The sequence below is a fragment of the Ferrovum sp. PN-J185 genome (genome assembly GCF_001581925.1).
Lineage (GTDB): Bacteria > Pseudomonadota > Gammaproteobacteria > Burkholderiales > Ferrovaceae > PN-J185.
Genome location: NZ_LQZA01000001.1, coordinates 634,384 through 865,069, shown reverse-complemented (window position 1 = coordinate 865,069; position 230,686 = coordinate 634,384). Strand labels below are relative to the sequence as shown.

Below are 230,686 nucleotides of genomic sequence, written 5' to 3'. Positions count from 1 at the left end.
TGCAGCAACTTACTTAGACTTTGCTGGTGAATCTAACGTTAGTTTATTCATTTAGTAATTTATGAGTAACAAAACGGGAGTGGTCTATTTGGTTGGCGCTGGTCCCGGCAATGTCGATTTGTTAACACTCCGTGCGTTAAAATTACTACAAACCTGCGATATTGTTTTGTACGATCAATTGGTATCGCAGGACATACTTGATTTAATTCCACGACATGTGGTCCTTGAAAACGTAGGTAAACAGCGTAGTTTCCATCCTGTACCTCAATTACATATTAATCAACGTCTGGTTGATTTAGCTCTTCAAGGAAAGACGGTATTAAGATTAAAAGGTGGTGATCCATTTATTTTTGGTCGTGGCGGTGAAGAAATCGATACGCTAACTGATCATGGAATATCCTTTGAGGTTGTGCCAGGTATTTCTGCTGCTAATGGTGTTGCAGCTTACGCTGGAATACCACTTACTCACCGAGAGCATGCGCAATCTTGTCTATTAGTTACCGCTCATTTAAAAGATGGCTCATTTGATTTAGATTGGCACGCCATTATTAGGCCTAGACAAACCGTTGTTATTTATATGGGGCTACATGGATTAGATCGATTGGTATCGCAGTTACTTGAAGCAGGGATGGCACCTCATATCCCTGCGGCTTTGATTGAGCAGGGTACGCTTGATACACAACAAGTGGTTATTACTCAGGTTTCACAATTACATGAAATGAGTATAACCCATCAACTAAAATCACCTACTTTAATAATCATTGGCTCTGTAGTAGAGTTACATAATAAATTAAGTTGGTTTAATAGTTCTTTGAAAACCAATTAATATGTCATGGAGATAAAGTATGTTTTCAACTAACGTAGGTACTTTAGATAGAGTTGCTCGAGTCATAATTGGAGCAGTACTATTAGCAGCCTCTGCTACTGGGAAAATTGGTATTTGGGGTTGGTTAGGATTACCAGTAATGCTAACTGGTCTTTTAGGCTGGTGTGGTTTGTATAGTTTAATTGGTATTAGAACTTGCCCGTTAAACAAAGAATAATTACTAGATCCTTTATAACTTAATGTAGAAGGTGGTTTAATTCTGATTTAATTAAACCATCTATCTAAACACAAATTGATTTTTTTAATGTGTATACGTAGTTATAATTTTATATATTTAAACAAAACGAGCCACAAAACAATTTTCTAAGTTTGATGGAAGTTGTATAAATACAGTGTGACCACTACCAGGTGCTGCATCTGTTTGTTGCCCGTCTTTATTTTTCATTTCATTTATTATATAGCTTTGGTTGCCATGTGGCGCAACAACCTCAATTTTATCACCCACTACAAAACGATTTTTTACTTCAATTTTTGCCCATCCGTTTGTGTCATAACCTACAATATCGCCAACGTACAAGTTACGATTTGATTCTGAGTGTCCTCGTAAATAATTTTGCGTTTCTTGATCAGGGTGTCGTTCATAAAAACCATTTGTATACCCACGGTTTGCTAATCCCTCAAGGGAGCTTAACAAGTTAGGGTCAAGAGATTTTCCTGCTACAGCGTCATCTATTGCTTGTCGATAGGCCTGACATGTTCTGGCAACATAATAAGGTGATTTAGTTCTCCCTTCAATTTTTAATGAATTTACACCAATTTTAGCCAAACGTTCGACGTGCTCAATGGCTCTTAAATCTTTTGAATTGAGAATATAAGTGCCGTGTTCATCTTCTTCTACAGGCATTAGTTGACCAGGTCGATTTGCTTCTTCAATAAGATAGACATCACCAGCAGGGTTTTCTTCGGCAGTATGAACTTTGTAATCCCAACGGCATGAGTTGGTGCAAGTTCCTTGATTAGGATCGCGATGGTTGAAGTATCCTGACAGTAAACAACGTCCGGAGTAGGCTATACAGAGAGCGCCGTGAATAAATACTTCAAGTTCCATTTCAGGACATTCCTGTCGTATTTCTTCTATCTCTTCTATCGATAATTCTCTAGAAAGAATAATACGACTTATACCCATGGTTCGCCAGAATTTAACTGCAGCATAATTAAGTGTATTGGCTTGAACAGACAAATGAATAGGCATATCGGGCCAGTTTTCACGGATCATCATAATCATGCCAGGGTCTGCCATAATTAAGGCATCCGGTTTTAATGCAATTACCGGTGCAATATCTTCAAGATATGTTTTAATTTTGGCGTTGTGAGGCAAAATATTACTAACTAAATAGAATTTTTTATTAAGCTCATGAGCGCGTTCTATACCTCGAGCTAAATTTTCAATTTTTCCGAAACTATTGTTTCTAACTCTTAAACTATAACGTGGTTGTCCAGCGTAAATGGCATCTGCTCCAAAACGAAATGCTGTTTCCAACATTTCCATGGAGCCAACGGGAGCTAATAATTCTGGTGTGTTATTCATAAATCTCATTGTAAATAATGTATAAAACGAATTAGTTCTTCAGGTTCTTGTATGATGGCATGATGAGGCCATTCATTGGGTGGTGTTGATGAACCTAAATAGCCATAACCTGCTATGATACCTGACATTTGTGCAGCTTGAGCCGCCAACATATCACGCTCATCATCGCCAACATAAACTAACTCTTGAGGTGAAAGTTGTAGTAATTTGGCCGCGCCTACCAGAGGATCGGGAAAAGGTTTAGGTCGTTGAAACGTATCACCACTTACAACACAACCGCTTCGTTGAGATAGTCCTAGAAGTTCTACCAAAGGGTTAGTAAAGCGTTCGAATTTATTAGTTACTATACCCCATGGTATATGATGAAGATCTAAGTAATTTAATAGTTCTGATACCCCTGGAAACAATCTAGTATCAAGGCATAAATTACTTTCATAAATGGTTAAAAATTGGTCTCTCAATTCTTCAAAAAATGGATCTGAAGTACTTATATTGAACCCTTCTTCAATTAATCCTCTAGCACCTTGTGAGGCTCTCGGTCTTAATCGTTCAATGGGTAATGGAGAGTTGCCGTATCTTTCTAAAAGTGTGTTGAGAGCTCTACCCAAATCTGGAGCAGTATCGGCTAGAGTACCATCAAGATCAAATAAAATACCTTTTATCACGATTTTACACAGTGAATTGCATAATTCACACTGATATCAGATGTACCTGAATAAATTTTAGTTAGTGGATTATAGGTTAAACCTGTATATTCTTTAACATCCAAACCTGCCACTCGAGCGAAATGAGTCAGTTCTGAAGGTTTAATGAACTTTGCGTAATCGTGAGTGCCTTTAGGTAACAATTTTAAAATGTACTCAGCACCAATAATCGCAAATAAATATGATTTGGGATTACGGTTAATGGTTGAGAAAAATACATGACCACCAGGTTTTACTAATCTAGAGCAAGCCGCAATGGTGCTTTGAGGATCTGGGACATGTTCTAACATTTCCATACAAGTCACCACATCAAAGCTTTGAGGTTTTTGTTCCGCTAAAGATTCTGCTGAAATAAGTTGGTAATTCACGTTAATACCGCTTTCAAGGCCATGGAGCGTTGCCACTGAAAGCGGTTTTTCAGCTAAATCAATCCCCGTTACTTGGGCACCAAGTTTGGCCATGGATTCAGACAGTATTCCACCACCACAACCTACATCTACAACACGTTTCCCAGATAACGATGCAATGTTATTTATCCAGCTTAAACGAATTGGATTGATGGCATGAAGTGGTTTAAATTCGCTGTTTGGATCCCACCAACGATGCGCAAGTGAACTAAACTTCTGCAGTTCTAACGGATCTTGATTTAAATTCATTTTATAACCAATTATTTGTAGGTAATATAGATTTCTGCTCTACGGTTTTTGGCGCGTCCTTCTTTTGTGCTGTTACTAGCTACAGGATCTGCCATACCTAAGCCATTTACACGTACTATTTGGGCATTAATACCCTTTTGAACTAAATAGGCTTTCACTGCTTCAGCACGTTTAAGGGACAGTTTTAGATTGTATTGTTTGGTACCTACACTGTCCGTGTATCCGACAATTTTAATGCCTTTAATGGCTCTGTTAGAGCGATGGTTAATTTTTGCTAATTCTCGATTAATTGCAGTCTTTCCCTGTGGTTTTAGTATTGCTTTATTGAAATCAAACAATGCATCTGCGGATAGAGTGATATCAGGATGATGCATAACCATTGGCGCATGTGCTTGAGGCTTAGGCATAACAGCCGGCATCTCTTTTTTCATTTCAGGGGCAGGGGTTACGCCACATTGATTATAGGAGGACATTTCACCTGCACCCAATCCAACGCAGTTGTTGAAATTATCTGTCACGACCGAACCGTAGCTTGATTGCAAATGTGCGGGGTAGCCCATGTCTTCACTGGCTTGTGTGGAATAGGAAAAAAATGCTCCTGCTGCTGATCCTAATAATGCAATGGTAACCACAAAGCGTTTGCTGTTTTTCATAGGAAGCTCCTGTTCAGTTTAAAAATTTAATTATAGATGAAATATGGCCTGTACTGTGAATAATGATCAGCTGAAATGACCTTTTGATATGTAATTTTGTGTTAAAATTGGATGATATTTTAATTATAAATACCTAGTGTTAGTTCCTATGTCCTCATTTGCCAAAGAAACATTGCCGGTTAGTTTAGAAGACGAAATGCGTCGTTCCTATTTGGAATACGCAATGAGTGTTATTGTGGGTCGTGCTTTACCAGATGTTCGTGATGGTTTAAAGCCAGTACATAGACGTGTATTGTTTGCCATGCATGAACTCTCTAACGATTTTAACAAGCCTTACAAAAAATCTGCTCGTATCGTCGGTGACGTAATTGGTAAATACCATCCCCATGGAGATACAGCCGTCTATGATGCGATCGTTCGTATGGCACAGGACTTTTCGCTTCGTTATCCTTTAATAGATGGGCAAGGTAACTTTGGTTCAGTTGATGGTGATAACCCCGCTGCTATGCGTTATACAGAAATTCGTATGGCAAAAATTACGCATGAGTTACTTGCGGATATTGATCGTGACACGGTCAATTTTGGACCAAACTACGATGGTTCCGAGAGAGAGCCGCTGATTCTTCCAGCTCGTTTTCCAAATCTTTTGGTAAATGGATCATCAGGGATCGCAGTGGGAATGGCAACTAATATTCCTCCACATAATTTAAATGAGGTGGTTGATGCGTGTTTATGCCTCTTAAGCAATCCTGACGTTTCTATTGAGACTTTAATAGATATTGTACCGGCCCCAGACTTTCCGACAAAAGGGATTATTTACGGAACGGCCTCGGTAAGGCAAGGGTATTTAACGGGTCGTGGTCGCGTATTAATGCGCTCACGCACTCACGTGGAAGATATTGAAAAAGGTAATGGTCGCCAGGCAATTATTGTTGATGAGTTACCTTATCAGGTAAACAAAGCTAATTTGATTATAAAAATTGCAGATTTAGTTCGTGAAAAAAGAATTGAAGGTATTTCTGATTTACGTGACGAATCTGATAAGTCTGGTATGAGAATAGTAATCGAGTTGAAAAGAGGTGAAATGCCCGAAGTGGTATTAAATAATCTCTTTAAATTAACTCAATTACAAGAATCATTTGGTATGAATATGGTTGCTTTGGTAGACAATCAGCCAAAGCTTTTAAATTTAAAAGAATTTTTAGATGCTTTCTTACGCCATCGACGTGAGGTAGTTACCCGTCGAACGGTATTTGAGTTGGGTAAGGCTCGTGAAAGAGCACATATTTTAGAGGGGCTTGCTGTAGCCCTATCTAATGTTGATGAAATCATTGCATTAATTAAGAGTTCTGCAAACCGTCAAATTGCAAAAGACGCATTAATGGCTAAGTATTGGCCATCTCAACTAGTTAAAGAGATGATTGAGCGTGCGCCCGAGAATGCTTCTCGACCACTAGGTATATCAGCTCATGTAGGCCTTTTTGATGATGGATATCGATTATCCGATACCCAAGCCGTAGCTATTTTGGAAATGCAGCTTCAACGATTAACGGGTTTAGAACAAGAAAAAATAATTGATGAATATAAAGAGGTGATGGATAGAATTATTGACCTCTTAGATATCCTTGCTAACTCGCACCGTATTACAAAAATTATTTCGGATGAGCTTGTAAAAATCAAAGAAACTTTTGGTGACCAACGTAGAAGTGAAATTGTTATTAATACCGAAGACATTGATATGGAGGATTTAATTACTCCAGAAGAAATGGTAGTGACACTTTCTCACGATGGTTATATCAAAGCTCAATCGATTAATGATTATAAAGCTCAAAAAAGAGGCGGTCGCGGTAAACAAGCTACGGCTACAAAGGAAGACGATTTTATAGATCGTTTGTTTGTGGCTAATACACATGATCATGTTTTATGCTTCACAAGCTTCGGGCGAGTTCACTGGTTAAGAGTGTTTAATGTTCCAGTGGGTAGCCGCACAAGTAGAGGTAAACCAGTAAATAATCTATTGCAAATAGAAGCTGGTGAGAAAATAAATGCTTTATTACCAGTTAAAGAATTTGATGATAAACATTTTGTGTTTATGGCTACAGCGTTTGGTACTGTTAAGAAAACGCCATTAACAGATTTTTCACGCCCCCGTTCCGCTGGAATTATTGCTGTTGACTTAGACGAGAATGATTACTTGGTTGGCGCATCCATTACCAATGGAGCTCATGATGTAATGTTGTTTTCAGATGATGGAAAAGCTATACGTTTTGATGAAAATGATGTAAGACCAATGGGTAGAACTGCACGTGGCGTTAGAGGAATGAGGCTTGCTAACGGGCAAAAAGTAATTTCAATGTTGGTGGCCGATAATGAAGAGCAGACGGTATTAACTGCCACGCAAAATGGGTACGGTAAACGAACTCACATTTCTGAGTTCACACGACATGGGCGTGGTGGTCAAGGTGTTATTGCGATACAAACAACTCAAAGAAATGGTCCTGTAGTGAGTGCTGCTCTTGTAAACTCCAATGATGAATTAATGTTGATTACCAGTGGTGGAGTACTGATTAGGACGCGAGTGCAAGAAATTCGTGAAATGAGTCGTGCTACTCAAGGGGTTACTTTGATTTCTCTGGATACTGGTGAGACTCTGGTATCGCTTAGTCGCATCGACGAAAGTGAAGATGATAGTGAAATGATTGATTTGTCAGACACTCCTGATGTTGACAATATAGCGGATAGAGATGATTTAATGGGTACGCAGGAGTAATTATATGCGTGCATTTAACTTCTCAGCAGGACCTGCAACCCTTCCCACTGAAGTAATGCTTGAAGTCCAAGAACAGCTCTTGAATTGGCAAAATTCAGGTATGTCAGTGATGGAGCTTAGTCATAGAAGCCCTGAATTTGCCGGTATACTCAATGAAACAGAGCTAGATTTACGTGATATTTTGGCACTTCCTGATCACTATAGAATTATTTTCTGTCAAGAAGGTGCAAGTGCACATTGGGATATGATTCCCCTTAATTTGTTACAAGGGAATCATCAAGCAGATTATATTGAAACAGGTTATTGGTCGTACCGTGCCATTGAAGAGGGTAGACGTTATTGTAATATAAATATTGCCGCTTCAAATCGTATCGATCACTTTAGCGCACTACCAGATCGAGCAGAGTGGAGACTCAACCCCAAAGCCGCTTACGTACATTACTGTTCAAATGAAACAATCGATGGATTAGAGTTTTTTTGGACACCAGATGTGGGTAACGTCCCTTTGGTAGTAGACATGTCGTCACACTTTTTATCACGTCCAATGGATATAACTAAATTTGGGATGGTTTACGCTGGCGCGCAAAAAAATATTGGCCCGGCTGGGTTAAGTTTGGCAATTATACGCGAAGATTTATTAAAACCTGCTGCACCTGGCACACCATTTCTTATGGATTATCATGGGCAATTTCATGCTCATTCAATGCTAAATACTCCACCTACTTTTACTATTTGGGTTGCCGGTCTCGTTTTTAAATGGATAAAACGAAATGGCGGGTTGACTCAAATGGCTGTAAGGAATGCAGAAAAAGCACGTTTATTGTATGATTTTCTGGATAAGAGCGCTTTTTATAGAAATTCTGTAAAAGTTCAAGACCGTTCATTAATGAATGTCCCTTTTCATTTAAGGGAACCAGCTCTTGATGAAGTGTTTTTAAAAGAAGCTGAGTTATCTGGGCTTAAACAGTTAAGAGGCCATAGAGTAGTTGGTGGTATGCGTGCATCAATTTACAATGCTATGCCTATTGAGGGAGTCCAAGCATTAATTAACTTTATGGCAGATTTTGAGCGACGTTATGGTTAATTCTAATCAGAAAGAATTAGAAATTTTACGTAATCAAATTGACAACATTGATACTCAAATACTTGAGTTAATCAGTCAACGTGCCCAATTAGCTGGTCAAATAGGGCAGCTAAAAGAAGGAATCTTATATCGCCCGGAAAGAGAGGCTCAGGTTTTACGAAGAATACGTGAACTTAATAAAGGCCCATTAAGTGATGAGTCTGTTTTATATATTTTTCGTGAGTTAATGTCAGCATGTCTTGCTCATGAAAGACCGGTGACAGTTTCTTATTTAGGACCGCGAGGAACCTACTCTGAAGCAGCGGTGATGAAGCACTTTGGACATGCTGCGATACGCGAAGAACAATCTTCACTGGATGACGTCTTTCAAAGTGTTGTGTCAGGTAGAGTAAACTTTGGACTTGTTCCGATAGAAAACTCTACAGAGGGGTCGGTTAACCGTACGCTTGATTTGTTGGTTGATACACCTTTACAAATTTGTGGTGAAGTTCAGTTAAGAATTCATCATCAATTATTAGTACAACAAGGAGTTACACTTGAACAGATCGAAGAAGTATATTCTCACGCACAATCACTTGCTCAATGTCATTCATGGCTAGCTAATCAACTACCCAATGTGAGACTTAATTCTGTCAGTAGTAACGCTGAAGCAGCCAAGATTGTCAGTGAGAAGAGAAATGCTGCAGCTATCGCCAGCGCACAGGCTGCTGAATTATATCAACTTCAAATTCTTGCAAAGAATATCGAAGATAGGTCCAATAACACTACTCGTTTTTTTGTGATTGGTAATAGCAAATCGTCTATTTCAGGTCATGATAAGACTTCTTTACTTTTAGTCGCCAGAAATAGACCTGGTGCCATTCATGAATTATTAGCACCTTTTGCAAAGCATGGTGTAAGTTTGACTCGCCTTGAATCACGTCCCTCACAAACTACGTTGTGGGAGTACGTCTTTTTTATAGATTTAGAAGGTCATTGTGAAGATAATTTAGTAAAACAAGCGTTGGCTGAAGTGAATCAATCTGCTCTAGTTTGTCGTGTGTTAGGTTCTTATCCGGTAGCTCCATTATGATAGATTTATGTGAATTAGCACCTCAATATATTAAAAGCATTGCCCCGTATCAACCAGGTAAACCTATGTCTGAGCTACAAAGGGAACTTGGTTTAACTCATATTGTAAAGTTAGCTTCCAACGAAAATCCACTTGGGCCAAGTCCAATGGCATTAACTGCTATTAACAAGTCCTTGAAAGAGTTAGCTTTATATCCAGATGGCAATGGTTTTGAGTTAAAACATACTTTAGCAACGCTAAGAAATATTGAAATTGAAAATATTATTTTGGGTAATGGCTCCAATGATGTGTTGGAGTTGATTGCAAGAGCATTTTTGTCTCCTGGTACTGAAGCAATCTATTCCCAATACGCATTTGCGGTTTATCCATTGGTTACTCAAGCAGTTGGGGCTAAAGGGATTGTTGTGCCGGCAAAGGATTATGGTCACGATTTACAGGCTATGTTGAATTCAGTCACAGCTAATACACGTGTCATTTTTGTCGCTAATCCCAATAATCCCACAGGCCATTTTATTCCTGGTGACAAACTCAAAGAATTCATAGGAAAAGTTCCTTCACATGTGCTTGTTGTACTAGATGAGGCTTATACAGAGTACTTAGATGCTAATCTTTCCTACAATGCTATTTCTTGGTTATATGATTACGATAACTTAATCGTGACAAGATCGTTTTCAAAAGCATTTGGATTAGCAGGTTTAAGGGTTGGTTGTGGTTTTGCCCACAGGGATGTTATCGCATTATTAAATCGTGTACGTCAACCTTTTAATGTGAACCAATTAGCGCTTGTTGCTGCAGAGGCTGCACTTCATGATAAGGATTTTCTTGAGAAAACAAAGAGCGTTAATACAGACGGTCTAAAACAATTAGCGCAAGCGTGTACGCAGTTGGGGTTATCATTTATTCCTTCTGTTGGAAATTTTCTAGCAATTGAAGTTGGTGCAAATGCACCCACGATTTACCAAGAACTACTAAAACGTGGTGTTATCGTTCGTCCTGTGGCTAACTACAACATGCCAAATTTTTTACGTGTGTCAGTGGGGCTAAAGGAAGAAAACCAATACTTTATTGATAAACTTATCGAAGTCGTTAATATCTAATTTATGGCCGATCCTTTTCAAACTCATCCTAGAAGAATTGCCATTATTGGTGTGGGTTTAATAGGTGGTTCCTTTGCTTTAGCGATGCGTGAAGCAGCCAGAGATATTAGTATAGTGGGCTACGACCGGGATGAAGTTAATCTCGCAGCAGCAAAACAACTTGGTGTAATTGATAGTGTAGTTCACTCACTATCTGCCGCTGTAAAAGACGCAGATGTAATTCAAATAGCAGTTCCTGTTGGACAGATTGAACCTGTATTAAATGAAATTGCGAGACATATAAGTCCCACTGCAATTATTACCGATGTAGGTAGCACAAAAGCCAATGTAATTGAGGCTGCAAAAAAATCTTTAGGTACGGCTGTACAACGTTTTGTTCCAGTGCATCCAATAGCTGGTGCCGAACACAGTGGTGTCCGCTCTTCGCGTAAAGATTTATTTAATCAAAAGTCAGTTGTAATGATTGAGACTGAATTTACCGATTCGCTTCCATTTGAGATTATTAAACGTTGTTGGCAAGCCTGTGGTGCTAACATTGAAACCATGTCTGTAAACCGCCATGATAGTGTGTTTGGTGTCGTGAGCCATTTACCTCATATACTTAGCTTTACCTTGGTTTATGACATAGCAACACGTGTCGATGCTGAGACTTTTTTTCATTTTGCAGCCAGTGGTTTCAGAGACTTTACACGAATAGCGGGAAGCAATCCCGAAATGTGGAAAGACATCACACTTGCCAATAAGTCAACATTATTACTTGAATTACAACGTTACCAAGACTTACTACGCTATTTTCAAGATGCGCTTGAGTCTGATGATGGTGAAGCGATAGAAAATTTTTTTAAAATTGCGCGTGATGCAAGGCGTGATTGGTCTGAATAAATAATTTAGAGATAAGCTATGAATGTAACTTACTGTATTTCACCAGGTGGAAAACTCACTGGAAAAATCAAAGTACCAGGTGATAAATCTATTTCTCATCGAAGTATAATGCTTGGCGCAATAGCTGAGGGTATAACAGAAGTGAGTGGCTTTCTTGAGGGTGAAGACGCCTTATCTACTATGAATGCTTTTAGAGCAATGGGTGTACGTATCGATGGACCAGATCTTGGGCGAGTTACAATTTATGGTGTTGGTAAACATGGTTTAACTGCACCAAATCAAGTTATCGATTGTGGTAACTCAGGGACAACTATGAGGTTGTTATCTGGTTTACTTGCGGGACAAGGTTTTGAAGTCACTTTAACAGGTGATGATACTCTGTTAAAAAGACCTATGGCTCGAGTTGCTAATCCATTAAAACAAATGGGAGCATTAATTGAGACCAAAGATTCAGGGAAACCTCCTTTAACTATTCATCCAAATTCCCATTTAAATGGCATTACTTACACTTTACCTATGGCCAGTGCGCAGGTTAAATCAGCTGTGTTGCTTGCTGGTCTTTACGCCAATGGTTTAACAACAGTAATTGAGCCTGAAGTCACACGTGATCATACTGAGAGAATGTTGGAAGCATTTGGCTATAAGCCAAAAGTTAATGGGAATAGCATTACAGTTGATAATTCTGCAGTACTCCATGGCACTTCGATTAGAGTTCCTTCAGATATATCGTCTGCTGCTTTTTTTATGGTTGGTGCAGCTATTTCCGAAGGTTCTGACTTGATAATTGAAGAAGTAGGGATAAACCCAACTCGTGATGGAGTAATAAAAATATTGGAGTTGATGGGGGCTGAGATTAGTCTTTTAAATGTAAATTACGTAGGTGGTGAGAAAGTTGCTGATATACATATCAAATACAAGCCACTAACTGGGATTCATATCCCTGAAGAATTAGTGAGCCTAGCCATCGATGAATTTCCGGTAATATTTATCGCTGCTGCAAATGCAAAGGGGACAACGATTCTTTCTGGAGCGGAAGAACTCCGTGTTAAAGAAAGTGACCGTATACAAGTTATGGCTGATGGATTAATGTCTCTTGGTATTAACGCTGTCCCCACTTCTGATGGGATGATCATTGAGGGTGGTTCATATCATGGTGGTACAATCAATAGCCATGGTGATCATCGTATCGCTATGAGTTTTTCTATAGCAGCACTCAACGCCACTTCCTCGATTACAATTCTTGATTGTCAAAATGTTGCCACTTCATTTCCAGGGTTTGACAAGCTTGCAAAATCTACAGGTTTAGAGATTTCTGTATCATGATTCCTGTTATTGCGATTGATGGACCTTCTGCGTCAGGAAAAGGTACGGTAGCTCAACGTGTCGCTGAAAAACTAGGCTTTAATTATTTAGATAGTGGTGCTTTGTATCGAATTGTTGCTCTGTCTGCGCAGTTGCGTGGTATTAGTGAAATGGATGAAAAAGCGTTGAGTCATTTGTCTAAAAGCTTACATATTGAATTTAAAGAAAGTAAAGTTATTGTTAATAATCAAGATGTTACCGATTTAATACGGTCGGAAGAGTGTGGTATATTTGCATCAAAAATTGCTGCAGTTAAATCTGTTCGTGATGCGTTGATGACAGTTCAGCATCAATTTAAACAAAAACCTGGCTTGGTTGCAGATGGTCGAGACATGGCAAGTGTTGTTTTTCCTGAAGCAATTTTAAAAATCTTTCTTACAGCCAGTTCTGAAATAAGAGCGCAAAGACGTTATAACCAGTTGATCAATAAGGGAATATCTGCTAACATAAAAGCCCTTTTGCAAGATATTGTAGAACGTGATCATCGAGATCTGACTCGTAAAGAGTCACCATTAAAACAGACTCTTGATGCGCATTTTCTCGATACCTCTGCATTAACAATAGATCAGGCAGTTAATCAAGTCTTACAGTGGTTTTCTGGCGTATCTAAATAACTTTGGACTCATTACTTGTAGTAATAATCTAATGCGTTATTGATTATTAAGACGTTAATACAAATTATGAGTATTTTAATTGACCCCGATACGCGGCGGGTGATTTTTATAGGTAACTGTTTTTCATGAATACAACCAATCAACAAACCTCTACAACTGAAAGTTTTGCTAGCTTGTTTGAGGAAAGCTTATCCCATCAAGAAATGCGCATAGGTGAAGTAATCACCGCAGAAGTAGTTGGTATTGACGGTAACTTTGTAATTGTAAACGCTGGGTTGAAATCAGAGAGTTTAATTCCCATAGAAGAATTTAAAGATGATCGTGGTGAACTGGAAGCACAAGTTGGTGACTTCGTAAAAGTAGCTATTGATACTCTTGAAGATGGTTATGGTTCAACCAAACTATCTCGTGAAAAGGCTAAACGTTTAGCTGCCTGGCTTGATTTAGATGATGCGATGACCAAAGGCACACTTGTTACTGGTGTTGTAAGTGGTAAGGTTAAAGGCGGCTTAACAGTAATGGTTAACGGTATTCGTGCATTCTTACCAGGATCATTGGTGGATGTACGTCCAATTAAAGATACTTCACCTTATGAAGGTAAAGAGATGGAGTTTAAAGTTATTAAACTCGATCGTAAACGTAATAACGTTGTTGTATCACGTCGTGCAGTTATGGAAGCATCACAAGGTGCAGACCGTGAGAACCTATTAGAAAACTTGAAAGAAGGTTCTATCGTAAAAGGTGTAGTTAAAAATATAACTGATTACGGTGCATTCGTTGACTTGGGTGGTATAGATGGTCTGTTACACATTACGGACTTAGCATGGAGACGAGTAAAACATCCATCTGAAGTATTAAATGTGGGTGATGAAGTTGAAGCGAAGGTATTAAAATACGATCAAGATAAAAACCGTGTTTCATTAGGTCTTAAGCAGTTAGGTGATGATCCTTGGGTTGGTCTTGCACGTCGCTACCCAGAAAAAACCCGTTTATTTGGTAAGGTAACCAACCTCACAGACTACGGTGCATTCGTTGAGATTGAACCAGGTATTGAAGGATTAGTGCACGTTTCTGAAATGGATTGGACTAATAAAAATGTACATCCATCAAAAGTTGTTCAACTAGGCGATGAAGTTGAAGTAATGATTCTTGAGATAGATGAAGAACGTCGTCGTATTTCATTGGGCATGAAACAATGTCGTCCTAATCCATGGGAAGAGTTTGCTGCAACCCATAATAAGAATGATCATGTTAAAGGCCAAATTAAATCAATTACTGATTTCGGTGTCTTTATAGGTTTACCAGGTGGCATTGATGGTCTAGTTCATTTGTCTGATTTGTCTTGGAGCCAGACTGGTGAAGAGGCAGTACACAATTACAAGAAAGGTGATGAAGTTGAAGCCATTATTCTTGCAATTGATGTGGAAAGAGAACGAATTTCTTTAGGCATTAAACAGCTTTCTGGAGATCCTTTCACCAACTTTACTGCAGTTAATGATAAAGGTGCCATTGTAAAAGGTACTGTTAAATCGATAGATAGTAAAGGTGCGGTCATTGATTTAGGTGATGACATCGAAGGTTACTTACGTGCCTCAGAGATTTCACGTGATCGAGTTGAGGATGTTAAAGCTCACTTTAATGAAGGCGATGCGGTGGAAGCTGTTATTCTTAATGTTGATCGCAAAAATAGAACTATTAATTTGTCGATCAAAGCCAAAGATGCAGTTGAAGAGAGCGCCGCAATGCAACGAGTTACAGCTGATAATCCTGCTAATGCAGGTACTACAAGCTTAGGCGCGTTGTTGAAAGCTAAACTTGAAAACCAATCCTCTGAAGGTTAATCTTTAAATGACTAAATCAGAATTAATTGATCTGTTGTCTCTTAAATATAGCCAGTTGGTATCTAAAGATACAGAATTGGCTGTAAAAACAATACTGGATGCCATGAGTCAATCATTGGTATCCGGGGAGCGGATCGAAATTCGAGGGTTTGGAAGTTTTGGGTTGAACCATCGACCCCCTCGTCAAGGTAGGAATCCTAAAACTGGTGAAAAAGTGTTGGTTCCTGAAAAACATGTACCACACTTTAAACCAGGAAAGGAACTACGTGATCGAGTGGATTTTCCTAAGAGTAATACTCTGTCTACGGACTAAATTAAAAACGGGTGTTAAACACCCGTTTTTAATTTAAAATGTAGAAAAATAGGGAATATATAATGTTTTACTTAAAATGGATTATACGAATTCTTGTGTTTATTTTGCTGTTAGGCTTTGCTATTAAAAATGTAGAGCCGGTGACAGTGAAATATTTTCTAAATTATCAGTGGCAAGGCCCCTTGATCGTCTTTTTGCTGGTGTTTTTTATCTCAGGTGTTGTCGTTGGCTTATTAGTTGCCATGGGGAGTTTATTTAAACAACGTCGAGAATTACAACGATTAAGACGTGAACTCAATCAGTTAGAAAAGGTTAATGAGTTAACTAGTCAACCCAAACCCATTCGTGACATATCAACTGCCGCTCACATTGATGCTGTTTAAATAAAATATAGTAAATTATTATGGATTTTCAGGCTTATTGGTTATTAGTTATTCCTGTATTTTTTGGTTTAGGCTGGCTTGCTGCTCGTGTTGATATTAGACATCTATTAACTGAATCCCGAGCATTACCTGCTTCTTACTTTAAAGGATTAAATTTTCTTTTAAACGAGCAAACAGATAAGGCTATCGAGTCATTTATTGAAGTTGCTCAGACAGATCAACAAACGGTTGAATTACAGTTTGCATTGGGTGGCTTATTTCGTCGACGTGGCGAAGTTGACCGTGCAACTAGAATGCATCAAAGCTTATTAGAACGCACAGATTTATCTGCAGAGCAAAAGTCTCAAGCGCTATATGAGTTAGCTCAGGATTATCTTAAGGCAGGTCTTTTAGATCGAGCAGAATCATTATTCTTAGATCTAAAAAAAGTAATCAGTTTTTCAGAGGTTGCTACTCGATCACTATTAGACATTTATGTTACAGAAAAAGAGTGGAATAAAGCAATTGAGATTACTAAGGAACTAGAATCGATTGGTACTGAAATTGGTAGTAAAGAGATAGCAAACTTTTATTGCGAACTTGCAGTTATTGAGCACAGTAGATCTAATTTTGATGCTGCTAAAGATCTTACCCAAAAAGCATTAACAGTAAATAAGAAATGTGTTAGAGCTAATATTTTACAGGGTCAGTGGGCTAGACAAAATGGACAGTTGGATGAGGCAGTTCATTTATGGCTATTGATAGAAAATCAATCACCAGATTATCTTTTTTTAATTGCTGACTCTTTTATTGACACTATGAAGCAGTTAAATCGCACAGATGAGTCAATCCAATTATTAAGAGGTTGGACTGAACGTTTTCCAACGCTTGATTTATTATCGGTGCTGTTTAAAACTATTCTAGAATGTCGTGGCCCAGAGGCAGCTTACCAAGTAATAAAAGATGAGTTTAAACGTAACCCCTCACTTGGTTCTCTTGATAAATATCTTGAAGCACAGCTGGTGGTGGTGTCACCCGAACAACGCTCAGATTTACAAATGATTAGAGATCTTGTTCATCAACATAACCAAAAGACATCCTATTATCAATGTACAAGTTGTGGCTTTAAAGCAAAAACTTATTTTTGGCATTGTCCAGCTTGCGGAGGATGGGATACTTATCCTCCTAAACGAAATAGTGATAGTGGCAACCAAGTTCAACCTAGATTAAGTATGTAAAACAATGACCTCCTTAGTTAATAAACCTATTATAGTTGCACTAGATTATGCCAACGAAAAAGACGCTTTAAATTTTGTCTCTCAATGTGATCCCAATTTATGTCGTTTAAAAGTAGGGAAAGAGCTGTTTACCAGTACAGGTCCGCAGTTAGTTAAAAAAATAATTGCACAAGGTTTTGATGTCTTTTTAGATCTTAAATTTCATGATATACCAAATACTGTGGCCTCTGCTTGTCGCGCTGCAGCAGATCTTGGAGTATGGATGTTAAATGTTCATGCATCTGGTGGTAAATCCATGATGGAAAAAGCACAACATGCACTTTCTGAGTATGGGAAAAATAAACCAAAACTTATTGCCGTGACAGTATTAACCAGTATGTCACAGCTAGATCTCGAACAAATAGGGATCAATTATTCCTTAGATCAGCACGTTTTACGTTTAGCCTCATTAACGCAATCTGCAGGACTTGATGGTGTGGTGTGTTCTGCTCAAGAAACTCGATTATTACGTTCTCAATTGGGCGATAATTTCTTGCTAGTTACACCTGGTATACGACTTGATTCAAATAAATCAGATGATCAAGTGCGTATTGTTACTCCGCAGAATGCTGTGGCCAATGGTTCAAATTATTTGGTTATAGGTAGGCCCATTACACAAAGTGCTGATCCTATAGCTACACTTTTATCGATAAATACTTCTTTACAGTTATTACAATCATGAAAATTTCAATTATAGGTACAGGGTATGTTGGTCTAGTTAGCGGTGCTTGTTTAGCAGATGTTGGTAATCATGTGTTATGTCTTGATTTAAATCCCGACAAAATTGCTATTCTTAAAAATGGTGGTATTCCAATATATGAACCCGGTCTAGAAGAAATGGTAAAAAGAAATGTGGCTGCAGGCCGACTACATTTCACAACTAATATCAATGAAAGTGTTGATTATGGTGAGGTTCAATTTATCGCAGTGGGGACTCCACCGGATGAAGACGGATCTGCAGACTTAAAACATGTTTTAGCTGCAGCTCGTAATATCGGGCAATATATGAATAGTGCAAAAGTAATTGTAGATAAATCTACCGTTCCCGTTGGTACAGCACTAAAAGTTCAGAATGTTATACAAGAAGAACTCAATAAACGACAACTATCAATACCATTTAGTGTTGTATCTAATCCTGAGTTTCTTAAAGAAGGGGCTGCTATTGAGGATTTTATGCGTCCTGACCGCATTGTGGTTGGAGCGGATGATACTCACGCTATAGAAGTAATGAGACATCTTTACGCACCATTCCAACGCAATCATGAACGCTTAATATTAATGGATGTTAAATCTGCTGAATTAACCAAATATGCTGCGAATGCCATGCTGGCAACACGTATTTCATTTATGAACGAACTTGCCTTACTGGCAGAAAGGTTAGGAGCTGATATTGAGAGAGTTAGACAAGGTATTGGTTCTGATCCACGTATTGGCTATCAATTTTTGTATCCTGGTTGTGGTTATGGTGGCTCATGTTTCCCCAAAGATGTAAAAGCATTAATGAAAACTGCTAATGAATGTGAGTTGGATTTAAAAATTTTAACTGCAGTTGAAGCGGTGAATGCACGACAAAAAACTGTTTTACTTGATAAAGTAACGCAAACATTTGGAACTAAACTAGCTGATAAACGATTTGCAGTTTGGGGCTTGGCTTTTAAACCAAATACAGATGATATGCGTGAAGCACCGTCAACAGTGATTATTGATGGTCTATTGAGTTTGGGAGCAAGTGTTGTGGCATACGATCCTGTGGCTATCAATGAAGCAAAACATATTTATAAAAATCAGCAAAATATATTCTTTAGTCAGTCTCCTGAAGATGCCTTAAACAATGCTGATGCACTACTAATACTTACTGAATGGAAAGAATTTAGAAGTCCAGACTTTTCCATGATTAAAAGCTTACTGAGACAACCCTATGTGTTTGATGGTCGTAACATTTATGATCCTCAACAAGTTAGATCAGCAGGATTACAATACTCAGGTATAGGAAGATTGTAATGTTAGACAGCCAACACATTAAAGATCGTTTTAAATCACCTCGAATATTAGTAGTGGGTGATGTAATGCTTGATCGCTATTGGTTTGGGGAGGTAAGCCGTATTTCTCCAGAGGCACCTGTACCTGTTGTGTTAGTTAATAAATCTGAAGAAAGACCTGGTGGAGCTGCCAATGTTGCACGGGGAGTTTCTGCACTCGGTGCTAATTGTATTCTTTTGTCTGTAACAGGTAATGATGAAGCGGGACAGCGTTTGGAGGAATTGTTAAAAGAGGATGGAGTACACACCCAACTTTATCGTGATGAACAAGTTGATACCACAGTAAAGTTACGTGTTATTGGACGACAACAACAGTTATTGAGAATTGATTTTGAAACCCAACCAAGCCATGAAATTCTATTAGCAAAACTTACTCAATTTTCAAATTTATTAGATAGTATAGATTTGGTTATCCTTTCTGATTATGGAAAGGGTGGATTAAAGCATATTGAAAATATGATTAGTCAATGTAATCAAAGGGGTATACCTGTTTTGGTTGATCCTAAGGGAGAGGACTATTATCGTTATCGTGGCGCCACTTTACTTACTCCTAATCGCTCAGAATTCAAACAAGTTGCAGGTTCTTGGAAAGATGATCGTGAATTAGCTAAAAAGGCACAAGAATTAAAAGACAAACTATCTTTGTCTGCTTTACTGGTAACTCGCTCTGAAGAAGGAATGACGTTATATCAAAATGATGAGGTATTTCATGAACCTACACGAGCGCAAGAAGTATATGACGTTTCCGGAGCAGGTGATACAGTTATAGCAACGCTTGGTGTAGCTATGGCTGCAGGGTATTCACTTAAAGATGCAGTAAAATTAGCTAATCTTGCTGCTGGCGTAGTAGTCGGTAAACTAGGCACAGCGGTTGTGAATACAGATGAATTGTGTCATGTTATTCCTAATTGAAAATTAAGGATTTGAAATGGTAATTATTGTCACGGGTGCGGCTGGATTAATTGGTTCAAATATTATTAAAACCCTTAATGAGAGTGGTTTTACTAATATTCTTGCTGTAGATAATTTAGAAAAAAAAGATAAGTTTTTTAACTTATCTGACTGTATCGTTGCAGATTATCTTGATAAAAGAGAGTTTATTCAATTAATTGAATCGGATTCGTTGGATAAAAACGTTCGTGCAATTCTTCATCAAGGTGCATGTTCAGATACCATGGAGCATAACGGCCGGTATATGATGGATAATAATTTTAGATATACAGTAAAATTGTTTCAGTACTGTCAGGACCATGAAATTCCTTTAGTGTATGCCTCATCTGCTGCAGTCTATGGTGGTAACACCACTTTTAAAGAGGATCCATCCTGTGAGTCACCTCTTAATGTGTACGGCTATTCTAAACTTGCTTTTGATCAATATTTCAGAAGTCATGTTCAAGAAACTGGGCTAACAGCTCCATGTGTTGGTTTACGCTACTTTAATGTATACGGTCCGCGTGAACAACATAAAGGACGTATGGCTTCAGTTGCCTATCATTTTTATAACCAGTATTTTGAAAATGGCTATATAAAGTTATTTGAAGGTTGTGATGGATATGATAATGGCGAGCAACGTCGTGATTTTATTTCCATTGAGGATGTTGTTAAAGTTAATCTTTGGTTCCTAGATCATCCTGAAGTTTCTGGTATTTTTAACGTCGGAACTGGTGTAAGCCGTACCTTTAATGATATGGCTGTTGCAACCTTAAATGCAATTAGAGCGACCAACGGAGAGGATGAAATCACTCTTGAAGAAATGCGTGAGAGAAATTTAATCCAGTACATTCCATTTCCTGAGGCTTTAACGGGTAAATATCAGAGTTTTACTGAAGCCAATATATCGAGTTTACGTGCAGCAGGTTATGCAGAGGATTTCTTAGATGTGAATGAAGGTGTAGCTCATTATGTAGCCATACGACGTGGTGCACTTATTAAAGAATAAAATGACAATTAAAACTATAGAACAATGTATTGGTGATACACCATTGGTGCCATTAAAGAAGTTACCGGGCCTTACTACAAACCTATTATTAGCAAAGCTTGAGGGTAATAATCCAGCCGGTTCTGTTAAAGACAGACCTGCGTTATCAATGATTTTAGGTGCCGAAAGTAGAGGTGAAATTAAACCTGGTGATACTTTAATTGAGGCGACTAGTGGAAATACCGGAATTGCATTAGCCTTAGCTGCATCAATACGCGGCTATAGAATGATTTTGATTATGCCAGAGCATCTTAGTATTGAGCGACGACAGACTATGAAAGCATTTGGGGCTGATATCATCCTCGTGTCAAAAGAAAGTGGTATGGAAGGCGCTAGGGATTTAGCTAACAAAATGATGGAGAATGGTGAGGGTAGAATACTCGATCAGTTTAATAATCCCGATAATCCACTTGCTCACTATAGAACTACTGGTCCTGAAATTTGGCATGCTACTCAAGGAAAAGTGACACATTTTGTTGCTACCATGGGTACTACAGGAACCATAATGGGTGTATCTCGATATCTTAAAGAGCGTAATCCAAATATTAAAATTATTGGTGTACATCCTGCTGAAGGCGCAAATGTTCCAGGTATTAGAAAATGGCCAAAAGAATATTTACCAAAAATTTATGATGACAGTTTAGTTGATCAAGTGCTTGAAGTATCTCAATCTGACGCTGAAGAAACAATGAGACAACTTGCTCAGCAAGAAGGTATATTTGCTGGCGTGTCCTCGGGAGGAGGTTGTTGGGCTGCATTACAAATTTCTAAAGCGGTATCAAACGCAACTATCGTACATATTGTATGCGATAGGGGAGATCGTTATCTTTCGACGGGTGTGTATCCTGCGTAATAAATGATCAAGAAAATAAAAAAGGGAGGATCAACAGATACCTCCCTTTTTTTATTTCTGAAATGACAAACGGTTAACCTAATAAATGGTTAATAGCTGTTCTTTCTTCCAATAGCTCATTATGTGTGGCTTTTACTTTTTCAATACTGAACTGACTTAACTCTAAGCCTTGAACAATTGAATAGTTACCATTGTGACAGGTAACTGGATAACCGAATATAACCCCTTCTGGAATGCCATAACTTCCATCAGATGGAATACCCATGGTAACCCAATCATTGGCAGGGGTACCCATTACCCAATCACGAATATGGTTAATTGCTGCATTGGCAGCTGACGCAGCAGATGACAAACCGCGCGCCTCAATAATAGCAGCTCCACGTTTCTGTACTGTTGGGATGAATGTATTTTCGACCCATGCCTGATCATTGATTAATGATGAAACTTGTTTACCATCAACATTCGCTTGGAATAAATCCGGATATTGGGTTGCGGAATGGTTTCCCCAAATCGTCATTTTTTTAACACTTGTTACAGGTACAGATAACTTACTGGCGATTTGTGAGAGTGCACGATTATGGTCAAGACGCATCATGGCAGAGAAGTTTTGTGGTGACAAATCAGGTGCATTCTTCATGGCAATTAACGCATTAGTATTAGCGGGATTGCCTACAACCAAGACTTTCACTTGACGACTAGCAACTTCAGATAAAGCACGTCCTTGTTCTGTAAAAATGGCGCCATTCATCTCTAATAAGTCTTTTCTTTCCATCCCTTTGGTACGTGGTCTGCTACCAACCAGTAATGCAATATCTACGTCTTTAAAAGCGACTCGGACATCGTCTGAAATACTGATACCGTGTAACAATGGAAATGCACAATCTTCAAGTTCCATGACCACACCCTTAACCACAGGTAATGATGGAGTAATATCAAAAAGTTGTAGAATGACAGGTTGGTCAGGCCCTAACATTTCTCCACTTGCAATGCGAAATAACAGGCTATACCCAATTTGTCCGCCTGATCCAGTTACAGCAACGCGTACAGGTTTTTTCATAAAACACTCCAGATTAAATGCTAATTCAACAATTCACGTAAAACATAAGGCAGAATACCACCATTTTTGTAGTAGTCTACCTCAATTGGCGTATCTATACGAAGTAATAATGGTACTTCTTGTGTTTGTCCATTAGCTCTACGAATAATTAATGTTATAGTTTGTTGAGGTTTTACACCGTCATCAATTCCTACCAAATCAAATGTTTCGCTACCATCTAGTTGTAATGATTGATGGGTAGTCTCTCCAATAAATTGACAAGGTAATACTCCCATTCCAACTAAATTGCTTCTGTGAATACGCTCAAAACTTCTAGCAATAACTGCCTTAACGCCCAAAAGCTGTGTTCCTTTAGCAGCCCAATCACGAGAAGAGCCTGTACCATATTCTTCACCAGCAAAAATCATGGTAGGTACTTTTTCTGCCTGATATTTCATTGCTGCGTCATAGATAGCCATTTGTTCACCGCTGGGTTGATGAACAGTAACTCCACCCTCTGAACCTGGAATCATAAGATTCTTAATTCTTACGTTAGCAAAAGTACCACGCATCATGACTTCATGATTACCTCTTCGTGAACCATAGCTGTTGAAGTCTCGTATTTCCACTCCATTTTCTTGTAAATATTTTCCAGCAGGAGAGGAGGGCTTAATTGAACCTGCAGGGCTGATATGGTCTGTTGTAATTGAATCACCAAAAATACCTAAAGCACGTGCATTTTTAATGGCTTGTATATGACCTGAGGTCATCGAAAAGTCTTTAAAAAATGGTGGCTCAGCGATATAAGTTGATTTTTCCCATTGATAGACCATACCTGTAGATGAAGGGATATTGTTCCACAATGGATTATCTTTAGTGAAATCTGCGTAAAGTTTTCTATATGTATTAGCATCAGTAGCGTAACGCATGACCTCAGCTACTTCCTGCTGTGTAGGCCATATATCTTTTAAGTAAACAGGTTGACCATTTTTACCATGACCAATGGGCTCTGTAGTCATATCAATATTTACACGACCGGCTATGGCAAAAGCCACAACTAGTGGAGGGCTCATTAAAAAGTTAGCTTTAATATTGGGGTGAATACGTGCTTCAAAGTTCCTGTTACCGGATAGTACCGCGCAACCAACTAGATCGTTTTTAACGATGGTATCTTCAATATCCCCATCTAATGGACCCGCGTTTCCAATACAGGTAGTACATCCATAACCAACCAATTTAAAACCTAATTGATCAAGCGAATCTTGTAGTCCTGCGTTATTTAAATATTCCGTCACAACACGAGATCCTGGTGCTAGTGAAGTTTTAACCCATGGGTTAACGCTTAAACCTAGTTGAACTGCTTTTTTAGCTAGTATTCCAGCTGCAAGAAGTACTCCTGGGTTAGAGGTGTTGGTGCATGAGGTAATTGCTGCAATTAGTACGTCGGCATCTTTAAGTGGAATGTGTTTATTTACACTATGGAACACTTTTTCTGTGCTGTGTTCTTCTTTTCCATAACCACCTTCTTTTACAGTAGTGGTAAGTAATTGATTGATTTTTTCTTTTAATCCTTTCAGGATAATTCGATCTTGTGGACGTTTTGGTCCGGCAACTGAGGGTTCAATTGTTGATAAATCAAGTTCTAATTGTTGACTGTAATCACATTGTCCTTTTTGGGGTATACCAAACATATTTTGTGCTTTCCAATAGTTGACGAAAGCATCAATTTCCTCCTCAGTTCTACCCGTATTTTTAAAATAGGCAACAGTCTCTTCATCAACTGGGAAAAATCCCATTGTTGCACCATATTCAGGTGCCATATTGGCTATAGTTGCCCTGTCAGGCAGTGAGAGTGAAGTGGCGCCATCACCAAAAAATTCAACAAATTTACCAACAACTTTTGCTTTACGAAGCATTTCTGTAATAGTTAAGACTAAATCTGTTGCGGTAACACCTTCTTTTAACTTTCCAGTTAGATTTACACCCACAACATCTGGAGTGAGAAAATAAACGGGTTGCCCAAGCATTCCAGCCTCAGCCTCAATACCGCCAACCCCCCATCCTACAACACCAATACCGTTAATCATGGTTGTGTGTGAGTCGGTACCGACTAATGTATCTGGATAGAAAACCTGATCTTTTTTAATGACCCCACGTGCAAGGTATTCTAGATTTACTTGATGAACAATACCAATTCCAGGTGGAACGACTTGAAAGGTATCAAATGCTTGCATACCCCATTTCATGAATTTATAACGTTCAGAATTACGTTCAAATTCAAGCTGCATATTGTCTTGTATAGCAGTATTTGTATTGTAATGATCAACTTGTACGGAATGATCGACTACTAGATTAACCGGGACAAGTGGTTCAATAGCTTTAGGATTTTTTCCTTGGTTTACTGCAACGTTTCTCATCGCAGCCAAATCTGCTAATAAGGGAACTCCTGTGAAATCTTGTAAAACCACACGAGCTACAACGAAAGGGATTTCTTCAGTTCTTGACTCAGTCGGTTGCCAATTAGCAAGAGTTCTTACATGCTCTTCGGTTATTCGCTTGCCGTCAACATTACGGAGAACTGCTTCTAAAACAATACGAATTGAAACAGGTAAACGATTGATATTGTTAAAGCCTGCATCAGCTAGGGCAGGAATAGAATAAAATTTTCCAATGCCTTGTTTTACTGGGAATTCTTTGAGTGTATTAAATGTGTTATGTAACATGGGATACTCCATTGACAACATTATTAAATGACAAAAAGGTCAACAAATTCATTAACCGGGGTTTGTTCTAGTTTTTCCTGATCGAGCGCGATATTTAGGATTGTTTGTTGTTGCTTTTGTGGAAAACGACGCGCTAGATTTACTTTAAATTTTTGCTCAAGTAGAGGAATACCTTCTGCACGTCGACGACGATGGCCAACAGGATATTCAACTTCTACGTTATTTGATTTTGATCCATCTTTAAAGAAAATTTGTATAGCATTAGCAATCGATCTTTTTTCAGGATCCAAATAATCTTTACTATATTGACTATTTTCAACACACTCCATTTTAGCGCGTAACTCGTCAATGCGTGGATCTTGTGCTCGCGAGTCTTCATAGTCAGCTGCGGTGAGTTGACCGAAAATCAAACCGATAGCAGTCATGTATTGAATACAGTGGTCTCTATCGGCCGGATTATTAAGGGGGCCTTTTTTATCAATTATACGAATAGCTGATTCATGAGTGGTGATGACAATTTTTTCTACATCATGTAAACGATCCTTGATTTGAGGATGCAGTTTTAATGCACACTCCACAGCAGTTTGCGCATGAAACTCTGCTGGAAATGATATTTTAAATAATACATTTTCCATAACATAACTACCGTATGGTCGTTGAAATTCAAAAGCATTGCCTTTAAATAACACATCATAAAACCCCCAAGTTTTAGCTGTCAGTACAGAGGGGTAACCCATTTCACCTTTTTGTGCCATGAGTGCTAATCTTACAGCACGACTGGTAGCGTCACCTGCAGCCCAAGATTTTCTAGAGCCTGTATTGGGGGCATGTCTATATGTTCTTAAGCTTTGGCCATCTACCCATGCTAAAGACACTGCATTAATGATTTCGTCTCTACTAAGACCTAAGAGTTTTGCTACAACAGCAGTTGAAGCAACTTTTACTAATACAACATGATCAAGTCCGACGCGATTAAAGCTATTTTCAAGTGCCAGGATCCCTTGTATTTCATGCGCTTTAATCATTGCATCCAGGACTGTACGCATAGTTAATGGTGCTTTGCCAGTAGCGACATTGTTTCTGGATAACCAATCTGCAACGGCTAAGATGCCTCCTAGATTATCTGACGGGTGACCCCATTCGGCTGCAAGCCATGTGTCATTAAAATCTAACCAGCGGATCATACAGCCAATATTAAACGCAGCGTGAACAGGATCTAATTGGAATTGTGTCCCTGGTACTTTTGCGCCATTGGGAACAATGGTCCCCGGTACAATTGGCCCCATTAATTTAGTACATGCAGGATAAGAGAGAGCCTCTAATCCACAACCTAATGTGTCAATAAGACAGTTTCTTGCTGTAACAAGTGCCTCATCCGAAGAAATAATAAATTGATCTACGTAATTGGCAATATCTACGAGTACTTGGTCAGGTGCGGGACGTTCATTTGAAATGTGTGCTGACATAATTGCTTTTCCTAAATATTAACGAAGATCAATTGGGGTAAAAGTTTTGGGTTCTGGGCCAGTATAATTTGCACTTGGTCTGATAATTTTATTGTCAATCCGTTGTTCTATAACATGAGCGGACCAGCCGGCAGTTCTTGCTATGACAAATATAGGTGTGAACATGGGGGTGGGAATACCCATCATGTGGTAACTTGATGCACTATACCAATCCAGGTTCGGGAACATCTTTTTCTCGGACCACATCACATTTTCAATGGTTTCAGAAATATCAAATAAAGTGAGATAGCCTGCTTCTTTACAAAGAGTTCTTGAAATTTCTTTAATAATTTGATTTCGTGGATCTGAGATTGTATAAACTGGATGGCCAAATCCGATAATAATTTCTTTATTCGCAATACGTTGCTTAATATCTTGTTCTGCTTGATCGGCGCTGTGATAGCGTCGAATAATATCCATAGCAACTTCATTTGCGCCACCATGTTTCGGACCTCTTAAAGTACCAATACCTGATGTAATTGATGAGTACATATCCGACAATGTTCCGGCAGTTACTCTAGCAGCGAAAGTGGACGCATTGAACTCATGTTCTGCATAAAGAATAAGTGATGTGTCTAAGGCTTTAACATGAGAATTACTTGGTTTTAATCCATGTAGCAAATGTAGAAAATGTCCGGCGATTGTCTCATCATCTGTTTCCACATCAATTTGACGCCCGTGATGTGAAAAGTGATACCAATAAAGCAACATTGAACCAAATGAAGCCATTAGTTTATCGGCAATATCCCGTGCTCCTGTAATATTGTGATCTTCTTTTTCAGGTAGCAGTGTTCCTAATACGGATGCACCTGTTCTAAGAACATCCATTGGATGAGCGGCGGCGGGGATTTGTTCTAAAACAATTTGTAATTGAGCAGGGATACCTCGTAATGCTTTTAGTTTTTTTCTGTATTGTTTTAATTCTGCTTGCGAGGGGAGATGATCATGTATTAACAAATGTGCTACTTCTTCAAACGTAGCATGTTTGGCTAAATCAAGAATATCAAAGCCACGATAATGAAGGTCGTTACCGCTTCTTCCAACTGTACAAATAGCTGTGTTACCTGCAACAACTCCTGATAGTGCAACAGATTTTTTAGGTTTACCTGTAGTATTGTTATTATCAGCACTCATTATTTCTCCTCCTCCTTCGAAAACAACTCATCTAATTTTTGTTCATATGAATGATAATTTAGAAAATCGTACAATTCAGCTCGTGTTTGCATTATGTCGATAACGTTTTTTTGCGTACCATCGCGTCGTATAGCTTCATATACAGTAAGTGCAGCCTTATTCATCGCTCTGTAAGCTCCGCAACAATAAAGAACAATATCTACGCCTACAGTTTTGAGTTCGGTGGTGGTATACATAGGGGTTGCACCAAATTCTGTAATATTAGCTAAAATAGGTTTGTTTATTTTAGTTTTGAATACCTGATACATAGACAATTCAGAAATAGCTTCTGGAAACAACATGTCTGCTCCAGCTTCTATACAAGCTTGTGCTCTCTCAAGTGCTGAATTGATCCCTTCAACAGCCAGTGCATCAGTACGTGCCATAATAACAAAGCTTTCATCTATTCTTGCATCGACAGCAGCCTTTATACGATCAACCATTTCACTAAGCGTTACAATAGCTTTATTGGGTCTATGTCCACAGCGCTTTGTTTGTACCTGATCTTCTATATGTAACCCCGCTGCACCAGCTTTAGTCATACTTTTAACGGTTCTAGCAATATTAAAAGCACCACCCCATCCAGTATCTGCATCCACTAATAAAGGTAGGGTCGTGGCATCTGTTATTCGTCTGATATCTGTTAATACATCCTCTAATGTGGAAATTCCCAAGTCAGGTAAGCCCAACGAATTTGCTGCTACACCACCACCAGATAAGTAGAGCGCTTTATAGCCAGTTTTTTCAGCCATTTTCGCAGTAAATGCATTAATTGCACCGACCATCTGTAATGGGCTTTCTGCTTTAACAGCCATACGTAAGTTCTTACCTGGGGTGATAATTTCCATGATTGGTCCTGTGAGAAAAAATGATGGATTTTTTTTAAACTTTATATTAATGTAATATAGTTTTCTATGTCAATTAATATATATCTTATATAAGATATATATTTTGCTAGTAAAGGCTACTCAAGCATGCTATATTAAAAAAGTAACAGAGGAGATGTTATGAATAGTCTAGTATCACCGAGTTATAGACCACTATACGATCAAATAAAAATACTCATTACACAAAGCTTAATAGCAGGGGAATGGAAACCAGGTGACGCCATACCTAGTGAAATGGATTTGGCTTCAAGATACAAAGTCAGTCAAGGCACAGTAAGAAAGGCTATTGATGAGCTTGCTGCTGAAAATATCCTTATTCGACGTCAAGGCAAAGGTACATACGTTGCCAGCCACACCACAGAGAGAGCTTCTACACGATTTTTAAGAATTAACCGTGACGATGGCCAAATTGAATATCCTGCCAGTCATTTCATATCTGTAACCAGAGAAAAGGCACCAGAAATTTCTGCCAATTTACTTGAACTTAGAGTTGGAGCTGGCATCTACTGTATCAAACGCTTGTTAATGTATCAAAATACACCGCAAATTTATGACGAACTTCATATCCCTGCCACTTACTTTAAGGGTTTGGATGAAAATATGGTGAAAAGTTATTCAGGCTCTTTGTATAGTTTTTTTGAAACGCGATTTGGGATTGCCATGATTCGGGCGGAAGAACATATTAAAGCCGTGTCCGCTACCCTTGAAGTAGCCAAGCTTTTGAACGTACCTGAGGGATATCCTTTACTTCAGGTTGATCGAGTAGCTTTCACATATGGCGACCGTCCAGTAGAATGGAGAAGGGGATTGTGTCATACCGACCAATTCTCTTATGTGACAGAAATGAGTTGAGAGGACTGCGATGAGTATTATGACTAAAAAAAGACCCAAAAACCTTGATTTAACCACTATAAAATTACCTGTACCTGGTATTGTTTCAATATTGCATCGAGTAAGTGGCGCTTTGTTATTCTTAATCGGCGTGCCACTTTTACTCATCACTCTTCAATCTGTATTGGGTAATCCTTCAGATTTCCAGATTATCCAAACACTATATGACAATTTCTTAATCAAACTAGTACTTATAATGATCCTGTGGTCATTCTTGCATCACTTTTGTGCCGGTATACGCTATTTATTATTAGATATGCATATAGGTATTGAGCTAGCTGGCGCTCGTTTATCTAGCATGGTTGTTTTGGCAGTGAGTATTATCCTTACCGTTTTATTTGGAGTTAAATTATGGTGAAACGAGTAGTAGTAGGTGCGCATTACGGTTTGAAAGACTGGGTAATACAGCGCGTAAGTGCTGTTGTAATGGCCCTGTACACAATTGGTTTTTCATTAACTGTACTAATTAATGATAAATTTAGTTATCAAGATTTGCATCAGTTGTTTTCAAATCGCTTTGTAAAAATAACTACTTTGTTATTTATTGTTTCACTTTTATTACATGCTTGGATTGGCGTTCGTGATATTTTCATGGATTATATCAAACCAACTTCTTTACGTTTTTTCTTACAAGTAAGTGTCATTATTGCCTTATCTGGTTATGGTATTTGGGCATTACTAATTCTTTGGAGTTAATGAATGGCTTTAAATAAACAAATCTTTGATACGTTAATTGTTGGGGGTGGTGGCTCTGGTTTGCGTGCTGCTTTACAACTTGCTGAAGCAGGACATCGTGTTGCTGTTTTTTCAAAAGTCTTTCCTACTCGATCTCATACAGTTGCAGCACAAGGAGGCATAGGCGCTTCACTTGGAAATATGCAAGAAGACAATTGGCTTTGGCACATGTATGACACCATTAAAGGATCAGATTATTTAGGTGATCAAGATGCAATTGAGTTCATGTGCCGTAAAGCCACTGAAGTTGTTTATGAACTTGAGCACTTTGGTATGCCTTTTGATAGAAATCCAGATGGAACCATTTATCAACGTCCTTTTGGTGGTCATTCACAAAACTTTGGTGAAAAACCTGTACAACGAGCCTGTGCTGCCGCTGACAGAACCGGTCATGCAATGTTGCATACCTTATATCAGCGTAATGTAAGGGCACGCTGTCAGTTTTTTGTTGAATGGATAGCCCTGGACTTAATTAGAGACTACGAAGGGGCAGTTGTAGGACTAGTTGCTATGGAGATGGAAACTGGTCAAGTAATGTTATTTCAGTCTAAAGCCGTTGTGCTAGCTACTGGTGGAGCTGGACGTATTTATCGTTCAAGTACTAATGCTTATATAAATACTGGTGATGGGATGGGTATGGCTGCTCGTGCAGGAATTCCTCTTGAAGATATGGAATTTTGGCAATTCCACCCAACTGGAGTTGCTGGTGCCGGTGTTCTGATTACAGAGGGCGTGAGGGGCGAGGGTGGGATATTGTTGAATTCTCAGGGTGAGCGCTTTATGGAACGTTACGCGCCAACGATGAAGGATTTAGCAAGCCGTGATGTAGTATCTCGTGCTATGGATCAGGAGATTAAAGAAGGTCGTGGTGTTGGACCTGAAAAAGACCATGTTTTGCTCAAGTTAGACCATTTGGGTCCAGAAGTTATTAATAAGCGTTTACCAGGAATACGTGAAATCGCTATTAAATTCGCACATGTTGATCCTATCAAGGAACCCATTCCTGTTGTTCCAACCTGCCATTATCAAATGGGAGGTATCCCAACAAATTATTATGGACAAGTGGTTGTTCCTAAAAATGGTAATCCAAATTCAATCGTACCGGGTTTATATGCAATTGGTGAATGTGCTTGTGTATCAGTACACGGTGCCAACCGCTTAGGAACTAACTCGTTGCTCGATTTATTGGTGTTTGGAAAGTCGGCTGGTGACCATTTGGTTGAATGGTTAAAAACCAATCCGCAGCATCGTGATTTACCAAAAGATGCTGGTGATTACTCTTTATCTAGACTTGCCAGAATTGATAATTCATCCAGTGGTGAAAGCGTTCATGAGGTTGGCCAAGAATTACGTCGGACTGTACAAAACCACGCAGGCGTTTTCCGTACGGAACAACTTCTCTCCGAGGGAGTTGATAAAATCAAAGAGGTTGCTGAACGTGTAAAACACACGCATGTTAAAGATAAAAGTAAAGTCTTCAATACTGCGCGTATCGAAGCGCTTGAACTAGAAAACCTTATTATTGTTGCTGAGGCTACACTGGTTTCTGCGGAAGCACGAAAAGAGAGTCGTGGCGCTCATGCACGTGATGATTTTAAAGAACGTGATGATAAGAATTGGTTGAAACATAGTTTATGGTATCAAGAAGGTAATCGAATGGATTACAAACCAGTGAACTTAAAACCACTTACCGTTGAATCATTTGAACCAAAAGTCAGAGTCTATTGATTTGGAGTTAACAATGAAATTCAGTATTTACCGTTTCAATCCAGAAGTTGATGAAAAACCATATATGCAAGATTATGATATTGAGCTTGCTCCAACAGACAGAATGTTACTTGATGCAATCTTAAAAATTAAAGCCCTAGATGATAGTATTGGTCTCAGAAAATCCTGTCGTGAAGGCGTATGTGGTTCTGATGGTATGAATATTAATGGAAAAAATGGGTTAGCCTGTATTACTCCATTAAAGGATTTAAAAGAACCAGTCGTATTACGTCCTTTGCCAGGTTTACCTGTAATTCGGGATTTGATTGTCGATATGGGACAGTTTTTTAAGCAATATCATTCAGTTAAACCTTATCTAATAAATGATAATCCACCTCCTCAGAAAGAAAGACTTCAATCTCCTGAAGACAGAGAGGAGTTAAATGGGTTATATGAGTGTGTACTTTGTGCTTGCTGTAGTACTTCATGTCCATCTTTTTGGTGGAATCCTGATAAGTTTGTTGGGCCAGCTGGACTATTACAAGCGTATCGTTTTATTGCAGACACACGCGATGAGGCAACCAATGAACGACTTGATAATCTAGAAGACCCTTATCGTTTATTCCGTTGTCACACGATTATGAATTGTGTGGATGTTTGTCCAAAAGGTCTTAATCCAACTAAAGCTATTGGCAAGATTAAGGATGCCTTACTCAAAAGATCTGTATAAGCCATGCTATTAGATAAAAACAGAAAAGAACGAATTCTCTGGCGTAGTAGAAGAGGTTTACTGGAGATGGATTTGCTTCTGGAACGTTTTTTATCTAAACACTTAGATACATTAACTGAAGAAGAGATTACAGTCTACGACGGTTTCTTGCAACTTTCAGATAATGATTTCTTAGATATGGCTATGGGAAGAAAGGATCCACAAGAAATTCTAGAAATTGAGTTAATGAATAAGATAAGAAATTCTTAAGTTTTATAAATTATATTTAGTGTAGGGAGCAAATCATGGATAGCAATAAAAGTGCAAAGTTAACAACACCAGATGGAACAACTGTGGAGTTACCAATCTATTCTGGTTCAATTGGTCCTGATGTGATTGATATCCGTGGTTTGGGCCAAACGGGAATGTTTACTTATGACCCAGGTTTCTTAGCCACAGCAAGCTGTAAGTCAGAAATTACTTATATAGATGGTGATCAAGGTCTACTTTACTATCGTGGTTACCCTATTGAACAATTAGCCGAACAATCCGATTTTATGGAAGTCTGCTATTTACTATTAAATGGCGAGTTACCAAATCAAAAACAACGTATGGATTTTGAGCAAAATATTAGACGCCATACGATGGTACATGATCAATTAACCAACTTTTTCAAGGGATTTAGACGTGACGCCCATCCCATGGCGGTAATGGTAGGTGTTGTGGGGGCTTTATCTGCTTTTTATCATGATTCTTTGAATATTACAAACGCTGAACATAGAGCCATATCTGCCACTAGGCTTCTTGCAAAGGTACCTACTATTGCTGCTATGTGTTATCGCTACAATACGGGTTTACCTTTTATGTACCCAAGAAATGACCTCAGCTATGCAGCGAATTTCTTATATATGATGTTCGCAACGCCTTGTGAGGAATATGTACCTAATCCCGTATTAGTGAAAGCCTTCGATCGTATCCTTACTCTACACGCAGATCATGAACAAAATGCATCCACTTCTACAGTTAGATTGGCAGGTTCAAGTGGTGCTAATCCATTTGCATGTATAGCAGCAGGTATTGCCGCACTATGGGGGCCAGCTCATGGTGGAGCAAACGAAGCGGTATTAAAACAGCTCGCTGAAATCGGTGATGTTTCTCAGGTGGGTAAATACATAGCACGTGCTAAGGATAAAAACGACTCCTTTAGATTGATGGGGTTTGGACATCGTGTGTACAAGAATATGGATCCACGAGCTGGTGTGATGCGTAAAACCTGTCATGAAGTCCTTAATGAATTAGGTTTACACGATGACCCAATGTTTAAATTGGCTCTTGAATTAGAACGTATCGCACTTGAAGATGAATATTTTATTTCCAAAAAACTTTATCCTAATGTTGATTTTTATTCCGGCATTGTTCTAAGAGCTTTAGGAATACCTGTAAGTATGTTTACTGCAGTATTTGCTTTAGGTAGAACAGTTGGCTGGATTTCACAATGGAATGAAATGATCTCTGATCCTGAACAAAAAATTGGCCGTCCAAGACAACTCTATATTGGTCAAACACAAAGAGATTGGGTGCCTGTATCAAAACGTGGTTAATAATAAAAAATATTGATTAACATATTGAGGAAAAATTATGTTTAAGGATGATCTTAAAAGCTCATATTTGTTTGGTTCGAATGCCCCCTTTATTGAAGAACAATATGAACATTATTTGGAGAATCCTGATAGCGTAGATCCTGATTGGCGTAAGTATTTCGATGAATTACAAAAAATATCTGATTCAAAGTCTAAAGATATAAATCACAGTGAAATCATTGAACAATTTGCGCTATATGCTAAACATAAAGCACCAATTTCTACACCTCCACAAGGCCATAATCCTAAACAAGTTGGTGTACTTCAGTTAATTAACGCCTATCGTTTTTTGGGTAATCGAATTGCTGATTTAGATCCTTTGCAAAGACATTTATCCGAAGCTGTTACTGAGCTAGATTATAAACACTATGGTTTAGAGGACACTGACCTTGATACAGAGTTTGATACAGGTTCGTTAGTCGGTCCACACCGTGCAACTTTAAGAAGTATTATTGAAGCGCTTAAAGAGACTTATTGTAAGCATGTAGGGATTGAATACATGTACTTAACCAGTACTGAACAAAAGCGCTGGATTCAAAGTCGTTTTGAAGGGTCTAGGTCAAAAATAAATTTAAGCCCAGATGACAAAAGAAGTTTACTGCAACATATTACGGCTGCAGAAACCTTGGAAAGGTATCTACATACTCGTTACGTAGGACAAAAACGTTTTTCATTGGAAGGTGGTGAATCCTTAATTCCTATTGTAAATGAAACCATTCAGCGAGCAGGGGCATCGGGAACAAAGGAAATCGTTATCGGAATGGCTCATAGAGGTCGTTTAAATGTACTTGTAAATTGTCTTGGAAAAATGCCAAGAGATTTGTTTTCAGAGTTTGAAGGAAAGCATTCTTCAGAATTAAGTTCTGGTGATGTGAAGTATCATCAAGGGTTTTCTTCAGATATCAAAACTTCAGGTGGGCCTGTGCATTTAACGCTCGCTTTTAATCCCTCTCATTTAGAAATTGTTAATCCTGTGGTTGAAGGGTCGGTGAGAGCAAGGCAAGATAGACGAAATGATATAAGTGGTGACCAGGTCTTACCCGTACTCATACATGGTGATTCAGCCTTTGCTGGGCAAGGTGTTGTTATGGAAACCATGGCTCTCTCTAAAACAAGAGGGTATGCAACAGGTGGAACATTACACATTGTTGTGAATAATCAAATTGGGTTTACCACCTCTGACCCACGAGACACACGTTCTACTACATACTGTACTGACATTGCCAAGATGATTGAAGCCCCCGTATTTCATGTTAATGGTGATGATCCTGAAAGTGTTTTATTAGTCGCACAAGTTGCACTAGATTTTAGAAACACCTTTCATTCTGACGTGGTAATTGATTTGGTTTGCTACAGACGCTTAGGTCATAACGAGCAAGATGAACCTATGGTCACGCAACCATGGATGTATAAAAAGATTAACTCTCGACTGACTACTAGAAAACTTTATGCTGACCAATTAGAGAATCATGATGTTATTGCAAAAGGAGACGGTGATAAATACGTACAAGCCTATCGTGATGCTCTTGATGCGGGTGTACTGCTCGATCAGACAGTAATTCATGGCTATCAAAGTCCTTTTACTGCTAATTGGGGTATTTATAATCAATCAGATTGGCGTGCTAATTCATCAACTGCTTTACCGCTCAAAGTTTTGAAAAGACTTGGCGAGAAGGTAACGTCTATTCCTTCTGAATATAAATTACACCCAACGGTACAACGTGTCATTGATAATAGAAAGTTAATGGGTAAGGGAGATTTACCGCTAGATTGGGGTATGGGGGAAATCTTAGCCTACGCATCATTATTAGATGAAGGGTACGGTATACGTCTATCTGGCCAAGATTGTGGAAGAGGTACTTTCTCCCATCGCCATGCGGTGATACATGATCAGAATAGACAAAGTTGGGATTCTGGAATTTATGTTCCTCTACAACACATAAAAGACAATCAACCTGAATTTACGGTAATTGATTCAATTTTATCCGAGGAGGCAGTGTTAGGTTTTGAATACGGTTATGCAACAACGGAACCTAGACAATTAATTATTTGGGAAGCGCAATTTGGCGATTTTGCAAATGGAGCACAGGTAGTAATTGATCAATTTATCAGTTCTGGTGAAAGCAAATGGGGCAGATTATGTGGGCTTACATTATTACTTCCACACGGTTATGAGGGCCAGGGACCTGAACATTCTTCAGCTCGTTTAGAAAGATATCTTCAACTATGTGCCGAGTACAACATTCAAGTTTGTGTACCAAGTACTCCTGCGCAAGTTTTCCATCTTTTAAGAAGACAGATGGTAAGACCGATGAGGAAACCACTTATTGTTATTACACCAAAAAGTCTCTTACGTCGTAAAGAAGCAACATCTGAATTAAAAGAACTGTCTGTTGGTGGATTTAAACCTGTAATTTCTGAAGTTGAAAAACTGAAAGCAGATAAAGTGGAGCGTCTTGTTGTATGTAGTGGTAAGGTTTATTACGACTTAGTGGCTGAGAGAAAGGTGCGTAATATTGAGAATATAGCAATCATACGCCTTGAACAGCTTTATCCTTTCCCTCATAACGAGTTTGCTGACGAAATCAAAAAATACAGCCATGCCAAATCTGTTGTCTGGGCACAAGAAGAACCTGGTAATCAAGGTGCATGGCATAGAATTCAACACTATTTGAATAGACATTTACTGAAACATCAAAAACTGTCCTATGCGTTAAGACCTTCATCTGCTTCACCTGCTGTAGGTTATTTAGCAAAACATAATGAACAACAAAAAGCCTTAATAGATGCGGCATTAACAATTACTGCCTGAAAAATGCGGAGAATATTATGATTATTGAAGTAAAGGTACCTCAACTGTCTGAGTCTGTTTCCGAGGCAACATTGCTAACATGGAATAAATCTGTTGGTGATATGGTTGTTCGAGATGAAAATTTGATTGATGTAGAAACAGATAAAGTGGTTTTAGAATTACCTGCTCCTGTAAATGGGAAATTAATTTCAATCCTAAAAAAACAAGGTGATCAAGTAACCAGCAATGAAGTCATTGCTACTATAGATACAGACGCGGTTGCTGATAAAGAATCTTTAGCAAATAAAAAAGATTCTTCTTCAGAAAAGCAAATTGAGTCTTCAAAAGATACGCAAACTTCATCACTTACTGTCGCGATGCCAGCCGCGAAAAAACTTATAGTTGAAAATAATTTAGATATTAAGCAAATTGAGGGTAGTGGGCGAGGTGGTCGCGTTACTAAAGCTGATGTTATCGGTCAATTAGCACAAAATAAAACAAACACAGCCCCAGTTCAAGTTGCCACTTTAAGCGGTGAACGGATTGAACAACGTGTTCCTATGTCAAGACTAAGAGCACGTGTAGCGGAACGTCTTGTGGAATCACAATCCACAGCAGCAATTTTAACAACTTTTAATGAAGTAAATATGCAACCTGTAATGGATTTGCGTAATAAATATAAAGAGAAATTTGAAAAAGAGCATGGTGTTAAATTAGGATTTATGTCTTTCTTTGTGAAAGCAGCTGTTGCAGCGCTTAAAAAATATCCTATTGTTAATGCGTCTATTGATGGAAACGATATTATTTATCATGGTTATTACGATATTGGTATAGCAGTTGGTAGTGCAAGAGGATTGGTTGTGCCTATCTTAAGAAACGCTGATCAACTTAGTATTGCTGATATAGAAAAGCAAATTGCTGATTTTGGTAATCGTGCAAAGGATGGAAAAATTACCCTTGAAGAGCTAACTGGTGGTACTTTTTCCATCTCAAATGGTGGGGTATTTGGATCAATGTTATCAACACCTATTATTAATCCGCCTCAATCCGCTATTTTAGGTGTACACGCAACAAAAGAACGTGCTGTTGTCGAAAATGGGCAAATTGTAATTCGCCCAATGAATTATTTAGCAATGTCTTATGACCATCGTATTATTGATGGACGTGAGGCCGTATTAACCTTGGTTGCAATTAAAGATGCTTTAGAAGATCCAGCAAGACTATTATTGGATATATAAACATGAAAAATTTTGATCTGGTAATCATTGGCGCCGGCCCTGGCGGGTATATTGCTGCTGTTCGTGCAGCACAACTTGGTATGAATGTAGCTTGTATCGATAAATTTGTTAATCAAGAGAGTAAGCCAAGCTTGGGAGGAACTTGCTTAAATGTGGGTTGTATCCCATCAAAAGCACTTTTAGAGTCTTCTGAATTATTTGCAAAAGTAGGTCACGATTTTATTGATCACGGTATATCAGTTAGCAATCCAAATATTGATATTAGTAAGATGCAGTCCCGAAAACAAAAGATCGTGAATGAATTAACAGGTGGGGTGGCTTACTTATTTAAAAAAAATAAGGTCACTTCCATTCATGGACATGCTTCATTTGTAGGTGAAAACGAGTCTGGTGTTATTATCAAAGTGGATAATAACGGTAATAGTGAAGAAGTGTGTGGTGAAAAAGTCATTATTGCTACCGGATCTAAACCTCGTTCACTCCCAAATCTTCCCTTTGATAATAAATCCATTTTAGATAATGAAGGAGCACTTTCACTTTCATCTGTACCACAACGTCTTGGTGTTATCGGTTCTGGTGTAATTGGTCTAGAAATGGGTAGTGTTTGGAAAAGATTAGGTAGCCAAGTAACTATTCTAGAAGCACAGGATTCACTATTAGCTACTGCAGATAAAGATATAGCCACTGAAGCACTAAAAATATTTACTAAGGATCTAGGACTTAATTTTGAATTTTCTGCAAAATTAGGTGATATTTCTATAAAAAACAAGGAAATTACTATTAGTTATCAAATTGGTGATATTCCTAAAAAGATTGTTGTTGATAAATTAATAGTATCAATAGGTCGTATTCCGAATACCGATAATCTACACTGTGACAAGGTTGGTGTTGCCATTGATGAGAGAGGCTTTGTAAAAGTAGATGATAACTGTCAAACTGACAATCCAAAAATTTGGGCTATCGGTGATGTAGTACGTGGTCCTATGCTGGCTCATAAGGCTGAGGAAGAGGCAGTAGCAGTTGCTGAGTCAATTAATGGTCAATTTGCTCATGTGAATTTTAATACCATTCCATGGGTAATTTATACTTCCCCTGAGATTGCTTGGGTTGGCAAAACTGAACAATCACTCAAATCAGATAATATTCCCTATCGTGTAGGAAAGTTTCCTTTTGCTGCCAATGGCCGCGCCAAGGGTTTAAATGAAACTCGTGGCTTTGTAAAAATTATTGCACATCAAGCAACTGATGAAATATTAGGTATACATATAATCGGACCATTTGCATCAGAGTTAATTACTGAAGCCGTTGTGGCCATGGAATTCAAAGCATCAAGTGAAGATTTAGCTCGTATTGTTCATGCTCATCCATCATTAAGTGAAGTAATTCATGAAGCAGCTTTAGCTGTAGATGGTAGAGCCTTAAATATGTAAACGTGAATAGCAAAGACAATACGACATCAGCAAAGTTTTTAGGACCACTAGATTGGTATAACCATTTTAGTCAACGCAGTGACTTTGAGTTTGATTCTGATCAATTACGTATTGTTCAAAAGCTTCAGCAGTTACATGATGAGTTGATGGCTTTTAAAAAGTATCGTCAAACTTTATTAGCTAAAACATTCGGTAATAGACCACCACCAAAAGGATTATATTTATATGGTGGTGTAGGTCGCGGAAAAAGTGCCTTAATGGATGCTTTTTTTAATACCTTACCCTATAGACGAAAAAAACGCGTACATTTTCATGAGTTCATGGCGTCTATTCAGGATAGATTACGTGTTGTTAATCACCAAAAAGATCCCTTAAAGATTGTGGCTGCTGAAATAGCTGTTCAAAACAGAGTATTATGTTTTGATGAGTTTCATGTAAGTGATATTGCTGATGCAATGATACTCGAGAGATTATTTCAAAACATGATTCATTGGGGCGTTGTGTTGGTTATCACTTCAAATTATGCTCCCGAGGAATTGTATCCGGATGGATTACAACGTGAACGTTTTCTTCCTGCTATTGAATTAATAAAACAAAAATTAGATATTATTAATTTTTCTGGATCCATCGATCATCGTCAACGTTCAAATGAGTCTTCTCACTACTATTTGTCTCCTTTATCAGTTGATGTTTCAAAACAAATGGAAGCCATTTTTAATGAATTATGTACTAATCGAAACTACCATCCTCAAATAGAGATTTGTGGTCGATTAATACCCACTAATGGGTTTGGAAATGGCGTAATTTGGTTTGAGTTTGATGCTTTATGCCACGGCCCACGCTCTCAATTGGATTATTTAGAAATTGCTGACAATTACCATACAGTACTTATTTCTAATGTACCAATTATGAATGCCTTTCACGCAGAAGAAGCAAGGCGCTTTACCATGTTGATTGATATCTTATATGATCGTAAGATTAAGTTAATTATGAGTGCTGCTGGTACTCCTGAAGAACTCTATACAGAGGGTCCTTTTTTTAATGAATTTAATAGAACAATAAGCAGACTAGTGGAAATGCAAACTGTAGAATATTTACAGACATAAATTAAAGGGGAGAACTGTTATGTCTTTTCAAGCGTTTCGTGTTTCACAAAACAACAATCAAATTGTTGGTGAAGTTTGTGAGATTGATATAAATGATTTGCCTGCTGGTGAAGTTTTGATTGAGGCTCATTTTTCAAGTATTAATTATAAAGATGCACTTGCTGCTACGGGCAAAGGCAAAATCATGAAATCTTTACCATTGATTGGTGGTATTGATGTATCTGGTGTGGTTCTAGAATCATCAGATAAACGTTTCACGAAAGGAGAAAATGTTTTAGTCACAGGCTTTGATCTAGGAGTCGGCCATGATGGGGGATATTCTAAGTATGTCCGCGTTCCTGCTGATTGGGTTGTGAAACTTCCCGCTAATCTTTCTTTATTTGATGCAATGGTAGTTGGCACTGCTGGTTTTACTGCTGCATTGTCTATAGTCCGAATGGAGCAAAATTTTCTAACTAAACATAATGGTAAAGTGGTTGTAACTGGAGCTACGGGTGGTGTGGGTAGTTTATCAATTGAATTTTTAAATCATTTAGGTTATTCAGTTACGGCAATTACCGGCAAAAAATCTGAAATAGATTATTTGCATTCATTAGGTGCAAGCGAGGTTCTCATACGCGGCGACTTTGAAATGGGAACGCGTCCACTTGAAAAGGCGTTATGGGCTGGTGCAATTGATACAGTTGGTTCAGATACATTAGCTTGGTTAACCCGTACAGTTGATATTCATGGTTCTATTGCAAGTTGTGGTTTGGCAGCTGGAATAAATTTAAACACAACTGTTATGCCTTTTATTTTGAGAGGAGTCAATCTTCTTGGTATCGATTCTGTAGCTTGCCCCATGGATTTAAGGGTGGAGGTGTGGCATAGAATAGCCAATTTAATGAAACCAAATAAATTTAATACTAAAATTAATACGGTCTCATTGCATGAATTAAATTCTGTGTTCTTTGATATGGTTAATAGTAAGACAGTAGGAAGGTATGTTGTAAAAATTAATTAATATTTAATAACGTTTCACCATAATATATTAGGGGAGAGAGTAGATTATGGGAAAGAAATTAAGAGAATTTTATGATTTATCCATTAACAATCCTGATCAATTTTGGAATGATGCTGCACAAGACCTTTATTGGGAAACCCCATATAAACAAGTATTAGATTATTCACAACCACCTTTTGCTAAATGGTTTATTGGTGGAAAGACAAATATCTGTTTCAACGCAATTGATCGTCATCTGAAAATGCGCGGAGATCAAGCCGCGTTGATTTTTGTTTCTACAGAAAAAAATCAAGAAATAACTTATTCCTATAATCAACTTTTTCATGAAGTAAATACAATGGCATCAATCATGAAAAGTCTTGGTGTTAAAAAAGGAGATCGAGTAGTTATTTATATGCCAATGATACCCGAAGCCATATTCGCTATTTACGCATGTACGCGAATTGGTGCTATTCATTCTGTGGTATTTGGTGGATTTGCTGCACATAGTCTTGCTTCAAGAATTGATGATGCAAAACCAAGTTTGATGGTTACAGCCGATGCGGGCTTACGTGGTGGGAAAGTGGTTTCTTATAAACCCCTAGTTGATGAAGCATGTATTAAAGCTCATTTCCCTCCAGAGAAAATCTTGATCGTCAATAGAGGACTTGATCCTAACATGTCTATTCAAGAGGGTAGAGATGTGGATTATTCTGTACAAAAGGAAAAACATAAGAATGCACAAGTGAATTGTGAGTGGTTAGATTCATCACATCCATCTTATATATTGTATACATCAGGTACAACAGGTAAACCTAAAGGGGTTCAAAGAGACACTGGTGGATATTTGGTTGCAATGAATACTTCGATTAAATATATTTATTGCGGTAAACCTGGAGAGACCTTCTTTACAACATCAGATATAGGCTGGGTAGTTGGTCACTCTTATATAGTCTACGCGCCTTTAATCGCGGGTATGACGACAATTGTGTATGAGGGACTACCCATAAAGCCAGATCCGGGGATTTGGTGGGATTTAGTTAAGAAATATAACGTCACCGTTATGTTTAGCTCACCTACAGCAATTAGGGTTTTAAAGAAACAAGATCCAAGTTACCTTGATCCCAATAAAACACAATCATTACGATATTTATTTTTAGCTGGTGAACCCCTTGATGAACCTACAGCACATTGGATTTCAGACTCGTTAAAAATACCTGTTGTTGATAATTACTGGCAAACTGAAACTGGTTGGCCAATATTATCTGCTATGTTGGGTGTAGAAGATACCCCAAGAAAATTTGGAAGTCCTAGTTTTCCAGTATATGGTTATAACGTTCAATTGATCAATGAAATAACTGCAGAAAAAGCAAAAGACAACGAAAAAGGTTTGTTAGCAATTGTTCCTCCTCTGCCTCCTGGTTGTTTATCTACTATTTGGGGTGATGATGAACGTTTTATTAAAACCTATTTTTCTACATTTACAGATAAGTATGTATATTCAACATTTGATTGGGGGATTCGAGACAGTGATGGATATTATTTTATATTAGGTAGAACAGATGATGTTATTAATGTCGCTGGTCATAGACTTGGTACCAGAGAAATTGAAGAAGCAATCAGTAATCATCAACAAATCGCTGAAGTTGCTGTTGTTGGAGTAAGTGATGATTTAAAAGGACAGGTACCTTATGCCTTTGTGGTCAGTAAAAATAACGCCCACTTGATGGATCAACAGACACAATTAAATTTAGAAAAAGAAATTTTTCAAATCGTAGATCAATCCTTAGGGGCAATTGCTAGGCCATCTCGTGTGTTGTTTGTATCTATCTTACCAAAAACACGATCTGGTAAATTATTAAGGAGAAGCATACAAGCGTTAGTGGAGGGGAGGGAGCCAGGCGATTTGACAACGTTAGACGATCCGACTGCACTAGAGTCCATTAAGGAAGCGCTAATGCAGTCGCGTTAGAAATAATTAAAATATGATTGCATCTACATCAATTTCAACAAGCATATCGGGATCAATGAGTCTTTTGACTTCAACTAGGGTTGTTGCAGGGCGTATTTCACTAAAAAATTTACCATGCGCTCTTGCAATTTTTTCCCAATCATCAATTTGGGTAACATATATACGTGTTCTAACAACATGCTTCAATTCTGCTCCAGCATTTTTAAGGGCAGACTCTATGTTAGCTAAGGCTTGTAAAGTTTGCGCTTCAGGATCGTTTTTTCCAACAATTTGTCCGTCCGCACCAGTACCTGTTGTTCCAGATATATAAACATTTTGACCAACTTTAACTGCTCGGGAGTATCCTATAATTGGTTCCCATGTTGACCCACTGGAAATGTTTTCACGGCTCATTATTTAACTCCATTTAATAAACACATTATTATACTAACTAAGATGAGTACAGAACAGAAAAAAATTATCAGAGAACAAGTAATTAGAAGAAGATCTTTACTTAGTAACGAAGAAAGAAAAGAGAATGAATTACGTATTTTAAAGTACTTTATGGATTTAGACGTTATTTCAAAGTACCAAACATTTATGGTTTATTCATCCTTTGGCTCAGAAATTAATACTTGGCCAATTATTAATTATCTCTATCAATATACTAACCAAATTATTTTTCCAAAAGTTGATCCTATTTCGAAACAATTAAAACTGTATTTGGTAAATAATAAAAACCATCTCACTCCTGGTATATGGAATATATTAGAACCAGATGAGCAACAATGCGAACCCATAGCTATAGAAAGTGTTAATTTTATACTTGTGCCTGGTTTAGCATTTGATAAAGATGGTTACCGAATTGGTTATGGCGGTGGATATTATGATAAGTTATTGGCACAACATTCTTGTCATGCTTATAAAGTCGCAATTAGTTTTGATTGTCAGATGATAAATAATGTTCCTAAAGAAAGTTTCGATCAGCCAATTAATGTACTAATTACTGAAGAACAAGTTTATTATTTTAAAGATAACTAACAATGAATAAACATCATTATTTGGCATTATGGTTAAATGGATTTCATAAAGTAAATTATTTTACTTGGGGACATCCTAACCCTAATCGTACAACCATTGCTGTACATGGATTAACAAGAAATGCACATGACTTTGACTTTTTAGCACAGCATTTAAGTAAAGACTATCATGTGATATGTCCTGATATTGTAGGCCGTGGATTGAGTGACTGGTTACGCAACAAAACCGATTATGGCTATCCATTGTATTTATCTGATATGGCATCCTTAATTTCCCGCTTAAATGTCGACTCTGTAAATTGGATCGGTACTTCAATGGGTGGGATTATTGGAATGATGCTTGCAGCGCAAGAGAATTCACCCATAAAGAAATTAGTTATTAATGACGTAGGTACTCATATTTCTGCTACTGCTTTGCAACGTTTGGCTAAATATGTTGGATTAAATCCTACTTTTAGTAGTCTTCGTGATGCAGAGGATTATTTTAGAAAAACGTATTCCAGCTTTGGCAACTTAACAGATGAACAATGGCGTCATATGACAGTACATGGGGTCTTTAAAACCAAGGACGGTCTTTATCAACTGTCTTATGATCCAGCGATTGTCAATGTATTTAATGTTCAACCTATTGTAGATATAGATTTAAGCTATTTTTGGCTTAAAATTACATGTCCAGTATTGTTAATAAGAGGTAAGGAATCTGATCTCTTATCTAAAAATACAGTTAATTGGATGAAGATGAGTAAACCATCAATGAAGTTTGTGGAGTTTGATGATTGTGGTCATGCCCCACATTTGATGTCTACTGAACATGTGCAAATAATAAAAGAATTTTTAGATGAATGATGAATTAGTGCGACTTTCAAAAATCATGTCAATGCGCGGTTTGTGTTCTAGGCGTGAGGCTGATGTTTGGATTGAAAAAGGTTGGGTCTATGTTGATGGTCAATTAGTTAACGAGTTAGGCTATAAAATCAGACCAAATCAACATATAGAAATTAGTCAAAATGCAAAAACAGAGCAGAAAAAGCTGCTTACTATTCTGATTAACAAACCAATAGGTTATGTTTCTGGTCAAGCGGAAGAAGGGTATACACCTGCCGTAAAATTAATTACTTCAAGTAATTATTGGTCTAGTGACAATCATAAAATATCTGAAAAATTTAATTTTATTAAAGGCTTAGCTCCCTGCGGTAGACTTGATATTGATTCAACTGGTTTATTGGTTTTTAGTCAAGATGGTCGAATCGCAAAAAAACTTATCGGTGATGAGTCTATTATTGAAAAAGAGTATTTAGTTCGTTACGAAGGTAAAATTACTGAAGACAAACTACGGCTACTCAATTACGGACTTGAGCTTGATGGAAAAAAATTAAAACAGGCTAAAGTAACAATACAAAATGAAGACCAATTGAAGTTTATATTGGTAGAAGGACGAAAAAGACAAATTAGAAGAATGAGCGAATTGGTTGGTTTAAAAGTAATTGGTTTGAAACGAGTACGTATTGGTAACGTCAAACTTGGTAAATTACCGCTTGGAAAATGGCGTTATCTTGAAGATGGTGAAATATTTTAGGATCTAATGTTATGCAATGTTATAAAGCCCCATTAAAAGATATACAATTTTTATTACATGATGTACTAGGATACAATTCTTTGAAAAATTGTTACGATCCAGAATTATTGGATATAGAGTTATGTAATTCTGTATTGGAAGAATGCGCAAAGTTTACTGAATCTGTATTATCCCCTATAAATAAAGTTGGAGATCAACAAGGTAGTACATTCCTTGACGGCAAAGTAAAAACTGCTGAGGGATTTAAAGAAGCCTATCAACAATTTATTAATGCAGGATGGAACGGTCTTATTTCTTCACCTGACTTTGGTGGTCAAGGGCTACCAATTATGTTGTCGGCTGCAACTGAAGAAATGTGGCATGCCGCTAATATGTCCTTTACACTATGTCCCTTATTAACACGAGGAGCAATCGAAGCCATAGAATTCGCAGCATCACATGAATTAAAAGATAAATACCTACCCAATATGATACAAGGTACATGGACGGGCACCATGAATCTTACTGAACCACAAGCGGGCTCTGATTTATCTGCCATAAAAACAAAAGCTATAAAAGAAGATAATCACTATAAGATTTTTGGACAAAAAATATATATTACTTATGGTGATCATGATTTAACTGACAATATAATTCATTTGGTATTAGCGAGATTACCTGATGCTCCCCCTGGAATCAAAGGGATTTCACTTTTTCTAGTACCAAAGTATTTGGTTAATGATGATGGTTCTTTAGGACCATTAAATGACATTAAAACAGTTTCAATTGAACATAAGTTAGGTATTCACGCGAGTCCCACTTGCGTTTTATCTTATGGTGATAGGGAAGGGGCCATCGGTTATTTAATTGGCGAAGAAAACCGAGGCATTGAAATCATGTTTGTTATGATGAATGCTGCACGTTTTTCTGTTGGCGTTCAAGGTTATGCAATTGCAGAAATGGCCTATCAAGCTGCCTACTCATATACAAAAGAGAGAAAACAAGGTATTCCAATTGGTTCAAAGGAACCATTGCCAATTTTATACCATCCTGATGTAGCACAATCTCTTTTAGGTCTTAGACTAAAGATTAATGCGTGTCGTCATTTGTCCTATTACGCTGCAAAAATGTTAGATTTAAGACGATCTCATGATGATAATGAAAAACTATTTTCTTCTCAACGTTCAGATTTATTAACGCCTATTGTTAAAGCTTTTTGTACAGAAATAGGTAATAGTATTTGTTATGAAAGTGTGCAGTTATTTGGTGGTATGGGATTTATCGAAGAAACTGGTGTAGCGCAATATTTTCGTGACGCTCGTATTACGACAATTTATGAAGGTACAACAGGAATACAAGCCAATGATTTGCTAGGTAGAAAAATTCTCCGCGATAATGGTAACGCAATACAACTATTATTTAAGGAAATAGAAGATGTTCTTATAGAAACAAAAAAATATGAAGAGTTAGCTACAATAGCCACAATAGTTGAAGAAGCACTTACTGACGCCAGAATTAGCTGTGAACATCTAATATCAAACCCCTCTTTATATAATAAATATAGCCATGCAAAGGATCTTTTAATGATGCTAGGTTGGTTATTGACCGGATGGTTGTCATTAAACGAGTCATTAGCATGCTTATCAAAAATATCAATTGATGAAGACGTGCATAACTATTATTCTCAAAAACTCCGTGGATTAACCTACTACATTATTCAATTTGTACCACAATGCAGTAGCATTAAGAAATCAATAGTTAATAATTTAATTCTTAATAACCATACAGATATTAATGACTTATTGAGTCAACAATGATATTAGAATTTAATTTAGAAAATAAAAAAGAGTACCTGTTTCAAACAGATAATTTTAGGTTTAACAATGGTCAGACATTGGCATCTGTAACTATAGGTATAACGAGTTTTGGATATCCTAAATTTGATGCAGATGGTCAGATTACCAACGCTATCTTATTACTTCATGGAACCTCTGGTACAGCTGAGAGTTGGTTTATACCTTCATTAACTCAATTCTTATTTACGTCTAACAACCCATTAAATCAAAAAGATTATTTTTTTATTGTTCCAGATTCCCTGGGTCATGGTAGATCAAGTAAACCTAGTGACAAATTTGGGATGAACTTCCCGCATTATGGTTATCTTGATATGGTGCACTTAGTTAAATTAGCCATTTGTAAAACCTTTCCAATTACATGTTTATTTGCAGTGATTGGCACATCGATGGGTGGTATGCATACCTGGCTTATGGCTCTTGAGTTTAAAAGATTTATTAGAAAAGCTGTCGCTATTGCCTGTATGCCTTATGAGATTTCTGGAAGAAATTTATTATGGAGAAAAATCATTACTAGCACAATGGACACAATAGTTACAGAGTGTGCAAATGATACAGTTGTAATTGATTCAGTTTTTAAAAATATTTGGCCGCTTTTTTCTGTAATGACAGATAGTGCAACACATCTCCAACGTATAGCTCCAAACCGTGAAAAATCCTTATTACACCACACTCAATTAATTAATAACTCAAGTACGTTAAACGCAGTTGATATGATGTATCGATTGTCAGCTTCCTTTGATTATAACCCCGAACCACATATCGAGAAATTAGATATTCCATTTTTGATGATTAATTTTAAGGATGATCTTTTAACACCACTTGAAGTAATGAATATTCAAGAATTACTTAAACGAAATAGTAATTTAACAATTAATATTATTGATCCTGATAATAATTTTTCCTTTGGTCATCAAAACCTCTCTCAAGGTAAAATATGGGGTACATTAGTTGACCAATTTATACGTTAATTCCAATTATGAAAAAACTTTTATTTCAATTAGATACAGATAGTAAACCAAGTGCTTTTGATATAGTAGTAGCATATGATGGCGGTGCTGATCATGTTTCTTCCTACTCATCAATTACGCCTGAAAATGTTAAACCTATTATAGAAGGTTCAATTTTTACTAGGGCACCTAAGGATAAAAAAAATACAGCATTATTTATAGGTGGAAGTGATCTAGAAGCAGGTCAACAATTATTTGAAGCAGTACAAAAACAGTTCTTTTCAAATTTTCGTGTGTCTTTAATGCTCGATAGTAATGGTGCTAATACTACCGCTGCTGCTTGTATTGCAATGTTAACTAAAGATAACAATATTAAAGGTATGAATGCTGTAATCTTAGGTGGAACAGGTCCAGTAGGTCAACGCGCTGCTATTATGTTGGCTCAAGAAGGTGCTCAGGTGAGTATAACTGGACGTCAATTTGAGAAAACAAAGAATATTACAGATACCATTCACAAACGTTTTTCTGTAGATATTTCTCCCTTAGCAGCACCGGAATTACATGATCGACAGCAAATTGTTGAAAATATGGACATTGTTATTGCAACAGGTGCCTCTGGAGTAGTACTTTTAGATGCTTCAACTTGGCAAAATTCATCTACTATAAAATTACTTGCAGATGCTAACGCTTCACCTCCAGCTGGAATCGAAGGCATAGAAATAATGGATAAGGGTATAGACAGATTCGGCAAAAAAACCTTTGGCTCTATTGGATTTGGTTCTCTAAAGTTAGCTTTACATCGAAAATGTATTGAAAAACTTTTTGAAGCTAATAACATTGTTCTTGATGCCAACGAAATTTACGCTCTTGCAAAAGATATGATAAGGGAATAATGATGATTGAAAATCAAACGTTACAATCTTTTTTAAGCGATCTTGCTAGCGCCAAACCCACTCCCGGAGGTGGGGGCGCAGCTGCTGTGTCAGGTGCTATGGGTGCTGCATTAATTTCAATGGTTGCTAATCTTACAATTGGAAAAAAAGGTTATGAATCTGTTGAAAATGAAATGAACGAGCAACTTACCCAATCAGAAAATTTAAGAAAAATCTTTATTTCTTTAATAGATGAAGATATAAACACATTTAATCAATTAATGAGTGCTTATAAACTTCCCAAAGATACAGATGAACAAAAATTAGAAAGATCTGCAACTATTCAATTAAGGTTAAAAGACGCAACTCTTACACCATTAAGTATAGCAAAAACCGCACTTGAGGGTATCTTACTTGCGCAACGATCTGCTCAATTTGGGAATACAATGGTTATTAGCGATGCAGGTGTAGCAGTGGAAATGCTTCTTTCAGCACTTAAAAGTGCTGCCTTAAATGTATTTATTAATGCGCCATCAATAAAAGACCATACTTTTAAAGAAGTTGCTTTAAAAGAAATAGATGAACTTATGATTAGAGGTTCATCTATTGCCGAACAAGTCTTTGAAAATGTGAAAGACAAGTTAAAATCTTAAAATATTACATATTTGAATAATTAGGCCCACTTCCCCCCTCAGGACAGGTCCATTTTATGTTCTGTGTTGGGTCTTTGATATCACAAGTTTTACAGTGTATACAATTTTGCGAATTAATAATTAATTTTGGTGGTGCACTTAATTCTTTTACTATTTCATATACCCCTGCAGGACAATATTTACTTTCAGGTGATCCGTAAATAAAATAATTTGTATTAATCGCTACATCAGGATTTCTTAATTGTAAATGCACGGGTTGATTTTCTTGATGATGTATATTGGCAAGATAAATTGAGCTACTTTTATCAAAGGTGATTATACCATCTGGTTTTGAATAATGTATTGGTTGTTGGGTTTTGGTGGGCAGTAATTGTAAGTGATCACTGTGGTTCTTAAATGTCCAAGGAACATTTCCTTTGAACAAATAAAACTCTAATGCGCTATATATTAGTCCAAATAATCTTCCAAATTTAAAGGAAGGCCTAATATTCCTTATTGTAAATAATTCTTTTCCTACCCAGCTGTCTTTAATTGTGTTTGTAAAATTAGTGATTTCAGTTGGAGAATTACTATGTATAGTGATTTGCTTAAATATCTCCTCGGCTGCAACCATTCCTGTTTTAAGCGCTGTATGTGTACCTTTGATTTTTGCTACATTTACAAACCCAGCAGCATCACCAATTAATAATCCACCGGGAAAGCTTAACTTTGGTAAGGATTGCCAACCACCTTCAGATAGCGCACGTGCACCATAACTAAGACGCCTTCCACCTGTTAGTATTTTTTTTATATACGGATGTGTTTTTAATTTTTGGAATTCTTCAAAGGGGTTTAAATAGGGATTTTTATAATCTAAACCAACTACTAGTCCAATAGAAATTTGTCTATCATCCATATGATAAATCCATGATCCACCATAAGTATCTGAACTTAATGGCCAACCTATACCATGAATAACCTTACCTTTTTGATGAACACCTGCATCTATTTCCCAAATTTCTTTAAATCCTAATGCGTAAGTTTGCGGGTCTGAATAATTGGTAAGTAAGAATCTTTTCTTTAGTTCCTCACTAAGAGATCCGCGACACCCTTCTGCGAATACTGTTTGTTTAGCAAAAATATCTAATCCTTGTTGAAACTGTTGAGTGGGATTACCTTCTTTATCACGTCCCATATCCCCAGTCGTAATACCAATTACTTCATTGTTATCATTATACAAAACTTGTGTCGCGGAGAATCCAGGGTAGATTTCTACGCCTAATTGTTCTGCTTGTTCTGCTAACCATTGGCAATATTGGCTCACGCTACCAATAAAATTGCCAGTGTTATCAAGTGTCTTTGGTATAGGAAGCGAAAAAGTATTTTTGCCTGTAAAGTAAAAAAAGTGGTCAGATGTGACAGGAACTCGTAATGGAGCACCTCTTTTTTGCCAATCAGGAAAAAGCTCATTTAATGCTGTAGGTTCCATTACTGCACCAGATAAGATATGTGCGCCTACGCTACTACCTTTCTCAATAACACAAATAGAGATTTCTTTATTGTTTTTTTCTGCTAATTGTTTTAATTTTATTGCGCAGCCTAAGCCAGAAACACCTGCTCCAACTACTACAACATCATAATACATCGATTCTTTATCAGACAATTTAATACCTCAGTACTTTTTTATTTATATCAAGTTATTCAAAATTTGAAGATTGCAATTTATTAAGTTGTAAACGAATAAATTTTATTAACTCACTATGAGTCATACCTATTGTACCAAGATACATTTTTTGAAAACTATCACCAGCTTGTCCATGAATATTAATAGCGTTGAGTAGTGCAAGTTCCACACTATTAAATCGGGTAATTAGTGAAGCAATTACACCGCATAATATATCTCCAGAACCAGGTATAGACAATGCAGAGTTACCTGTTTGATTTATCCACCAACGACCATCAGGAGCATAAATAATTGTGCCTTGTCCTTTTAAAATCACCCATGAATTATAACTTTGCGACAGATCTTGTGCTGCACTAAAACGATCGGTGATTGGGTAACCTAATAAACGGCTAGCCTCTCCAGGATGTGGTGTTAGTATCGTCGGGCTAGATCTTGATTTGATTATATCTCGTATTTTAGGAATAGTAAGATTGTCTAATACACCGGCGTCTAAAATAATAGGGTAGGGTGCCTGGGTTATAGCCTCTAATAGGGAATCCTGATAATTATCTGCATTACTTCCAGGCCCAACGATTAAACAATCTAGATGTGAAGCGATCAATTCGTTTGAATTTTTTGACATTAACTGTGGATTAAAAATAGGTATTGTTTGAAGGTGGTTTTGCTCAATGGGGGACAACCAAACTCTTCCTGCACCAGAGTGTAAAGCTGCATCACCTGCTAATAGTAACGCACCAAGCATATTATTAGCGCCACCAATAATACCTACATCTCCATAAATAGTTTTATGAGTGTTTTTTTTAAAAGTATGAAAATAAGTTGAGTATATCGGTTGGTTATAAGCATAACCGGCTGCTGAATAGTCTAAATTTAATTTATCAAGAATTATTTGACCAACAAAATCAGGGCCATCATTGGTAAAAAGACCTATTTTGCCACTTATAAGTGTATATGTTGTATCACTGTTAAATGTATAAGCATCAGCCATTCCTGTGTCAGCATCTACTCCTGTCGGGATGTCTATAGCAATTTTATGTGATACTTCTGAATTTGCGTGTTTTATCCAGCCGGTATAGGGGTACTGTAGTTCTTTATTTAATCCAATACCAAATAGTCCGTCAATGATCAAATCAAATTGTATGTTTGGCCATTCATAAACAATTTTAATGTTTTCAATGTTTTTTACACGTTCTGATAAGCATCTACTGTTGCTTATTTGTTGAGTAGTTAGAATCCATATTTTCATTGATATGGCACTTAGTTTTTCCACGGCGTGAATGCCATCTAACCCTTTTGCGCCAGGTCCTAGCAACAGGAGAATTGTTGAATATTTTTTAAATTTGGTTGCAATATACTGTGCAAGGTGATGACCAGCTATTTGAGTCAAGTCAATAGCAGGGTTAGTTAACAGAAAGTTTTGTTCTATTTGCCTAATTGTGTTTTTTCTTAAGATAGGGGTCACGGTCAATTTAAACTAAGTCTAAATAATTGATAAAAAAGCAAATAATGAACTTTTAATTAATATTGTTGCCTTATGTATATGAAAAACAATATATCTCTTAAAAGCCCAGTATCACTGTATACTATACCTAATACAATAGGTTTAATGGACATGTCTTTGGATAAGAAATTACTAACATCCAGTGACCCCCAAGATAATGGGAATTTGATGACTGAAAGAGATATAGATCAACAACTCGTTGAGCGTGCTCAAATGGGTGATAAGAGAGCTTTTGAGATGCTTGTTGTCAAGTATCAAAGAAAGCTATCTCGATTGATTAGTCGTCTTGTTCGAGATCCAGGTGAAGTTGAAGATGTTACTCAAGAGTCATTTATTAAAGCATATCGAGCTTTGGCTAGTTTTAGAGGTGACAGTGCTTTTTACACTTGGCTTTACCGTATTGGTGTGAATACCGCCAAAAACTATTTGGTTTCAATGGGGCGTCGCGCTCCTACAAGCACATTAATTGATAATGATGAAGCAGAGAGCTACGGTGAAAGTGATTTGTTAAAGGATGTAAACACGCCTGAAGCTGAGCTAATGAGTCGTCAAATAGCTGAAACTGTAAATAACAGTATGGATGCACTACCTGATGAGCTCCGCACAGCTATTCGATTAAGAGAAATTGAGGGTTTAAGCTATGAGGAAATTGCTTCCATCATGAATTGCCCTATTGGAACAGTACGCTCACGTATTTTTAGAGCTAGAGAAGCAATTGCTGAAAAATTAAGACCCCAATTAGACATAGCAAAAGATAGGAGATGGTAATGAAGTCAGAGAATATATCTGCCTTTATGGATAACGAAGCAGAATCTCATGTTGAAAAAGAAATTCTGCATCAATGGAAAACTGACGGTAGTGTTCGAGAAAGATGGAATGAGTACCATTTAGTTGGTGAGGTAATCCGTGACCGTGAAGTGCGTCATGTGGACTTAACTAATAAAATTTTTAGTGCTTTAGCTGATGAGCCGACGATTTTCGTACCTCAAAATAAACGTTTAAAATCCGCTAAAGACTCACATGTCAGTAAATGGGTCGCTATTGCTGCTGCAATATTTGTTGTAATCATTTCAACCCAAACCTTTAAACAAGGTTCTTTTAAACTCAATTCTTCCCAGGTTGCTGAGTCATCAACTAACGATAATTTATCATCACAAAACTTAGCGAATTCAACAGCGTCACTTACTAACAAAGATGTAAATTCTTATGTTAATTTACATCGTCAAATGTCGCCTTTTACTGATATTCAAACTGTAGACTATAACAGTGGAGTGGTTGTATCGAGATGATTCGTAAGTCCATAATAACAACAATATGCTTTTTCTCTGTCTTACTAACTGGTTTTTCCCAGGCTAATGATTCTATAGATGGACAGCAACTACTTAATGACCCTAAAAGTTTTTTAGAGGCAATCAGTAACTCATCACACCAGTTAAACTATGAGGGTGTTTTTGTAGTCCAGCATGATACTAAAATGCTTGCCTCTAAAATAGTACATTGTTCAAACGGTAAAGGTACTACTAAAATCAATACCTTAGATGGTTTACCTAGAGAAATTATTAGTACAGACGAAGTGGTTAAGTCTTTCTTTCCGGCATTTCACTCAATAAGACTAGAACAAGGGCAAGTACGTAGATTATTTCCAAATTTAATTACTGAACCTGTTGATAATTATCTTAAGAATTACAATCTTCGTTATATAGGTGATGATCGTGTGGCTACAAGAAGTTGCCATGTTGTTGAGTTTCTACCTAAAGATAACTTACGTTACCCTCATGTTTTTTGTGTTGATAATACTAGTAATTTAGTTTTACGCTCATCTACACTTGGAACGAATGGCGAACCTTTATTAACCTCCTTTTTTACTGAAATTAAATTAGAGAAAAACGTATCTAATAATGCCTTGTCCCCATCATACAAGGATACTAAAAATTGGCAGGTAGAAAATGTTAGCCTAGAAAATCAGAACAAAACAAATACAAATCTGATAATTGGTAAGTTACCACCCGGTTTCGAAAGGATTTCTGAATTCACAAGGAATAGCCCACATAATAAAGGTATTATGATTCATCAAATGTACTCTGATGGATTGTCATCATTTTCTGTTTTTGTGGAAGAATCTGCTCCTGGTTCGAAAACAAAACAATTAATAGTGAGTAAAATGTTACAAAATTCTCTAAGCTTTTATTCGGCTCAGGTAGATAATCATATAATCACTGTAGTTGGTGATTTACCACTAAATTCTGTAAAACAAATTGTATCTTCTGTTTCATTTTCACGGAGTTCCAATCAATGAAGCGTTTATTCTATGTTGTCATTACTTTATTTCTTACTTTTCAAGTAAATGCGGAGTCTTTACCTGATTTTACAAGTCTGGTTGAACAACTTTCTCCTGCTGTAGTAAATATTAGTACTACGACAAAAGCAAAAGTAGTTCATAACAATGGTATGAACGGTAATATTGACCCCAATGATCCTATGTTTCAATTTTTTAGACGTTTCGGTATTCCAATGATGCCTGGAATGCCTGGGGTACCCGGACAAGGTGAAATCCCTGAATCACACTCGATGGGATCTGGCTTTATTATTAGTCAAGATGGATATATTTTAACAAATACACACGTTGTGCAGGGCGCAGACGAAGTATTAGTTACTCTAAATGATAAAAGAGAGCTTAAAGCGAAAGTGGTTGGAACAGATGCAAAATCTGATGTGGCTGTACTAAAGATTTCTGGTAAGGATTTACCAACAGTTAAGTTAGGTAATTCTGACAATGTGAAAGTGGGTGAATGGGTGATTGCTATAGGATCTCCCTTTGGCTTTGAAAGTACTGTGACAAAAGGGATTATTAGCGCAAAGGGTCGTTCACTACCAGACGAAACTTTAGTTCCTTTTCTTCAAACAGATGTACCAATCAATCCAGGTAACTCTGGTGGGCCACTCATAGATATGAAAGGTGAAGTGATAGGTATTAATTCACAGATTTATAGTAAAACAGGCGGTTTCATGGGGCTATCCTTTGCAATTCCTATAAATGTTGCCCAGCAAGTATCTACACAATTACGAGCAACAGGACATGTTAGTCGAGGCTGGCTTGGTGTTGTAATTCAAGAGGTGACCAAAGAACTTGCTGATTCATTTGGTCTAAAAGATGCTAAGGGTGCTTTAGTTTCAAACGTTCAGAAGGGATCACCCGCTCAATTAGGTGGTCTTAAGGTAAGCGATATTATTCTTAAATTCAATGGCAAAGCCATTATTACAGATGCAGACTTACCCCGTGCCGTCAGTGAGGCTAAGGCAGGATCAACTGCAAATATTACTGTATGGAGGCAAGGACAACTGGTTGATTTACAAGTTAAATTAGGGGAAATGCCTGCTGACACGTCGGTTGCAAGTAGCAAGGATGAAGGTACGGACTCTAAACCTTCACAAGCGGTAAATAAGCTAGGTTTATCTTTGTCCAATTTAACACAACAACAAAAGAGTCAGTATGGTGTTAGTCATGGCGTTATTGTAAACAACGTTACTGGACTCGCTGCAGATATAGGTATGCAACCAGGAGACATCATTTTATCCTTAAACAATGTCAATATAAAAAGCACAAAAGAATTTGATGCTATTTTGTCTAAGCTAGGTAATAAAAAGGTTGTTGCTTTGCTAATTAAACGTGGTGACACATCTCAATTTGTTACCTTGAAATTAGGTGATTAACTATAAACTAGTGATCAGACAGGGTTGCCATCTTTGTGATGAAATGAAGGCAGCCCTTTCTGTTTATTTGTCATCAAATCAATTCTCTATTGAGTTAGTTGATATCGATAACAACAATTATTATCACCAACTTTTCTTTGATAAAATCCCTGTCTTATTACTAAACGAAAAAATCATTTGTGAAAGTTTCTTTGATAGTCACCGCTTTGAAGAGTCTCTAACTTACTAATAATGTTTGCTACAGCTTTTAAGTAGTGCAGATACTCGCACTTTAATATAAAATACAATGGTTTATAAGCTACTAGAACGGTATATGGACACACAGTTTAGTGTCCCTTCTCAATTGCACATATGAATTTAATCCGAAATTTTTCAATAATTGCACATATTGATCATGGTAAATCTACTCTAGCAGACAGATTTATACAAACCTGTGGTGGCCTTTCAGATAGAGAAATGGAAGCACAGGTTCTTGATAGCATGGATCTAGAAAGAGAACGTGGCATTACTATTAAAGCTCAAACCGCCTCACTTCAATATAAGGCACAAGATGGACAAGTTTATCAGTTAAACTTAATCGATACGCCCGGACATGTAGATTTTTCTTATGAAGTATCTCGGTCATTAGCTGCGTGTGAGGGAGCAATTTTAGTTGTTGATGCTTCACAAGGCGTTGAAGCGCAAACTGTAGCAAATTGTTATACCGCAATAGAGCAGGGTGTTGAAGTATTCCCCGTACTGAATAAAATTGATTTACCTTCTGCAGAACCTGAAAGGGTTATTGGTGAAATTGAAGATATTATTGGCATTGATGCACATGAAGCAGTAAAAGTAAGTGCAAAAACTGGCCTAGGTATTACTGATGTATTAGAAGAAATCATCCACCGATTCCCTCCACCAACAGGTAATCCAGATGCTCCATTAAAAGCATTAATTATCGACTCATGGTTTGATAATTATGTTGGTGTGGTTATGTTAGTAAAATTGGTTGATGGGATTCTTAAACCTAAAGATAAAATTCTGTTAATGTCGACGCAGGCTAGTTACTTATGTGAACAGGTTGGTATTTTTACTCCTAAATCACAAGTTAAGTCACAGCTTTCAGCAGGGCAAGTAGGTTATATTATTGCAGGCATCAGAGAGCTTGATTCTGCAAAGGTAGGTGACACAATTACATTGCTTCAAAACCCTGCGAAAGATCCATTACCTGGTTTTAAAGAGATTAAACCTCAGGTTTTTGCGGGTTTATACCCTGTTGAATCCAATCAATATGATGCACTTAGGGATGCGCTTGAGAAGCTAAGATTAAATGATTCATCATTACAATATGAACCTGAAACCTCTCAAGCACTAGGATTTGGTTTTAGATGTGGTTTTCTTGGTCTATTGCACATGGATATTGTCCAAGAAAGACTAGAACGCGAATATAATATGGACTTAATAACCACAGCACCTACTGTGGTTTATCAAGTGGTAATGAATGATGGTACAGTTCAAGAGATTGAGAACCCCTCAAAATTACCTGAACCCTCTAAAGTAAGAGAAATTCACGAACCCATTATTACAGCGACAATTCTACTACCCCAGGATTATGTGGGTCCGGTAATCACATTGTGCAATCAAAAAAGAGGTGTACAAGTTGATATGCAGTACTCCGGCAGACAGGTTATTTTAACTTATGAATTACCGCTTAATGAAGTCGTTATGGACTTCTTTGATCGTCTAAAGTCTGTTAGTAGAGGCTATGCATCCTTAGACTACGAATTTAAAGAATTTAGAGCTTCAGACTTAGTAAAACTCGATATTTTAATAAATAGTGAAAAAGTTGATGCACTTTCTCTGGTGGTACACCGTTCTAGCAGCCAATATAGAGGACGTGAACTGGCTGCAAAGATGAGAGAGTTAATACCTCGCCAAATGTTTGATGTGGCAGTTCAAGCTGCCATTGGCTCACACATCATTGCACGTGAAACTATTAAAGCTTTACGAAAAAATGTATTAGCCAAATGCTATGGTGGCGATATTACACGTAAGAGAAAATTGTTAGAAAAACAAAAAGCAGGTAAAAAGAGAATGAAGCAAGTAGGAAGCGTTGAGATTCCTCAAGAAGCATTTTTAGCTATCCTACAAGTGGAGAATAAATAAATGGATTTAGTAAAAATTGGGTATGCAGGTCTGGCTATTTCGATACCAATAATTATTTGGGATATGTTCTCTAAACGAAATAGAGTAAAAGAAGACCCTATCTACTTTATTGTTCATTCAGCCTGGCTAGTTTTATTTGTTTCTGGTTTTGGTTTGTTGTTAAAAATAACGGGCTTTTCAGAAATTCTTCTTGCCGCATCATTTTTGACCGGGTTAGTACTACTATGGCATTGGTTGAGAACTAGAAATAGAAGTGCTGAAGCAAAGGTTGAAACACCATTAGTAGAGATTTCCAGAAGCTTTTTTCCAGTAATACTTGCTGTATTTGTAGTTAGATCTTATCTTTATGAACCGTTTAAAATTCCATCAGGATCGATGATTCCAACGTTACATATTGGTGATTTTATACTCGTTAATAAATTTATCTACGGATTACGCTTACCTTTCACTAATCACACCTTTATTCCTATTCAAGAGCCTCAGAGAGGTGATGTAATGGTATTTCATTATCCTGAAGATCCTTCTGTAAATTACATAAAACGAGTTATTGGAAAACCAGGTGATGTTGTAACGTACCAGGACAAACGTCTAACAATTAATGGCGAACCAATACCCACTAAAACTGACGGAGTATATAACTCTATGGAAGAGGATATTACCATGGTTCAGTTTGACCAATTTAGAGAAAAAATTGGTAATCATATACATGAATTTATTACAGTACCAACTCAACCCGCCATATTTAATACGCAAGTGTTAAATTTTGATGGTAAACAAAACTGTACTTATAATTTAGATGGGTTTACATGTAAAGTGCCAGCAGGACACTATTTCATGATGGGTGACAACCGTGATAGAAGCTCAGACAGCCGTTACTGGGGATTTGTACCTGAAGATAATATAGTTGGAAAAGCGGTATTGATCTGGATGAACTTTAGTGACTTTGGACGTATGGGTAAGAAAATTCAATAATGAAAAATGGCTAAATTAAAAGCTAACTTTAATCATTTTTGTAACTTACTCGGGTACCAATTTAACTCTAAATATTTATTAGTACAAGCACTCACACATCGTAGCGCTTCAAATAAAAATAATGAGAGACTTGAATTTCTTGGTGACAGTCTTTTAAATTTAATTACCGCAGAGTTTCTCTTTCAAAAATTTTCAGACTTACCTGAAGGAGAATTAAGTCGACTTAGATCGCAATGTGTTAATAAAGATTCATTATTTAAAATTGCTGATTCACTAAGAATTAAAGATTATATTCAATTAGGTGTTGGAGAAAAAATGGGAGGAGGGCAGAATCGTCCCTCCATTTTATCTGATGCCGTAGAAGCGGTTATTGCGGCAATTTATCTTGATTCAAGTTATGAAAATACCCGCCGCATTGTTATCAGTTTGTTAGAACAATATATTGTTTCTGAAATTAAATACTCATCAACAAAAGACCCTAAAACAACTTTACAAGAATATTTACAGTCAAAGCGTTACCATTTACCCGTATATGTTTTGATCGAAACATCAGGTATGGCTCACGATCAATCGTTCAAGATTGAATGTCAAATTAAAGAGTTACATATATCCACTATTGGTATTGGGAAAAGTCGCCGCATTGCAGAACAAAACGCTGCTAATTTAGCCTTACAAAAAATTGGAAAAACAAATGAATAATGATATGACGAATATAGACCAATACCGCTGTGGTTCGATTGCTATTGTAGGTAGACCAAATGTTGGTAAATCAACGCTACTTAATCATCTTATCGGTCAGAAAATCAGTATTACATCTAGAAAAGCCCAAACAACAAGACATCGTTTAAGAGGTTTTTTAACCACTGAAGACTGTCAATATATTTTTATTGATACACCTGGTTATCAAAATAAATATACGAATATTCTAAATCGTTCAATGAACCGATCAGTTACTAATACGTTGATAGATGCTGATGTTATTCTTATTGTAATTGATAAGTTAGATTGGACTTATGAAGATGAAATAATTTTATCTAAAGTAAAAGACAAAAAACCTATCTTAATTATTAATAAAATTGATCTATTGAAGGACAAACATTTACTTTTACCTTTCATAGAAAAAATAACCAGTTTAAATTTATTTAGTTCTATAGTGCCTCTTAGTGCACAAAAAGATAAAGCATTTGCCTCTTTATTAAATGAAATAAAATATCAATTACCGTATTCACCTCCCTTTTTCCCTGAGGATGATATAACGGATGCACAAATTAAGTTTTTAACTGCAGAGTTTATTAGAGAACAACTATTTAGATTCTTGGGTGATGAATTACCTTATGCAACAACAGTGGTAATTGATAAATTTGAAGAGACTCCTAATCTTACCAGAATATATGCAACGATTTTGGTTAATAATGCAAATCAAAAAGCTATTGTTATTGGTAACAAAGGAGATAAATTAAAAGAAATTGGTATGCATGCTCGTCTTAATATTGAGAAACTCATAAGCACAAAGGTATATCTTGAATTATGGGTAAAAGTAAAATCCGGTTGGGCTGATAATGAAACATCCTTGAAACAGCTTGGATATGAAGTCTAGTATTTTAAAGATTGATGACCAAGTAGCTTTTGTTCTCCATTCCATCCCGTGGCGTGAGACAAGTCAAATTATTGAAGTCTTCACTACAAACTATGGCAAGATTCCGTTAATAGCCAAAGGTTCAAAACGACCACGCTCGCCAATGAGAGGTTTGTTACAGCCTTTTCAACCACTGCGTATTTCTTGGTCTGGTAATAACGAATTACGAACATTGAGAAATGCAGAGTGGATCGGTGGAATTCCGCAGCTTTCTGGAGCATACATTTATTGTGGTTTTTATCTTAATGAATTATTAATGAGACTATTACCAAGAGATGACCCGCATCAATTACTCTTTGAAAAGTATTATAGGACAATTCAATCTTTGTCATATAAAGATAAAATTGAACCATTATTAAGATCACTCGAATTAACCCTATTAAAAGAGTTAGGGTATTCACCACTATTAACCCATGATGGAGAATCTGATACTCCTATTATGCCAAACAAGAAATACATTTTTGATCTTGAAAAGGGATTAATTGAATGTCGTTCAGGGAGTGAAAATCGAGTACAATTTTTTGGGAAAACTTTATTGGATTTAAGTAATAATGATTTTACAGACACGACAACATTAACTGAAAGTAAATTGTTAATGAGAATTCTGTTAAATCAATGCTTAGGTGATAAAGACCTTCAATCAAGACGTGTTTTACAGGAGTTACCTTTATTGTGATACAACTTGGCGTGAATATAGATCATATTGCTACCATCAGACAGGCGCGAGGAACTAAATATCCCAGCCCAGTTCAAGCTGCTTTGCTTGCTGAATACGCAGGAGCTGATGCAATTACCTTACATCTAAGAGAAGACAGACGACACATACAAGATCGTGACTTAGAAATTCTAAAAGAAGTGTTAACTACACGTATGAATCTTGAAATGGCAGTTACAGATGAGATGTTAAATATTGCAGTTAAAACTAAACCTCATGATGTTTGTCTCGTTCCTGAAAGAAGACAAGAAATCACGACTGAGGGTGGTTTAGATGTGATTAAGCACTTTGATAAAGTACAACAAGCTTGTGCTATTTTAAGGGAGCAAGGTATTAGGGTATCTTTATTTATCAATACTGATAAAAACCAAATACAAGCCGCAAAGGAAGCAGGGGCTCCTGTTATTGAGTTGCATACGGGGCAATTTGCTGAGCTGGAACATGAGTCAGAACAACAAATAGAGTTATCAAAAATTAAACAAGCCGTCACCTTTGGTAATCAACTAGGTTTACGTGTAAACGCAGGACATGGTCTAAATTATAAAAACACCCATTTTGTGGCTTCAATTCCTGGTATAAGTGAACTCAACATTGGTCACGCAATTGTTGCCCATGCACTATTTGTAGGTTGGGAAAATGCCGTGCGTGAAATGAAACAAATTATCACCAGTACAGCCTATAAATCATGATTATTGGTATTGGTACAGATATCGTAAAAATATCGCGTATACATCAAGCTTTAACTAGATTTGGCCATCGATTTGCTGAAAAAATTTTAACTGAATATGAGATGGATCGTTTTAAAAAACATGTACAACCAGCGCGATATCTTGCAAAACGATTTGCAGTTAAAGAAGCTTTTTCTAAAGCAATGGGGACGGGTATTCGATCACCTGTAACATGGAAAAATATAGGTACTACACATTATCCAAGTGGGGCACCACGATTAGATTTTTCACTAACTTTACAAGAATTAGTAAAAAGTAGAGGAATTACACATACTCATTTAACAGTTACCGATGAAGAAAATATGGCTATTGCTTTTGTAATTTTAGAGAGGGATTAGATGGGACCGGTAATGATTGATATTAAAGGGTTTGAATTGGATGCGACTGAAAAGCAGATGATCGCAAATCCTCTAGTAGGTGGAATAATACTCTTTACAAGAAACTTTGAAAATATTGAACAAATCCAATCACTTATTAACGACTGTAAAAGTGTAAAAAATGATTTAATCATTGCTATAGATCATGAGGGTGGTAGGGTACAGCGATTTAGAACAGGATTTACAGCACTCCCACCCATGTCTTTTTTGGGCGATCTTTTTGATAAATCTTCATCTATAGCATGTGATTTAGCATTTCACCTAGCAGTTGTTTTAGCGTATGAATTAAAAATGATTGGTGTTAATTTGTCGTTTACACCAGTTTTAGATCTTCATTATGGGCATAGTGAAGTAATTGGTAATCGCTCTTTTCATAGAAAGCCTGAGATTGTCACTCTATTAAATCAATTTTTTATTAAAGGTCTTCATTTTTGTGGATTCCCTTCTGTTGGTAAACATTTCCCTGGTCATGGTTATGTTAATGCTGACTCTCATTTAACACTTCCAGTAGATGATAGGCAGTTTGACTTAATCATAAATCAGGATGTATTGCCTTATAAAGCATTAATTGATAGCGGCTTAGATGCGGTAATGCCGGCTCATGTTGTTTACTCTCAAGTGGACCAACAATCTGCAGGTTTTTCCTCTTATTGGCTACAATCTATTCTCCGTGATCAGCTTCATTTTGATGGTGTTATTTTTAGCGATGATCTGGCTATGGAAGGTGCTGTTAGCACAGGTACTCCAGCACAACGCGCCCAAGCTGCGTTTAAAGCTGGGTGTGATATGGTATTGATATGCAATAAACCAAGTGAAACAGAAGCTCTACTAGATGGACTTAAAAATACATCAATCAATTCTTTAAGTTTAACCAGATTAGAAAAAATGATGGCTGTTAGCAGTCAATCTTCTGTCTCAAAAGAACATTATAATAATAGTTTAGATTTTGTTAAAACATGGATATAAAAAAGAATGATTGTGCATCATAAACACGAGCCACATGTACATCATGATCCAGCAGGTCATGAACATCATGCGCATAAACCTAAAACCACACAGGCTATGCTCTCTGCACTCATCTTTACCGTAGGTTTTGCTGTATTGGAACTCGTCGCTGGATATTTTTCTAATTCATTAGCATTGATATCTGATTCAGGTCATATGGTCTCTGATGCGTTATCTTTAGCTTTAGGCTCTTTAGCAGTATGGATGGGTAAACGTCCCCCCTCCCAAAAACACAGTTATGGATTACAACGTGCAGAAGTACTTGCTGCATTATTTAATGGGATATTATTATTAGTTGTGATTTTAGGTATTGTTGTAGAGGCTATTTTAAGAATCTCTCAACCCCATCAGGTACATGCAATGACTGTAGTAATCGTGTCTATTATCGGCATGATAATGAATACTGTAAATGCATTATTTTTATCTAAAATGGAGCATGGCTTAAATTCGCGTGCTGCAATGATCCATGTGATTGGCGACTTTTTTGGATCCCTTGCAGCATTAATAGCAGGTGCTGTTATCTGGTGGACAGGTTGGATGCCTATTGACCCAATTCTCTCATTGGTTGTTGCAGGTATTATGCTATTTTCAACATTAAAAATTTTAAATGAGTCTGTACACGTACTCATGGAAGGGGTACCAGATGGGGTTTCACTCGTACAAGTTGGCGATCAACTTGCTCATTTAGATGGCGTTATTTCTGTACATGATTTACATATTTGGACGCTAACTTCAGGTATGGTGGCATTATCTGCTCATCTTCAAATTAAATCTTTAACAGATTGGCCACAGATTTTATCTCGTACATTAGCAATGCTTGAACGTGAACATGGAATTGTTCATGTTACTTTACAACCAGAAGTGAGTGAAAATGGTATTTAGCTGTACACGTTGCTCTCGCTTAACTACTTTTTTATTAGAAACGAAAGAACACCATCCAGATTATTTTTGTCAGCCTGTCCCTCCATTTGGAGATGATAATGCTCAATTACTCATTGTAGGTCTAGCACCAGGAATGCATGGTGCTAATCGAACTGGTAGGCCATTCACGGGTGATTATGCAGGTATTTTACTTTATCAAACATTACATGACTTTAAATTTTGTAATCATTCTGAATCGATTAATACAAAAGATGGTTTGTTGCTACAAAATGTAAAAATCACTAATGCAGTTAAGTGTCTACCACCACAAAATAAGCCCTTGCCAACAGAAATAAAAGAGTGCAATAGATACTTAGCACATGAAATTTTAGACAGTCATTCCTTAAAAGTAATTTTAGCGTTAGGGAAGATTGCACATGATGCGGTATTAACAGTATTTAATGAAAAAAAATCTGTGTATCCATTTAAACACGGCAGTGTATATCAATTAAAAGAAAAATATACCCTTATTAGTAGTTATCACTGTAGTCGTTACAATACGCAAACCAATCGGTTAACCAAGGATATGTTTTATTCTATATTTAAAGAAATTAACTTATTGTTAGATAGGCGCCATGAGTACAAATGATTTAGATAATTTCATTCGATCATTACCAAATTTACCTGGGGTATATCGGATGTGTAATGAGAGCAATGAAGTTATTTATGTTGGAAAAGCTAAAAATCTAAAAAAACGAGTATCTTCATATTTTCAAAAAACACAGTTACCCATAAGAACAGCAGCTATGGTGAGTCATATTCATCATATTGAGATTACTATCACTGCTTCTGAGGCTGAGGCCTTATTGCTTGAGGGAAACCTTATCAAGCAATATACACCGAAATATAATGTATTATTCAAAGACGATAAATCATATCCTTATATTCAAATATCTAGTCATGCATTTCCACAAATAAAACTTTATCGGGGATCTGCAAATAATAAGAATAATTATTTTGGTCCTTATCCAAACTCATGGGCTGCAAGAGAGGTTATTCAACATTTACAAAAACTATTCATGTTAAGAACTTGTGATGATAGTGTTTATGCGCATAGATCTAGGCCTTGTTTGTTATATCAAATCAAACGTTGTTCTGCTCCATGTGTTAATCACATCTCTGAAAAGGAATATGAAAAACAAATTATTAATGCAATAAGTTTTTTATCAGGAAATGAACAACATGTATTAGATGATCTAAGACTTCAGATGAATGAATATTCGAATAATCTTGAATTTGAGAAGGCTGCATTAATTCGGGATCAAATTGCCTTAATGCAACAAGTATTACTGAAACAGTCTGTCTCAAAAAACAGTACAGAAGATATTGATATTATTGCAGTCGCACATAGCGAGTTTTACTATACTGTAAATTGGGTGATGATTCGATCTGGAAAACATATTGGCGATAAAACATTTTATCCGTCTAATACAGATCAAGTTTCTATTGATGATATCTATGAAGCCTTTATTACGCAGCATTATGTGAATAACATAGTTCCAGACACAATAATCATTAATCAGTTACAAGATATTGATAATTTAAGTGTGTGGTTAAGTGAAGTTGCTGGACATAAAGTTAAAATTATTAATAATCCGATTGGTGAGAAAAAAACTTGGTGGAACAATGCCTTCAAAAATGCAGAATTCTCACTTAATAATCGACTAAATCAAATCAGTTCTGCAGAAAATCGATTGCAAAGTTTACAAAACGACTTATCTTTAGACTTTTCACCTATTCGTATTGAATGCTTTGATATCAGTCATACTCAAGGCCAGGATACGGTTGCATCATGTGTTGTATTTGATCATGGTACACCTGCAAAACAGTATTATAGAAAATTTAATATCAAAGATATTAACCCTGGAGACGATTACGCTGCTATGGCTCAAGCTTTAGAGCGACGTTATTCAAGAATCGTTAAAGAACAAGGACAGCTTCCTGATTTGCTCATTATTGATGGCGGCAAGGGGCAGCTTAATATTGCAAAAGAGATTCTTGCAACACTTAATCTTACTGATCTTTATGTTATTGGTGTTGCCAAAGGGGAGGGAAGAAAGGCTGGACTTGAGAAAATTATACTCCCCATAGACAATACTGAGTTATTCTTAAAACAGGAATCACCAGGCTTTCATTTGATACAAGCAATACGTGATGAAGCCCATCGATTTGCTATTACTGGTCACAGAATGAAAAGAAGTAAAACAACACAGCATTCGGTGCTTGACGAAATTGAAGGAATTGGTCCTAAAAGAAGAAAGCAACTATTGGTACAGTTTGGTGGATTAAAAGGATTGCAAAGTGCCAGTGTGGATGATATCTCTGCTATTACGGGAATTGGCCTAGAACTAGCAAAAAAAATATATAATCATCTACATTAAGAAAATTATTATGAAATTTACAGTTCCCAATATACTTACTTTTATCAGGGTGTTATTAATACCCATGTTTGTTGCTGTAGTCTACTTTCCAGACCCATGGATGACTTCAGAACATTCTGGATTACTAGCGGCTATTATTTTTATCATAGCGGCTATAACTGATGCATTTGATGGTTATTTAGCCAGAAAATTAAATCAGACAACTGCCTTCGGTGCTTTCTTAGATCCCGTTGCCGATAAACTTATGGTAATGGCTGCATTAATTGTCTTAGTGGATTTGCAAAGAATTTCTTCAATCATTGCACTAATAATTATTGGTAGAGAAATTACCATTTCCGCTTTAAGAGAATGGATGGCACAAATTGGTAAGAGTGCTAACGTTGCTGTGTCCACATTAGGTAAAGTTAAAACAATTGCCCAAATGTTAGCTATACCATTTTTACTATATAACCAAACTTTCTTAGGTTTTATTCCTTGCCATATAATCGGTACTTTATGCATAATAATTGCCGCATTCCTTACTTTAATCTCGATGTTTTATTATTTACGTGTCGCGATAAAAGTCGGTTTTTAAAAGTTTTTTTTGTTTTTTATTGTGTGTTTTTTTACTAAAAATATTGACGTATTAACACTATCAGTTTATCATTTACGTCTTATTGCGGGAGTAGCTCAGTTGGTAGAGCGCAACCTTGCCAAGGTTGAGGTCGCGAGTTCGAGACTCGTCTCCCGCTCCAAATATTTACTCAATTATTTCCTTCATAGGCGGGGTGGCAGAGTGGTCATGCAGCGGCCTGCAAAGCCGTCTACGCCGGTTCGATTCCGACCCCCGCCTCCAATCACTTCTGATTGTGTTTTCTAAGATAACTCTCAACTCTTTTTTGTGTCATTAAATAAGTACGATGATGATGACTTTTTAATTTAACAGCTTTTTGTATTGTTGCTAAGGCTAGTTGGGGTTGATGAAGAGCCAAATAAGTTTCTGCTAAATTATTTAGAGCATCACCAGAGGATGGGTTTTCTTTAACTGCTTTCTGAAAATAAACTAATGCTTCTTTGTAATCGCGATGTACATAAGCAATATCACCAATACCAATTAATGCAACAATATTATTAGGCCATCTTTCCAAGGTTTTTAGATAAGCGTCCTTAGCAGCTGTTGGTGCAATAGGTTCAATTCGTGATATTGCTGTTAAATAGCCAATTTCTCTAGCAGAAGCCGGAATGATATTTGGGGGAGTTATAGTTACAGCCCAATGTTGTGCTTGTGACCATTCTCGGTCAAACTCATCCATGGATAGCTTTTTTTGGTTTCGAGTGATATCTGTTAATGTTATTGTTTTATCACTAAAATCATAACCGTATACAGTGTGAAATGACCAATCATCTGGATTATCTGGGTTTTTTAGTGTTACTACAACAGGATGGTTTTGTGATATTTCTAAAAAGATATCTTGAATATCTTCTGTTAAGGGATAGACAATAAAACCAGATTTTCTAGCGCTTAATATCGTATCAAATTCCAGCGTTCCTTTTTGAGCGGGAATATAAGTACGTGGTAATAACTTATTTACAAGCGCATTTGCACCATAATAATTTAATGTTGACGCTAATGTTGATGGTGCAAAGAAGTTTCGAGTGTCTGGATAGTATGGAATACCTTTAATATATGCGTTATCAGGTACATTATTTGGTTTTAATATAGGAATATTATTAGTTAACGACTCATTTTTTTTAGCAATAATTTGATTAGGTTGATCTGTATTTACAGTTTCTACAGGAGCGCAGGCGCTCAGCAAAACCAATAACAGTGCGTAAGAAAAAAACAAAACTATTCTAAAAAACATAATTATTTACACGACTTTTAAATGAACACTAGGTAATCCATTAATTGTACCTGTAATGTTAGTTTTATAGTCAACAAAAAAGATTCCGCTCAAACTACCTGTGGTAATCCAATGATCATCATTAATGTGTCTTCCAAATTGTCTTTGTTGATCTATAAATTTAGGAATTAATAGTCTAGGATCACCTGCTGGATTCTTCCCTCTAAGTGTTGATTTTTCAATTAAGTTATCTGTCAGTGAAATAATAGGTTCATTAAAGTTAAATAAATTAGATCTATATGGTTGCGCTGGACCTATTATTAAAGCACCATTACTCTGTAAATCAGCAGCCTTTAAATAAGTAGGTAAATCAGGCCAACCTTGTAATCGCGTTGAGACAATTTCTATGGCAGCAGCGACATCAGAAATATGTTTTTCTAAGTCTTCAAGAGATATATTAATACTTATTTGATCAATATTTTTAAGTCTAAATGCATACTCAAGCTCTATTCCCATTAGTGAACACAGTTCTTTTGCGATTATAGTTTCATCAGAGAACAGCCATTTATTTGGTATTAGGGACGCAAATACCGGATAGGCTTGATCACCGGTACCTACTTTCCACCCACCAATATGGTCATCTAACAAATCTAATAGTTGATTTTGAGTGTGATAAGCTGACTCAAGACTAGTCGGGATTAATTCTTCTGGAGCAGAGATGAGTTTAGCCGAATGATGTGCATCAATAATTAATTTACTAAGTTGTGTCATTTAAGTTAAAGAATAGTCACGTTTAATGAGTAATGAGGCACGTTCTGCCATCATCATGATTGGTGCGGCGGTGTTTCCGGAGGTAATAACTGGCATAGTACTTCCATCTACAACACGTACATTTTTAATGCCATTTAATTTAAATTCACTATCAACACATCGCTTTAAATCATTTTTATTACCCATTCTGCACGTTGATGTTGGATGAAAAATAGTTGTTCCTATATTTCTTGCTCCTTCTAATATTTGTTCATCAGTTTGATTTACTGACCCAGGAAGAATCTCTGTGGGTTGATACGATTTAAACACATCTGATTGAATAATTTGACGCGTTAACTTCACAGACTGAATAGCAATTGTTTGATCTTCACTGGTAGATAAATAATTAGGTTTTATAATTGGTTTTGCCAATGGATCTGGAGAGCTAATATGAACTGACCCTCTAGAGGTAGGCTGTAAATTACATACACTAGCAGTAAAACCATTAAAGGGATGTAGGGGTTCACCAAACTTTTCTAGTGATAAGGGTTGGACATGATATTGTAAGTTTGCCCTTTGTTGATCAGAAGAGCTTTTTGCGAATACACCTAATTGAGAGGGAGCCATTGACATGGGTCCGCGTCTGGTTAAAAGATATTGGAGACCTATACGCATCTTACCAAGCCAATTATTAGCCATTGTATTTAAAGTCGGTAAGCCTTCAACACGATAAACATGTCTTAGCTGAAGATGATCTTGAAGATTTTCACCTAACTCTGGTAGTGCTTGTATAACTGGTATATTAAATCCACTTAAGACTTCTGGTTTACCAATTCCCGAACGTTCTAAAAGAGAGACAGAGCCGATAGCACCGGCACAAACAATAATTTCTTTCGTAGCGGTAAATGCGATTTTTTCGTTATTTTTTATTACTTCAATACCTGTTGCAATTTTATTCTGATCAAACAAAATCCTATTTACATGAGTTTCACTGGAAACGGTGAGATTGGTTCTGTACATTGCCGACTTTACAAATGCTTGACCGGCATTTAATCTCATTCCTCTGAATTGATTGACATCAAAATAACCCACTCCAAAATTATCACCAGTATTAAAGTCATTGGTAAATGGAATTCCATTATTAATGACTGCATCTTTGAACACTTCCAACACTTTCCAAGATAATCTTTGTTTAGATACTCGCCAAGGTCCTTTATTACCATGGTACTGATTAGAACCAGAGTGATATTTTTCAATTTTTTTAAATAAAGGTAGTACATTATCCCACCTCCAACCATCATCCTCTGTTAACTTTGCCCAGTTATCATAGTCAGCTTCTTGTCCTCTCATGTAAATCATACCATTGATAAGAGAACTACCACCAATACCTTTTCCTCTCGGATATCGAATTGAGCGACCATTAAGACCCTGTTCTTTTTCTGTTTCAAAACACCAGTCTGTTCTTGGATTACCTATACAATAAAGATATCCTACAGGTATATGTATCCAGGGATAATTATCATGTTTACCGGCCTCAATGAGTAATACACTACAACTAGCATCCTCTGATAACCGATTTGCAATTACAGATCCTGCACTTCCAGAGCCAATTACAATAAAATCGAATTGAGTTGGATAATTTAGCATGCTAATTTATTTCCTTATAAACTTTACTTTCGCCTATTTTTAATACAATAAATTTATTGTTATCTATATGTTCAATATCCAATGCATTTTTTAAATCCACAGGCGGTTGTAAGAATGGCTCATCTGATAATTTAAAAACTCCCCAATGTATGCCAATGGCTTGTTTTGCGCGCACATCTTTCATTACTTGCACAGCTTCTTGAGGGTTAAGATGGTAATTAGCCATAAACCATCTAGGCTTATAAGCACCAATATCGATTGCTGCCAAATCAAAACCTTGAAATCGATTACCAATATCAATGGAGTCCTTTGAATACCCTAAGTCACCTGAAAACCAAAACTTAAATTCTGGGTGAACTATGGCCCATGATCCCCAAAGTGTCTCATCTCTATCCCATAAAGATCTTGCACTCCAATGATGTACGGATAAAAAAGTAATATCAAAATTATTGGTTTTTCCAGGCACAGAAATACTTTTATTCCAATTAAACTCTATTACTTTTTTAGTATTGTCTGGAGTATTCATAACTTCAATATTATTTAAAAACCATTTTCTTACATTCATAGGGACAAGAAATAATGGAGGACCACCAGCTTGATTAGCTAATGCTCTAACAGAAGGTAAATCTAAATGATCATAATGGTTATGAGATATAAGAACTACATCTATATGAGGTAATTGTTTAATAGATACACCTGGTGGTACGTGTCTTTTAGGTCCTAGGGGAGGCAAAGGACTGGCATAATCTGAGAATATTGGATCTGTTAAAAAGGTAATGCCATCACATTGGTAAATGAGGGTGGAGTGTCCTATCCAAGTAACGATAACATTTCTTCCTGGATGATGTATTAATTCAAGATTAGGACCAGTACTAGGGGCAACATCGTCGGAATCTTTGTGACTTCTATAAAAAAGTCTTTCAAACTGCCATTTAATAAAACTTCCTCTAGGATACTTATCAGGATATATATTATGAAACTCTTTTATTTTGTCTGATGAGTCAGGGATGTTATTTAAACTAGGATTTGGGACTGGATTAGCTGAAACAAAATACGTACAGCAACAAAAAAACAAACCGATTAAGATTCTTGAAGTTTTTCCCATTGAGACTTTTTTACGAATTGTAGAGAGAGGTATTTAATTAATCTATAACCCAACAAAATCATCAATATTGTAGCATAGAGGATAGGTTCAGTTAGATCTCGTTTTACTAACCACCAAAAGTGTACAACACCTAATACAGGAATAACATAAGCTAGTTGATGTAGTTTTTTCCAGTTTTTCTTTAGTTTTTTTTGTGCATATTGGTTCGATGTTAAAGCAAGAGGGAGCGTTAATACTAACCCGATAAATCCAACATACACAAAGGGATGCTTTATTAAATCATGTGAAATATCTTGCCAACTAAAATGTAAATCCAAACCACTATAAGACAGAAAATGTAGACTTAAATAAAAAAAAGCAAAAAGACCTAACATTCTTCTATATTTAACTAACTGAGCTAAATTGAGAATGTTTTTTATTGGTGTTATACATAACGTTATTAAAAAAAATCTCAACGACCAAGCTCCAGTAAAATGTATAACTTCTGATACTGGATTTGGCCCTAATAAATTAAAGACAAGTTGATATGATAAATAAATTAAGGGAAGGGAAGATAAAGCAAAAACTATTTTTTTCATTTTTAAAAATATTGTTTTAAATTCATTCCGTTATAGAGGTGCGCAACTTGGTCTGCGTAACCATTAAACATCAATGTTTTTCTTCGTGCAGCAAATAAACCGTCACCAATCCGTCTCTCCGTAGCTTGACTCCATCGAGGATGATCAACCTCAGGGTTAACATTTGAATAAAAACCATATTCATTTGGATTTGCTAGATTCCAAGTTGTGTTAGGTTGATTTTCAACAAATCTAATTTTTACAATACTTTTAATACCTTTGAATCCATACTTCCAAGGAACAACAAGACGTATTGGGGCGCCGTTTTGATTGGGTAATACTTGTCCATAGAGACCCACAGCTAAAATAGATAGAGGATGAACTGCTTCATCAATCCTTAAAGCTTCTGTATATGGCCATTTGAGAATAGGAGAGGAGATTCCTGGCATCATTGAGGGGTCAGCTAAAGAGACAAACTCTATATATTTTGCGTTATTAGTAGGTTCACACCATTCAACAAACTTCTTTAAACTTAAACCAACCCATGGTACAACCATACTCCATGCTTCAACACAACGATGGCGGTATATTCTCTCTTCTAATGGAAACTGTCTAATTAAATCCTCTATACCAATAGATTTAGTTTTTTTAACATTTCCTTCAATATCAATGTTCCAGGGATTTGTTTTTAATGAACCAGAATATTTTGCAGGATCAGATTTATCAGTACCAAATTCATAAAAATTGTTATAGTGAGTAATATCTTGATACGTGGTTTCTTTATCAGGACAAGTAATAACTCTAGGAGAGTATTTTAGTTTTTGGTTATTAGCAAAACCTGCTTGAGGCATTAAACTTACTGGTACGGCAATACCTAATGCTTTAAGAACTTCTCTTCTTTTAAAATAAATAGATTCAGAAGTGATTTCAGATGGGGTAATTGAGTTAGTATTTGATTTCAAAATCATTTTTATTATACTTTTTAGTTATCCACCAATAATAAAGAGAAGAAAATGGCCAAAGAGCTACATTTCTTCCATGCTCATCAAGATACCAACTTCGACACCCCCCTTGCCATACAGTTCCATTACTTCTCTTATCAAGTTGTTGTTGATAATTATGTTGTATATCCTTTTTTACTTCAATCGTTTTAACATGTTGATTTAAAAGCATTTTTGTTAATTTCGCAAGGAGTCTTGTCTGTCTTTCAATCATGAACAATAACGACTGATGACCAAGACCCGTATTCGGGCCGACTAATAAAAATAGATTGGGAAATTTATTAACAAAAATGCCAAGGTATGCACTTCTTTGTTTTTCCCATTCATTTTTTAAGTTATTTTTCCCTGAAGAGATAATATTAATGGGAATAAATTGGGAATGATTAAAACCGGTGGCGTAAATAATAGTGTCAACTTCAACACAAGAGCCATTAGAAAAAGTAAGCGAATCAGCCGATATTGACTCTATTTCCGTATTATATAAATTTACATTGGGCTGAGATACAGCCTGATAGTAATTGTCAGACAATACGATGCGTTTACAACCTAATGGATAATTGGGTATTAATTTATTAAATAGTGAACGATTTTTAATTATTTTCTTAATATTTCGTTTAAGATTAAATTCGAGTAATTTCATTAGTATTGGATGGATAAAAAATATCACTTTCAATTCATGAAGAAAATAGTTCAATAAGTACAAGTATTTAAAAGCTATAGGATTTGGTAAAGAGTGTGTTTTATTATACTCTTTGTTATTTTTACTCATTACCCAGCTTGGATTTCTCTGAATTAGATGGAGCTCTTTAACAATGGGTTGTATTGATTCAATGCATTGAACAGCAGAGGCACCAGAACCGATAACCGCAACGCGCTGATTAGATAAATTAATCTTTTTATCCCACTGAGCTGTATGAAATTGATTACCTTTAAATAGATCCGCGCCTTTAAAGTTGGGTATATGAGGGTTAGATAAGGGGCTCATACTCACAACTACATATTTTGCGCTCCATTTTTTGGTTGTGGTGAACACGGACCACATGTTGCTATTTTCATTAAATTCAAGCCTTTCAACCGCTTCATTGAAGTAAATATTGTGTTCAATAGGTTTTGCTGTGTTTTTAATATAACTTAATATTTCATTTTGGTTAGCGTATTTTTTTGACCAAGTAGTAGAAGGGGCTTTTTTTAATTGATACAAGATACTAGGTACATCACAAGCACTTCCAGGATAGATATTGTCTCTCCATGTACCACCCATTTCGCTTTCTTTTTCTAATATTATCCACCTATCTACTTTTTTCTCATTGAGTTCCAAAGCCATTGAAATACCGGATATACCCGCACCGACTATAATTACGTTAAAGTGATCATTCATAAAATATTTTTCTTGGCTTAATGGTTAAAATAATGCGATCATTCGAACTATTTTAAATATCATACTAAATATATAGGGTTTAAAAGTGGCTTCATCAAAATATAACGAATCCAGTATACGAGTACTCAAAGGGTTGGAACCTGTTAAAGAGAGGCCTGGTATGTATACCAGAACTCAGGATCCAACCCATATTATTCAAGAAGTTATTGATAATGCAGCAGATGAGGCCTTGGCTGGATATGCATCTAAAATATATGTTGTAATCCATCTAAATGGTTCAATTACAGTTATAGATAATGGTAGGGGTATCCCCGTTGGATTACATCCTGAGGAAAAGGAACCTACTGTTCAGTTGGTATTCACACGATTACATGCAGGTGGTAAATTTGATAAGAAATCAGGTCAAGGTGCCTATGCTTTTTCAGGAGGATTGCACGGAGTTGGTGTATCGGTTACCAATGCGTTATCTAAACAACTTGATGTAATTGTTAAAAGAGACGGGAAAATCCATCAGATATCTTTCTCAGATGGAAATGTTATTGTTCCTTTGAAAGTAATTGGTAATTGCGACAAATCTGATACGGGTACACAAGTCACCATCACACCTGATCCGAAATATTTTGATCAACCAAATATATCGCTTAATGAACTTGAGCGAGTTTTGCGTTCAAAAGCGGTATTGTTACCTGGTGTTGAAGTTACCCTTCAATTCGAAAAAGATCCAGAAAACATTAAATCGTGGAAATATCCTGAAGGTTTGAAAGGATATCTTGACGAAATTTCTGACTATCAAGAGCCTTTGGTTCCAATTTTTGCTCTTGAAAACTTTATTGACCATACCACAGATAATGACTCTTTTGCTCCAGGCGAAGGCGCTTCGTGGGCACTTGCTTGGTATGAAAATTCCTCTGGTGCCAATGAATCTTATGTAAATCTTATACCAACGGCTGCGGGGGGAACTCATGAAGCTGGGCTTAGAACCGGGGTATTCGATTCGATTAAAAACTTCATAGAATTACACGGGTTACTCCCACGAGGCGTCAGACTTCAAATGGAAGATGCCGCAAGTAAACTCCATTTTGTATTATCCACCCGTATTCTTGATCCTCAATTTCAAGGGCAAACAAAAGAAAAGCTAACCAGTAGAGATGCGCTCAAATTGGTAGCGACGATGATCAAACAACCACTAGATGTATGGCTAAACAATCATTTAGATTACGCGAAAAAGATTGCAGAGTTAGTCATTAAGCAAGCAATGAATCGCATGAAATCTAGCCAAAAGATTGAAAAAAAGAAAGGGAGTGGGGTGGCTGTTTTACCTGGAAAACTCACTGATTGCGAATCAGACGATATACATGAAAGAGAAATTTTTCTTGTAGAGGGAGATTCTGCAGGCGGATCGGCTAAACTTGCAAGAAATAAAAATACACAAGCTATTCTTCCCTTAAGAGGAAAGGTTCTAAACACTTTTGAAGTTGATCGAGATAGATTGTTTGCAAATAATGAAATACATGATATTTCAGTAGCAATTGGCGTTGATCCTCATGGTGTTAATGATGAACCAGACCTAACAGGACTGCGCTACAACAGGATTATTATCATGTCTGATGCAGATGTAGATGGTAGCCACATTAAAGTATTATTACTTACACTTTTTTATATTCACTTTCCTAAGTTAGTTGAGCAGGGGCATATATATGTTGCTAGTCCTCCTCTATTTAGAGTAGATGTGAACGCTTCAGGAAAAAGGCCAGCAAGAAAACTCTATGCATTAGATGAAAATGAACTATTGTCTATTGAAGATAGATTGATAAAAGAAGGGTTAAAGCCTACTCATTGGAGTGTAGGTCGTTTTAAGGGACTGGGTGAAATGAATCCTGAACAATTATGGGAAACCACGATGAATCCAGATACCAGACGTGTTCTTCCTGTTTTACTTATAGATTTTGACCATCAAGCAACGCACGCAACCTTTTCAAAACTAATGGGTAAAGGTGAGGCCAGCGCTAGACGTGAGTGGATGGAAGAAAATGGTAGTAGCGTAGAGGTAGATATTTAATGACAAAAAAAACAGATAATAAGGGTGATAATAGCGGAGATCTATTCTCAAACAGCCCCCAAACTGAAACAAAAACTGAGGTAGCAGAACAATTAGAACTCTCTCATTTTATTGAACGTAGCTATCTTGAATACGCTATGAGCGTAGTAATGGGTAGAGCCATTCCTGATGTGAGTGATGGCCAAAAACCCGTTCAACGACGTATTCTTTTTGCTATGCACGAATTAGGTCTGTATCGTCCCAATCGACATGTTAAATCAGCACGTGTAGTGGGTGATGTAATTGGTAAATACCATCCACATGGTGATATGGCAGCATATGACGCATTAGTTAGACAAGCACAGGATTTTACTCTTCGTTATCCATTAATTGATGGTCAAGGTAACTTTGGCAGTCGTGATGGTGACGGAGCAGCTGCAATGCGTTACACGGAATGTCGATTAACGCCTATTGCTGAATTGTTGCTCTCTGAAATTGATAAAAACACAGTTGATTTCACTCCAAATTATGATGGTTCATTTAAAGAACCAAAATTATTACCCTCACGTTTACCGTTTCTTTTACTTAATGGTTCATCAGGTATTGGGGTGGGCATGGCCACAGAAATACCATCACATAATATGCGTGAAGTGGCAAAAGCGGTTGTATCACTTATTCAAAAACCAGACACCTCAATCTCTCAATTAGTCAGAATAATTAAAGGTCCTGATTTACCTGGTGGTGGCCAAATAATTTCGCCGCAAACTGACATAATGAGTGCCTATGAAACAGGCAAAGGATCTCTTAAAGTTAGGGCACGTTGGGTAATAGAGGATTTGGCGCGAGGTCAATGGAGAATCGTAGTTAATGAATTACCTCATGGGGTTTCTACTAAAGACATCCTTGAGGATATTGAAAAAATCTCTAACCCAAAAATTAAAGAGGGGAAAAAGACGCTTACGCCAGATCAAGCAAATCTTAAAGCCTTAATATTAGGTGCACTTGATTTGGTTCGTGATGAATCTGATAAAAACTCTCCTGTAAGAATTGTCATTGAACCCAAATCAAGCAAACAAAACCCTGCGGAGTTAATGAATTTTCTATTGGTAAATACCAGACTTGAATCATCGCTACCAATCAATATGGTTATGCTTGGTTTAGACAATAAACCTAAGCAAAAAAATATAAAAGATATTTTAACTGAGTGGATTACATTTAGATTAAATACGATTGTAAGACGAACCCAGTTTAGACTTGATGAAGTTAATCGCCGAATTCATATCCTTGAAGGAAGAGAGCTAATACTCCTTCATATTGACGAAGTTATTAAAATAATTCGTGAGTCAGAGGAACCCAAACAAGAGTTAATTAATCATTTTTCATTAACTGAAATTCAAGCAGAAGACATACTTGAAATTCGCCTAAGACAACTTGCTAAGCTCGAATATATAAAAATTGAAAAAGAGTTGAAAGAGTTAAGGCTAGAACAGAAAGAATTAAGTCATTTATTAAATCATGAAGATGCAAGACGTGAATTATTAGTGACTGAAATTACCAATGATGCAGAACAATATGGTGACAAGAGAAGAACTTTAATTGAATTTGTTGAAGAGGAGTTGATTGCACCAACTGTACTTGATGAACCAGTAACAGTGACGTTATCAAAAAATGGTTGGATTAAGTCCCGTCAAGGTCACGGCCTAGACTCATCACAATTCTCCTATAAGTCGGGAGATAGTGCGCATAATATTATTGAATCCAGAACGATTCATTCATTAATATTACTCGACTCTAAGGGACGTGCTTATACAATTAAAGTCTCAGATATACCAAGCGGTAGGGGTGATGGTGTCCCTGTAACCACTCTAATTGATTTACAAAACGGTGCACGCGTTGTGGGTATAATGAGTGCACTTCCAAATCAAAAATACTTGGTTGCTAGCTCGTCAGGTACTGGATTCATTGTAAATCCATTAGATTTAATTTCTCGAGTAAAAGCTGGTAAAGCCTTCATGTCTATTGATGATAATGATATACCTTTAACACCAAGACTCATTAACAACAATGATTCCCACGTGGCTACATTATCTGAAAAAGGACGCCTGTTAGTATTCCCAATAACTGAATTAAAAGAAATGCCTAAAGGAAAAGGAATAATCTTAATGGGGTTAGATCATAATGAAAAATTAGTGTCATGTATTACAACAGATTTAACCAGTTTAACTATTTTGGGAACCAATAGAGCAGGTAATGAAGTGCAAGCAGTGATGAATAGCTCTGAGGTTAAATCATATATTCATGGTCGAGCTCGTAAAGGAAGTCAAATTGATTATAAAATGAAAGTGACCAGTTTCAGTTAAGCTTATCCATTTAACGGGGAGCTATTCTAAAATTGCTCCCCAAATTATACTTAGTAGACCACTAATTAACAAAACCGCAATTGAAACTCTGTTTTTTTTCCAATCACCTATAATTCCAGCATAAATCGCTTTCAACAAACCATTACTTCCAGCTGCAATTAAAAATGCTCCTGAAATTAGATGTTCAGATAAATTGGGATATGCACCATTGAGTAAAGATAATATAAAAGGATCAATATCTGTAAATCCGGTTGCAAATGCAAGGATTTTTAGACCAAGTGCTCCAAATTTCTCTGTAATAACCTCAGTCAAAAATAACATGAGGATAAACAAACCAGCAAAAACAATAGCAGTAGCAAACTCTAGTGGATTTTTATCTTTTTCGTTTTCACTATTAACAGAAGGCTCATTATTTTTATTCAAAAAAAAGGCAATCAAAAGTGTGACAATAAAAAAAACAATCAACGGAATCGCTAATATCTTAAGTAAATTGGCACTTAATATACCTACTAAAACCATTAATCTTAAATACATCATTGATGTGGCTGCCACAATCGCTGCTTGTATCGCAGAATTACTAGAAGAAAACTGTTTAGATTGTCGAGCTAAGACTACTGTAGCGGCCGTACTTGAATATACTCCACCAAGTAACCCAGTAATAAATGTACCACTACCTAATAAAAAATAACGTCTTAATAAGTATCCTAAATATGATATTGATGAAATAACAACGACAGCCATCCATATATGAAAGGGGGATGAAGGTAGATAGGTACTGATGGTGTTTTTTGGTAATAGAGGCAGTATTACTGCAGAGAGTAATAGAAATTTAGAAAATAGAATCAATTCATCTTGATCCATCTTTTTTAATATTTGTATTGAAACTGGTTTGGCACCAATGGTAAATATTATTGTTACGAAGACTAAAATAAAAAACCACAGAGGAGTATTAATGCTTAAAGGCCCAAAAGTATAAACTAGCATAGGGATAATTAGTTGCAGTATGCCAAACTGATGAAACTCTAATTTTTGTTTATAAAACAAAAACACAACAGAATTTATAAAAATCATTCCTAGTATAAAAAGCTTATAACTATGATCTAACGAATAAAGAATAAAACCTAGGGAAGAGAGAAGGGTATAGGTTCTCGTTGAACCCATCTTAATATGACTAGATTTATTTAACCAGAACCCTCTGGTTTCTAGGCCTACTAGAAAAGCAAAGAAAAGTGTAAAAACAAACTTGAACCACAGTTGATTAGTAATTTGACTAAAAAACAAATCAAGCATTCAGCAATGCTCCAATCACTTGTTTTGTGGTGCCCGGGGCCGGAATCGAACCGGCACAGCCTTTTCAAGCCGAGGGATTTTAAGTCCCTTGTGTCTACCAATTTCACCACCCGGGCGAATTGACTATATTACTATTTTTTAACTTATTTTAAAAGTAATTTGTCTGTAAAATTTTATATAAAATTGTACTTTTAATTTATTAAATCATTTCTAAATTATTTTATAATAGAAAATTAATTAATATATGTTCTTATAAACGGGGTAAATTATGAAAGGGCAATGGCTTGATATTTCTCAAGATGGTCAATCAAAATTCACAGGTTATTTAAGTTTACCTCCAACTGGTAAAGGGCCTGGAATTCTTCTTATACAGGAAATTTTTGGAGTTAATGAACATATACAGCAAGTAGCTGACCAATATGCTATGGATGGGTATGTGGTCTTTGCGCCAGATGTATTTTGGCGCCAAGAAGAAAAAATCCAATTAGGCTACGATGAGGTTGGTTTCAAAAAAGGTCTAGAACTGTTGGGCAACTGCGATATGGATCTAGCAAAAATGGATTTAGTTAAAGCCGCTGAAGTACTTCGTAAACGTCCAGAGGTTACTGCCAAAATTGCATCTGTAGGTTATTGTATGGGTGGGTTGCTGTCCTTTTTAGTAGGTTGTGAACACGCAGTTGATGCTTCTGTTTGTTACTATCCAGGCGGTATCGATCAGAAAATGGATTTGGCGGATAAAGTTAAAATCCCTCTATTTATACATTTCGCCGAAAAAGATCATTATATTGATGAAAATGCAGTTAAAACTGTAAGCAAAGCTTTTTCGACAAAAGCTGATGCTTGGGTTTTAACTTATCCTAATGTAGATCACGGATTTAATTGCTGGGCTAGAGGTATGTATAACCAGCAAGCAGCCTCTTTGGCTCGTGGTAGAACATTAGAGTTTTTATCTATTTATTTAAATAAATAGCTTTTGCGGTTATATCAATATAGTGGGTAAAAGGAGCTTATAATGATTGTTTATGACTTAAGTTGTCCTTTTACCCATCATTTTGAAGGATGGTATGAGTCTTCTGAAACATTTGAAAAACTCAAAGAGCAGGGCTTAATTGAGTGTCCAATATGTCACTCAAAAGAAATTAAGAGATTGCCATCGGCACCGTTTATTTCAACCTCACCCAGTAAAGTTACATCCACTTCTTCTAGCTCATTATCAGAATCCTCCCAACATACTTTAAATAATATCGCTGCCAAGGGAGATTTCATGGAAATATTGAGACAACAAATAGTTCAGTTAATTAATACAAACACTGAGGATGTTGGGTCTCTTTTTGCTGAAACTGCGAAAAAAATACATTACCAAGAAATCCCAGAAAAAAATATTAGAGGGATTGCTACAGTAGATGAGCTTCAAGAATTACAAGAAGAAGGAATAGAAATATTAATCATAGGCAATACAGATTCTTCTGAAATTCAACACTAAACTTTCCAAGCTAAGCTAGTCATACTTATACTTGACATGTCTATACCTTCACAGACTATCGATAGCTTATCCTTTTCATCACTAGCGCCAAAAGCAACGCATAATGGAAGAAGATGTTCTATAGAAGGATGAGCCCATTTACTAAGATTAGGGTAATCAGCTAATAGATTCACAAAACTATTTTTATCTCGATTAAATAGTTTCTCTTTTAATAATTTATCAAATTCTAAAGCACGTGGATCAGGATTGGTATTGTCACGCCAATTTGCCTCATAAAGGTTATGTACAGTATTCCCACTAGCAACTATTAATATATTCTGATCTCTTAATACAGACAGTTTTTTACCTAATTCATAATGAAATAGTAAGCCTTGACCTCTATTCAATGAAATTTGAATCGTAGGAATTGACGCGTCTGGATAAATATATTTTAAAACTGACCAACTTCCATGATCGATACCCCAATCATAGTCTTTTACACAATGGTCTTGCTTTAAAATATCTACAATTTGTTGCGCTAATAGTGGGTTTCCTTTTACAGGATAATTAATTTCATACAATTCTTTAGGGAATCCAGAAAAATCATGAATAGTTTTTGGGTTTTCCATGGAAGTAACAGACAGATGGGGTGTCATCCAATGGGCAGAAATACATACAATTGAATCAGGTCTAGGGTTATCAGAGACAGCCTTTTGCCATGATTGAGTATACCTATTTGGTTGAAGTGCAAAAATGGGATTTCCATGACCAAAAAAATACACATTATTTTTCAATTTATAACTCCAACAAACAAAAGTACTTGATTTTTTTACAGTACTGTATAAAATAACAGTAAAAGGAGGGCGCTATGAATAAGCAACTTACTGTTCGTCAAAAACAAATATATGATTGGATATATCAATATCTTGAAAACTCAGGTGTTCCTCCGACACGTGCTGAATTATCTCATGCTATGGGTTTTAAATCACCCAACGCAGCTGAAGATCACCTTAAAGCTTTATCGAGAAAAGGGGTCATAGAGCTTATTCCAGGTTCTTCTAGAGGAATACGTATAAAAGAGATTAATTTAGGAATTCCTCTTGTAGGTAGAGTGGCAGCTGGTTACCCCATACTTGCAGTAGAAAATATTGAGCATCATTACCGAATAGATCCCTCCATGTTTACCCCAAAAGCTGACTATTTGCTTAGAGTTAGTGGAATGAGTATGAAGAACATTGGTATTTTAGATCAAGATCTATTAGCAGTTAAACAAACGACTAATGTTAAAAATGGAGATATTGTAGTTGCTCGTTTAGATGATGAAGTTACAGTAAAACGCTTTAAACAAAATAATAATATTGTTGAACTGATTCCTGAAAATGAGGATTTTAAGATTATTCAAGTAGATTTAAAAAAACAGCCATTAAGTATTGAAGGATTGGCTGTAGGAATTATTAGACAAGGTCAATTTTAAAAGGAACAAGCATGTACACAATAACTACAATGTCATATACCTTAGTAAACATATTGAGTAAATTATTTAATATTCTATTTAATCCAAACATAGATGATTGTTTTTTAGACAACAAAAACTCAACTCATACAACCCCATTAATAACGGGTTCAATAAGTGATTTACAAGTAAAAATGGCTCTCCAAGACCTTTGTATTGAAAATAATCTCAAGAAAAACTGGGTGATTCTTGTAGTTAAAGAAAATCAACAAAATAAAGTAAATGATTTTCTCAAACAATTTAAGTTAACCAAACATTTAGTGGTTACTATTAAATCCAACGAGGCGAAAAAATGGGCTATACAACAAGCACTTCAAAGTAATAATTGTATTGCAGTTGTGGTTTTTGATAAAAAGTATGATAACTACTTCTATACAGAAACTGCGTCATCATACAACAAACCATTATTTGTATTAGATGATCATACAGTTGATAATCAAGATAATTGTTTTATGAAAGCTGCTTAATTTATTTAACTTTTTAATTCTGAAAAGCCCTCATTGTTAATCATTGAGGGCTTTTTTGTTTGGTAAACACTTATTTTATTGTTTCAACTTGGATTAAAGTGATGTTTTTATCCATTGAATCATTATTTATTGGTTTAGGTTTCCTAATTGGTCGACGTATTTCAGTTGTTGATATAGTTGTTACATCTATTGCTGTATTGGGTTTGGTCTCAACTAATATAAGCCCTGATTCTGGACTAATAGAAAAAGACCTAGTCCCCACATTTAAATCTAAATTGTTTTTATCAATAGATTCTATAATATGCGTTTCTTTAATTACAGGTTCATTCAGTTGACCATTATTAATATCACTATTTACTTTCTCTTTAGAATCAACATCTAACTTTTCAGAAGAAATAGTAGGTGTATTAACTGCTGAAACTAAAGAATCGTTTGGGAGCTGTTCTATTTCATTAACCAATATCGACTCATTTACGTGACTAATCTCATTTTGAGCATCTAATGATATAGCCTCCTGTTCTTCGCCACGGTCAAACATAGGGGCAATCGCGCCATTAAAACGCCTGTTATTACCCTGTCTATCTCTTCTATTTCCTCTTCTATTTCTTCTTGGTTTAGCAGTTGTATTTTCTTTTACATCTGTTGTATTGTTCTCAACCTCAGTTTGTTTTATTTCCACAACTGAACTAATCACTTCATCCTCAACTTGTGTTGGACGTCTTCTACTGTTGGGTTGATGTTTATTTAAAGCGGGCGCATTTTCTGCTTGCTGAGTAGGTCGACGAGGTTTGTTTGTATTGTCTTTTATCTCTCCGTCTTCTTTAACAGCATTACGATCATAATTTGATTTATTACGATTATTTCTTCTACGTCGATCATTCTGACGGTATTCACCCTGTCTATCTTTTGAAAATTTTCTAACTGGCTCGGTAGGTTCTTCAATTTTATCTTTTTTGAACCAACTAATGATTGTTGCAAAGAATGAACTTTTCTTCTCCTCGTTATTTTTAGGTTCCACTTTTGTTTCTGCGGGAGCAGGTTGTGTTGGTGTCACACCTTTTACAGCAGCCTCAGTTCTAATACCCTTGTTACTAGCTTGTGTGTTTAGTTTTGAATCTTGTTCTGGCTCTGGAGCCTCTGCCAACTGATAGCTTGGTTCCGATAAATCCATTTGATTTGCTTCATCATGCCTAATTCTAACCACATTGTAATTTGGTGTTTCTAAATGTGTATTTGGAATTAAAACAACATGTACTTTTAATCTGGATTCAATGGAGTACACGTCCGCACGTTTCTCATTTAAAAGAAAGGTTGCAACATCAACTGGAACTTGAGCGCGAATAATAGCAGTATTATCCTTCATCGCTTCTTCTTGAAGGATACGGAGAATGTGCAAGGCAGAAGATTCCGTATCTCTTATGAAGCCAGTACCATGACATCTTGGACACGTTGTGTGACTACTTTCACCCAGTGACGGTTGCAGCCTTTGTCTTGACAGTTCCAACAGCCCGAAACGTGAAATTTTACCTGTTTGTACTCTTGCACGATCATAACGTAATGCTTCTCTGAGGCGGTTTTCAACTTCTCGTTGATTACGGGTATTCTCCATATCAATGAAGTCAATAACAATTAAGCCGCCCAAATCTCGTAATCTTAACTGCCTTGCAATTTCATCAGCTGCTTCTAAATTTGTATTAAAAGCAGTGGTCTCTATATCTCCACCTCGAGTTGAACGGGCAGAGTTAACATCAATCGAAACTAATGCTTCAGTGTGATCAATGACAATAGCACCTCCAGAAGGAAGATTTACATCACGTCGATATGCAGTTTCAATTTGATGTTCTATTTGAAATCTTGAAAATAAAGGGACATCATCTTTGTAGAGTTTGACCTTATTTACGTTGGAGGGCATGACATGCCCCATAAACTGCTTAGCCTGTTCATAAATACTTTCAGTATCTATCAAAATTTCGCCAATATCCGGCTGGAAAAGATCTCTTATGGCTCTGATTACAAGACTGCCCTCTTGATAAATCAAAAAAGCACCCTTTTGCGAATTAGAAGCAGACTCAATTGCAGTCCATAAATGGAGTAAGTAGTTCAAATCCCATTGTAATTCTTCAACAGATCTACCAATACCCGCAGTTCTTGCAATTAATGACATACCCGCTGGGATGTCTAATTGATTTAATACATCCTTCAACTCGGCTCTTTCATCACCTTCAACGCGTCTTGAAACCCCACCACCTTTGGGATTATTAGGCATTAATACAAGGTAACGTCCGGCAAGACTAATATAAGATGTTAGCGCAGCTCCTTTATTACCACGCTCATCTTTATCAACTTGAACTATTAACTCTTGACCTTCTTTAAGTGAAGAAGCAATTTTACTTCTTGAAAAATCACCGTCTTCATTTTGTAAGTAGCTACGAGCAATTTCTTTGAAAGGTAAAAAACCATGGCGTTCCGCACCATAGTCAACAAATACAGCTTCTAAGGAAGGCTCGATTCGTGTGATAACTGCTTTATAGATATTACTTTTGCGCTGTTCTCTTCCAGCATGTTCGATATCTAAATCGATCAGTTTTTGACCATCAACAATTGCTACCCTCAATTCTTCCGAATGGGTAGCGTTAAATAACATTCTTTTCATATCAACTCCCGCGCGCAAGGCAAGGGGAGGACAATATCCAAACAATCTCTCAAGCCACTCTATTGGTTAGCTTGTGTATCCCTGTAAAGTGAGTAAATTAAATGATGTCATGAATTATTGTCTTTATTTTTTATCCCCCGAACAACCGAGGGACTAAATTCTCAATTTTGCTTGCACGCTTTTAAATCCAATCACTACTTATGGGTGAGTGAGATTAACCTTAATAATTTATTTGTATTCAAATGATTTACCAATGATAATGACGTTCTTATCATTTTTTTTATTTTAGAAATCATCCAATTATTTAGTAATCAAACTATCTTCATAAGACTGTTTGATAACAATAAGTTGTATTATAAGTTAAATGCACGCCTTAAGCAAAAAATCGGTAGAAATCAAAATAGCTGACGAGTCAGTAGAGGGTCAGAGGGTAGATAATTTTTTGTTAAATTATCTAAAAGGCGTTCCCAAAAGTCATATCTACAGAATTATTAGAAGCGGTGAGGTACGCGTAAACTCAAAAAGAGTTAACCAAACTTATCGTCTTGAATTGAATGATCAAGTTCGTATTCCACCTATATCATCAAAAGAAAAAACAGTTAATAAACATAATATTAAAACTAATATCTCATCTAAAATATCAATAGTATATGAGGACGAATTTACTTTAGTTGTGGATAAGCCCTCAGGTCTTGCCGTACATGGTGGTAGTGGTATTAGTATGGGATTAATAGAGTCATTACGTATAGATAAACCTGACTATAAATTCTTAGAGTTAGTGCACCGCCTAGATAGAGATACCTCAGGTTTATTAATAATAGCTAAAAAACGATCTTTTTTAACAAAGATGCATGAGATTATTCGCGCAGGAAAAATAACAAAAAAGTATATAACTTTTGTAAAAGGCTTCACAAAAAACCAACAAACTATAAAGTTAGCACTTCTTAAAACTGAAAATAGCCATGGCGAGCGACAAGTTAAGGTTAACAAAGATGGGCAGCAAGCTATTACTAAGATTGAAACTATTTCGCATTATAATGAGGGTAGTTTATTAAAAGTTAATCTTATAACCGGTAGAACTCACCAAATACGTGTTCACTTATCTCACATTGGCCATCCGTTAGCAGGGGATGATAAATATGGTGATTTCTCATGGAATAGAGAAATGCATCAACGTTTTTCTTTAAAACGTTTATTTCTTCATGCGGCTTTACTGGAGTTTATTCACCCTATTACCAATGAAAAAGTAACACTTGATGCACCACTGCCAAAAGAATTAACTCAATTTTTACAGCAACTTACCGTATTATCTTAATGAAGAATATTAAACTTATAGTTTTCGATTGGGATGGAACCCTATTGGATTCAACGTATTTAATTGCCTCAAGCATACAACAAACTTGTAAGGATCTATCATTACCTATACCAACTGACGAGCAGGCTAAATTTGTTATAGGTATGGGATTAATGGAGTCGATTAATCATATCGTCCCTGATCTTAGTAAGCATCAATTACCTAACTTTATAGAGATTTTCCGCTCTCATTATCTACCAAACGAATCCAAACTAACCTTGTTTTCAGGTGTTAGGGAGTTATTAGATCAACTCAATCTAAATAATAAAATTCTTGCAGTAGCCACGGGTAAACCAAGGCAAGGTTTAGATAGGTCAATAAAACACAACCAACTTGAAGGAGTGTTTGCTATCTCCAGATGCGCCGATGAGTCTCGTGCCAAACCTCATCCAGAAATGCTTGAGTATCTCATGGATAGAGTGGGGGTTTATCCCCATGAAACACTCATGATTGGTGACACTACCCATGATTTAGCAATGGCTCGCCATGCAAAAACCCATGCTGTAGCCGTGTCCTATGGTGCTCACTCAGAGCTACTGCTTAACACAGAACCTCATCTTTTTATGGCAAAATCCATAAAAGACTTATCCCTTTGGTTTAATGACTATTATTAGCCATTACGGGTATGACACTCGCACCATCAAAAACTGAATCCGATGGATTTTGTACTACTAAGTCTCCCTGATGTATGCCAGATACGATTTCAAGTTGGGTGCCAAAGTCATTCCCCACTTTAACTGGTATCAAATGAATATGTTGAGACTTATCTACAACTGCCAACTGTTGACCTTTAGCGTTAACTATTAAAGCACTGGAACTCACTAACAGGGCAGGATGATCTATATGTACCTCGATATGCGCTTCAACATATCCTCCTGTAGGTAACTCATGATTTGCGTTAGGTACTTGAATTTCTGTAAGCAAGGTTTTGGATGCTTCATCAAGAGCGCCAGCATTGCGTACAATTTTTCCTATAAAACTCTTATTAGGTTGCTCAGGCAAGCTAATTTTGACATCAGCACCATCGTGGATAAATGATGCTTGGTTTTGCGGTACGGTTATAAAAAGCCTTAAAGGATCAGTAGCCGATAGTTTAAACAGCCAGCCATTACTATTTGAAGTCACCGGAGAAACCAGCTGTCCTTTTTCCACATTTCTGAATGTAATTATTCCAGAAAATGGCGCACGCACTCTTTCAAATGCTTGTAACTCTTCCAAACGTTTGACATCAGCTAGATCAGCACTAACCTCCGCCTCCCTGGCTAATTTTGTAGCAAGTTGTTCGTCAACCAGTTGTTTTGATACATATTGCTTATCCAGCAGTTGAAAGTAACGATTATATGTAGTTGTAGCAATTTGTAAGTTGGCTTTGGCTGCGGCTAATGTGGCTTTAGCATGGGCTAATTGTTGATCAACATCTGGACTATCGACGATGGCTAACAAATCTCCTTCTTTTACCTTAGCACCAATATCTACCAACCAATTAGTCACATAACCTGTTGATTGTGAATAAATTGTTGTTTCTCTTAAGGGTTGCAGCGTACCTGGTAACACCATTTCTTGCTGAGGATTTTCTTCCTTAGCAGCAGCCACAAGCACAGAGGGGGAAGGAGCCACTTTAGGTCTTGGGGCGGCATGCAACAAACCAAATCGATTGACTAAACCAACAACAATCAATACTAGAAAAATACTAGCAATTATTAAAATCGGTTTACTGGCTTTAAAAAGACGATTAAATAAACGAATTAAGAAATGATTAACCATAAAATAGTCCTTAAATTGCCTCATGATGCATAGTTGCATCATTAAACTGATAACCACGCTTGATCATTAGTGATTTCAACCAAGCAAATACAACAGGTACAAAAATTAGAGTAGAAATAGTAGCTAGTATTAAACCACCTATCACAGCACGTCCTAAAGGTGCGTTTTGTTCACCTCCTTCACCTAGTCCCAAAGCCATTGGAATCATACCAATTAGCATAGCTGATGCTGTCATAACCACCGGTCTTAATCGAGTAAATCCTGCCTCTAATGCAGCCTGGAATGGAGTAATTCCAGTGCGTAATCGGTCGTTAGCAAATGTCACAACAAGAATACTATTTGCAGTAGCCACACCAAGACTCATAATTGCCCCCATTAAAGCTGGAACACTAAATGGGGTATTCGTGGTATACAAAATCCAAATAACACCGCAAATTGCGCCAGGTAGTGCTGTAATAATAATAAAAGGGTCAGTCCATGACTGAAAATTAACCACCATTAGAAAATAGACAACCAGTGCAGCAACAATAATACCTATGCCTAGTCGAACATAGGATTGACTCATACTCTCCACCTGACCACGCATAACCAAACGAGTCCCTGGTGGCAATGTTGGAGAAATTTGTTGAATAATTGTTGAAATTTTACTTGATACACTACCTAAATCTTGATCCTCCACATTAGCGTAAATATCAAATACAGGTTGAATATCATAATGACTTACAACTAAAGGAGATTGGGAACGTTTAAATGTTGCTACGTTTGCCAAGGGTTCATATTGCGCGTTACCTTTACCAGGCAAATTAATAGCCATTAACTGATTCAATGTTGAAATTTTAGCTTGAGGCGTTTGAATGGCTATAGGATAACCAACACCAGAACGAGGATCAGGCCACAGATTGTAACTTATAGTGGAACTTGAACTAAGCCCAATTAATACATTGTTAGCCACATCGTGTTCCGTCATCCCTAAATCAGCCGCACGATTTCGATCAACATCTAAGTTAATCTGTGGAGCGTTACTAACTTGGAAACGATGTACGTCTACAGCTCCAGGTATTAAAGCAATCTGTCGTTGTAAATCATCAGCAATTGCTGGAATCTTTGGATTAAACCCTGCAATTTGAACATCTATTGGGGCGGGTATACCAAAGTTTAAAATTTGACTGACAATGTCTGCTGGCTGAAAAAAGAAAGTAATACCAGGAAAAAGTCTAGGTAGCTCTTGTCTTAATGTCCTCACATAATCTGGAGTAGCTGTCTTATGGTCCGATTTGAGAGAGATTAAGATCTCTCCATCATTAGAACTGATAGTAGGGGTATCCGTAAACGCTAAATTGACTGATTGTGGGATACCAATATTATCTAAAATTAAATTCAAATCATGAGGAGAAATTATTTCTTTAATTTTTCTCTCAACATTAGCATAGACCTGCTCTGTCTCTTCAAGCCTCAATCCTGCTGGTGCATTGACATGCATACGAATTTGTCCAGCATCAACAACTGGAAAAAAATCTCTACCAATAAAGGGCAGTAGAATAACTGTACAAGTAACAATAAAAGCACTTGTTACCAAAACATTTTTCTTGTGATTTAAACATAACTCAAGAACTCCTATATATTTTTGTCTAAACGCCTCAAAGTTTTTTTCAAAAATTTGATGGATGGTTGAACCATGCGGTCCGTGCAGTTCGTTTGGCAATAAATACTTAACCATAACAGGAACTAGCGTTCTTGATAGTACCCATGAGGCCATCATAGCGTAAACCACTGCTAGAGCTAACGGAGTAAATAGGTATCTTGGTGGGCCATTTAAGAAAACCACGGATACAAATACAACGCAAATTGACAGAGTAGAAACAAAAGTAGGAACAAAAATTTGAGAGGCACCTAGTAATATTGTTTCTTCAATAGGTAACCCTAATTGTGCGTTACGGTGAATATTTTCAATTTCTACTGTTGCATCATCAACTAATATTCCTACCGCAAGCGCCAAGCCGCCAAGCGTCATAATATTCAGCGTTTCTCCGGTAAGATACAAGATAATCAATGAGGATAAAATTGATAAGGGTATTGATATAACTACAATAAATGTACTGCGAAGACTACCTAAAAATAATAAAATCATCCCAGCTGTTAATAATGCAGCAGTCAACCCTTCAACCAATACGCCTTTTATAGCTGCTTTTACAAAAATGGATTGATCAAATAGCTCTTCTATATGAATATCGGGATATTGTTTTTTTAAACCAGGAATGAGCTCTTTAATACCATTGACTACATCTAATGTAGAAGCTTGACCCGTTTTTAAAATGGTAAGAAGTGCGCCTCGCTCCCCATTTGTTCTAACAATATTAGTCTGTACCCCGAAACCATCTCTAACATGAGCTACATCTCTTACATAAACCCAATTACCGTTAACCTTTTTAATGGGTAAATTATTCATGGAATCTATGTTATTGGGGTTCATGTTCATCGCCACCACATAGTCCGTTGAACCAATCTTAGCGTCACCAGTAGGGAGACTAAGGTTTTGATTTGTAAATGTATTATTTATGTCGTTGGCAGTAATCCCTTTTGCCATCATGGCTGCTGGGTCTAAATCGACTTGGATTTGTCTGGGCTTACCACCATAGGGTAGGGGTAGACGAGTTCCTTTTACAGGAGCAATTGCTGTACGAACTCGATAAATACCAAAGTCATACAGTTGTGATTCATTTAATTTACTACTTGATAAAGCAAGTTGTAAAACAGGAACACTGGACGCTTCATATCTTAAGATAAGTGGCGGAACAGTTCCTTGAGGCATTCGTCTAATAATAGTTTGTGAAATAGAAACAACCTGTGCAACTGCTTCTGCAATTTTGACATTCGGTTGAAAAAAGATCTTTATTGAGTTGACACCATTTAATGTTTGCGACTCTATCGCGCGGACGTCATTGACACCGGCTGAAAGAGAATACTCACTAAAAGTAGTGATGTATTTCTCCATTTGCTTAGGAGGCAAGCCGCTGTATGTCCATATCACACTGACCACAGGTATATCTATATTGGGAAAGATATCTGTTGGAGTGTTTTTTATTGACGTTGTACCTAAAAATACAATTAGGATTGCAAGTACAATAAACGTGTAGGGGCGTCTTAACGCAAGTCTAACTATCCACATAATTCACATCTAATTAGAAACCTTACTATCTTATCATTGAGATAGAAATAGATAAATAGCTGGTTTTTTTTCAAGAACTTTCTCATCTTGACGCCATTCCCTTACCGTTTTGGTTTTTATGAATTGATTTTCAGCTGTTAAATCTAATGCTACTGTAAGTAACGTATCCTGTTGTAGATGATTAATTAATGCTACAAATAATTGCTGGTTGCGGTAGGGTGTTTCAATACAAATTTGAGTTTCATTATTTTGTTTCGATCGTTTTTCTAGGCTTTTAATCTGCTGAATACGTTCAATTTCCTTAATAGCTAAGTATCCATTGAAGGAAAAACGTTGACCATTTAACCCGCTTGCCATCAATGCTAAAAGTATAGAAGAAGGACCGATTAGGGGTACTACCTCGATTCCTTTTTTATGTGCTATGGCTACTAATTTAGCACCAGGGTCAGCAATAGCAGGGCAGCCTGCATCAGACATCAGCGCAATTGATTGGTTATCCTTTTCAATGGGTTTTAACAACTCTTCTAGCACACGGTTTTCAGTTTCAGCGTTAATTTCATTGATTACTAGAGTAGAAAGAGGTCTTTCAATTGCAAAGTGTTTGAGATGCTTTCTTGCAACTTTAGCGTTTTCTACAACAAAAAAATTAATATGGTTAAGTTTACTTAGTGTGGTTATTGTATGCGTACATATCATTTCTTCTTCAGTAATGGGTACGGGTATTAAGTATAGTTGAGCTTTTTTTTCCATTTTATTCAGATAGATATCTATTAATTAATTTAAATCAATAAAGCTGTATTGCGCCGCACCAATTTTTTCCCTTTAACTCAACTACAAATCATAAGAAAAACTTGTAATAAATATAAGTTTTTTACTTATTTTTTCTAACCATTTATGTAACAATCAAAAAACAATAATAAAAACATTCGTCAACTTGGAGGAGGTACCAATATGTTAGAAACTCTTACAGCAATTGTTTTTATCAGTGCAATCATTTTTGTCGCAATGACAGGTAAACGTAGTGATGAGGATGATTCTGATCAAACTAGCACAACAACCACAGAAGTGAAAAAATAATTAAAACAGAGGATAACCACATAACTGCAAGTATTCCGCGGTTTTAATTAATGGTAAGCCAATAAGAGCGCTTGGATCATCACTTTTAACCCATTCAACTAGTGCGATACCAAGTGACTCAATTTTTCCACTCCCGGCACAGTCAAATGGCTTATCCTTATTTAAATAACTACTAATTATTTGTTCAGTAAGTTTTTTATATTTCACGCGCGTTTCAACAACACAATTATATTGTCGATTATTGTCAATGTGGACAACTGACAAGCCTGTATAAAAAATCATTTCATGATTACTCGCGTTTCTTAATTGTTCCATAGCCTTATCATAGGTTAGGGGTTTGTTAACAATATGTCCGTTTAGATCAGCACATTGATCCGATCCAATAACAATTGCAGATGGATTCAACTTAGCAATACTTAATGCTTTTTCTATCGAAAGACGTTGAGCAATCATTTGTGGTGATTCATTTTTTCTGGGTGTTTCATCAATTTCAGGAGAAAGCGTGGTAAACGATATTTGCAACCGCTCTAATAGTTGACGTCGATACTGCGAAGAGGATGCAAGAATTACGTTCATAATTTACCTTTAAATATCTCTAAAATAGTTACCTAAGCCTTTGACAATATGGGATTCTTTGGCTAAAATGGAGGGCTTATGTTTGTTGATTTAACTTTTGATCCTTTACGTTTTACCTCGCTTAAACAAGAGCATAGAGGTAGTTGCTTGCCTGAAGATTTGCTTGGTCTCGCAGAGTATCTCTACAGCAACAGTGGTGTTGTAGATTATACGGTAAAAGGTTTTGTTAACGAAAACAATATGCCTGTAATAGAGGTTGCTGTTAATGCCCAATTGGATTTGGTTTGTCAGCGATGCTTGGGCGGTTTGCAATCAAATGTTTCTTCTAAAACAAGGTTAATATTAGTTAAAGATGAAAGTAATCTTCCGGAAGTGGAAGACGAGATTGAGGGTGAGGATGTAATTGTTACTCCACAATCAATGTCTTTAATACATTTGGTTGAAGAAGAGGTGTTGCTGGCTTTGCCAATAACATCTGTACATGATTCGGAACAGTGTCATCGTTCTGATTTAAATTTAGATAGTGCTAACAAAGCTAGTCCTTTTCAGGTTTTAAAAAACTTGAAAAGTTAGTTTATTTTTTAGGAGTTTTAATTATGGCCGTTCAACAGAATAAAAAATCACCATCAAAGCGTGGTATGCACCGTGCTCATGATTTTTTAACCAGTCCATCACTTGCTACTGAGCCTACAACTGGTGAGGTTCATTTGCGTCACCATATCAGCCCTAATGGGTTTTATCGCGGTAAAAAAGTTGTTAAAACTAAAAATCAATAATTTATCAGTCCTAATTGATTGATTTATGACCGTTACGGTTGCAGTTGATGCAATGGGTGGGGACGTTGGTGTTGAAGTTACCGTCCCTGCTGCATTGGAGCTTTTGGATATTGATCCTGATGTTAATCTAATTTTGGTTGGAGATCGGGATGTTATTCTTAACAAACTTAAGCAATTACGCTTTCATTCAAGTCCCCGCTTAACTGTTCAGCATGCTTCAGAGGTTGTAAGCATGGATGAGCCTCCGGCATTAGCTTTAAAAAAGAAAAAAGACTCTTCTATGCGTGTTGCTATTAATCTTGTCAAAGATGGGGTTGCGCATGCCTGTGTTAGTGCCGGAAATACTGGTGCCCTTATGGCAACCGCTCGCTTTGTTTTAAAGATGATGCCAGGTATTGAACGTCCTGCTATTGCTACTAAAATGCCTGCAATAAATGGCCATGTATACGTATTAGACCTAGGCGCTAACGTGGATTGTGGTGCCGAACATTTACAGCAATTTGGTATTATGGGATCGACCCTTTGTGCAGCAATAGATGGTATAGACAAGCCAACAGTTGGTTTGTTAAATATTGGGCATGAAGCAATAAAAGGTGGTGAAGTAATCAAACAAGCTTCACAACTGTTGGCCTCTTCACCTATTAATTTTTATGGCAATGTTGAAGGTGACGATATCTACCGAGGTACAGTAAACGTAGTTGTATGTGATGGGTTTGTCGGTAACATTGTTTTAAAAACTTCAGAAGGTTTAGCTTGGATGCTAAGCCAGATGATTAAAAATGAATTCAAAAAAAATCTATTTACAAAAATAGCTGCATTGGTTGCTATGCCTGTATTAAAAAGTTTCAGAAAAAAAGTGGATCATAGACAATATAACGGTGCCAGTTTATTGGGTCTCAAAGGTCTTGTAATCAAAAGCCATGGTGGTGCTGACTCGTATGCCTTTAGACATGCTATACAATATGCCATATCTGAATACAGAAATAATGTGGTTAGTCGTATAGAATCAACAATAGCAAAAATTAATATCACTGAATAAGTTCAATGAATAAATATTCTAAAATTATTGGGGTAGGTAGTTACCTTCCTGAAACCATACTATCCAATTCAGATCTAGAAAAAAGAGTGGATACTAGCGATGAATGGATCAGAACCCGCACGGGAATTCAAAGTAGACATATTCACGGCTCTCATGAAACCACCAGTGATTTGGCATTTCATGCTGCAAAAAAAGCTCTGCAACATGCTGAGATATCAGCTAATGACATTGATCTGATCATTGTTGCAACCACAACACCAGATATGGTTTTTCCAAGTACTGCCTGTTTGCTACAACACAAACTTGGCGTAACCCAAGGTGCTGCATTTGATATTCAAGCAGTATGTACTGGTTTTGTTTATGCCATATCAATTGCAGATCAATTTATTAAAAACGGACAAGCAAAAAATGCATTAGTTGTTGGCGCTGAAACGTTTACTAATTTACTCAATTGGCAAGATAGAAATACCTGTGTTTTATTTGGTGATGGTGCTGGAGCAGTCGTATTATCTGGCAGCGCAGAACCAGGTATCTACTCAACTCATCTTCATTCTGATGGTAAATATGCGTCTATGTTATGCGTACCAGGACAAGTGATGAATGGGACTGCCATTGGCAATCCAACCGTAATAATGGATGGTGGTGCTGTTTTTAAATTTGCTGTAAAAGTTTTGGCTCAAGTTTCTCAAGAAGCATTACTCGCCAATAACATGACTATAGACCAGATTGACTGGCTAATACCTCATCAAGCCAATATAAGAATTATTGAGGCAACAGCTGAAAAATTGAAATTACCCATGTCAAAAGTGATTGTTACTGTTCCTCAGCATGGTAATACTTCAGCAGCATCAATTCCTCTAGCTTTGGACGAAGGTATTCGTACTGGAAAAGTTCAAAAGGGACAAACATGTTTATTAGTTGGCGTGGGTGGAGGGTTCACCTGGGGATCTGCGCTAATACGCTTATAGGAGTATCAAAATTATGAGTTTTGCGTTTGTATTTCCCGGTCAAGGTTCACAATCTATTGGAATGATGAATGGTTACAGTGACCTAACTGTTGCTAAAGATACCTTTGACGAAGCCAGCGATATACTAAAAAAAGATTTATGGAATTTAGTCACTAATGGTCCAGATGAATTACTAGCACAAACAGTTAATACACAACCTTTAATGCTTACCGCAGGGGTCGCAGCCTATCGTACATGGCTGGCTTTAGGCGGGACGAAACCCAAGGTAATTGCTGGACATAGCCTTGGCGAATTTACAGCTTTAGTAGTCGGTGAGGCCATCAGTTTTAAAGATGCTTTGACAGTAACACAAGTAAGGGCAGAAGCAATGCAGGATGCTGTACCAGCGGGTGTAGGTGGTATGGCCGCCATCTTAGGTGTGGACGATGCAGTTATCCATGAAATTTGCCTTTTAGCCAAAGAAGAAGAGGTATTAGAACCCGCTAACTTTAACTCACCGGGACAAGTAGTTATTGCTGGACACAAAAGTGCCATAGAACGTGCGGTTGTTATTGCCAAAGAAAAAGGAGCGAAAAGGGCTGTTATTCTTCCAATGAGCGTTCCTTCACATTGTTCTTTGCTCAAAGATGCAGCTGATAAACTGGCTGAAGCATTAGATGCAATTAGCCTTTCTGTCCCTATTATTCCATTAATACACAATGTCAATGCAAAACCAAGTAACAGTATCGATGAAATCAAGTATGCACTTAAAACACAGATGTATTCTCCCGTACGCTGGGTTGATTGTATAAAATCATTTATTCCTTACGGTATTTCAACCGTTTACGAATGTGGCCCCGGTAAAGTGTTAGCCCCTCTTGTGAAACGCATAGACGCTAACTTAACTGGAATAGCCTTTAATGACTACGCTGCGATGAAACAAACTCTAGATGGAGTAGAATAAATGACCCAAACACAACACATTGCCTTAATTACTGGTGCTAGTAGAGGTATAGGTCAAGCAATTATGCTGGCGTTAGCCAAACAAGGGGTTAGCGTAATTGGAACAGCCACACGTGAAACTGGTGCAGAACAAATCACCCAACTACTGAATGATAATGCATTACAAGGATGTGGAATGGTGCTTGATGTTAGAGATGATCAAGCGATTCTGAATATAGTAGAACAAATAAAAGAACGTTTCGGTCCAATAACGATTCTTGTTAACAACGCAGGTATAACCAAAGATATGTTATCTATGCGTATGCGTGATGAGGATTGGCAAGATGTGATTGATACCAATTTAACTGCCACCTTCAAGCTATCCAGAGCGGTTATGCGTGACATGATGAAAGCTCGCTTTGGTAGGATTATTAACATTGGCTCTGTTGTTGGAACCACTGGTAATCCAGGACAAGCTAATTATGCTGCTGCAAAGGCGGGTTTAATTGGTATGACTAAATCACTTGCGAGAGAGTTGGGAAGCAGAGGCATTACGGTCAATTGTGTTGCACCTGGATTTATTGATACTGACATGACCAAAGTATTAGATGAAACACAACAAAAGGCCCTGTTATCTGCTATTCCCCTCGGACGGCTTGGTAAACCTGAAGATATCGCCTATACAGTGGCTTTTTTAGCTTCTCATCAAGCAGATTACATAACCGGCGCAACAATCCACGTAAATGGTGGAATGGCCATGGATTAAATTGGCTGTGCTAGATTGAATATGTTCTGATAAAATAATGTTGTTTTTTGTTACACCCTAGAAAAAAAGGATAGAACCCATGTCAAATATTGAACAGCGAGTCAAAAAAATCGTTTCCGAACAATTGGGCGTCAAGGAGGAAGACATCCAAAATAGTTCTTCTTTTGTAGATGATTTAGGTGCTGACTCGCTTGATACCGTTGAACTCGTTATGGCTTTAGAAGAGGAATTTGAATGTGAAATTCCTGACGAAGAAGCAGAAAAAATCACTACTGTACAGCAGGCTATTGATTATGTTAATAGCCATTTAAAGGCGTAATAAAGTAGTTGATATTTATAATTCGGGCAGAGCATTCGTTCTGCCCGTTTGTATTGAGGAATAACCTAATATGACGCGTCGTCGAGTCGTTGTAACCGGTCTTGGAATCGTCTCCCCAGTTGGTAACACAGTTAGTGAGGCTTGGAGTAATTTAACTGCAGGTCGCTCTGGTATTAGAACTATCAGTAAATTTGATGCATCTCAAATGCCATGTCAAATTGCTGGAGAGGTGCATAATTTAGACGTTAACCAGTATCTTAATCCCAAAGAAGTGAGACGTATGGATACGTTTATTCACTTTGGTTTAATCGCTGCTATTCAAGCCATTCAAGATGCGGGTTTATCAGAACATCCAGACGATGCAGAAAGGCAAGGTGTATGTATTGGTTCAGGGATTGGCGGTTTACCCATGATTACTGAGACGCATAACGCCTACTTAGATGGTGGAGTAAGAAAAATTTCTCCATTCTTTATTCCCGGCAGCATTATAAATATGATTTCAGGTAACCTTTCTATTATGTATGGATTGAAGGGACCTAACTTATCATTAGTCACAGCATGTACGACAGGTAACCATAGTATTGGTGATGCTGCACGTATCATTGAGTATGGTGACGCCGATGTGATGATTGCTGGCGGTGCTGAATCTGCAATTAATGATTTAGGAATCGGTGGTTTTTGCGCAGCAAGAGCGCTCAGTACTCGAAATGATGAGCCCACAAAAGCAAGTCGCCCATGGGATAAGGACCGTGATGGTTTTATTATGGGTGAGGGGGCTGGTGTTCTCGTTTTAGAGGAATTAGAACATGCCAAAGCACGTGGTGCAAAAATATATTGTGAGTTAACGGGTTATGGCATGAGCGCAGATGCCCATCACATTACTGCACCACCTGAAGATGGAGATGGTGCCAGACGTAGTATGATCAATGCCATGAAAAATGCAAAGATCAATCCTGACCAAGTGGATTATATCAATGCCCATGGGACATCTACTCCGTTAGGCGATTTAGGTGAAACCACTGCCGTTAAACGTGCCTTTGGTGAACATGCTAACAAAGTAGCAATTAGTTCAACCAAAAGTATGACGGGGCACTTATTAGGTGCTGCAGGTGGTATCGAGGCAGTGTTCTCAGTATTGGCAATTCATCACAATGTTGTTCCTCCTACCATTAATTTAGATAATCCAAGTCCTGAGTGTGATCTAGACTATGTTCCTCATACTGCAAGAGAAATGACAGTTAATACTGTTTTATCTAATTCCTTTGGTTTTGGTGGCACAAACGGTACACTAATATTTCAACGATTTAAATAATTTACAATAAAACGATCATGACTAGACTACTACGTTTGATCGTTTTATTGACTCTTCCTTTATTTATTTGGCTTGGTCTCTTCTATCAATTTCCACTGTCTATTTCTTCTGATAATGCAATCTATGAACTCAAATCTGGCCAGAGTTTAAAAGGGATAGCTAAAGACTTAACCAAGAAAAAAATCATTTGGGAACCCTATACTTTTGTTTTTATAGGTAAATTACTCGGATTTCAAACGCGTATAAAAGCTGGAAGCTATGAGTTTAAAGAAGGAATTTCTGCATTTCAATTACTGACTAAAATTTCACGTGGAGATGCAATTGATTATGAGGTTAAGATTATTGATGGAATGAATTTCAATCAATTAAACTTAGAACTAGATCATAATCCGAATTTGTCTCATCAACTAGATCATCTAACGCTACCTGAAATAAAAAAACAGTTGAATCTAGAGGAGAACTCGCTAGAGGGGGTGTTTTATCCTGACACATACTTTTTTAATCGAGGAGATAGCGATTTAAAAATACTCAAACGAGCAAAAAATAATATGGACGCTCATCTTAATAAGTTATGGTTAACAAGATCCACAAATACAGCCCTTACTTCTCCTTATCAAGCTCTTATACTAGCCTCTCTTGTGGAAAAGGAGACGGCAAGTATAGCAGAACAGCCTAAAATTGCTGCCGTATTCCTAAATAGATTAAAAATTGGCATGAGATTACAGACCGACCCAACGGTAATTTTTGGTTTAGGAAGCCATTATTCAGGTAGACTACATCATCATGATCTGACGGTTGATAATCCTTATAATACGTATACACGTAATGGCTTACCACCCACTCCTATCGCTTATCCTAGTCTAACTGCGATAAATGCAGTATTACATCCAGAAAGTAATACAGATCTATATTTTGTCAGCAAAGGTGATGGCACGCATTATTTTTCTAAAACTCTTGCAGAACATAATCAAGCCGTCATACAGTATCAAATTCATAAATCTCACTAATTAGTTAATATGAGAAAAAAATCACGTTTTATTACTCTCGAAGGGATTGATGGTGCTGGCAAAAGTACACATATCAAAGAGATTTCTCAATGGATCACAAATCAAGGCATAGAAGTAGTCTGTACACGTGAGCCAGGAGGAACACCTTTTGGAGAAAAACTCAGAGAGATGGTACTGCATGAAAAAATGGATATCATGAGTGAAACGTTACTCATGTTTGCAGCACGTAATGAGCACATTAAAACTGTCATTGAACCCGCTTTAAATCAAGGTAAATGGGTACTAAGTGATCGCTTTACTGACGCTAGTTTTGCTTATCAAGGTGGCGGAAGAGGGGTCGCGAGGGAAACACTTAGAACATTAGCCGCTTGGGTTGAAGTAAGATCACCTGATTTAACCTTATTATTTGATATTGATCCTGCCTTAGCGCAACAACGAGTGGCTCAGTCAACGCCCCAACCAGATAGATTTGAACAGGAACAACGGCTTTTTTTTGACCGCGTACGAGACGCTTACTTAGAAAGAGCACAACAAAATCCAGATAGAATTGTAATAATTGATTCTGCTGCAAATTTAAGCGATTTAAAATCAACTGTTATCAATATACTCAATGAGCGACTAGTATAATGCTACCATGGCATAGCCATCACTTTACCCAGTTAATGAGTAAAAAAGATAATTTCCCCCAATCTTTACTCATTTATGGTCCTCAAGGTATTGGTAAGGTTAATTTTGCTCATACGCTTATTCAATTACTTTTATGTGACGCACCGCTATCAGATAATCTACCTTGCGGTTCTTGCCAATCATGTCATTGGTTGGCTCAAAAACAGCATCCTGACTTAATCACACTGAGCGTAGATAAAAGCAGTACTGAAGAAAGTGAAGAAAAAACACTCGAAGAAAAAAATAAAGAAAAAAAAACTCATTACATTACTATTGATGCAGTCCGAGAACTGAGTTCTTTTTTAACTATAGGAGCGCAACGCCAAGGTTATAAAATCATATTTATTGAACAAGCGGACGCTTTAAATATTAACGCTGCTAATGCACTCTTAAAAGCCTTAGAAGAGCCTCCAAACAATATGTTATTTATATTAGTGGCCAATGATATAAAAAAAATTCTTCCAACCATTTTAAGTCGTTGTCAAAAGCTGCAATTAAATCAGCCAAATGCTCAAGATGCATATGATTACTTACATATTCCACAACATGAAGCAGATTATCTTTTGTCTGTATATGGCACACCTTTATCATTAACAAGGGCTATTGATCAGGGTACAGAGGAATTACGAAAACCGTATCTAACTTTATTAAATAAAACGCAGGTAGAATTACTAGAATTATCTGAACTTGCTCAAAAAATCCCTATTGAGTATTGGCTCGATTGGACTCATAAGTGGTGTATTGATTTACTAGCACAGCATTTTACGCAAAAAAAATGGTTTCATAAGGATGCAGAGTTTAAAAGTAAACCCTTAGATAATTTAATTTTATTTGATTTGTTACATTGGGAACATCAATTAAAAAACGCTAAAAAATATCAGTTCCATCCCTTGGTAGCTAAGTTGTTTATTGAGGATCTACTGATACCTTGGTTACCGATTAATCGTTATCTTTATTAATTCTTTTATTGTTAACTATGTATATTGACTCACATTGTCATTTAAACTTTTCGGAGCTGTATAACAATATTCATCAAATACAGTCAGCTATGTTAGCGGCGCAAGTTAATTGTGCTTTATGTATTTCTGTTAATTTAGAAACTGTAAACGATGTATTAGCGGTGGCTGAGTTAAATGATAATTGGTATGCCACAGTTGGCGTTCATCCGGATTACGAGGATATAGAAGAACCTACTGTGGAACGTCTTACCGAGCTTGCCAAACATCCCAAAGTGATTGGTATGGGTGAAACAGGCCTTGATTATTTTCGTCTTCAAGGAGATTTAGAGTGGCAACGTGACCGCTTTAGAGTTCATATCAATGCTGCACGCCAATCCAATAAACCGTTAATCATCCACACAAGACAAGCTGCATCTGACACCCTAAGGATAATGAAGGAAGAAAAAGCGCGCGATGTTGGCGGTGTTATGCATTGTTTTACTGAATCACTAGATGTGGCTCATGCTGCCATTGATGAAAACTTTTATATATCCATTTCTGGAATAGTGACATTTAAAAACGCAAAAGAACTTAAAGAGACAGTAAAAGCTCTTCCTCTTGATCGTTTACTGATTGAAACGGACTCACCTTATTTAGCACCCACTCCCTATCGTGGGCAAACCAATCAACCCGCTTATGTTGTTAAAGTTGCCGAAGAAATTGCCTTATTAAAGGGTATAAGTACAGAAGAAGTAGCCCATCAAACATCCACAAACTTCCGGACTTTATTTAAATTAGGATAATTGGTACAATTTAGTTCGTACACGTACTAATAACCAACATAAGGATTTACTATGATCCAAAAATATACCAAAACAGCCATCAGCTTACATTGGCTTATTGCACTCTTGATATTATGTGCCTTTCCACTTGGTCTTTATATGTCAGACCTAGAATTGTCACCATTAAAACTTAAACTCTACGCTTACCATAAATGGATTGGTATAAGTGTGCTAGGGTTATTTATTATTCGATTAATTTGGCGTGTTACTCACCAACCACCAGAATTACCTAATCAATTTAAAGCTTGGGAAAAAAAGTTGTCACATATCGTACATGGACTTATTTATCTATTACTTCTATTGATTCCTTTAACAGGATGGTTACACAGCTCAGCAGCAGGTGTGTCTGTAGTGTATTTGAATCTTATTCACTTACCAGATTTAGTAACAAAAAATAAAGAACTATCAAACATACTTAAGGAACTTCATGAAACCCTTAATTGGATATTAGTATCTTTAGTGGCTTTACACGTCTTAGGTGCGCTCAAACATCAAATACAAGATCGCGTGAATATTTTATCTAGAATGAAATTTTAAGGATAAACAGAATCATGAAAAAATACAGACTATATTTAGTTATTATTGGTACAATCTTAAGTGTTTATTCAACTTATTCCTTTGCAGGAATTATCCCCAAACAAAGTAAATTACAATTTACAGTTAAAGAGGAAGGAGCACCTGTTCAGGGAGAATTCAAATCATTTAACGGTGATATTCATTTCGATGATAGTAATCCCAAATTAAGTCACGCTCGTCTTGTTGTCGCCTTAGCTAGTGTAGATTTTGCTTCAGAAGAAACTGAAGATGAAGCAAAGGGGAAAAATTGGTTTAATGTAGCAGCATTCCCTAATGCGGAATTCACTTCTTCTAATATTGTTAAAATTGACCAGCAACATTATCAAGTAGAAGGTGTTTTATCTATCAAAAACATTAAAAAAACCATTAAAATACCACTTGTGTTAACCCGTCAGGGAGCACAGTATGTTGCAGAAGGACAATTTGTTTTATCACGTGGTCTATTTCAAATTGGACAAGGAGTATGGGCTGATCCCGATACTGTGGCAGATGCAGTAACCGTTCAGTTTCACATGGTTTTTACTAACTAATAAGGTAATTATTGTTATGAGTAAGGTTTCATTTATTGGACTCGGTGTGATGGGTTATCCCATGGCTGGCCATTTATTACAGCAGGGTCATGAAGTAACTGTATACAACCGCTCCGCTAAACGTGCAGAAAACTGGCTTACACAATATCCTCAAGGAAAAATTGCACATACCCCTAAAGACGCTGCACGTCAGTCAGAATTTGTCATGATGTGTGTTGGTAACGATCAGGATATTAGAAGCGTTGTTTATGGGGAAGAGGGCATTCTTGCTGGGCTCCAGCCAGGATCAGTTTTAATTGACCATACAACAGCTTCGGCGGAAATCGCTCGTGAAATTAGTATAGTATGCAAAAAGCAACAGTCTGCCTTTATTGATGCGCCTGTATCAGGTGGACAAGTTGGTGCAGAAAAAGGCCAGCTCACAGTAATGTGTGGTGGTGAGCAAGCTGAATTTAATAGAGCTCAACCAGTAATGCAATGCTTTGCTAAAGCAGTCACCTTGATGGGAACAAACGGGATGGGACAATTAACCAAAATGGTTAACCAAATTTGTATCGCCGGTATTGTTCAGGGATTATCTGAAGCATTACATTTTTCTCAACAAGCAGGACTTGATGGTAACTTAGTTCTTGATGTTATTTCTAAAGGTGCAGCGCAATCTTGGCAAATGGAAAACCGTGGTAAAACCATGTTGCAAGATAAATTTGATTTTGGTTTTGCGGTTGATTGGATGCGTAAAGACTTAAACTTGGTTTTAGACGAAGCTCGAAAAAATGGTGCAACACTGCCTCTAACTGCATTGATAGACCAGTTTTACGCTGATGTGCAACAATTAGGTGGTGGAAGATGGGACACATCCAGTTTAATTAAACGTTTATCAGCTAACAAATAACAATTATTAAGGTGTGAAATTATGACGGTCTCTATTACACGACGAGATTTTTTTAAAGTCATCGCTCTAGCAACCGGTGGGTTTGCAGTTGGTTTAAACCGTAGCACTTTTGCAGATACTAAAACCGATATTTTCACACCTAATCCTTGGGTAAAAATCGAGCCTAATGGACTGGTTACGATTTTGATTGATAAGTCCGAAATGGGGCAAGGGGTTAACACGTCTTTACCTATGCTGTTAGCAGAAGAAATGGATGCTGATTGGACAAATATTAGAGTCGAATTTGCACCCGCTGATCCGATTTATGCACATCCATGGTTTCACACACAAGCTACTGGAGGATCCACATCGGTTAGGGCGATGTGGATGCCGTTGCGTCAAGCCGGTGCTGCAGCACGTGAAATGTTACGTCAAGCCGCAGCGAACAAATGGAAAGTGTCTATTGATTCTGTACATATCAGTAATGGTATTGTCCATTCAGGATTACATCGTACCAATTTTGGTGGTCTAGCTCATGAGGCCAGTCTTTTACCAGCGCCAACCAAAGTCATATTAAAAAAACCAGAGCAATTTAAATTAATAGGCCAATCCATTCCACGGGTAGATAATTTAGCTAAGTCTACTGGTAGAGCGCGCTTTGGTATGGATATTCAACTGCCGGGTATGTTAGTAGCAGCCATCATTAGAGGCCCTCATCCTGGTGCCAAAGTTAAGACTTTTAACGCTGAAAAAGCAAAAAAAATTAATGGCGTACACTATGTTCTAAAAGTTAACTCCCCAACTTGTGAGGGTGTTGCGGTTCTTGCTGATAATACGTGGATTGCAATGCAAGCACGTAAGAGCGTTGAAGTTGAGTGGGATAATCCTGTTGATACAGCACTTAATTCGGCCGATCTATTGGATAAAATGAAACATCTGATAGCCACACCTGCTTTAGCCAAAACAGCAGTTAATAAGTCCAGCGCTTCCGCCACCACTCATGCAAGTACTATTCAATCCACCTATTTTGCTCCCTTTCTAGCCCATGCTCCAATGGAACCACTTAATTGCACTGCCTGGGTACAGCATGATCAGGTTGAAGTATGGGTTGGGACGCAAGCACAGGGACCTAATCAACAAATGATTAGTGAATTAACTGGTATACCAACTAAAAAAGTAAATATCTATACACAATATTTAGGTGGTGGATTTGGACGACGCTTTGCTCCTGATTTTGTAATGGAAGCGGTACAGCTTTCAAAACAAATTTTAACCCCTGTTAAAGTGGTCTATGATCGAACTGATGATTTAACTCAATACTATTATCGTCCTACAGCCTTATGTCAGCTGCAAGGAAGTATTGATAACAATGGCATGATTTCAGAAATAAAAGCAATCACTGCAACCGATTCTATTGCCGAGGGAACTGGCTTTGAAAAAGCATTAATTAAAGAGGGAGTTGATCAAACCTCTGTTGAAGGCTTGCATGATATTCCATACCTCATTCCTAATTTCAATGTAAAGTGGGCAGATTTGCATTCAGGTGTCAGAACCTGGTTTTGGCGCTCGGTAGGTCATTCACAAAATTCATTTTTCAGTGAATGTTTTATAGATGAACTTGCCTATCAAGCAAAAACTGACCCACTTGAATTTCGTCTTAAACATTTAAAACATACTCCCAAACATTACGCTGTACTAAAGCTATTACAAGATAAATCAAACTGGAGCAGCACTCTTGCTACAGGTCATGCTCGTGGCGTTGCAATTGTCGAGTCTTTTGGTAGTGTGGTAGCACAAATGGTCGAATTATCGCTTGTTGACAACAAACCCAAATTACATAAAGTTGTTATTGCTGCAGATGTGGGTACTGTTGTAAATCCAGACAATGTTAAAGCACAACTTGAAGGGGCAATGATTTTTGGACTTTCTGCAGCATTGTATGGTGAGGTAACTTTCCAAAACGGTCATCCTCAAGTCATCAATTTCAATAACTATCCAGTTGCAAGAATGGATGAAGTGCCACCTGTTGAGGTATTTTTAATTGACACCCAAGATAATCCAGGTGGAGTAGGTGAACCTGGTACCCCACCGATTGCTCCTGCCTTGTGCAATGCTCTGTATGTGCTTACAAAACAACGTATTTATCAACTTCCTGTAATCAAGGTCTGATATAGCCCATGAGAAAGACCATACTTGATTTATATTCCATGGCCAGTAAAGGCGAAAAAATTGCCATGTTAACTTGCTATGATTCAAGTTTTGCACGAGTCCTAGAACAGCAAGGTATAGATGCTATTTTAATTGGTGATTCCTTAGGTATGGTTGTACAAGGACACGACTCACCCGTGCCTGTTACACTTGATGATATTGTTTATCATACTCAATGTGTCTGTCGTGGCTCAAAAAATGCCTTTATTTTGTCTGATATGCCATTTGGGAGCTCGCAAGTTTCTCCACAAGAGACATTTAAAAATGCAGTAAAATTGATACAAGCAGGCGCACAAATGGTAAAAATTGAAGGCGGTATGGAAATGTGTGATACCGTTCAATTTTTAGTAAAACGTGGTATTCCTGTTTGCGCCCATATTGGCCTCACGCCACAATCTGTAAACCAAGTTGGTGGCTTTAAAGTTCAAGGCCGCGCCGAGAAAGAAGCTCAATATATCCTTCACTCTGCAAAGTTACTAGAAGAAGCGGGGGCGTCACTTTTACTTATTGAAGCTGTTCCATACTCTTTAGCCAATCAATTATGTGAACACGTGTCAATTCCCACGATTGGTATTGGCGCAAGTCCACAATGTAGTGGACAGGTTTTAGTTATTTATGACATGCTGGGGCTTGGTGCTTATATTCCACCACGTTTTGTAAAAGCCTTCATCAAAGAAACAGGCTCGATTGAAGAGGCGGTAAAACTATATGTTAATGAAGTAAAATCTTCCCAATTTCCTGCTCTCGAGCATTGTTATAACTAATATGCCTAATCGCTTTATTCTCATATTTATGGCTCTTTTATTATGGAACCATACAGTTTCAGCTAACGAAATTCTGAATATCAATTTGTCACAAGCAATGCAAATGGCTGTAGAAAATCATTCACAAAGTCAGATTGCACAGGCCATGATTGATGAATCACTCGCCAATCAACAATTACAACGTTCTAGTCTATTGCCTAATTTGTCTTTGTCAGCATATCAACTAAGACAAAATGTTAACTTAAGAGCCCAAGGATTTAGCCTACCAGGCTTTCCAGTGTTAATTGGCCCTTTTAATAGTTTTGCAAGTAGTGTGGAGTTATCACAAAAAATATTTGATTTATCATTGTGGAATGATCTTAAGGCGTCTCAATGGTTTACCAAACAAACAGAACTTAAAGCTGAAGCTACCTTTCAACAGATAGCGGCAAATGCGGCCTTTGCATACATTAATTTATTAAGAGCTAAAGAAGAATTAAAAACAGCCCAAGCCAATTTACATTTAGCTCAAGAATTAGAACAGTTAACACGCGATCAGAAAAGACAAGGTATTAGTACAGGTGTTGATGTAGTACGTGCTCAAACACAGACCACACAATATCAATATAATTTAAGAGCGTCACAATCCCTCGTCGATGACAGCCAAACTAAACTTAAACGAGCTTTGGGAATTGCATTAGAGACTAACTTAAACTTAACTGATACCTTATCAGTTACGACTATTCCTATCCCTGGCCTTGAGCGTGCTATTAACGATGCTGAGGTATCAAGACCAGAAATATTAGCTAATGAGGCATTAATAAGCGCCCGTGCTAGTTCATTACAGGCAAGAAAAGATGCCTATCTTCCCTCTATTGGCGTTCAAGGTGCGATTGGACCTTCGGGGGTAACGCCTGTCATTAATGATTACCATGTTTATAGTATTGGCGTTTATTTATCAATGCCCTTATGGAATGGTGGCGCAACCCAAGCTGAAGAAAACATCGCTTTTAGTCAACTACATCAAGCGAAATTACAATTGGTTGATACCAAAGCACAAGTTGATGAGGATGTCAGAGTGTCTTTCAACGCATTACAAACCACTATTGACGAGGTACACCATGCCCAAAAAAATCTTGAGTTAGCGACAACACTAATGAATCAAGCCAGTGATCGATATAAAAATGGGGTAGCAGATAATTTAGAAGTAGTCGATGCTCAAACCACCCTAGCTCAAGCTAGAACGCAGTTTAATAACGCTATAGCCAGTCAACATATTGCCTGGATAAATTTTGATCTCGCGCGCGGTAAAATTAAATATTCGGATAATAATAAAGGAATCATCAAACATGAGTGATTCAACTAATAGTGATAAGACAACTGCCATTCCTTTATTTAAACAAGCACAATTTAAACGGCTTGTTCTAATACTATCGTTGTCTATTTTTATTATTTTGTTTATCGCTTGGATATATAACCACAATCGTGAATCTACTGATGATGCCTTTATTGAAGCTAATGTTGTACAGATCTCACCCCATATTAACGGTTATGTTTTACAAGTCAAAGTAAATGATAATCAATGGGTAAAACAAGGTGATCTGTTAGCAGAAATTGATCCCCGAGACTTTCAAGTACAAGTTGATCAAGCCAAAGCAAATTTGGATGCCGCTATCGCTCGCCACGGTGCATCAGTTCATGATGTAACACTAACTGAAGAGACAACTGCAGCTATTATTAGCCAAGCAAAAAATAACTATCTCTCGGCAAAAGCCCTTGCACAACAGGCTCAATCTCTTGTTACTGCTGCTGAAGCTCAGTCAAAACTGGCTGCGGCTGATTTAATCCGTTATCAAGCACTTTTTGATAAAGATGAGATTTCACGACAACGTCTAGATCAAGTAACCGCAAATAAAATTGCCGCTTCTGCGAATCTTGAGGCGCAAAAAAGAGCTTATCTATCAGCTAAAGCCGCTGTTGAAGTGGCTTTGGCTAAATTAAACGAAGCTCAAACTGCACCAAAACAAGTGGCAGTCAAGAAAGATCAGGCTAAAGGAGGGCAGGCGACTGTTGAAGAGGCGCAAGCTAATTTAAAAGCAGCAGAGCTTAATCTATCTTATACCAAGTTAATTGCTCCAGTTTCTGGGCATATTGTCAGGAAAAATTTATCGATTGGCCAATTGGTTGCACCAGGCACCGCCTTACTGGGAATTGTGTATGATGCACCGTGGGTAATCGCTAATTTCAAAGAAACACAACTGACCAAAATGCATCCAGGTGAGAAAGTACTCATTAAAGTTGATGCCTTTCCATCTCATGAATTTCATGGTCATATTGATAGTATTCAAAATGGTACTGGATCACGATTTAGTCTTTTACCACCAGAGAATGCCACTGGAAACTACGTCAAAATAGTACAACGTGTACCAGTAAAAATTGTTTTCGACGAGCCTATTAATTCCTTGAGTCATCTCGCTCCTGGTATGTCTGTGACGCCTACCGTATATCTCGATGACAACACTCGTCTCTAAAGATAGCAACCAATCCAATACCATTAATCCCTGGTTAGTGGCAGTAACAGTTGCTCTCACTACATTCATGGAGGTACTTGATATTTCTATTGCTAATGTGTCGTTAAGACATATTGCTGGAGATCTTGCAGCAGGACAGGATGAATCTACCTGGATCCTAACTTCTTATCTTGTATCAAATGCCATTATTCTTCCTATGAGTGGTTGGTTATCTAATCTAATGGGTAGAAGACGATTTTATTTAATTTGTGTTGCTTTATTTACCGTCAGTTCACTGTTATGTGGAATTGCGCCAAACTTATTTGCACTCATATTTTTTAGAACTCTACAAGGTATTGGTGGCGGTGGACTACAGCCTTCATCACAGGCCATCTTATCTGATACTTTCCCACCTCATCAACGTGGAATGGCTTTTGCAGTTTACGGGATCACAACAGTTATGGCTCCTGCTATAGGACCCACGGTGGGAGGTTGGATTACCGACACCTTTACATGGCGTTGGATCTTTTTAATTAATGTACCCATTGGCATTATTTCCTTTTATCTTACTCAACTATGGGTTCACGATCCGCCACATTTTAATGAAAGACGAAAAGCATTATTAGCAAGTACATTTAAGATTGATTCAATTGGCTTTGTTTTAATGGCGCTTGGTTTTGGTTGTCTTCAAATTGTCTTAGATAAAGGTGAGCAAGATGATTGGTTCGGATCAAACTTCATTATTTTATTAACGTCAATTTCAGTTGTAACCTTGCTCATTTTGCCCTTTTGGGAATTACGCCAAAAAAATCCAATGATGGATTTTACGTTACTTATGGAAAGAAACTTTTTAATCAGTAATATTTTGATTTTTATGCTGGGATTTGTATTGTTTTCCAGTACATTATTGCTACCTCTTTTTGTGCAAATATTAATGGGCTATTCAGCCACTGATGCGGGGATGTTATTGTCGCCAGGTGGTTTTGCCGTATTATTATTCATGCCACTTATTGGCTATTTGATAAACAAAACTGATGTTAGAAAACTCATTTTAATTGGTTTGGTATTAAATATATTTTCATTAGTCATGTTTTCTCGCTTAGATATGCAAACAGATTACGCTACCATGGCTCTGCTGAGAATCGTTCAGGGAATTGGCTTGGGTTTTTTATTTGTACCAATAAACACCGCCGCATTTGCAGAAATCCCTCTTGTTAAGAGCAGTAGTGCTTCAGCTATGATTAATTTATCAAGAAATCTGGGAGGAAGTTTTGGGATAGCCTTAGTTCAAACTTGGCTGACTGAAGGCAGTCAAGTACATTTAAATTATCTCGTAGGGCACCTTGATCCTTATCATCATTTGTATGAATCACAAGTTACTCATTTACAATCACTCATTCAACAATATGGGTTAATGTCTTTTAATTTAAACCAAACTGCAAATGCGATTGTATTTAATTTAGCCTACCAACAAGCGCAGTTATTGGCTTTTTTAGATAACTTTAAACGCTTGGCAATACTGTTTATGTTAATGATACCTGCGGTTTTTTTATTAAGAAAAAGAGACCACTCTAAGAAGTAAAACTAATTCCAGGTAGTGTTAATTGTTTAACAGCTTGTTTTATCACTTCCAACACGGCCTCTCTTGGATAACCCTTTCTAAAAGCCAAACCTACCTCACGATTCGGTACGGGAGCATTAAATTGTACAATTCGTATTAAGTCAGTCTGATAGAGTTCACGATTTGCTGAGCTTGGTAAAACACTAATTCCTAATCCTGAGGCAACCATATTTCTGATGGTTTCAAGACTGTTACCTTGCTGGATATGCGCACCATGGCCAGTTAAATCTGGACATAATTTGAGGATTTTAGCGCTAAAGCAGTGTATTGAGGATAATAAAAGTACTTTTTCTTGCGCTAGTTCTACAGGATCAATATGAGTACGTTGTGCCCATGGATGGTTTTTAGGCACAATTACATCAAATGTTTCTTGATATAAAGGGATTGTGTCAATTCCTGGCATATCAAAGGGCAGAGCAACAATGGCAACATCAATACTGCCTTGCTTTAACCAATCGGCCATTTTGTCTGTAGTGTTTTCCTCAACACTAATTGGCATTAGAGGAGCTAACTGATGTAAGGGACTAATTAAATCAGGTATTAGATAAGGACCAATTGTATATATAACGCCAAGTTTTACCTGACCAACTAAAGGGTCTTGGGATTGTTTAGATAATAGCTTTAATTTATCAATTTCCTCAAGTATTGTTACTGCTTGGGCAATAATCGTTATCCCAATCGCTGTTAACGTGACCTGACTTTTACTTCTTTCAAATAGCTTTACTCCCAACTCTTCTTCTAATTTCTGAATGGCAGTGGACAGGGCAGGTTGACTGACAAAACATTTTTCTGCTGCTTTTCTAAAGTTTCTTTCTTGAGCAACTGCCACAGAAAATCGTAACTCATTGATATTCATTAGTTTTAAACCTGAATTTATGGCTGATAAATTTTAACTATCAGAAAAATAGGAACAATCAATTAGATTTATTTTACATCCATGAGTAAAGTAAACACAACACCTACTGAATAACTTGTTAACTAACTAGGAGATTATTATGTTTGTATCCCATGAAGGAAAAAAAGTACCCTCAGTCACCTTTCCAATACGTGTTGGCAATGAGTGGAAACAAATTCAATCAGATGAAATTTTTAACCATCGCACAGTGGTTGTATTTTCTTTACCAGGCGCCTTTACCCCTACTTGCTCTTCCACCCATTTACCTCGTTATAACGAATTGGCTAGCGCATTTTTTAAGGAAGGGGTAGATGAAATTGTCTGTATTTCTGTTAATGACACTTTTGTTATGAATGAGTGGGCAAAAGATCAAGAAGCAGAACATATTACTATGATTCCTGACGGAAATGGGACATTCACGTCTGCAATGAATATGTTAGTAGATAAAAGTACCATTGGATTTGGAATGCGATCATGGCGTTACTCGATGTTAGTAAAAAACGGTGTGGTGGTAAAACAATTTATAGAACCCGATAAAGAAGGGGATCCTTTTGAAGTGTCAGATGCTGATACCATGTTGAACTACATAAATCCACAAGCTAAAAAACCTGATCAAGTCGCTATATTAACTCGTGAAGGGTGTCCACATTGCATTAAAGCAAAGGCGATCTTAAAAGAACAAGGATATAACTACGCGGAAATAGTGTTACCAGTTGCAATACGATCAAAAACCATCGGTGCTATTACTCAGCGAGGTACAGTCCCTCAAGTATTTATAAATGGGTTACATATTGGCGGTGCGGATGAATTAGAAAATTGGGTTAAATCAAATCCTAGTCACGCTCAATAAGTTAATACTACTGGAGTAAATCATGAGAAAAATCACTACTGATAACGTTATTATTGGTGCAGGAACGGCAGGTCTTGCTGCCTATCGTGCTATTAAATCAGCAAACCAAGAGGCCATATTGATTGAAGGCGGGTCATATGGTACTACCTGCGCGAGAGTAGGGTGTATGCCAAGCAAGCTGTTAATCGCCGCAGCTGAAGCGCATCATACACAGAGTCGTTTTTCTCAATTTGGTATCGAAATCAACGTACCTACCACTGTAAATGGGAAAAAAGTGATGGCAAGGGTAACAACTGAACGTGATCGATTTGTAGGGTTTGTATTAGAAGGAGTCGACGCAATCCCGAAGGAAGATAAAATTGTAGGTTACGCTCGCTTTATCCATCCTCATCAATTAATGGTTGACGATCACACAGAGATTACGTTTAACAAAGCAATTATTGCAACGGGTTCGTCACCTGTAATTCCACCTTTTTTACAAGAACTGGGTGAGCGCGTCATTGTTAATGATGATATTTTTTCATGGCAAGATTTACCCCGGTCAGTGGCTGTGTTTGGTCCTGGTGTTATCGGTTTGGAATTAGGTCAGGCTTTACACCGTTTAAATGTAAATGTCTCTCTTTTTGGACGCGACAATCATATTGGACCGATTAGTGATCCAGTCGTTAAAAATGAAGCGCTTACTATTTTTAAAGACGAAATGAACTATATACCAGATGCACAAGATATAAAGGTTGTACGACATGCTGATAAAGTACACATTTATTTCACTACATCAGACAATACTCAACAAAAAATAATTACAGTTGATTATGTGGTTGCCGCCACAGGTAGAACACCTAATGTCAGTCAACTTAATTTACCAGCACTTAATATAGAACTTGATCAACGAGGAGTACCTCTTTTTGACCGTCACACCATGCAATGCGGTAATAGTCATATTTTTATTGCAGGGGATGCTAATCATAACGTTCCACTTTTGCATGAAGCTGCTGATGAAGGAAAAATTGCTGGAGAGAATGCTATATCGTATCCCAATATTGAAAAAAAATTGCGTCGTAGCGCAATTGGTGTGGTATTTTCAGATCCACAAATTGCAATAATTGGACAACGCTTCGCTGATATCAAAAGGGACCAGATAGTTATTGGTGAAGTTAATTTTGGCAATCAGGGTCGCAGTAGGGTAATGCTAAAAAACAAAGGAATTTTGCGCGTGTATGCCGATAAGTTAACTGGTAGATTATTGGGTGCTGAAATGATTGGACCTGATGCTGAGCACTTAGCTCACCTCTTATCCTGGGTACATCAATTGAATTTGAGTGTTAATGAAATATTGGCTTTACCTTTTTATCATCCAGTCATTGAGGAAGGTTTACGCACTGCATTACGTGACGCCCAAGAGAAAATTAATACCCTATCACATTCGCAAATTGCAGCTTAACTTTAATAATCCTCCTCTTGTGGTGAGTTTCAAGAGGAGGGGTTAGGAAAGCGTTGATAACGCTTCAAGTTCAGCATCACTATACAATCGAGAACGAGTAATAAACCTCATACCAGTTGGTCTTTCTAGGGAAAACATACCACCATTACCCTTAATTGCATCAATAATTAAGTGAGTATGTTGCCAATATTCAAATTGACTTCGATGCATGTAAAAAGGAATACCACCAATTTCACCTAATTTTATATCTGAGTCACCCACTAAAAATTCACTTTGTGGAAAAATCATAGGAGCACTACCATCACAACATCCACCAGATTGATGAAATAGCAATTCATTACCGTGTACTTTTTTCAACTCTTCAATCACAGATAAAGCTGCCTCAGTAGCAGATACTCTTGATACATCACTCATCTTTACACCTTTCTCTAAAGGAATAAGAAAGGAGCGTAAGAGAACGCTCCTTTTTAAGGATTAAATTAGAAAAAGCCTAACGCATTTGGTGAATAGGAAACCAAGAGGTTTTTGGTTTGTTGGTAATGATCCAACATCATTTTATGGTTTTCTCGGCCAATTCCAGACTGCTTATAACCACCAAAAGCGGCATGTGCTGGGTATAAATGATAACAATTAGTCCATACTCGACCAGCCTTGATTGCACGACCCATTCTAAAGGCGGTATTACCATCACGACTCCATACACCAGCCCCTAAGCCGTATAATGTGTCATTCGCAATCTGCAATGCCTCAGCTTCATCTTTAAATGTAGTCACAGACAAAACAGGACCAAAGATTTCTTCCTGGAATAGACGCATTTTATTATGTCCCTTAAAGACAGTGGGCTTCACATAAAAACCCGATGATAAATCTCCCTCATGGTGTTGTTGTTCACCACCGATTAGACATTGAGCGCCTTCCGTTTTTCCTAATGAAATGTAGGATAAGATTTTCTCAAGCTGTTCACTGGATGCTTGTGCACCGATCATTGTAGAGGGGTCTAATGGATTACCCATTTTGATAGCAGCCACACGTTTTACAGTGCGCTCAATAAATTTATCATAAATAGATTCCTGTATTAAAGCACGAGAAGGGCATGTACAGACTTCGCCTTGATTTAAAGCGAACATGGCGAAACCTTCTAAGCATTTATCAAAAAAGGCATCGTCTTTGTCCATAATATCGGCAAAAAACACATTAGGGCTTTTGCCTCCTAACTCTAAAGTAACAGGAATAAGATTTTGTGATGCATATTGCATAATGAGTCGACCCGTAGTGGTTTCACCAGTGAAGGCGATTTTTGCAATACGTGGGTTAGAGGCCAAAGGTTTTCCTGCCTCTAAACCATATCCATTTACAATATTGAGTACACCTGGTGGTAATAAATCAGCGATTAATTCCATTACTACTAGTATTGATGCAGGAGTTTGCTCTGCAGGTTTAATGACCACGCAATTCCCAGCTGCCAGTGCCGGTGCTAACTTCCAAGCAGCCATAAGAATTGGGAAGTTCCATGGGATGATTTGGCCAACAACACCTAATGGCTCTTTAAAGTGATAGGCGTATGTCTCGTGATCTATTTCAGAAATCCCACCTTCTTCACTTCTTACACAACTCGCAAAATAGCGAAAGTGGTCAATAGTAAGAGGGATATCTGCTGCCATAGTCTCACGTATCGGCTTACCGTTATCCAAAGTTTCCGCAGTGGCTATTGTTTTTAGATTTTGCTCAATTCGATCAGCAATTTTTAATAATATATTTGCTCGATCAGTGGTCGATGTCTTACCCCAAGCATCTTTTGCCTTATGTGCTGCATCCAAAGCCAGCTCAATATCTTTACTATTAGATCGAGGGATATCACATAAATGCTGGTTAGTAATGGGAGTAATATTTGAAAAATATTGACCATCTACAGGTGAAACCCATTGGCCACCAATAAAGTTTTCGTAACGAGCTTTAAAGGGATTATCAACTGTGATGCCGTTTATTGTTATTTGAGACATGCTTTCCTCCTTGTGGTAAAAAATAGTCTGTGTTTTTAATACCTTATAATTATTTATTTATTCTTTTTTATACTTATTTTCCATCATACATTGAGTTAAACTAATAGATTATGTCAATTTATTGCTCAATTGTATGAAAGAACATCACATTGCAGTCATTCCTGGCGACGGTATTGGCCAAGAGGTCATGCCTGAGGGATTAAATGCCGTTTCAAAAGCAGCCAAACTCCATCAAATAAATATAAAATTTACACCTTTTGATTGGGCCTGCCAAGAGTACTATTCTAAACATGGCAAGATGATGCCTGATCATTGGAAGAGTGAACTAGAAACAGTTGAGGCAATTTATTTTGGTGCTGTAGGATGGCCTGCTGTTGTACCAGACCATGTTTCTTTATGGGGCTCATTAATCCAATTTCGTCGTGAATTTGATCAGTATATTAATTTACGCCCAGTAAGGCTTATGCCAGGGATTACATCACCCTTAGCAGGGAAAAAACCCGGAGATATCGATTTTTGGGTAGTTAGAGAAAATACTGAGGGCGAATATTCATCCATTGGTGGCATTATGTTCCCCAATACAGACAGGGAGGTTGTTGTTCAAGAGTCCGTCTTTTCAAGACATGGTGTGGATAGAGTGTTGAAATTCGCCTTTGAACTCGCGCAACGTACTCCCAAAAAACATCTAACCTCAGCAACTAAATCCAATGGTATATCAATCAGCATGCCTTATTGGGATCAACGTGTAGAGGAAATAGCTAAACATTATCCTGATATTAAGTGGGATAAATATCACATAGATATTTTGACAGCACGCTTTGTGCTAAGTCCTGAGCGCTTTAATGTAGTGGTTGCATCAAACCTCTTTGGAGATATTCTGTCCGATCTTGGTCCCGCCTGCACAGGTACAATTGGTATTGCTCCATCTGCAAGCCTAAATCCTGAGCGACAATTTCCGTCTTTATTTGAACCCGTTCACGGATCAGCTCCTGATATATTTGGACTGGGTATAGCAAATCCTGTTGCCATGATTTGGTCAGGTGCGCTTATGCTAGACTTTTTAGGCTCTGAGCAACGTTATAAAAATGCACACGACTCTATTATGCGTGCAATTGAAAAGGTTTTGCTAAGTGGTCCCAAAACACCAGATTTAGGCGGTAATGCCACAACCCATCAAATGGGGCAAGCAATCGTTGATGCAATAGAATAAAACTCTTCAGGAAAACTATGTCTAAAAATCTAGTAATTAAACGAGTGGCTGTGTTAGGCGCTGGAGTAATGGGGGCGCAAATTGCTGCACAGTGTTGCAACCTCAATATTCCGGTATATTTATTTGATCTGGCAAGTAATACATCCAATAATAAAAATGACATTACGATTAAAGCAATAGAGCATCTAAAGAAAATCAAACCAACTCCTTTAGGAGATAACACAGTTACACAATTTATTACGCCATTGAATTATGAGGATCATGCTCACTATCTCGCAGACTGTGATTTGGTCATTGAAGCAATTGGTGAAAAATTAGAATGGAAAATTAGTTTATATAAAACTGTTGTGCCACATTTAGCGCAACATGCTGTCCTTGCATCCAATACTTCAGGATTATCACTAACAACACTAGCTGATCAATTACCCATTGAAAGACGTGCTCGTTTCTGTGGTATTCACTTTTTTAATCCACCTCGCTATATGGATTTGGTTGAATTAATCGCTACCGATACAACAGATAGTACTTTGCTAGATGAACTCGAGACATTTATCACTACCTACTTAGGTAAATCAGTGGTTCGCGCAAAGGACACACCTAACTTTATAGCCAATAGAGTTGGTGTGGCTAATATGTTATTTACCTTAATTGAAGCAAAAAAATATAACCTTGCCATTGATATTGTTGATGATATTACTGGTAAAAAAATTGGTCGTGCGAGTTCTGCCACCTATCGGACAGCTGATGTAGTTGGTCTTGATACACTTATGCATGTTGTTAAAACGTTACAAGATTATTTACCAAATGATTCCTTTCATAGGCACTATGCTACGCCTGATTTAGTTGAAAAACTTATTACTAAAGGAGCGTTTGGCGCAAAATCAGGTGAAGGATTTTATAAAAAAGACGGAAAAGCTATTCTTAAGCTTGATCCTAATACAATGAATTATGTAGCAAGTGGCGATAAAGCCAATGATACTGTTCAAAAGATATTACAACTCACTTGGGTTGAGCGATTACATGCGGCTAAACACAGTGATGATCCTCAAGCTCAATTTATTTGGGCAATTTATAGGGATATATTCCATTATTGTGCTATTCATTTAAAAGATATTGCTGATACTGCACGAGATATCGACTTTGCTTTACGCTGGGGTTTTGGATGGAAAGAGGGTCCTTTTGAGATATGGCAACAAGCAGGTTGGCAAACAATAGCACAACTCATAAAAGAGGATATTGATTTGGGTACTGCTCTATCAAATGAGCCATTACCTGATTGGGTATTTGATGGTAGAGAAGGCGTGCATAAAGAGAATGAATCATGGAGTGCCCATCAAAATCGTTATGTACCTTATAGCCAGTTACCTGTTTATCAACGTCAATATTTCCCTGAAAAAGTGTCATCAAATATAAATAAATCCATTCAATTAGGTACTACTGTATTTGAAACTGATGAACTGAGAGCGTGGACTATTGATAATAATATTCTCATCGCCACACTAAAAACCAAAATGCATACCTTTAACACAGGGGCATTAGAGTCATTAGATAGAGCAGTGACTGAGGCTGAAGATAATTTTTCTGGGATGGTTATTTGGGCTCCAGAAACACCTTTTTCAGCAGGTGGGGATCTAAAAGGTTTTCTTGACGTCTTTTCATCACAGGGTACTGATGGATTAATGAGAGAAGAAAAAATCTTTCAACGAACCATGCAACATCTTCGCTATAGCACGATTCCAACTGTTGCAGCTGTGGCTGGTTACGCGCTCGGCGGTGGCTGTGAAACATTCTTACATGTTGATAGGCGAGTAGTTCATTTTGAGACCAATGTGGGACTGGTTGAGGTAAAAGTAGGATTATTACCAGGTGCAGGTGGCTTGACCACCCTGGCCAGACTATGTGGGGAAAAAGCACAACAACTAGGAAATGCAAGAGAATCACTACCACTTTTACAACAATTCTACAAACAAGTTATGTTTTCTCAGGTAACTAATAGTGCACGTGAAGCATGGCAGATGGGGTATTGTCAGAGTGGAGATATCTTAGTACCAAATGTAAAAGAGTTACTTTTTGTGGCTATAGAAAATGCTCAAGCCATGGCGAATAGCTGTTACCGCCCACCTATAAAATCCACCTTTCCTGCAATGGGTAAAGATGGATTAGCTGTATTGAGACAATTAATTATTCAATGGCAACAAGCAGGGCTGATGAGTGAACACGATGCCATTATTGGTGAAGCGGTAGCTCAAGTCATGTGTGGCGGAGAGGTCGATACTGGAAGCGCTATAAATGAAGACTGGTGTCTAAAATTAGAAAGAGAACACTTTGTTAGTCTAATGGGTTATGAAAAAACCAGAGACCGTATCAAAGCCATCCTAGAAACTGGAAAACCACTAAAAAACTAATATGAAAAACGATGTATTTGTAGTCGCAGCCAAACGTTCTGCTGTGGGTCGAGCACCTAAAGGACAATTGAGTTCTATTCGTGCAGACGATATTATTTCACAAGTAACAAAAGGGTTATTAAATAGTCTACCGCATTTTGATTACTCTACCATCAATGACCTCATCTTAGGTTGCGCTATGCCTGAGGGAGAGCAGGGATTAAATCTTGCACGGATTGTCTCATTAATGAGTGATCTACCAACTTCAGTTGCTGGGATGACACTCAACCGATTTTGTGCTTCAGGATTAAGCGCCATAGAATTAGCCTATCAAAAAATTGCAGTTGGTAGCGCTAAAATGATTTTAGCAGGGGGGGTTGAGTCAATGAGTCGTGTACCAATGGGAGGATTCCGCTCAACCTTAAATCCAGACTTTTTACTTGATCCAACAGGGAGAACATTGGCTTTAGGAATGGGGCAAACCGCAGAGAACTTGGCTAAACAGTGGCAAATTTCTCGAGATGAACAAGACCAATATGCTCTTACATCGCATCACAGAGCAGTTAATGCTCAACAGTTAGGTTACTTTGAAGAAGAAATCATTCCGCTGTCTGTACGACAACAACAATTAGATTTAGTCAATTTAACTTTGAGCAATGATAATCTGACCGTAACAAAAGATGAATGCCCACGTGCTGATTCAACTTTAGAAAGTTTATCTCGCCTTAAACCAGTATTCGATGTAAAGGGGAGCGTTACTGCTGGAAACAGTAGCCCGCTATCTGATGGGGCAGCAATGTTATTACTTGCCAATGAAACAGCTTTACAAGAGCATAACCTCACCCCTTTAGCGCGTATTATTGGCTTTCACACAACAGGAGTCCCTCCTCATATTATGGGTATTGGACCTGTGGAAGCTGTACCACCACTATTGCACCGTCATGGCATTAATCGTAATGAATTAGATTGGATTGAGCTGAATGAAGCTTTTGCAGCACAAGTATTAGCAGTCCAAAAAACCTGTCAATTTGATGCTGATAAACTCAATCCGCAAGGAAGCGCCATTGCATTGGGTCATCCACTTGGTGCTACAGGAGCAATAAGAGCAACATCTCTTATCCACGGATTAAGAAGGATTAAGGGACGCTATGGATTGGTAACGCTTTGTGTTGGCATGGGGCAGGGAATCGCTGCTTTATTTGAAAGAGTATAAACTTTGTATTATTTTTATAGAGATTGAAAGGTATGAAAATTCTTGTTCCTGTTAAACGCGTATTAGATTACAACATTAAACCAAGAGCAAAATCAGATGGTTCCGGTGTCGAACTCAGTGGTTTAAAAATGGCCATGAATCCATTTGATGAAATTGCACTGGAAGAGGCTGTTCGCTTAAAAGAAAAGAATATCGCCACAGAAGTCATCGCTGTAAGCTGTGGTCAAGTAAGTTCTCAAGATACGCTAAGAACCGCTCTTGCCCTCGGAGCTGATCGTGCCATTTTAATTGAAACTGAGCAAGATTTAGAACCCTTAGCTGTAGCCAAATGTTTAACTAAACTTATTAACAAAGAGCAACCTAATCTCGTTATTTGTGGCAAACAAGCAATTGACGATGATTCTAATCAAACAGGACAAATGTTGGCAGCATTACTAGGGTGGTCACAAGCAACGTTTGCATCTAATATTGAAGTAAAACAGGATCATCTTCATGTAACTAGAGAAATTGATGGTGGACTAGAAACTGTGCAGGTAACTCTTCCATCTGTAGTGACTACAGATTTAAGACTAAATGAACCACGTTTTGCTACCTTACCCAATATTATGAAGGCTAAGAAAAAACCACTAGAGTCTATCAGTGCTCAATCACTTGAAATTAATATATCACCAAAAATACGAGTTCTTAAAGTAAGAGAACCTGATCCACGTCCGGCAGGTATTAAAGTTGATAGTGTCGATACGCTCATTGATAAACTAAAAAATGACGCAAAAGTAATAGGTTAAGGAATAACATGACAAATTTAATTGTTGCAGAATTAGAAAAAAATAGTCTTAAAAGCTCAGTTAGACAACTGATTACAGCGGCTAATAAGTTACAAGGAGATAATCACTTGTTACTTATTGGTAACCAAATAAGTAATGCTTTAGCGCAAGCAAAACAACTACCCAATATAAAAAAGATCATTGTCGCAGAAGATCCAGTACTTGAAGACGAGTCGCCCGAAAAAATTACAGAAATCATTTTATCAATTGCTTCTAATTATTCTCATATCCTAGCCCCTGCCAGCGCTTTTGGAAAAAACTTTTTACCAAGAGTTGCAGCACGATTAGATATGACCCAAATCTCAGATGTCATTGCTATTGATGATGCTACTCATTTTAGCCGCCCTATATACGCAGGAAGTTTAATTGCTGATATTGAAGTCACTGAGGCAATCATTCCTCTAACAGTACGTATTAGTGCTTTTGATGCCGTTGTGGGTAATGAAGATAATCACGCTGAGATCACTCATTTAACGCTACCACCTCTACCTCAACTAAGCCAACGTGTTGCATTACAGTTACATGAATCAACACGTCCTAATCTTGATAATGCAAAAATTGTAGTATCAGGCGGGAGAGGGCTAGGTAGTGAGGAGAATTTTCATCAACTTTTAGAACCCCTAGCTGATAAACTAAGCGCCGCTTTAGGTGCGTCAAGGGCCGCTGTAGATCTAGGGTATGCACCTAATGATTACCAGGTAGGGCAAACAGGAAAAATTATAGCGCCACAACTCTATATTGCAGTAGGTATTTCAGGAGCAATACAGCATTTAGCTGGTATGAAAAATTCAAAATGTATTGTTGCTATTAACAAAGATCCTGATGCTGCTATTTTTTCTATAGCTGACTATAGTTTAGTTGGGGATTTGAACGAAGTGGTGCCAGAATTAACTAGTAAGCTCTAAAAAAACGCCCAGCATTGGGCGCTTTTTTTAGACAGATTGAAGGGGTATTTTTGCCCCTTTACGTTTAATCGTATTTTTTTCATCAACATAGACTAGTGCAGGCTCATGATTATCAATTTCAGCTTCGTCGTATTGTGCATAAGTAGCGATAATGAGAATGTCACCCACTTGCGCCTTCCTTGCTGCCGCTCCATTTACTGAAATCATTCCTGATCCACGCTGACCTCTAATAGCATAGGTTGTAAATCGATCACCATTGTTTACATTATAAATATCAATTTGTTGATATTCTCGAATATCCGCTGCGTCCAATAAATCCTCATCGATTGCACATGATCCCTCATAACCCAGCTCAGAATGAGTGACTGTTACACGATGTAATTTTGCTTTTAGCATAGTTCGCTGCATGCGTTATCTCCAAGTAAATTTAATGCATAGGTAAATTATACTACCAAACCCATTTTGCGTCGCAACAAGTAATATTGAGGAGTAGAATAGTCTATTTAATATAAGACTGCTTCTAAAATAATCATGATAGAGATTACTTTGAACGATACAGAACGAGAGGAATTGTCACAACATATACTATTGGCTTTAAACGAAGACATACGTAATGGTGATATAACTGCGACTCTCATTGATTCATTACAAGAATCAAAAGCGGAAATTATTACACGAGAAAAAGCGATTATTTGTGGTCAAGAGTGGGTTAACGCTGTATTTAAACACATTGACCCAAGTTGCAACCTACATTGGCTCGTTAAAGAAGGGGAGCAAGTTAATCCTAACCAATCTATTGTGACTATTACTGGCAAAGCAAGAGCATTACTTACCGCCGAAAGAACCGCACTAAATTATCTACAAACACTCTCTGCTGTAGCCACTAAAACTCATCAATATGTAGATGCCATAAAAGGTTACTCATGCTCTATTGTAGACACCAGAAAAACTATACCAGGACTACGATTGGCACAAAAATATGCAGTGAGAGTAGGGGGAGGAGTTAATCATCGTATCGGCTTATATGATGCGTTTTTAATTAAAGAAAATCATATATCAGCTGCTGGATCAATTACTGCGGCTTTTGCAAAAGCCAAACAACTCGTACAGGCTGATCAATGGATTGAAGTAGAAGTAGAAACACTTAATGAACTTAAAGAGGCCTTAAGTGCAGGGGTGAAAATGATTCTACTTGATAACATGTCTATTGATACAATCACCGATGCAGTAACACTAGCTCAAGGTCAAGCAACGCTAGAAATTTCCGGCGGAGTCACCATTGAAAATGTGAGAACCTATGCGGCAACAGGTGTTCAAAGAATTTCTATTGGTACGTTAACCAAAGATATTAAAGCTATTGATTTTTCTATGAGATTCAAATAAATGGACAAGCAAATAAAAGTTGATTACCACAATCCGATACGGATTAGTACAGAGCAAGCTTGGGCTAGAGTGTTAGAAGAGCCTGATCAAGGGCGTCGACTATGGCTTAAGGATTCTATTAAGAAAAAACTAAAAGAAGAAAATGCCTTACTTGTCTCTCACTATTATGTTCATCCTGATTTACAGGATTTAGCAATTGAAACTGGCGGGATAGTGGCAGATTCCTTAGAAATGGCACGTTTCGGGAAAAATAGCTCCGCATCAACATTAATTGTTGCTGGCGTTAAATTTATGGGGGAAACGGCTAAAATTCTATCGCCTAATAAAACCATTTTGATGCCTGATCTTGAAGCAAACTGCTCGTTGGATTTAGGTTGTTCATTAAACGACTTTATCAATACGACAGCCCATTATCCAGATCATGTAAAGGTTGTTTATGCCAATACAAGTGCTGCTGTTAAAGCGCATTCTGACTGGGTAGTAACATCAAGTTGTGCTGTAGATATTGTTAAGCATCTACGTGACCTTGGTAAATCAATATTCTGGGCACCAGACAAACATTTAGGGAATTATATAAAAGAACAAACTGGTGCCGATATGGTTCTATGGCAAGGTTCATGTATAGTTCATGATGAATTTAAAGCGTTTGAGTTGGAGCAACTTAAAAAAGAACTTCCTCAAGCAAAAATATTAGTTCATCCTGAATCACCAGCTGCGGTTATTGCTCTTGCAGATGTTGTGGGATCAACTTCTGCTATTCTCAAAGCTGCAAGAGAGCTACCAGCAAAAGAGTTTATTGTTGCAACTGACAACGGCATGATGCATCAATTACGTCTACAAAACCCTGATAAGATTTTCATAGAAGCGCCAACATCAGGGTCGAGTGCTACCTGTAAAAGCTGTGCTCATTGCCCTTGGATGGCCATGAATGGCTTAGATAATCTTTATCAATGTCTTATGACACGTAGTGGAGAGATTCAAGTTGATGAATCTTATTTATATAAGGCACAAATTCCAATTGAACGTATGTTAAGTTTTACTTCTCGACAAAACACTCCAACACCAGGAATTATTCCTGGCATTGGAGCCGCATAACTATAAGTGAGGGGTCAAAATAGTTGGCATTGCTTTGGGAAGTAACCCGGGATAGTCGCGACTAAAATGTAATCCGCGACTTTCCCGACGTAACTGTGCTGAGCGCACAATTAATCCCGATACTTGAACTAAATTTCTTAACTCAAGTAAATCACGAGTAACATGAAAATTAGCATAAAACTCTTTAATTTCTTCATGTAATAAATCCAATCGATGCTGCGCTCTTTCTAATCGTTTATCTGTTCTTACAATACCAACGTAATCCCACATAAAACGACGTAGTTCATCCCAGTTATGAGAAATAACAACTTCCTCATCAGCATCAGTCACCTGGCTCGCATCCCAAACAGGTAACTCTTCGACAATACTACCAGGATGAGATTCAATATATTGACTAGTAGCTGTAGCGATGACTACACACTCTAAGAGAGAATTGCTGGCTAAACGATTCGCACCATGTAAACCTGTATAAGCAGTTTCACCTACTGCATATAAATTTTCAAGGTCGGTACGACCAGATAAATCAGTCATTAATCCACCACAGGTGTAATGGGCAGCAGGAACGACTGGAATAGGTTCTTTAGCCATATCAATGCCTAAAGACAAACAACGCTCATAAATTGTAGGGAAGTGTTTAACTATAAAATCATGCCCCTTATGTGTAATATCTAAATAGACACAATCAAGACCATGTTTTTTCATTTCAAAATCAATGGCCCTTGCTACGATATCACGTGGAGCTAATTCAGCACGTGAATCATGATTTGGCATAAAACGATCACCGTTTGGTAAAAGTAACAAACCACCTTCACCGCGAACCGCCTCTGAGATCAAAAAAGATTTAGCATGTGGATGATATAAACAAGTGGGATGAAATTGTATAAATTCCATGTTTGCAACGCGACACCCTGCGCGCCAACCCGCTGCTATACCATCTCCAGTTGAGGTATCAGGATTGGTGGTATAGAGATAAACTTTACCAGCACCGCCTGTGGCCAAGATTGTGTGAGCTGCGGCAAATGTTTCAACCTCTCCAGTTAATTCATTATAAGCATAAATTCCGAGACAGCGTTGCCCCCCCAACTTTAATTTACGTGAAGTAATCAAATCAACAAGCATATGGTGATCAAACAAAGTAATGTTTGGATGGTCTTTTAATTGTGGATAGAGTTGGTTTTGAACAGCTGCGCCAGTGGCATCGGCCGCATGAACTATGCGTCTATGACTGTGTCCGCCCTCTCGGGTAAGATGTAATTGACCTTGCTGTTCGGTAAAAGGGACACCTTGGTGAGTTAACCAGTTAATCGCTTCAGGAGCATGTTCAACAATAAACGTGGTGGCTTCAATATCACACAATCCCGCACCAGCTTCTAATGTATCTTTAACGTGAGATTCAAAACTGTCTCCATCTCCCATTACAGCAGCTATACCGCCTTGGGCCCATCTACTAGCTCCATCTTCTAAATCACGTTTAGTAATCACTGCCACACGATGGGTATCGGCTAATTTTAAAGCGGCTGTAGCACCGGCTAAACCACTGCCGATAATAATCACATCAAACTTTTTCAACATAGCGCCTTTACTGTCATTTGTCATTTACAAAATTCCTAGTGTAGGGGGATTAATCATTAACCACAAGATGTTAAATCGATTCACATGAATTAAGTCTTATGTAATATATAAATGTATACATCGATTAATTAGCATGTGATAAGTTAAGTTACCTAGATAAAACAACGTAAATATGGATATTTTTTCACCACACCTTCTTATTATTGAAGATGATGTTGTTTGGCAAAAATCAATTTATACCACTTTTACAAATATTGGTTGGCATGTAAGCTCCAGTTATGACCTACAGAGTAGTAAAAAAATCCTCAAAACAGAAAAAATTGATTTGTGTTTAATTGATGTTGAATTAAACAATAACTGTGGGTCACACATACTTAATTTTATTACTCAACAATATCCTAACTTATACATCATTGTTCTATCAGAAAAAGACAGTGATCAAGACAGAATATATGGGTTAGAAATGGGGGCAAGAGATTACTTAAGTAAATCAATTACACTCAATGAATTGGTTTTAAGACTCAATCGCTGCGTTACTAGTATTAAACGTACTAAAGAGTTCCTATTTGAATATGACAAAATCGTATTTGGAGAGTTTATCTATAATCAAAAAAACCATGAATTATGCTTCAAACAAGAACACATTCACCTAACAGATAATGAGAACCAAGTTCTCTATTATTTTTTGACTAGCCATCTTGGTAAATTAAGAAGAGAATTTATTAGTGAAGATATATTAAAAAAACAATGGCAACCTCAAGATCGCGGTGTAGATATGTTAATCAGTCACCTACGACAAAAATTACGCCAACACTCAAAACAAATAACAATCAAACCATTAAGAGGAGTAGGGTATCAATTAGTCTTAACTTAACCAAATAACGTTTCTTTAAGTACGCGATGAAGGTACTGACCATAGCCGTTCTTACTCATAGAATTGGCCATTTTTTCTAATTGTTCTGCACTAATCAATCCTCTGCGATAGGCAATTTCCTCAGGACAGGCAATTTTTAATCCTTGTCTTTTTTCTATTGTTTGAATGTACTGTGAAGCTTCTAATAGTGACTCATGGGTTCCTGTATCAAGCCAAGCGAAGCCTCGACCCATTAATTCCACATGAAGTGCATGTTGCTCAAGATACAATTTATTCAAATCTGTAATCTCTAATTCACCGCGTGGTGAGGGTTGTAAGTTTGCCGCAAGTTCACAGACTTGATTATCATAAAAATAAAGCCCGGTTACTGCATAAGACGATTTTGGCTGTAGAGGTTTTTCTTCAATACCAATTACTTTCCCAAAACGATCAAATTCTGCTACGCCATAGCGTTCAGGATCTGAAACAGCATAAGCGAAAACCGAAGCGCCACTTTCTCTACGGTTAGCGTTTTCTAATAATTTAGAAAAGTCGTGCCCATAAAAAATATTGTCACCTAATACGAGTGCAGATGGGTGATTGTTTAAAAAAGATTTACCAATAATAAACGCCTGAGCCAATCCATCAGGAGAAGGTTGAACTGCATAACTTAAATGAATACCCCATTGACTGCCATCGCCTAATAACTCGTTAAATCGCGGTGTATCTTGAGGAGTACTTATGATTAATATGTCTGTAATCCCTGCAATCATCAGAGTGGATAAAGGATAATAAATCATCGGTTTATCATAAACTGGGAGTAGTTGCTTTGATATGGCACGGGTAACAGGGTAGAGTCGCGTCCCCGATCCACCTGCTAAGATTATTCCTTTTCTCATATATTATTTACTCTATCCTGATAGTTTTTTTCAAGCCAATGACGATATTGACCACTGAGAATATTCGCAACCCATTCTTCATGCTCCAAGTACCAGTTAATAGTTTTTTCAATACCTGTCTCAAAAGACTCTCTAGGGTGCCAATGTAATTCGTGCATGATTTTATTAGCATTGATAGCATAACGACGATCATGACCAGGTCGATCTTTAACAAATGTAATCAAAGAGGAGTAGGGTGATGCTGCTGGTTTTAGTTTATCTAATTGATGGCAAATAATTTCAACAATGTCGAGGTTGGTTTTTTCATTTAACCCACCTACATTATATGTTTCACCAATACGACCTTTTTCTAATACTGTCATGATGGCACGGCAGTGATCTTCAACGTACAACCAATCCCTAATATTTTTACCATCGCCATAAATAGGTAAAGGTTTACCTTGTAGTGCATGCGCAATCATTAAAGGAATTAATTTTTCAGGAAACTGGTAAGGGCCGTAATTATTAGAGCAATTAGTGGTTAATATAGGTAGACCATAAGTATGGTGCCAAGCACGTACTAAATGATCAGATGCCGCTTTACTTGCAGAATAAGGACTATTTGGAGCATAAGGTGTCGTTTCTGAAAAAGCTGGATCATGAGGTTCTAAGGTGCCAAATACTTCATCTGTAGAAACATGTAAAAAACGAAAACCTTCTTTTTCCTTATCGGATAAATACGCAAAAAAATGACGTGACTCTTCAAGCAAATTAAAGGTTGCTACAACATTGGTTTGAATAAAATCAGCTGGACCATGTATAGAACGATCAACATGCGATTCAGCGGCAAAATTTATAATTGCACGCGGTTTGAATTTGGCAAAGAGTTGAGCTAATAACTGTCTGTCACCCATGTCACCATGTACAAAATGGTAATTAGGGTGTTGATTGATAGCTAACAAATTATCCGGGTTACCCGCATAAGTCAGTTTATCTAAATTAATTACAGGTTCTTCATGCTCTTTGAGCCAAAGATGAATAAAATTCGAACCAATAAAGCCAGCACCACCAGTAACAAAGATCATAAGGGACTACTCACAATAATTAGGTATAAAACTAATAGCTAAGTATATCCTGAACAATAAGTTAACGGCAAAGGTAGGATTAGTTATTCACCGATATACATGCGTATAATTTATATTATGTAAAGTTAATTATGTATGTAAAATAATCCCTCAAATCCATAAAAACTTTTACAAAAACATGTGAATTTTTACAAGTGATTACTTATCTTAGTATTAAGATCATAGAGGAAAAACACATGAAAAAAACAATATTAATGACTGCATCAATCTGTTTAGTTAGTTGTGGTGGCGGATCCGGCAATGTTACATTCTGCGGGTATGATGCCTTTGGTAATCCTTATTACTGTAGCGTGCCGAATAATACACCTAGTAGTCCGCCGACTCCTGTTGCGTCTAACCTGACATTTCAAATTACACCTGCAATAACTGCCATTGCTACTCAATCCTTTAATTATTCAATAAGCGCAACTGACAACAATGGTAACAATTTTGTCTATACTTATAGTAGCGTCCCGCAATCGGGTACCACTACCTTTAATAATCAAACAGCTATTTCTGCCATTATCACCACCACCCTAACGGAAAATGGTTCAAATATCGCTTTATTTAATAATCAGACCACCAATACTCTTACTCGTTATTTTAATCCAAGTACCTACGAATTATTGGGTACAACAGGCTCTTATCCGGGAAGTTTTTCGACGGTAACGAGTACGACGCCATTACCTACCACTGGTCTTGTCGGCTATACGACGAACTATATTAGTGCTAATCTTTATAATGACTCACAACAAACGATCCCTGACGGTACACTCAATGAAACCTTTTCGTTAAACGCCAACACCGCCCAAACGGCTTATTTGTGTTACAACGACACACCTACTTTGACAACTCAAGGTAACACTGACGGTTTAACCAATGACAATCAAAATATTTGCTTTAGCATTAATTCGGCGGGCCAATTACTGGGTATGCAAGTTACCCTTCAAATCAATAACGCACCGTTAACTTTTTATTAAAAAAAGCGCGTATTTAACTTTAAATACGCGCTTTAACTAAGTGATTTAAATAAAAGTTATTTTACTACCTTCATCCATGGTGACTTACAGGATTGAACAGTTGGGTAATACTGATTACTGTCCGGACAATAATACTGAAATTGTGAAGGGGATGGCGTTGCATTTCCAGCTGGCGCTGGAGGTGGTGGTGCCATATTGCTTGAGGATGGAGCTTGCATAGGTGTCATTGGCGCATTAAGACCTGAATTGCCCGCAAGTCTCGTAACACGAGTGGTCCCGCCTCCACCTAATACCTGTACTCTTTCACCCACTTTAAACTGCTCATCTGCTCCTTGAGTTACTGCAATTACGTATCCGCTATCTAGACGAATAGTAATCTCAACGCCAGGTTTGGTTTCAACAGAACCTTCAACAGCGTTACCGGCAACCGCTCCTGCTAGAGCACCTAGTACTGTGGAAGCTGCATTACCATTACCCCCACCCAATGTACTACCCAGAGCAGCACCGGCAACTCCACCTCCAAGCGCTCCAACAATGCCAGGTTGATCGGATTGAATGCTTACTGAGCGAACGCTTTCAACGGTACCCAAACGTACTGACTGCTCACCTCTCACTTGAGAAGTTGTGTAGTCACCCCCCCCTACACCAGGCCCCGCACAACCTGCTAATACCAAGGCCATGGGAGCAGCAAGAATAAGAGAACGAGTAAATAAATTCATATAACCTCCAACGAATATGTGTTATTCGAGTATTATTTCATAAGTTTTGATATTTTCCAGTAAAACTGGTTCCAAATTAACAGTGTTTTACAATCTTTTTATTTAGTTTTCAAGGATAGCTATGGCTCAGTACGTATTTACAATGAATCGGGTAGGTAAGATTGTCCCACCTAAAAGACAAATCTTAAAAGATATTTCTTTAAGCTTTTTCCCAGGGGCCAAAATTGGTGTACTTGGTCTAAACGGTTCAGGTAAATCCACCCTACTTAAGATTATGGCAGGACTAGATAAAGAAATTGAAGGTGAGGCAATACCTATGCCCAATATTTCCATTGGCTATTTGTCTCAAGAGCCTCAAATTGATCCAGAATTAACCGTTCGCAAAGCGGTTGAGGAAGGATTGGGAGAAATAATCTCAGCAAAAGCTGAGTTAGAAAAAGTTTATGCAGCCTATGCAGAACCTGACGCTGATTTTGATCATTTAGCAGCTGAACAGGCAAGACTTGAGGCAATTTTAAGTGCATCAGACGGCCACAGTGCAGAATTGCAAATGGAAGTTGCTGCGGATGCGCTAAGGCTTCCTCCCTGGGATGCTAAAATTGGTCATTTATCTGGCGGTGAAAAAAGGCGGGTTGCCCTATGTCGACTCCTCATTTCAAAGCCTGATATGCTGCTATTAGATGAACCTACCAACCACTTAGATGCAGAGAGTGTTGATTGGCTAGAGCAATTTCTACATCGTTTCCCAGGGACTGTGGTTGCTGTTACCCATGATCGTTATTTTTTAGATAACGCAGCAGAATGGATTTTAGAACTAGATCGTGGTCAGGGAATTCCTTGGAAAGGAAATTATAGTAGTTGGCTTGAACAAAAAGAAGATCGTCTAAAACAAGAAGATGCTCAAGAATCTGCCAGACAAAAAGCGATTCAAAAAGAATTGGAGTGGGTTAGACAAAACCCAAAAGGACGACAAGCAAAGTCAAAGGCCAGGATTGCCCGATTTGATGAACTTAGCTCTCAAGAATATCAAAAACGCAATGAAACCCAAGAGATTTTTATACCCGTAGGTGAACGACTTGGTGATCAAGTTATTGAATTTAATAACGTCACAAAAGCCTTTGATAAAAAACTGCTGATGGAAAATGTCAGTTTTACAATTCCAGCTGGGGCTATTGTTGGCGTGATCGGTCCCAATGGTGCAGGTAAATCTACTTTATTTAAAATGATTACCGGTTTAGAAAAACCTGACAATGGTGACATTAAAGTAGGCTCAACCGTTAAACTGGCTTATGTAGATCAATCACGTGATATCCTTGATAACAAAAAAACTGTATGGGAAGAAATATCGGGCGGCGCAGACATACTAACAGTAGGTCGTTACGAAACTCCCTCACGTGCCTATATTGGACGTTTTAACTTTAAAGGTTCAGACCAACAAAAGATGGTAGGTAATCTTTCAGGAGGGGAACGAGGCCGTTTACATATGGCTAAAACCCTTATTCAAGGCGGTAATGTATTATTACTTGATGAACCTTCTAACGATCTTGATGTGGAAACCTTACGAGCTTTAGAGGATGCGCTTCTTGAATTTGCGGGGTCAGTGATTGTGATATCACACGATCGTTGGTTTTTGGATCGTATCGCCACACATATTCTTTCTTTCGAAGGAGACTCTCAAGTAGTCTTTTTTGCTGGTAATTACCAAGAATATGAAGAAGACAAAAAGAAACGCCTAGGTGACGAGGGAGCTAAACCTAAGCGCATTCGCTATAAACCGCTCATGAACTAACAACCTCAACTACCTGCAGGGCGAGGTTTATCCAGTATTCTATCTATTCCCCCTTAATTAGTTAAGAACTGATTAAGGGGAGATTAATTTGAATATTAGTTAGGTGATTCAAGTAAACCGATTAACTCTTCTGTTGAAATCGTGCTCACTTCACCCACCCCCTCTAACAAGCTATCTGCAAGATTTCGTTTGCGTTCGTGAAGTGCCACAATTTTTTCTTCGATCGTATCTTTGGTCACTAAACGATAAACAGTAACAGGTCGCGTTTGACCCATTCTATGGGCACGATCGGAAGCCTGATCTTCTACAGCAGGATTCCACCAAGGATCCATATGAATGACATAATCTGCAGCCGTTAGATTAAGCCCTACTCCTCCTGCCTTTAGACTAATAAGAAAAACATCACCCTCACCCTCTTGGAAGGCTTTAACGCGCTTCACCCTATCTTGGACGGGGGTACTACCATCCAAATATAAATAACTTACACCACATTCTTCCATGGCTTTTCTAATCAATCCTAAAAAGTCCACAAATTGGCTGAAAATAAGAGCGCGGTGACCGCTTTCTTTTAGCTCATCAATGATTTCAATTAAAGCATTAATTTTTACCGATTGCCAAGATAACTGAGGAAGGATCAAAGCGCCATGACAACATGCACGTCGCAATTTCATAATACCAGCCAATACTTTGATACGATTTGGCTGATCTTCACCCTGTGCTGTGACACTCTCAAGTGCCTCCTGACGTACCGCCTCGTACATCGAACGTTCGTCACTAGATAAATCCAATTTAAGTGTTACCTCAGTTCGTGGAGGCAATTCAGACAATACCTGAGATTTTGTTCTTCTTAATATAAACGGTTGAATCAAACGTCTTAAGCGCTCCCTAGCCTCTATATCGTTGTTTTTTTCTATAGGGTTAGCAAAGCGATCGGTAAAGGAATCAAGTGAGCCTAATAAACCTGGATTAATAAATCTAAACAAATTCCATAATTCTCCCAAATGGTTCTCAATTGGGGTACCTGTTGTAATTAACCTAAAATGAGCATTGAGCTTCATTGCAGCTTGCGAGCGTTTTGTTCCAGAATTTTTAATTGCTTGCGCTTCATCTAGAACAACTGTTGACCATTTTTTCTGAGCTAGGCTCTCCCCTTCTTGTTGGAAAAGTGTGTAACTCATAATGATTAAATCGCCAGGCCCTGCGTCAAGGTAAAATTTATCTTTTGACCCTGTTCCGAGCCAACGAATATTAAGCGTTGGAGCAAAGCGTTGCGCTTCACTTAACCAATTACCACATACAGAGGTTGGTGCTATAACAAGAGCCGGCCCTTCGCTCGCGCGATAAAGTAATAGAGTTAGCGTCTGCAATGTCTTGCCCAAGCCCATGTCATCAGCCAAACACGCTCCCGAGCCTGCTTTAGCGTGACGTGCCATCCATTCGAAACCAACCAGTTGGTAATCCCTTAACTCAGCTTGCAATGTGTCCGGTACCACAGGATGCCATGCAGTTAGACTCTCACGTTGCTCTAACAATGTACGCCAGCCCGTATCTGTTTGAGCATCTTCTATTTGATTGACTACATTAGACAATTCATTGGCAGCTAATGCGTGTATACGTATTTCATGAGTATCTTTTTCAGAAAGACTATCTAAATCTTTTACCCGTTTTAATAACTGTTCACTCAATGCAACGTATTGCCCATCTTTCAGCGGAATGAATCTATTTTCCTGTAATGTCGTTGCTTGTAATAATTCCTTGAGTTCAATAACGTTATCTTGGTCAATAACTAATTTTCCATTAACACCAAGCCAATCTCCTTGTGATGTGACATTAAGAGAAAGTTGGTTAGAATCAGCCTCACCCTTAATTTTAATTGTTTCACCTTCAGGCCAACGTATTTGTACACTGTCTTCTAATTCCTTTAACACTACCAATAATTCACAGGCTGCTGAGGGGTTATGAGTCACACCGGTGAACAGTGTATCTTCAATCTCTTTTAACCATGTTCTACATTTAGAAAATATGTATTCTGCTTCAGCTAACTCTTTGTGTAGATTTCGGTGTATTTGTTTTTTTTCACCTTCACAACTTTGTATGCTGTCAATAAACTCGAGCCCTAAACCAGGTGTGTACATCGCGCCCTTTTCACCATCAGGCATAACCACCATTTCGAAACCAAGGCCACTGGCAGAGGGGGATAAAAGTACATAAAGTTGAAAATGATCTGGTATTAAATTTACGTTACCACCGCCAATTTGAGAGCGAACTGTAAAACGCTTACTAAGAAGTTCAATAATACTTTTCACTCTTTCTTCGGTATTGTTAGGAATTAGCAAACCACTTTTATCAATAATTTTTAATAGCTTTTCATGATCTGGCTGTAATTCAATAATACGCAAACGATTTTTAGCCTCTCGAATAAGCTTATAACGCTCTCCTTCCTCAAAGTTTGGCGTTACGGATATGTTAATTTGATTACGATCAAATCGAATATCTATCTCAGGTAAACCCTTTGTTAAATTTACCTGTTCATTATTTTTATTGCTCCAAAACAATAAAGGATGTCCTACCAGCAAAGATAAAGCAGGTAGAAAATCCAGTTTCTTATCAGCCCCTTTAGCTGTAGTTTCTGTTACCCTGATCATTGCTATTACCGCACGATCTTGGTCAGATAAACCATCCAGTTCCTGCTGGGCAGTGAGTAAACGATTAATCGATACAGCTCGACTGCTTCCCCAAGCACCACTACCTACTCGTTTTTGTTCACGTGCCTCAATAAGACAACGAGTACCATTTTCCTGACAAGTTAAATGCCAAATAAAACGACTTGATTTAATATGAGCTGATGCGCCTCCTATTTCAGAACCAAGCTTCTCAAGAGCACTAAGCGCCCTCTCCCACATCGGCTGACGACGGATTGCATTCAATAACGACTTAGTACCTAGTTCATAATGTAACTTGTGTCCTTTATCACTATGGATATCAGAATCCATATAACCCAGTAACTCATTAGCCTCGGCAGCAACCCAACGATAGCCATTTTTTTCCGCTTTTATGGCCAAGTCCCTTAATCTTTCTCTGTCCAATAAATCTGCAGTACCGTCAATCCACCACATACCCATAGAATGGAATAACAGACCTAAGGAGTCTCGCTCAGCAATTTCAATACGCTCATCTGTATTTTTTGCAGCCATTGTCAAACTCGCTCTGGCCGCACGTCCTAGGGCAGCATAAACTGATAACAATGCGGACCCAGATTTCATTACTGCGGCTATGTGGCTAGTGGCCTTTTCAATTTTTTTTGGATCTGATGATGTAATTAGAGAAATAACATATGACGCACCTGCCAAACCAGCCATACCTAGTTTTCTTAAATCACTGTTTTTCTTAGGTTCCTTCAGATAAGCCTCAAACATATTTTGAGCGCTAACAAATTCCCCTTTGAGAACCAATGACAAACCCTCTACAGGTGTCGGAGCTTGAGGCGTCTTTTTTGATTTTGACAGGACAACTGCCTCATCGATGTGGCCTCGCAATACCATAGGTTCACACAAAACAGCCGAAAACCATGATCTTTGTTCATCTTTTGCATTTTTCGCACGATCTCTAAGCCAGGACAAGGGAGCAATACAGTTTTCAAGACGGCTTACACGAATTGCTAAAATGGTAGCTGCGATAGTCAACGAAATTTCATTAGGTAACGAATCAAAAAGATCAGGGTCAAAAGGATTATCAAATATATTTAGATAAGGATTTCTGTTACGCCATTCACTGGTAAAGTAACTTTGGATAGTTTGTGCAAGCTTTGAGAAATCATCATATTTCTCAGCATATAGAGCAAGCCTAAGATCTCTTACCCCTTCGCTAAATTGCCGGACAAAATAACCGTATTTATAGTCGGCGATTTTAAAAACCGACTTAATTACTGTGAAATAAGGCTCTTTATCTGGGTATTTTTTTAAAAAACGTAGAACTTTTTCAGCGCAGACCATCTCACAATACAACTTACTGGATTGTACTTGCACATAGCCAAGACTTATTAATTCATCAAGGTCCTTTTGAAATACTTCTTGTGAATACTCGTAAGCGTCATCTTGAATAGCGTAAAACTGTTGTATGCATTGGTATAGCTGAGATTTACTAATTTGCAAATAAGCCAGTGACAATAGTTGCAGAGTAACCAGCTGTTGCGACGACACCGCCAGATCTTTCGCTAGATCCTGATGTATTGGTTTTATTTGTAGTGAAGATGTCATTATTGATTGTGAAACTCAATTTATAATAGTTTTATTTGTAATTATATTAGTTTATCTTTAATTCTACGATTGATTTAGATTAAATGCCAAGTAAAAAAATATTAAAATATTTTCTTATTTTTACATTATAAATAAAGGAGTTAGGTAGAAAACCTTGGTTAACCTAGGTATGATTGTTTTATTGTTAGCAATCAAACTATTAATACGGATACAAAATTTTGTCTACACTACTCGAAATTGACGATTTGCATTTTAATTATGCAAATAGAAAGGTCCTACAAGGAATTAGTTTAACCATACCCGAAGGTAAGGTCAGTGCTATTTTAGGAACCAGTGGATGTGGTAAAACTACACTTTTAAAGCTAATAGGCGGTCAGCTTAAACCCAGTCAAGGTGCGGTTAAATATTATGGACGAGTTGTTCATGAAATGAATGATTCGGAACTCTACGCTATGCGTAGAGAAATGGGTATGATGTTTCAACAAGGCGGATTATTTAGTGACTTAACCGTTTTTGAAAATATTGCCTTTCCATTGAGAGAACATACAAGACTTCCTGAAAAAATGATTAGGGATCTTGTCTACATGAAACTTGAAGCAGTTGGTCTACGGGGTGCTAGAGACCTTTACCCTGCAGAATTATCAGGGGGCATGAATAGACGTGTATGCCTTGCCAGGGCAATTGCTATGGATCCTAATATTGCTATTTATGACGAACCCTTTGCTGGATTAGACCCTATTTCACTAAACGCTGTTGCTAAATTAGTTAGGCATTTAAACGATACCACCGGAATCACATCAATCGTTGTTACTTATGATGTAAGCGAAACACTAAAGGTTGTCGATTATATTTATTTAATCAGTGACGGACAATTAGTAGCATCAGGTGATCCGCAGAGTATGATTCACTCATCCAATCCCTATGCCCATCAATTTATCAATGCAGAAGCTGATGGTCCTGTACCCTTTCAAGTAACCCAATCAAAATTAGAAGTTGACTTTCGTTTACAGTCAATCAATATTTAAGGCTCGCTATGAAACCTGTTCTGTACCTCAAAACTCTCTCTACAAAAAGAAAAATTATTCTGAGTATCGTAATTCTCTTTGTAGTTTGGGGATATGTTCATCATAAAAGAAAATTAGCTAATGAAGCAGCACAGCAACATATCCGCCCTATTCCACCGGTAGTGGTTGCTAAAACAGTTCAACGGGACTTTCCTGTTTGGGTCACAGGGCTTGGTACTGTTACCCCAGTATACAACGTTACTATCCGCTCTCGCGTAGATGGAGAAATCGTAAAAATTTATTTTAAAGAGGGGGATATTGTTAAAAAAGGTGATCCCTTAATCGATATAGATCCACGACCCTACCAAGTACAATTAGAACAAGCTCAAGGTCAATTAGAGCATGATCAAGCACTACTAAATAACGCTAAGTTAGATTTAAAACGCTATACCGTACTCTCAGCAAAGGGTGCCATCCCCAAGCAACAGCTAGATACACAAAAATACCTGGTTATTCAGTACGAGGGAACGGTTCTAACTGATAAATCACAGGTGGATAATGCCAAGCTTCAATTAACCTATAGTCATATTACTGCCCCAGTAACAGGAAGACTTGGATTAAGACTGGTGGATTTAGGAAATATTATTCATGCCGCTGATACCAACGGTATGGTTGCTCTCACGCAACTAGATCCCATTACCGTAATATTTCCACTACCTCAAGATATTATTCCAAAGGTCATGCTCAGACTTAACTCAAAACAATTAATACCTGTTCAAGTATGGAATAGAAATAATACTCAATTTATTACAGATGGGTCACTGATCACGGTTGATAACTTAGTTGATACAACAACAGGAATGGTCAAGTTAAGAGCAAATTTTGATAATAAAGATTACAAACTTTTCCCTAATGAGTTTGTAAACGCCAGAATTCTTATTGAAACAATCCCTAATGCAAACGTCGTCCCGGCTGCCAGTATTCAACAAGGTAATAGTGGACCGTATGTATACGTTTATCATGAAAACAACAAAACAGTATCAGTACAAAAGGTAAGTGTAGGACCAACCAACGATAAAGATACCGTTGTTCTCTCTGGTCTTAAACCAGGTGATATTGTTGTTAAAGACGGTATTGATAATTTAAGAGAGGGTGCCCAAGTTAAGGTAGCCAATTCCCTGTAACGAAAAGAATACATACTAGGATTTAATGGGCATGAATTTCTCAAAACTCTTCATTGAGCGTCCAGTTGCTACTACTTTACTGATGTTAGCAATTTTAATTACAGGCTTAACAGCATGGCGTTTTTTACCATTATCTGCTCTTCCTGAGGTTGATTACCCTACTATACAAGTCATTACCTTGTATCCCGGTGCTGGCCCTGAAGTAACCACATCTACTATAACAGCTCCTCTTGAGAGACAGTTCGGACAGATGTCGGGTTTAACTCAAATGCGTTCAACGAGTAGTGGTGGAGCCTCGGTCATTACTCTCCAGTTCTCGTTGAGTACCAATATTGATGTGGCTGAGCAGCAAGTCCAAGAATCTATTAATGCTGCTACTACATTTTTACCCACTGATTTACCTATGCCGCCGATTTATAACAAGGTAAATCCAGCAGATGCACCAATCTTAACCATTGCCGTCACCTCGAAAAACATGCGTTTACGTGAATTACAAGATTGGGTTGAAACACGGGTTGCACAAAAAATTTCACAGCTTTCAGGAGTGGGAATGGTCAGTATTGCCGGGGGACAACGCCCAGCAGTTAGGATTCAGGTCAATCCAGTCGCATTAGCGAATATGAAACTTAACCTTGAAGATATTCGTACCGCTATAGTCACCAATAATTTACGTATTGCTAAAGGTGGATTTGATGGTCCAGAACGATCAATATCCATCGATGCGAATGATCAATTACACAATGCAAATGAATATGAGAAATTAATTATTGGTTACCAAAATGCCAATCCAATACGCTTAGGAGATATTGCTAGTGTTATTGATGGTGCTGAGAATGATCAATTAGCAGGATGGATGAATACCACCCCAGCAATTATTTTAAACATTCAAAAACAACCTGGGGCTAACGTAATTAATGTTGTAAATAGTATTAAAGAAATATTACCTAACATAAAAAGTTCTATGCCCACATCAATGGACATGAAAATACTTACGGATAGAACAACAACAATAAGATCTTCAGTAGAAGATGTTCAATTTGAGTTGATATTAGCAATTTGTTTAGTTGTTATGGTCATTTTTTTGTTTTTACGAAGTGTATCTGGAACAATTATTCCCAGTATTGCTGTACCTCTGTCTTTAGTTGGTACCATTGGAGTGATGTATTTAATCCACTTTAGTATCAACAATCTCACCTTAATGGCATTTACGATAGCAACGGGGTTTGTAGTTGATGATGCTATTGTTATGATTGAAAATATATCAAGATATGTAGAGCAAGGAGAAACTCCCTATCAAGCAGCCATAAAGGGAGCGAAGCAAATTGGTTTTACTATTATTTCACTTACTGTATCTCTCATCGCCGTCCTAATACCATTGTTATTTATGCATGATGTTATTGGACGACTTTTCCGAGAGTTTGCCATTACATTAGCCATTGCGATTATCATTTCCGCCATTGTTTCATTAACATTGACACCAATGATGAGTGCTCGTCTACTTGGTAAAGATAAGGATAAATTGGAGCATTGGCCAATAATTAAAAAATTTCATGATTGGCAAGATCTTCTCATTAGTAGGTATGATATTGCCTTAAAATTTGTATTAAACCATCAAAAAGAAACTTTATACGTTGCTGCCGGCACTTTTGTACTTACAATAGTGCTGTATCTACTCATCCCAAAAGGATTTTTCCCAGTTCAAGATACAGGAATTATTCAAGGTGTAACTGAAGCACCTCAAGATGTATCGTTCTCTGATATGCAAAAACGACAGAGTGTTGCGATTGATACCATATTACATGACGTAGATGTTGATAATGTAAGCTCTTTTATCGGTGTTGATGGGGTTAATACCACGCTCAATAACGGACGACTATTAATTAATTTAAAACCACTTAATAAAAGAAAAAATCATGATTCTATATCAACGGTGATTAACCGTCTCAATAAAGAACTAAGTAATCTTCCTAATATTCAAGTGTATTTTCAGCCTGTGCAAGATTTAACAATTGAAGATAGCTTTAGTCGTACACAATATCAATTCACATTAAGTAGCCCAAAACAATCAGATGTAGACGAATGGACACCAAAATTAATTGATAAGCTAAAGTTGCTACCTCAATTACAGGATGTCGCCTCTGATATACAAAACCAAGGTTTACAAAGCTTTTTAGAAATTGATCGAGATACAGCATCACGTTTAGGTGTTAGTGTCGCTAATATAGATAACTCCCTTTATGATGCTTATGGCCAAAGAATGGTCTCAACTATTTTTACTGAATCTAATCTTTACAGAGTCATTCTTGAAACAGATCCAAACTTTAGGAAAACTCCTGATCAACTAAATGAGCTCTATATTTCAGGTATCAATAATACTCAAGTACCCTTAATTTCATTAATCAAACCAACCACTCAACCAACTCATTTATCTATTAATCATCTAGGTCAATTTCCGGCTAGTACGATTTCATTCAATGTAAAGCAAGGATATTCTTTAGGAGAAGCAGTCAATGCAATACAGGAGACAGAGAAGCAATTACAAATACCCCGCAGTGTAGAGACCAATTTTCAAGGGGCAGCAAACGCTTTTAAAGCCTCTTTATCTAGTACCTTATGGCTTATTCTTGCTGCCATATTGACGATGTACATTGTGTTAGGTGTTTTGTACGAAAGTTACATACATCCTATTACAATATTATCCACCCTACCCTCTGCTGGTGTGGGTGCATTGTTAGCCCTCTATCTCTCGGGTAATGATTTAGGTGTATTGGGCATAATCGGGATTATTTTATTAATTGGTATTGTTAAGAAAAATGCCATTATGATGATTGACTTTGCGTTAGAGGCTCAACGTAACCAAGGGAAAACAGCACTTGAAGCGATTCATCAAGCCTGTTTATTACGTTTCCGACCAATTTTAATGACTACTCTAAGTGCCTTATTTGCTGCTATTCCATTGATGTTAGGTAGTGGTGTTGGTTCTGAATTAAGGCAGCCTCTAGGTCTTGCTATGGTTGGTGGTTTACTAGTAAGTCAACTTCTTACTCTCTTTACCACACCAGTGATTTATTTGGCGTTAGATCGTTTGTTTGTGAAAAAACAAGCAGTATGAATATTACCAAGTTATTTATACTACGACCCGTAGCAACAACGTTGCTAACAGCAGCTATTGCTTTAGCAGGAATCGTTGCATTTGTTCTACTACCAGTTGCCCCATTGCCTCAGGTTGATTTTCCCGCAATTTTTGTACAAGTCGCTCTACCAGGAGCGAATCCAGATACAATGGCATCGACTATTGCCACGCCATTAGAAAAATCATTAAGTCAAATTGCAGGAGTGGCTGAAATCACATCGAGCAGTACATCTGGCTCAACAAATATCTCTATGTTATTTGATCTTGATAGAGACATAAATGGTGCTGCTAGGGATGTCATGGCTGGTATCAATGCAGCCCGTGTCAATCTGCCATCAGGTCTTCCTACCAATCCAATATATAGAAAATTTAATGCTGCAGACGCTCCCATCTTAATACTTTCCATGACATCTAAAACTCTACCCGCAGGGGAAGTATACGATGCGGCGTCAACTATTGTTGCTCAAAAACTCTCTCAAATAGATGGTGTAGGTCAAGTAACAATTGGCGGAAGCTCGCTTCCTGCTGTAAGGATTGAACTTAACCCTCCGTCCTTAAATCGTTATGGGATTAGTATTGAATCTGTCCGTTCTGTAATTAATGCAAATAATGTAAATCGCCCTAAAGGATTTTTTTCAAATAATCGCTATCATTGGCAAATTATGAATAATGATCAAGCGATGACAGCCTCTGATTATCGTAATTTAATCATTAGCTATAATAACGGCAATCCGGTTCGATTATCCGATGTAGCAGAAGTAAAAGATGATGTAGAAGACAGTCGAAGGTTAGGTATATCTGATGGTCATAGAGCAATTATCTTAATTGTAAGTAGGCAACCTAACGCCAATATTATTGAAACTGTTGAACGTATTAAACAGTCTCTTCCACAAATTACAGCCTCAATTCCACCCGCTATAAACTTGAAAGTAGTGATGGACCGAACGCCTACTATTAAAGGTTCCTTATTTGAAGTTGAAATCTCATTACTGATTTCGACTATATTAGTTGTAATGGTTGTGTTTGTGTTCTTGCGTGAAGGTAACGCGACATTTATACCTAGTGTGGTAGTACCTGTCTCTATACTAGGTACATTTGGAGTCATGTTTTTATTGGGGTACAGCTTAAATAACTTATCTTTAATGGCATTAACTATTTCAACAGGATTTGTAGTAGATGATGCAATTGTTATTTTAGAAAATATTTCTCGCTATATCGAACAAGGCCTCAAACCTATCGAGGCAGCTATGCGAGGAGCAAAAGAAGTTACCTTTACAGTCATCTCTATCAGTATTTCTCTTGTGGCTGTATTTGTCCCATTACTACTAATGGGTGGACTTGTTGGTCGTATGTTCAGAGAATTTTCTGTTGTGTTATCGGTAGCAATTTTAGTTTCATTAATCATCTCTCTTACAACAACACCAATGCTTTGCGCCCGTATATTGAAGAAACCAGAACGTTTGGCATCAGAAGAAGAGAGTAAATTAAAGCAAATATTAAAAAAAATTGATCTACTAGGTACATACTATTCACGTTCATTGAGTTGGGCAATGAAAAGAAAGGGATGGGTATTGGTTTCCTTATTTTTAGTTATTGGATTAAATTTTTATTTGTTTGCCGTTGTACCAAAAGGATTTTTTCCACAACAAGATACGGGGCGAATTATCGGTAGAGTTCAGGCTGATCAGGATATTTCATTTCAAGCCATGCGAGAGAAAATGATTGAATTAATCAATATTTGCAAGGCCGATCCTGATGCTTTGAATGTTATTGGATTTACGGGTGGAGAAGCTCGTAATTCAGCGAATGTTTTTATTGTATTAAAACCACTTAATGAAAGACATGCAAGCTCAGAAGAGGTCATTGCTAGATTAAGAAAAAAACTAATCAAAGTATCTGGTGCTACGTTGTATTTACAGGCCATACAAGATTTCAGATTCGGTGGACGAACAGGTAACGCGCAGTATCAATACACTCTACAAGGTAGCTCACTACAAGAATTAAGATTTTGGGCACCTAAAATTAAAAATGCGCTGGCTAAACTTCCAAATCTTGCAGATGTGAACACAGATCAAGAGGATAAAGGATTAGAGCAATGGCTAGATATAGATCGTGATACAGCAGCAAAATTGGGAGTGAGCACCTCCTCAATAGATCAAGCTCTCAATGATCTTTATGGCCAAAGAATTATTAGTACAATTTACCATCCGCAAAACCAGTATAGGGTCATTATGGAGGCTGCACCTCAATACTTAAATGGTCCAGAAATACTCAAAGAAACCTATATTGCCAGTAAAAATGGAGCAATTATTCCACTGTCAACTTTTGTCTCATTTAAACGTACCAACACACCTTTAACAGTTCTTCATCAGGGTGATTTACCTGCTACAACCATTACTTTTAACTTACCTAAGGGAGTCTCTTTAGGTCAAGCCACTCTATCAATTAATGACACTTTTATAAAACTTGGCGTACCTGCAACTGTACGTGGTGGATTTGAAGGAACAGCTAAAGTATTTATTGGCTCGTTATCTAATGAGCCAATATTAATACTTGCAGCATTACTGACTGTCTATATTGTTTTAGGTATTTTGTATGAAAGTTTTATTCATCCCTTTACTATCTTATCAACTCTCCCCTCTGCAGGGGTTGGAGCGCTACTGGGTCTTGAATTAACTGGTTTACAATTTGATTTAATTGGATTAATCGGAGTTATTCTATTAATAGGTATAGTTAAAAAGAATGCCATTATAATGATTGACTTTGCATTACAAGCAGAGAGAAACGGAAAAAATGCGCAAGAGGCAATAATCGAAGCATGTAAAATGCGTTTCAGACCTATCATTATGACTACTTTAGCGGCAATGCTAGGTGCAGTTCCTCTTGCAATTGGTTTTGGTGATGGAGGTGAAATACGCCGACCGTTGGGAGTAGCGATCGTTGGTGGTTTAACAGTTAGTCAATTATTAACTTTGTATACAACTCCTGTTGTATATATTTATTTAGACAAATTAAGACAGTTTAGCTTTTTGAGATTATTTAAAAGTAAGAGAGTCACTTCATGATTAAAAAAACAACTGCTAGTACATCTCTACTCATATTGTTCATTTTCATGTTAACTGGTTGTGCCGTTGGTCCTGATTATGTAAAGCCCACGTCATCAAATCCAGCTAGTTTTACAGTTCCTAAGGGATGGAAAGTAGCGCAACCGAATGATAACAATATACCTAGTAATTGGTGGCAATTATTTCACGATCCAGTATTAAACGATTTAGAGACACAAGTAGAACAAAGCAATCAATCTCTAGCACAGCAATTTGCAGCGTTAAGACAAGCTCGTGCACTAGTTACTGCAGATACAGCGCCATTATTCCCAAGCTTCACACTTAATGAAACAACAACTAGAAATCGTTATTCCAGTGGTGCGTTTAGCTTCTTTCCTGGGCATATTTTTGATAATCATTCATTAAATATGCAAGCGAGTTGGGAGCTGGACGTATGGGGTAGCATTAGGCGTCAAATAGAGGCAGATGTGGCTTCCATGCAAGCTTCTGCCAGTCAAGTTGCAGCTACACGCTTGAGCTTACAAAGTCAACTTGCAGCTGACTACTTCCAATTAAGAGCAGATGATACGCAAGAAGCCTTATTACAACAAACAATACAAGTTTATAAGCAATATATTGAACTCACAAAAAATCGGTTTGATGAGGGAGTAGCAGCGGAAACAGACTTAATTCAAGCAGAAACTCAACTAAAAACTGCCGAAACGCAAATGATAGATTTAGGTGTTCAACGCTCACAAATGGAACATGCTATTGCTGTATTAATTGGTAAAGCACCTTCAGAATTACAAATTAAAAAGCAAAATTTAACTGACTTTAATTTAGAGATACCTGTTACTGTCCCCTCTGTATTAATTGAGAGAAGACCAGACGTATCAGTTGCCGAAAGAAATGCAGCATCTGCTAGTGCTAAAATTGGTGTTGCAAAAGCCGCTTTTTTTCCAACTGTAAACTTAACCGGTAATATTGGTTATCAGAGTAATATCTATAACAATTTAATTGGACCATCTAATTATGGATGGGGTATTAGCCCAAGTGTTAGCTTACCGATTTTTGATGGTGGACAAAGACTGGGGGGCTATCGTGAGGCCGTTGCTCAATATGATCAAGCCGTTGCTAATTATAGACAAGTAGTCTTAACCGCCTTTCAAAACGTGGAAGATAATTTAAGCGCTGCGGCGATACTGACAAGAGAGATTTCAGTACAAAATGAGGCTGTGGAATTATCTAAAAAAAATCTTGATTTAACTCGAAGTCAATATATAGCAGGCACTGTGAATTACTTAAACGTTATCACTGCTCAAGCAACACTACTTAGTAGTCAAATCAACGCCATACAAATTAAAAGTCGACAATACGTAGCTGGAGTACAATTAGTAGTTGCTCTTGGAGGCGGATGGGATAAATCTCAGGAACCTGAATTATCAAATAAATAATTATGATAGATATCAACTCACTACCCTACTTTAATCTCTATCACCATGGTTTTTTTAGAACAGCCGTAGCAACACCTCGTGTCTATCTAGCAGATCCTAAAACCAACTCAAAAGAGATAAAGACATTAATTCTCAATGCAGTATCTCAGAAAGTAGGATTGGTGGTTTTTCCCGAATTATCTTTATCAGGATATAGCTGTGATGATCTGTTTCATCAACAATCTCTCATTGAAGAATCATTAAATCAACTTAATATACTTATAGCAGAAACTGCAGACTTACCAATTATCTCAGTTGTTGGATTACCAATTAAAAATAATAATAAGTTGTTTAATTGTGCAGCCATATTTTCTCAAGGAAAATTATTTGGATTAGTGCCTAAAACATATATTCCAAATAATCGTGAGTTTTATGAGGCACGGTATTTTACTCCAGCTGATCCAAACGTCGTTGAATACCTATCTATTAATAATCAAGATATTCCATTTGGTAGCAAAATTATTTTTTCTGTTAAGAATATTCCCGATCTTAAAATTGCCATTGAGATTTGTGAAGATTTGTGGGTTCCCATCCCTCCTTCATCCTTTGCAGCTCTTGCAGGGGCAACAGTCATAGCTAATCTCTCTGCCTCTAATGCATCGGTAGGAAAAGCTGAATATCGACGTCAACTTGTTAGTAACCAGGCGGCAAGATGCCTTAGTGCATATGTCTATAGTGCGGCGGGTGTTGGAGAGTCAACCACAGACCTTGCCTGGGACGGGCATGGTATGATTTGTGATTATGGATTAATAGTTAACGAAACAAAACGGTATGCTCTTGAATCCCAATTGATTACTGGTGATATAGATATCCAACGATTAGTTCAAGAAAGAATCCGACAAAATACGTTTGCTCAAAGCCAAGATCAATTTTCTGTTGAAATAGAAAACTTTAATAAAATTAATATTGCCCTATCTCTTTATGGTGATTCTGTAATAGAGTTAATTAATCCTCCATTACGTTTTCCTTATGTCCCACAAACTGTAATGGACAGATCTACTCGCTGCCAGGAAGTCTTTGAAATACAGGTTCAAGGACTTATCTCCAGAATACGCTTTACAGGATTATCAAATTTAATAATCGGCGTTTCAGGAGGACTTGATTCTACCCACGCTCTACTGGTTGCAGTAACTGCGATAGATCGTTTGCAATTATCAAGAAAGTCGATTAAAGCCTACGGTTTAACAGGATTTGCTACCCGTGAAAAATCAATTGATTTCTTCAATACACTCACTAATCAACTAGGGGTAAGCGGAGAAATTATAGATATTAGACCAAGTTGCATGCAAATGTTAAAAGATCTTGGACACCCCTTTGCAGAAGGTCAACCTGTCTTCGACATTACCTTTGAAAACGTTCAAGCAGGCGAACGGTCAAATCATTTATTTAGACTTGCTAATATGCAACAGGCAATGGTCGTGGGTACTAGTGATTTAAGTGAATTAGCGTTAGGTTGGGCAACCTACGGAGTGGGTGATCATATGGCTCACTATCATGTGAATGCAAGTGTTCCAAAATCATTAATGCAACACTTAGTTGACTGGTGGGCAGATCATGCTACAGATAATGAAAAACTTAAATTAACACTAAAAAAAATTGTTCAGACAGAGATCTCGCCTGAATTAATTCCTGCAGAACATAACGGACAGATTCAATCTACAGAAAAAGTAATAGGCCCTTATGAGTTGCAAGATTTCCACTTGTACTATTTAACTCGTTTTGGTTTTTCACCCGAACGTGTCGCATTTATGGCCTGGTGTGCGTGGCATGACATTAATAGCGGAAAGTGGCCTGAGTTAACTCTATTTGAAAAACATACCTACGATATTGCATCTATTAAACATTGGTTAACAATATTTATAAAACGTTTTTTTGAACAAAGTCAGTACAAACGAAGTTGTATAGCAAATTCACCCAAGGTCGGTTCTGGTGGATCATTATCTCCACGTGGTGATTGGCGTGCACCAAGCGATAGTAAAGCTACTCTTTGGCTTGATAAAATTAATTTAATACCCGATACAGTTAAATAATGGCTAATCAATTATTGTTCATTTTTCAGGGAAATCAATTGTTAGTGACTAACAGTGAATCTTCTCCTGCTCTCCCGAACAGATCATTTGTTGACTCAATTCAATCAATCATCTTACGTGATCACCAAGTGGGATTTTATGATCATGTCTTATGTAGAGCAATTGAAGTGAGTGATGACTATATACCAAAAGCAGGATACCGATTTACCGGTTTAAGAACACTATTTGGCGTATTTGATGAACAACTTATTAGTTTAATAGGAAGAGCATTACAAATAGTAGAATGGGATAGGAGCCACCAATACTGCTCCAAATGTGGCAATGAAAATACGCGTCACGAACATGAACTTGCAAAGGTTTGTCCAAGCTGTTCCTATCGTTCTTATCCAAGAATATCACCTGTTGTGATGGGACTAATTGTAAGAGATAACGAAATCTTACTGGCACGCAGTCCGCATTTTGCACCTGGCATGTACAGTGCTATCGCAGGATTTTGTGAAGTAGGTGAAAGTCTTGAAATGGCTTTACATCGAGAAATTAAAGAAGAGGTAAATGTAGCTGTTGATAATATTCAATATTACACAAGTCAATCTTGGCCTTTCCCTCATTCATTAATGGTTGCATTTACTTGCCGATACGTATCAGGAATCATTATTCCTCAACCTGAAGAAATTGAAGATGCTAAATGGTTTAATGTAGATGCTCTTCCCCTACTCCCTCATCCAGTTAGTGTGGCACGTAAATTAATAGACTATACCGTAACCAATATTAAAGCTCGTTACCATGCACTTCATTAAAGATATTGAAAGTCGCTTATCTTCTTATCAGATAATAACAAACGAAGAAGATAAAAAAAGTTTTGAAAAAGACTGGCGAGGTCGTTATCAAGGTTCCTCTCTAGCTGTTGTTTTTCCAAAAACTGTAGATGAAGTAATTTGGATTGTTCAATGTTGCATTAAACATCATATTAAAATTGTCCCTCAATCGGGTAATACAAGTTTGTGTGGTGGCTCTGTACCTATTACATCAATACCCTCTGTAGTTATCAACTTATCTAAACTTAATCAGATTAGAGAGATAGACTTAGATAACAACACAATAATCGTGGAGAGTGGTGTTATTTTGGAGCAGTTGACTAAGGAAGCGCTCAACAACAATCGCTTATTTCCATTATCAATGGCATCAGAAGGAAGCGCTCAAATTGGTGGAATTATCTCTACAAATGCGGGCGGAACTGCCGTTATTCGTTATGGAACGATGAGAGGATTGGTGTTAGGGTTAGAAGTCATTTTACCAAGTGGTGAATTATGGCATGGACTTACTGGACTTAGAAAAGACAATACAGGCTATGACTTAAAACAATTGTTTATTGGTGCTGAAGGTACATTAGGTATTATTACTGCTGCTACTCTAAAACTATTACCACTTCCTAAAACAAAAGAGATATATTGGGTTACTACAAATAATATCCAAAATACTGTCAGCATACTTACTCATTTAAAAAAATCTGTTGGTGACCAAATCTGTGCATTTGAAATAATTTCTAGTAATTGTTTGCAGCTTATAAAAAAACATTTTCCTCAATTAGTAGTACCACACTACGAAGAGGGTAATTGGATAATACTGGTTGAACTAGATTACTTTAATGAACCTCAAGAAAACCATTCAATCTTTATGGACTGCATTGAAAAAGGAATTATCAATGATGTGGTTCTAGCAGTGAGTGAACAACAAAAAAAACATTTTTGGTCTATTAGAGAATATATTCCGTTGGCAGAAAAAAATGAGGGATTCAGTATTAAGCATGATATTAGTCTACCCATTAGCTCCATACCTCAGTTTGTTATAAACGCAGTTAATAAAGTAAATCAACTTATTCCTGGTGTTGGAAATATTTGCTTTGGCCATTTGGGCGATGGGAATTTACATTTCAACTTTACCAATCCGGGACATATGATGAATGAAGAATTTCTATCTCTTACTTCAACTGTAAACGAAATAGTTTACGATTTAGTCTATCAATATCACGGCAGTTTAAGTGCAGAACATGGGATTGGGCAATTAAAGATTAATTCGCTTAAGAAATATAAAAGTGAATTAGAAATGGATTTAATGCTAAAAATAAAGCAAACCATTGATCCTATGAATATTATGAATCCAGGAAAACTGCTATCAATATCTGATGAACCAATAAAAACTTAATCGGTTATTTATTATATTGCCATAAACTATAACAACATAAAATTTTTAATTGATTTAATCTCATCTCTTAATTGCGCTGCTTTTTCAAATTCAAGATTTTTTGCTGCATTTAACATTTGCTTTTCCAGTTCTTTTAAACGCTGATTTAATTCTTTTTCACTCAATGATTCAAGATGCTGCTTTTCTTTTATTTCACTATAAAGGGTTTCCGCAACTTCAGGATCATAAATTCCTTCAATAATATCCTTAATCTTTTTCGTTACCCCTTTGGGGATAATTCCATGCTCTTTGTTAAAGAGTATCTGTAACTCTCGGCGACGATTCGTTTCATCAATCGCTTTTCTCATGGAATCAGTCATTTTATCGGCATATAAAATGGCTTTACCATTAATATGCCGGGCAGCACGACCAATAGTTTGGATTAACGAGCGTTCTGAACGTAGGAAACCTTCTTTATCTGCATCAAGTATCGTTACTAAAGATACCTCAGGGATATCAAGTCCCTCACGCAATAAGTTAATTCCAACTAATACGTCAAATAATCCTTTTCTTAAATCACGAATTATTTCGACGCGTTCAACCGTGTCAATATCAGAATGTAAATATCTTACCTTTATAAGATTTTCTTCTAAATATTCTGTTAAATCCTCAGCCATCCTTTTGGTTAACGTAGTAACTAGTACTCTCTCACCCACCTTAACTCGTTCTTTAATTTCCGAAAGTAGATCATCTACTTGATGTGTTGCAGGTTTAACAGTAACTTCTGGGTCTATAAGACCTGTTGGACGCACCAGTTGCTCAACAATTTGGCCTGCATGCTCTTCCTCATAACGCGCTGGTGTTGCAGATATGAAAACTGTTTGTGGCATTAGTTTTTCAAACTCATCAAATCGAAGTGGACGATTATCTAATGCTGAAGGTAATCTGAAACCATAGTTAACGAGATTTTCTTTTCTAGAGCGGTCACCTTTATACATCCCTCCAACTTGAGGAACCGTAACATGCGATTCATCCAAAAACATTAGGGTATTTTTTGGAAGATATTCAATCAATGTAGGAGGCGCCTCACCTTGATTTCTCCTTGAGAAATGTCGAGAATAATTCTCAATTCCCTTACAAAAACCTATTTCATTAAGTAGCTCTAAATCATAGCGTGTACGTTGCTCTATGCGTTGTAACTCAACAAGTTTATGGTCCCGTGCAAACTCTTCCATACGACTTGTTAACTCAAGCTTAATTGATTCAATAGCTTTTAAGACCGTATCTCGTGGAGTTACATAGTGACTAGATGGATAGATAGTAAATCGACCTAATCGTTGAGTGGTTTTGCCCGTAAGTGGATCAAATAACATCAGAGATTCTATCTCATCATCAAACAGCGTGACTCTCAAAGCCATTTCACTGTTTTCTGCTGGGAAAATATCAATCACATCTCCTCTAACGCGAAATATACCTCGTTTAAACTCTAATTCATTGCGCGTGTATTGCATTAAAGTCAATTTCTGAATGATAGCTCTTTGATCTATTTTTTCGTTTTCTTTAAGATGCAAAATCATTTGATGGTAATCACCCAAATCACCGATACCATAAATAGCAGATACTGTGGCAACAATAATACAATCTTTTCTTTCCAACAATGACTTAGTGGCTGATAACCTCATCTGCTCAATATGCTCATTAATACTCGAATCTTTCTCTATGTATAAATCACGTGCTGGAACATAAGCCTCAGGCTGATAATAGTCATAATAGGAAACGAAGTATTCCACAGCGTTTTCAGGAAAAAACTCTCTTAATTCTGAATATAATTGAGCTGCAAGCGTTTTATTTGGCGCCATAACAAATGCTGGCCGACCTGTTCTGGCAATGACGTTTGCCATAGTAAAGGTTTTACCAGACCCAGTTACCCCTAGCAGAGTTTGAAATTGGAGCCCATCCTCAATACCCTCAATAATCTTATTAATGGCATTAGGTTGATCTCCAGCTGGCTTGAATGGAGAGTGCAAACGATAAGGGCTATTGGGGAAAGATTGAATCACTGCTAAAATATCCTTTTAAATAACGTTTAATCATATCATTAAGGATCATGATGTCGAATACTCTACTATCAAATATAGAAATGGCCCCCAAAGACCCAATTTTGGGGATTACGGAAGCATTTAATGCTGATAAAAACCCTAACAAAGTCAACCTTGGAGTGGGTGTTTATACCGATGAAAATGGTAAGGTGCCTTTATTAGAGTGTGTAAAGCAGGCAGAGTCCTTAATTAATAATAAACAAATGCCACGTGGTTATCTACCTATCGACGGCCTAGCTTTATATAACAAAGAAGTTCAGGGTCTGGTTTTTGGTAAAGAATCCTCTGCACTCAAAGATGAAAGAGTAGTCAGCGCACAAGCTTTAGGTGGTACAGGCGGGTTAAAATTGGGAGCTGATTTTTTAAAACGCTTTCATGGTAATGCACAAGTACTTATTTCTGATCCCAGTTGGGAAAATCATCGCGCCTTGTTTGAGACAGCAGGATTTACGGTAAATACCTATCCTTACTATGACGCACAGACACACGGGGTTAACTTTTCAGGAATGATTGAAAAACTCAATCAAAGCCCTACCGGTACAATCATAGTTTTACATGCTTGTTGTCATAACCCTAGTGGTGTTGATTTGAACGACGAACAATGGATACAGATAATTAAGACGGTCAAAGAACGAAATCTTGTACCATTTCTTGACTTGGCTTACCAAGGATTCTCAAGAAGTATTGAAGAAGATGGAAAAGTAATTAAGTTGTTTGTTGAATCTGGGATAACAACCTTTGTTTCTAATTCCTTTTCTAAGTCATTTTCTTTATATGGTGAACGTATTGGTGCATTCCATATTGCTTGCCAGTCAAAAGATGAAGCATCAAGAGTGTTATCACAACTAAAAAGAGTGATAAGAACTAACTATTCTAATCCACCAGCACATGGCGCTCAGATTGTAGCGACAGTTCTAAGTACCCCAGATTTAAGAGCGTTGTGGGAGAAAGAGCTCGGACATATGAGAGATCGAATCAAAGAAATGAGAACACTTTTTGTATCCCGCCTCAAAGAAAAACTACCTCAACAGGACTTTAGCTTTGTAGCTGATCAAAATGGTATGTTTTCATTTTCAGGACTGACTAAAGAACAAGTGCATGCTATGCGTGATAACTACTCTGTCTACGCCGTTGACAGTGGGCGTATATGTGTAGCAGCGTTAAATAATGGAAATATCGACGCTGTAGTTAATGCAATAGTAGGAGTTTTAAAGTAATTAAGTCTAAATTTTTATGTAAAAAAAATGAAAAATATTGACCAAAACATAGTTAATGTTTAAAATCTTATTTTTCGATTCCCTGATAGCTCAGTCGGTAGAGCGACGGACTGTTAATCCGCAGGTCCCTGGTTCGAGTCCAGGTCGGGGAGCCAAATATAAAAAAAGGTTTGCTAATTAGCAAACCTTTTTTTTAACTACTTACTAGATCACATTAAGTTTTATTTACTTACTCATTCATTCAACAGTTGCAAATCTTTGTATTTTTTCAATAAAATAGTGAAAGTTATCTGCTGTCTAGATACTGAAAGCGGGTCTTATTAATTTAAATTTACTACTTAAATAAATACTAATTGACTATGTATCTTTATTACACCTTAGTTGTTATAAAAACACTCTTTATTTGCTCTTTATTAATTTTATTTGTTAATTTATTAAATAAAAAATAGGCATTTTTTCTTACCTAACAAACTTTAAACTCGTCCCCCCTCACTCTCTCTTTACAAAAAAATCAATTAACTCTTATCTATTGAATATTTAATTGGCAAACTGTTGTACATGTAAATAACGCTCTATTACCACTAATATAAGAAAACACTTAGATTATAAAAAAATTATAAGAAATAAATGAAGCGTCAAATAACATATCTTCATAGATAAGACCACACAGAAAGATAATTCTAAATAAAGAGAGAAAATATAGTAAATAATAAATATCAGCACAATATTTACATATATACCATTTTGTATACACGTAATTAAAGTATTTGTCTTATGAAGTAAATGTCAAACTGGTGTAGTAAAAGTTTTAAAAAGAAAAAATAAATAACTTATCAGTTATGAGAGTCAAACCACTATCATCGACACTATAAATATTACTTTAATAAATATCTCGTAATATTTAGACGAGCAAAATAAATAACTAAAACATTTTGATAGATCAGGCTAAGGGGAATTATGTGTGAATATTATGTAAAAGCAGATCCAATCCAATATGAACAACGTTCCCGAACTTTACGTATTCATGGGATATTAACAACTATACGTCTAGAAAATTCTTTTTGGGATATTTTGGCGGAAATGGCTGAGAGTGAAGATGCAACAACAAATGCATTAATTACTCAATTCCACGATGAAATACTTGCACATAAAGGAGAAATACCTAACTTCGCCTCTTTTTTAAGAGTAACGTGTGTGAGATATCTTCGTAAAAACATGATTCATCTGGAAAAAGAGCTTGAAAAAAGTTCTGGAGTACACAGCATTATTAGCGAAGGAGACAACGTTCATACATTACCTACAACATCTAACCCCTCATCTGATTTTGAAGAGGAAATAGAAACTAATGTAGTTAAAGTGTTGAAACGTTAATTTTTAAAATATACAAGATTATAAATAATAGACTCATCAAAGATAATTAAAAGTCCATTCAAAACTTTATTCTATTTCTTGTAACACTCATACCATTGAGTGGTATTTTTAACAACATAAACTACGCTCAACATAACGGGTACTTCTATTAGTACCCCCACAACAGTCGACAATGCAGCACCGGATTTAAACCCGAATAAACTAATAGCAGTAGCTACTGCTAATTCAAAGAAATTACTTGCCCCAATTAATGCTGAAGGACCAGCAACGCAATGCATTTCTCCAAAACGTCTATTTAACCAATACGCCAATGAAGAAGTAAAATAAACTTGAATTGTTATAGGAATAGCTAACATGACTATAACTAATGGTTGCTCAATAATCTGATTACCTTGAAATGCAAAGAGAAGGACTAAAGTTATCAATAAGGAGGCAATAGAAAAAGGACCTAACCTATTTAATGTTTTTTCTAATAAATCTCCTTTACTAATAATTACTTTTCTCCATAACTGTGCTAATAGTAAGGGAAAAATAATATATAAGACGACAGATACAACTAACGTATCCCATGGAACAGAGATAGATGAGATACCAAGCAACAGGGCAACTATGGGGGCAAAGGCAAAAATCATGATGGTGTCATTAAGAGCTATCTGGCTTAAGGTAAATAATGGCTCACCATTAACTAGTCTACTCCATACAAATACCATAGCAGTACAAGGAGCTGCAGCCAAAAGAATTAAACCAGCAATGTAACTTTCGATTTGTTCATGCGATAAATAATTTACAAATAAGTGACGTATAAAAATCCAGCCTAATAAAGCCATAGAAAACGGTTTTATTGCCCAATTAATTAAGACAGTAATACTAATACCCCGCCAATGTTGTTTAACTTGATTAATTGTTTTGAAATCAACACGTAATAACATAGGTATGATCATTATCCAGATCAAAAAACCAACTGGAAGATTAACTTGTGCCACTTCTAGAGTTGCCAGCCAATGAAAAGGTATTGGAAAAAAATGACCCAGTGTAATACCAAAAATAATACACAAAAAAACCCATAACGTTAGATAACGTTCAAAAATACTCATAGTGGTTACTCTAAGTTAATCTTCAATACGGCCGATTTCTGATAATTGATGTTTAAGTGTTAATTTATCAATTTTTTCAATTGGAAGAGCCATAAACAGCTGAATACGTCTAGCTAATTGACTGTATGCCTTCCTAAACGCATCTCGCCTTGCCTCTTCTGGCTCAACATGTGCGGGGTCTGGAATTCCCCAATGCGCCGTTACAGGATGCCCAGGCCATACGGGACATACTTCACCTGCCGCATTGTCACAAACAGTAAATACAAAATCAAATTCAGGAGCATCTGGTTGACTAAACTCATCCCAGCTTTTACTTCTTAATCCAGAAACACTAAAACCCATTTCCGAAAGTAATTCAATCGCCATAGGATTAACTTTTCCGGTTGGATTACTACCCGCGCTAAAAGCTCTAAATTTACCGTTCCCTAGGTGATTAAAAAGAACTTCACCTAAAATACTACGAGCAGAGTTACCGGTACATAACACTAATACGTTGTAAATTTTCTCCATAATATTACCCGTAATAAATTAATAATCTAGCAACGTTGTATAAAGTCAGGTAAACACTCTTCACCTGAACAACAATTTTCGGTTAAGAATGTCATTAATTCATTCATCACCACAAAATGAGCTGAATAAATTACAAAACGACCTTCTTGACGTGAATGAACGATTCCACCAATGAGTAACTCTTTCATATGAAACGATAGTGTTGATGGAGGAATCTGAGTTAATTCACTAATTTTTCCAGCACTTAGCCCAGTTTTACCCGCCTTAACCAATAGGCGAAATATTTCTAATCTCGATTCTTGGGCAAGTGAAGTTAATGTTAAAACAGCATTTTTTATTTCCATATTTCTATAATAATAGAAATATGGAAATAAAACAACAATTTTCTAAAAATGTTCTAAATATTCTTAATATTCTTATAATGTATGGGTAAATAATTAACAAAGTATAATATTAATGAACAAAAACAAATTTGTTTTCATATCAATTGGTCTAATTATTCTATTTATATTGATTACCAATATGATGCATTCGCACCTAGTAAGAAGCGGTATGATGTTGAATAGACCATCCATGCAAAAAGAAGCGTTAGTTAAAACTTCCCATATATTTGTTGACGCTCAGGTTTCTGAAGAGTTAACTTCTTATATTAATAATAATCACCTCCCCTGTTTACAATGTCATGAAATAAATACAAATAAAGTTGGACCTGCATATGTAACAATTGCGCAAAAATATATAGGGAAAGAAAACGCCAATTTAATCTTAGCTAGCCACATCGCAAATGGCTATGGAGCAATGCCTGGAGAACTTGCCAATACATTGCAGGCAAATGATCTTGCGAATTTAATTATACGAATCACAAAAAATATGGCTGAGAAATAATCATAAATAGGAAGAATCGATCTTAATTAGTGTGTTTTTTCTTTAATCTTATAATACAAAAAATCCAAAGAAATTTTACCTGGTCCCCATACCACTACCAATAGCAATAAGATTCCCCAAATATAGTGGTACATCTTTCCTGCATTTTGTAAACTATAGGCATAAGAAATGTAGGCGACGAAATTCACAAAAAACAATCCCAAACTCGATAATCTTCCTAAAACACCAAATATCAATAAAGTCGGAAAAATCAACTCGCCACCAGTTCCTAACACTGCCGCAACATGGGGTGATAATATAGGCACATGAAAATCGTTTTCATATAGATACTCAGTAGTTGTCCAATCATTAACACTATCTAATCCAGATTTTAAAAACGAATAGGCAACATACAATCTTGCGATTAGTAATAACACGTCTCTTGTTATAACAATATATCTTTCTATCCAACTATCAATATTAAATAAATATCCAAATAGTTTAGTCATGGTACATCCTTAGGTTAATTATTAATAAATTGAATACCTGCAATCCAATTTCTATTGATTGCATATGTTAACCATTGTTTAAAATCAAATTTATGACTCATTAGTTCAAGAGCATCAAGTAGAGAATGATTTTTTAAATATTGATAAAAAAGAACATAGTCTTCATCAATATGTTCTACTTGTAACTGAAATCTATTTTTTGTGTTTAAAAAATAGAGAGCAATAAACTGTTTTTGATCTGTTCCAACAATTACAGGTTTATTTCGCGCGATTGATTTATATGCGTTATATACATCAATTAGTGGCCATTCTGTCTGAAAAACAACTAAATGCTTAGGAAATAAAATCGTAAAATAACTAGGATCATGCTTAAAAAGTACATTCAAATCAAAGGGATTACTTTCAAATTCAGAGATAACAGAGCTATAAAACAACTCTTTTTCAAATTTAACTAGATCTATTAAAAAAGAAGAGCTAAATCCTTTTAGTGAAATATCTTTTAAATAAGTATCCAGTTGATCACCATAAGTAGTTATATTTCCTGAATGAGTTGGATAGTGAAAAAAATAATTATAGTTAATTGTCTTAAAATTATGACTTTCAATTAACCAATATAAAATTGGATATTTTTGTATCAATAGATTTAGAAAATTTTGATGAAAGTGTCTTTGATAAACACCTATACCACTATGATTATTTATTTGATATTTGTCTGTAACTATTTCATTGAATAAATACAATTGTCGTTCTAGTTCAGTCATATTTATTCTCAATAATTTTTTCTTGAATACTTTTTATTCTATCGGCTATATTTATTAAAACATCTAACTGTGGAATATTTTCATCCCATTCTATGGTAGTTGGAATGTGTTTTTTTACACGGGATATCAGATACTCATACCACTCCCAAACCTCATCGGAAGGGGACGCTGCATGATCATCAACTATTATTCCAACCTGGTTTGAGCAACCTGCTATATGTATTTCGCCAATTTGTGAAGAGGACTGTAAACTATCTAATAAGTTATTAATCCACTGAAAACCTGCATCAACAACATTTTTTGATTGTAAATTAAGAAGATTTACATATAAATTATTTAAATCTAGCAATAATCCACATTCTGTAGTGTTCAAAAGTTGAGTAATAAATTGAACATCTGAAAATTGATCATCATTAAAAAAAATATATTGACTTATATTTTCTAAAAATATTTGTCTTCCTAAAAACTGTTGAACTTCATTTACATGTTTTGATACCAACAATAACGACTCTTTCGTAAAGCCTATCGGTAATAAATCATGTAAATCATATGATTTTTTAGTTTTTTTTATTACTCTCGAGAAGGATAAGTGATCAGATAAAATAAATGGTTTTATATTGTCTATCAGTAATCTTAATTCATACATATGGCTTTTATCTAAGCCAGTTGCACTACCTATACTTAACCCTACCCCATGTAAACTAACAGGGGAAGATTTTCTAATTTGTTCAAGAAATTTTAAGTTGAGCGAGTCTGTACTAAAGAAATTCTCAGAATGAACTTCTATGTAATCAACTTGATGGCGTGTAGACAAAAACTCACTATAGTGAGGTTGCCTTAAACCAATTCCATTAATTAAATTCGCCATTTCATTGCCTAAAAAAGGGCAAAATTTGCCCTTTTTAATTATGAATTACGCTTAATCATCATTTCTTCAAATGCTTTCACCTTTGCCGTATCGTGAACAATATCCATAGCTTCATCTTTTGATAAACCTCCCATTTTTTTACATTCATCTTGAGAGACAACCTTGAAATCACCAGGGTTATAATTCTCAGATGAAGTTCCTTTACAAGTATGGTTACCTGTTAGTCCTGCGCAGCCATTTTGACCAGCTTTAGCTATACCAAAACATTTACCCAGTGAATCTGCATGGCTACTAACAGGAATCGTTGTAGCTGCTATTGATACTACAGATAATAATGCTGCTTGAATCATTGCTTTTTTACTCATTTTTCTCTCCAAAAATTTAAAATAACAATAAACTTATGATAGTTACTGTATTTAGTCGTAATATAAAGGGATTTATTACAGATAAACTTGAAAAAGTTAAAACTGGAGATGTTAGTTAACTGATTTTTTTATAGATTTTTTTTGTAAGATATAACCAACAAGAGAAGCAACGCAGCCAGAAAAGGCACCAAAAAACAAAGACCATCTAGGTCCATATTTATCAGCAATCCAACCTACTACAGGTGCGCCTAAAGGTGTACAGCCCAAAAATATACCCATATAAATAGCCATTACCCTACCCCTTAATTCAGGAAGTGTAGACAACTGTACATAACTATTCGTAGTTGTAGTAAAGATCTGAGCTAAAGCACCAAGACAGCCCAATAAAATTCCAAACAAAACAACATTAGTTATCATTGAGGTTATCATTCCAATAACACCAAAAAATATAGAGCTCAATATAAGAATATTTATATTATAGATTTTTTTACCGGCAATGAATAAAGCACCAGAAATAGATCCGATAGCCATCATTGACGACAATAATCCATATAAATGGGCACCACCATGAAAACTAGTGATAGAAACAGTAGAAATAAATACAGGAAAATTTAAACCATATGTACCTAAAATAAATAACATAATAAAAGTAGTAACCAATTCAGGTTTGTTTCTTATGTATATTAGGCTCGATAAAAATCCTCCAGATATATTTTTTTGTTTTTTAGCTTTAAATAGCTCATCTTGCCTCATGTAGACAAGTGATACTATAACCGCAGCAAATGATAAGCTATTTAGTAAAAATACCCAACCAGCACCGATTATTGAAATCAATATTCCAGATACTGCTGGACCAACTAGTTGTGCGCTATTAAATAAAATAGAATTTAATGCCACTGCATTAGATAAATCTTTATCCCCCACTAACTCAGTAACAAACGTCTGTCTTGCGGGTGAATCAAACGCACTAATGCATCCCACTAAACCTGCAAATAAATAAACATGCCAAAGAACAATTAAATCAGTTAAAACAAGAATACCTAGACATAAAGCAGTCAAAGCCAAACCAATCTGAGTAACAATAAGTAAACGTCTGTGATCACACTTATCAACAACCTTACCAGCAACGGACACCAACAAGATGGGTGGTCCAAATTGTAAAGCCATTATTATGCCAACAGAAGTTCCACTGTGATTGGTTAATTGAGATAAAACTAACCAGTCCTGTGCAATACGTTGCATCCACGTACCAATATTTGAAACAATTGAGCCAAGAGCCCAAATCTGGTAATTGAATTTTGTTAAGGATCGGAATGTGTTTTTCAAGAATATCGTATAAAAAATAAATACTTTTTAAATTATATTCTGAAATTAGGAGAGTTTGTATGGAATCTAATTAATAATAGAATACACACTAAAATAATGTGTATTCTGACTATAGATAAAATTAATTGATTTTTAGTGACATACCATTAGTACCACTTTTTTTACTTAAAGTAAGTACTAAAATACCGTTTTCATAATTGGCATTTGAAGTTTTTTGATCAATTGAGGTAGGTAAACTGAAAGAACGAGATACAGAACCATAGTAACATTCACTACGAATAACTTTTTCATCTTCAGTTTTTTTATCTTCTTGTTTGATCTCAGCAGAAATAGATATATTTTTATCATCAATATTTATATTAATGTTTTCCTTTTGTACGCCTGGTAACTCAGCCCGAATTACATAAGCATCATTATTCTCTGAAATATCTACATTAAATGTACTTGGTAGTGTATCACCATGTAAAGGTCTAACTAAATAACCTAATGAAGGATAATCAGAAAAAAAATCACCAAATAAATCTTTACTTAATCTAGATAATTGACTCATAAAGCATTCTCCTTTTGGTATTAATAAGAAAAAATAAATTCATTCATCCAATAACGATAACTGTAATTGGGTCCTTGAAACTCACCTGCATTACTACAACCAGCTCGCGCTCTAAAAAATATACGAGAATATACTGGACTATCAACACTACCCTCTATTAATTTTGTAACTGTGGAAGGTGTTCCTGTCACATATTGTCTTCCTACACCAGCAAATCCAGATATTACCCATCCAGAAAGATGCTGCCTAATCCCTAGACCAGCAAGACTTTCTGAATAATAATCAGGATTAAAGTAATTGTTTGGAAGTTGTGTGTTGGTGTCACGAAATTGTCTATATCGCAGTTGTAAATTTACACCTTGATTTGGAAACAAATCATAAATTAACTTTGCTTTAACTAACCATCTTTTGTTTCCATCTGATATATCCATCATGCCCAGTAACCCAACCAAAGATAATCGTTTAATAAATTGATGCTCTAATGAAACACCACTTAAAGTATAAAAAATTCCGCTATCTAAAGAAGGTTGAGTTTCAATACGATCTCGATTTACGAGTAATTGAGTATTAGTAGTTGTATTTATTTTAAAATTTATTTGGCTATCAGTAACTAATAGATGAGATCCATTTAAGTTATTTACATTTAAATTAATATTGTATCCAGACCAATCCTTTAGATTATAGTTGTTATAGATAAGTCCATACTGATTAGCAGTTTTAGACCATGAATTTTGACTATAGTGATTGTTTTGGTAACTTATACCTACAAAATGACCTGGGTCTGAATATTGAGGATAAAATCCTCCTCCAATTTTTGATATATTTAATCCCTCACTATCATTTGATAAATAAAGGTTGGGTATTGAAATCCCACTAAATCCCCCTACACTTTCTGCATAAATATTAACAATGAAGAGATTCAAAATTAATAATAGTACTAGTCTGGTCATTGTTTTGTACCCCAGACTTTTTTAAAACCTAATAATTCAGAAATATATCCATATACACAAGCAGGCTGTAAAATCAGTCCATAAGCCAATATATATAAAATAAAACCTAATAAATTCTTTCTGATAGTAATGTTTTCATTTATGAAGGTATGCCTGGCAGCACGATACATAATATTATTTAAAATCAAAGAAGGAGGGATTAAAGCCAATGTCATAGGACCAACAATCCAGAAGCGTCCGGTTAAAGCCAGAATTAATCCGGGTATAAAACCAAATGTATAAGCAATATCTATAAATGGAAATAGTAAATTCCACCAAATATATATACTGTTTAATCGTAATTTAAAAATTATTTGTGGGTTTTGTTTAAATGCTTCTATTAATCCCCTTGACCATCTTTGTCTTTGTTTAATAAATTGAAGTAATGTATCAGGACACTTAGTAAATACACAGGCGTTTTCAGCATGTCCAACCCGCCAACCAGTTTTTAAGATATTCCAAGTAAGTACAATATCTTCACCAACCATATTAGGCCAACCACCTAATTTTGATACCGTTTGTCTTTCATATAATGAAAAAGCGCCTTGTGCAACTAACGTACCTTGATACATTGATTGAATTCTTTTGACAGCACTAATCCCCAAAAAGTAATCCCACTCTTGTACCTTTGTTAACCAGTTTTTTCTAGAATTACCTACAAGTATGGTTCCTGCAACTGCTTTAGTATTGGGAGGATCAGACAGATAACGAGAAACGAGATTTTTAATTGAGTTTTTTATTAATAAACAATCTGCATCTATTGTAATAACCAAGTCAGAAAGCAAATAGTTCAATCCTATATTTAATGCATTAGCTTTACCTTTATTAATTGTCAAATCGATTAAAGTTAACAAATCAGCACTGAGTTTTAGATCTAAAATTTTTTTCTTTGTATTATCTTGCGATCCGTCATTAACAATATAGATATGAATAGATGATGGATAATCTTGACTTAATATACTTTTAATTGTTTCTTGTATAGTATTTTCTTCGTTATATGCGGCTATTAAGATATCAATATTTGGATAACTATCAATTTTTTTAAATATTGGTCGTTTATCAAATAATAGAGAAAAAAATACAAACATATTGATAAAGCCAGGAATTATCGCAATAAATGTAATTAAAAAAAATGCAACAAATTGACCTGTAATTATTGAAAGTTCTTCAAACCATCTTTGCGAAACCCATATTGAAAAAATAGCCCAATTAATTGAAATAAAAGTAGCGATAGAGAATTTATACTTGATAGATAAATGATTATTCATAATTAACATTCAATTTAACGTTAACTAAATGTTATTTATGAATTGGTGGATTAGCTATCTGTCAAATTACATATTTTGTTTAATTGATACAGTAAGTGTGATTCTTTCCATTTTGCTTTACAAAAAGTAATGCTTGATCAACTTTTTTTATCAATTGATCAATTGTTAAAACATTATCTTTGGTAAGATTTTCTTCAGCCTTATAAATTGTAATACCTATACTTACAGTAATTTTAGTTTGTTGATTAAGTGCTATTTGATATGAATGTTCACTGACTACTGTTCTAATTCTGTCAGCAACAATTTTAGCATCATTAAAGTTAGTTTCAGGTAAGACTATTAAAAACTCGTCGCCACCTATTCTACCTACGTGATCGATATTTCTTACTACTTTTAAAAAATCTGCAGCAACATTTTTTAATACATAATCACCTATCGGATGGCCGAGACTATCATTTATACCTTTAAAATTATCAACATCAATAATTATTATTGCTAATGGCTTATGATTTCTGTTTGCTCGAAATATTTCTTGATTAGCTTTGTGAAAAATCTCTCTTCTTGAATACAAATGTGTAAGTTCGTCATATTGCAAATCTCGTTTTAAGCGTTTATTACTTAAAATTAATTTGGTAATAAAAATACTTGTAATGAACGATAAAGAAATAGGACTGTTATATAACATTTTAAAAACAAAAACATAATCAAAATGTGGGTATATTAATGTACACAAGTAATATGTAAGCATACCTAATATACAAATTAATATAATCCATAGGGAAATAGTTACATGATTGTATGATTTGTATAACATGCCAAATCCTTAACGATATTTGATATTGGCATATTAGCGTCTCATATTTCAAAACATTAGTTCAATTAAGACAACTATCTATCAGTAGATTCTTAATTATAATTAACTAGATAGACATATAATTATCTAAAATAAACATCTGAAGCAGTATTATCAATAAACCTTATTGTCACAACAAATATTAATTCAGTTTTATTTTCCTGATAGTCATGACTTTTAAATAACAATCCTAATATTGGTAATTCTGATAAATAAGGGAAAGCTTGAATTACTTTACTTATATTATTTTGTAGTAATCCTCCAATAACCAAACTATCTCCATCGTTTAATAATAAGCTTGTACTTGCTTTTCTTGTCATAATAGTTGGAATAATAGTTAAATTATTACCAGTTCCATATGTAGTAGAAGAAACTGCCAATTCTGATACTTCAGAATCAATCGCTAAACCAACTCTATTGTCTGAAATAATATGTGGTGTAAATTTAAGACTAACCCCATAATTTTCTTCTTGTAGTGATACTGAACTTACTCCTAAGTTTGTCGCAATAGGAATAGGGATAAATAATTTTCCACCAGCAAGAAAACTAGCTGTCTTGTTATCCATGGAAATAATATTTGGCTGCGCCAAAATCTTTGCATTATCCTTTGTTAATTGCGTATCAATTATAGTAGTAATTCCACCCTTTAAAATGGTAAATTGTCCTAGCGAACCTGTAGAAAAGTTACTAATACCAGACAAGCTTTTTGTGCTATTTGATCCGTATAATGTTGATCCAAATTTATTTTCGTAATTTTTTTGTATTTCAACAACCTTAACTTCTAATAATATTTGAGGATCCTTTTTTACTGTAAGTAAATCAACGATCTTATTTTTATATAAATGACCTGTTAATAGAATTACTTTATTCTTAATAAGATTAGTAGACACTTCTCCAGATAAAAGAATATCTCCGTTTATTGATTGAATAAGTAGTTTATTTTCATTAGGAAAGACTGTTTTTATTTTATCTAACAGCGGTTTTATATTATTTATTACATCAATTGTGTAGATATACTGCTTTTTATCTGTTGAAATTAATATAGATGAATTGCCGAGTGATTTTCCTACTATATAAAGCATTTCATTATTTGCATATTGAACATCAACAATTTTCGGATTTGATACTACAATGCGTTTAATATGAGTAATAGATATAGATTTACTCTCACCGATAACTAATTGTATAACTTGAGATTGAGCACCAAGTGTAGAGATATGGTCACACCACCCCTGAGAGGGCTGGATGATTAGTAGTAAAAAAACTACAATATTGAAAATATCAGCAAATATATTTTTCGTGTACATGGCGAAATAATAAAAATAAATTATTTCTTATCATGTACCGAAAATTTATTATTTTTTAACCGTAAAACAACAATTTTTTTATTTATAAAAAAGCACTGTAATACAGTACTTTTTTAATCTGCATCACTCAACCAAGAGAAAATTGCAGTTCACCCAAATCTCCTACCTTAGATACAACTTTATCCCCTTTTTTCAGCCAGACTTGTTTATCCTTAGGTTTACCTAAAATAACTCCTTCTGGAGTACCAGTAAAAACAATGTCTCCGGCTTCCAAAGGGAAATGTTGACTGACATATGAAATCATTTGTTGTGTGTTAAAAATAAAATCAGACGTATTTGAGGATTGTCTCTTCTCGCCATTAACCCATGTTTCAACCGACAAGTTATTAGGATCCTTAATTAGATCTGCAGAAACCATATAGGGTCCTATTGGTGCAAAACCCTCTAGAGTTTTACCAATCATCCACTGACCGGCTGGTAACTCTAACTGCAAGTCTCTTGCAGAAAAATCCTGTCCTGTGGCATAGCCCGCCACATAATTTAATGCCTCATTCTCTGCCACTTGAAACGCTCTTTTACCTATAACAATGACAAGTTCTGTCTCGTAATCTAACTTATGAGTAATAGCTGGGTCGGGAGTGGGTATAACACCATTAGCAGCTAATAAAGAGTTGTTATACTTATTAAATAACGGAGGAACACGAGGGAATTGCATTCCGATTTCATGAGCATGTCGACGATAATTTAGACCAACACATACAATTTTCCCTGGATTTTTAAATAATTTACCATATTGAATTTCATCTTCTTTTAGCCACAGGTTTGGATGATTCTGCGTAGCATTAACCAGTTGTTTTAATTCATGTCCCCACCCTTCTTGAAGTGCTTGGTCTAATGAACTAGGGGCATTTAGGTGTAGTTGATAAGAGGCTTTTACCACATCTAAAATACCTTTTTTATCTTTTATAGCGAGGGTTTCTTTGCCATCTTTTTGTTTAATAGTAAGTAATACAAGTCCATCAATCATATTAAACTCTGTTTTTTTTGTTTTCTGATGATCAGCATAAGCAGTTTCATTTAAGCCTAAAGTAAAGGCGCCGGTTCCTGCTGCCATAATAGTTGTTTTTTTAAAAAAATCACGTCGATTTAGATTCATTTATTTCCCCCTAAATTATAGTTATGCAACATGAATTAATTTACGATTTACAACCAATGACCCTATAATCATCCCAATAAAACTTGCTATTAATCCTGCTAACTGAGGTGGGATAAGTGCTGAGGGTGTTACCCATTCACAAATAATCCATATTCCTCCTCCTAACAATACTGACAAGAGTCCGCCAAATGGTGTTGTTCTTTTCCAATACAAGCCAAATACCAAAGGAACAAATGCAGTCACAAGTGTTATCTTATAAGCATTTTCAACCATTTTAAAAATTGATAATTCAGAGTGAATCGCTATATAAGTAACAAGTACTGTAAACATAAAAACAATAATACGCATCACTTGTAGTAGTTGTTTATCAGTCATTTTTTTAAAAAAACCACGTACAATATTTTCCGCAAAGGTGACTGATGGGGCAAGTAACGTTGCCGAAGCACAACTTTTAATAGCAGAGAGCAACGCGCCAAAAAACATAATTTGGGCGATTAAGGGCGCTTTTTCTAAAATAAGTTTAGGTAAGATTAATTGAGAATCTGAATTGAGATAATTATTAACTAAATCTGGGGCAATAATAGTAGCTGAATAAGCTAAAAACATAGGCACAAAAGCAAATAGAAAATATAAACCTCCTCCTAGAACTGAGGCATTACGGGCAGTTTTTTCGTTATTCGATGAGGTTACTCTTTGAAATACATCTTGTTGCGGTATTGAACCCAACATCATGGTAATCCAAGCAGTAAAAAAAGCAATTATTTCTGTCAGTGATGGTTTAGGCCAAAAGTTAAATTTACCGTCTACATTCGCATGATGAATAACATTAAGTATGCCGCCAGCGGGAACACTTAAATCCCACCCTATATACAGCATACCAATCATAATAATTATCATTTGAATAAAGTCTGTTATCGCAACAGATAGCATGCCACCAAATAACGTATACATCATTACCGTGGCAGCTCCAATGATCATTCCAGTCTCTTTTGAAATGGAATCATCTGATACGACGTTAAATACTAAGCCTAAGGCTTTAATTTGAGCTGCAACCCAACCTAAATAAGAAATCACAATACATATAGTTACCAATACTTCAACCGTTCGACCATACTGCTGGCGGTAAAAGTCTCCAATAGTGAGTAATTTTTTTCTATACAACTTAATTGCAAAAAATAACCCTACTAATATTAAACATAATGACGAACCAAAAGGGTCTGCAACTACGCCATGCAAACCCTCTTTTAAAAAAGTAGCTGGAATACCAAGTACTGTCTCCGAACCAAACCATGTGGCAAATACAGTGGCAGTTACTACAGGCAACGGCATACTATGACCTGCTGCTGCATAATCAGCAGTATTGTGAACACGTAAAGCCACCCATAAGCCTATGGCCACAGAAATAATCCAGTAAGCGATAACAAAACCTAATAACATATATTATGTAAATGATAAAAAAGTTAAGTATAGCGATATTTATTATTTAATTAAAACTTCTTTATTAAGCCAAGTAATGGTCTTTTTATTTGTATTTTGATAAGGAATCTCAGCCAGTAAAGGAGTCGTCATTAATTGGGTAAGAGTCTTTAAATTCTCTGAATAACGAGACATATTTGGATCAACACAATTAGCAACCCATCCTGATACTTGAATTCCTCTGTTCAAAATACACTTTTCTGTGAGCAAAGCATGATTAATACAGCCCAATCTCATCCCCACAACAATAATGACAGGTAAGGCTAGAAACTCACATAAATCTATAGTTAATAAATGATCATGTAATGGAACCAAAATACCACCCGCTCCTTCTATAACCACCTTGTCTACATTACCAATGAGTGAATCAAATGAACGTTTGATTAATTCAAAATCAATATTAACTTGCGCTTCCTTTGCCGCGATATGTGGGGCAATAGCCGGTTCAAAACAATACGGATTAATTTGATTAGTTGTATAGTGATTAGTTGAATGTTCACGTAATTGGTTAACGTCATCGTTAATGAGTTCACCATTTATCCATTTTGCTCCTGAAGCAACGGGTTTGAATCCAACCACTTTAAATCCATTTTCTTTCAAACTATCTAACAATAATGTACTAAAAGTAGTTTTACCAATTTCAGTATCTGTACCAGTAACAAACCATCCTATTGTCATCATTCCACCTCATTTAATACTTTTACTGTAGCATTCACTAATTCTTTAAATTCATTATCAGTAATAGTATATGGCGGCATAAAATAAAGATGATTACCAATCGGACGAATTAATATTCCAAACTTCAAACCTAAACGATAACAATCTTTAGCAAAAATAGGATTGTTTGTATTGATATCAAATACCCAGATCATGCCAATGTGACGCCAATCAATAACAGAGGAATGTTCTATAAGTGGTTGTAAAAGTTCATTGAATTTGGTTAAGCGTGTGTTGTTTTTTTCCAGTATCTGCTCATCATCAAAAATATTCAAAACTTCAAGTGCAGCTCGACAGGCCAGAGGGTTACCTGTATATGAATGAGAATGTAAAAAGCCTTGAGAAATATCATTTGTATAAAATGCTTGATAAACATCATCTGTCGTTAGTACTGCAGACAATGGTAAAAAACCACCTGAGATTCCTTTAGACAAACAAATGAAGTCAGGCTTGGCGTTAGTTTGCTGATATGCAAAAAAAGTACCTGTACGCCCAAACCCCATGGCAATTTCATCAACAATTAAATGTATTTGATACTGTTTTGCCAATTGAGACAAGCCATCAAGATAACGAGGTGAATAAAAAAGCATTCCTGCTGCAGCCTGTACGAGTGGTTCAACAATAATTGATGACACATTCTGACAGTTTTCCTGTAAATAAATCTCAACGTAATTTAAACAAGCATCAATCTCACTGTCTTCATGTGAATAAGGGACTGGCATTAACGCGGCTGAGCGAATTAAATCTGCATACGCGTTTTTGAATATTGGGATATCCGTAATACCTAAAGCACCTATCGTCTCACCGTGATAACTATTGGTTAATGCAAGAAATTGATTTTTTGCTGAGTATCCTTTGTTACGCCAATAATGTGCACTCATTTTTAAGGCAATTTCTGTAGCAGATGCACCATCCGAGGCATAAAAAGCATGCCCGAGTTTGTTATTGGTTTTTTCACTTAGTCTTTCAGACAGTTCTATAACGGGTGGATGACTAAATCCAGCCAACATAACATGCTCAACTTTATTCAATTGATCAACAATTGCACGTTTAATTCGTTCATTTTGATGGCCAAATATATTTACCCACCACGAACTTATTGCATCAATATAACTATTTCCAAATTCATCGATTAGACGAACGCCGTATGCTTCTTTAATAACAATAGGTAAGAAATCCTCATGAAATTTCATTTGCGTACAAGGATGCCATACCCCCGCCAAACTTCTGCTACCCCAACTATTTTCTTTACTCATAAGATGTTAACTAAAATATCCACTAATCTATCAATATCACTTAATTCATGCTGAGAAGACAAACTAATCCTAAGCCTTGCACTGCCAGGAGCAACAGTTGGCGGGCGTATTGCAGGAACCCATATGTTTTCCTGTAACAATATATCCATACAACGCATTACCTCTTCGTTACTCCCAACAATAATAGGATGAATGGCCGAGTTAGACGATTTATATTGCTTAAACTGACCTAGCTGTTGAGCTAAATAAGAGATTAATTGCTTAAGTTTAACCACATAACTCAAATCCGTCTCAAGTAACATGAGTGCAGCAATTGATCCCGCGGCTAGGACTGGTGGACTTCCAGTTGTAAAAATATAGGTTCTTGCTTTTTGTAAAATCCAATCAATTAATACCGCGTCACCCGCAACAATAGCGCCAAACACCCCCATTGCTTTACCAAGAGTTGCCATATAAAGAACACGAGGAGAAGCTATATTAAACTGCTCTAATATACCTTTTCCTGTTTGCCCCATAACACCAAATCCATGCGCATCATCGACATAAATATAAGCGTTATAGTGTTCAGCTAAACGTAGCAACTCAGTCATAGGAGCCATATCGCCGTCCATACTAAATACGCCATCAGTTATAATCCATTTATTGCGATAGGTAGAGTGTCTTAAAGCGCTCTCTAAATCACTAAGATCGTTATGTTTATAAATATGGAGTTGTTGTGGTTTTGCCAACCGAATACCGTCAATTAAACTGGCATGATTTAGTTCATCTGAAAATATTGCGGTCTCTGGAATAGTGATTGCATTTAATACCCCAATATTGGCCATGTAACCAGTAGAAAAATGAAGTGCTTTTTCTAGATTTAAATAATGAGCAAATTTTTCTTCTAACAAATGGAAAAGTTTATTGTGACCACTCACCATAGCTGAGGAGCCGGATCCAGCACCAAACTCACTTAATCCATTTCTCATCGCCTCAATAATCTTGTGATGGTTAGCTAACCCAAGATAATCATTACTCGAAAAGGAGAGTAATTTGTCATGATTAACCAGTAAGTATGGCTGCTGAGGTGAATGAATTAATTTTCTTTCACGCCATAGCCCTTGATTTCGCCAATCATTTAGTCTTTCTTTAAACAAATCATGCATATAAATATAAGGAATCGTTCTTTAATGGATTATTGTTTACTATTATAATGACCAATTATGTTTATTAATCACTTGGTTATTTAATATTATGGCAGCTTTTGGTACAGAAAAAGTTCTCTCAGTTCATCATTGGAATGACACATTATTTAGTTTTACAACTACCCGCGATCCTGGACTTCGTTTTGAAAACGGTCATTTTGTAATGATAGGTCTTGAGGTTGAAGGAAAACCTTTGACACGCGCATACAGTATAGCTAGCGCCAACTATGAAGAACATTTAGAATTTTTAAGCATTAAAGTTCCCAATGGTCCACTTACTTCTCGCCTTCAACATATACAAGTGGGTGATGACATACTAGTGAGTAAAAAACCTGTAGGGACGTTAGTCATACACGACTTACTCCCAGGTAAACATGTTTACTTATTTGCTACAGGTACAGGTCTTGCTCCTTTTATGAGTATTATCAAGGATCCTGAAACCTATGAACGTTTTGACAAAGTTATTTTAGTACATGGCGTAAGGCAAGTATCTGAATTAGCGTATCGTGATTTCATTAAACATGAACTGCCAAACAATGAGTTTTTTGGTGAAGAAGTTAAACAAAAACTGATCTATTATCCCACCGTTACACGTGAAGAATTTGAAACCACAGGACGTGTTACTACGCTTATTGAAACTGGACAACTCTTCAATGATATAGGCTTACCACCGCTTAACCCTGAAGTGGATCGAGCAATGATTTGTGGTAGTCCAGGTATGCTCAAAGATATATCAGCTCTTCTTGATGAGCGCGGGTTTAAAATATCAACTGGTGTAGGTGAACCAGGTGATTACGTCATTGAACGTGCATTCGTAGAAAAATAAACTTATTGCTGATTATTTCCCGCTTTGTGTGTTTGCGCTAAAGCCAAATACACGGCGGGGACAACAAATAAAGTAAAGAGTGTCCCAATAGATAAACCAGAAAAAATCACAATACCCATCGCCCTTCTTCCAGCTGCCCCAGCGCCACTTGCAATTACTAAGGGTAAAACTCCTAAAACCATAGCAGCTGTTGTCATTAAGATTGGACGTAGTCTTATTGCAGAAGCTTCAATCACTGCTTCAAGTTTTGTTAATCCCTCTTTTTGTTTTTGATTTGCGAACTGAACAATTAAAATACCATGCTTACTAATTAAACCCATCAGTGTAACCAATCCAACCTGTGTATAAATATTTAGTGTAGTAAGCCCTAGATTGATAAAAATTAGCGCTCCAAATAGAGCCATAGGTACTGAAATTAATATAACCACAGGATCACGAAAACTTTCAAATAAGGCCGCTAATACCAAAAAGACCATTAAAATTGCAAACAATAGTGTCACAACAAAACTACCAGACTCTTTAATATACTGTCTTGATGCCCCAGAATAATCAATGTTATATCCGCTTGGTGCGTATTTTTTTGTAGTCTCTTTTAAAAAAGCTAAAACTTGATCTTGAGTAACAAAAGGAGTAGCCACACCGGCAATCGTAGTAGCATTTAATTGTTGAAAATGGCTTACTACCTCTGGTACAACCTCTCGCTTAATGGTACCTATCGATCTCGCAGTCACCATTTGACCATTCGGAGTTTTAAAATGTAAATCTAACAACTGATCTGGATTTAATCGATCAACCTGTTCTACTTGGGGTATCACTTTGTAAGAGCGACCATCAATTGAAAAATAATTTACGTAACCTGCCCCTAATGCACTATTGAGAGAATTAGCAATATCCCTTTGTGTCAAACCAAGATTGCTTGCTAAATTTTTATCAACTACAAAAGTAGCCTGCGGTTTATCTAACTTCAAATCCGCATCAACAAAGAAGAACATGCCACTTTTTCTAGCATCATCAACTACCTTTTGTGCAACATCATTTAAATTACCAAATGAATCAGTGGTGTTAATAACAAATTGAACAGGAAGACCTTGTGTTCCAGGTAAGGGAGGAAACTGAAACGCTGCCACGCGTGCTCCTGGTAATTGTCCCCACTTCATTTGTAAGTCTTTTTGTAAGGCCTCAGCGCTTCTTGTTCTCTGGTCCCAAGGTTTAAACACCACCCCACCAATACCTTGATTAATAACCGGAGAGCCAGTAATTTGGAACATTTGCATATACTCAGGCTCAGTTTTTGCAATTTTATGTAACTCTTCTGCAAAGCGTTGCATCTCATCTGCTGAAGGATTAGCAGGGCCTGTCATCGAATAAAGAACAATTCCCTGATCTTCTGTGGGCGCTAATTCTTTAGCTGAAGTCGCAAATAAATAGACAGCACTAAATAGTAACAAGACACCCATCACTACTAAAACAGATTTAGTCTGGAGTAATACACTTAAAAGACGATGATATTTGTTATGAACCCGTTCAAATTGTTTATCAATCCAGTGTGCAAAAGAATTATTGTGTTGATTACTAGTAAAAAATTTAGAACACATCATCGGAGACAAGGTCAGTGCTATTACTCCAGATACCGTCACTGCCCCTGCTAGAGTAAAAGCAAACTCAGTAAATAATGCGCCGGTTAACCCTCCTTGAAAACCAATAGGTATATACACAGCAATAAGTACCACTGTCATAGCAAGAATAGGACCACCTAATTCTCTGGCTGCTAATATTGCAGCATCCCAGGCAGATTTACCCTCTTCATTCATATGACGATCAACATTTTCCACAACAATAATGGCGTCATCAACAACCAAACCAATGGCAAGAACCAAAGCGAGTAATGTCAGCAAATTAATGGAGTAGCCCAATATCAGCATAATAAGAAACGTGCCAATTAATGAGAGTGGCATGGCTACTACTGGTATCACAACTGCTCTGATATTTCCTAAGAAAACAAAGATGACTAAAGTCACTATGACAAGTGCTTCAAGAAGGGTTTTTGCTACTTCATGAATAGAGGTAGTAATGTATTGCGTTGAGTCATAAACAATATTACCTGTTAGTCCGGTTGGTAATTTCGCTTTAATTGACGGAAAAACAGCCCTTACCCGTTTCGCTACGTCCAATACATTGGCATTTGGTGCTACTTTAATACCAATAAAAACAGATTTTTGGCCATCAAACGCCACATTAAAATCATAATTATCGGCACCCAACACAACATGGGCGACATCCTTAAGACGTACCGTTGTATTACCAGATTGTTTTACAATTAAATTACTGAATTCTTCTACGCTATGTAAATCTGTATTAGCGGTTAAATCAACACTCACAGCCTGCCCTTTACTAGAACCAATTGCAGCTAGATAATTATTAGCTGCTAATGCTGCGGAAACATCCTGTGCAGAAATACCAAATGAAGCCATTTTGCTGTCAATTAACCAAGCTCTTAGAGCAAAATTACGTGCCCCTAATATTTCGGCAGTTTGAACCCCCTCAATTGAATCTAATTGAGGTTTAACTTCTCTTAATAAAAAATCAGTAACATTATTTGTGGGTAGTACATCGCTATAAAAGCCCATATACATGGAATCAATTGTTTCACCTACTTTTACAGACAAAACAGGTTGTTGAGTCCCTGTCGGCAATTGATTAAGAACTGTATTAACTTGTGTATTAATTTCTGTTAATGCTTTGTTGGGATCATAATTCAGTCTTAAGGTAGCGGTAATAATGGATGTACCAAGTAAACTATTTGACGACAAATAATCGATACCTTGAGCCTGAGCAATTGCAGACTCTAGCGGTTGAGTAATAAATCCTGCAACAGTTTTTGCATCCGCACCAAAGTAATTAGTAGTGATAGTGACTACCGCATTTTGCGTACGTGGATATTGATTAACTGGTAAACCAAATATGGATCGTAACCCTAATACCAATATAAAAAGACTAACCACAATTGATAAGACAGGCCTACGTATAAAAATATCTGTAAAAGACATTATGCTCTATCCTAATTAATGTTCTTGAGGTGTTGGGGCAGGATTATTGGGAGGTTCCACCATATGACTAATGGAAACGGGTATACCCGTTTTTAATTTAAGCTGTCCACTGGTTACCACCTCATCCCCTTCTTTAATTCCTGACATTACCGCAACCTGATCTCCACGTGTTGCACCAGTTGTAATAAATACTTGTTGTGCTACAGGTAATTTACTCTCGGCAGGATGTTTGACAACAAACACTGTGGCACCATAGGGATTAAATGTAATCGCAGTTTGCGGCAAAGTTAAATAAGATTGAGCCTTACCGTATTGCCAATGAACCATAGTGAACATGCCTGGTAACAATTGATGTTGATCGTTAGTGATTGCACCTTGTATGGCAATATTTCGCGTTGCCTGATCTACCTCAGAACTAATTGCTTCAATTTCACCTTTAAAAATTTGTTTTGGCCAAACATCAGTGGTTAATGAAATTGGCTGCTTTGTTTTAAGGAATCGAAGTTGCTGTTGGGGCACAGTAAAATCCACCAAGATAGGAGACGTCTGCTGAAGCGTTGCAATTTTATCTCCTACGTTGATGTATTGACCTGGATTAACAGTCGTTATTCCAATTTGACCAGAAAATGGAGCACGTATAATTTTTTTCTCAACCAAGGCTTGTTGTGCTTGAACTTGTGCAGTCTTACTTTGATAATCCGCTTCATCTGATTGTAATTGAGCAAGACTAATGGCTTTAAAGCCATATTGTTTACGGTCACGCTCAAGTACTAACTTAGCTAAACTTAAGTTGGCTTTGAGTACTTTTAATTGAGCCACTTCAGCATCATTATTAATGACTAATAAAATTTGATCTTTTTTAACGTGTTGCCCTGAATGAAACTTAACGACTTTTACTAATCCAGCTGATTCGGTACTTATGTTTACTCCTCTTACCGCACGTAATGTTGCTACTTCATCAATAGTTGGAGTCCACTCACTATAATGAATAATGGTTGTAGTAACAGTTTGTGGAGGAATTCCCATAGAGTTCATATACTTTTTAATAGCATGTTGTTTAAATAAATTGAACCCAACAATCCCGCCCATTACCACCACAAAAATAATCAACATGATTATCATGCGTTTTTTTGTTAAGGATTTACTTTCACTGTTGTGACTTTCCATCATTATTGTCATCCTAAAGCAGAATTATTTTGAAGTATGAGAAGGTGAGTTATGCCAACCCCCTCCTAAGGCAAGAAACAGCGCTGCAGTATCATTTAATCGACTTGCTCTAGCTTGAATTAAAGTAATCTCAGTTTGTTGTTGATGTAATGTAGCGTTCAACAACTGCAGATAACTACTCGATCCAGTTTCGAATTGGGTTTGAGTAAGTTGAGATTGGTTGCTAGCAGCCTCATAAGCTTCATGAGATTGGTCAAGATATTGTCCATCAGTTTCAAGAGTGGTTATTGTATCGGAGACGTTTTGGAATGCATTTAATACAGTTTGTTGATATTGTAACGCTGCACTTTTTAATAACGCTTTTGCAGCATCCGTTTCTGCTTCAAGCGCTCCACCACGAAACAAAGGTTGAACTAATCCAGAGGATAAACTCCAAATCGCAGAATTTCTTGAAAAAATAGAATTAGGATTTGCCGCTAGAGCACCATACGAGGCGTTAATTGTAATATTGGGGTACTCCCCAGAAATAGCTACACCTACTTGAGCTGTAGCCGCATGAAGTAATGCTTCTGAAGTCAGTATATCAGGGCGTTGATGAATTAATTCAGAGGGTACTGAGAGGGGTAATTCTTGAGGTAATTTAATCTCATTTAAATTCAAGTCACTAAGCTCATTTTGCGCCGGTAATTGGCCAAGATAAACAGATAACTGATTCTCAAGTGTCGCATACTGATTTTGAAGAGCTGGTAGTGTACTTTTTATTAAAGCCAACTGCTCTTTGGCGTTGGCTGCATCCATCTGAGATAAAGCACCAATTTGATAGCGTTGTAATGTAGTTTGATAAATCTCCGCTTGTTTTTTAATAATACTTTTAGTTAATTCAATTTGCCTTTTTACTGCTGCACGACGAATGGCAGTGGTCACCACATTGGCGGCTAACGTAATCCTAGCGGCTTCATAGGTATACTGCTGTGCCTCTGCTTGGGCATAGGTAGCTTCTATTTGGCGTCGTATTCCACCAAACAAATCAAGAGAATAAGACACACCAATTGAGGCATTAGTTAAACTAAAAATGGAAGGTGGACTAGGTTGTCCAAATGAGGCTGGATTGAATCGTTGCTTAGTCTCAGATAAATTGGCGTTAATGGCAGGAAGCGTTAAAGTTCTCTCCTGAGCTAAGGCAGTATTCATTGCCCCCTCAAGAGTTTGCTGCAGCGCACTGACATTAGGGTTATTCTTTAAAGCCTTATCGACTAATTGATTTAACTTTTCATTACCAAACTGAGTCCACCAGTCAGATTTAACTGGTAGATTCTTTAACTGTTGCGTTGCTCCAAACTCATCTTGTGAATTAGAGCTAATTACTTGTGGATTATTATTTTTAACGTAAGAGGACACATTAGGAGCGACAGGACGAGTAAAATCAGGTCCGACAGCACAACCATTCAATAACAATAAGAAAGATGATATGTATATGAGTCTTTTCAATTAATTGTTCTTCCAACGTAAAAAAGCCTGTTCATCACTTTGTTTTGCCTCAACCCATCTTTCCTGGTTCAGATAAATTTCTTTTTTCCAAAAAGGTACTGTGGACTTTAATGCATCCATTAAAAATTGAGCAGCTTCAAAAGCATCCTGACGATGTTCACTTAATACTACTACGCACACAATATCCTCTTGGACGGCTAGTTTGCCAATCCGATGAATCATTAACACGTCAATTAAGGACCAACGTTCTCTGGCATGGGTCTCTAAATCTTGCATCGACTTCTCAGTCATCCCAGGATAAAACTCCACCTCCAAGTGGGTAAGCTGCCCTTGAGACCCTTGCTCTCTTACAGTACCAATAAATCCAACTACCGCCCCCACCTGCTGGTATTGAGCCCTGAGTTGTTGGGTTTCACTACCTAAATCAAACGAATTAGTTTGGATCCGTACCGACATAGTTTACCCTCCTGTGACTGGCGGGAAAAGAGCTATTTCATCATTTTCTGCAAAAGAATCGTGCCATGTACATCGAGTTTGGTTAATTGCAATTTGAATTGTGCCAGAATTGATCAAGCTATCTTGCCAAATTTGGCCACGTTGACTTAAAAATTGTTTCAACTGTTCTCCGTTAGTAACGTGCTCTGGTAACTCAATTTTTTCTTCGGATAAGTTTAATTTTTCACGTAGAGAAGCAAAATACTTAAGCGTTACATTCATGATCTTACAATCCTGTATTGATTAAGACAATTTAAGGATAAATTCAACAATTTGCTGGGGTTGGTTAATATCCAATTGTATAAGATTGTCTTGAGTTGGTTTATCACTGGCAACCGCTACTACATGGGGATCGTTTGGGGCAATTCTTGGGTGTTGTGTAAGCTCTCGCCATACTTCGATTTTTTTTATAGGGTGAGTTTTAAAACCTTCAACGATAATAATATCAGGATCAGTTAATCGATTAATTAACTGATCCAAATCAGGCTCTGGCTCATTGCGTAATTCATGCATCAAAACCCAACGGTGACTCGATGCCACTAACACTTCTGTTGCACCTGCCTCTCGGTGTCGCCAAGAATCTTTTCCAGGAATATCAATATCGAAACGATGATGGGCATGTTTAATAACAGAAACACGCAATCCTTTACCGGTAAAAATCGGTATCAGTTTTTCTATAAGCGTCGTTTTGCCGGAACCTGAGTAACCGGCAAAACCAATGATTTTCGCCATCTAACACCTTAAGTTTGCTAGTTATTACCTACCCAAATCAAGCTATTCTGAACCACGCGCAGCTTTTTTTCGTTCATGTTCTTGCAAGTGACGTTTTCTCAAACGAATGGTTTCAGGGGTGATTTCCACTAACTCATCATCAGCAATAAACTCAATGGCTGACTCTAAAGTCAATAAGACAGGAGGCGTAAGTACCACTGCCTCATCCTTTCCTGCCGCTCTAACGTTAGTTAATTGTTTGGTTTTAACAGGATTAACTACCAAGTCATTATCACGGCTATGAATACCGATAATCATCCCTTCATACACTCTATCACCCGGTACAACAAACATTCGCCCGCGATCTTGGAGTTTCCACAAAGAGTAGGCTACCGCTTCACCCTGCTCTGCAGAAATTAAGACACCATTATGACGCGCTGGAATTTCTGGTTTCATATCATCATAATCATCAAAAACGTGACTAATCAGACCAGTACCACGGGTAAGCGTTAAAAATTCAGACTGAAAACCAATCAACCCACGGGCAGGGATTCTATAATCCAATCTAACACGACCTCTTGCGTCAGACTGCATATCTTGTAATTCTCCACGTCTTTCACCCAAAGCCTGCATAACAGGACCCTGATGAGTTTCTTCCACATCCACTGTCAGCATTTCAAATGGTTCAAGTTTACGTCCATCAACTTCCTTGATAAGCACTCGAGGACGAGAAACAGCAAGTTCATACCCTTCACGACGCATATTTTCAAGTAAGATTGTTAAGTGCAATTCACCACGACCTGACACAAGAAATACATCGGTATCATCTGTTTCTTCTACGCGTAAAGCAACATTACTTAATAGTTCACGATCTAACCGTTCACGTATTTGTCTACTGGTGACAAATTTACCCTCTTGTCCGGCAAAAGGAGAGGTATTTACCTGAAAATTCATGGTTAAGGTGGGTTCATCCACAGCCAACATAGGCAAAGCTTCTGGTTGAGAGACATCGGTAATAGTGACGCCAATACCAATATCATCAATCCCGTTAATCAAAACGATATCGCCCGCTTCAGCGACCTCAAATTGCACACGCTCTAACCCCTTAAAACCAAGAACTTGATTAATTTTCGCGCGTTTAGGTGTGGAATCAGGACCACGCATAACCATCACTTCTTGATTAGGCTTAATTTTTCCACGATGAATCCTGCCAATACCAATACGTCCCACAAAACTTGAGTAATCAAGTGAGGTGATTTGTAATTGTAAAGGACCATCCGGATCACCTGGACGTTCTGGTACATACTTCACGATAGCTTCAAACAATGCTCTCAAATCTTTACCTGGATTGGCTGGATCAAGAGTCGCATAACCTTGCAGTGCTGAGGCATAAACCACCGGAAAATCTAATTGTTCTTCTGTGGCGCCCAATTTATCAAATAAATCGAATGTATGATTTACCACCCAATCAGGACGTGCACCTGGTCGGTCAATTTTATTCACAACAACAATTGGCTTTAATCCTTGAGCTAGTGCTTTTCTTGTTACAAAGCGCGTTTGTGGCATGGGACCTTCTACTGCATCCACTAAAAGTAAAACACCGTCGACCATGGATAACACACGTTCAACTTCACCACCAAAATCCGCATGTCCTGGAGTATCCACAATGTTAATGTGGGTTCCTTCATATTCTACGGCACAGTTTTTGGCTAAAATCGTAATACCTCTCTCTTTTTCGAGATCATTACTATCCATGACCCTTTCTGATACAGATTGATGCGCTGCAAAAGTACCAGATTGTTGTAACAGCTTATCCACAAGGGTGGTTTTACCGTGGTCTACGTGAGCGATAATTGCGATATTGCGAAGTTGTCGTGCCATAATAAATAGATCCAAAAGAATTTAGCCCTCTATTCTATCATGTAGTAGGGGTTGCGCATCCGAGAAAAATTAGCCATAGTCACAACTATGACAGCACAAATTATTTTAAAAATAGACGTAGACACCTTGAGAGGAACGTTGGAGGGAGTACCCAACCTAATTCAGTGCTTTAATTCGCATCAAGTACCTGCTACCTTTTTGTTTAGCTTAGGCCCAGATCATACAGGTCGAGCAATAAAACGGGTCTTTCGACCTGGTTTTTTAAACAAAGTATCACGCACCTCTGTAATTGAGCATTACGGGCTAAAAACTCTTCTTTATGGCACATTGCTACCAGGACCTGATATCGGTATTAAAGCACGCCACATCATCAAAAATACCCTTACTCAAGGTTTCGATGTGGGAATTCACACTTGGGATCATATTGCTTGGCAAGATGGCGTTAAAGAGGCCAATCAGCTCTGGACTCATGCGCTTATGGATAAAGCTTACGAGCGTTTCTATGATATTTATGGTGAGCCTTGTCGTGTACATGGGGCGGCAGGATGGCAGATGAATGACTACGCTTATCAATGGTTAGATGATAAGCGGTTTTTAGTATCGTCAGATTGTCGCGGCAGCTATCCTTTTTTGCCTATTATTAATGGTAAACATTTATCTTGCCCCCAATTACCCACCACTTTACCCACACTTGATGAACTTATAGGGGTAAATGAGCTAAATGAAACCAATGTGGCACAGCATGTATTATCACTAACTGCTAATACAGACCAAGCATTGCAAGTATTTACCTTGCATGCAGAATTAGAAGGGATGAAGTTAATACACGTTCTTGATCAATTAATTCAAGGCTGGAAACAACAACATTATGAATTTGTCACAATGACAGATTATGCTTTAGGTATTACCACCCCTCTTCCTTACTGTGAGATGCAATGGAAGGAAATTAACGGGCGTTCCGGGTTACTAATGTGTCAACATATAGGCAATGAAAATTAAAAAACTAATTATTAATGAGGATTAGACAATGGAATTAATGACTTCTGTACCAGACTTTGAGTTAGCTGCCACAGGCGGATTAAAATTTCAACTCAGTGCGATGAAAGGCGCCCCTTTGGTTTTATATTTTTACCCAAAAGATGACACACCTGGATGTACTGATGAGGGGCTACAATTTAAAAGCCTTTATGAAGAATTTAAGACTTTAAAATGTTCCATATTAGGTATATCCAGAGACAGCCTGTCCTCCCATGAAAAGTTTAAAAGTAAATTTGATTATCCTTTCCCCCTTCTCAGTGATCCTGATGAAATTGCATGTAATATTTTTGATGTTATTAAAATGAAAAATATGTATGGCAAACAAGTAAGAGGTATTCAACGCAGTACTTTTGTCATTGATAAAGAAGGTAAATTAAGAAAAGAATGGCGTGGTGTGAGTGTTCCAGGTCACGCCCAGGCAGTACTGGACTTTATTAAAACACTTTAAACTATATCGCTTACATCACAAGGAAACCTCTGTCCATGGTCAAAAAACACGTAGAAGAAAAAAAACTATTTGTCCTTGATACCAATGTGTTGTTGCATGACCCTACTTCACTCTTTCAGTTTGAAGAGCATGATGTTTATCTACCCATGATCATTCTTGAAGAACTTGATAATAATAAGAAAGGGATGACTGAAGTGGCTCGTAATGCTCGACAGGTCAGTCGTTTTCTTGATGAAATTGTCAATAAGGAAAAAGGGGATATTTCACGCGGTATCCCTTTAGCCAGAGAAGGTGAAATCAATGTCACTGGTTCTTTATTTCTACAAACCCTATCGGGCGGAGTATTACCATCACCATTAAACCATGAGAAAGGTGATAACCAAATATTAGCAGTTGCACTGGAATTAAAGCGTGCACAACCTAACCGTCCTGTTATTTTAGTCAGTAAAGACATCAACATGCGGATTAAAGCGCGTGCTCTGGGTGTTGAGGCTGAAGATTATTTTAATGACAAAGTACTTGAAGACAGTGATCTTCTTTACACCGGAACACGCGAGCTTCCCTCCGATTTCTGGGATTCTCATGGCAAAGATATTGAATCATGGCAGGAACAGGGTCGTACTTTATACCGTGTAAAGGGACCCATGGTAAACACATTCCTCCTTAACGAGTTTGTCTATCAAGACGATGGTGATACTCCTTTCTATGCTTTTGTAAAGGAAAAAAACAACCAATTTGCTGTATTACAAACAATTCGAGACTACACCTCGCAGAAAAATAATATTTGGGGTATTAACGCTGCCAATAGAGAACAAAATTTTGCGCTAAACCTCCTGATGGATCCTGATATTGACTTCGTGACATTACTAGGTCAGGCAGGAACGGGCAAAACACTGCTAACCCTTGCTGCAGGATTAATGCAGACCCTAGAACACCAAACTTACTCTGAAATCATTATGACCCGGGTAACTGTTCCTGTAGGTGAAGATATTGGTTTCCTACCCGGTACTGAGGAAGAGAAAATGACTCCTTGGATGGGTGCCTTGGAAGACAATTTGGATGTACTCAATAAAAATGATGATGAAGCAGGCGACTGGGGTCGTGCAGCGACAAGAGACTTGATACGTTCAAGAATTAAAATCAAGTCCTTGAACTTTATGCGTGGACGAACCTTCTTAAGTAAATACTTAATCATTGATGAAGCACAGAATTTAACGCCAAAACAAATGAAAACCCTGATTACGCGTGCTGGCCCAGGAACTAAGGTGGTATGTCTGGGTAATATTGCGCAGATAGACACTCCCTATCTTACTGAGGGCAGTTCTGGTTTAACTTATGTGGTTGATCGTTTTAAAGGATGGCGTCATAGCGGTCATGTAACACTGCAACGAGGAGAACGTTCACGTCTTGCTGATTATGCAGCAGAAGTGTTATAAGTTTAATGAATATCGGTTTTTATACAATACTTGCAGCACAGTTTTTATCAGCGTTAGCTGACAATACGTTACTCTTTGCCGCTATTGCTTTGTTGAAAATATTGTCAGCACCACCTGAGTATGTTCCAATCTTACAGCAGTTTTTTGTTGTCTCATACATACTGTTAGCCCCTTTTGTAGGTGCATTTTCCGATGCCCTACCTAAAGGGCAGGTCATGTTCATTAGTAATTTAATTAAACTTTTCGGCTGTCTTGCCATGCTTTTTGGTGTTAACCCACTTTATGCTTACGCTCTAGTTGGTTTAGGTGCTGCAGCCTACTCTCCAGCCAAGTATGGCATTTTGACGGAATATCTACCGCCCGAACTATTGGTTGTAGCGAACAGTTGGATGGAAGGATTAACGGTTCTTGCTATCATTATGGGCGCAGTCTTGGGTGGTATTATTTTAAATGATCATTTTTGGGCTTTTCACTCCTTAAATCATTTCCTTGAATCAATAATGTTTCCGAAGTTAAATAGCCCGCAATTTTCGATATTAATCGTTTTAGTACTTTATATTTTAGCGGCGCTATTTAATTTAAAAATCCCCAAATTAAAACTGGATCATAAACTCAAACATAACAATCCACTCTATATCATCATTGATTTTGCCCGGTCTTTTAAAATGTTGTGGTGCGATCCTCTAGGTAAAGTCTCTCTGGCTGTGACAACACTCTTTTGGGGAGTTGGCTCAACATTACGACTTATTGTCTTGGTATGGGCTGGTTTACAATTACACTTTAATCTTGAGCGTGCTACACAAATTACAGCAGTCTCTGCTATTGGTATCGCGTTAGGAGCCATTGCCGCGGCAAAATTAATCAAACTTGAAAATTCTCTTAAGGTACTTCCAGTGGGTATTGCTATGGGGCTCGCCATATTTGGTATGTTATTCATCCATGAATGGCATATGGCAATCTTTCTGTTGATTTTAGCTGGGGCAATGGGAGGTTTTTTTGTGGTTCCTATGAACGCCCTACTTCAGCATCGTGGCCATCAACTTATGGGCGCTGGACATAGCATTGCGGTCCAAAACTTTAATGAAAACATTAGTATTCTCTTAATGATGGGAGTCTATGCTTTGGTTATTAAAGCGGATCTTCCACTCACTCAATTCTATAAAATAATTGGTGTCGAACATCTTAAGCAAAGAGTTCTTCTTCCAGATGAAGCCTCTTTCTATACCAGCGTTGTATTATTGGCTTTGTTTATAAGTGGTATTATGTATTGGCTTTATCGACGGTATCGGCACGTTGAATACATTGATTAGTCAGTTTTTTAGCAGTTAGAAAATCACGCCATACACGTGATTTTTCCAATGGTTGACGTAAAATCCCACCCAAATCATGGGTAACTATAGTGGGAGTCCCATGAAACTCATAAATTTTATTACGTAAATCAACCAAAGGAAGATCGACTTCTAAAAGCAATTTGGCAACAATACGTCCCATTAATACCACTACCTTAGGTTGTAACGTTTGGATTTCATTTAACAGGTGATTGCGACAACTGTTAAATTCTTGGGAAGTAGGTGGGCGATTATGGCTTGGGTGACATTTAACCAAAAAAGTATGATACGTATCAGTAAAAGGAATCACTTCTACTGCTTTCAATAGATTGTGTAGTAACTCCCCCGCACTACCAAAAGATACCTGGTTATGTAAATCTTCCTCAGTACTAGGAGATTCGGTGATAATCAACCAAGAGGCTGAATCAAGTCCTTTCCCAATAAGAGGCTGTTGGCGTGTTGTATGTAATTGACAGGCTCTACATTGATTTACGCGCTCCAGTAAACTTAAGCTATCTGGAAGGGGGGGAGCTATTTCTGCCTTTACTTCTATCGTCTTTGGCTCAGCCACCCTTAATTTAGATGTAATAACAGGACTATTAGCAATAGATGATTCTACTCTTGATTGAGGTGGAGAAATCGCTGAAGGGTTTGTACTGCCAGAAATCACAGGTAACTGGTTATTTTGCATCCGTTCTGACACGGACCAGAGTTGTAATTCGCGCAGTAGAGCTTCTTCTCTATTCACAGGTATTTCCTCATTACAATCGCATCCTCACGTCCCCCAGCTTTCGGATAATACCCTTTTCTTCTGCCTATTTCAGTAAAGCCGTTAGTTAAGTATAAATGATGGGCAGTCACATTTTCTTCTCTAACCTCTAAATAAATATCCTTAAAATGGCGCTGACGAGCAAAATCGATTACTTCCTCTAATAACTTCTGACCAAAGCCTTGATGCTGTTTTAGCGGTGTAATGGCAAAATTTAAGATATGTAACTCATCGATCACAGGCATAAGTACTGTATAGCCTAAACTCAGTCTCTCTTGATACATGATAAGCCCAATAGAACCTGAACGTAGAGAATCCTTAAAGTTTTGTAATGACCAGGGATGGGTAAAAGCACTTTGCTCAATGGCCATTACCTCTGACAGATGTTGTTCTGTCATTTTGTCTATCGTGTAGTTCATTACTTAGGTTGTCGTTCTGCTGTTGTTAATGCCACTTTATCCCTAATGTAGATTGGTAATGCATCGTGAGAGGGTAATACTTCTCCTCTATGCCATTTACGAAGACCAATTTTTATTAACCATTTAGCGTGAGGTATTTTATTGGGTAAAATAACGGGTATAGGTTTACCAGAGACTAAACGCAATTGATCAGCGTAGCCATCGGCACCACTACCTACCAGACATATTTCCTCATTGGGTAGTTCGGGGAGCTGATCCGGTTGATACAGACCTGTAGGTATTATCTCTTGCCAATCGATAACTGTTTTTTTATAAAGAGCACCATAAACCTGCCCCATTCTGGCATCAAGTAACGCTAATACGGTTGGTGTATTCACTTGCTCTGCCAGCATCAATAAGGTTGGCACGGCAATCACCGGTACATCTAAAGAGAAAGCCAAACCTTGGGTAATACCACAGCCAGCACGTAAGCCCGTGAACGACCCTGGTCCTTGTGAGAAAACAATGGCACTTACCTCTTCAATTTTAGTATGACTATCTTTTAAAATATCCTTAATGTGAGAGAGGACAGATTCAACGTGCTTATCGGCACCTAGCCAATCGCTACAATAATATTGTCCATGTCGAAATAAGCATACAGAGCCCGCCTCGGTAGCAGTATCTATAGCTAATAATGTGGGTTGAGAGTCAGATTTCACGTGCTGTCTATTCATGTTACAAATTGATATATAGAATTATAAAAAAAAGGTTAGGATAATGCCTATGGAAAAAAAAGCCTCTAAAATTATTGTACTCGATGACGACATGCGTCTTCGAGAATTATTAAAAAGATACCTATCTGAGCAAGGTTTTTCAGTTGAGGCGGTTGCGGACGCCAACTCTCTTGAACGTGCCATGTCTAGAGAGCGTTATGATATCTTGGTACTAGACCTTATGCTACCTGGACAAGATGGTTTATCTATTTGCCGACAATTACGCAGTAAAAATAATACCATTCCCATTATCATGCTAACAGCCATGGGAGAGGATGTGGACCGTATAGTAGGTCTTGAGATGGGTGCTGATGACTACTTATCCAAACCCTTTAATCCCCGTGAATTACTTGCACGAATTCATGCTGTATTGCGTCGCCAACCCAGTACCGGCTTACCTGCAGCCCCCACCATCTTACCTGAAGGTCAACACACCACTCAGTTTGGCTCATTTGAATTTAATCTCAATAACCGTACCCTATTCAAAGATGGAAGAGATGTAAACTTGACCAGTGGTGAGTATGCATTGTTACGTGTTTTAGTCACTCATCCACGAGAGCCCCTATCAAGAGAAAAGCTCATGGATATGGCTCGTGGACGTGAGCATGAGGTATTTGATCGAAGTATTGATGTACAAATTTCAAGATTACGTCGCTTAATTGAGGTGGATTCTAGTAAACCAAGATATATTCAAACAGTGTGGGGCTTTGGCTACGTTTTTGTCCCAGACGATAGTCAATGAAATTCATACCAAAGTCTTTACTTGGAAGAACTGCGTTATTTGTTATATTTTTAGTTATCCTTACGCAGCTTGCTACAACTTTTGTTATTCAAAGCTTTTACACTCAACCCTTACAAGATAGATTGGTTAACGATCGTGTTAATCAGATTAAAACTCTCATTAATTCTTTAGGGTTACTCAATGATGAACAACGACCTAATTTTATAGAAAATATAAGAATTAATGAGCATGCGACGATTGTTTCAGACAAACTACTATCCCCTCCACCTGAGGCGGTTGCCGCAAAACAAGAACGTTTAGTCTACGTAGAAAATCGGTTAAAAAAAGAAGTCTCTCCTGACTCTAAAATCTACATATCAGACAGTCAGACCATTCCAAAAATTTGGATTTATCTGATAACTAACCATGGAAATTATTGGTATGTAACAGAACGGCTCCCCTTTGATGCAGATTTCCCTGTACGTTGGACTATAGCCTTATTTTGCCTGGTATTGCTTTCACTAATTGGACTATTTTTTGGTGTACGCCACCTCATTCAACCCATTAACCGTCTCACAGAAGCTGCGCAAACCATTGCCAAAGGCCAAATTGCCAATACTGTCCCAGAACACCAAGGCCCTGAAGAAATACGCACACTATCGCGCATATTTAATGATATGCAAGACTCCCTCGAAGAGGTAGAAACCAATAGAGCTGTTATGTTAGCAGGGGTATCCCATGACTTAAGAACACCGCTGTCTCGTCTACGACTAGCTATTGAACTATCCCATTTGGGTGATGATAAAAATACAGAATTAATGATTCAAGATTTGGAAGAAATTGACAGTACTTTAAACCAATTTTTAGATTATGCGCGTATTCAAAATGAGCACTGGCTAACCCAATCGGATCTCAACTATATTGTTCGCAAAGTGAGTGCCTATATTGCCTCCACTGGTCAACCAATAGACGTCCAATTATCACCAGATATTGCTAGCATTATGTTGAACCCTAAATCCATTGAACGGATTATTATTAATTTAGTAGAAAATGCCAGACGATACGGTAAACCACCTGTCATTCTAAGAACTTTTCAGGATTCAAAATTTGTTTATCTATCCGTCATTGACCACGGTGAGGGACTCACACAGGAAGAGGCAGCACATTTGTTAAAACCCTTCACACGCAAGAATCATTCACGTACAGGAATTCCAGGAACAGGCTTAGGTTTGGCTATTGTAGATAAAATTGTCCGGCTACATAATGCAACACTACAATTTAAAAAATATCCAGGACAACATTTTGAAGTGCGTATATTGTTCCCTCTCAGTCAACAGAGAGCGAGTTAATATCAAAAAATTGTAAAACTTCCTCAATCTTTCTGGTCCGTTTCATGGCGGGTAAACTCATCCATATCCGACGGCCATAGGATTTTTCAATTAAACGTGGATCACAAATCATTAATACTCCCCGGTCCTCTTCATCACGGATTAAACGTCCAGCCCCTTGTTTCAAGGTAATGACGGCCTTAGGTAATTGATATTCTATAAAAGCATTACCACCTGTTCGATTAATGGCATCAATTCGTGCTGCTGTAATTGGATCATCAGGAGGATTAAAAGGGAGCTTATCAATAACCACCAAAGACAGTGCCTCCCCTTTTACATCAACGCCTTCCCAAAATGAATGTGTTGCACATAAAATACCATTCATAGATTGACGAAACTGATCTAATAACTCCATCTTGGTTTTTTCACCTTGCACCAAGCAGGTAAAATCCAATTCTTCATCATCTAACCACTCACGTATTAATTTTGCACCCTCTTGCAAAGCGCGATGCGTGGTAAACAATAAAAACGTACGTCCTTTACTTGCTTTAATAACTGGTTTAGCTGAGTCAATTACCGCCTCTGTGTATTGAGCTTCATTAGGTTGAGGTAAGCCCGTAGGCACATACAAAAGACTATTTTCAGGGTAATTAAACGGGCTATCCCAACAAAACGTTAACGCCTCATCTAAGCCCATATCACGAACAAAATGAGAAAAGTCTCCACGTAAGGACAAGGTTGCTGATGTAAAAATCCATGCTTTGTGCTGACTCTCTATTTGCGCTTTAAATATGTCGGCAATTGACAATGGAGTATAGTGAAATTGAAGTGATTGAGTAAAACAATCTAGCCAACGAATGGCATCGGGTTCATCATTGGTTGGATTAAGCCATAAAGAGAAAAACTGATAGGCTTTTTGCCACTGACTAATAATCTTATCAAACCCTTCTGATTGACCAGATAATGGTGACAGATAAGTGTTTAAACGACCTAAATTAAGTAGTAACTGTGTTGCACCATCAACAAAACCTGGAATAGATAATACCGACTGAAATGTCAGCTTGCCATCACGCTGAGTAAACAGTAGCCTAATGTCACGCAGTCCCTTTTCAATGGGTAATATCATGTTATCAAGCTCTTCTCGAACCAATTGTTGGGCTACCCCCTCGACCACCATTTGACGACCCAACTCAAGCCATTGTGCAGTTGATTGGCTTTGACCAAAAAATAATGTAGCCACATCAGGCAAATGATGTGCTTCATCAAGAATAACTGTTCCCGCGTTAGGTAAGAGCTCTGCCGCTCCTTCATCACGAAGCATAATGTCAGCAAAAAACAAATGATGATTAACCACCACAAGATCAGCTGCCGCGGCTTTTTTTCTGGCATTTAAAACATAACAGTCACTTTGATGAGGACAATCTTGACCCAGACAATTGTCTTTGGTGGAGGTCACTTGTGACCAGATGAGTGCATTTTCAGGTACGCTGACACACTCACTTTTATCTCCTGTCTGCGTAACCCCGGCAAACTCGCGAATCGCATTGAGTTGATCAACCTGCTGACGATCCCGTAAACGCCCCTCTGTCAGGGTCAGATCAAGATAATAATGGCACAAATAATTCGCGCGTCCTTTTAATAAAGCAACACTAATGGGTAACTTCATGACTTCACGTAAAAAAGGTAAGTCACGATGAAACAGTTGATCTTGAAGGGTTTTGGTTCCGGTAGAGACAATCACTTTACCTGATGACAACAAGGCAGGAACTAGATAAGCATAGGTTTTCCCAGTACCTGTTCCAGCCTCTACCACCACCACTTGTTTTTCAGTAATGGCCTGATCAATGGTATTAGCCATAGCCAATTGTTGTTCACGTACACGAAAGCCCTCTAGGGTTTGTGCTAGAGGACCATTTTCATTTAACCAATATTGAATATCATTCATCATCCCATTAGTTTAACCCGTAACGACGGATAAACCAGGTTTTCATCAGGTGCGCTAAGATTAAATAACCAAATAAAATGGCTATTATATAAGGCCAATAGCTCAATGGTAAGGGAGTAAAGCCTAGCGCGTGTGCAAAGGGAGAATAAGGCAACCAGATACCCACAGTACAAATTAATATACTGGTGATAAACATGGGTAAACTTGCACGACTTTGGATAAAAGGAATCCGTCCGGTACGAATAATATGAATAATTAAAGTCTGCGACAAGAGTGACTCAACAAACCAACCTGTTTGAAATAACGAGGCACCTGCTTCAGTATTAGCTTTAAACACAAAATACATGGTCGCAAATGTAGCATAGTCAAAAATCGAACTAATGGGTCCTACCATCACCATAAAACGGGTAATATTGGCAATATCCCAGCGTCGAGGCTTAGCAATATACTCATCATCCACATTATCTGTGGGGATCGCGGTTTGAGAAAAATCGTAGAGTAAATTATTGGTTAATACTTGAATGGCTTGCATGGGCAAGAAAGGAAGCCAAGCAGAGGCGCCTAGTACACTAAACATATTACCAAAATTAGAACTAGCACCCATCTTGATATACTTAACAATGTTACCAAACACACGACGTCCTTCAATTACCCCTTCCTCTAACACCATCAGGCTTTTTTCTAAGAGAATAATATCTGCCGATTCTTTAGCAATATCCACCGCCGTATCAACAGAAATACCCACATCAGCAGCTTTTAGTGCAGGACCATCATTAATACCATCTCCCATGAACCCCACCACATGATCACGCATGTGAAGTGCTTTAATAACACGGGCTTTTTGAGCGGGCGATAATTTAGCAAAAACAGAAATACTTTCAGCTGCTTCAGCGAGCTCCTCATCAGTCATTTGCTCAAGGTCGTTACCCAATAGGATCTTATCCACTTGTAATCCCACTTCACGACAGACTTTTCGGGTCACCACATCATTGTCACCAGTAAGAATCTTAACAGCTACACCATGTCGGTTGAGTGCTGCAATAGCCTCACGGGCACTGTCTTTAGGTGGGTCAAGAAAAGCAATATAACCCACTAGAGTTAAATCCGATTCATCTTTGACTGAATAAGTTTGTGGCGTAGGTGCTGTCTCTTTGTAGGCGATCGCAATCACTCTAAAACCATCTTCATTAAGTTCACGTGTGATATCTATGAGTTTGGTTAAATCCTCTTGGTTTAAGGGGATTCGTTCACCATTTACTTCAGCTTGTGTACAACAAGAAAATATTTCCTCCACAGCACCTTTACAAATGAGTAAATGACGACCTTTTCCTTCAACCACTACAGACATACGACGACGTTGAAAATCAAAGGGGATTTCATCGACTTTACGGTAATTAACACCAGTTCTTAATTGTTCATTTAATCCTGCATATTCCAACACCGCCACATCCAAGAGGTTTTTTAAACCCGATTGATGAAAACTGTTCAAATAGGCGTACTCCAACACATCTTCATTTTCTTGACCGTAAATATCTACATGTTTTTCAAGAATAATTTTATCTTGGGTGAGCGTACCTGTTTTGTCAGTACATAACACATCCATAGCACCAAAGTTCTGGATAGAATTAAGTCGTTTAACAATCACTTTTTTACGTGACATGGCAAGGGCGCCTTTACCCAGGTTTACTGTCACAATCATTGGTAGCATTTCAGGAGTTAGCCCTACCGCCACTGCCACTGAAAATAAGAAAGCTTCCATCCAATCGCCCTTGGTAAAACCATTGATGACAAATACCAAAGGAGTCATGATCATAATGAAACGGATCATAAGCCAAGTAAATTGATTAATGCCCCGATCAAAACTGGTCAACTGTCTAGCCTGTCCAACCATTTGAGCAAGACTACCAAAATAAGTTTGTGATCCAGTTTGTGCAATAACAGCAGTTGCTGTCCCACTGACAACGTTTGTACCCATAAAACAAATATTGCTAAATTGCAACGGATCCTTTCCTTCAACTTGTTCAAGACCAGCAAACTTTTCGACTGGTAAGGCTTCGCCTGTAAGGGAAGATTGATTAACGAATAAATCTTTTGTTGATAGAAGACGAACGTCTGCAGGAATCATATCACCTGCTGACAGTTGAATAATATCTCCAGGAACGAGCGTATCAAGCGGTACTTCACGTCGTTGTGGACCAGCTGGTGAGAGATGAATATTGAAATAACGATTTACTTCATCGGGAACGCCACTGCGACGATCTTTCCTCAATACCGTGGCCGTTGTACTAACCATTGCCCGCAAGCGTTCTGCAGCATTACTGGAACGGTATTCTTGTACAAAGGTGAGCACAATACTCACTGCCACCATAATCACAATGATTAAGGAAGCCTCTTTGTCGCCCAAATAAAAAGACACAGCAGCCAAGATTAACAGCAATATATTTAGTGGATTTTTAAAGTAGGACAACAGCTGTTTGACAGGTCCTTTGTGTTTTTCATGAACAATGGCATTGGGGCCATATTGAGCGAGTCGTTCTTCCACTTCGCGATCGAGCAATCCCTCAAGGGAAGTATCAAGGCGACGTAAAGCAATATCGATATCAGAACCGGCGACGTCTAGTAAGACTCGATGAATACGTTGATTCGTCGTTGGCGCTGTTGGCTGGCGAGGATTTAAGCGTGATAAAAGCTGATTAATGTAGTCCATAGTACCTCAATTCTTTATCTTTAGAATTGAGTCATATGAACGTTACACAGTGATGACAGAAGTAAATTCTAAAGACAAAGCTGCAAAATTTGTTGTAATTCAGTAGCACAATCCAAGATGGATTTACTCCCTTCTCAATAAAAAAAGAGATTGTCCTCTGCAAGCTTTACCCTGTCAACCTTTTTCCTTGGTTTGAGAGGCTTTTTTACACCTCACTACATGGAATAGGCAGTGAGGTGCTATTAGGCTTATTTAGAAAATATAAACTTACCTTGTTTACTGACGTCCACATGAATCACATCCTTAGGTGCGAAGGACCCATCAAGAATTTTAACAGCCAAAGGATTTTCTAATTCATTCTGGATTGCCCGTTTTAATGGTCGCGCTCCATAAACTGGATCAAAACCCACTTCAGCTAGTTGCTCCAATGCTTTATCAGACACTTCCAACGCTAAGTCCATTTTACTTAAACGATTGGACAGAGCTTGTAACTGAATTGCAGCAATTGATTTCACCGCTTCTTGTCCTAGGGTATTAAATACCACTATCTCATCGATACGATTAACAAATTCAGGTCTAAAGTGTGTTTTTACCTCACCTAATACAGCCAATTTAATAACTGCACTGTCATCTCCTTCCATTTGTTGAATCATGTGCGACCCCAAATTTGAGGTCATGACAATCACTGTGTTTTTAAAATCAACTGTTCTTCCTTGTCCATCAGTTAATCGACCATCATCTAACACTTGCAGCAGTACATTAAAGACATCAGGATGAGCTTTTTCAACCTCATCAAGCAAAATAACACTATAAGGTTTGCGCCGCACTGCTTCTGTTAAATACCCCCCTTCTTCATAACCCACATAGCCTGGGGGCGCACCAATTAACCTTGCGACAGTATGTTTTTCCATGAACTCTGACATATCAACACGAATTAAATGTTCATCTGAGTCAAACAGAAATTGTGCTAAGGTTTTACATAACTCAGTTTTACCCACTCCAGTGGGTCCTAAGAATAGGAATGACCCGTAAGGTTTATTAGGATCACTTAAGCCTGAGCGCGACCGGCGGATAGCATTAGAGACGATTTCAACAGCTTCTTCTTGCCCGACCACACGCTCTCTTAAATAGGACTCCATTTTTAATAATTTATCGCGCTCCCCTTGCATCATCTTAGAAACAGGTATACCTGTAGCCCGCGAGACCACCTCAGCAATTTCCTCCGCCCCCACCTGAGTGCGTAATAATTGGTTATTTTTAGGTTGCTGAGATGTGGTGGTGAGAGTGAGTTTTGCTTCCAACTCAGGTATCTTGCCATATTTAAGCTCGGATGCTTTTTGCAAATCGCCACTGCGTTGTGCTGCTTCCATTTCAGCACGCACGCGATCGAGCTCTTCTTTGACATGTTGCGTCCCTTGTAATTGAGCTTTTTCAGATTTCCAAATTTCTTCTAAGTCAGCATATTCAAGTTCAAGTTTATTAATTTCCTCTTCGAGCAAGGCAAGGCGTTTTTGTGAGGCCTCATCGGTTTCTTTTCTTACTGCTTCACGCTCAATTTTAAGTTGAATTAAACGACGAAATAACTTGTCCATGGACTCAGGTTTTGAGTCAATTTCCATTTTAATTCTAGCCGCCGCCTCATCAATTAAATCAATGGCCTTGTCTGGTAAAAATCGATCTGTAATGTAGCGATGAGACAATTCAGCAGCCGCAACAATAGCAGGATCCGTGATATCTACCCCGTGGTGAATTTCATACTTCTCTTGTAAACCACGTAAGATCGCAATGGTATCCTCAACAGAGGGCTCTCCTACTAACACCTTCTGAAAGCGCCTTTCTAGTGCGGCATCTTTTTCAATGAATTGTCGGTACTCATTAAGGGTGGTGGCACCAACACAATGTAATTCACCACGTGCCAGGGCAGGCTTTAACATGTTCCCCGCATCCATTGCCCCTTCGGCTTTACCTGCTCCTACCATGGTATGAATTTCATCGATAAATACAATAGTCTGTCCTTCGTCTTGAGCCAGTTCTTTTAAAACAGATTTGAGTCTTTCTTCAAATTCACCACGATACTTAGCACCGGCAAGTAGTGCTGCCATATCAAGAGTTAGAACTCTTTTATTCTTTAAAGATTCAGGTACTTCATTGTTAATAATGCGTTGAGCAAGCCCTTCAACAATAGCCGTTTTACCGACACCAGGTTCACCAATTAACACAGGATTATTCTTTGTACGTCTTTGAAGAATTTGAATCACTCGACGAATTTCATCATCACGCCCGATCACTGGATCAAGCTTACCAAGCTGAGCACGCTCAGTTAAATCAATGGTGTATTTCTTTAATGCTTCACGTTGAGACTCGGCAGCAGAATGACTAACTGACTCCCCACCACGTAATGCAGTGATGGCTGCTTCAAGACGTGATCGTTGAGCACCTGCTTGTTTAAATAAACGCCCTGTTTCTCCCTTGTCCTCAAGAACTGCCAACAAAAACAATTCAGAAGCAATAAATTGATCTTGGCGCTTTTGTGCCTCACGGTCAGTGAGATTAAGTAAATTTGAGAGATCACGTGAGACATTGATTTCCCCTGCCGTTCCTTGAACTTTAGGTAATTTTTTAATGGCCTCATCGAGCGCTTGCTTAAGCGAATTCACCTGTACATCAGCACGGGTTAATAGGGATGCTGTGCTACCATCAGCTTGATTAATTAACGCCAACAATAAATGATGGGGCTCAATAAACCCATTTTCATGGCCGATGGCTAAGGATTGAGCATCAGCAAAGGCCTCTTGGAAACGACTGGTCAATTTATCAAATCGCATGGCTTATTTCCTTAAAAAACTGAGATTAATTGTTAAATGGGGTAAATTTAGCTAAAAACAAGGGGGAGAATAGATTTTATGTTAGGATACGAACTAATTATTTATTATGATATCTAGAGGTTTTCTCTATGTTTTCAACCTACCGATACGTTGTGTATGGATTATGTTGTGGCTTGTTATTGCTGTTAACCGGCTGCGCTAGTATTCCAGCAGGGCAAGAGGATCCTAAAGATCCCCTACAAAGTTACAATCGATCCATGTACAAGTTTAATGAAGGCCTCGATAGCTATGTCATTAAGCCTGTTGCCCAAGGTTACAAAACAGTAACCCCAGGATTCTTTCGTGATGGGATTAGCAATTTTTTTAGTAACATTGGTGATATCACTGTTTTTCTCAACGATTTATTACAAGGTAAAATCACCCAAGGTGGTCAAGACGCTGGGCGCTTCGTTGTCAATACAACAGTGGGGTTATTAGGGTTTATTGATGTAGCCAAACACATTGGTTTGGAAAAACATAATGAAGATTTTGGTCAGACACTAGCCGTGTGGGGATGGGATGAGAGTCCTTACTTAGTACTGCCAATCCTTGGTCCCTCTACCATACGCGATGGACTTGGGTTAGCTGCAGCCTACCCCTTTAGTTTTTATGCGAACAGTCATGCTAATAATACGCACTTAACTGAAATTGGGGCATTAGAAGTGGTTAATACCCGGGCAGGTTTATTGGCGGCAACCAATGTCTTACAAACAGCCGCATTAGATCCTTATACTTTTATGCGTGATGCTTACTTACAGCGACGTAAAAATCTGATTTATGACGGTCACCCTCCTCATAACAAAGAGGATGACGAATAAAACCCGAACTAATCTTTTAGTGATTGTTTAAAACCGAAGGCTTTGATGACAAAGCCTTCTTTAAAATAAAAGCGATGAGCTTGTTCGCGTTGCGTACCTGACTCTAACTCAATGCTAACACAGCCACGTTGACGCCCCACTTCTTTGAGGTAATCCATCATCAAATGCCCTACCCCCTTAACCGGCGCTTTGGGATCAGCAACCAAATCTTCACTGTAGATTTTTCTTCCTACCATGGTGTTGGTGGTAATCCGAAATACCACTAAACCACATAGAACATTGTCTTCCATAGCCACCGCCATTTCAGCGCCTGTTTGAAAGACTTCACGCATGGACTCACTGTATGGACTAGGAATGTTAGGTCTAAGCGTACGATGCAGTGATTCTGCTAGAGTCAATAAATCCTCTCTAATGATTGAGCGATCCGCACCTGTAATGGCTATCATATCCATGTTGTTCTCCTCCCCCTTTGTGGTTTTTTAACTAACGAATATACTTTTCCATTAATCGACTGATAACTGTTTTCTCAGCAGCGATTTGATGTGGCTGTTCGCTTTGCATAATGGCTGTATCAGGATCTTTTAAACCATGTCCTGTTAACGTTGCAACAACAACTGAACCCTTCTTGAATTTACCTCGCGCTAGATCTTTTTTAAGACCTGCCAAGGATGTGGCTGATGAGGGCTCACAGAACACCCCTTCAAATTGCGCTAATTCCTTTTGTGTAGCTAGTATTTCGGCATCTGTACATTCATCAAACCAACCTTGCGACTCATTGACAGCAGCCCAAGCTAAATCCCAAGACATAGGGTTACCAATACGAATGGCTGTGGCGATGGTCTCAGGATTTTTAACCGCTGCACCGCGTAAAAAAGGGGCTGCACCTGCTGCTTGATAGCCCACCATCACAGGACGGTTAGCGGCTAAAGCAGAGGTATGATAAGGGCACTGTCCATGACATAATCCACAGGCTTTGGTTTGTTGACAGGTGGCTTCACTGTAACCCATCCAATGAGCACTGATATTACCTGCATTACCGACAGGTAACACATGATAGTCCGGTGCACAACCTAGGGCTTCAATAATTTCAAAAGCAATGGTTTTTTGACCTTGTAGACGATAGGGGTTAACGGAATTGACCAAGGCCACCGGCAAGTCATTGGCTAACTCCTGGACCAACTGCATACCATCATCAAAATTACCCTGTATCTGTAACACAATAGAGCCATGCATCATGGCTTGGGCAAGTTTACCAAGAGCTATTTTGCCATCAGGAATTAACACAAACGATTGAATACCAGCACGTGCCGCATAGGCTGCGGCAGCGGCTGAGGTATTACCTGTACTGGCACAAATAATCGCCTTAGCGCCTGCCTCAACCGCTTTTGTGACGGCCATTGTCATGCCTCTGTCTTTGAATGACCCAGTTGGATTCAGCCCTTCAAATTTAACCAAAATGCGACCATCAAATCCCCATTGTTTAGGTAAGTGATGTAATTCAATTAATGGCGTATTTCCCTCATTCAAAGAGATAATAGGAGTCGTGTCGGTAACAGGTAACCGATCACGATAACGATGAATTAAACCTTGATAATGACTCATTTTCTCTCCCCTATTAATGACTATGCCAATGTTTCAAGACGAATGCGAACCACCGGTCCTGAAATAGTATCTAATTGTTCAATGTGTGAAATGGCCTGATTCACATCTTTTTCTAATGCACGATGCGTTAGGATAATGACATCAACACGCTCTTCTCCTTCTGTTGGTTCGCGCTGTAACATAGCCTCAATTGAAATATTTAATGACGCCAAGATACGTGTCACATCCGCCAATACACCAGGACGATCAAGTGCACTCATTCTCAAATAATAAGAAGTATGGACTTGATCGATTGTTAATACCGGGTCATCAGTCAAGCGATCCACTTGGAACGCGAGGTAAGGCACACGTTGATAAGGGGCGGCATCAGCCATACGTGCCACATCGACTAAATCTGCTACCACAGCAGAACCTGTGGGTTCTGCACCTGCTCCAGGACCGTAGTACAACGTGCTACCAACAGCATCAGCCGACACCAATATAGCATTCATGACGCCTTCAACATTGGCGATGAGTCTTTTTTCAGGGATCAGAGTGGGATGAACACGTAACTCAAAACCCTGTTCTGTGCGTTTGGTAATCCCTAATAACTTAATACGATAACCAAACTCTTCTGCATAAGTAATATCTTTTGCCGTTAATTGAGCAATTCCTTCTGTATAAGCCTTGTCAAATTGAATAGGAATACCAAAAGCGATAGCTGACAATAAGGTAAGTTTATGAGCGGCGTCAATACCTTCCACATCAAAGGTCGGATCAGCCTCTGCATAGCCTAACGCTTGTGCTTCTTTTAAAGCTTCAGAGAAACTAATGCCCCGCTCACGCATATTCGATAAAATAAAATTGCTGGTACCATTAATAATACCCGCTACCCATTGAATACGGTTGGCGCTCAATCCTTCCCGTAACGATTTGATAATAGGGATACCACCTGCAACAGCCGCTTCAAAGCCAATCATCACTCCTTTCTCGTGTGCTGCCTTAAAGATCTCATTGCCATGCACAGCAAGTAACGCTTTATTGGCTGTCACCACATGTTTACCTAACGAAATCGCTTTTAAAACCAACTCTTTAGCAGGATGTGTCCCGCCCATCACTTCAATCACAATATCCACATCAGGAGATTCGACCACTTGCAGAGGATCGGTATAGAGAGTAATACTCTGCCCCACTTTTTTACTTACTTGCGCGATATCTTTTTCTCTAACAGCAGCACAGGTAACCACAATTTCTCTACCAGCGCGTCGTGCAATTTCTTGACTATTACGTTGCAAAATATCGTAAGTACCACCACCCACCACACCTAAACCTAATAAACCTACTCTCATCGGAGTCATAGTAATCCATCCTTCCTAAACATATCTTTAATTCCACGTAATGCTTGCTTGGTACGTTCTTCATTTTCAATTAAGGAGAAACGTATGTGATCATCACCAAGCTCTCCAAAACCGATTCCTGGAGAAACAGCAACTTTTGCTTCTGCTAATAATTTCTTAGAAAATTCAAGAGACCCCATCTTCTGGTACATCTCAGGAATCTTAGCCCATACAAACATAGTGGCTTTGGGATTCTCAACCATCCACTCTAGCTGATGCAATCCTTGTACTAAAACATCACGGCGTTTTTGATAGGTATTTCTAATTGTTTCCACACACTCTTGAGGTCCCTCTAATGCCACAATTGAGGCAACCTGAATGGGTGTGAACGTACCATAATCATGATAGCTTTTCATTCTCCCTAATGCAGCAACCAATGTGGGATTTCCCACCATGAATCCCACACGCCAACCAGCCATACTGTAGCTCTTTGATAGTGTGAAAAATTCAACGGCCACATCTTTAGCACCAGGCACTTGCATAATTGACGGTGACTGATAACCGTCATAAACAATATCTGCGTAGGCTAGATCATGTACCACGTAGATACCATATTCTTTGGCGATATGAACAACACGTTCAAAAAAAGCCAAATCAACACATTGCGTAGTGGGATTACTTGGAAAATTCAAAATGAGCATTTTGGGCCGGGGATAAGAACCTCTCAACCCTTTTTCTAACTCTTCAAAAAAATCCACTCCCGGAGTCATACTAATATGACGGATATCCGCTCCTGCAATAACAGGTCCGTAAATATGAATGGGATAACTGGGATTGGGTACCAGTACCATATCCCCTGAATCGAGGGTGGCGAGCATTAAATGAGCAATACCCTCTTTTGAGCCAATAGTAAAAATAGCCTCATTATCAGGATCAAGTTCCACGCCATAACGTCGTTGATACCAATTACAAATGGCTTTTCTAACGCGCGGGATGCCTTTTGATAATGAATAGCCATGGGTATCATTACGTTGAGCCGCCTCTACCAATTTATCAACAATATGCTGAGGTGTAGGCTGATCGGGGTTACCCATGCTAAAGTCAATAATATCCTCACCGCGACGTCGGGCTGCCGACTTTAACTCGCCGGTAATATTAAATACGTAGGGAGGTAAGCGCTTTATTCTTGGAAACTCTGACATGATGTATGATCTATTCTAGCTTCAAAAGGGTCAATTTTACCTTAAATGCAGGAACCTATGAAACTAATCAACCATTTACCAGACGCAAACTTTAATATTACCGGCCATGGCAAAGACTTTGTTATGGTCAACAAAGAGCGCTTAGAAAAAAGTCTTGTTATTAGCCCCACTCGCCTTGAACGCGCTTGGGTTAACACTCTTAATGAACTCAACGAAGAGCATATTGCTCAACTTGTTGCATGGCAACCTGCAGTACTTCTACTTGGGACAGGGCACACCTTAACCTTCCCCAAAACGGCTATACTGCGCCCACTCATAGAAGCACAGATAGGTTTTGAAGTGATGGACACACAAGCTGCCTGTCGCACTTATAATGTACTCGTTAGTGAAGACCGTTTTGTGGTTGCCGCGTTAATTGTTTAGCCCTCAAGTAAAGCTCGAATGTGTTCATTGACACTGCGCCCTAGTGCATCAGGGTCATATCCCCCTTCGAGCATTGATACAATACGCCCATCACTGTGTTTAAACGAGAGCGCTTGGAGTTGTTGGGTTAACCACACGTAATCAGACTCTACCCAACGTAGATGAGCAAGTGGATCAAGCTTATGAGCGTCAAATCCGGCTGAAATTAAAATAAGTTGAGGAGCAAATTCGTCAATAATCGGTAGTGCATTTTGCGTCATAATTGATTGCATATAAGCGCCGTCACTGCCTGCTGGGAGTGGATAATTAAAAATATGTTCGTTCTTGGTGTCGCTGCCACTGTAGGGATAAAAGGGATGTTGAAAAGTAGAGCAATAAAGAACTCTAGTATCATGTCTAAAAATATCCTCTGTACCATTGCCATGGTGAACATCAAAATCAATAATAGCTATACGCTCTAGTTGATAGTGCTCCAGCGCGTGTGCCGCAGCAACGGCTATGTTATTAAAAAAACAAAATCCCATTGCGCGATGATGTTCGGCATGATGACCTGGTGGGCGTACGGCACAAAATACCGAGTTAGCTAACTGTTTCATAACAAGATCCACCGCCATCACCCCAGCACCCGCACCGCATAATGCGGCTTGTAATGAATGCGAATTCATCACCGTATCATCGTCAATATGATGCAAACCTTGCTTAGGTGCTGCAGCAATGATAGATTGAATAAATTCCTGACTATGAACCCTTTCTAAGTGTTCAATATTGGCTTCTGTGGCTTCATGTGGAATTAAATAATTGATCAAGCCTGAGGCAATTAAGCGGTCATTAATGGCTGCTAAGCGATGTGGACTTTCGGGATGGTAATCCCCCATATTGTGTAAACCACAAAATGAATGCGTAATGTAAGCCGTATTTATCATTATAATAATTCTCTAACCAATAGTGAGATGCCTTGATGAGACCACATTATTTGACACCTTTTTTTGCACCACAATCTGTTGTCATTGTAGGTCCACTATCAAGTTCTGACGCATTGTCTCGTTCAGTATACGACAATCTCACACTAAATCACTATCAGGGTGAACTCTATGCTATTAATACCCTATCACCCTCTAAGATTAATGCCAGCTTCTACCCCAATCTTAATTCATTACCGATCACCCCAGATCTTCTCATGCTCGATGTCGCCGTTGACGAGGTTCAAAGTTATCTTGAGCAATGTGGCGAGCTAAATATCAACCATGTTGTGTTAATGACTAACGTGACGCAACTTGAGCAAACCCAAGCAGAAAAACTCAAGACTATTTGGCGCGCCATTACAAAAGCTCAGGGAATACGGGTAATGGGTCCAAATTGCGCTGGGGTAATGCGTCCGCTAATTGGGATGAGTACTTCTCTCATGAAACCTGGGACATTGGGTATGGTGTCACAATCCACTGCCTTAACAAGTGGTGTATTGGATTGGGCGAGTGGCAATGGCTTAGGTTTTTCTGCTGTGGTGTCATTAAATGACTCAATTGATATCGGCTTTGCCGAAATTGTGGATTACCTGGTATCTGATCATCACACGCAAAGTATTCTAATTTTTGTCGAGGAAGTGGTTCAAGCTCGTCAATTAATGAGCGCGCTACGAGAGGCAGCACGCGTTAAACCGACGATTGTTCTCAAAGCAGATAAACATGCTCTACTGAGAACAGGAGATCAGTTATCTGATGTTGATTTTGAGCAAACTGATGGGATATTCAACGCTGCGCTGCGGCGCGTTGGCGTGGTGAGAGTAAGAACCATGACACAACTATTTGCAGCTGCAAGAGCCTGCTCGTTACGCTATCGTAAAAGCGGGCCACATCTTGCTATCATCTCAAATGGTGAGGGGCCAGCCGCCTTAGCCACAGACCGCGCCCTGGACAATTATATTCCCATGGCACAGTTATCTGAAACAACCCTCAATGCGCTCAATGGATTAATAAAAAACAAAAGTGGTAATCCGATAGATCTTGGCGCCACTGCTAAGGCTCAAAATTATAAACGGGTGGCTCAATTATTACTTAATGCCCCTGAGGTAGATAGTCTCCTTGTCATCTTATGTCCACAACATGGATCAGAAAGTGACTTAACTGCCTATGAAATCGCTGAGTTAGCTAAACAATCCAACAAACCTATTATGGCTTGTTGGATGGGAGACCAGAGTGTTGTCCCTGCCCGTCGTCTGTTTAGCGCTCATCGTGTGCCAAACTTTAGAACACCTGAATCGGCAGTGGATGCAATCCGTTATATTAATCAATACTTACACAATCAGCGCATGTTGTTTCAAACAACAAGCTCCAGGGTAATTGATGCGCTACCCGATCTTGATCGGGCCCGACATATCATTCATGAGCAAGTTGAACAAGGTTCACTCACACTTACACCACTTAGCACCGAGAAACTACTGGCTGCATTTGATCTAACCTATCGCGCCAATATGCCAATGCCGCCAAATACCAGCAAGCAATCTCGAATAATGATTGACCTTGGGGTAGTGCGTGATAGCACACTTGGTCCAAGTTTATATATTACTCCTGGGGGTATGGCTGCCCACCTACCACATTCTAAAACTTATGCTCTTCCCCCTTTAAACCAATTTTTAGCAGTTGAGTTGATAGAGCGCAGCGTATTGAGTCATCTCAACCACCCTTCCTCCGAGAAAGCCATCAGCCAACACCAAGCATTGATTTATCTTATTTTACGATTATCTGAGATGTGTTGTGAGTTGGCAGCCATAGAAACCATTGAATTAAATTTATGGCTTAAGGATGATGATTATGTAGAGATTCTTTATGCTCACATAACTCTTAATAAGGAACCTGTCACCTCTTTTGATTATCGTCATTTAGCCATACATCCATACCCTCTTGATTTGGTTAAATCACTGACATTAAAAAGCAATTTACCCATTCATATACGTCCTATCAGACCAGAGGACGCGGAAATGGAGCAGGAGTTTGTCAAAAACTTATCAGAAGATAGTCGGTATTTTCGTTTTTTAGACGCCCTCAAAGAGTTGCCTCGTTCACTGTTAGTACGTTTTACCCAGTTAGATTACGCAACAGAAATGGCGTTAATTGCAACAACCACAATCGATAACCAAGAAAAACAATTAGGGGTTGCCCGGTATACCACGAATCCTGATGGTGAATCCTGTGAGTTTGCTTTGGTTATTGCCGATCAATATCAAGGACAAGGTCTAGGAACCACTCTTATGAATGAGCTCATTTTATGTGCTCAATCAAGAGGTCTCTATTTCATGACAGGAGAAGTATTGGGTAACAATACAGGGATGCTACATCTTATGCATACACTAGGCTTTACCAGCACTATCGCTCCTGATGAACCTAGTCTCAGAGTGGTAACATTAGACTTAAGAAGCTATGAAGCTAAGAGTTAACTGCACACCACTCTTTACATCACTTTAGATTGTTTTTTAATACGCGTTGTGGATTGATTGGTTTACCACGATAACGAATCTCAAAATGAAGTATTGCACTGGTATGGCCCGCCTCAGGAGAGAGCTCAGCGATGGCTTGACCTACTTTTATTTTATCACCTTCTTTAACCAGTATTTTTTGGTTGTCGGCATAGACACTCAAAATGTCTGGTGAATGCTTAATCACCACCATATGACCATAACTTTTTAACGAATCCCCTACGTAACTGACAACACCACTCGCGGAAGCGTGGACAATTTTATGTTCTGTTACCTCTATATCAAGCCCCTTGCGATCACTGTGATAGAGTGCGCTTTTATATTGTGATATCGGCCATTGCCAGTTAATTTGCGTGATCTCTGACGGCAGAGGTTTATTCATTGATTGAGTAGAGGTATCAGCTTGAGATTTTTTCTTATGATTGTTTTTATGAGTAGCAGAAGACTCATTGGTACTCTGTGATTTACCTGAAATACTCTCATCACTTACCGGAGCAGGATTTAAGGTAGATGAGCATCCGCTCAATAAGAGACCAGCACATAAAACGATTAGTAGTCCTTTCATTGCACGCTACCTTCCCTCAAAGGTACAAATTTAACTGCTTCAATAATCTGCTGAGTAAATCCTTGCTCATCTCGATCAACTACAATTAATTGTTGTTTCTTGCCACCCACGGGTATGACCAATCGCCCACCAATACTCAATTGCTCAAGTAAGGCATCGGGAATACTCTCTGGAGCTGCAGCCACAATGATACCATCAAAGGGTGCCGCATCTACTAATCCATAACTACCATCAGTATGCATCAAGCGCAGATTATGAATACGCATAGTCCAAACCCTTGAGCGGGTTTTTTCAAGTAACTGACCGATACGCTCAACTGAGTAAACTTCTTTGAAGAGTTTGGACAGTACTGCAGCCTGATAACCACAGCCTGTACCTACTTCTAATACTTTTTCTGGTGTTTTTTTAGCAAGTCTCAACAACTCAATCATACGCGCCACAATATAGGGTGCTGAAATAGTTTGGCCGTGACCTATCGGTAGCGCTGTATCCTCATAAGCGCGCGACGCAATCGCCTCATCCACAAAACTATGACGTGGGATCGCTGCCATGGCTTTTAAAACAGCCTCATCTTGAATACCTGCTTGACGTAACCGTTCCACCATACGCTGTCGAGTACGCTCTGAGGTCATCCCTTTGCCAGTTTCTAGTCGACCAATCATAAACTCAACCAGCTACGTACTTTATCTAACTGCTGATAATGCGTTAAATCCATTTGTAATGGAGTAATCGATACAAATCCCTGTTTAATTGCATCAAAATCAGTCCCGTCACCACAATCAGCGGCAGGTCCTGCAGCACCAACCCAATAAACAGTTTGACCTCGAGGATTTGTTGCTTTGATCACAGGTTCTGCTTTGTGTCGTTTACCAAGACGCGTGACTTTAAACCCTTTCAACTCTTCAAAAGGGCAATCAGGTACATTTACATTTAATAAAGTGGGCTCAGTTAAACCTTGTGTTTGTATTTGTTTAACCAATTGAGTAACAACCTGTGCTGCTGTAAGATAATTTCCACCACCTGATTCACTTACTAGGGACACTGCAATAGCAGGAATACCTAAAAGAAATCCTTCGGTTGCCGCAGCCACGGTCCCTGAGTAAACCGTATCATCTCCCATATTGGCACCATGGTTGATACCCGAGACAATTATATCAGGGACCTGTTCTAACAGACCCGTAACAGCCATATGGACACAATCCGTAGGCGTACCATTAACATGATAAAAACCATTGGGCGCCTGTTTTACAATTAATGGTCGATCAAGCGTTAATGAGTTACTGGCACCACTTTTTTCAGTATCTGGCGCCACCACCACAACCTCAGCTATTTTCTTAAGTTCATCAAATAACACATTGATTCCTTGAGAAAAATAACCATCGTCATTACTCATTAAAATACGCATAACCTATTCCAGTAACCTTTATTTTTTAGGAGGCAAATCGGTACATACTCCCTCTAACCATTCAGCTGCCATACCAATTGATTCACCTAAAGTAGGATGAGGATGTATGGTTTTACCAATATCAGCAGGATCACACCCCATCTCAATGGCAAGACAAATCTCACCAATTAAATCACCGGCATGAGTACCCACAATAGCACCACCTAATAACTGATGGGTTTTAGCGTCAAACAGCAATTTAGTAAATCCTTCATCGCGTCCATTGGCAATAGCTCGTCCCGAGGCGGCCCAAGGAAAAACAGCTTTTTCAACCGCGACACCCTGCTCTTTGGCTTGCTCCTCAGTAAGACCTGCCCAAGCAACCTCAGGATCGGTGTAGGCCACAGACGGGATTTGCCGCGCATCAAAATAACTGCGACGACCCTCAGCCGCTTCGGCTGCCACATGTCCCTCATGAACCGCCTTATGGGCAAGCATAGGTTGCCCCACAATATCACCAATTGCAAATATATGCGGTACGTTAGTTCTATTTTGACGATCAACCGGAATAAAACCACGTTCATCAACCATCACACCCGCTTGTTCTGCACCAATTAGTTTTCCATTAGGCCTACGCCCTACAGCCACTAGCACCACATCATAGGTCTCTTCAGTAGGAGTTCCTTCAGGTCCTTCAAAATTCACAACAATACCATCACTGTTCGCTGTCATTTTAGTGGTCTTGGTATTTAACATGACTCGCTCAAAGCGCTTAAGGTTTTTCTTTTCCCACACCTTAACCAAATCTCTATCAGCTCCCATCATCAGTCCAGACTGCATCTCAACAACATCAAGACGAGTACCTAATACAGAATAAACTGTTGCCATTTCAAGACCGATAATGCCACCTCCTACCACCAACATTTTTTTAGGAATATGGGTCAACGCTAGTGCACCTGTGGAGTCAATAATGCGCGGATCATCAGGAGCAAATGGTAACTTCACTGCTTGCGAGCCTGCCGCAATAATTGCTTTATTAAAGCGTACTAATTGTACAGAGCCATCATTGGCGGTGACAGACAAATGCTGTGCATCAACAAACTTACCTACCCCTTGGAGCACTTGGACCTTACGGGCTTTAGCCATCATAGCAAGCCCACCTGTAAGCTTATTCACAACAGAGGACTTCCATTGACGCAGACCATCCAAATCAATCTCTGGCGTACCAAAACGTACTCCATGTTTACTGAGAGCCATGGCTTCCTCTGTCACGGACGCCACATGTAATAATGCCTTAGATGGTATACACCCCACGTTCAAGCATACGCCTCCCAAAGTAGCATAACGTTCCACTAAAATAGTTTTTTGCCCAAGATCAGCACTTCTAAAAGCTGCAGAATACCCTCCAGGCCCTGCACCTAATACCACTACTTCACATTCTAATGTTGCCATTTCTGCCATATTGACGTCTCCTAGAGGGTTGCTCTTCTTAAATCTGCGAGCAATTCCACCAAATATGAATTAAAGCGCGCAGCCAAGGCGCCATCAATGACACGATGATCATAGGATAGCGATAAGGGTAGGATTAACCTAGGTTGGAACTGATTGTCTTTCCAAACAGGTTTCATTGCTGAACGACACACCCCTAATATAGCCACTTCTGGAGCATTAATGATTGGCGTAAAGTAGGTTCCGCCAATTCCTCCTAAACTAGAAATGGAGAATGTACCTCCTTGCATATCTGTGGGGGATAGCTTGCCTTCACGTGCTTTTTTAGCCAATTGTGCGGCCTCATCAGCAATTTGCAACACACCTTTTTTATCGGCATCTTTTATCACAGGTACTACTAAGCCATTGGGCGTATCTGCAGCAAAACCAATGTGATAGTAATGTTTTAATACTAAATTGTCGCCATCTAATGAAGAATTGAATTGTGGAAATTTACGCAAGGCATTACATACCGCTTTAATCAAGAAAGCGAGCATGGTCACTTTTATCCCTGCAGGCTGTTTTTCAGAATTAAGTTGTACTCGAAATGCTTCAAGTTCAGTAATGTCAGCATCATCATTATTAGTAACATGAGGAATCATGACCCAATTACGGTGAAGATTGGCTCCAGAAATCTTTTTAATACGACTTAAAGGCTGTACTTCTATTGCGCCAAATTTTGCAAAATCCACTTGTGGCCAAGGCAGCAACCCTAACCCCAACCCAGCTGATACCCCAGTACTACTTCCCTGCACTATTGAGGTTAAAGCAGTTTTAACAAACCCCTGCACATCCTCTTTTAAGATTCTTCCCTTCGGTCCACTGCCTTTTACTTTACTTAAATCAACACCTAGCTCTCGAGCAAATTGACGCACACTAGGACTGGCATGGGCTTTTGTGAAAGCCAATTGATCAACTGCGTTGTCTACAGTAGTTTTCTCACCAGAACCCACAGGAATAGGTTGTGAGCTGGTTGCTGGTCTGTGTTCAACTGGTGTTTGCTGGGATGAGCTCAGTGATTGTTGACTATTGATATCTTGCTCTAATTCTGATTGAGCAACTGGCTGAGACACCATTAATGTAGCGATTGCATGGCCTTGTGAAACTTTATCGCCAAGCTTCACCAATACCGATTTAATCACACCACCCTGAGGAGCGGGTACTTCCATGGTGGCTTTATCTGATTCTAGAGTGATCAAGGGGTCGTTAGCGGATACTTGGTCACCTGGTTTAACCATGAGCTCAATAATAGGGATATTGTCAAAATTACCAATATCAGGAACGGTAATGGTAATTTCTTCTGTAGCTGCAACCGTATTGGATGATTGTTCTTTAACGCTGTGTGCTTGAGGAGAAGTTACTTGAGATGCTTTGTCTTGTTGTTTTACTTCTTCTTGTTTTACAACAGCTGCGGACACAGAGGATGTTTGTGCCGCCGCAACAACTGAGGATTCCTCCAATGTCAGTATCAGACTTCCTTCTGAAACACGGTCCCCCAACTTTACATGGACAGCCGTTACTGTTCCACTTGAAGTGGCGGGTACTTCCATGGTGGCTTTATCTGACTCTAGGGTGACAAGGGGATCATCTTTACTGACTTGGTCTCCAACTTTGACCATTAATTCGATGACAGGAATATTCTTAAAATCTCCAATATCTGGAACTTTAACCTCGACGGTCATGGGCAATTTCCTCCTCAAGAGCTAGTGGCTCGTCTATTTATATGAACTTATTCGTATCTCCAGGGATCTATCCAAGAAACACGTTATAACCCAATTAGTTTAACATGTTAGAGTTCTACTAGGCTGTCAAATAAGGAAAATCAATGAAAATTTCTGTCATCAAAATTATTGTTATTGCCATTATGATTGGGGTTATTGTTGAAGGGATATCTATCTATCGCAGTTTAAGTTACTGGGGCCCGCAACGACATAGTGAACAGAGCCAAAACACCTCTGGCGATCGTTTTTTACAACTAACCTTGAATGATTTGAAAAACCATCCTCAATCCTTAAAACAATGGGCAGGTAAAACTTTAGTGGTCAACTTTTGGGCAACCTGGTGCGAGCCTTGCAAAGAAGAGATGCCATTACTAAGCAAACTCTCCCAACAAGTTAACTCACAACAGATTCAGTTTGTAGGTATTGGGGTTGATGACATGAAAGAATTACAAATCTGGATAAAAAATAGCCCCACTCAATATCCTATTTTAGTTGGCAATGACAACACTCTGGAACTAACACGCGCCCTAGGAAATGAACAACAGGGTATTCCTTACACTATTGTTATCTCCCCTACTGGTGGCATCTTATACAAAAAGTTAGGAAAAGTGAAAGAAGAAGAGCTTCTTCAAGTATTCAGTTCAACGCATCAGAGCTAGTTAACTGATGCGTTGAACTAAGGCAATATAATTATTGACTACGTAATACAGATAGAATTGTCTGAAAAATTTTGCCTTTCTTATCAATCATATCAGCAAGAATGGTGTAATGATTTTTACCCGGTAACTCTTTAAAAAAACCGGGTTGATGAAGATCGTGCAACTTTTGTCCATAGTCGTAAGATTGACGTCTCATCTCAGATAATTCTGCTCCGCCAACAAAAACGTAAATAGGTAAGTTTTTTCTAGGCGTATCAAACTGCGGGGAATAAGAACGCACTTCTTTCTGAGTGAGTTTTAGCTTAGCGTTTATATAAGATCCTAATAATGGTTCCAAATCATAAATTCCACTCAATGGTACTGCTGCAGTAATGATTGGATCAGACATGACCTCAGCGGTAAGATGCCCGCCTGACGACCATCCACTCACCACAACATGACTTGTATCACCTTGCCAATCACTAAGATGGTTTTTTACATAAGTGATAGCACGCTTTGAAGCAGCAACAATATCAGTCATTGTAGCCTGTGGCGCCAAAGGATAACCCACCATGACAACGTTAACACCTGCTTCAACATAGGGTTTTGCAATAAAGGCAAAATCATCTTTGGAACGCATTTGCCAGAACCCACCATGAATGAATATAAGTGTGGGAGCGTGAGGTGCAGCCACAAAGAGATCGAGTTTTTCACGCGCAGAGGGTCCATAGGCAATATCTAGATGTTCTGGATGAGCGGCACGAAAAGCCTTACTTTCAGTAACCCAATTATCAAACATCTGCTTGCTCTCTGGTACTGCTAAAGAATTATTATAAGAGCGATCAAGTGTTTGTTTATCCATTGCATGCCAGTTCGGAAAAGTTTCGGCAAAAGAACTGGTAACTGACATGATGCATAAGATGAATAAGAAAAGACGAATTCCCACTAACATAGTATTGTTATCCTCATATTAAGATTAATACCTGATATAAAACACCAATAAAATACTAAATAACTCATGTTTTACAATACCATAAAACGTTAAGCTGAATTAAGTGAGTAACCAGGAATAGGACTCTAGATCAATAATGGGGAGCAGCGGTATTCATTAAAATTGTTTTCGCGAAAAGACTTTTTTAATGGAGGTATACCGATGTACCAGATAGATTCTATACTAGTTGAGAGTGCTTAAAACTGTGGTTGGAATGGAATCTTTAACAGAGTCTAATGAATACTCATCCCCAGTTAATTGGGTAGAGCCGAGTCTTACTTAGCATATGTCTTTGGTAGGATTCAAGTAAGCTTAATAACCAGAGACTCATCTTGGCATTGCCAAATGAACCTTTATTGCATCCTCTACTGCCTGCATATCCGCTTTGGCTAGCACCCCAATCCTTTCCTTGAGACGGACCTCGTCTGCTGTCATAATCTGATCTGCCATTGCTTTACTAGTTTGCCCTTCAACTGCGATCAAGGCTTCGCTTGGATACAAGCGATCTGTATTACTCGTTAATGGCACAACCACTACCCGAGCAAGATTTCGATTAGCCGCGTCGTTACTCACGATGACTGCCGGACGTGTCTTACGTATCTCACTACCCACTGCTGGCTCAAACTCAACCCACCATAGTTCACCGCGTAACATTAGCTACGTCACTAGCAAGTGAATTGCACCACTCCATTGCTTCGGACTCACGCACCTTATCGGCAGCCATTTCCTGATAAGCCTTATCCATAGCAGTATCCAGAACGTATGGCCTAATCAAGTTCTCAATGAACTGACTCATACGCCGTTTCCCTACTGTCCGGTATAATCCTTCATAAACCGCTTCATCAAGCGTAATCGTCATTTTTTTATGCATATCGTACCTTTATATTCGTAATACGTATTACTATTATACGTCATCCATGAGATAAACAGCGACTCCAATGCGTTGCAGTAATATTTACAATAGCACTATTGTCATAAAACACATACAACTTGCAACCAGACTTCTTTGGGTACATGAGAACCTCAGCCAAGTAATTAAATAATTAATATTTTCATACTCATCAAGAGTGCATGCCATATTTGTTGGCTAAATGAGAAGCAAAAAAGTGAACTTATGTAATCAAATAGTTGCCGAGCAAGAACACTGAACTCGCAAACAATATTAATTGGGTAGAACCAAGTGATATCACGACGTACATTTGGATTCAGAAGCTTTAAAAACTACAGATTGAAGTAATTCATCATTAACTGGGTAGAGCACGATTTAATTGGTCGGGGCGAGAGGATTCGAACCTCCGACCACTTGCACCCCATGCAAGTACGCTACCAGGCTGCGCTACGCCCCGAACTGATAATTATAACAAGATTCAAGTTGTAATATAAGACTGTCTGGAAGAAAAAACTAACTTAGTAAAGCCAATATCGCAGATAACTCACTGTGTAATAAGTCTTTATCAACTTTTGTCGTGTGATGCGGTTTCTTTTGTTCTTCTAATAATTGTTTGATGGCTACTTTTTCTTCTGGCGACGAGAGCACATGTCTTGCGCCATTGATGGTAAAACCACGATCATAGAGAAGGGAGCGAATTCGACGAATGAGGAGCACTTCATGAGGTTGGTAATATCGACGATTACCCCTTCTTTTTACTGGTTTTAACTGGTTAAACTCTTGTTCCCAATAACGCAGGACATGGGGCTTTACTGAACACAATTCACCAACTTCACCAATTGTGAAGTAGCGTTTATTAGGGATAGGAGGAAAGGTAACCTTTTCCTCACTATTTATCTGTGTTAGCGTCTCCATTGCGGTTTTCCACTAGACTTTTCAATTTTTGACTAGCATGAAAGGTAACCACGCGACGAGCTGAAATAGGAATCTCCTCTCCTGTTTTTGGATTTCTACCAGGACGCTGCGGTTTGGTTCTTAGCTGAAAATTGCCAAAACCAGACAATTTAACTGTATCGCCTTTTTCTAAAGCCATACGAATTTCTTCAAAAAAGGTATCCACTAAATCCTTTGCTTCGCGTTTATTCAGACCAACTTTATCAAACAATAAGTCAGATAATTCTGCTTTTGTTAGTGTCATGGATCACCTCTTAACGTAATTCTGCCTGAAACTCAGACTGTAATTTGCTCAACACACCAGCCACCACTTGATCGATGTCATTTTCTGTTAAGGTTTTTTCAGTATCTTGTATAACTATACGAAATGCAAGACTTTTTTTCCCTTCACCCACTCCAACACCACGATATAAGTCAAATAAAAATATATCTTGAACAGGGTTCTTTACCAGTGCTTTTAAACTTTCAATTAACTGCCCTACCGCAATATTTTCATCAACTAACACCGCCACATCTCGTTTTACTTGAGGATACTTTGATGGCTCAAAATAACGTGTCAGAGATTTACTAGGTAATAGATCTAACTCTATTTCAGCCAGTAAACAAGGAGCAGGTAAATCAAACTCACCAACCAATTGGGGGTGAAGCTCTCCTAAGAGGCCAATCACTTGCTGACCAACCATAATTTCTGCTTGACGTCCTGGGTGAAGACTTGGATGTTGCCCTACCTTGAAACTGAGATCGGTATTATTGATAAGCGCTTCAATGTCTGCTTTCAGGTCAAAGAAGTCAACCTTTCTGGTTTTTTCACCCCACTGTTCCTGATAACGATTGCCAAAACATAGTAGAGCTAACTTTTTAGGTTGTTTTACCTCACCTGTGTGGTCTTTGTAAAAACATCGGCCCATTTCAAACAAACGAACTCGATCCGCTTGTTTGGCAATATTAACTTGTAAGGCTTGGATTAAACCAGGCCAAATACTAGAGCGCATAACGCTTAAATGACTGGCAATAGGATTTAGTAAAGCAATATTTTGCTGGCCATTAACAAAGTGATTGTATGATTTTTCATCGACAAAACTATAGGTAATTGCTTCTTGATAATCACGCGCTACCAATAGATCTTGGATATGTGCTTCAACATATACTCCCTCAGGTTGGGGCAACATATTTAATGTCCCCACTGGCGCATGCTCTGGAATATTGTCATAACCAATTAAGCGAGCAATTTCTTCAATGTAATCTTCTTCAATTACTAAATCAAAACGATACGCAGGAGGTGTTACTAGAAACCCCTCTTCCACTGCAACTAACGCTAGGCCTAATCGACCTAATAATGTTTCAATAGTCTTTATTTCAACTGCAATACCTAATACGCGCTCAATTCTCTGTTTTCTGACTAAACAGCTTTTTCTTTGCGGCAGAGTATACTGACTTATTACGAGAGGACCTGCCTCTCCACCACAAAGATTAAGTAATAACTCTGTAGCACGCTCAATGGCAAGTTGTGTGCTCGCAAAATCCACACCACGTTCAAAACGATGCGACGAATCTGTACTTAAATTTAAGCGTCTGGCACGTCCAGCAATTGCTTGCGGACTAAAAAAAGCAGCTTCTAGGAAAATTTGCTTGGTGTCATCAGTGACGGAGCTTTGTAAACCGCCCATTATCCCGGCAATGGCTAGAGGCTTCTTATCGTCAGCAATAACCAACATATCTGTTGATAACGACACTTCTTGCTCGTTCAACAGCGTGATTTTTTCATTTTCGAGAGCGAAACGAATCTGTACATTACCCTCTATTTTGTCATTATCAAAAGCATGCAGGGGTTGCCCCATCTCAAGCAACACATAGTTGGTAATATCCACCACAATGCCACGGCTTCTAATACCAGAACGCTCTAGTCTTTCCATCATCCACGAGGGTGTTGCAGCATGTGGGTGACTTAGATTGATACGTCTTCCCACATAAAGCGGGCAGGCTTCTTGTGCATGATTGACTACCTCGCGGGTAGAGATTGAGCTAATTGGCTGGATAGCAGGTAAAGAATAGGTCAAGCTCTGGCCACTTAACGCTGCCACCTCTCTTGCTACCCCTAATATACTCAGACAGTCGGCACGATTAGGGGTTAATTTAAGCGTTAACAACTGATCATCTAAATGTAAATATTGTCGAATATCCTGACCAACTGGCGCATCACTGGATAACACCATGAGTCCATCCGCTTCTTCTTTTAAGCCGAGCTCTTTCTCAGAGCACATCATGCCAAACGAAGCTACCCCGCGCAATTTGGCATCTTTGATTTTGAAGCCACCGGGAAGAATCGCTCCCACCATAGCACAGGGCGCTTTCATTCCCACCACAACATTACCAGCCCCACAGACAATTTGTAATGGAACCTCTTGCCCCACATCCACTGAGAGAACTTTAAGGCGATCTGCTTCAGGATGTTTTTCCGCACTGAGTACTTGTGCAACCACTACACCAGAGAAGGGGGGAGCCACAGATTGTAATGCTTCAACTTCAATACCAGCCATGGTCAGTTGTTCAGCTAACTGAGTACTGTTCCAGCTTGGATTGACTAAGGTTCTTAACCAGGATTCAGAGAATTTCATTAGAGATCAGTTAAATTGCGTTAGAAACTTCAAATCGTTTTCAAAAAACACTCGTAAGTCATTGACTCCGTAGCGTAACATAGCCAATCTTTCTACCCCTAGGCCAAAGGCAAATCCCACGTAGCGTTCAGTATCTATCCCTAAAGGCGTTAATACATTAGGGTGAACCATACCGCAACCTAATACTTCGAGCCAGCCTGTGTGCGAGCACACACGACAGCCCTCGCCATGACATATCACACAGCCAATATCCATTTCTGCGGATGGTTCAGTAAAAGGGAAAAAGGAAGGTCTGAATCGCGCTTTAAGTTCTTCTTGTTCAAAAAACTGGCGCATAAACTCAATTAATGTTGACTTTAATGAGCTAAAAGTAACCGTTTCACTAACCCACAACCCTTCCACTTGATGAAACATTGGCGTATGGGTCATATCAGAGTCACAACGATATACTCTACCTGGCACAATCACTTGATAAGGCGGTTCTCGACGCTCCATGTAACGTACCTGCATCGGTGAGGTGTGAGTCCGTAATACATGCTTTTCATCAAGATAAAATGTGTCATGCATAGCACGTGCTGGATGATCTTCAGGAATATTAAGAGCGGTGAAATTATAATAATCTGTCTCAATTTCAGGACCATCGGTCACTTCAAAGCCCATCGAAGAGAACAACTGACGTATACGGCGCACAGTCAGCGTTACAGGATGTAATCCACCTTGTGCCGTACCTCGACCAGGTAAAGTGACATCCAGTGCCTCTTGAGCTAATTGCTTAGCCAGTTCTTTTTGTGCGATTTTGTCACGTTGAGCGCGCAGCGCCTCTTCAATGGCTACTTTAACCTGATTGATTTCAGCGCCACGAATCGGTCTCTCTTCAACAGATAATTTACCTAGAGCCTTTAAGTGTTCGGTCAAAACACCTGTTTTCCCCAAGTATTTGGCTTTACATTCTTCAAGTAAAGCGGGACTTTCTATAGCACTCAAGGAGGCTACAGCCTCCTTGAGAATGGTTTGAAGTTCTTGCATAAGATGTGAGTGCCTTGATAAACAAGGCACGGTAGCAATTAATGAGCCAAGGATGCCTTAGCGGTATCCACCATTTTCATGAAGGCAGGCTTATCAAAAACAGCGATATCAGCTAATACTTTACGATCAATCTGAATCTCAGCTTTTTTCAAACCATTCATGAATGTACTGTATTTCATACCGCATTCACGAGCAGCTGCATTAATACGTGCAATCCATAAGACACGAAAATCGCGTTTACGACGACGGCGATCGCGATAAGCATACTGACCTGCTTTCATTACCGCTTGTTTAGCGATACGGTAAACATTATTGCGACGACCGCGATAACCTTTGGCTTGAACTAAAACTTTTTTGTGACGGGCATGAGCCGTAACACCACGTTTAACTCTTGGCATTGCGGGCCTCCTTTATGCGTATGGCAACATGGCTTTCACTGAAGCCACATTGGTTGAATGAATTTCTGCGGTACCACGCAATTGACGCTTATTCTTGGTGGTTTTTTTCGTCAAAATGTGACGTTTGAACGCTTGTGAGCGCTTGATGCTGCCACTACCACGCACTTTAAAGCGCTTGGCTGCACCACTTTTGGTTTTCATCTTGGGCATAACCCATCTCCTTATTGTAACCAAACCAGGTGTTTAGGAACCCCCTAACTCTTGTTAACCTAGAACGGCCTTATTACAACAACACCTTTTTTAACAAACCTTAAGCTGGACTAACACCAACTTGAGTTTGACTACTTTCTTCTTTCTGTTTGGCTGGTTTAATCTCTTTAGTCACCTCTTTTTTCTTGGGCGCTAAAACCATTACCATTTGCCTACCTTCCATTTTAGGAAACTGCTCTACCACACCGTACGGTGACAGATCAGCTTCAACACGTTTTAAGAGGTTAAAACCTAACTCTTGATGGCTCATTTCTCGGCCTCTAAAACGCAGCGTAACTTTAGTTTTGTCACCCTCATTCAAGAATCGGATCAGGTTTCTTACTTTGATATGGTAATCACCTTCATCAGTACCCGGACGAAACTTAATTTCTTTTACCTGAATTTGCTTTTGCTTGACTTTGGCTTCATGTAATCTCTTGCTTTCACGGTACTTATATTTTCCGTAATCCATCAAACGACAAACAGGAGGAGCGGCGTTAGGTGCAATCTCAACTAGATCAACAGTGGCTTCCTCAGCAAGACGCAATGCTTCAGATACCTTAACTATTCCTAACTGCTCACCCTCTATTCCAACGAGCCTTACTTCGGGTAGATTAATTTCGCCATTAATCCTTAATTCTTTAGATTGAATGATGGTCAAACTCTCCTAAAAAAATTTATATTACACGCTTAAGTGTACAAAACTACAAGGCCTTCAAGAATTGGGATTCTTGCTGAAGTAGCGAGAATAAAGCCTCTTGTGTCATTACACCCAGATCTTTATCACCTCGCCCCCTCACGGATACTGTGTGTGACAACACTTCCTTGTCACCAACAATAATTTGGTAGGGAACCTTATCCATACTATGGGCACGTATTTTATAGTTTATTTTCTCATTGCGCAAGTCAGCAGTAACCCTGAAGCCTTTTTCTTTCAATGTGTTAACTAATTTTTCTGCGTATTCCACTTGATTTGAAGTAATGGTTGCCACCACAGCTTGAACTGGAGCCAACCATACAGGTAATGCCCCAGCATAATGCTCAATTAAAATACCGATAAAACGCTCTAATGATCCTAAAATAGCACGGTGCAGCATAACAGGTACTTGCTTTGAATTATCTTCCGCCACATATTCGGCACCTAAACGCCCTGGCATAGAAAAGTCTGCTTGAATCGTACCGCACTGCCATGTTCTTCCTATACTATCACGCAAATGAAACTCGATTTTAGGGCCATAAAACGCCCCTTCTCCAGGAAGTACATCAAAGGCAACACCCGTTGACTCTAGCGCATTACGTAGAGCAGATTCAGCTTTATCCCAGATTTCGTCAGTTCCCACTCGTTGCTGTGGTCTGGTAGCTAATTTGTACTGAATATCCTCAAAACCAAAGTCTTTATAAACTTTTTGCAGCAAACGAATAAAGTTTAATACTTCAGGCTGTATTTGATCTTCGGTACAAAAAATATGTCCATCATCTTGAGTAAAACCACGTACTCTCATTACCCCATGGAGCGACCCTGAGGGTTCATTGCGATGACATGAACCAAACTCACCATAGCGAATAGGTAACTCGCGATAGCTTCGAATTCCTTGATTAAATACCTGAACATGGCCCGGACAATTCATGGGTTTTATAGCAAAATCCCGTGATTCTGATTCCGTGGTAAACATGTTCTTGTGAAAGTTTTCCCAATGACCTGACTTTTCCCATAGGGTACGATCAAGAATTTGTGGACAACGGATTTCTTGATAGCCATTGTCTCGATACACTTGTCGCATATACTGCTCAACTGCTTGCCATAAAGCCCAGCCTTTTGGATGCCAAAAGATCATACCTGGCGCTTCATCTTGTATATGAAATAAATCTAATTGTTTACCTAAGCGACGATGATCTCTTTTTTCTGCTTCTTCAAGACGAAACAAATACGCTTCTTGATCTTCTTTTTTGGTCCAAGCAGTCCCATAGATACGGGTGAGCATCTCATTTTTAGAGTCACCACGCCAATAGGCCCCTGCCACGTGAGTTAACTTAAAAACTTTAAGTTTTCCAGTTGAGGGAACATGGGGGCCACGACATAAATCAACGAACTCACCCTGGCGATATAATGAAAGTGTTTCACCGGCCGGAATGCTTTCTATAATTTCAGCTTTGTACGCCTCGCCTAAGCCTTTAAAATAAGCAACAGCCTCATCACGCCCCATCACCTCACGGGTAACAGTAAAGTCTTGTTTACTGATTTCAGTCATGCGTTTCTCGATAAGCGCTAAATCCTCTGGCGTAAAAGGACGCTTATAAGAAAAATCGTAGAAAAAACCATTTTCAATCACAGGACCAATAGTCACTTGTGCTTCTGGAAACAACTCTTTCACAGCATGGGCTAATAAATGTGCCGTTGAATGACGGACAATCTCCAAACCCTCTTCATCTTTATCAGTGATAATAGCCAGATCAACGTCTTGATCAATGGTTGTGGAAAGATCTACCAAGTGATCGTTAACACGCCCTGCCAATGCCGCACGCATGAGACCTGCACCAATATTAGCCGCCACTTGAGCTACCGTAACCGGATTCTCAAATGAGCGGGTTGAACCATCAGGTAATCGAATAGTAATCACAGTGTTTTGTATGAAAAAAGTTGGTAGGCACGATTGGACTCGAACCAACGACCCCCACCATGTCAAGGTGGTGCTCTAACCAGCTGAGCTACGCGCCTAATGAAAGCCTTAAATTCTAACCGTTAATCTTGTTTCACGCAATCAACATAAAAACGAGGCGCCCCATCAACCACTACTTTGGACAACCCATGTACATCAGTTTCAAAGCCAGGAAAACGCTCATTGAATGAACGGGCAAACTCCAAATAACGCACAATAGTGGCGTTAAAACGCTCTCCAGGGATTAATAAGGGAATACCAGGCGGATAAGGAGTTAACAATACCGAGGTAATTCTTCCCTCTAATTGATCCAAAGGAACACGTTCAATTTCACGATGAGCCATCTTGGCAAACGCATCCGCCGGTTTCATGGCAGGCACCATATCTGATAAGTACATTTCAGTGGTTAAGCGAGCCACATCATTGTCGCGATATACCTCGTGGATTTTGTCACATAACTCCTTTAATCCCCATTTTTCATAACGTGGATACTTAGCTACAAACTCAGGTAAGACGCGCCATAAGGGCTGATTTCTGTCGTAGTCATCTTTAAATTGTTGCAATTCAGTCACCATGGTATTCCAACGTCCCTTGGTAATACCTATGGTAAACATAATAAAAAATGAATAAAGACCTGTTTTTTCAACGACCACACCATGTTCAGCCAAGTATTTGGTTACCACAGCTGCGGGGATACCCATATCATGGAAATCACCGTCCACATCTAAACCAGGAGTTATCACTGTGGCTTTTATTGGATCTAGCATGTTAAAGCCTTGCGCTAAGTTTCCAAAACCATGCCAACGATCACTTGGTTTTAGTATCCAATCTTCTTGGTTACCAATTCCCTCCTCAGCAAAGTTTTCAGGGCCCCACACTTTGAACCACCAATCAGCGCCCCACTCTTCATCTACTTTACGCATTGCACGACGAAAATCCAAGGCTTCATTGATAGACTCCTCAACTAACGCAGTTCCTCCTGGAGGTTCCATCATGGCTGCAGCAACGTCACAAGAGGCAATAATGGCATATTGAGGACTGGTTGAGGTATGCATCAAATAAGCTTCATTAAACGTATCACGGTCTAATTTTCTGGTTTGCGAATCTTGCACTAGAATCTGCGATGCCTGGCTTAATCCTGCTAATAACTTATGAGTTGATTGAGTAGACATGACCATCGAATCATGACAGGGTTGACGGTCTTTCCCAATAGCATGCATGTTTTTGTAAAAATCACTGAATGCTGCATGAGGTAACCATGCTTCGTCAAAATGTAATGTATCAATTTTGCCATCCAGCATTGTTTTTATGGTTTCCACATTGTAGATTATGCCGTCATAAGTACTTTGCGTAATAGTGAGCACTCTAGGTGGAGAAGTACTTTCTTTAGCAAAGGGATTAGCAGCGATTTTTTTCTGAATGGTTTCAGGTTTAAATTCATCAAGTGGAATAGGTCCAATAATGCCATAGTGATTACGAGTAGGCATCAAGAAAACAGGCACTGCACCTGTCATCATTATGGCGTGTAGCACGGATTTATGACAATTACGGTCAACCACAACCACATCCCCAGGGGCAACGGTGGAATGCCAAACTATTTTGTTCGAGGTTGAAGTACCATTGGTCACAAAAAACAGATGATCGGCATTAAAAATTCGTGCAGCATTGCGCTCTGAGGCCGCAACAGGGCCTGTATGATCTAACAGTTGCCCTAATTCATCCACCGCGTTACACACATCCGCACGCAGCATGTTTTCACCAAAAAACTGATGGAACATTTGTCCCACAGGGCTCTTTAAAAAAGCAACCCCACCTGAGTGACCGGGACAATGCCATGAATAAGATCCATCAGAGGCATAATGGGTTAACGCCCTAAAAAATGGAGGAGACAACGAATCCAAATAGACTCTTGCTTCACGAACTATGTGTTTGGCCACGAATTCAGGCGTATCCTCAAACATATGAATAAAACCATGTAACTCTTTCAATACATCATTAGGAATATGTCTAGAAGTACGGGTTTCACCATATAAGAAAATAGGTATATCGGCATTTCGCCAACGTACTTCTTGTACAAAAGCACGTAAATTCTTTAGAGCAGACTCCATTTCATCGGGAGAACCAGAGCCAAACTCCTCATCATCAATTGATAAGATGAACGTAGATGCACGGCTTTGCTGTTGGGCAAAAGAGGTCATGTCACCAAAGCTTGTCACGCCCAGTACCTCAAGTCCTTCGTTTTGGATGGCTTCCGCTAACGCTCTGACACCAAAACCACTGGCATTCTCAGAACGAAAATCCTCATCAATGATTACAACTGGAAAACGAAATTTCATGGTTTCTCCCTTAAGAAGGCGGGATTATAGAACGCTATACACGATTAGTGGGGATTTTTTTAAGCAATAGTTGTTTACCCCACTTTTCCCGTAACAACACTTTTTGTAACTTACCCGTAGCAGTATGCGGTAGATCACTGACAATAATAATTTCATCAGGTAACCACCACTTAGCCACATACTGCTCTAAAAAAGCCTTTAAAGCGGTGGGATCAACCTTCTCACCTGGTTTTTCCACAATCAGTAAGAGTGGCCTCTCACCCCAGTGTTCATGATGAGCAGCAATCGCTGCAGCCTCTGATACACCTGAAAAAGTTGCTGCAATTCTCTCTAAGGTGAGAGAACTAATCCACTCACCCCCACTTTTAATCATGTCTTTTGCACGATCCGTCACTTGCATAAAACCAGACTCATCAATCGTGGCCATATCACCTGTTGGAAACCAACCATCAATTAAAGGTGATTCATCGTTCTTGTAGTACTGTGCACATACCCAATGCCCACGTACATACAACTCGCCCACACTTTGACCATCTTGTTTTACCTGTTGACCGTTATCATTGACTAGTTTCATATCCGCGCCAAACAATACCCGGCCTGATTTATTAAGCCAATTGATTCGTTCATCATCAGTCATATGACGTTGAT

Annotated in this window: 209 protein-coding genes and 6 tRNA genes (2 of these 215 running past the window's edge); 122 read left to right on the top strand and 93 right to left on the bottom strand. The window is 37.8% G+C overall.

All coding sequences use genetic code 11. The annotated features are described in order from the left end of the window. The 3 genes in view from dsrE2 to FV185_RS04170 are tightly spaced (at most 19 nt apart) and all read left to right on the top strand, a layout consistent with a single transcriptional unit that may run on beyond the window. Positions 1-55 carry the final stretch of a sulfur carrier protein DsrE2 gene (gene dsrE2 / locus FV185_RS04180; RefSeq protein WP_067493836.1) on the top strand. Its footprint begins 410 nt before the window's first position, so only the last 55 of its 465 coding nucleotides appear in the window; its start codon lies off the left edge, out of view; the stop codon is at positions 53-55. A 6-nt stretch (positions 56-61) separates the two neighbouring features. Beyond that, positions 62-826, top strand: coding sequence for a uroporphyrinogen-III C-methyltransferase (gene cobA / locus FV185_RS04175; protein ID WP_067493832.1), 765 nt, complete (start codon positions 62-64; stop codon positions 824-826). 19 nt (positions 827-845) lie between these two features. After that, entirely contained in the window at positions 846-1,043 is a 198-nt protein-coding gene (locus tag FV185_RS04170; RefSeq protein WP_067493830.1) for a YgaP family membrane protein, read from the top strand. 117 nt (positions 1,044-1,160) lie between these two features. Here the strand turns inward: FV185_RS04170 and FV185_RS04165 are convergent, their stop codons facing one another. From FV185_RS04165 to FV185_RS04150, 4 genes are read right to left on the bottom strand one after another with little or no spacing between them, the layout of a single operon-like run. Continuing rightward, complete coding sequence (locus FV185_RS04165; RefSeq protein WP_067493824.1) at positions 1,161-2,414, bottom strand: peptidase U32 family protein; 1,254 nt, start codon at positions 2,412-2,414, stop codon at positions 1,161-1,163. A gap of 5 nt (positions 2,415-2,419) precedes the next feature. After that, positions 2,420-3,079 (bottom strand): HAD family hydrolase, encoded by a 660-nt coding sequence (locus tag FV185_RS04160; RefSeq protein WP_067493821.1) that lies wholly within the window; start codon positions 3,077-3,079, stop codon positions 2,420-2,422. Continuing rightward, positions 3,076-3,774, bottom strand: coding sequence for a bifunctional 2-polyprenyl-6-hydroxyphenol methylase/3-demethylubiquinol 3-O-methyltransferase UbiG (gene ubiG, locus FV185_RS04155; RefSeq protein WP_067493818.1), 699 nt, complete (start codon positions 3,772-3,774; stop codon positions 3,076-3,078). Before ubiG ends, FV185_RS04160 begins: the two co-directional genes overlap by 4 nt. Before the next feature lie 11 nt (positions 3,775-3,785). Beyond that, the gene (locus tag FV185_RS04150; protein WP_067493816.1) at positions 3,786-4,427 is read right to left on the bottom strand and encodes an OmpA family protein; all 642 of its coding nucleotides are present in this window, start codon (positions 4,425-4,427) and stop codon (positions 3,786-3,788) included. Positions 4,428-4,575: 148 nt separating this feature from the next. Between FV185_RS04150 and gyrA the strand changes: the two genes are divergently transcribed. From gyrA to cysM, 16 genes are all read left to right on the top strand, one after another. Next, complete coding sequence (gyrA, locus tag FV185_RS04145) at positions 4,576-7,197, top strand: DNA gyrase subunit A (RefSeq protein ID WP_067493814.1); 2,622 nt, start codon at positions 4,576-4,578, stop codon at positions 7,195-7,197. A gap of 4 nt (positions 7,198-7,201) precedes the next feature. Then, a complete protein-coding gene (gene serC / locus FV185_RS04140) occupies positions 7,202-8,281 on the top strand; it encodes a 3-phosphoserine/phosphohydroxythreonine transaminase (protein WP_067493812.1) in 1,080 nt (359 codons plus the stop codon). Next, positions 8,274-9,353 carry a prephenate dehydratase gene (gene pheA, locus FV185_RS04135; RefSeq protein ID WP_067493810.1) on the top strand — a complete coding sequence of 360 codons (1,080 nt, stop codon included), beginning with the start codon at positions 8,274-8,276 and terminating at the stop codon, positions 9,351-9,353. The genes serC and pheA overlap by 8 nt, the downstream gene beginning before the upstream one ends. Then, the gene (gene hisC, locus FV185_RS04130) at positions 9,350-10,450 is read left to right on the top strand and encodes a histidinol-phosphate transaminase (RefSeq protein ID WP_082787019.1); all 1,101 of its coding nucleotides are present in this window, start codon (positions 9,350-9,352) and stop codon (positions 10,448-10,450) included. The genes pheA and hisC overlap by 4 nt, the downstream gene beginning before the upstream one ends. A gap of 3 nt (positions 10,451-10,453) precedes the next feature. Continuing rightward, a complete protein-coding gene (locus tag FV185_RS09660; RefSeq protein WP_067493808.1) occupies positions 10,454-11,332 on the top strand; it encodes a prephenate dehydrogenase in 879 nt (292 codons plus the stop codon). Between the two features lie 18 nt (positions 11,333-11,350). Further along, the gene (gene aroA, locus FV185_RS09655; protein WP_067493806.1) at positions 11,351-12,655 is read left to right on the top strand and encodes a 3-phosphoshikimate 1-carboxyvinyltransferase; all 1,305 of its coding nucleotides are present in this window, start codon (positions 11,351-11,353) and stop codon (positions 12,653-12,655) included. Next, positions 12,652-13,308 carry a (d)CMP kinase gene (gene cmk / locus FV185_RS04115; RefSeq protein ID WP_067493804.1) on the top strand — a complete coding sequence of 219 codons (657 nt, stop codon included), beginning with the start codon at positions 12,652-12,654 and terminating at the stop codon, positions 13,306-13,308. The genes aroA and cmk overlap by 4 nt, the downstream gene beginning before the upstream one ends. 125 nt (positions 13,309-13,433) lie before the next feature. Beyond that, positions 13,434-15,149 (top strand): 30S ribosomal protein S1, encoded by a 1,716-nt coding sequence (gene rpsA, locus FV185_RS04110; RefSeq protein WP_082787018.1) that lies wholly within the window; start codon positions 13,434-13,436, stop codon positions 15,147-15,149. A gap of 7 nt (positions 15,150-15,156) precedes the next feature. After that, positions 15,157-15,462, top strand: a complete 306-nt coding sequence (locus tag FV185_RS04105) for an integration host factor subunit beta (RefSeq protein ID WP_067493800.1) — start codon at positions 15,157-15,159, stop codon at positions 15,460-15,462. Between the two features lie 62 nt (positions 15,463-15,524). Further along, positions 15,525-15,845, top strand: a complete 321-nt coding sequence (locus FV185_RS04100; protein WP_067493798.1) for a LapA family protein — start codon at positions 15,525-15,527, stop codon at positions 15,843-15,845. A 20-nt stretch (positions 15,846-15,865) separates the two neighbouring features. Next, a complete protein-coding gene (lapB, locus tag FV185_RS04095) occupies positions 15,866-17,062 on the top strand; it encodes a lipopolysaccharide assembly protein LapB (RefSeq protein ID WP_067493796.1) in 1,197 nt (398 codons plus the stop codon). A 4-nt stretch (positions 17,063-17,066) separates the two neighbouring features. Then, the gene (gene pyrF / locus FV185_RS04090; protein ID WP_067493794.1) at positions 17,067-17,783 is read left to right on the top strand and encodes an orotidine-5'-phosphate decarboxylase; all 717 of its coding nucleotides are present in this window, start codon (positions 17,067-17,069) and stop codon (positions 17,781-17,783) included. Next, entirely contained in the window at positions 17,780-19,102 is a 1,323-nt protein-coding gene (locus FV185_RS04085) for a UDP-glucose dehydrogenase family protein (protein WP_067493792.1), read from the top strand. The genes pyrF and FV185_RS04085 overlap by 4 nt, the downstream gene beginning before the upstream one ends. Then, positions 19,102-20,052 carry a D-glycero-beta-D-manno-heptose-7-phosphate kinase gene (rfaE1, locus tag FV185_RS04080; protein ID WP_067493790.1) on the top strand — a complete coding sequence of 317 codons (951 nt, stop codon included), beginning with the start codon at positions 19,102-19,104 and terminating at the stop codon, positions 20,050-20,052. Before FV185_RS04085 ends, rfaE1 begins: the two co-directional genes overlap by 1 nt. 16 nt (positions 20,053-20,068) lie before the next feature. Further along, positions 20,069-21,079 carry an ADP-glyceromanno-heptose 6-epimerase gene (gene rfaD, locus FV185_RS04075; protein WP_067493788.1) on the top strand — a complete coding sequence of 337 codons (1,011 nt, stop codon included), beginning with the start codon at positions 20,069-20,071 and terminating at the stop codon, positions 21,077-21,079. A gap of 1 nt (position 21,080) precedes the next feature. Then, positions 21,081-21,971: a cysteine synthase CysM gene (gene cysM, locus FV185_RS04070; protein WP_067493786.1), complete on the top strand. Its 891-nt coding sequence runs from the start codon at positions 21,081-21,083 to the stop codon at positions 21,969-21,971. 73 nt (positions 21,972-22,044) lie between these two features. Here the strand turns inward: cysM and FV185_RS04065 are convergent, their stop codons facing one another. The 5 genes from FV185_RS04065 to prpB are packed head-to-tail and all read right to left on the bottom strand — an operon-like array spanning position 22,045 to position 29,256. Continuing rightward, positions 22,045-23,028, bottom strand: a complete 984-nt coding sequence (locus tag FV185_RS04065) for a malate dehydrogenase (RefSeq protein WP_067493784.1) — start codon at positions 23,026-23,028, stop codon at positions 22,045-22,047. A gap of 20 nt (positions 23,029-23,048) precedes the next feature. Beyond that, positions 23,049-25,730: an aconitate hydratase AcnA gene (gene acnA, locus FV185_RS04060; protein WP_067493782.1), complete on the bottom strand. Its 2,682-nt coding sequence runs from the start codon at positions 25,728-25,730 to the stop codon at positions 23,049-23,051. A gap of 23 nt (positions 25,731-25,753) precedes the next feature. Continuing rightward, positions 25,754-27,196 carry a bifunctional 2-methylcitrate dehydratase/aconitate hydratase gene (locus tag FV185_RS04055; protein ID WP_067493780.1) on the bottom strand — a complete coding sequence of 481 codons (1,443 nt, stop codon included), beginning with the start codon at positions 27,194-27,196 and terminating at the stop codon, positions 25,754-25,756. Between the two features lie 18 nt (positions 27,197-27,214). Continuing rightward, the gene (prpC, locus tag FV185_RS04050; RefSeq protein ID WP_067493778.1) at positions 27,215-28,369 is read right to left on the bottom strand and encodes a bifunctional 2-methylcitrate synthase/citrate synthase; all 1,155 of its coding nucleotides are present in this window, start codon (positions 28,367-28,369) and stop codon (positions 27,215-27,217) included. Next, the gene (prpB, locus tag FV185_RS04045) at positions 28,369-29,256 is read right to left on the bottom strand and encodes a methylisocitrate lyase (RefSeq protein WP_197457743.1); all 888 of its coding nucleotides are present in this window, start codon (positions 29,254-29,256) and stop codon (positions 28,369-28,371) included. Before prpB ends, prpC begins: the two co-directional genes overlap by 1 nt. 159 nt (positions 29,257-29,415) lie before the next feature. On the opposite strand from prpB, the gene FV185_RS04040 reads away from it, so the two are divergent. From FV185_RS04040 to FV185_RS03980, 13 genes are read left to right on the top strand one after another with little or no spacing between them, the layout of a single operon-like run. Beyond that, positions 29,416-30,147 carry a GntR family transcriptional regulator gene (locus FV185_RS04040; RefSeq protein ID WP_067493776.1) on the top strand — a complete coding sequence of 244 codons (732 nt, stop codon included), beginning with the start codon at positions 29,416-29,418 and terminating at the stop codon, positions 30,145-30,147. A gap of 19 nt (positions 30,148-30,166) precedes the next feature. Beyond that, on the top strand, positions 30,167-30,544 hold the full coding sequence (gene sdhC, locus FV185_RS04035; RefSeq protein ID WP_197457742.1) for a succinate dehydrogenase, cytochrome b556 subunit: 378 nt from the start codon (positions 30,167-30,169) through the stop codon (positions 30,542-30,544). Continuing rightward, positions 30,538-30,882 carry a succinate dehydrogenase, hydrophobic membrane anchor protein gene (gene sdhD / locus FV185_RS09540; RefSeq protein ID WP_067493772.1) on the top strand — a complete coding sequence of 115 codons (345 nt, stop codon included), beginning with the start codon at positions 30,538-30,540 and terminating at the stop codon, positions 30,880-30,882. The genes sdhC and sdhD overlap by 7 nt, the downstream gene beginning before the upstream one ends. 3 nt (positions 30,883-30,885) lie before the next feature. Then, positions 30,886-32,649, top strand: coding sequence for a succinate dehydrogenase flavoprotein subunit (gene sdhA, locus FV185_RS04025; RefSeq protein WP_067493770.1), 1,764 nt, complete (start codon positions 30,886-30,888; stop codon positions 32,647-32,649). 13 nt (positions 32,650-32,662) lie between these two features. Then, on the top strand, positions 32,663-33,358 hold the full coding sequence (locus FV185_RS04020) for a succinate dehydrogenase iron-sulfur subunit (RefSeq protein WP_067493768.1): 696 nt from the start codon (positions 32,663-32,665) through the stop codon (positions 33,356-33,358). Positions 33,359-33,361: 3 nt separating this feature from the next. Beyond that, positions 33,362-33,607: an FAD assembly factor SdhE gene (locus FV185_RS04015; protein ID WP_067493766.1), complete on the top strand. Its 246-nt coding sequence runs from the start codon at positions 33,362-33,364 to the stop codon at positions 33,605-33,607. Between the two features lie 35 nt (positions 33,608-33,642). Beyond that, positions 33,643-34,938: a citrate synthase gene (gene gltA / locus FV185_RS04010; protein ID WP_067493764.1), complete on the top strand. Its 1,296-nt coding sequence runs from the start codon at positions 33,643-33,645 to the stop codon at positions 34,936-34,938. Between the two features lie 37 nt (positions 34,939-34,975). Further along, complete coding sequence (locus FV185_RS04005; RefSeq protein WP_067493762.1) at positions 34,976-37,789, top strand: 2-oxoglutarate dehydrogenase E1 component; 2,814 nt, start codon at positions 34,976-34,978, stop codon at positions 37,787-37,789. A 14-nt stretch (positions 37,790-37,803) separates the two neighbouring features. Continuing rightward, a complete protein-coding gene (gene odhB, locus FV185_RS04000; protein WP_156474168.1) occupies positions 37,804-39,006 on the top strand; it encodes a 2-oxoglutarate dehydrogenase complex dihydrolipoyllysine-residue succinyltransferase in 1,203 nt (400 codons plus the stop codon). A 2-nt stretch (positions 39,007-39,008) separates the two neighbouring features. After that, on the top strand, positions 39,009-40,436 hold the full coding sequence (gene lpdA / locus FV185_RS03995) for a dihydrolipoyl dehydrogenase (protein WP_067493758.1): 1,428 nt from the start codon (positions 39,009-39,011) through the stop codon (positions 40,434-40,436). A gap of 2 nt (positions 40,437-40,438) precedes the next feature. Next, on the top strand, positions 40,439-41,542 hold the full coding sequence (gene zapE / locus FV185_RS03990) for a cell division protein ZapE (RefSeq protein ID WP_067493756.1): 1,104 nt from the start codon (positions 40,439-40,441) through the stop codon (positions 41,540-41,542). A gap of 19 nt (positions 41,543-41,561) precedes the next feature. Next, on the top strand, positions 41,562-42,545 hold the full coding sequence (locus FV185_RS03985; RefSeq protein WP_067493754.1) for an oxidoreductase: 984 nt from the start codon (positions 41,562-41,564) through the stop codon (positions 42,543-42,545). 46 nt (positions 42,546-42,591) lie between these two features. After that, the gene (locus FV185_RS03980; RefSeq protein ID WP_067493752.1) at positions 42,592-44,496 is read left to right on the top strand and encodes a propionate--CoA ligase; all 1,905 of its coding nucleotides are present in this window, start codon (positions 42,592-42,594) and stop codon (positions 44,494-44,496) included. A 6-nt stretch (positions 44,497-44,502) separates the two neighbouring features. On the opposite strand, the gene FV185_RS03975 is transcribed toward FV185_RS03980, so the two are convergent. Continuing rightward, positions 44,503-44,889, bottom strand: a complete 387-nt coding sequence (locus FV185_RS03975) for a RidA family protein (RefSeq protein ID WP_067493750.1) — start codon at positions 44,887-44,889, stop codon at positions 44,503-44,505. Between the two features lie 42 nt (positions 44,890-44,931). Between FV185_RS03975 and FV185_RS03970 the strand changes: the two genes are divergently transcribed. The 7 genes from FV185_RS03970 to FV185_RS03940 are packed head-to-tail and all read left to right on the top strand — an operon-like array spanning position 44,932 to position 51,398. After that, on the top strand, positions 44,932-45,516 hold the full coding sequence (locus FV185_RS03970) for a 5-formyltetrahydrofolate cyclo-ligase (protein WP_067493748.1): 585 nt from the start codon (positions 44,932-44,934) through the stop codon (positions 45,514-45,516). A 2-nt stretch (positions 45,517-45,518) separates the two neighbouring features. Beyond that, positions 45,519-46,361, top strand: coding sequence for an alpha/beta fold hydrolase (locus tag FV185_RS03965; RefSeq protein ID WP_067493745.1), 843 nt, complete (start codon positions 45,519-45,521; stop codon positions 46,359-46,361). Continuing rightward, entirely contained in the window at positions 46,354-47,091 is a 738-nt protein-coding gene (locus FV185_RS03960; protein WP_082787017.1) for a pseudouridine synthase, read from the top strand. Before FV185_RS03965 ends, FV185_RS03960 begins: the two co-directional genes overlap by 8 nt. Before the next feature lie 11 nt (positions 47,092-47,102). Beyond that, the gene (locus tag FV185_RS03955) at positions 47,103-48,887 is read left to right on the top strand and encodes an acyl-CoA dehydrogenase (protein WP_067493743.1); all 1,785 of its coding nucleotides are present in this window, start codon (positions 47,103-47,105) and stop codon (positions 48,885-48,887) included. Beyond that, positions 48,884-49,894, top strand: a complete 1,011-nt coding sequence (locus tag FV185_RS03950) for an alpha/beta fold hydrolase (protein ID WP_067493741.1) — start codon at positions 48,884-48,886, stop codon at positions 49,892-49,894. The genes FV185_RS03955 and FV185_RS03950 overlap by 4 nt, the downstream gene beginning before the upstream one ends. Before the next feature lie 8 nt (positions 49,895-49,902). Continuing rightward, the gene (locus FV185_RS03945) at positions 49,903-50,766 is read left to right on the top strand and encodes an NADP-dependent methylenetetrahydromethanopterin/methylenetetrahydrofolate dehydrogenase (RefSeq protein ID WP_067493739.1); all 864 of its coding nucleotides are present in this window, start codon (positions 49,903-49,905) and stop codon (positions 50,764-50,766) included. A gap of 2 nt (positions 50,767-50,768) precedes the next feature. Next, positions 50,769-51,398 (top strand): cyclodeaminase/cyclohydrolase family protein, encoded by a 630-nt coding sequence (locus tag FV185_RS03940; RefSeq protein WP_156474185.1) that lies wholly within the window; start codon positions 50,769-50,771, stop codon positions 51,396-51,398. A 4-nt stretch (positions 51,399-51,402) separates the two neighbouring features. On the opposite strand, the gene FV185_RS03935 is transcribed toward FV185_RS03940, so the two are convergent. Further along, entirely contained in the window at positions 51,403-53,022 is a 1,620-nt protein-coding gene (locus FV185_RS03935) for an electron transfer flavoprotein-ubiquinone oxidoreductase (protein ID WP_067493735.1), read from the bottom strand. A gap of 52 nt (positions 53,023-53,074) precedes the next feature. Then, positions 53,075-54,523, bottom strand: coding sequence for a bifunctional ADP-dependent NAD(P)H-hydrate dehydratase/NAD(P)H-hydrate epimerase (locus FV185_RS03930; RefSeq protein ID WP_067493733.1), 1,449 nt, complete (start codon positions 54,521-54,523; stop codon positions 53,075-53,077). A gap of 207 nt (positions 54,524-54,730) precedes the next feature. Between FV185_RS03930 and rpoE the strand changes: the two genes are divergently transcribed. From rpoE to FV185_RS03835, 19 genes are all read left to right on the top strand, one after another. Continuing rightward, positions 54,731-55,330 carry an RNA polymerase sigma factor RpoE gene (rpoE, locus tag FV185_RS03925; RefSeq protein ID WP_067494257.1) on the top strand — a complete coding sequence of 200 codons (600 nt, stop codon included), beginning with the start codon at positions 54,731-54,733 and terminating at the stop codon, positions 55,328-55,330. Continuing rightward, positions 55,330-55,851 carry a sigma-E factor negative regulatory protein gene (locus tag FV185_RS03920; protein ID WP_067493731.1) on the top strand — a complete coding sequence of 174 codons (522 nt, stop codon included), beginning with the start codon at positions 55,330-55,332 and terminating at the stop codon, positions 55,849-55,851. The genes rpoE and FV185_RS03920 overlap by 1 nt, the downstream gene beginning before the upstream one ends. Then, the gene (locus tag FV185_RS03915) at positions 55,848-56,858 is read left to right on the top strand and encodes a MucB/RseB C-terminal domain-containing protein (protein WP_067493729.1); all 1,011 of its coding nucleotides are present in this window, start codon (positions 55,848-55,850) and stop codon (positions 56,856-56,858) included. The genes FV185_RS03920 and FV185_RS03915 overlap by 4 nt, the downstream gene beginning before the upstream one ends. Further along, positions 56,855-58,273 (top strand): DegQ family serine endoprotease, encoded by a 1,419-nt coding sequence (locus FV185_RS03910; RefSeq protein WP_067493727.1) that lies wholly within the window; start codon positions 56,855-56,857, stop codon positions 58,271-58,273. The genes FV185_RS03915 and FV185_RS03910 overlap by 4 nt, the downstream gene beginning before the upstream one ends. Then, positions 58,266-58,502 (top strand): glutaredoxin family protein, encoded by a 237-nt coding sequence (locus FV185_RS09865; protein WP_067493725.1) that lies wholly within the window; start codon positions 58,266-58,268, stop codon positions 58,500-58,502. The genes FV185_RS03910 and FV185_RS09865 overlap by 8 nt, the downstream gene beginning before the upstream one ends. Before the next feature lie 122 nt (positions 58,503-58,624). Further along, positions 58,625-60,418 (top strand): translation elongation factor 4, encoded by a 1,794-nt coding sequence (lepA, locus tag FV185_RS03900; protein ID WP_067493723.1) that lies wholly within the window; start codon positions 58,625-58,627, stop codon positions 60,416-60,418. Then, on the top strand, positions 60,419-61,390 hold the full coding sequence (gene lepB, locus FV185_RS03895) for a signal peptidase I (RefSeq protein ID WP_197457741.1): 972 nt from the start codon (positions 60,419-60,421) through the stop codon (positions 61,388-61,390). It abuts the gene before it with no gap. 6 nt (positions 61,391-61,396) lie between these two features. Beyond that, complete coding sequence (gene rnc / locus FV185_RS03890) at positions 61,397-62,089, top strand: ribonuclease III (RefSeq protein WP_067493721.1); 693 nt, start codon at positions 61,397-61,399, stop codon at positions 62,087-62,089. Then, the gene (gene era / locus FV185_RS03885) at positions 62,082-62,987 is read left to right on the top strand and encodes a GTPase Era (protein ID WP_067493719.1); all 906 of its coding nucleotides are present in this window, start codon (positions 62,082-62,084) and stop codon (positions 62,985-62,987) included. The genes rnc and era overlap by 8 nt, the downstream gene beginning before the upstream one ends. Next, on the top strand, positions 62,977-63,702 hold the full coding sequence (gene recO, locus FV185_RS03880) for a DNA repair protein RecO (protein WP_067493717.1): 726 nt from the start codon (positions 62,977-62,979) through the stop codon (positions 63,700-63,702). The genes era and recO overlap by 11 nt, the downstream gene beginning before the upstream one ends. Beyond that, positions 63,699-64,430 (top strand): pyridoxine 5'-phosphate synthase, encoded by a 732-nt coding sequence (gene pdxJ / locus FV185_RS03875; RefSeq protein WP_067493715.1) that lies wholly within the window; start codon positions 63,699-63,701, stop codon positions 64,428-64,430. Before recO ends, pdxJ begins: the two co-directional genes overlap by 4 nt. Next, complete coding sequence (acpS, locus tag FV185_RS03870; RefSeq protein WP_067493713.1) at positions 64,427-64,807, top strand: holo-ACP synthase; 381 nt, start codon at positions 64,427-64,429, stop codon at positions 64,805-64,807. The genes pdxJ and acpS overlap by 4 nt, the downstream gene beginning before the upstream one ends. 12 nt (positions 64,808-64,819) lie before the next feature. Then, positions 64,820-65,812, top strand: coding sequence for a beta-N-acetylhexosaminidase (gene nagZ, locus FV185_RS03865; protein ID WP_197457740.1), 993 nt, complete (start codon positions 64,820-64,822; stop codon positions 65,810-65,812). Positions 65,813-65,818: 6 nt separating this feature from the next. Next, complete coding sequence (locus tag FV185_RS03860) at positions 65,819-66,733, top strand: cation diffusion facilitator family transporter (RefSeq protein ID WP_067493709.1); 915 nt, start codon at positions 65,819-65,821, stop codon at positions 66,731-66,733. Beyond that, entirely contained in the window at positions 66,723-67,361 is a 639-nt protein-coding gene (locus FV185_RS03855; protein WP_067493707.1) for a uracil-DNA glycosylase, read from the top strand. Before FV185_RS03860 ends, FV185_RS03855 begins: the two co-directional genes overlap by 11 nt. Then, a complete protein-coding gene (uvrC, locus tag FV185_RS03850) occupies positions 67,348-69,153 on the top strand; it encodes an excinuclease ABC subunit UvrC (RefSeq protein ID WP_067493705.1) in 1,806 nt (601 codons plus the stop codon). Before FV185_RS03855 ends, uvrC begins: the two co-directional genes overlap by 14 nt. A 10-nt stretch (positions 69,154-69,163) precedes the next feature. After that, positions 69,164-69,727, top strand: a complete 564-nt coding sequence (gene pgsA, locus FV185_RS03845) for a CDP-diacylglycerol--glycerol-3-phosphate 3-phosphatidyltransferase (protein ID WP_067493703.1) — start codon at positions 69,164-69,166, stop codon at positions 69,725-69,727. An 84-nt stretch (positions 69,728-69,811) separates the two neighbouring features. Continuing rightward, positions 69,812-69,887 (top strand) — tRNA-Gly (locus tag FV185_RS03840). Positions 69,888-69,914: 27 nt separating this feature from the next. Then, positions 69,915-69,988 (top strand) — tRNA-Cys (locus tag FV185_RS03835). Position 69,989: 1 nt separating this feature from the next. Here the strand turns inward: FV185_RS03835 and FV185_RS03830 are convergent. The 7 genes from FV185_RS03830 to FV185_RS03800 are packed head-to-tail and all read right to left on the bottom strand — an operon-like array spanning position 69,990 to position 77,414. Next, on the bottom strand, positions 69,990-70,997 hold the full coding sequence (locus FV185_RS03830) for a PA2778 family cysteine peptidase (RefSeq protein WP_067493701.1): 1,008 nt from the start codon (positions 70,995-70,997) through the stop codon (positions 69,990-69,992). A 6-nt stretch (positions 70,998-71,003) separates the two neighbouring features. Then, entirely contained in the window at positions 71,004-71,747 is a 744-nt protein-coding gene (locus tag FV185_RS03825) for a hypothetical protein (protein WP_067493699.1), read from the bottom strand. Beyond that, on the bottom strand, positions 71,748-73,373 hold the full coding sequence (locus FV185_RS03820) for a GMC family oxidoreductase (RefSeq protein ID WP_067493697.1): 1,626 nt from the start codon (positions 73,371-73,373) through the stop codon (positions 71,748-71,750). 1 nt (position 73,374) lies between these two features. Continuing rightward, a complete protein-coding gene (locus FV185_RS03815; RefSeq protein WP_067493695.1) occupies positions 73,375-74,478 on the bottom strand; it encodes an MBL fold metallo-hydrolase in 1,104 nt (367 codons plus the stop codon). After that, on the bottom strand, positions 74,454-75,056 hold the full coding sequence (locus FV185_RS03810) for a sulfite oxidase heme-binding subunit YedZ (protein WP_067493693.1): 603 nt from the start codon (positions 75,054-75,056) through the stop codon (positions 74,454-74,456). Before FV185_RS03810 ends, FV185_RS03815 begins: the two co-directional genes overlap by 25 nt. A gap of 2 nt (positions 75,057-75,058) precedes the next feature. After that, positions 75,059-76,003, bottom strand: coding sequence for a protein-methionine-sulfoxide reductase catalytic subunit MsrP (gene msrP / locus FV185_RS03805; protein ID WP_067493691.1), 945 nt, complete (start codon positions 76,001-76,003; stop codon positions 75,059-75,061). After that, positions 75,981-77,414 carry a flavin-containing monooxygenase gene (locus FV185_RS03800; protein WP_067493690.1) on the bottom strand — a complete coding sequence of 478 codons (1,434 nt, stop codon included), beginning with the start codon at positions 77,412-77,414 and terminating at the stop codon, positions 75,981-75,983. The genes msrP and FV185_RS03800 overlap by 23 nt, the downstream gene beginning before the upstream one ends. 85 nt (positions 77,415-77,499) lie before the next feature. On the opposite strand from FV185_RS03800, the gene FV185_RS03795 reads away from it, so the two are divergent. Then, positions 77,500-79,473 (top strand): DNA topoisomerase IV subunit B, encoded by a 1,974-nt coding sequence (locus FV185_RS03795; RefSeq protein ID WP_067493688.1) that lies wholly within the window; start codon positions 77,500-77,502, stop codon positions 79,471-79,473. Continuing rightward, positions 79,473-81,812, top strand: a complete 2,340-nt coding sequence (gene parC, locus FV185_RS03790) for a DNA topoisomerase IV subunit A (protein WP_067493686.1) — start codon at positions 79,473-79,475, stop codon at positions 81,810-81,812. The genes FV185_RS03795 and parC overlap by 1 nt, the downstream gene beginning before the upstream one ends. Before the next feature lie 21 nt (positions 81,813-81,833). Here parC and FV185_RS03785 read toward each other — a convergent pair whose 3' ends face one another. Both FV185_RS03785 and FV185_RS03780 read right to left on the bottom strand, forming a co-directional pair. Continuing rightward, entirely contained in the window at positions 81,834-83,102 is a 1,269-nt protein-coding gene (locus FV185_RS03785; RefSeq protein WP_067493684.1) for an MgtC/SapB family protein, read from the bottom strand. Between the two features lie 27 nt (positions 83,103-83,129). Next, positions 83,130-83,218, bottom strand: a tRNA-Leu gene (locus FV185_RS03780). A 152-nt stretch (positions 83,219-83,370) separates the two neighbouring features. Between FV185_RS03780 and FV185_RS03775 the strand changes: the two genes are divergently transcribed. Together FV185_RS03775 and FV185_RS03770 are read left to right on the top strand one after the other, a co-directional pair. Continuing rightward, on the top strand, positions 83,371-84,072 hold the full coding sequence (locus FV185_RS03775; protein ID WP_067493682.1) for a dienelactone hydrolase family protein: 702 nt from the start codon (positions 83,371-83,373) through the stop codon (positions 84,070-84,072). Positions 84,073-84,114: 42 nt separating this feature from the next. Next, on the top strand, positions 84,115-84,585 hold the full coding sequence (locus FV185_RS03770; protein WP_067493680.1) for a DUF1178 family protein: 471 nt from the start codon (positions 84,115-84,117) through the stop codon (positions 84,583-84,585). Here FV185_RS03770 and ygiD read toward each other — a convergent pair. Next, entirely contained in the window at positions 84,582-85,358 is a 777-nt protein-coding gene (gene ygiD, locus FV185_RS03765; protein ID WP_067493678.1) for a 4,5-DOPA dioxygenase extradiol, read from the bottom strand. The two genes, FV185_RS03770 and ygiD, sit on opposite strands and share 4 nt — an antisense overlap. Positions 85,359-85,432: 74 nt before the next feature. Here ygiD and lexA point away from each other — a divergent pair, with 74 nt between their 5' ends. Further along, positions 85,433-86,038 carry a transcriptional repressor LexA gene (gene lexA, locus FV185_RS03760; RefSeq protein ID WP_067493677.1) on the top strand — a complete coding sequence of 202 codons (606 nt, stop codon included), beginning with the start codon at positions 85,433-85,435 and terminating at the stop codon, positions 86,036-86,038. An 11-nt stretch (positions 86,039-86,049) separates the two neighbouring features. Then, a complete protein-coding gene (locus tag FV185_RS03755) occupies positions 86,050-86,544 on the top strand; it encodes a hypothetical protein (protein WP_156474166.1) in 495 nt (164 codons plus the stop codon). Positions 86,545-86,614: 70 nt separating this feature from the next. Here FV185_RS03755 and FV185_RS03750 read toward each other — a convergent pair whose 3' ends face one another. Then, positions 86,615-89,197, bottom strand: a complete 2,583-nt coding sequence (locus FV185_RS03750; RefSeq protein WP_067493673.1) for an Rne/Rng family ribonuclease — start codon at positions 89,195-89,197, stop codon at positions 86,615-86,617. A gap of 364 nt (positions 89,198-89,561) precedes the next feature. On the opposite strand from FV185_RS03750, the gene FV185_RS03745 reads away from it, so the two are divergent. Both FV185_RS03745 and FV185_RS03740 read left to right on the top strand, forming a co-directional pair. Then, entirely contained in the window at positions 89,562-90,512 is a 951-nt protein-coding gene (locus tag FV185_RS03745; RefSeq protein ID WP_067493671.1) for an RluA family pseudouridine synthase, read from the top strand. Next, positions 90,512-91,165 (top strand): HAD-IA family hydrolase, encoded by a 654-nt coding sequence (locus tag FV185_RS03740; protein ID WP_067493669.1) that lies wholly within the window; start codon positions 90,512-90,514, stop codon positions 91,163-91,165. Before FV185_RS03745 ends, FV185_RS03740 begins: the two co-directional genes overlap by 1 nt. On the opposite strand, the gene FV185_RS03735 is transcribed toward FV185_RS03740, so the two are convergent. The 3 genes from FV185_RS03735 to FV185_RS03725 are packed head-to-tail and all read right to left on the bottom strand — an operon-like array spanning position 91,149 to position 96,231. Next, positions 91,149-92,315, bottom strand: coding sequence for an efflux RND transporter periplasmic adaptor subunit (locus tag FV185_RS03735; RefSeq protein ID WP_197457739.1), 1,167 nt, complete (start codon positions 92,313-92,315; stop codon positions 91,149-91,151). The genes FV185_RS03740 and FV185_RS03735 overlap by 17 nt on opposite strands. Positions 92,316-92,325: 10 nt before the next feature. After that, positions 92,326-95,481: an efflux RND transporter permease subunit gene (locus tag FV185_RS03730; protein WP_082787011.1), complete on the bottom strand. Its 3,156-nt coding sequence runs from the start codon at positions 95,479-95,481 to the stop codon at positions 92,326-92,328. A 33-nt stretch (positions 95,482-95,514) separates the two neighbouring features. After that, a complete protein-coding gene (locus tag FV185_RS03725) occupies positions 95,515-96,231 on the bottom strand; it encodes an SAM-dependent methyltransferase (protein WP_067493665.1) in 717 nt (238 codons plus the stop codon). 201 nt (positions 96,232-96,432) lie between these two features. On the opposite strand from FV185_RS03725, the gene FV185_RS09780 reads away from it, so the two are divergent. Further along, positions 96,433-96,558: a hypothetical protein gene (locus tag FV185_RS09780; protein WP_269446642.1), complete on the top strand. Its 126-nt coding sequence runs from the start codon at positions 96,433-96,435 to the stop codon at positions 96,556-96,558. On the opposite strand, the gene FV185_RS03720 is transcribed toward FV185_RS09780, so the two are convergent. Next, on the bottom strand, positions 96,559-97,134 hold the full coding sequence (locus FV185_RS03720) for a Maf family protein (protein ID WP_067493663.1): 576 nt from the start codon (positions 97,132-97,134) through the stop codon (positions 96,559-96,561). Between the two features lie 78 nt (positions 97,135-97,212). On the opposite strand from FV185_RS03720, the gene FV185_RS03715 reads away from it, so the two are divergent. The 20 genes from FV185_RS03715 (at position 97,213) to FV185_RS03620 (ending at position 115,708) form a co-directional block, all read left to right on the top strand. Then, a complete protein-coding gene (locus FV185_RS03715) occupies positions 97,213-97,707 on the top strand; it encodes a YceD family protein (protein WP_067493661.1) in 495 nt (164 codons plus the stop codon). Positions 97,708-97,730: 23 nt separating this feature from the next. Further along, positions 97,731-97,910, top strand: a complete 180-nt coding sequence (rpmF, locus tag FV185_RS03710; RefSeq protein WP_067493660.1) for a 50S ribosomal protein L32 — start codon at positions 97,731-97,733, stop codon at positions 97,908-97,910. Between the two features lie 25 nt (positions 97,911-97,935). After that, positions 97,936-98,949 (top strand): phosphate acyltransferase PlsX, encoded by a 1,014-nt coding sequence (gene plsX, locus FV185_RS03705; protein ID WP_067493658.1) that lies wholly within the window; start codon positions 97,936-97,938, stop codon positions 98,947-98,949. 5 nt (positions 98,950-98,954) lie between these two features. Beyond that, positions 98,955-99,917, top strand: a complete 963-nt coding sequence (locus FV185_RS03700) for a beta-ketoacyl-ACP synthase III (RefSeq protein WP_067493656.1) — start codon at positions 98,955-98,957, stop codon at positions 99,915-99,917. A 13-nt stretch (positions 99,918-99,930) separates the two neighbouring features. After that, positions 99,931-100,860: an ACP S-malonyltransferase gene (gene fabD, locus FV185_RS09650; RefSeq protein WP_067493654.1), complete on the top strand. Its 930-nt coding sequence runs from the start codon at positions 99,931-99,933 to the stop codon at positions 100,858-100,860. Continuing rightward, positions 100,861-101,604, top strand: coding sequence for a 3-oxoacyl-ACP reductase FabG (gene fabG / locus FV185_RS09645; RefSeq protein WP_067493651.1), 744 nt, complete (start codon positions 100,861-100,863; stop codon positions 101,602-101,604). A gap of 79 nt (positions 101,605-101,683) precedes the next feature. Next, positions 101,684-101,923: an acyl carrier protein gene (gene acpP / locus FV185_RS03685; RefSeq protein ID WP_067493650.1), complete on the top strand. Its 240-nt coding sequence runs from the start codon at positions 101,684-101,686 to the stop codon at positions 101,921-101,923. 70 nt (positions 101,924-101,993) lie between these two features. Continuing rightward, on the top strand, positions 101,994-103,235 hold the full coding sequence (gene fabF, locus FV185_RS03680; RefSeq protein WP_067493648.1) for a beta-ketoacyl-ACP synthase II: 1,242 nt from the start codon (positions 101,994-101,996) through the stop codon (positions 103,233-103,235). 17 nt (positions 103,236-103,252) lie between these two features. Then, the gene (gene mltG / locus FV185_RS03675) at positions 103,253-104,242 is read left to right on the top strand and encodes an endolytic transglycosylase MltG (RefSeq protein WP_067493646.1); all 990 of its coding nucleotides are present in this window, start codon (positions 103,253-103,255) and stop codon (positions 104,240-104,242) included. A gap of 9 nt (positions 104,243-104,251) precedes the next feature. Continuing rightward, a complete protein-coding gene (gene tmk / locus FV185_RS03670; RefSeq protein ID WP_067493644.1) occupies positions 104,252-104,869 on the top strand; it encodes a dTMP kinase in 618 nt (205 codons plus the stop codon). Beyond that, positions 104,869-105,867, top strand: coding sequence for an AAA family ATPase (locus FV185_RS03665; RefSeq protein ID WP_067493642.1), 999 nt, complete (start codon positions 104,869-104,871; stop codon positions 105,865-105,867). The genes tmk and FV185_RS03665 overlap by 1 nt, the downstream gene beginning before the upstream one ends. A gap of 17 nt (positions 105,868-105,884) precedes the next feature. Then, positions 105,885-106,649 carry a TatD family hydrolase gene (locus FV185_RS03660; RefSeq protein WP_067493639.1) on the top strand — a complete coding sequence of 255 codons (765 nt, stop codon included), beginning with the start codon at positions 105,885-105,887 and terminating at the stop codon, positions 106,647-106,649. 51 nt (positions 106,650-106,700) lie between these two features. After that, positions 106,701-107,225, top strand: coding sequence for a cytochrome b (locus FV185_RS03655; protein ID WP_067493637.1), 525 nt, complete (start codon positions 106,701-106,703; stop codon positions 107,223-107,225). 14 nt (positions 107,226-107,239) lie between these two features. Then, the gene (locus FV185_RS03650; RefSeq protein WP_067493634.1) at positions 107,240-107,794 is read left to right on the top strand and encodes a YceI family protein; all 555 of its coding nucleotides are present in this window, start codon (positions 107,240-107,242) and stop codon (positions 107,792-107,794) included. 16 nt (positions 107,795-107,810) lie between these two features. Beyond that, positions 107,811-108,686, top strand: a complete 876-nt coding sequence (locus FV185_RS03645) for an NAD(P)-dependent oxidoreductase (protein ID WP_067493632.1) — start codon at positions 107,811-107,813, stop codon at positions 108,684-108,686. Positions 108,687-108,707: 21 nt separating this feature from the next. Next, positions 108,708-110,834, top strand: coding sequence for a xanthine dehydrogenase family protein molybdopterin-binding subunit (locus tag FV185_RS03640; protein ID WP_067493630.1), 2,127 nt, complete (start codon positions 108,708-108,710; stop codon positions 110,832-110,834). 8 nt (positions 110,835-110,842) lie between these two features. Beyond that, on the top strand, positions 110,843-111,637 hold the full coding sequence (gene panB, locus FV185_RS03635; protein ID WP_067493628.1) for a 3-methyl-2-oxobutanoate hydroxymethyltransferase: 795 nt from the start codon (positions 110,843-110,845) through the stop codon (positions 111,635-111,637). A gap of 1 nt (position 111,638) precedes the next feature. Beyond that, positions 111,639-112,973, top strand: coding sequence for a TolC family protein (locus FV185_RS03630; RefSeq protein WP_067493626.1), 1,335 nt, complete (start codon positions 111,639-111,641; stop codon positions 112,971-112,973). Next, a complete protein-coding gene (locus tag FV185_RS03625; protein ID WP_067493624.1) occupies positions 112,966-114,147 on the top strand; it encodes an HlyD family secretion protein in 1,182 nt (393 codons plus the stop codon). Before FV185_RS03630 ends, FV185_RS03625 begins: the two co-directional genes overlap by 8 nt. Continuing rightward, positions 114,128-115,708 carry a DHA2 family efflux MFS transporter permease subunit gene (locus FV185_RS03620; protein ID WP_067493622.1) on the top strand — a complete coding sequence of 527 codons (1,581 nt, stop codon included), beginning with the start codon at positions 114,128-114,130 and terminating at the stop codon, positions 115,706-115,708. Before FV185_RS03625 ends, FV185_RS03620 begins: the two co-directional genes overlap by 20 nt. Here FV185_RS03620 and FV185_RS03615 read toward each other — a convergent pair. Next, positions 115,698-116,603, bottom strand: a complete 906-nt coding sequence (locus tag FV185_RS03615) for a LysR substrate-binding domain-containing protein (protein ID WP_067493620.1) — start codon at positions 116,601-116,603, stop codon at positions 115,698-115,700. The two genes, FV185_RS03620 and FV185_RS03615, sit on opposite strands and share 11 nt — an antisense overlap. A gap of 139 nt (positions 116,604-116,742) precedes the next feature. Here FV185_RS03615 and FV185_RS03610 point away from each other — a divergent pair, with 139 nt between their 5' ends. Further along, positions 116,743-117,492 carry a glutathione peroxidase gene (locus FV185_RS03610; protein WP_067493619.1) on the top strand — a complete coding sequence of 250 codons (750 nt, stop codon included), beginning with the start codon at positions 116,743-116,745 and terminating at the stop codon, positions 117,490-117,492. Between the two features lie 22 nt (positions 117,493-117,514). Continuing rightward, on the top strand, positions 117,515-118,933 hold the full coding sequence (locus tag FV185_RS03605) for a dihydrolipoyl dehydrogenase (RefSeq protein ID WP_067493616.1): 1,419 nt from the start codon (positions 117,515-117,517) through the stop codon (positions 118,931-118,933). 42 nt (positions 118,934-118,975) lie between these two features. On the opposite strand, the gene FV185_RS03600 is transcribed toward FV185_RS03605, so the two are convergent. Both FV185_RS03600 and adh read right to left on the bottom strand, forming a co-directional pair. Next, positions 118,976-119,347: a DUF779 domain-containing protein gene (locus FV185_RS03600; protein WP_067493614.1), complete on the bottom strand. Its 372-nt coding sequence runs from the start codon at positions 119,345-119,347 to the stop codon at positions 118,976-118,978. Between the two features lie 65 nt (positions 119,348-119,412). Continuing rightward, positions 119,413-120,933, bottom strand: a complete 1,521-nt coding sequence (adh, locus tag FV185_RS03595; RefSeq protein ID WP_067493612.1) for an aldehyde dehydrogenase — start codon at positions 120,931-120,933, stop codon at positions 119,413-119,415. A gap of 133 nt (positions 120,934-121,066) precedes the next feature. On the opposite strand from adh, the gene FV185_RS03590 reads away from it, so the two are divergent. Genes FV185_RS03590 through FV185_RS03570 form a run of 5 tightly spaced genes read left to right on the top strand, consistent with a single transcriptional unit; the run spans position 121,067 to position 127,469 of the window. Next, entirely contained in the window at positions 121,067-122,143 is a 1,077-nt protein-coding gene (locus FV185_RS03590) for a tartrate dehydrogenase (protein WP_067493610.1), read from the top strand. A gap of 17 nt (positions 122,144-122,160) precedes the next feature. Further along, positions 122,161-124,548, top strand: a complete 2,388-nt coding sequence (locus tag FV185_RS03585; protein WP_067493609.1) for a 3-hydroxyacyl-CoA dehydrogenase/enoyl-CoA hydratase family protein — start codon at positions 122,161-122,163, stop codon at positions 124,546-124,548. Between the two features lies 1 nt (position 124,549). Continuing rightward, positions 124,550-125,740, top strand: a complete 1,191-nt coding sequence (locus FV185_RS03580) for an acetyl-CoA C-acyltransferase (RefSeq protein WP_067493607.1) — start codon at positions 124,550-124,552, stop codon at positions 125,738-125,740. A gap of 32 nt (positions 125,741-125,772) precedes the next feature. Further along, complete coding sequence (locus FV185_RS03575) at positions 125,773-126,525, top strand: electron transfer flavoprotein subunit beta/FixA family protein (RefSeq protein WP_067493605.1); 753 nt, start codon at positions 125,773-125,775, stop codon at positions 126,523-126,525. Between the two features lie 8 nt (positions 126,526-126,533). Beyond that, the gene (locus FV185_RS03570; protein ID WP_067493603.1) at positions 126,534-127,469 is read left to right on the top strand and encodes an electron transfer flavoprotein subunit alpha/FixB family protein; all 936 of its coding nucleotides are present in this window, start codon (positions 126,534-126,536) and stop codon (positions 127,467-127,469) included. A gap of 27 nt (positions 127,470-127,496) precedes the next feature. Here the strand turns inward: FV185_RS03570 and panD are convergent, their stop codons facing one another. Then, positions 127,497-127,877 carry an aspartate 1-decarboxylase gene (gene panD / locus FV185_RS03565; RefSeq protein ID WP_067493601.1) on the bottom strand — a complete coding sequence of 127 codons (381 nt, stop codon included), beginning with the start codon at positions 127,875-127,877 and terminating at the stop codon, positions 127,497-127,499. Between the two features lie 123 nt (positions 127,878-128,000). Here panD and nadC point away from each other — a divergent pair, with 123 nt between their 5' ends. Continuing rightward, positions 128,001-128,852 carry a carboxylating nicotinate-nucleotide diphosphorylase gene (gene nadC, locus FV185_RS03560; protein WP_067493599.1) on the top strand — a complete coding sequence of 284 codons (852 nt, stop codon included), beginning with the start codon at positions 128,001-128,003 and terminating at the stop codon, positions 128,850-128,852. Beyond that, positions 128,853-129,947, top strand: coding sequence for a quinolinate synthase NadA (gene nadA, locus FV185_RS03555; RefSeq protein WP_067493597.1), 1,095 nt, complete (start codon positions 128,853-128,855; stop codon positions 129,945-129,947). Here nadA and nadB read toward each other — a convergent pair whose 3' ends face one another. Beyond that, complete coding sequence (nadB, locus tag FV185_RS03550; RefSeq protein WP_082787010.1) at positions 129,948-131,543, bottom strand: L-aspartate oxidase; 1,596 nt, start codon at positions 131,541-131,543, stop codon at positions 129,948-129,950. Between the two features lie 148 nt (positions 131,544-131,691). On the opposite strand from nadB, the gene FV185_RS03545 reads away from it, so the two are divergent. Further along, the gene (locus FV185_RS03545; RefSeq protein ID WP_067493595.1) at positions 131,692-132,393 is read left to right on the top strand and encodes a response regulator transcription factor; all 702 of its coding nucleotides are present in this window, start codon (positions 131,692-131,694) and stop codon (positions 132,391-132,393) included. On the opposite strand, the gene rfbA is transcribed toward FV185_RS03545, so the two are convergent. Together rfbA and rfbB are read right to left on the bottom strand one after the other, a co-directional pair. Beyond that, positions 132,390-133,271 (bottom strand): glucose-1-phosphate thymidylyltransferase RfbA, encoded by an 882-nt coding sequence (gene rfbA, locus FV185_RS03540; RefSeq protein ID WP_067493593.1) that lies wholly within the window; start codon positions 133,269-133,271, stop codon positions 132,390-132,392. The two genes, FV185_RS03545 and rfbA, sit on opposite strands and share 4 nt — an antisense overlap. Continuing rightward, complete coding sequence (gene rfbB, locus FV185_RS03535; RefSeq protein WP_067493586.1) at positions 133,268-134,335, bottom strand: dTDP-glucose 4,6-dehydratase; 1,068 nt, start codon at positions 134,333-134,335, stop codon at positions 133,268-133,270. The genes rfbA and rfbB overlap by 4 nt, the downstream gene beginning before the upstream one ends. Before the next feature lie 236 nt (positions 134,336-134,571). Between rfbB and FV185_RS03530 the strand changes: the two genes are divergently transcribed. Then, a complete protein-coding gene (locus tag FV185_RS03530) occupies positions 134,572-135,354 on the top strand; it encodes a hypothetical protein (RefSeq protein ID WP_067493584.1) in 783 nt (260 codons plus the stop codon). A gap of 56 nt (positions 135,355-135,410) precedes the next feature. On the opposite strand, the gene FV185_RS03525 is transcribed toward FV185_RS03530, so the two are convergent. Next, positions 135,411-136,073, bottom strand: coding sequence for a glycine zipper 2TM domain-containing protein (locus FV185_RS03525; protein WP_082787009.1), 663 nt, complete (start codon positions 136,071-136,073; stop codon positions 135,411-135,413). Between the two features lie 121 nt (positions 136,074-136,194). On the opposite strand from FV185_RS03525, the gene ettA reads away from it, so the two are divergent. Continuing rightward, the gene (gene ettA, locus FV185_RS03520) at positions 136,195-137,862 is read left to right on the top strand and encodes an energy-dependent translational throttle protein EttA (RefSeq protein WP_067493582.1); all 1,668 of its coding nucleotides are present in this window, start codon (positions 136,195-136,197) and stop codon (positions 137,860-137,862) included. A 95-nt stretch (positions 137,863-137,957) separates the two neighbouring features. Here ettA and FV185_RS03515 read toward each other — a convergent pair whose 3' ends face one another. Then, on the bottom strand, positions 137,958-142,118 hold the full coding sequence (locus tag FV185_RS03515) for a DEAD/DEAH box helicase (protein ID WP_067493580.1): 4,161 nt from the start codon (positions 142,116-142,118) through the stop codon (positions 137,958-137,960). Between the two features lie 218 nt (positions 142,119-142,336). Here FV185_RS03515 and FV185_RS03510 point away from each other — a divergent pair, with 218 nt between their 5' ends. From FV185_RS03510 to FV185_RS03475, 8 genes are read left to right on the top strand one after another with little or no spacing between them, the layout of a single operon-like run. Then, positions 142,337-143,143 carry an ABC transporter ATP-binding protein gene (locus FV185_RS03510; protein ID WP_156474165.1) on the top strand — a complete coding sequence of 269 codons (807 nt, stop codon included), beginning with the start codon at positions 142,337-142,339 and terminating at the stop codon, positions 143,141-143,143. Positions 143,144-143,151: 8 nt separating this feature from the next. Continuing rightward, entirely contained in the window at positions 143,152-144,306 is a 1,155-nt protein-coding gene (locus tag FV185_RS03505; RefSeq protein WP_067493577.1) for an MdtA/MuxA family multidrug efflux RND transporter periplasmic adaptor subunit, read from the top strand. Positions 144,307-144,337: 31 nt separating this feature from the next. Further along, positions 144,338-147,418 carry a multidrug efflux RND transporter permease subunit gene (locus FV185_RS03500; protein WP_067493575.1) on the top strand — a complete coding sequence of 1,027 codons (3,081 nt, stop codon included), beginning with the start codon at positions 144,338-144,340 and terminating at the stop codon, positions 147,416-147,418. Then, a complete protein-coding gene (locus FV185_RS03495; RefSeq protein ID WP_067493573.1) occupies positions 147,415-150,504 on the top strand; it encodes an efflux RND transporter permease subunit in 3,090 nt (1,029 codons plus the stop codon). Before FV185_RS03500 ends, FV185_RS03495 begins: the two co-directional genes overlap by 4 nt. Beyond that, complete coding sequence (locus FV185_RS03490) at positions 150,501-151,937, top strand: efflux transporter outer membrane subunit (protein ID WP_067493571.1); 1,437 nt, start codon at positions 150,501-150,503, stop codon at positions 151,935-151,937. The genes FV185_RS03495 and FV185_RS03490 overlap by 4 nt, the downstream gene beginning before the upstream one ends. Positions 151,938-151,939: 2 nt before the next feature. Beyond that, a complete protein-coding gene (locus FV185_RS03485; protein ID WP_067493569.1) occupies positions 151,940-154,006 on the top strand; it encodes an NAD(+) synthase in 2,067 nt (688 codons plus the stop codon). Further along, a complete protein-coding gene (nudC, locus tag FV185_RS03480; RefSeq protein WP_067493567.1) occupies positions 154,006-154,803 on the top strand; it encodes an NAD(+) diphosphatase in 798 nt (265 codons plus the stop codon). Before FV185_RS03485 ends, nudC begins: the two co-directional genes overlap by 1 nt. Next, positions 154,790-156,208, top strand: a complete 1,419-nt coding sequence (locus FV185_RS03475) for an FAD-binding oxidoreductase (protein ID WP_067493565.1) — start codon at positions 154,790-154,792, stop codon at positions 156,206-156,208. The genes nudC and FV185_RS03475 overlap by 14 nt, the downstream gene beginning before the upstream one ends. Positions 156,209-156,234: 26 nt before the next feature. On the opposite strand, the gene uvrB is transcribed toward FV185_RS03475, so the two are convergent. Then, positions 156,235-158,247, bottom strand: a complete 2,013-nt coding sequence (gene uvrB / locus FV185_RS03470; protein WP_067493563.1) for an excinuclease ABC subunit UvrB — start codon at positions 158,245-158,247, stop codon at positions 156,235-156,237. A 47-nt stretch (positions 158,248-158,294) separates the two neighbouring features. On the opposite strand from uvrB, the gene FV185_RS03465 reads away from it, so the two are divergent. The 3 genes from FV185_RS03465 (at position 158,295) to FV185_RS03455 (ending at position 160,874) form a co-directional block, all read left to right on the top strand. Continuing rightward, entirely contained in the window at positions 158,295-159,503 is a 1,209-nt protein-coding gene (locus tag FV185_RS03465) for an amino acid aminotransferase (RefSeq protein WP_229347211.1), read from the top strand. 79 nt (positions 159,504-159,582) lie between these two features. Beyond that, positions 159,583-159,658: transfer RNA gene (locus tag FV185_RS03460), tRNA-Asn, on the top strand. 802 nt (positions 159,659-160,460) lie between these two features. Next, the gene (locus FV185_RS03455) at positions 160,461-160,874 is read left to right on the top strand and encodes a ribbon-helix-helix domain-containing protein (RefSeq protein WP_082787007.1); all 414 of its coding nucleotides are present in this window, start codon (positions 160,461-160,463) and stop codon (positions 160,872-160,874) included. Between the two features lie 71 nt (positions 160,875-160,945). Here FV185_RS03455 and arsB read toward each other — a convergent pair whose 3' ends face one another. The 3 genes from arsB to FV185_RS03440 are packed head-to-tail and all read right to left on the bottom strand — an operon-like array spanning position 160,946 to position 162,822. After that, positions 160,946-161,968, bottom strand: coding sequence for an ACR3 family arsenite efflux transporter (gene arsB, locus FV185_RS03450; protein WP_067493559.1), 1,023 nt, complete (start codon positions 161,966-161,968; stop codon positions 160,946-160,948). A gap of 15 nt (positions 161,969-161,983) precedes the next feature. Continuing rightward, positions 161,984-162,481, bottom strand: coding sequence for an arsenate reductase ArsC (locus tag FV185_RS03445; protein ID WP_420710390.1), 498 nt, complete (start codon positions 162,479-162,481; stop codon positions 161,984-161,986). Between the two features lie 23 nt (positions 162,482-162,504). Further along, positions 162,505-162,822 (bottom strand): ArsR/SmtB family transcription factor, encoded by a 318-nt coding sequence (locus FV185_RS03440; protein ID WP_067493555.1) that lies wholly within the window; start codon positions 162,820-162,822, stop codon positions 162,505-162,507. Between the two features lie 229 nt (positions 162,823-163,051). Here FV185_RS03440 and FV185_RS03435 point away from each other — a divergent pair, with 229 nt between their 5' ends. Continuing rightward, positions 163,052-163,363 carry a c-type cytochrome gene (locus tag FV185_RS03435; protein WP_156474164.1) on the top strand — a complete coding sequence of 104 codons (312 nt, stop codon included), beginning with the start codon at positions 163,052-163,054 and terminating at the stop codon, positions 163,361-163,363. Between the two features lie 26 nt (positions 163,364-163,389). Here the strand turns inward: FV185_RS03435 and FV185_RS03430 are convergent, their stop codons facing one another. The 15 genes from FV185_RS03430 to FV185_RS03360 form a co-directional block, all read right to left on the bottom strand. Then, positions 163,390-163,851: a DoxX family protein gene (locus FV185_RS03430; protein WP_067493551.1), complete on the bottom strand. Its 462-nt coding sequence runs from the start codon at positions 163,849-163,851 to the stop codon at positions 163,390-163,392. 14 nt (positions 163,852-163,865) lie between these two features. Continuing rightward, the gene (locus FV185_RS03425) at positions 163,866-164,612 is read right to left on the bottom strand and encodes an HvfC/BufC family peptide modification chaperone (protein WP_067493549.1); all 747 of its coding nucleotides are present in this window, start codon (positions 164,610-164,612) and stop codon (positions 163,866-163,868) included. After that, positions 164,605-165,480, bottom strand: a complete 876-nt coding sequence (locus FV185_RS03420; RefSeq protein WP_067493547.1) for a DUF692 domain-containing protein — start codon at positions 165,478-165,480, stop codon at positions 164,605-164,607. The genes FV185_RS03425 and FV185_RS03420 overlap by 8 nt, the downstream gene beginning before the upstream one ends. A 38-nt stretch (positions 165,481-165,518) precedes the next feature. Beyond that, entirely contained in the window at positions 165,519-165,845 is a 327-nt protein-coding gene (locus FV185_RS03415) for a BufA1 family periplasmic bufferin-type metallophore (RefSeq protein ID WP_067493545.1), read from the bottom strand. Positions 165,846-165,956: 111 nt separating this feature from the next. Then, positions 165,957-167,171 carry an MFS transporter gene (locus FV185_RS03410; RefSeq protein ID WP_067493543.1) on the bottom strand — a complete coding sequence of 405 codons (1,215 nt, stop codon included), beginning with the start codon at positions 167,169-167,171 and terminating at the stop codon, positions 165,957-165,959. 121 nt (positions 167,172-167,292) lie between these two features. Then, positions 167,293-167,721: an Hsp20/alpha crystallin family protein gene (locus FV185_RS03405; protein ID WP_067493541.1), complete on the bottom strand. Its 429-nt coding sequence runs from the start codon at positions 167,719-167,721 to the stop codon at positions 167,293-167,295. Between the two features lie 20 nt (positions 167,722-167,741). Further along, positions 167,742-168,671 (bottom strand): hypothetical protein, encoded by a 930-nt coding sequence (locus FV185_RS03400; RefSeq protein ID WP_067493539.1) that lies wholly within the window; start codon positions 168,669-168,671, stop codon positions 167,742-167,744. Further along, a complete protein-coding gene (locus tag FV185_RS03395) occupies positions 168,668-169,978 on the bottom strand; it encodes a glycosyltransferase family 2 protein (RefSeq protein ID WP_067494249.1) in 1,311 nt (436 codons plus the stop codon). Before FV185_RS03395 ends, FV185_RS03400 begins: the two co-directional genes overlap by 4 nt. 79 nt (positions 169,979-170,057) lie before the next feature. After that, a complete protein-coding gene (locus FV185_RS03390; protein WP_067493537.1) occupies positions 170,058-170,792 on the bottom strand; it encodes a GGDEF domain-containing protein in 735 nt (244 codons plus the stop codon). A gap of 122 nt (positions 170,793-170,914) precedes the next feature. After that, positions 170,915-172,138 carry a type II and III secretion system protein family protein gene (locus FV185_RS03385; protein ID WP_067493535.1) on the bottom strand — a complete coding sequence of 408 codons (1,224 nt, stop codon included), beginning with the start codon at positions 172,136-172,138 and terminating at the stop codon, positions 170,915-170,917. Between the two features lie 127 nt (positions 172,139-172,265). Beyond that, positions 172,266-173,294 carry a fumarylacetoacetate hydrolase family protein gene (locus FV185_RS03380; RefSeq protein ID WP_067493533.1) on the bottom strand — a complete coding sequence of 343 codons (1,029 nt, stop codon included), beginning with the start codon at positions 173,292-173,294 and terminating at the stop codon, positions 172,266-172,268. Positions 173,295-173,315: 21 nt separating this feature from the next. Continuing rightward, a complete protein-coding gene (locus FV185_RS03375) occupies positions 173,316-174,731 on the bottom strand; it encodes a sodium:solute symporter family protein (RefSeq protein WP_067493531.1) in 1,416 nt (471 codons plus the stop codon). 42 nt (positions 174,732-174,773) lie between these two features. Next, the gene (gene bioD, locus FV185_RS03370) at positions 174,774-175,451 is read right to left on the bottom strand and encodes a dethiobiotin synthase (protein WP_067493529.1); all 678 of its coding nucleotides are present in this window, start codon (positions 175,449-175,451) and stop codon (positions 174,774-174,776) included. Continuing rightward, positions 175,448-176,743, bottom strand: coding sequence for an adenosylmethionine--8-amino-7-oxononanoate transaminase (gene bioA / locus FV185_RS03365; protein ID WP_067493527.1), 1,296 nt, complete (start codon positions 176,741-176,743; stop codon positions 175,448-175,450). Before bioA ends, bioD begins: the two co-directional genes overlap by 4 nt. Further along, positions 176,740-177,888 (bottom strand): aminotransferase class I/II-fold pyridoxal phosphate-dependent enzyme, encoded by a 1,149-nt coding sequence (locus FV185_RS03360; RefSeq protein ID WP_067493526.1) that lies wholly within the window; start codon positions 177,886-177,888, stop codon positions 176,740-176,742. Before FV185_RS03360 ends, bioA begins: the two co-directional genes overlap by 4 nt. A gap of 88 nt (positions 177,889-177,976) precedes the next feature. Here FV185_RS03360 and FV185_RS03355 point away from each other — a divergent pair, with 88 nt between their 5' ends. Then, positions 177,977-178,753: a ferredoxin--NADP reductase gene (locus tag FV185_RS03355; RefSeq protein ID WP_067493523.1), complete on the top strand. Its 777-nt coding sequence runs from the start codon at positions 177,977-177,979 to the stop codon at positions 178,751-178,753. A 2-nt stretch (positions 178,754-178,755) separates the two neighbouring features. Here the strand turns inward: FV185_RS03355 and FV185_RS03350 are convergent, their stop codons facing one another. The 7 genes from FV185_RS03350 to typA are packed head-to-tail and all read right to left on the bottom strand — an operon-like array spanning position 178,756 to position 187,542. Further along, a complete protein-coding gene (locus FV185_RS03350; protein WP_067493521.1) occupies positions 178,756-181,800 on the bottom strand; it encodes an efflux RND transporter permease subunit in 3,045 nt (1,014 codons plus the stop codon). 15 nt (positions 181,801-181,815) lie between these two features. Then, positions 181,816-182,970 carry an efflux RND transporter periplasmic adaptor subunit gene (locus FV185_RS03345; protein ID WP_229346893.1) on the bottom strand — a complete coding sequence of 385 codons (1,155 nt, stop codon included), beginning with the start codon at positions 182,968-182,970 and terminating at the stop codon, positions 181,816-181,818. A gap of 21 nt (positions 182,971-182,991) precedes the next feature. After that, positions 182,992-184,455 carry an efflux transporter outer membrane subunit gene (locus FV185_RS03340; protein WP_067493519.1) on the bottom strand — a complete coding sequence of 488 codons (1,464 nt, stop codon included), beginning with the start codon at positions 184,453-184,455 and terminating at the stop codon, positions 182,992-182,994. After that, entirely contained in the window at positions 184,456-184,911 is a 456-nt protein-coding gene (locus tag FV185_RS03335; RefSeq protein ID WP_067493517.1) for a molybdenum cofactor biosynthesis protein MoaE, read from the bottom strand. 3 nt (positions 184,912-184,914) lie between these two features. After that, positions 184,915-185,172: a molybdopterin converting factor subunit 1 gene (gene moaD, locus FV185_RS03330; protein WP_067493515.1), complete on the bottom strand. Its 258-nt coding sequence runs from the start codon at positions 185,170-185,172 to the stop codon at positions 184,915-184,917. 21 nt (positions 185,173-185,193) lie between these two features. Continuing rightward, complete coding sequence (gene mobB, locus FV185_RS03325) at positions 185,194-185,682, bottom strand: molybdopterin-guanine dinucleotide biosynthesis protein B (protein ID WP_067493513.1); 489 nt, start codon at positions 185,680-185,682, stop codon at positions 185,194-185,196. Positions 185,683-185,724: 42 nt separating this feature from the next. Further along, on the bottom strand, positions 185,725-187,542 hold the full coding sequence (gene typA / locus FV185_RS03320; protein WP_067493511.1) for a translational GTPase TypA: 1,818 nt from the start codon (positions 187,540-187,542) through the stop codon (positions 185,725-185,727). A gap of 87 nt (positions 187,543-187,629) precedes the next feature. Here typA and FV185_RS03315 point away from each other — a divergent pair, with 87 nt between their 5' ends. From FV185_RS03315 to lplT, 4 genes are read left to right on the top strand one after another with little or no spacing between them, the layout of a single operon-like run. Next, the gene (locus FV185_RS03315) at positions 187,630-188,541 is read left to right on the top strand and encodes a 4-deoxy-4-formamido-L-arabinose-phosphoundecaprenol deformylase (protein ID WP_067493509.1); all 912 of its coding nucleotides are present in this window, start codon (positions 187,630-187,632) and stop codon (positions 188,539-188,541) included. Between the two features lie 28 nt (positions 188,542-188,569). After that, positions 188,570-189,028, top strand: a complete 459-nt coding sequence (locus FV185_RS03310; protein ID WP_197457738.1) for a peroxiredoxin — start codon at positions 188,570-188,572, stop codon at positions 189,026-189,028. 35 nt (positions 189,029-189,063) lie between these two features. After that, on the top strand, positions 189,064-190,464 hold the full coding sequence (locus FV185_RS03305) for a PhoH family protein (protein ID WP_067493507.1): 1,401 nt from the start codon (positions 189,064-189,066) through the stop codon (positions 190,462-190,464). A gap of 5 nt (positions 190,465-190,469) precedes the next feature. Further along, entirely contained in the window at positions 190,470-191,774 is a 1,305-nt protein-coding gene (gene lplT, locus FV185_RS03300; protein ID WP_067493505.1) for a lysophospholipid transporter LplT, read from the top strand. On the opposite strand, the gene FV185_RS03295 is transcribed toward lplT, so the two are convergent. Genes FV185_RS03295 through tsaB form a run of 3 tightly spaced genes read right to left on the bottom strand, consistent with a single transcriptional unit; the run spans position 191,725 to position 193,693 of the window. Then, positions 191,725-192,540 (bottom strand): uracil-DNA glycosylase, encoded by an 816-nt coding sequence (locus FV185_RS03295; protein ID WP_067493503.1) that lies wholly within the window; start codon positions 192,538-192,540, stop codon positions 191,725-191,727. The genes lplT and FV185_RS03295 overlap by 50 nt on opposite strands. Then, positions 192,537-192,980 (bottom strand): ribosomal protein S18-alanine N-acetyltransferase, encoded by a 444-nt coding sequence (gene rimI, locus FV185_RS03290; protein WP_067493501.1) that lies wholly within the window; start codon positions 192,978-192,980, stop codon positions 192,537-192,539. The genes FV185_RS03295 and rimI overlap by 4 nt, the downstream gene beginning before the upstream one ends. Further along, positions 192,980-193,693 carry a tRNA (adenosine(37)-N6)-threonylcarbamoyltransferase complex dimerization subunit type 1 TsaB gene (tsaB, locus tag FV185_RS03285; RefSeq protein ID WP_082787006.1) on the bottom strand — a complete coding sequence of 238 codons (714 nt, stop codon included), beginning with the start codon at positions 193,691-193,693 and terminating at the stop codon, positions 192,980-192,982. The genes rimI and tsaB overlap by 1 nt, the downstream gene beginning before the upstream one ends. 49 nt (positions 193,694-193,742) lie before the next feature. Between tsaB and ompR the strand changes: the two genes are divergently transcribed. Together ompR and FV185_RS03275 are read left to right on the top strand one after the other, a co-directional pair. Then, positions 193,743-194,474: an osmolarity response regulator transcription factor OmpR gene (gene ompR / locus FV185_RS03280; protein WP_067493497.1), complete on the top strand. Its 732-nt coding sequence runs from the start codon at positions 193,743-193,745 to the stop codon at positions 194,472-194,474. Further along, entirely contained in the window at positions 194,471-195,802 is a 1,332-nt protein-coding gene (locus tag FV185_RS03275) for an ATP-binding protein (protein ID WP_067493495.1), read from the top strand. The genes ompR and FV185_RS03275 overlap by 4 nt, the downstream gene beginning before the upstream one ends. On the opposite strand, the gene FV185_RS03270 is transcribed toward FV185_RS03275, so the two are convergent. The 3 genes from FV185_RS03270 to clpB all read right to left on the bottom strand — a co-directional run bounded on the left by FV185_RS03270 (position 195,780) and on the right by clpB (position 203,258). Beyond that, positions 195,780-197,729 carry an ATP-dependent DNA helicase gene (locus tag FV185_RS03270; protein ID WP_197457736.1) on the bottom strand — a complete coding sequence of 650 codons (1,950 nt, stop codon included), beginning with the start codon at positions 197,727-197,729 and terminating at the stop codon, positions 195,780-195,782. The genes FV185_RS03275 and FV185_RS03270 overlap by 23 nt on opposite strands. Before the next feature lie 4 nt (positions 197,730-197,733). Next, the gene (mgtA, locus tag FV185_RS03265) at positions 197,734-200,433 is read right to left on the bottom strand and encodes a magnesium-translocating P-type ATPase (protein WP_067493491.1); all 2,700 of its coding nucleotides are present in this window, start codon (positions 200,431-200,433) and stop codon (positions 197,734-197,736) included. Between the two features lie 248 nt (positions 200,434-200,681). Then, positions 200,682-203,258: an ATP-dependent chaperone ClpB gene (gene clpB / locus FV185_RS03260; protein ID WP_067493489.1), complete on the bottom strand. Its 2,577-nt coding sequence runs from the start codon at positions 203,256-203,258 to the stop codon at positions 200,682-200,684. Between the two features lie 128 nt (positions 203,259-203,386). On the opposite strand from clpB, the gene FV185_RS03255 reads away from it, so the two are divergent. Beyond that, positions 203,387-204,115, top strand: a complete 729-nt coding sequence (locus tag FV185_RS03255) for an MlaA family lipoprotein (protein ID WP_067493487.1) — start codon at positions 203,387-203,389, stop codon at positions 204,113-204,115. Positions 204,116-204,123: 8 nt separating this feature from the next. Here FV185_RS03255 and FV185_RS03250 read toward each other — a convergent pair whose 3' ends face one another. The 4 genes from FV185_RS03250 to alaC are packed head-to-tail and all read right to left on the bottom strand — an operon-like array spanning position 204,124 to position 208,235. Further along, positions 204,124-204,567, bottom strand: a complete 444-nt coding sequence (locus FV185_RS03250; protein ID WP_067493485.1) for a GNAT family N-acetyltransferase — start codon at positions 204,565-204,567, stop codon at positions 204,124-204,126. A 31-nt stretch (positions 204,568-204,598) separates the two neighbouring features. Further along, entirely contained in the window at positions 204,599-205,717 is a 1,119-nt protein-coding gene (gene thrC / locus FV185_RS03245) for a threonine synthase (protein WP_067493483.1), read from the bottom strand. A gap of 20 nt (positions 205,718-205,737) precedes the next feature. Further along, on the bottom strand, positions 205,738-207,054 hold the full coding sequence (locus FV185_RS03240) for a homoserine dehydrogenase (protein ID WP_067493481.1): 1,317 nt from the start codon (positions 207,052-207,054) through the stop codon (positions 205,738-205,740). Beyond that, positions 207,051-208,235, bottom strand: coding sequence for an alanine transaminase (alaC, locus tag FV185_RS03235; RefSeq protein ID WP_067493479.1), 1,185 nt, complete (start codon positions 208,233-208,235; stop codon positions 207,051-207,053). The genes FV185_RS03240 and alaC overlap by 4 nt, the downstream gene beginning before the upstream one ends. Positions 208,236-208,292: 57 nt before the next feature. On the opposite strand from alaC, the gene FV185_RS03230 reads away from it, so the two are divergent. Then, a complete protein-coding gene (locus FV185_RS03230; RefSeq protein ID WP_067494240.1) occupies positions 208,293-208,658 on the top strand; it encodes an Mth938-like domain-containing protein in 366 nt (121 codons plus the stop codon). Here the strand turns inward: FV185_RS03230 and FV185_RS03225 are convergent. Then, a complete protein-coding gene (locus FV185_RS03225) occupies positions 208,655-209,581 on the bottom strand; it encodes a histone deacetylase family protein (protein ID WP_197457735.1) in 927 nt (308 codons plus the stop codon). The two genes, FV185_RS03230 and FV185_RS03225, sit on opposite strands and share 4 nt — an antisense overlap. A 35-nt stretch (positions 209,582-209,616) precedes the next feature. On the opposite strand from FV185_RS03225, the gene FV185_RS03220 reads away from it, so the two are divergent. Further along, on the top strand, positions 209,617-212,088 hold the full coding sequence (locus FV185_RS03220; RefSeq protein WP_067493477.1) for a bifunctional acetate--CoA ligase family protein/GNAT family N-acetyltransferase: 2,472 nt from the start codon (positions 209,617-209,619) through the stop codon (positions 212,086-212,088). Between the two features lie 19 nt (positions 212,089-212,107). Here FV185_RS03220 and FV185_RS03215 read toward each other — a convergent pair whose 3' ends face one another. From FV185_RS03215 to aceF, 5 genes are read right to left on the bottom strand one after another with little or no spacing between them, the layout of a single operon-like run. Beyond that, the gene (locus FV185_RS03215; RefSeq protein ID WP_067493475.1) at positions 212,108-212,692 is read right to left on the bottom strand and encodes a M23 family metallopeptidase; all 585 of its coding nucleotides are present in this window, start codon (positions 212,690-212,692) and stop codon (positions 212,108-212,110) included. Continuing rightward, entirely contained in the window at positions 212,689-213,354 is a 666-nt protein-coding gene (locus tag FV185_RS03210) for a protein-L-isoaspartate(D-aspartate) O-methyltransferase (protein ID WP_067493473.1), read from the bottom strand. Before FV185_RS03210 ends, FV185_RS03215 begins: the two co-directional genes overlap by 4 nt. Next, positions 213,351-214,097 (bottom strand): 5'/3'-nucleotidase SurE, encoded by a 747-nt coding sequence (gene surE, locus FV185_RS03205; protein WP_067493471.1) that lies wholly within the window; start codon positions 214,095-214,097, stop codon positions 213,351-213,353. The genes FV185_RS03210 and surE overlap by 4 nt, the downstream gene beginning before the upstream one ends. A gap of 18 nt (positions 214,098-214,115) precedes the next feature. Beyond that, positions 214,116-215,537, bottom strand: a complete 1,422-nt coding sequence (lpdA, locus tag FV185_RS03200; protein WP_082787004.1) for a dihydrolipoyl dehydrogenase — start codon at positions 215,535-215,537, stop codon at positions 214,116-214,118. A gap of 11 nt (positions 215,538-215,548) precedes the next feature. Next, positions 215,549-217,252, bottom strand: coding sequence for a dihydrolipoyllysine-residue acetyltransferase (gene aceF / locus FV185_RS03195; protein ID WP_156474162.1), 1,704 nt, complete (start codon positions 217,250-217,252; stop codon positions 215,549-215,551). A 137-nt stretch (positions 217,253-217,389) separates the two neighbouring features. On the opposite strand from aceF, the gene FV185_RS03190 reads away from it, so the two are divergent. Beyond that, positions 217,390-217,944, top strand: a complete 555-nt coding sequence (locus FV185_RS03190; protein WP_067493467.1) for a TlpA family protein disulfide reductase — start codon at positions 217,390-217,392, stop codon at positions 217,942-217,944. A gap of 31 nt (positions 217,945-217,975) precedes the next feature. On the opposite strand, the gene FV185_RS03185 is transcribed toward FV185_RS03190, so the two are convergent. From FV185_RS03185 to FV185_RS03115, 15 genes are all read right to left on the bottom strand, one after another. After that, entirely contained in the window at positions 217,976-218,875 is a 900-nt protein-coding gene (locus FV185_RS03185) for an alpha/beta hydrolase (RefSeq protein ID WP_067493465.1), read from the bottom strand. A 366-nt stretch (positions 218,876-219,241) separates the two neighbouring features. Continuing rightward, entirely contained in the window at positions 219,242-219,568 is a 327-nt protein-coding gene (locus tag FV185_RS03180) for a type II toxin-antitoxin system PemK/MazF family toxin (protein ID WP_067493463.1), read from the bottom strand. After that, the gene (locus tag FV185_RS03175; RefSeq protein ID WP_067493461.1) at positions 219,555-219,785 is read right to left on the bottom strand and encodes an addiction module antitoxin; all 231 of its coding nucleotides are present in this window, start codon (positions 219,783-219,785) and stop codon (positions 219,555-219,557) included. Before FV185_RS03175 ends, FV185_RS03180 begins: the two co-directional genes overlap by 14 nt. 398 nt (positions 219,786-220,183) lie before the next feature. Continuing rightward, positions 220,184-220,260, bottom strand: a tRNA-Pro gene (locus FV185_RS03170). Positions 220,261-220,316: 56 nt separating this feature from the next. After that, the gene (locus FV185_RS03165; RefSeq protein ID WP_067493459.1) at positions 220,317-220,718 is read right to left on the bottom strand and encodes a MerR family transcriptional regulator; all 402 of its coding nucleotides are present in this window, start codon (positions 220,716-220,718) and stop codon (positions 220,317-220,319) included. Then, entirely contained in the window at positions 220,693-221,001 is a 309-nt protein-coding gene (locus FV185_RS03160) for an integration host factor subunit alpha (RefSeq protein WP_067493457.1), read from the bottom strand. The genes FV185_RS03165 and FV185_RS03160 overlap by 26 nt, the downstream gene beginning before the upstream one ends. 10 nt (positions 221,002-221,011) lie before the next feature. Beyond that, entirely contained in the window at positions 221,012-223,372 is a 2,361-nt protein-coding gene (gene pheT, locus FV185_RS03155) for a phenylalanine--tRNA ligase subunit beta (RefSeq protein WP_067493455.1), read from the bottom strand. Between the two features lie 6 nt (positions 223,373-223,378). Beyond that, entirely contained in the window at positions 223,379-224,398 is a 1,020-nt protein-coding gene (gene pheS, locus FV185_RS03150; RefSeq protein ID WP_067493453.1) for a phenylalanine--tRNA ligase subunit alpha, read from the bottom strand. A gap of 38 nt (positions 224,399-224,436) precedes the next feature. After that, on the bottom strand, positions 224,437-224,796 hold the full coding sequence (gene rplT, locus FV185_RS03145) for a 50S ribosomal protein L20 (RefSeq protein WP_067493451.1): 360 nt from the start codon (positions 224,794-224,796) through the stop codon (positions 224,437-224,439). 12 nt (positions 224,797-224,808) lie between these two features. After that, positions 224,809-225,006, bottom strand: a complete 198-nt coding sequence (gene rpmI, locus FV185_RS03140) for a 50S ribosomal protein L35 (protein WP_056930233.1) — start codon at positions 225,004-225,006, stop codon at positions 224,809-224,811. Between the two features lie 100 nt (positions 225,007-225,106). Continuing rightward, entirely contained in the window at positions 225,107-225,700 is a 594-nt protein-coding gene (gene infC / locus FV185_RS03135; protein WP_197457767.1) for a translation initiation factor IF-3, read from the bottom strand. 49 nt (positions 225,701-225,749) lie between these two features. Continuing rightward, positions 225,750-227,663 carry a threonine--tRNA ligase gene (gene thrS, locus FV185_RS03130; RefSeq protein WP_067493447.1) on the bottom strand — a complete coding sequence of 638 codons (1,914 nt, stop codon included), beginning with the start codon at positions 227,661-227,663 and terminating at the stop codon, positions 225,750-225,752. A 21-nt stretch (positions 227,664-227,684) separates the two neighbouring features. Next, a tRNA-Val gene (locus FV185_RS03125) sits at positions 227,685-227,761 on the bottom strand. Positions 227,762-227,785: 24 nt separating this feature from the next. Continuing rightward, complete coding sequence (locus FV185_RS03120; RefSeq protein WP_067493445.1) at positions 227,786-230,038, bottom strand: arginine/lysine/ornithine decarboxylase; 2,253 nt, start codon at positions 230,036-230,038, stop codon at positions 227,786-227,788. 34 nt (positions 230,039-230,072) lie between these two features. Beyond that, positions 230,073-230,686: the final stretch of a long-chain-fatty-acid--CoA ligase gene (locus tag FV185_RS03115; RefSeq protein ID WP_197457734.1), read on the bottom strand. It continues 1,021 nt past the right edge of the window; the window shows 614 of its 1,635 coding nt (coding positions 1,022-1,635); its start codon lies off the right edge, out of view; it ends in the stop codon at positions 230,073-230,075.

Bases quoted from the DNA above. Each gene is read 5' to 3' on its own strand.
- cobA (WP_067493832.1), top strand. From the start codon at position 62: ATGAGTAACAAAACGGGAGTGGTCTATTTGGTTGGCGCTGGTCCCGGC.
- FV185_RS04170 (WP_067493830.1), top strand. From the start codon at position 846: ATGTTTTCAACTAACGTAGGTACTTTAGATAGAGTTGCTCGAGTCATA.
- FV185_RS04165 (WP_067493824.1), bottom strand. From the start codon at position 2,414: ATGAATAACACACCAGAATTATTAGCTCCCGTTGGCTCCATGGAAATG.
- ubiG (WP_067493818.1), bottom strand. From the start codon at position 3,774: ATGAATTTAAATCAAGATCCGTTAGAACTGCAGAAGTTTAGTTCACTT.
- FV185_RS04150 (WP_067493816.1), bottom strand. From the start codon at position 4,427: ATGAAAAACAGCAAACGCTTTGTGGTTACCATTGCATTATTAGGATCA.
- gyrA (WP_067493814.1), top strand. From the start codon at position 4,576: ATGTCCTCATTTGCCAAAGAAACATTGCCGGTTAGTTTAGAAGACGAA.
- serC (WP_067493812.1), top strand. From the start codon at position 7,202: ATGCGTGCATTTAACTTCTCAGCAGGACCTGCAACCCTTCCCACTGAA.
- pheA (WP_067493810.1), top strand. From the start codon at position 8,274: ATGGTTAATTCTAATCAGAAAGAATTAGAAATTTTACGTAATCAAATT.
- hisC (WP_082787019.1), top strand. From the start codon at position 9,350: ATGATAGATTTATGTGAATTAGCACCTCAATATATTAAAAGCATTGCC.
- FV185_RS09660 (WP_067493808.1), top strand. From the start codon at position 10,454: ATGGCCGATCCTTTTCAAACTCATCCTAGAAGAATTGCCATTATTGGT.
- aroA (WP_067493806.1), top strand. From the start codon at position 11,351: ATGAATGTAACTTACTGTATTTCACCAGGTGGAAAACTCACTGGAAAA.
- cmk (WP_067493804.1), top strand. From the start codon at position 12,652: ATGATTCCTGTTATTGCGATTGATGGACCTTCTGCGTCAGGAAAAGGT.
- rpsA (WP_082787018.1), top strand. From the start codon at position 13,434: ATGAATACAACCAATCAACAAACCTCTACAACTGAAAGTTTTGCTAGC.
- FV185_RS04105 (WP_067493800.1), top strand. From the start codon at position 15,157: ATGACTAAATCAGAATTAATTGATCTGTTGTCTCTTAAATATAGCCAG.
- FV185_RS04100 (WP_067493798.1), top strand. From the start codon at position 15,525: ATGTTTTACTTAAAATGGATTATACGAATTCTTGTGTTTATTTTGCTG.
- lapB (WP_067493796.1), top strand. From the start codon at position 15,866: ATGGATTTTCAGGCTTATTGGTTATTAGTTATTCCTGTATTTTTTGGT.
- pyrF (WP_067493794.1), top strand. From the start codon at position 17,067: ATGACCTCCTTAGTTAATAAACCTATTATAGTTGCACTAGATTATGCC.
- FV185_RS04085 (WP_067493792.1), top strand. From the start codon at position 17,780: ATGAAAATTTCAATTATAGGTACAGGGTATGTTGGTCTAGTTAGCGGT.
- rfaE1 (WP_067493790.1), top strand. From the start codon at position 19,102: ATGTTAGACAGCCAACACATTAAAGATCGTTTTAAATCACCTCGAATA.
- rfaD (WP_067493788.1), top strand. From the start codon at position 20,069: ATGGTAATTATTGTCACGGGTGCGGCTGGATTAATTGGTTCAAATATT.
- cysM (WP_067493786.1), top strand. From the start codon at position 21,081: ATGACAATTAAAACTATAGAACAATGTATTGGTGATACACCATTGGTG.
- FV185_RS04065 (WP_067493784.1), bottom strand. From the start codon at position 23,028: ATGAAAAAACCTGTACGCGTTGCTGTAACTGGATCAGGCGGACAAATT.
- acnA (WP_067493782.1), bottom strand. From the start codon at position 25,730: ATGTTACATAACACATTTAATACACTCAAAGAATTCCCAGTAAAACAA.
- FV185_RS04055 (WP_067493780.1), bottom strand. From the start codon at position 27,196: ATGTCAGCACACATTTCAAATGAACGTCCCGCACCTGACCAAGTACTC.
- prpC (WP_067493778.1), bottom strand. From the start codon at position 28,369: ATGAGTGCTGATAATAACAATACTACAGGTAAACCTAAAAAATCTGTT.
- prpB (WP_197457743.1), bottom strand. From the start codon at position 29,256: ATGGAAATTATCACCCCAGGTAAGAACTTACGTATGGCTGTTAAAGCA.
- FV185_RS04040 (WP_067493776.1), top strand. From the start codon at position 29,416: ATGAATAGTCTAGTATCACCGAGTTATAGACCACTATACGATCAAATA.
- sdhC (WP_197457742.1), top strand. From the start codon at position 30,167: ATGACTAAAAAAAGACCCAAAAACCTTGATTTAACCACTATAAAATTA.
- sdhD (WP_067493772.1), top strand. From the start codon at position 30,538: ATGGTGAAACGAGTAGTAGTAGGTGCGCATTACGGTTTGAAAGACTGG.
- sdhA (WP_067493770.1), top strand. From the start codon at position 30,886: ATGGCTTTAAATAAACAAATCTTTGATACGTTAATTGTTGGGGGTGGT.
- FV185_RS04020 (WP_067493768.1), top strand. From the start codon at position 32,663: ATGAAATTCAGTATTTACCGTTTCAATCCAGAAGTTGATGAAAAACCA.
- FV185_RS04015 (WP_067493766.1), top strand. From the start codon at position 33,362: ATGCTATTAGATAAAAACAGAAAAGAACGAATTCTCTGGCGTAGTAGA.
- gltA (WP_067493764.1), top strand. From the start codon at position 33,643: ATGGATAGCAATAAAAGTGCAAAGTTAACAACACCAGATGGAACAACT.
- FV185_RS04005 (WP_067493762.1), top strand. From the start codon at position 34,976: ATGTTTAAGGATGATCTTAAAAGCTCATATTTGTTTGGTTCGAATGCC.
- lpdA (WP_067493758.1), top strand. From the start codon at position 39,009: ATGAAAAATTTTGATCTGGTAATCATTGGCGCCGGCCCTGGCGGGTAT.
- FV185_RS03985 (WP_067493754.1), top strand. From the start codon at position 41,562: ATGTCTTTTCAAGCGTTTCGTGTTTCACAAAACAACAATCAAATTGTT.
- FV185_RS03980 (WP_067493752.1), top strand. From the start codon at position 42,592: ATGGGAAAGAAATTAAGAGAATTTTATGATTTATCCATTAACAATCCT.
- FV185_RS03975 (WP_067493750.1), bottom strand. From the start codon at position 44,889: ATGAGCCGTGAAAACATTTCCAGTGGGTCAACATGGGAACCAATTATA.
- FV185_RS03970 (WP_067493748.1), top strand. From the start codon at position 44,932: ATGAGTACAGAACAGAAAAAAATTATCAGAGAACAAGTAATTAGAAGA.
- FV185_RS03965 (WP_067493745.1), top strand. From the start codon at position 45,519: ATGAATAAACATCATTATTTGGCATTATGGTTAAATGGATTTCATAAA.
- FV185_RS03960 (WP_082787017.1), top strand. From the start codon at position 46,354: ATGAATGATGAATTAGTGCGACTTTCAAAAATCATGTCAATGCGCGGT.
- FV185_RS03955 (WP_067493743.1), top strand. From the start codon at position 47,103: ATGCAATGTTATAAAGCCCCATTAAAAGATATACAATTTTTATTACAT.
- FV185_RS03950 (WP_067493741.1), top strand. From the start codon at position 48,884: ATGATATTAGAATTTAATTTAGAAAATAAAAAAGAGTACCTGTTTCAA.
- FV185_RS03945 (WP_067493739.1), top strand. From the start codon at position 49,903: ATGAAAAAACTTTTATTTCAATTAGATACAGATAGTAAACCAAGTGCT.
- FV185_RS03940 (WP_156474185.1), top strand. From the start codon at position 50,769: ATGATTGAAAATCAAACGTTACAATCTTTTTTAAGCGATCTTGCTAGC.
- FV185_RS03935 (WP_067493735.1), bottom strand. From the start codon at position 53,022: ATGTATTATGATGTTGTAGTAGTTGGAGCAGGTGTTTCTGGCTTAGGC.
- rpoE (WP_067494257.1), top strand. From the start codon at position 54,731: ATGACTGAAAGAGATATAGATCAACAACTCGTTGAGCGTGCTCAAATG.
- FV185_RS03920 (WP_067493731.1), top strand. From the start codon at position 55,330: ATGAAGTCAGAGAATATATCTGCCTTTATGGATAACGAAGCAGAATCT.
- FV185_RS03915 (WP_067493729.1), top strand. From the start codon at position 55,848: ATGATTCGTAAGTCCATAATAACAACAATATGCTTTTTCTCTGTCTTA.
- FV185_RS03910 (WP_067493727.1), top strand. From the start codon at position 56,855: ATGAAGCGTTTATTCTATGTTGTCATTACTTTATTTCTTACTTTTCAA.
- lepA (WP_067493723.1), top strand. From the start codon at position 58,625: ATGAATTTAATCCGAAATTTTTCAATAATTGCACATATTGATCATGGT.
- lepB (WP_197457741.1), top strand. From the start codon at position 60,419: ATGGATTTAGTAAAAATTGGGTATGCAGGTCTGGCTATTTCGATACCA.
- rnc (WP_067493721.1), top strand. From the start codon at position 61,397: ATGGCTAAATTAAAAGCTAACTTTAATCATTTTTGTAACTTACTCGGG.
- era (WP_067493719.1), top strand. From the start codon at position 62,082: ATGAATAATGATATGACGAATATAGACCAATACCGCTGTGGTTCGATT.
- recO (WP_067493717.1), top strand. From the start codon at position 62,977: ATGAAGTCTAGTATTTTAAAGATTGATGACCAAGTAGCTTTTGTTCTC.
- acpS (WP_067493713.1), top strand. From the start codon at position 64,427: ATGATTATTGGTATTGGTACAGATATCGTAAAAATATCGCGTATACAT.
- nagZ (WP_197457740.1), top strand. From the start codon at position 64,820: ATGATTGATATTAAAGGGTTTGAATTGGATGCGACTGAAAAGCAGATG.
- FV185_RS03860 (WP_067493709.1), top strand. From the start codon at position 65,819: ATGATTGTGCATCATAAACACGAGCCACATGTACATCATGATCCAGCA.
- FV185_RS03855 (WP_067493707.1), top strand. From the start codon at position 66,723: ATGGTATTTAGCTGTACACGTTGCTCTCGCTTAACTACTTTTTTATTA.
- uvrC (WP_067493705.1), top strand. From the start codon at position 67,348: ATGAGTACAAATGATTTAGATAATTTCATTCGATCATTACCAAATTTA.
- pgsA (WP_067493703.1), top strand. From the start codon at position 69,164: ATGAAATTTACAGTTCCCAATATACTTACTTTTATCAGGGTGTTATTA.
- FV185_RS03830 (WP_067493701.1), bottom strand. From the start codon at position 70,997: ATGTTTTTTAGAATAGTTTTGTTTTTTTCTTACGCACTGTTATTGGTT.
- FV185_RS03825 (WP_067493699.1), bottom strand. From the start codon at position 71,747: ATGACACAACTTAGTAAATTAATTATTGATGCACATCATTCGGCTAAA.
- FV185_RS03820 (WP_067493697.1), bottom strand. From the start codon at position 73,373: ATGCTAAATTATCCAACTCAATTCGATTTTATTGTAATTGGCTCTGGA.
- FV185_RS03815 (WP_067493695.1), bottom strand. From the start codon at position 74,478: ATGGGAAAAACTTCAAGAATCTTAATCGGTTTGTTTTTTTGTTGCTGT.
- FV185_RS03810 (WP_067493693.1), bottom strand. From the start codon at position 75,056: ATGAAAAAAATAGTTTTTGCTTTATCTTCCCTTCCCTTAATTTATTTA.
- msrP (WP_067493691.1), bottom strand. From the start codon at position 76,003: ATGATTTTGAAATCAAATACTAACTCAATTACCCCATCTGAAATCACT.
- FV185_RS03800 (WP_067493690.1), bottom strand. From the start codon at position 77,414: ATGAATGATCACTTTAACGTAATTATAGTCGGTGCGGGTATATCCGGT.
- parC (WP_067493686.1), top strand. From the start codon at position 79,473: ATGACAAAAAAAACAGATAATAAGGGTGATAATAGCGGAGATCTATTC.
- FV185_RS03785 (WP_067493684.1), bottom strand. From the start codon at position 83,102: ATGCTTGATTTGTTTTTTAGTCAAATTACTAATCAACTGTGGTTCAAG.
- FV185_RS03775 (WP_067493682.1), top strand. From the start codon at position 83,371: ATGAAAGGGCAATGGCTTGATATTTCTCAAGATGGTCAATCAAAATTC.
- FV185_RS03770 (WP_067493680.1), top strand. From the start codon at position 84,115: ATGATTGTTTATGACTTAAGTTGTCCTTTTACCCATCATTTTGAAGGA.
- lexA (WP_067493677.1), top strand. From the start codon at position 85,433: ATGAATAAGCAACTTACTGTTCGTCAAAAACAAATATATGATTGGATA.
- FV185_RS03755 (WP_156474166.1), top strand. From the start codon at position 86,050: ATGTACACAATAACTACAATGTCATATACCTTAGTAAACATATTGAGT.
- FV185_RS03750 (WP_067493673.1), bottom strand. From the start codon at position 89,197: ATGAAAAGAATGTTATTTAACGCTACCCATTCGGAAGAATTGAGGGTA.
- FV185_RS03745 (WP_067493671.1), top strand. From the start codon at position 89,562: ATGCACGCCTTAAGCAAAAAATCGGTAGAAATCAAAATAGCTGACGAG.
- FV185_RS03740 (WP_067493669.1), top strand. From the start codon at position 90,512: ATGAAGAATATTAAACTTATAGTTTTCGATTGGGATGGAACCCTATTG.
- FV185_RS03735 (WP_197457739.1), bottom strand. From the start codon at position 92,315: ATGGTTAATCATTTCTTAATTCGTTTATTTAATCGTCTTTTTAAAGCC.
- FV185_RS03730 (WP_082787011.1), bottom strand. From the start codon at position 95,481: ATGTGGATAGTTAGACTTGCGTTAAGACGCCCCTACACGTTTATTGTA.
- FV185_RS03725 (WP_067493665.1), bottom strand. From the start codon at position 96,231: ATGGAAAAAAAAGCTCAACTATACTTAATACCCGTACCCATTACTGAA.
- FV185_RS09780 (WP_269446642.1), top strand. From the start codon at position 96,433: ATGTTAGAAACTCTTACAGCAATTGTTTTTATCAGTGCAATCATTTTT.
- FV185_RS03720 (WP_067493663.1), bottom strand. From the start codon at position 97,134: ATGAACGTAATTCTTGCATCCTCTTCGCAGTATCGACGTCAACTATTA.
- FV185_RS03715 (WP_067493661.1), top strand. From the start codon at position 97,213: ATGTTTGTTGATTTAACTTTTGATCCTTTACGTTTTACCTCGCTTAAA.
- rpmF (WP_067493660.1), top strand. From the start codon at position 97,731: ATGGCCGTTCAACAGAATAAAAAATCACCATCAAAGCGTGGTATGCAC.
- plsX (WP_067493658.1), top strand. From the start codon at position 97,936: ATGACCGTTACGGTTGCAGTTGATGCAATGGGTGGGGACGTTGGTGTT.
- FV185_RS03700 (WP_067493656.1), top strand. From the start codon at position 98,955: ATGAATAAATATTCTAAAATTATTGGGGTAGGTAGTTACCTTCCTGAA.
- fabD (WP_067493654.1), top strand. From the start codon at position 99,931: ATGAGTTTTGCGTTTGTATTTCCCGGTCAAGGTTCACAATCTATTGGA.
- fabG (WP_067493651.1), top strand. From the start codon at position 100,861: ATGACCCAAACACAACACATTGCCTTAATTACTGGTGCTAGTAGAGGT.
- acpP (WP_067493650.1), top strand. From the start codon at position 101,684: ATGTCAAATATTGAACAGCGAGTCAAAAAAATCGTTTCCGAACAATTG.
- fabF (WP_067493648.1), top strand. From the start codon at position 101,994: ATGACGCGTCGTCGAGTCGTTGTAACCGGTCTTGGAATCGTCTCCCCA.
- mltG (WP_067493646.1), top strand. From the start codon at position 103,253: ATGACTAGACTACTACGTTTGATCGTTTTATTGACTCTTCCTTTATTT.
- tmk (WP_067493644.1), top strand. From the start codon at position 104,252: ATGAGAAAAAAATCACGTTTTATTACTCTCGAAGGGATTGATGGTGCT.
- FV185_RS03665 (WP_067493642.1), top strand. From the start codon at position 104,869: ATGCTACCATGGCATAGCCATCACTTTACCCAGTTAATGAGTAAAAAA.
- FV185_RS03660 (WP_067493639.1), top strand. From the start codon at position 105,885: ATGTATATTGACTCACATTGTCATTTAAACTTTTCGGAGCTGTATAAC.
- FV185_RS03655 (WP_067493637.1), top strand. From the start codon at position 106,701: ATGATCCAAAAATATACCAAAACAGCCATCAGCTTACATTGGCTTATT.
- FV185_RS03650 (WP_067493634.1), top strand. From the start codon at position 107,240: ATGAAAAAATACAGACTATATTTAGTTATTATTGGTACAATCTTAAGT.
- FV185_RS03645 (WP_067493632.1), top strand. From the start codon at position 107,811: ATGAGTAAGGTTTCATTTATTGGACTCGGTGTGATGGGTTATCCCATG.
- FV185_RS03640 (WP_067493630.1), top strand. From the start codon at position 108,708: ATGACGGTCTCTATTACACGACGAGATTTTTTTAAAGTCATCGCTCTA.
- panB (WP_067493628.1), top strand. From the start codon at position 110,843: ATGAGAAAGACCATACTTGATTTATATTCCATGGCCAGTAAAGGCGAA.
- FV185_RS03630 (WP_067493626.1), top strand. From the start codon at position 111,639: ATGCCTAATCGCTTTATTCTCATATTTATGGCTCTTTTATTATGGAAC.
- FV185_RS03625 (WP_067493624.1), top strand. From the start codon at position 112,966: ATGAGTGATTCAACTAATAGTGATAAGACAACTGCCATTCCTTTATTT.
- FV185_RS03620 (WP_067493622.1), top strand. From the start codon at position 114,128: ATGACAACACTCGTCTCTAAAGATAGCAACCAATCCAATACCATTAAT.
- FV185_RS03615 (WP_067493620.1), bottom strand. From the start codon at position 116,603: ATGAATATCAATGAGTTACGATTTTCTGTGGCAGTTGCTCAAGAAAGA.
- FV185_RS03610 (WP_067493619.1), top strand. From the start codon at position 116,743: ATGTTTGTATCCCATGAAGGAAAAAAAGTACCCTCAGTCACCTTTCCA.
- FV185_RS03605 (WP_067493616.1), top strand. From the start codon at position 117,515: ATGAGAAAAATCACTACTGATAACGTTATTATTGGTGCAGGAACGGCA.
- FV185_RS03600 (WP_067493614.1), bottom strand. From the start codon at position 119,347: ATGAGTGATGTATCAAGAGTATCTGCTACTGAGGCAGCTTTATCTGTG.
- adh (WP_067493612.1), bottom strand. From the start codon at position 120,933: ATGTCTCAAATAACAATAAACGGCATCACAGTTGATAATCCCTTTAAA.
- FV185_RS03590 (WP_067493610.1), top strand. From the start codon at position 121,067: ATGAAAGAACATCACATTGCAGTCATTCCTGGCGACGGTATTGGCCAA.
- FV185_RS03585 (WP_067493609.1), top strand. From the start codon at position 122,161: ATGTCTAAAAATCTAGTAATTAAACGAGTGGCTGTGTTAGGCGCTGGA.
- FV185_RS03580 (WP_067493607.1), top strand. From the start codon at position 124,550: ATGAAAAACGATGTATTTGTAGTCGCAGCCAAACGTTCTGCTGTGGGT.
- FV185_RS03575 (WP_067493605.1), top strand. From the start codon at position 125,773: ATGAAAATTCTTGTTCCTGTTAAACGCGTATTAGATTACAACATTAAA.
- FV185_RS03570 (WP_067493603.1), top strand. From the start codon at position 126,534: ATGACAAATTTAATTGTTGCAGAATTAGAAAAAAATAGTCTTAAAAGC.
- panD (WP_067493601.1), bottom strand. From the start codon at position 127,877: ATGCAGCGAACTATGCTAAAAGCAAAATTACATCGTGTAACAGTCACT.
- nadC (WP_067493599.1), top strand. From the start codon at position 128,001: ATGATAGAGATTACTTTGAACGATACAGAACGAGAGGAATTGTCACAA.
- nadA (WP_067493597.1), top strand. From the start codon at position 128,853: ATGGACAAGCAAATAAAAGTTGATTACCACAATCCGATACGGATTAGT.
- nadB (WP_082787010.1), bottom strand. From the start codon at position 131,543: ATGACAAATGACAGTAAAGGCGCTATGTTGAAAAAGTTTGATGTGATT.
- FV185_RS03545 (WP_067493595.1), top strand. From the start codon at position 131,692: ATGGATATTTTTTCACCACACCTTCTTATTATTGAAGATGATGTTGTT.
- rfbA (WP_067493593.1), bottom strand. From the start codon at position 133,271: ATGAGAAAAGGAATAATCTTAGCAGGTGGATCGGGGACGCGACTCTAC.
- rfbB (WP_067493586.1), bottom strand. From the start codon at position 134,335: ATGATCTTTGTTACTGGTGGTGCTGGCTTTATTGGTTCGAATTTTATT.
- FV185_RS03530 (WP_067493584.1), top strand. From the start codon at position 134,572: ATGAAAAAAACAATATTAATGACTGCATCAATCTGTTTAGTTAGTTGT.
- FV185_RS03525 (WP_082787009.1), bottom strand. From the start codon at position 136,073: ATGAATTTATTTACTCGTTCTCTTATTCTTGCTGCTCCCATGGCCTTG.
- ettA (WP_067493582.1), top strand. From the start codon at position 136,195: ATGGCTCAGTACGTATTTACAATGAATCGGGTAGGTAAGATTGTCCCA.
- FV185_RS03515 (WP_067493580.1), bottom strand. From the start codon at position 142,118: ATGACATCTTCACTACAAATAAAACCAATACATCAGGATCTAGCGAAA.
- FV185_RS03505 (WP_067493577.1), top strand. From the start codon at position 143,152: ATGAAACCTGTTCTGTACCTCAAAACTCTCTCTACAAAAAGAAAAATT.
- FV185_RS03500 (WP_067493575.1), top strand. From the start codon at position 144,338: ATGAATTTCTCAAAACTCTTCATTGAGCGTCCAGTTGCTACTACTTTA.
- FV185_RS03495 (WP_067493573.1), top strand. From the start codon at position 147,415: ATGAATATTACCAAGTTATTTATACTACGACCCGTAGCAACAACGTTG.
- FV185_RS03490 (WP_067493571.1), top strand. From the start codon at position 150,501: ATGATTAAAAAAACAACTGCTAGTACATCTCTACTCATATTGTTCATT.
- FV185_RS03485 (WP_067493569.1), top strand. From the start codon at position 151,940: ATGATAGATATCAACTCACTACCCTACTTTAATCTCTATCACCATGGT.
- nudC (WP_067493567.1), top strand. From the start codon at position 154,006: ATGGCTAATCAATTATTGTTCATTTTTCAGGGAAATCAATTGTTAGTG.
- FV185_RS03475 (WP_067493565.1), top strand. From the start codon at position 154,790: ATGCACTTCATTAAAGATATTGAAAGTCGCTTATCTTCTTATCAGATA.
- FV185_RS03465 (WP_229347211.1), top strand. From the start codon at position 158,295: ATGATGTCGAATACTCTACTATCAAATATAGAAATGGCCCCCAAAGAC.
- FV185_RS03455 (WP_082787007.1), top strand. From the start codon at position 160,461: ATGTGTGAATATTATGTAAAAGCAGATCCAATCCAATATGAACAACGT.
- arsB (WP_067493559.1), bottom strand. From the start codon at position 161,968: ATGAGTATTTTTGAACGTTATCTAACGTTATGGGTTTTTTTGTGTATT.
- FV185_RS03440 (WP_067493555.1), bottom strand. From the start codon at position 162,822: ATGGAAATAAAAAATGCTGTTTTAACATTAACTTCACTTGCCCAAGAA.
- FV185_RS03435 (WP_156474164.1), top strand. From the start codon at position 163,052: ATGCAAAAAGAAGCGTTAGTTAAAACTTCCCATATATTTGTTGACGCT.
- FV185_RS03430 (WP_067493551.1), bottom strand. From the start codon at position 163,851: ATGACTAAACTATTTGGATATTTATTTAATATTGATAGTTGGATAGAA.
- FV185_RS03425 (WP_067493549.1), bottom strand. From the start codon at position 164,612: ATGACTGAACTAGAACGACAATTGTATTTATTCAATGAAATAGTTACA.
- FV185_RS03420 (WP_067493547.1), bottom strand. From the start codon at position 165,480: ATGGCGAATTTAATTAATGGAATTGGTTTAAGGCAACCTCACTATAGT.
- FV185_RS03415 (WP_067493545.1), bottom strand. From the start codon at position 165,845: ATGAGTAAAAAAGCAATGATTCAAGCAGCATTATTATCTGTAGTATCA.
- FV185_RS03405 (WP_067493541.1), bottom strand. From the start codon at position 167,721: ATGAGTCAATTATCTAGATTAAGTAAAGATTTATTTGGTGATTTTTTT.
- FV185_RS03400 (WP_067493539.1), bottom strand. From the start codon at position 168,671: ATGACCAGACTAGTACTATTATTAATTTTGAATCTCTTCATTGTTAAT.
- FV185_RS03395 (WP_067494249.1), bottom strand. From the start codon at position 169,978: ATGAATAATCATTTATCTATCAAGTATAAATTCTCTATCGCTACTTTT.
- FV185_RS03390 (WP_067493537.1), bottom strand. From the start codon at position 170,792: ATGTTATACAAATCATACAATCATGTAACTATTTCCCTATGGATTATA.
- FV185_RS03385 (WP_067493535.1), bottom strand. From the start codon at position 172,138: ATGTACACGAAAAATATATTTGCTGATATTTTCAATATTGTAGTTTTT.
- FV185_RS03380 (WP_067493533.1), bottom strand. From the start codon at position 173,294: ATGAATCTAAATCGACGTGATTTTTTTAAAAAAACAACTATTATGGCA.
- FV185_RS03375 (WP_067493531.1), bottom strand. From the start codon at position 174,731: ATGTTATTAGGTTTTGTTATCGCTTACTGGATTATTTCTGTGGCCATA.
- bioD (WP_067493529.1), bottom strand. From the start codon at position 175,451: ATGATGACAATAGGATGGTTTGTTACTGGTACAGATACTGAAATTGGT.
- bioA (WP_067493527.1), bottom strand. From the start codon at position 176,743: ATGAGTAAAGAAAATAGTTGGGGTAGCAGAAGTTTGGCGGGGGTATGG.
- FV185_RS03360 (WP_067493526.1), bottom strand. From the start codon at position 177,888: ATGCATGATTTGTTTAAAGAAAGACTAAATGATTGGCGAAATCAAGGG.
- FV185_RS03355 (WP_067493523.1), top strand. From the start codon at position 177,977: ATGGCAGCTTTTGGTACAGAAAAAGTTCTCTCAGTTCATCATTGGAAT.
- FV185_RS03350 (WP_067493521.1), bottom strand. From the start codon at position 181,800: ATGTCTTTTACAGATATTTTTATACGTAGGCCTGTCTTATCAATTGTG.
- FV185_RS03345 (WP_229346893.1), bottom strand. From the start codon at position 182,970: ATGATGGAAAGTCACAACAGTGAAAGTAAATCCTTAACAAAAAAACGC.
- FV185_RS03335 (WP_067493517.1), bottom strand. From the start codon at position 184,911: ATGTCGGTACGGATCCAAACTAATTCGTTTGATTTAGGTAGTGAAACC.
- moaD (WP_067493515.1), bottom strand. From the start codon at position 185,172: ATGAATGTAACGCTTAAGTATTTTGCTTCTCTACGTGAAAAATTAAAC.
- mobB (WP_067493513.1), bottom strand. From the start codon at position 185,682: ATGGCGAAAATCATTGGTTTTGCCGGTTACTCAGGTTCCGGCAAAACG.
- typA (WP_067493511.1), bottom strand. From the start codon at position 187,542: ATGGCACGACAACTTCGCAATATCGCAATTATCGCTCACGTAGACCAC.
- FV185_RS03315 (WP_067493509.1), top strand. From the start codon at position 187,630: ATGACAGCACAAATTATTTTAAAAATAGACGTAGACACCTTGAGAGGA.
- FV185_RS03310 (WP_197457738.1), top strand. From the start codon at position 188,570: ATGGAATTAATGACTTCTGTACCAGACTTTGAGTTAGCTGCCACAGGC.
- FV185_RS03305 (WP_067493507.1), top strand. From the start codon at position 189,064: ATGGTCAAAAAACACGTAGAAGAAAAAAAACTATTTGTCCTTGATACC.
- lplT (WP_067493505.1), top strand. From the start codon at position 190,470: ATGAATATCGGTTTTTATACAATACTTGCAGCACAGTTTTTATCAGCG.
- rimI (WP_067493501.1), bottom strand. From the start codon at position 192,980: ATGAACTACACGATAGACAAAATGACAGAACAACATCTGTCAGAGGTA.
- tsaB (WP_082787006.1), bottom strand. From the start codon at position 193,693: ATGAATAGACAGCACGTGAAATCTGACTCTCAACCCACATTATTAGCT.
- ompR (WP_067493497.1), top strand. From the start codon at position 193,743: ATGGAAAAAAAAGCCTCTAAAATTATTGTACTCGATGACGACATGCGT.
- FV185_RS03275 (WP_067493495.1), top strand. From the start codon at position 194,471: ATGAAATTCATACCAAAGTCTTTACTTGGAAGAACTGCGTTATTTGTT.
- FV185_RS03270 (WP_197457736.1), bottom strand. From the start codon at position 197,729: ATGATGAATGATATTCAATATTGGTTAAATGAAAATGGTCCTCTAGCA.
- mgtA (WP_067493491.1), bottom strand. From the start codon at position 200,433: ATGGACTACATTAATCAGCTTTTATCACGCTTAAATCCTCGCCAGCCA.
- clpB (WP_067493489.1), bottom strand. From the start codon at position 203,258: ATGCGATTTGATAAATTGACCAGTCGTTTCCAAGAGGCCTTTGCTGAT.
- FV185_RS03255 (WP_067493487.1), top strand. From the start codon at position 203,387: ATGTTTTCAACCTACCGATACGTTGTGTATGGATTATGTTGTGGCTTG.
- FV185_RS03250 (WP_067493485.1), bottom strand. From the start codon at position 204,567: ATGGATATGATAGCCATTACAGGTGCGGATCGCTCAATCATTAGAGAG.
- thrC (WP_067493483.1), bottom strand. From the start codon at position 205,717: ATGAGTCATTATCAAGGTTTAATTCATCGTTATCGTGATCGGTTACCT.
- FV185_RS03240 (WP_067493481.1), bottom strand. From the start codon at position 207,054: ATGACTCCGATGAGAGTAGGTTTATTAGGTTTAGGTGTGGTGGGTGGT.
- alaC (WP_067493479.1), bottom strand. From the start codon at position 208,235: ATGTCAGAGTTTCCAAGAATAAAGCGCTTACCTCCCTACGTATTTAAT.
- FV185_RS03230 (WP_067494240.1), top strand. From the start codon at position 208,293: ATGAAACTAATCAACCATTTACCAGACGCAAACTTTAATATTACCGGC.
- FV185_RS03225 (WP_197457735.1), bottom strand. From the start codon at position 209,581: ATGATAAATACGGCTTACATTACGCATTCATTTTGTGGTTTACACAAT.
- FV185_RS03220 (WP_067493477.1), top strand. From the start codon at position 209,617: ATGAGACCACATTATTTGACACCTTTTTTTGCACCACAATCTGTTGTC.
- FV185_RS03215 (WP_067493475.1), bottom strand. From the start codon at position 212,692: ATGAAAGGACTACTAATCGTTTTATGTGCTGGTCTCTTATTGAGCGGA.
- FV185_RS03210 (WP_067493473.1), bottom strand. From the start codon at position 213,354: ATGATTGGTCGACTAGAAACTGGCAAAGGGATGACCTCAGAGCGTACT.
- surE (WP_067493471.1), bottom strand. From the start codon at position 214,097: ATGCGTATTTTAATGAGTAATGACGATGGTTATTTTTCTCAAGGAATC.
- lpdA (WP_082787004.1), bottom strand. From the start codon at position 215,537: ATGGCAGAAATGGCAACATTAGAATGTGAAGTAGTGGTATTAGGTGCA.
- FV185_RS03190 (WP_067493467.1), top strand. From the start codon at position 217,390: ATGAAAATTTCTGTCATCAAAATTATTGTTATTGCCATTATGATTGGG.
- FV185_RS03185 (WP_067493465.1), bottom strand. From the start codon at position 218,875: ATGTTAGTGGGAATTCGTCTTTTCTTATTCATCTTATGCATCATGTCA.
- FV185_RS03180 (WP_067493463.1), bottom strand. From the start codon at position 219,568: ATGTTACGCGGTGAACTATGGTGGGTTGAGTTTGAGCCAGCAGTGGGT.
- FV185_RS03175 (WP_067493461.1), bottom strand. From the start codon at position 219,785: ATGCATAAAAAAATGACGATTACGCTTGATGAAGCGGTTTATGAAGGA.
- FV185_RS03165 (WP_067493459.1), bottom strand. From the start codon at position 220,718: ATGGAGACGCTAACACAGATAAATAGTGAGGAAAAGGTTACCTTTCCT.
- FV185_RS03160 (WP_067493457.1), bottom strand. From the start codon at position 221,001: ATGACACTAACAAAAGCAGAATTATCTGACTTATTGTTTGATAAAGTT.
- pheT (WP_067493455.1), bottom strand. From the start codon at position 223,372: ATGAAATTCTCTGAATCCTGGTTAAGAACCTTAGTCAATCCAAGCTGG.
- pheS (WP_067493453.1), bottom strand. From the start codon at position 224,398: ATGCAAGAACTTCAAACCATTCTCAAGGAGGCTGTAGCCTCCTTGAGT.
- rplT (WP_067493451.1), bottom strand. From the start codon at position 224,796: ATGCCAAGAGTTAAACGTGGTGTTACGGCTCATGCCCGTCACAAAAAA.
- rpmI (WP_056930233.1), bottom strand. From the start codon at position 225,006: ATGCCCAAGATGAAAACCAAAAGTGGTGCAGCCAAGCGCTTTAAAGTG.
- FV185_RS03120 (WP_067493445.1), bottom strand. From the start codon at position 230,038: ATGAAATTTCGTTTTCCAGTTGTAATCATTGATGAGGATTTTCGTTCT.